180 protein-coding genes and 1 tRNA gene (2 of these 181 only partly in view) are annotated in these 230,686 nt (G+C 40.5%); 62 read left to right on the forward strand and 119 right to left on the reverse strand.

The genetic code is table 11. From position 1 onward, the window contains the following. Positions 1-561, reverse strand: partial view of a YgiQ family radical SAM protein gene (locus IPJ16_13850; protein ID MBK7628255.1) — the start only. Its footprint begins 1,266 nt before the window's first position; only the first 561 of its 1,827 coding nucleotides appear in the window; its start codon is at positions 559-561; its stop codon lies beyond the left edge, outside the window. 153 nt (positions 562-714) lie between these two features. On the opposite strand from IPJ16_13850, the gene IPJ16_13855 reads away from it, so the two are divergent. After that, a complete protein-coding gene (locus tag IPJ16_13855) occupies positions 715-2,946 on the forward strand; it encodes a tetratricopeptide repeat protein (protein MBK7628256.1) in 2,232 nt (743 codons plus the stop codon). On the opposite strand, the gene IPJ16_13860 is transcribed toward IPJ16_13855, so the two are convergent. The 6 genes from IPJ16_13860 to IPJ16_13885 all read right to left on the reverse strand — a co-directional run bounded on the left by IPJ16_13860 (position 2,929) and on the right by IPJ16_13885 (position 8,506). Then, entirely contained in the window at positions 2,929-3,429 is a 501-nt protein-coding gene (locus IPJ16_13860) for a hypothetical protein (GenBank protein MBK7628257.1), read from the reverse strand. The genes IPJ16_13855 and IPJ16_13860 overlap by 18 nt on opposite strands. A gap of 5 nt (positions 3,430-3,434) precedes the next feature. Next, positions 3,435-3,788, reverse strand: coding sequence for a hypothetical protein (locus tag IPJ16_13865; protein ID MBK7628258.1), 354 nt, complete (start codon positions 3,786-3,788; stop codon positions 3,435-3,437). Then, positions 3,769-4,353, reverse strand: a complete 585-nt coding sequence (locus tag IPJ16_13870) for an RNA polymerase sigma factor (protein MBK7628259.1) — start codon at positions 4,351-4,353, stop codon at positions 3,769-3,771. Before IPJ16_13870 ends, IPJ16_13865 begins: the two co-directional genes overlap by 20 nt. A 104-nt stretch (positions 4,354-4,457) precedes the next feature. Further along, positions 4,458-6,437 (reverse strand): LysM peptidoglycan-binding domain-containing protein, encoded by a 1,980-nt coding sequence (locus tag IPJ16_13875; GenBank protein ID MBK7628260.1) that lies wholly within the window; start codon positions 6,435-6,437, stop codon positions 4,458-4,460. 14 nt (positions 6,438-6,451) lie between these two features. Next, positions 6,452-7,402, reverse strand: a complete 951-nt coding sequence (locus tag IPJ16_13880) for a phosphoribosylaminoimidazolesuccinocarboxamide synthase (GenBank protein ID MBK7628261.1) — start codon at positions 7,400-7,402, stop codon at positions 6,452-6,454. Positions 7,403-7,516: 114 nt separating this feature from the next. Further along, positions 7,517-8,506: a PhoH family protein gene (locus IPJ16_13885; GenBank protein MBK7628262.1), complete on the reverse strand. Its 990-nt coding sequence runs from the start codon at positions 8,504-8,506 to the stop codon at positions 7,517-7,519. A 147-nt stretch (positions 8,507-8,653) separates the two neighbouring features. On the opposite strand from IPJ16_13885, the gene IPJ16_13890 reads away from it, so the two are divergent. Next, positions 8,654-9,448: an SAM-dependent chlorinase/fluorinase gene (locus IPJ16_13890; GenBank protein ID MBK7628263.1), complete on the forward strand. Its 795-nt coding sequence runs from the start codon at positions 8,654-8,656 to the stop codon at positions 9,446-9,448. An 11-nt stretch (positions 9,449-9,459) separates the two neighbouring features. Further along, a complete protein-coding gene (gene mazG, locus IPJ16_13895) occupies positions 9,460-10,242 on the forward strand; it encodes a nucleoside triphosphate pyrophosphohydrolase (GenBank protein ID MBK7628264.1) in 783 nt (260 codons plus the stop codon). A gap of 58 nt (positions 10,243-10,300) precedes the next feature. On the opposite strand, the gene speB is transcribed toward mazG, so the two are convergent. The 8 genes from speB to nusB all read right to left on the reverse strand — a co-directional run bounded on the left by speB (position 10,301) and on the right by nusB (position 15,287). Further along, positions 10,301-11,149, reverse strand: a complete 849-nt coding sequence (speB, locus tag IPJ16_13900) for an agmatinase (GenBank protein MBK7628265.1) — start codon at positions 11,147-11,149, stop codon at positions 10,301-10,303. A 10-nt stretch (positions 11,150-11,159) separates the two neighbouring features. After that, positions 11,160-11,630, reverse strand: a complete 471-nt coding sequence (locus IPJ16_13905) for a DUF5606 domain-containing protein (GenBank protein MBK7628266.1) — start codon at positions 11,628-11,630, stop codon at positions 11,160-11,162. An 84-nt stretch (positions 11,631-11,714) separates the two neighbouring features. Beyond that, positions 11,715-12,443, reverse strand: a complete 729-nt coding sequence (locus tag IPJ16_13910; GenBank protein MBK7628267.1) for a TerB family tellurite resistance protein — start codon at positions 12,441-12,443, stop codon at positions 11,715-11,717. Between the two features lie 2 nt (positions 12,444-12,445). Beyond that, positions 12,446-13,063 (reverse strand): dephospho-CoA kinase, encoded by a 618-nt coding sequence (locus IPJ16_13915; GenBank protein ID MBK7628268.1) that lies wholly within the window; start codon positions 13,061-13,063, stop codon positions 12,446-12,448. Then, on the reverse strand, positions 13,053-13,547 hold the full coding sequence (locus IPJ16_13920) for a hypothetical protein (protein ID MBK7628269.1): 495 nt from the start codon (positions 13,545-13,547) through the stop codon (positions 13,053-13,055). Before IPJ16_13920 ends, IPJ16_13915 begins: the two co-directional genes overlap by 11 nt. Positions 13,548-13,549: 2 nt before the next feature. Continuing rightward, positions 13,550-13,846: a preprotein translocase subunit YajC gene (gene yajC / locus IPJ16_13925; protein MBK7628270.1), complete on the reverse strand. Its 297-nt coding sequence runs from the start codon at positions 13,844-13,846 to the stop codon at positions 13,550-13,552. 48 nt (positions 13,847-13,894) lie between these two features. After that, positions 13,895-14,329 carry a DUF1573 domain-containing protein gene (locus IPJ16_13930; protein ID MBK7628271.1) on the reverse strand — a complete coding sequence of 145 codons (435 nt, stop codon included), beginning with the start codon at positions 14,327-14,329 and terminating at the stop codon, positions 13,895-13,897. A 7-nt stretch (positions 14,330-14,336) separates the two neighbouring features. Next, a complete protein-coding gene (nusB, locus tag IPJ16_13935; protein ID MBK7628272.1) occupies positions 14,337-15,287 on the reverse strand; it encodes a transcription antitermination factor NusB in 951 nt (316 codons plus the stop codon). Positions 15,288-15,439: 152 nt separating this feature from the next. Here nusB and IPJ16_13940 point away from each other — a divergent pair, with 152 nt between their 5' ends. Continuing rightward, on the forward strand, positions 15,440-15,841 hold the full coding sequence (locus IPJ16_13940; GenBank protein ID MBK7628273.1) for a PUR family DNA/RNA-binding protein: 402 nt from the start codon (positions 15,440-15,442) through the stop codon (positions 15,839-15,841). Positions 15,842-15,851: 10 nt separating this feature from the next. Continuing rightward, positions 15,852-16,331 carry a DUF456 domain-containing protein gene (locus tag IPJ16_13945; protein MBK7628274.1) on the forward strand — a complete coding sequence of 160 codons (480 nt, stop codon included), beginning with the start codon at positions 15,852-15,854 and terminating at the stop codon, positions 16,329-16,331. 108 nt (positions 16,332-16,439) lie between these two features. Here the strand turns inward: IPJ16_13945 and argF are convergent, their stop codons facing one another. Both argF and IPJ16_13955 read right to left on the reverse strand, forming a co-directional pair. Further along, on the reverse strand, positions 16,440-17,444 hold the full coding sequence (gene argF, locus IPJ16_13950; GenBank protein MBK7628275.1) for an ornithine carbamoyltransferase: 1,005 nt from the start codon (positions 17,442-17,444) through the stop codon (positions 16,440-16,442). Between the two features lie 478 nt (positions 17,445-17,922). Next, positions 17,923-18,891 carry a carbamate kinase gene (locus IPJ16_13955; protein ID MBK7628276.1) on the reverse strand — a complete coding sequence of 323 codons (969 nt, stop codon included), beginning with the start codon at positions 18,889-18,891 and terminating at the stop codon, positions 17,923-17,925. A 188-nt stretch (positions 18,892-19,079) separates the two neighbouring features. Here IPJ16_13955 and IPJ16_13960 point away from each other — a divergent pair, with 188 nt between their 5' ends. The 3 genes from IPJ16_13960 to IPJ16_13970 all read left to right on the forward strand — a co-directional run bounded on the left by IPJ16_13960 (position 19,080) and on the right by IPJ16_13970 (position 22,998). Beyond that, entirely contained in the window at positions 19,080-19,754 is a 675-nt protein-coding gene (locus tag IPJ16_13960) for a hypothetical protein (protein ID MBK7628277.1), read from the forward strand. 144 nt (positions 19,755-19,898) lie between these two features. Beyond that, complete coding sequence (locus IPJ16_13965) at positions 19,899-22,349, forward strand: DNA translocase FtsK 4TM domain-containing protein (GenBank protein MBK7628278.1); 2,451 nt, start codon at positions 19,899-19,901, stop codon at positions 22,347-22,349. 10 nt (positions 22,350-22,359) lie between these two features. Beyond that, a complete protein-coding gene (locus tag IPJ16_13970; GenBank protein MBK7628279.1) occupies positions 22,360-22,998 on the forward strand; it encodes an outer membrane lipoprotein carrier protein LolA in 639 nt (212 codons plus the stop codon). A gap of 54 nt (positions 22,999-23,052) precedes the next feature. Here IPJ16_13970 and IPJ16_13975 read toward each other — a convergent pair whose 3' ends face one another. Then, on the reverse strand, positions 23,053-24,303 hold the full coding sequence (locus tag IPJ16_13975; GenBank protein ID MBK7628280.1) for an HDIG domain-containing protein: 1,251 nt from the start codon (positions 24,301-24,303) through the stop codon (positions 23,053-23,055). A 138-nt stretch (positions 24,304-24,441) separates the two neighbouring features. On the opposite strand from IPJ16_13975, the gene IPJ16_13980 reads away from it, so the two are divergent. After that, a complete protein-coding gene (locus IPJ16_13980) occupies positions 24,442-25,203 on the forward strand; it encodes a C40 family peptidase (GenBank protein ID MBK7628281.1) in 762 nt (253 codons plus the stop codon). A 151-nt stretch (positions 25,204-25,354) separates the two neighbouring features. Here the strand turns inward: IPJ16_13980 and IPJ16_13985 are convergent, their stop codons facing one another. The 4 genes from IPJ16_13985 to IPJ16_14000 form a co-directional block, all read right to left on the reverse strand. Then, positions 25,355-26,941 (reverse strand): RagB/SusD family nutrient uptake outer membrane protein, encoded by a 1,587-nt coding sequence (locus tag IPJ16_13985; protein MBK7628282.1) that lies wholly within the window; start codon positions 26,939-26,941, stop codon positions 25,355-25,357. Between the two features lie 19 nt (positions 26,942-26,960). Continuing rightward, positions 26,961-30,065, reverse strand: coding sequence for a TonB-dependent receptor (locus tag IPJ16_13990; protein ID MBK7628283.1), 3,105 nt, complete (start codon positions 30,063-30,065; stop codon positions 26,961-26,963). A 105-nt stretch (positions 30,066-30,170) separates the two neighbouring features. Continuing rightward, positions 30,171-31,835, reverse strand: a complete 1,665-nt coding sequence (gene ftcD, locus IPJ16_13995) for a glutamate formimidoyltransferase (protein ID MBK7628284.1) — start codon at positions 31,833-31,835, stop codon at positions 30,171-30,173. 144 nt (positions 31,836-31,979) lie between these two features. Continuing rightward, positions 31,980-33,263, reverse strand: a complete 1,284-nt coding sequence (locus IPJ16_14000; protein ID MBK7628285.1) for an imidazolonepropionase — start codon at positions 33,261-33,263, stop codon at positions 31,980-31,982. A 101-nt stretch (positions 33,264-33,364) separates the two neighbouring features. Between IPJ16_14000 and IPJ16_14005 the strand changes: the two genes are divergently transcribed. After that, complete coding sequence (locus IPJ16_14005) at positions 33,365-34,813, forward strand: BamA/TamA family outer membrane protein (protein ID MBK7628286.1); 1,449 nt, start codon at positions 33,365-33,367, stop codon at positions 34,811-34,813. A 141-nt stretch (positions 34,814-34,954) separates the two neighbouring features. Here IPJ16_14005 and IPJ16_14010 read toward each other — a convergent pair whose 3' ends face one another. The 7 genes from IPJ16_14010 to bamD all read right to left on the reverse strand — a co-directional run bounded on the left by IPJ16_14010 (position 34,955) and on the right by bamD (position 42,201). Then, positions 34,955-36,226 carry a DUF819 family protein gene (locus IPJ16_14010; protein MBK7628287.1) on the reverse strand — a complete coding sequence of 424 codons (1,272 nt, stop codon included), beginning with the start codon at positions 36,224-36,226 and terminating at the stop codon, positions 34,955-34,957. Between the two features lie 87 nt (positions 36,227-36,313). Then, a complete protein-coding gene (locus IPJ16_14015; GenBank protein MBK7628288.1) occupies positions 36,314-37,192 on the reverse strand; it encodes an enoyl-ACP reductase in 879 nt (292 codons plus the stop codon). 16 nt (positions 37,193-37,208) lie between these two features. After that, on the reverse strand, positions 37,209-38,873 hold the full coding sequence (gene recN / locus IPJ16_14020; protein ID MBK7628289.1) for a DNA repair protein RecN: 1,665 nt from the start codon (positions 38,871-38,873) through the stop codon (positions 37,209-37,211). A 9-nt stretch (positions 38,874-38,882) separates the two neighbouring features. Beyond that, the gene (locus IPJ16_14025; GenBank protein ID MBK7628290.1) at positions 38,883-39,815 is read right to left on the reverse strand and encodes a DUF4835 family protein; all 933 of its coding nucleotides are present in this window, start codon (positions 39,813-39,815) and stop codon (positions 38,883-38,885) included. Between the two features lie 9 nt (positions 39,816-39,824). After that, the gene (gene coaBC, locus IPJ16_14030) at positions 39,825-41,033 is read right to left on the reverse strand and encodes a bifunctional phosphopantothenoylcysteine decarboxylase/phosphopantothenate--cysteine ligase CoaBC (GenBank protein ID MBK7628291.1); all 1,209 of its coding nucleotides are present in this window, start codon (positions 41,031-41,033) and stop codon (positions 39,825-39,827) included. A 12-nt stretch (positions 41,034-41,045) separates the two neighbouring features. Then, positions 41,046-41,378: a DNA-directed RNA polymerase subunit omega gene (locus IPJ16_14035; protein MBK7628292.1), complete on the reverse strand. Its 333-nt coding sequence runs from the start codon at positions 41,376-41,378 to the stop codon at positions 41,046-41,048. A gap of 4 nt (positions 41,379-41,382) precedes the next feature. Continuing rightward, a complete protein-coding gene (bamD, locus tag IPJ16_14040; protein ID MBK7628293.1) occupies positions 41,383-42,201 on the reverse strand; it encodes an outer membrane protein assembly factor BamD in 819 nt (272 codons plus the stop codon). Positions 42,202-42,443: 242 nt separating this feature from the next. Between bamD and IPJ16_14045 the strand changes: the two genes are divergently transcribed. Next, a complete protein-coding gene (locus IPJ16_14045; GenBank protein ID MBK7628294.1) occupies positions 42,444-43,688 on the forward strand; it encodes an aminotransferase class I/II-fold pyridoxal phosphate-dependent enzyme in 1,245 nt (414 codons plus the stop codon). Positions 43,689-43,833: 145 nt separating this feature from the next. Next, entirely contained in the window at positions 43,834-44,538 is a 705-nt protein-coding gene (locus IPJ16_14050; GenBank protein MBK7628295.1) for a molecular chaperone TorD family protein, read from the forward strand. On the opposite strand, the gene IPJ16_14055 is transcribed toward IPJ16_14050, so the two are convergent. After that, the gene (locus IPJ16_14055; protein ID MBK7628296.1) at positions 44,528-44,914 is read right to left on the reverse strand and encodes an SRPBCC domain-containing protein; all 387 of its coding nucleotides are present in this window, start codon (positions 44,912-44,914) and stop codon (positions 44,528-44,530) included. The two genes, IPJ16_14050 and IPJ16_14055, sit on opposite strands and share 11 nt — an antisense overlap. Before the next feature lie 128 nt (positions 44,915-45,042). Beyond that, positions 45,043-46,041, reverse strand: a complete 999-nt coding sequence (trxB, locus tag IPJ16_14060) for a thioredoxin-disulfide reductase (protein MBK7628297.1) — start codon at positions 46,039-46,041, stop codon at positions 45,043-45,045. Positions 46,042-46,176: 135 nt separating this feature from the next. Between trxB and IPJ16_14065 the strand changes: the two genes are divergently transcribed. Beyond that, positions 46,177-46,250, forward strand: a tRNA-Pro gene (locus IPJ16_14065). 52 nt (positions 46,251-46,302) lie between these two features. Here the strand turns inward: IPJ16_14065 and serA are convergent. The 9 genes from serA to IPJ16_14110 form a co-directional block, all read right to left on the reverse strand. Beyond that, entirely contained in the window at positions 46,303-47,532 is a 1,230-nt protein-coding gene (gene serA, locus IPJ16_14070; GenBank protein MBK7628298.1) for a phosphoglycerate dehydrogenase, read from the reverse strand. Positions 47,533-47,600: 68 nt separating this feature from the next. Continuing rightward, a complete protein-coding gene (locus tag IPJ16_14075) occupies positions 47,601-48,266 on the reverse strand; it encodes a hypothetical protein (protein MBK7628299.1) in 666 nt (221 codons plus the stop codon). 1 nt (position 48,267) lies between these two features. Further along, the gene (locus tag IPJ16_14080) at positions 48,268-48,993 is read right to left on the reverse strand and encodes a nucleoside deaminase (GenBank protein MBK7628300.1); all 726 of its coding nucleotides are present in this window, start codon (positions 48,991-48,993) and stop codon (positions 48,268-48,270) included. Between the two features lie 146 nt (positions 48,994-49,139). Continuing rightward, a complete protein-coding gene (locus tag IPJ16_14085; protein ID MBK7628301.1) occupies positions 49,140-49,796 on the reverse strand; it encodes a hypothetical protein in 657 nt (218 codons plus the stop codon). 28 nt (positions 49,797-49,824) lie between these two features. Further along, positions 49,825-51,945: a hypothetical protein gene (locus IPJ16_14090; protein ID MBK7628302.1), complete on the reverse strand. Its 2,121-nt coding sequence runs from the start codon at positions 51,943-51,945 to the stop codon at positions 49,825-49,827. Positions 51,946-51,952: 7 nt separating this feature from the next. After that, a complete protein-coding gene (locus tag IPJ16_14095) occupies positions 51,953-53,449 on the reverse strand; it encodes a caspase family protein (GenBank protein MBK7628303.1) in 1,497 nt (498 codons plus the stop codon). Between the two features lie 26 nt (positions 53,450-53,475). After that, a complete protein-coding gene (locus IPJ16_14100) occupies positions 53,476-54,276 on the reverse strand; it encodes a hypothetical protein (GenBank protein ID MBK7628304.1) in 801 nt (266 codons plus the stop codon). A gap of 180 nt (positions 54,277-54,456) precedes the next feature. Further along, the gene (locus tag IPJ16_14105) at positions 54,457-55,302 is read right to left on the reverse strand and encodes a hypothetical protein (protein MBK7628305.1); all 846 of its coding nucleotides are present in this window, start codon (positions 55,300-55,302) and stop codon (positions 54,457-54,459) included. Positions 55,303-55,326: 24 nt separating this feature from the next. Next, positions 55,327-56,187 carry a hypothetical protein gene (locus IPJ16_14110; protein MBK7628306.1) on the reverse strand — a complete coding sequence of 287 codons (861 nt, stop codon included), beginning with the start codon at positions 56,185-56,187 and terminating at the stop codon, positions 55,327-55,329. Positions 56,188-56,345: 158 nt separating this feature from the next. On the opposite strand from IPJ16_14110, the gene IPJ16_14115 reads away from it, so the two are divergent. Next, complete coding sequence (locus IPJ16_14115; GenBank protein ID MBK7628307.1) at positions 56,346-57,473, forward strand: NAD(P)/FAD-dependent oxidoreductase; 1,128 nt, start codon at positions 56,346-56,348, stop codon at positions 57,471-57,473. A gap of 59 nt (positions 57,474-57,532) precedes the next feature. Further along, positions 57,533-58,369: a class I SAM-dependent methyltransferase gene (locus IPJ16_14120; GenBank protein ID MBK7628308.1), complete on the forward strand. Its 837-nt coding sequence runs from the start codon at positions 57,533-57,535 to the stop codon at positions 58,367-58,369. Here the strand turns inward: IPJ16_14120 and uvrB are convergent. The 3 genes from uvrB to IPJ16_14135 all read right to left on the reverse strand — a co-directional run bounded on the left by uvrB (position 58,366) and on the right by IPJ16_14135 (position 62,907). Further along, complete coding sequence (uvrB, locus tag IPJ16_14125; protein MBK7628309.1) at positions 58,366-60,381, reverse strand: excinuclease ABC subunit UvrB; 2,016 nt, start codon at positions 60,379-60,381, stop codon at positions 58,366-58,368. The genes IPJ16_14120 and uvrB overlap by 4 nt on opposite strands. 82 nt (positions 60,382-60,463) lie before the next feature. Further along, positions 60,464-61,324, reverse strand: a complete 861-nt coding sequence (locus IPJ16_14130) for a sigma-70 family RNA polymerase sigma factor (protein MBK7628310.1) — start codon at positions 61,322-61,324, stop codon at positions 60,464-60,466. Between the two features lie 134 nt (positions 61,325-61,458). Next, positions 61,459-62,907 (reverse strand): trypsin-like peptidase domain-containing protein, encoded by a 1,449-nt coding sequence (locus tag IPJ16_14135; GenBank protein ID MBK7628311.1) that lies wholly within the window; start codon positions 62,905-62,907, stop codon positions 61,459-61,461. Positions 62,908-63,309: 402 nt separating this feature from the next. On the opposite strand from IPJ16_14135, the gene IPJ16_14140 reads away from it, so the two are divergent. The 4 genes from IPJ16_14140 to IPJ16_14155 all read left to right on the forward strand — a co-directional run bounded on the left by IPJ16_14140 (position 63,310) and on the right by IPJ16_14155 (position 68,088). Beyond that, the gene (locus IPJ16_14140; protein ID MBK7628312.1) at positions 63,310-64,410 is read left to right on the forward strand and encodes a S9 family peptidase; all 1,101 of its coding nucleotides are present in this window, start codon (positions 63,310-63,312) and stop codon (positions 64,408-64,410) included. Positions 64,411-64,509: 99 nt separating this feature from the next. Next, positions 64,510-65,541 carry a 23S rRNA (adenine(2503)-C(2))-methyltransferase RlmN gene (gene rlmN, locus IPJ16_14145; GenBank protein ID MBK7628313.1) on the forward strand — a complete coding sequence of 344 codons (1,032 nt, stop codon included), beginning with the start codon at positions 64,510-64,512 and terminating at the stop codon, positions 65,539-65,541. Positions 65,542-65,543: 2 nt separating this feature from the next. Next, complete coding sequence (gene dacB, locus IPJ16_14150; protein ID MBK7628314.1) at positions 65,544-66,980, forward strand: D-alanyl-D-alanine carboxypeptidase/D-alanyl-D-alanine-endopeptidase; 1,437 nt, start codon at positions 65,544-65,546, stop codon at positions 66,978-66,980. Beyond that, positions 66,973-68,088 carry a DUF362 domain-containing protein gene (locus IPJ16_14155; protein MBK7628315.1) on the forward strand — a complete coding sequence of 372 codons (1,116 nt, stop codon included), beginning with the start codon at positions 66,973-66,975 and terminating at the stop codon, positions 68,086-68,088. Before dacB ends, IPJ16_14155 begins: the two co-directional genes overlap by 8 nt. 103 nt (positions 68,089-68,191) lie before the next feature. Here the strand turns inward: IPJ16_14155 and IPJ16_14160 are convergent, their stop codons facing one another. From IPJ16_14160 to IPJ16_14175, 4 genes are all read right to left on the reverse strand, one after another. After that, on the reverse strand, positions 68,192-69,595 hold the full coding sequence (locus tag IPJ16_14160; GenBank protein ID MBK7628316.1) for a M20/M25/M40 family metallo-hydrolase: 1,404 nt from the start codon (positions 69,593-69,595) through the stop codon (positions 68,192-68,194). Further along, positions 69,567-71,537: a DNA topoisomerase (ATP-hydrolyzing) subunit B gene (gene gyrB / locus IPJ16_14165; GenBank protein MBK7628317.1), complete on the reverse strand. Its 1,971-nt coding sequence runs from the start codon at positions 71,535-71,537 to the stop codon at positions 69,567-69,569. The genes IPJ16_14160 and gyrB overlap by 29 nt, the downstream gene beginning before the upstream one ends. A gap of 274 nt (positions 71,538-71,811) precedes the next feature. Next, a complete protein-coding gene (locus tag IPJ16_14170) occupies positions 71,812-73,536 on the reverse strand; it encodes a hypothetical protein (protein ID MBK7628318.1) in 1,725 nt (574 codons plus the stop codon). Positions 73,537-73,582: 46 nt separating this feature from the next. Continuing rightward, positions 73,583-76,633 (reverse strand): tetratricopeptide repeat protein, encoded by a 3,051-nt coding sequence (locus IPJ16_14175; protein MBK7628319.1) that lies wholly within the window; start codon positions 76,631-76,633, stop codon positions 73,583-73,585. A gap of 227 nt (positions 76,634-76,860) precedes the next feature. Between IPJ16_14175 and IPJ16_14180 the strand changes: the two genes are divergently transcribed. Next, positions 76,861-77,574: an ATP-binding cassette domain-containing protein gene (locus tag IPJ16_14180; protein ID MBK7628320.1), complete on the forward strand. Its 714-nt coding sequence runs from the start codon at positions 76,861-76,863 to the stop codon at positions 77,572-77,574. Between the two features lie 142 nt (positions 77,575-77,716). On the opposite strand, the gene IPJ16_14185 is transcribed toward IPJ16_14180, so the two are convergent. The 8 genes from IPJ16_14185 to IPJ16_14220 form a co-directional block, all read right to left on the reverse strand. Then, complete coding sequence (locus tag IPJ16_14185) at positions 77,717-79,777, reverse strand: beta-galactosidase (protein MBK7628321.1); 2,061 nt, start codon at positions 79,775-79,777, stop codon at positions 77,717-77,719. 184 nt (positions 79,778-79,961) lie between these two features. Further along, positions 79,962-80,525, reverse strand: coding sequence for a hypothetical protein (locus tag IPJ16_14190; protein ID MBK7628322.1), 564 nt, complete (start codon positions 80,523-80,525; stop codon positions 79,962-79,964). After that, the gene (locus tag IPJ16_14195; protein ID MBK7628323.1) at positions 80,518-80,964 is read right to left on the reverse strand and encodes a DUF4405 domain-containing protein; all 447 of its coding nucleotides are present in this window, start codon (positions 80,962-80,964) and stop codon (positions 80,518-80,520) included. Before IPJ16_14195 ends, IPJ16_14190 begins: the two co-directional genes overlap by 8 nt. A gap of 434 nt (positions 80,965-81,398) precedes the next feature. Continuing rightward, positions 81,399-82,004 (reverse strand): DedA family protein, encoded by a 606-nt coding sequence (locus IPJ16_14200; protein MBK7628324.1) that lies wholly within the window; start codon positions 82,002-82,004, stop codon positions 81,399-81,401. 135 nt (positions 82,005-82,139) lie between these two features. Continuing rightward, positions 82,140-82,994 carry a DUF4249 domain-containing protein gene (locus IPJ16_14205; GenBank protein ID MBK7628325.1) on the reverse strand — a complete coding sequence of 285 codons (855 nt, stop codon included), beginning with the start codon at positions 82,992-82,994 and terminating at the stop codon, positions 82,140-82,142. 2 nt (positions 82,995-82,996) lie between these two features. Further along, positions 82,997-85,357, reverse strand: coding sequence for a TonB-dependent receptor (locus tag IPJ16_14210; protein ID MBK7628326.1), 2,361 nt, complete (start codon positions 85,355-85,357; stop codon positions 82,997-82,999). 160 nt (positions 85,358-85,517) lie between these two features. After that, positions 85,518-86,423 carry a hypothetical protein gene (locus tag IPJ16_14215; protein MBK7628327.1) on the reverse strand — a complete coding sequence of 302 codons (906 nt, stop codon included), beginning with the start codon at positions 86,421-86,423 and terminating at the stop codon, positions 85,518-85,520. Beyond that, a complete protein-coding gene (locus IPJ16_14220) occupies positions 86,420-87,724 on the reverse strand; it encodes a polysaccharide deacetylase family protein (protein ID MBK7628328.1) in 1,305 nt (434 codons plus the stop codon). The genes IPJ16_14215 and IPJ16_14220 overlap by 4 nt, the downstream gene beginning before the upstream one ends. A 261-nt stretch (positions 87,725-87,985) precedes the next feature. On the opposite strand from IPJ16_14220, the gene IPJ16_14225 reads away from it, so the two are divergent. Continuing rightward, positions 87,986-89,794, forward strand: a complete 1,809-nt coding sequence (locus IPJ16_14225; GenBank protein MBK7628329.1) for a DEAD/DEAH box helicase — start codon at positions 87,986-87,988, stop codon at positions 89,792-89,794. Positions 89,795-89,919: 125 nt separating this feature from the next. On the opposite strand, the gene IPJ16_14230 is transcribed toward IPJ16_14225, so the two are convergent. The 4 genes from IPJ16_14230 to IPJ16_14245 are packed head-to-tail and all read right to left on the reverse strand — an operon-like array spanning position 89,920 to position 96,267. After that, positions 89,920-91,260 (reverse strand): MFS transporter, encoded by a 1,341-nt coding sequence (locus IPJ16_14230; GenBank protein ID MBK7628330.1) that lies wholly within the window; start codon positions 91,258-91,260, stop codon positions 89,920-89,922. After that, positions 91,261-93,096 carry a sulfatase-like hydrolase/transferase gene (locus IPJ16_14235; protein ID MBK7628331.1) on the reverse strand — a complete coding sequence of 612 codons (1,836 nt, stop codon included), beginning with the start codon at positions 93,094-93,096 and terminating at the stop codon, positions 91,261-91,263. It abuts the gene before it with no gap. A 16-nt stretch (positions 93,097-93,112) separates the two neighbouring features. Continuing rightward, a complete protein-coding gene (locus tag IPJ16_14240) occupies positions 93,113-94,039 on the reverse strand; it encodes a DMT family transporter (protein ID MBK7628332.1) in 927 nt (308 codons plus the stop codon). A 17-nt stretch (positions 94,040-94,056) separates the two neighbouring features. Then, positions 94,057-96,267 (reverse strand): DPP IV N-terminal domain-containing protein, encoded by a 2,211-nt coding sequence (locus tag IPJ16_14245; protein MBK7628333.1) that lies wholly within the window; start codon positions 96,265-96,267, stop codon positions 94,057-94,059. 158 nt (positions 96,268-96,425) lie between these two features. Between IPJ16_14245 and IPJ16_14250 the strand changes: the two genes are divergently transcribed. Beyond that, positions 96,426-98,018: a thiamine pyrophosphate-binding protein gene (locus IPJ16_14250; protein MBK7628334.1), complete on the forward strand. Its 1,593-nt coding sequence runs from the start codon at positions 96,426-96,428 to the stop codon at positions 98,016-98,018. 96 nt (positions 98,019-98,114) lie between these two features. On the opposite strand, the gene IPJ16_14255 is transcribed toward IPJ16_14250, so the two are convergent. Together IPJ16_14255 and IPJ16_14260 are read right to left on the reverse strand one after the other, a co-directional pair. Further along, positions 98,115-98,651 (reverse strand): GNAT family N-acetyltransferase, encoded by a 537-nt coding sequence (locus tag IPJ16_14255; GenBank protein MBK7628335.1) that lies wholly within the window; start codon positions 98,649-98,651, stop codon positions 98,115-98,117. A 14-nt stretch (positions 98,652-98,665) separates the two neighbouring features. After that, the gene (locus IPJ16_14260; GenBank protein MBK7628336.1) at positions 98,666-99,016 is read right to left on the reverse strand and encodes a 30S ribosomal protein THX; all 351 of its coding nucleotides are present in this window, start codon (positions 99,014-99,016) and stop codon (positions 98,666-98,668) included. Between the two features lie 110 nt (positions 99,017-99,126). Between IPJ16_14260 and IPJ16_14265 the strand changes: the two genes are divergently transcribed. From IPJ16_14265 to IPJ16_14275, 3 genes are read left to right on the forward strand one after another with little or no spacing between them, the layout of a single operon-like run. Next, positions 99,127-99,672, forward strand: coding sequence for a DNA-3-methyladenine glycosylase I (locus tag IPJ16_14265; protein MBK7628337.1), 546 nt, complete (start codon positions 99,127-99,129; stop codon positions 99,670-99,672). 29 nt (positions 99,673-99,701) lie between these two features. After that, positions 99,702-100,166 carry a pyridoxamine 5'-phosphate oxidase family protein gene (locus tag IPJ16_14270; GenBank protein MBK7628338.1) on the forward strand — a complete coding sequence of 155 codons (465 nt, stop codon included), beginning with the start codon at positions 99,702-99,704 and terminating at the stop codon, positions 100,164-100,166. Positions 100,167-100,193: 27 nt separating this feature from the next. Continuing rightward, positions 100,194-100,967, forward strand: coding sequence for an NYN domain-containing protein (locus IPJ16_14275; GenBank protein ID MBK7628339.1), 774 nt, complete (start codon positions 100,194-100,196; stop codon positions 100,965-100,967). 120 nt (positions 100,968-101,087) lie between these two features. Here IPJ16_14275 and IPJ16_14280 read toward each other — a convergent pair whose 3' ends face one another. The 6 genes from IPJ16_14280 to IPJ16_14305 form a co-directional block, all read right to left on the reverse strand. Further along, entirely contained in the window at positions 101,088-101,285 is a 198-nt protein-coding gene (locus tag IPJ16_14280) for a cold-shock protein (GenBank protein ID MBK7628340.1), read from the reverse strand. Between the two features lie 20 nt (positions 101,286-101,305). Then, a complete protein-coding gene (locus IPJ16_14285; protein MBK7628341.1) occupies positions 101,306-101,638 on the reverse strand; it encodes an RNA-binding protein in 333 nt (110 codons plus the stop codon). A gap of 232 nt (positions 101,639-101,870) precedes the next feature. Further along, positions 101,871-104,666, reverse strand: a complete 2,796-nt coding sequence (locus IPJ16_14290) for a hypothetical protein (GenBank protein ID MBK7628342.1) — start codon at positions 104,664-104,666, stop codon at positions 101,871-101,873. 92 nt (positions 104,667-104,758) lie between these two features. Then, positions 104,759-106,087, reverse strand: a complete 1,329-nt coding sequence (locus IPJ16_14295; GenBank protein ID MBK7628343.1) for a Gfo/Idh/MocA family oxidoreductase — start codon at positions 106,085-106,087, stop codon at positions 104,759-104,761. An 82-nt stretch (positions 106,088-106,169) separates the two neighbouring features. Continuing rightward, the gene (locus IPJ16_14300) at positions 106,170-107,522 is read right to left on the reverse strand and encodes an alpha-L-fucosidase (protein ID MBK7628344.1); all 1,353 of its coding nucleotides are present in this window, start codon (positions 107,520-107,522) and stop codon (positions 106,170-106,172) included. Between the two features lie 13 nt (positions 107,523-107,535). Then, complete coding sequence (locus IPJ16_14305) at positions 107,536-108,252, reverse strand: GntR family transcriptional regulator (GenBank protein ID MBK7628345.1); 717 nt, start codon at positions 108,250-108,252, stop codon at positions 107,536-107,538. 218 nt (positions 108,253-108,470) lie between these two features. On the opposite strand from IPJ16_14305, the gene IPJ16_14310 reads away from it, so the two are divergent. From IPJ16_14310 to IPJ16_14350, 9 genes are all read left to right on the forward strand, one after another. After that, a complete protein-coding gene (locus IPJ16_14310; GenBank protein MBK7628346.1) occupies positions 108,471-109,694 on the forward strand; it encodes a 2-oxo acid dehydrogenase subunit E2 in 1,224 nt (407 codons plus the stop codon). A 65-nt stretch (positions 109,695-109,759) separates the two neighbouring features. After that, positions 109,760-112,228, forward strand: coding sequence for a dehydrogenase (locus IPJ16_14315; protein MBK7628347.1), 2,469 nt, complete (start codon positions 109,760-109,762; stop codon positions 112,226-112,228). 37 nt (positions 112,229-112,265) lie between these two features. Further along, positions 112,266-113,051: an HAD family hydrolase gene (locus IPJ16_14320; protein MBK7628348.1), complete on the forward strand. Its 786-nt coding sequence runs from the start codon at positions 112,266-112,268 to the stop codon at positions 113,049-113,051. 8 nt (positions 113,052-113,059) lie between these two features. Further along, positions 113,060-113,698 (forward strand): class II aldolase/adducin family protein, encoded by a 639-nt coding sequence (locus tag IPJ16_14325; GenBank protein ID MBK7628349.1) that lies wholly within the window; start codon positions 113,060-113,062, stop codon positions 113,696-113,698. Continuing rightward, positions 113,695-114,339, forward strand: a complete 645-nt coding sequence (locus IPJ16_14330; GenBank protein MBK7628350.1) for an HAD-IA family hydrolase — start codon at positions 113,695-113,697, stop codon at positions 114,337-114,339. Before IPJ16_14325 ends, IPJ16_14330 begins: the two co-directional genes overlap by 4 nt. Positions 114,340-114,350: 11 nt before the next feature. After that, a complete protein-coding gene (locus IPJ16_14335) occupies positions 114,351-115,349 on the forward strand; it encodes an aldo/keto reductase (protein MBK7628351.1) in 999 nt (332 codons plus the stop codon). A gap of 8 nt (positions 115,350-115,357) precedes the next feature. Then, complete coding sequence (locus IPJ16_14340) at positions 115,358-116,593, forward strand: hypothetical protein (GenBank protein MBK7628352.1); 1,236 nt, start codon at positions 115,358-115,360, stop codon at positions 116,591-116,593. Between the two features lies 1 nt (position 116,594). Continuing rightward, positions 116,595-118,568, forward strand: a complete 1,974-nt coding sequence (locus IPJ16_14345) for an SDR family NAD(P)-dependent oxidoreductase (protein MBK7628353.1) — start codon at positions 116,595-116,597, stop codon at positions 118,566-118,568. Positions 118,569-118,679: 111 nt separating this feature from the next. Continuing rightward, positions 118,680-119,942, forward strand: a complete 1,263-nt coding sequence (locus IPJ16_14350; GenBank protein MBK7628354.1) for a zinc-binding dehydrogenase — start codon at positions 118,680-118,682, stop codon at positions 119,940-119,942. 24 nt (positions 119,943-119,966) lie between these two features. On the opposite strand, the gene IPJ16_14355 is transcribed toward IPJ16_14350, so the two are convergent. Then, positions 119,967-120,884, reverse strand: a complete 918-nt coding sequence (locus IPJ16_14355) for a carbohydrate kinase (GenBank protein MBK7628355.1) — start codon at positions 120,882-120,884, stop codon at positions 119,967-119,969. A 44-nt stretch (positions 120,885-120,928) separates the two neighbouring features. Here IPJ16_14355 and IPJ16_14360 point away from each other — a divergent pair, with 44 nt between their 5' ends. Continuing rightward, complete coding sequence (locus tag IPJ16_14360) at positions 120,929-121,963, forward strand: alcohol dehydrogenase catalytic domain-containing protein (protein ID MBK7628356.1); 1,035 nt, start codon at positions 120,929-120,931, stop codon at positions 121,961-121,963. Between the two features lie 4 nt (positions 121,964-121,967). Here IPJ16_14360 and IPJ16_14365 read toward each other — a convergent pair whose 3' ends face one another. Then, entirely contained in the window at positions 121,968-123,650 is a 1,683-nt protein-coding gene (locus tag IPJ16_14365) for a DUF4038 domain-containing protein (protein MBK7628357.1), read from the reverse strand. A 75-nt stretch (positions 123,651-123,725) separates the two neighbouring features. Between IPJ16_14365 and IPJ16_14370 the strand changes: the two genes are divergently transcribed. Continuing rightward, entirely contained in the window at positions 123,726-125,702 is a 1,977-nt protein-coding gene (locus tag IPJ16_14370) for a heparinase II/III family protein (protein MBK7628358.1), read from the forward strand. A gap of 7 nt (positions 125,703-125,709) precedes the next feature. Here the strand turns inward: IPJ16_14370 and IPJ16_14375 are convergent, their stop codons facing one another. After that, positions 125,710-126,897 (reverse strand): glycoside hydrolase family 88 protein, encoded by a 1,188-nt coding sequence (locus IPJ16_14375; protein ID MBK7628359.1) that lies wholly within the window; start codon positions 126,895-126,897, stop codon positions 125,710-125,712. Positions 126,898-127,029: 132 nt separating this feature from the next. Here IPJ16_14375 and IPJ16_14380 point away from each other — a divergent pair, with 132 nt between their 5' ends. After that, complete coding sequence (locus IPJ16_14380) at positions 127,030-128,151, forward strand: glycoside hydrolase family 88 protein (GenBank protein ID MBK7628360.1); 1,122 nt, start codon at positions 127,030-127,032, stop codon at positions 128,149-128,151. 9 nt (positions 128,152-128,160) lie between these two features. Here IPJ16_14380 and IPJ16_14385 read toward each other — a convergent pair whose 3' ends face one another. Then, entirely contained in the window at positions 128,161-129,342 is a 1,182-nt protein-coding gene (locus tag IPJ16_14385; protein MBK7628361.1) for a cellulase family glycosylhydrolase, read from the reverse strand. A 25-nt stretch (positions 129,343-129,367) separates the two neighbouring features. Beyond that, positions 129,368-130,162: a glycoside hydrolase family 16 protein gene (locus tag IPJ16_14390; protein ID MBK7628362.1), complete on the reverse strand. Its 795-nt coding sequence runs from the start codon at positions 130,160-130,162 to the stop codon at positions 129,368-129,370. A gap of 112 nt (positions 130,163-130,274) precedes the next feature. On the opposite strand from IPJ16_14390, the gene IPJ16_14395 reads away from it, so the two are divergent. From IPJ16_14395 to IPJ16_14415, 5 genes are all read left to right on the forward strand, one after another. Beyond that, positions 130,275-130,976, forward strand: coding sequence for a carbohydrate-binding protein (locus IPJ16_14395; protein MBK7628363.1), 702 nt, complete (start codon positions 130,275-130,277; stop codon positions 130,974-130,976). Between the two features lie 63 nt (positions 130,977-131,039). Beyond that, positions 131,040-132,620, forward strand: coding sequence for a DUF362 domain-containing protein (locus tag IPJ16_14400; protein ID MBK7628364.1), 1,581 nt, complete (start codon positions 131,040-131,042; stop codon positions 132,618-132,620). A gap of 68 nt (positions 132,621-132,688) precedes the next feature. Continuing rightward, on the forward strand, positions 132,689-133,624 hold the full coding sequence (locus IPJ16_14405; protein ID MBK7628365.1) for an RraA family protein: 936 nt from the start codon (positions 132,689-132,691) through the stop codon (positions 133,622-133,624). Between the two features lie 168 nt (positions 133,625-133,792). Further along, positions 133,793-135,271: a mandelate racemase/muconate lactonizing enzyme family protein gene (locus tag IPJ16_14410; GenBank protein ID MBK7628366.1), complete on the forward strand. Its 1,479-nt coding sequence runs from the start codon at positions 133,793-133,795 to the stop codon at positions 135,269-135,271. After that, positions 135,271-136,527: an MFS transporter gene (locus IPJ16_14415; GenBank protein MBK7628367.1), complete on the forward strand. Its 1,257-nt coding sequence runs from the start codon at positions 135,271-135,273 to the stop codon at positions 136,525-136,527. The genes IPJ16_14410 and IPJ16_14415 overlap by 1 nt, the downstream gene beginning before the upstream one ends. A gap of 28 nt (positions 136,528-136,555) precedes the next feature. Here IPJ16_14415 and IPJ16_14420 read toward each other — a convergent pair whose 3' ends face one another. The 3 genes from IPJ16_14420 to IPJ16_14430 are packed head-to-tail and all read right to left on the reverse strand — an operon-like array spanning position 136,556 to position 143,715. Continuing rightward, complete coding sequence (locus tag IPJ16_14420; GenBank protein ID MBK7628368.1) at positions 136,556-139,894, reverse strand: DUF5107 domain-containing protein; 3,339 nt, start codon at positions 139,892-139,894, stop codon at positions 136,556-136,558. Between the two features lie 24 nt (positions 139,895-139,918). Beyond that, positions 139,919-140,956 carry a sugar kinase gene (locus IPJ16_14425; GenBank protein ID MBK7628369.1) on the reverse strand — a complete coding sequence of 346 codons (1,038 nt, stop codon included), beginning with the start codon at positions 140,954-140,956 and terminating at the stop codon, positions 139,919-139,921. Positions 140,957-140,964: 8 nt separating this feature from the next. Next, positions 140,965-143,715: a family 78 glycoside hydrolase catalytic domain gene (locus IPJ16_14430; protein ID MBK7628370.1), complete on the reverse strand. Its 2,751-nt coding sequence runs from the start codon at positions 143,713-143,715 to the stop codon at positions 140,965-140,967. Between the two features lie 79 nt (positions 143,716-143,794). On the opposite strand from IPJ16_14430, the gene rbsK reads away from it, so the two are divergent. The 4 genes from rbsK (at position 143,795) to IPJ16_14450 (ending at position 148,708) form a co-directional block, all read left to right on the forward strand. Continuing rightward, on the forward strand, positions 143,795-144,694 hold the full coding sequence (gene rbsK / locus IPJ16_14435) for a ribokinase (protein MBK7628371.1): 900 nt from the start codon (positions 143,795-143,797) through the stop codon (positions 144,692-144,694). A gap of 130 nt (positions 144,695-144,824) precedes the next feature. Next, the gene (locus IPJ16_14440) at positions 144,825-145,826 is read left to right on the forward strand and encodes a nucleoside hydrolase (GenBank protein ID MBK7628372.1); all 1,002 of its coding nucleotides are present in this window, start codon (positions 144,825-144,827) and stop codon (positions 145,824-145,826) included. A 119-nt stretch (positions 145,827-145,945) separates the two neighbouring features. Then, positions 145,946-147,559 carry an ADP-ribosylglycohydrolase family protein gene (locus IPJ16_14445; protein ID MBK7628373.1) on the forward strand — a complete coding sequence of 538 codons (1,614 nt, stop codon included), beginning with the start codon at positions 145,946-145,948 and terminating at the stop codon, positions 147,557-147,559. A 150-nt stretch (positions 147,560-147,709) separates the two neighbouring features. Then, on the forward strand, positions 147,710-148,708 hold the full coding sequence (locus IPJ16_14450) for a multidrug DMT transporter permease (protein MBK7628374.1): 999 nt from the start codon (positions 147,710-147,712) through the stop codon (positions 148,706-148,708). Between the two features lie 122 nt (positions 148,709-148,830). On the opposite strand, the gene IPJ16_14455 is transcribed toward IPJ16_14450, so the two are convergent. From IPJ16_14455 to IPJ16_14520, 14 genes are all read right to left on the reverse strand, one after another. Continuing rightward, entirely contained in the window at positions 148,831-150,165 is a 1,335-nt protein-coding gene (locus tag IPJ16_14455; protein MBK7628375.1) for an FAD-dependent oxidoreductase, read from the reverse strand. 5 nt (positions 150,166-150,170) lie between these two features. Next, positions 150,171-151,529: a citrate synthase gene (locus IPJ16_14460; GenBank protein ID MBK7628376.1), complete on the reverse strand. Its 1,359-nt coding sequence runs from the start codon at positions 151,527-151,529 to the stop codon at positions 150,171-150,173. A 21-nt stretch (positions 151,530-151,550) separates the two neighbouring features. Further along, positions 151,551-152,819, reverse strand: a complete 1,269-nt coding sequence (gene icd / locus IPJ16_14465; GenBank protein MBK7628377.1) for an NADP-dependent isocitrate dehydrogenase — start codon at positions 152,817-152,819, stop codon at positions 151,551-151,553. Between the two features lie 139 nt (positions 152,820-152,958). Then, the gene (locus IPJ16_14470) at positions 152,959-155,223 is read right to left on the reverse strand and encodes an aconitate hydratase (protein MBK7628378.1); all 2,265 of its coding nucleotides are present in this window, start codon (positions 155,221-155,223) and stop codon (positions 152,959-152,961) included. A 22-nt stretch (positions 155,224-155,245) separates the two neighbouring features. Beyond that, positions 155,246-156,493 (reverse strand): glutamate-5-semialdehyde dehydrogenase, encoded by a 1,248-nt coding sequence (locus IPJ16_14475; GenBank protein ID MBK7628379.1) that lies wholly within the window; start codon positions 156,491-156,493, stop codon positions 155,246-155,248. 118 nt (positions 156,494-156,611) lie between these two features. Beyond that, on the reverse strand, positions 156,612-157,715 hold the full coding sequence (gene proB, locus IPJ16_14480; protein ID MBK7628380.1) for a glutamate 5-kinase: 1,104 nt from the start codon (positions 157,713-157,715) through the stop codon (positions 156,612-156,614). A 233-nt stretch (positions 157,716-157,948) separates the two neighbouring features. Then, positions 157,949-159,247 (reverse strand): polysaccharide pyruvyl transferase family protein, encoded by a 1,299-nt coding sequence (locus IPJ16_14485; protein ID MBK7628381.1) that lies wholly within the window; start codon positions 159,245-159,247, stop codon positions 157,949-157,951. Positions 159,248-159,250: 3 nt separating this feature from the next. Further along, positions 159,251-160,867: an arylsulfatase gene (locus tag IPJ16_14490; protein MBK7628382.1), complete on the reverse strand. Its 1,617-nt coding sequence runs from the start codon at positions 160,865-160,867 to the stop codon at positions 159,251-159,253. A gap of 11 nt (positions 160,868-160,878) precedes the next feature. Further along, positions 160,879-162,630, reverse strand: coding sequence for an arylsulfatase (locus IPJ16_14495; GenBank protein ID MBK7628383.1), 1,752 nt, complete (start codon positions 162,628-162,630; stop codon positions 160,879-160,881). A gap of 19 nt (positions 162,631-162,649) precedes the next feature. Then, a complete protein-coding gene (locus IPJ16_14500; protein ID MBK7628384.1) occupies positions 162,650-163,378 on the reverse strand; it encodes a hypothetical protein in 729 nt (242 codons plus the stop codon). 17 nt (positions 163,379-163,395) lie between these two features. Continuing rightward, positions 163,396-165,174 carry an arylsulfatase gene (locus IPJ16_14505; protein ID MBK7628385.1) on the reverse strand — a complete coding sequence of 593 codons (1,779 nt, stop codon included), beginning with the start codon at positions 165,172-165,174 and terminating at the stop codon, positions 163,396-163,398. Then, positions 165,162-166,751, reverse strand: coding sequence for a DoxX family membrane protein (locus IPJ16_14510; GenBank protein ID MBK7628386.1), 1,590 nt, complete (start codon positions 166,749-166,751; stop codon positions 165,162-165,164). The genes IPJ16_14505 and IPJ16_14510 overlap by 13 nt, the downstream gene beginning before the upstream one ends. Before the next feature lie 97 nt (positions 166,752-166,848). After that, positions 166,849-170,100 carry a PAS domain S-box protein gene (locus tag IPJ16_14515; GenBank protein ID MBK7628387.1) on the reverse strand — a complete coding sequence of 1,084 codons (3,252 nt, stop codon included), beginning with the start codon at positions 170,098-170,100 and terminating at the stop codon, positions 166,849-166,851. Between the two features lie 121 nt (positions 170,101-170,221). Next, entirely contained in the window at positions 170,222-172,333 is a 2,112-nt protein-coding gene (locus IPJ16_14520) for a right-handed parallel beta-helix repeat-containing protein (protein MBK7628388.1), read from the reverse strand. A 145-nt stretch (positions 172,334-172,478) separates the two neighbouring features. Between IPJ16_14520 and IPJ16_14525 the strand changes: the two genes are divergently transcribed. Continuing rightward, positions 172,479-173,903: a neutral/alkaline non-lysosomal ceramidase N-terminal domain-containing protein gene (locus IPJ16_14525; GenBank protein MBK7628389.1), complete on the forward strand. Its 1,425-nt coding sequence runs from the start codon at positions 172,479-172,481 to the stop codon at positions 173,901-173,903. Here the strand turns inward: IPJ16_14525 and IPJ16_14530 are convergent. Further along, the gene (locus IPJ16_14530; protein ID MBK7628390.1) at positions 173,851-174,852 is read right to left on the reverse strand and encodes a family 43 glycosylhydrolase; all 1,002 of its coding nucleotides are present in this window, start codon (positions 174,850-174,852) and stop codon (positions 173,851-173,853) included. The two genes, IPJ16_14525 and IPJ16_14530, sit on opposite strands and share 53 nt — an antisense overlap. A 36-nt stretch (positions 174,853-174,888) precedes the next feature. Beyond that, complete coding sequence (locus IPJ16_14535; GenBank protein MBK7628391.1) at positions 174,889-176,391, reverse strand: aldo/keto reductase; 1,503 nt, start codon at positions 176,389-176,391, stop codon at positions 174,889-174,891. A gap of 78 nt (positions 176,392-176,469) precedes the next feature. On the opposite strand from IPJ16_14535, the gene deoC reads away from it, so the two are divergent. The 4 genes from deoC to IPJ16_14555 all read left to right on the forward strand — a co-directional run bounded on the left by deoC (position 176,470) and on the right by IPJ16_14555 (position 180,929). Further along, on the forward strand, positions 176,470-177,183 hold the full coding sequence (gene deoC / locus IPJ16_14540; protein ID MBK7628392.1) for a deoxyribose-phosphate aldolase: 714 nt from the start codon (positions 176,470-176,472) through the stop codon (positions 177,181-177,183). A gap of 22 nt (positions 177,184-177,205) precedes the next feature. Further along, complete coding sequence (locus tag IPJ16_14545) at positions 177,206-178,528, forward strand: Gfo/Idh/MocA family oxidoreductase (GenBank protein ID MBK7628393.1); 1,323 nt, start codon at positions 177,206-177,208, stop codon at positions 178,526-178,528. Between the two features lie 152 nt (positions 178,529-178,680). Beyond that, positions 178,681-179,523 (forward strand): TIM barrel protein, encoded by an 843-nt coding sequence (locus IPJ16_14550; GenBank protein ID MBK7628394.1) that lies wholly within the window; start codon positions 178,681-178,683, stop codon positions 179,521-179,523. Continuing rightward, positions 179,520-180,929 (forward strand): glycoside hydrolase family 140 protein, encoded by a 1,410-nt coding sequence (locus tag IPJ16_14555; GenBank protein MBK7628395.1) that lies wholly within the window; start codon positions 179,520-179,522, stop codon positions 180,927-180,929. The genes IPJ16_14550 and IPJ16_14555 overlap by 4 nt, the downstream gene beginning before the upstream one ends. A 22-nt stretch (positions 180,930-180,951) precedes the next feature. On the opposite strand, the gene IPJ16_14560 is transcribed toward IPJ16_14555, so the two are convergent. From IPJ16_14560 to rmuC, 18 genes are all read right to left on the reverse strand, one after another. Next, positions 180,952-182,316 (reverse strand): L-alanine-DL-glutamate epimerase, encoded by a 1,365-nt coding sequence (locus tag IPJ16_14560; protein MBK7628396.1) that lies wholly within the window; start codon positions 182,314-182,316, stop codon positions 180,952-180,954. Between the two features lie 40 nt (positions 182,317-182,356). Beyond that, positions 182,357-183,307 (reverse strand): sugar phosphate isomerase/epimerase, encoded by a 951-nt coding sequence (locus IPJ16_14565; protein ID MBK7628397.1) that lies wholly within the window; start codon positions 183,305-183,307, stop codon positions 182,357-182,359. A 12-nt stretch (positions 183,308-183,319) separates the two neighbouring features. Beyond that, positions 183,320-184,723 carry a Gfo/Idh/MocA family oxidoreductase gene (locus tag IPJ16_14570; GenBank protein ID MBK7628398.1) on the reverse strand — a complete coding sequence of 468 codons (1,404 nt, stop codon included), beginning with the start codon at positions 184,721-184,723 and terminating at the stop codon, positions 183,320-183,322. Between the two features lie 45 nt (positions 184,724-184,768). Further along, positions 184,769-186,949 (reverse strand): hypothetical protein, encoded by a 2,181-nt coding sequence (locus IPJ16_14575; GenBank protein MBK7628399.1) that lies wholly within the window; start codon positions 186,947-186,949, stop codon positions 184,769-184,771. Between the two features lie 25 nt (positions 186,950-186,974). Then, positions 186,975-188,126: a DUF4249 domain-containing protein gene (locus IPJ16_14580; protein ID MBK7628400.1), complete on the reverse strand. Its 1,152-nt coding sequence runs from the start codon at positions 188,124-188,126 to the stop codon at positions 186,975-186,977. Then, positions 188,116-190,836 (reverse strand): TonB-dependent receptor, encoded by a 2,721-nt coding sequence (locus tag IPJ16_14585; GenBank protein MBK7628401.1) that lies wholly within the window; start codon positions 190,834-190,836, stop codon positions 188,116-188,118. Before IPJ16_14585 ends, IPJ16_14580 begins: the two co-directional genes overlap by 11 nt. Before the next feature lie 11 nt (positions 190,837-190,847). Beyond that, complete coding sequence (locus tag IPJ16_14590; GenBank protein ID MBK7628402.1) at positions 190,848-191,561, reverse strand: hypothetical protein; 714 nt, start codon at positions 191,559-191,561, stop codon at positions 190,848-190,850. 25 nt (positions 191,562-191,586) lie between these two features. Beyond that, the gene (locus IPJ16_14595) at positions 191,587-193,776 is read right to left on the reverse strand and encodes a hypothetical protein (protein ID MBK7628403.1); all 2,190 of its coding nucleotides are present in this window, start codon (positions 193,774-193,776) and stop codon (positions 191,587-191,589) included. A gap of 9 nt (positions 193,777-193,785) precedes the next feature. Next, positions 193,786-194,928 carry a DUF4249 domain-containing protein gene (locus IPJ16_14600; protein MBK7628404.1) on the reverse strand — a complete coding sequence of 381 codons (1,143 nt, stop codon included), beginning with the start codon at positions 194,926-194,928 and terminating at the stop codon, positions 193,786-193,788. Positions 194,929-194,933: 5 nt separating this feature from the next. Further along, on the reverse strand, positions 194,934-197,618 hold the full coding sequence (locus IPJ16_14605) for a TonB-dependent receptor (protein ID MBK7628405.1): 2,685 nt from the start codon (positions 197,616-197,618) through the stop codon (positions 194,934-194,936). Positions 197,619-197,706: 88 nt separating this feature from the next. Beyond that, on the reverse strand, positions 197,707-198,435 hold the full coding sequence (locus IPJ16_14610) for a hypothetical protein (GenBank protein ID MBK7628406.1): 729 nt from the start codon (positions 198,433-198,435) through the stop codon (positions 197,707-197,709). A 39-nt stretch (positions 198,436-198,474) separates the two neighbouring features. After that, positions 198,475-199,485, reverse strand: coding sequence for a DUF1080 domain-containing protein (locus IPJ16_14615; protein ID MBK7628407.1), 1,011 nt, complete (start codon positions 199,483-199,485; stop codon positions 198,475-198,477). A gap of 117 nt (positions 199,486-199,602) precedes the next feature. Then, positions 199,603-200,997, reverse strand: coding sequence for an alpha-L-fucosidase (locus IPJ16_14620; protein MBK7628408.1), 1,395 nt, complete (start codon positions 200,995-200,997; stop codon positions 199,603-199,605). 152 nt (positions 200,998-201,149) lie between these two features. Next, on the reverse strand, positions 201,150-201,647 hold the full coding sequence (locus tag IPJ16_14625) for a hypothetical protein (GenBank protein MBK7628409.1): 498 nt from the start codon (positions 201,645-201,647) through the stop codon (positions 201,150-201,152). 183 nt (positions 201,648-201,830) lie between these two features. Then, on the reverse strand, positions 201,831-202,865 hold the full coding sequence (locus IPJ16_14630; GenBank protein ID MBK7628410.1) for a hypothetical protein: 1,035 nt from the start codon (positions 202,863-202,865) through the stop codon (positions 201,831-201,833). Positions 202,866-203,012: 147 nt separating this feature from the next. Continuing rightward, a complete protein-coding gene (locus IPJ16_14635; GenBank protein ID MBK7628411.1) occupies positions 203,013-203,672 on the reverse strand; it encodes a DUF1080 domain-containing protein in 660 nt (219 codons plus the stop codon). Beyond that, on the reverse strand, positions 203,654-204,550 hold the full coding sequence (locus tag IPJ16_14640; protein ID MBK7628412.1) for an aldo/keto reductase: 897 nt from the start codon (positions 204,548-204,550) through the stop codon (positions 203,654-203,656). The genes IPJ16_14635 and IPJ16_14640 overlap by 19 nt, the downstream gene beginning before the upstream one ends. 159 nt (positions 204,551-204,709) lie before the next feature. Beyond that, positions 204,710-205,984 carry a DNA recombination protein RmuC gene (gene rmuC, locus IPJ16_14645; protein MBK7628413.1) on the reverse strand — a complete coding sequence of 425 codons (1,275 nt, stop codon included), beginning with the start codon at positions 205,982-205,984 and terminating at the stop codon, positions 204,710-204,712. 110 nt (positions 205,985-206,094) lie between these two features. On the opposite strand from rmuC, the gene IPJ16_14650 reads away from it, so the two are divergent. Next, a complete protein-coding gene (locus tag IPJ16_14650; protein ID MBK7628414.1) occupies positions 206,095-206,979 on the forward strand; it encodes a sugar phosphate isomerase/epimerase in 885 nt (294 codons plus the stop codon). 7 nt (positions 206,980-206,986) lie between these two features. Next, positions 206,987-207,406 (forward strand): Dabb family protein, encoded by a 420-nt coding sequence (locus IPJ16_14655; GenBank protein MBK7628415.1) that lies wholly within the window; start codon positions 206,987-206,989, stop codon positions 207,404-207,406. On the opposite strand, the gene IPJ16_14660 is transcribed toward IPJ16_14655, so the two are convergent. From IPJ16_14660 to IPJ16_14685, 6 genes are all read right to left on the reverse strand, one after another. Further along, complete coding sequence (locus tag IPJ16_14660) at positions 207,398-208,477, reverse strand: acyloxyacyl hydrolase (protein ID MBK7628416.1); 1,080 nt, start codon at positions 208,475-208,477, stop codon at positions 207,398-207,400. The two genes, IPJ16_14655 and IPJ16_14660, sit on opposite strands and share 9 nt — an antisense overlap. A gap of 151 nt (positions 208,478-208,628) precedes the next feature. Then, positions 208,629-209,987 carry an alpha-L-fucosidase gene (locus IPJ16_14665; GenBank protein MBK7628417.1) on the reverse strand — a complete coding sequence of 453 codons (1,359 nt, stop codon included), beginning with the start codon at positions 209,985-209,987 and terminating at the stop codon, positions 208,629-208,631. 37 nt (positions 209,988-210,024) lie between these two features. Further along, entirely contained in the window at positions 210,025-211,200 is a 1,176-nt protein-coding gene (locus tag IPJ16_14670) for an iron-containing alcohol dehydrogenase (protein ID MBK7628418.1), read from the reverse strand. Then, on the reverse strand, positions 211,194-211,502 hold the full coding sequence (locus IPJ16_14675; protein MBK7628419.1) for an antibiotic biosynthesis monooxygenase: 309 nt from the start codon (positions 211,500-211,502) through the stop codon (positions 211,194-211,196). Before IPJ16_14675 ends, IPJ16_14670 begins: the two co-directional genes overlap by 7 nt. A 21-nt stretch (positions 211,503-211,523) precedes the next feature. Next, positions 211,524-212,720: a nucleoside permease gene (locus IPJ16_14680; protein MBK7628420.1), complete on the reverse strand. Its 1,197-nt coding sequence runs from the start codon at positions 212,718-212,720 to the stop codon at positions 211,524-211,526. Positions 212,721-212,765: 45 nt separating this feature from the next. Continuing rightward, entirely contained in the window at positions 212,766-213,464 is a 699-nt protein-coding gene (locus IPJ16_14685; GenBank protein ID MBK7628421.1) for a hypothetical protein, read from the reverse strand. Positions 213,465-213,613: 149 nt separating this feature from the next. On the opposite strand from IPJ16_14685, the gene IPJ16_14690 reads away from it, so the two are divergent. After that, a complete protein-coding gene (locus tag IPJ16_14690; protein MBK7628422.1) occupies positions 213,614-214,708 on the forward strand; it encodes a Gfo/Idh/MocA family oxidoreductase in 1,095 nt (364 codons plus the stop codon). A gap of 14 nt (positions 214,709-214,722) precedes the next feature. Here IPJ16_14690 and IPJ16_14695 read toward each other — a convergent pair whose 3' ends face one another. Together IPJ16_14695 and IPJ16_14700 are read right to left on the reverse strand one after the other, a co-directional pair. Then, entirely contained in the window at positions 214,723-215,664 is a 942-nt protein-coding gene (locus IPJ16_14695) for a hypothetical protein (protein ID MBK7628423.1), read from the reverse strand. A gap of 57 nt (positions 215,665-215,721) precedes the next feature. Next, a complete protein-coding gene (locus IPJ16_14700) occupies positions 215,722-217,236 on the reverse strand; it encodes a hypothetical protein (GenBank protein MBK7628424.1) in 1,515 nt (504 codons plus the stop codon). 157 nt (positions 217,237-217,393) lie between these two features. Here IPJ16_14700 and IPJ16_14705 point away from each other — a divergent pair, with 157 nt between their 5' ends. Then, positions 217,394-218,203: a glycosyltransferase family 2 protein gene (locus IPJ16_14705; protein MBK7628425.1), complete on the forward strand. Its 810-nt coding sequence runs from the start codon at positions 217,394-217,396 to the stop codon at positions 218,201-218,203. Here the strand turns inward: IPJ16_14705 and IPJ16_14710 are convergent. Further along, the gene (locus IPJ16_14710; protein MBK7628426.1) at positions 218,200-218,397 is read right to left on the reverse strand and encodes a hypothetical protein; all 198 of its coding nucleotides are present in this window, start codon (positions 218,395-218,397) and stop codon (positions 218,200-218,202) included. The genes IPJ16_14705 and IPJ16_14710 overlap by 4 nt on opposite strands. A gap of 188 nt (positions 218,398-218,585) precedes the next feature. On the opposite strand from IPJ16_14710, the gene IPJ16_14715 reads away from it, so the two are divergent. The 7 genes from IPJ16_14715 to IPJ16_14745 all read left to right on the forward strand — a co-directional run bounded on the left by IPJ16_14715 (position 218,586) and on the right by IPJ16_14745 (position 228,615). Next, positions 218,586-219,332, forward strand: coding sequence for a hypothetical protein (locus IPJ16_14715; GenBank protein ID MBK7628427.1), 747 nt, complete (start codon positions 218,586-218,588; stop codon positions 219,330-219,332). 48 nt (positions 219,333-219,380) lie between these two features. Further along, positions 219,381-222,113, forward strand: a complete 2,733-nt coding sequence (locus IPJ16_14720) for a TonB-dependent receptor (protein ID MBK7628428.1) — start codon at positions 219,381-219,383, stop codon at positions 222,111-222,113. A gap of 3 nt (positions 222,114-222,116) precedes the next feature. After that, positions 222,117-223,235, forward strand: a complete 1,119-nt coding sequence (locus IPJ16_14725) for a DUF4249 domain-containing protein (GenBank protein ID MBK7628429.1) — start codon at positions 222,117-222,119, stop codon at positions 223,233-223,235. A 5-nt stretch (positions 223,236-223,240) separates the two neighbouring features. Next, on the forward strand, positions 223,241-224,965 hold the full coding sequence (locus IPJ16_14730) for a hypothetical protein (protein ID MBK7628430.1): 1,725 nt from the start codon (positions 223,241-223,243) through the stop codon (positions 224,963-224,965). Between the two features lie 122 nt (positions 224,966-225,087). Beyond that, positions 225,088-225,906 (forward strand): hypothetical protein, encoded by an 819-nt coding sequence (locus IPJ16_14735; GenBank protein ID MBK7628431.1) that lies wholly within the window; start codon positions 225,088-225,090, stop codon positions 225,904-225,906. A gap of 23 nt (positions 225,907-225,929) precedes the next feature. Next, positions 225,930-226,607, forward strand: coding sequence for a hypothetical protein (locus IPJ16_14740; GenBank protein MBK7628432.1), 678 nt, complete (start codon positions 225,930-225,932; stop codon positions 226,605-226,607). A gap of 4 nt (positions 226,608-226,611) precedes the next feature. Then, entirely contained in the window at positions 226,612-228,615 is a 2,004-nt protein-coding gene (locus tag IPJ16_14745) for a peptidase M6 (GenBank protein ID MBK7628433.1), read from the forward strand. A 24-nt stretch (positions 228,616-228,639) separates the two neighbouring features. Here IPJ16_14745 and IPJ16_14750 read toward each other — a convergent pair whose 3' ends face one another. Beyond that, positions 228,640-230,686, reverse strand: partial view of a T9SS type A sorting domain-containing protein gene (locus IPJ16_14750; protein MBK7628434.1) — the 3' end only. It continues 3,965 nt past the right edge of the window; the window shows 2,047 of its 6,012 coding nt (coding positions 3,966-6,012); its start codon lies off the right edge, out of view — the gene reads right to left on this strand; the stop codon is at positions 228,640-228,642.

Below are 230,686 nucleotides of genomic sequence, written 5' to 3' on the forward strand. Positions count from 1 at the left end.
CATTAGTTCCCTCAATGGCTGTTCTCCCATTCCGTAGATCAGCATATCGGCTCCGCTGCCTATCAGTATTGACGGTTCGAGCTTATCCTTCCAGTAATCATAATGTGTCAGACGCCTCATCGAAGCCTCGATACCTCCAATAACCACAGGGACATCAGGGAAGATTTCTTTAAGTATTTTAGTATAAACAATTGTCGGATAATCTGGTCTGAATCCAGCCTGCCCTCCGGGTGTATAGGCATCATCGGAACGAAGACGCCGGGCTGCCGTGTAATGGTTAACCATGGAGTCCATGTTCCCTGCAGTTACCCCGAAGAATAATTTAGGTCGTCCAAGCTTACGAAAATCCCTTAAGTCATCCTTCCAGTTCGGCTGAGGAACAATTGCAACACGGAATCCCTCATCTTCAATAACCCTTCCTATAACTGCAGCTCCGAATGAAGGATGATCTACATATGCGTCGCCGGTGAAGATAATTACGTCAACCTCCTCCCACTCACGAAGTTCCAATTCCTTTTTAGTGGTTGGCAGCCAATTCAGTAAATTATTCCTTTCGTCCAAAATGAATCATTTTGATGTGACTCCAAAAGTAAGGAATGTTTCAGAGAAGAGTTTAACAAATGGTTTAAATGTTACGGCCTGATTGTTGCAGATATAGAATTACACAGAATGAAATGAAGAATTGTCAGATTTCATTCTAATTGGATAAACACAATGAATGTAACAAAAGTAATACAACAGCATAAAAAGCTCTGCAGCCTGGTTTCAGAGAAAAGAATAAAGCAAAGTCTTGATATTCTGTCAGATATGATCACAGGATCTGCTTCCGGCGACCTTCATGATGAGTATGATAATATTGTCATGACCTACAGAAACATGCTTACATACACGATTGAAGGTATCAACGACCCTGAGAGGAATAAAATATATCTGAAGCTCATACAATCGATTCTTGGGCTATCAGACCGTGTAAGGCAGGACATATTGTCACGTTATTCAGGATGGCATACATACTGGATAAAGGAACAGGCGGAAAAAGAGATCAAGCTAAGCGGAAAAACTATAGTTGAAACTGTAGATGATCTCATGTTCAAGTCGGAACTTGATGAATGGCTGAAATTAAGCAATGAAGTTAATCCAAATCCCGAATCTGAGATTTCAAGAAAGCACAGACAGCTGATAAAAAATATTTTCAATCATTTATGGCTGACAGACTTTTATGGTGAGGCAGAGAACAGCCTTATTAAAATCATCCTGAAATCAGGAAAATTCAGATGGTATGAATCAAGTATTTTTACTACTGCAATTACTCTTAGTTCACTCAGGACATGGCAGAGCGAAAAACTGTTTCACCTTATAAATATTTATGAAGCAGGACAGGAACAGGTTATGGAGAGGGCGCTATCAGGACTGATTCTTAATCTTCACTATTATAATGGCAGGATCTTACTGTATCCGGAAATAACCGATAAGATATCAAAACTGAGTCGTGATAATAAGTTCAGGGAACACTGCAGGATAATTGTATTTCAGACTATCAGATCAAGGGAAACAGAAAAGCTTGGTAAAAAACTTCATGATGAGATCCTGCCGCAGGTGGCAAAGCTGAAACCCAGGATTGAGGAAAAACTTGACCTCGACAATATTCTTCCCAAGGATAAAAATGATGAAAAAAATCCCGACTGGTCAGAGATGTTTGGTGAGTCGGAGGAGATTTTTAAGACGATGGAAGAACTTACCAAGCTTCAGATGGAAGGTGCAGACGTATACATGTCGGCCTTTGCAAATATGAAGCACTTTGACTTCTTCAAGGATTTTCAGAACTGGTTTGTGCCTTTTTATCCCGATAACGAGACGGTTGACGAGATTTACAAGGATGAGATACTTGGACCAGGCACCAACGAACTGGCAGAAGCATTGTATAAAACACCTTTCATCTGCAACAGCGACAAGTATTCACTTCTTCTGAATCTTAAACATCTTCCTTCGGCGCAGAAAAGCATGATGCTTAAGGTTTTCAGGATGGAACTGGAAGGATTGCAGCAGTTAAATGCAGAAGAAACAGGAACTGATCCATATAAAAGTTTCAGAACAAACGTAACACAGTATCTTCAGGATATTTACAGATTCTTTAAACTTTCACCTTACAAGAAAGAGTTCGAAGATCTGTTTATAGGGAAGCTTGACATTTATAACTCAGAATTTTTCAGGATAACAAACAAGGGATCAGATGCAGAGGTTGGACTTGCAGACTACTTTTTCAGCAAAAACTTCTATGACGATGCACTGTCACTCTTCCTTAAGCATGTTTCCGAACGTCCATCTGATGCACAGCTTTATGAAAAGATAGCTTATTGTTACCAGGAAACCGGCGATTATGACGAAGCACTCAAATATTACAGGAGAGCTGAGTTAATTGACAGGAAGGTATGGACCATTAAGAAATTAGGATTATGCCTCAGACGACTTGGTAAAAATGAAGAGGCTCTTGAATACTATCTTCAGGCAAGTGACATGGAGCCGGAAAATATTCATACGGCAATTATGGTTGCGCACTGTTATCTCGATCTGAAGGATTATGATAATGCATTGAAGTATTATTTCAGAATTGAGTACAGAGAACCCGGAAACCTTAAGATATTAAGACCGATAGCATTTTGTTATTTTGCTCTTGGAAGGTTTGATGATTCAGAAAAATACTACGACCGGCTTTCAGAAAGTAAGCTTACAGCCCACGATTTCATAAACAAAGGCCATCTGGCATTATGCAAAGGGGAAAAGAAAGAAGCTATTGCTCTTTACAGGCAGAGTATTATAAGTGGTGAGATCTCAAAAGATCAGTTTATGTCGATCTTTTCGGAGGACAGTTCTCTGCTGATATCCCTTGGTGTAAATCAGGATGATCTCCCAATTCTGCTTGACTATCTATTATTTACGATCGGGTAAATTAGTCGTATCGTGACGTTCGAAACGCTGAGGAGGACCGCCCGGGAGAGGTCTTCCTGACATATCGTGAGGAGGTCTGGCACCCCTGTTAATAGTCGTGTCGTTTTCACGGTCCCTTCTACCCTGTCTGTACATCTCCTGCCTTCTGTCATCCATCTCCTTAAGTTTTGCAAGCTGGTCCTTGGTAAGGTTTGACTCCAGTTCCTTGCGGAATTCTTTCATGGTAGAATCAAATGTCTTACGGAAATCTGTCTGCAGTTCGCTGTTTATCTTGGCATATTTGTTCAGCACAAGATCTATCTTAGCTTTCTGCTGCTCATCAGGCTGGATAGTTTTATAAATACCATCGCGGAACCGGTCCTCGGAGAAATAAACCCTGACAGGCTTAAGTTTCTGATATCTTATCTGTGCAGATGTCAGCATTCCGAGAACGAATCCGATGATTAGAGTAATAACGACTAATATAATTGGTTTTGCTTTCATAACTTTTAATTTCCTGTTAATAGACTTACTATTGTCTCATCGTAACTATCACTTAGTCCGAGGAATGAATTAAAAGACAGCGAACCCTCCATAAGGAATATTGAAATCAGGAGAACAACTATTGCAGCCACACCTGTAAGTGCAATACGATAAAAAGCAAAGTTCAGAGATCTGACAAAATCAATTTCCCTTGTTACTGCCACCTTTGTTTCGAAAATTCTGTCAAGCACTTTATCGGTAAAATCCTTACTGAAATCGTAAGAGATACCCTCCTTCTCAAGTCTTGCGGAGACTTCAGAAGGATCAGCGTCGGTGCTTATTGAGCTGATTAACAATTTTTTAATCTCTGATGAGTTCATAATGGTTATAATTTTCCAAAATATCCTTTAACTGTTCCTGAGCCCGGGATAACCTTGAGAGTACTGTTCCGAGCGGCAGATCGAGTATCTCTGCTGTCTCTTTTGTAGAATACCCCTGTAACATCCTCATTGTTATTATTATACTAAATTTCGGGTCCATTGCCTTTAACGCCTTGTTTACTATTTCTGTTGCCTCACGCTGTTCCTGTGTGTCCTGATCTGCAACCTCAAATTCATACATTTCATTATTTCCCTTCTGGGAAAACATTGAAAAGAACCTTTTTCTTCTTTTTATCTCATTAAGAGTCAGGTTAACAGCAATTCTCTGTATATATGTTGAGAGTTTTGCTTCTCCCCGGAACTCCGCTAATGAATAATATAATTTAATAAATACCTCTTGTCCAATATCCTCTGCAAAAACAGAATCGCCAAGCATGCTTTTAACCGTACGTGCAACCATCTTTCTGTACCGGTTCACTATCTCTCCGAAAGCCTGTTTGTCGCCCTCCAGAGCCGCCCTGACCAGTTCATTTTCTTCAGAAACATTGTACGACTCTTTAATCATACTACAACAAATAGACAATTAATAATGTATTAATATTCCCAATTGTTAATTTTTATTAACACAATTTATTTTCCGGATAAATTTATCACTCTAAATCTTGACTCTTAATGGTTAAAAAGACTATCCTCTTCCACCAGTAACACCTCGTAATCTCTTGTATACCTGACCATAAAAAGACTCTGGTTCTCAAAACCTGCATTTTCTTCCTTTCGGACAAAATCGAATCTTGTCTGCAGGAGTTCTGGATAATGTTTTTCCGGATTGGATATAAAATCCCTCCCGTTCAATGCCAAACCGCTTAAAAAATAGTAAGCAATGTCGTAACCCGACCAGGCAAAGCTCTTTTCAAGTGGCTCGGTAAGGAATTTTCTCCTGTAGTCGGAATTGAACTGTTTGACATTCTCGTGGGTGTAATCTATCCAGTAAGGCGTTAGTATCTTAAGATCAAGATCAAAGAACAATTTAGGATCAAGGTTATCAAGATCAAGAAGAGACGGGTATCCGAACACCTTTACATCAAATCTTTTTGAGAGTCCGTGGATCTCTGTTAGGCTCTCGCTGATAACAGGAGTATCTTCAGAGGCTATAATGATTATATTCTTTGTGCTTTCTGATAGTGCATGACTGAGTCTGTTTATTGAGTCATTATCAAACATTGACCTGCTGTAGAAGAGAAATTCCTTGAATTTTATCTCCTCATAGGGCAATTTATAGCTCAGCTCTTTAAAGATCATATCCTTGAATCTTTTCACATCAGAGTCAGACCTGATGGAGTCTGCATGAATAAAGACCAGGTTATTATCATAATTCTCACTGATTCTTTTTGCAAGAGCTTTCTGAGCAACTTCCAGAGAAGAATTGGCCATAAATAGTGTTGGATTATTTACGAGAACACTATTATTCATTAATGTTACCGGCGAAACAACCGGAATGCCAAAGTTTCTGGCATAATCGGCAACTATCTGCAAGTTATGAGAATAGACTGGACCGATAATAAGGTCCATTCCTGCGAGTTTACCTGAGTTTATTAACCTTGTAATCTCTATCGTATCATCTTTTATATCAAATGCAGAAATACTGATATCTAGACCTAATGCCCTGAGAGTATCAGCTGCCAGAAGAATTCCCTGGTACATCTCAAGAAAATCGAAACCTTTCTGATAGATCCATTCTTCAGGTTTTTTACGAGATGGTGGTTTCTTTCCTTTAATCATTTTTGAGGAATCGATCTCAGTGCGATCGGCATTCTCCTTAAAATAGAACGGAAGAAGCACAGCAACATTTATAGATCCTTTGAGGTCTTTAACCTTTGTGAAACCAGCAGGTCTTGTATATTTTACTTCCGGCTCTTCTGCTATAACTACAATAGTGTCGGTTACAGGAGGTGCAACAACTTCAACTTCAGGCACTTTCACCCCTGGAACTCTCACTAAATCACCTACCTGAGGAAACCTCAGGTCCCTGTTCTCTTTTCTCAATTCCCTTACCGAGAGTCCATATTTTTCAGCAATTGAAGAGAGTGATTCTCCTTTGAGGACTTTATGAAAGATGTATTTCTTCTCCTGATCATCAAACTTCTGACGATCGCTCATAAAGACACGTTTTGGTATTGCTATTTCGTATCCGACAGACAATTTATTGATATCGATGCCCTGATTACTCTGAATTATCTCATTTTCAGACACCCCATATAACTTCGAGAGTGAATAGACTGTTTCACCCGGCTGCAGGCCATGATACAGGAATTTGCTCTCATCCTTCTGAACCTGTTTTAAAGGTACAGCATCAGCCGTGGTTACCGTAGCGGTCTGTTTTACCGGGATCCTGAGTGACTGTCCTTCATTTACTCCATATACTGCCGGAGGATTCTCCCTGGTAAGTTCCTCAACTGTAATTCCGTATGCTCTGGAAATAGAATATGCAGTCTCCCCTTTTTTTACCTGATGTATGTAATAAGCAACACCGGATATAATAACTTTTTCTTTTGAGCGCTCCACAACAACCTGAGATAAAGCGACAAAACAATTGGTTGTAATAAGTAAAACTACCAGTATAAATGCACTTAATTTTAGTCTAGCTATCATTCTTTATTAATGAATTACAATGATTTAAGATATTCCCTGCAGTTCTTTTCTATCCTTTCAGGGACATTGGTAATATCTGCTTTTACAAACTTTTCACCCGTTATCTTCTCATATAGTTCTATATACCTTTCCGATACTTCATTGACAAATTTGTCTGTCATTTCCGGAACTACCTGACCAGTCTGGCCCTGGAATCCGTTAGCCATCAGCCACTCCCTAACAAATTCCTTTGAGAGTTGCTTCTGGGGAAGCCCTTTATCAAAGCGTTCCTGATACTCATCAGCATAAAAATACCGTGATGAATCAGGGGTATTGATCTCATCAATAAGGTAGATCCTTCCATCTTTCTTACCAAACTCATATTTTGTATCAACAAGAATCAGGCCATGACTGGCAGCTATTTCGGATCCCCTCATAAAAACTGCCATTGTATATTTTTCGATCATTGAATACTCCTTTTCAGGTATCAGACCAGTTTTTATTATTTCCTCGCGGGAGATATCCTCATCGTGCCTGCCCTGCTCTGCTTTTGTTGTTGGAGTAATAATAGGTTTTTCAAAGCGCTGGTGCTCTTTCATGCCATCAGGAATTTTCACTCCGCAGATCTCCCTTGCACCTGCCTTATAGGTACGCCATGAACTTCCTGTGAGATAAGCCCTTACTATCATTTCTACCGGGTATGGCTCACACTTATGTCCAAAAGTAACTGTAGGGTCCGGGGTTGCGATTTTCCAGTTAGGTACAATATCACTTGTAGCGTCAAGAAACTTTGCAGCTATCTGATTAAGCACCTGGCCCTTATAAGGAATGCCCTTTGGAAGGACAACGTCGAAGGCAGAGATCCTGTCAGATACGATCATCAGAAGGTAGTCATCCTTAATATTATACACATCTCTCACCTTTCCCTTGTAGATGCTTTTCTGTCCGGGGAATTTGTAATTTGAACTTAAAATTGTCTTTGCCATATTGTTAATCTATTAACAGTTCCTCTTTCTCTGTGCCTCTCTGTGTCTCCTCAGTGTAACTCTGTGTAACTTTTTTTAAGAACTGTCACAGAGTTACACAGAGGAGGCACAGAGTTACACAGAGTTATTCTTTGATTTAGTTTTTAGTTTATCAGCTTCATTTTCTTCGTTTTCATAAGCCCTCACGATCCTCTTTACGAGTTTATGCCGAACTATATCTCTCTCATCAAACTTTATAATTGAGATCCCTTCGACTCCTGAAAGTATCCGCATTGCCTGAAATAGTCCCGAATCGGTCTTCCTAGGAAGGTCGATCTGAGTTGTATCGCCGGTTATAATAAATTTAGAGCTTACCCCCATTCTTGTAAGGAACATCTTAAGCTGGCTTATTGTGGCATTCTGCGCCTCATCAAGTATCACGAAAGCGTTCTCAAGAGTCCGGCCTCTCATAAATGCAAGGGGAGCGATCTGAACTGTGCCGTCTTCAATCCACGTTTCAAGTTTCTTATATGGCAGCATGTCGTGAAGGGCATCATAAAGAGGCTGAAGGTATGGATCTAATTTCTCTTTCATATCTCCGGGAAGAAAACCCAATCGCTCACCGGCTTCCACTGCCGGACGAGTAAGTATAATTTTTTTTACTTCACGCTCCTTTAAAGCCCTCACTGCCAAAGCTATAGAAGTATATGTCTTTCCTGTACCGGCAGGACCTTCAGCAAATACGAGGTCGTTTGTTCTGTAGTCATTTACAAGCTGAAGCTGGTTTACTGTTCTGGCTCTGACCGGTTTGCCGCTGGTACCAAAAACAATTACCTGTTCAAACTCACCATTAGATGCCGACTTCATATGTTCAGCATCGAAGAAATACTTCTCTATATCCTGTTCATCGAGCCGATGATACTTCTGGTAATACTCAACAAGTTCATTGAACTTCTCTGCAAAGATCGTTATCTCGCCCTCCTCGCCCATGCATTTAATCTCATTGCCACGGGCCATGATCTTAATTTTAGGAAAGAAACTACGTATTTTATCAAGCAGCGAATTATTTGTGCCGAAGAAGATTACGGGATCAATATCCTCAAGAAAAATTATTATCTCTGTCATTAAACCTCACAAAATTGAATCATACTGGCACTTATTTGCAGGTATTAATTGAGCACTCTGCAAATAGTTCATAAAAAAGTTGATTGAACCCTACAAAGTAAGGTTATTTTTTCCTTAGAAGATTATCTTTGTTATAAGTTTTTTCGTATGCCCGTAGTTACATTAACAACAGAGTGGAAGCCCGATGATATCTATTATGGAATCATTAAAGGAAAGCTCAGCACTATGTGTCCCGAAGCAATTGTCATAGATAATGCCGGAAGATTACCCCCTTTCAACATTTCTCACGCGTCGTTCATAATCAGGAATACCTACAATAACTACCCAAAAGGTTCGGTTCATATTATCTGTGTACACTCAGAAGCACGTACCGGACAGGATTACCTGGTTGTGAAGGCAAAGGATCATTTCTTTGTAGGTACTGATAACGGCATCTTCAACCTTATTCTTAATTCTGATCCCGAGGAAGTAATTAAACTTGAACCTGCAGGCAGTACAGATGAACTTGAGATTTTTGCCAGGGCTGCAGCCAATATTATTTCGGGGAAAAATCCATCAGAAATAGGAATCCCGCTTAAAACCTTAAGAGAAAAGGTTCCATTGAGAGCGACCATCGATAAAGATGTGATTATAGGGAGTATCATTTTTATTGATTCTTATGGAAATGCAATCTCAAATATAACCAGGGAAGTATTCTACAGGGTATTCGAAGATAAAGAGTTCAGGATTCTGATTCAAAGCAATAAAAATTACACCGACACTATTTCAGAAAAGTACAGTGATGTGCCTGTTGGTGAAATGCTTGCAAGGTTTAATCAGCTTGAATTGCTTGAAATATCAATCAATGGTGCAGATGTTTCGGAACTGCTTGGTGTAAGTCTGGGTTCTGTTGTACGCGTGGACATGGCTCATAAAGCCGCTGCCCCAAACCGTCTCTTTTAAATAATTATCTGATGAAGGAAAAGAATAAAAGTCTTGAGGAGTTCAGCAGACTTCTTGATATTTTGGATGAGCTCAGGGTAAAATGTCCCTGGGACATGAAGCAGACAAATGAATCGCTCAGAAAACTCACTATAGAGGAGACATATGAACTCGCTGAATCAATCTCATCAGGTAATGATGAGGGAATAAAAAATGAGCTTGGCGATCTTATGCTTCACATTGTCTTCTATGCAAAAATAGGTTCAGAGAAAGGACTCTTTAACATGGGCGATGTACTCGAAGGTATAAATAAGAAGCTTGTTTACAGACATCCGCATGTTTTCAGCGATGTAAAGGTATCAGGTGCCTCAGAGGTAGAAGAGAACTGGGAACAGCTTAAGATCAGGGAGCATAATGGATACAAACCGGTCCTTTCGGGTGTACCTGCATCTCTACCGGCTATTATAAAGGCTAACAGGATTCAGGAAAAAGTAAGAGGTGTCGGATTCGACTGGGAAAACAGGGAACAAATCTGGGATAAGGTTGCTGAGGAGATTGCAGAATTAAAAGCTGAGATAGAAAGTCATAATACAGAATCAATAGAATCGGAACTCGGTGATGTATTGTTTTCATTAATCAATGCATCGCGTCTTTATGGGATTGATCCTGAAGCAGCTCTTGAAAAGACAAACAGGAAATTCATAAAGCGATTCAATTATCTTGAAAATGAAACACTTAAGAAAGGTATTTCACTTCACGATATGAGTCTTGATGAGATGAATGTGATTTGGGAGGAAGCTAAAAAACTGGACTAGGTCATTCGCCCCCTTCCCCCTAAAGGGGGTATAAATCCGGCCAGAAACTAGCCCCCCTTCAGGGGGGTGGGGGGCAAAATTTATACGACAGCAGCTGATATATAATTTTTGCCGCAATAAAATCAGGCGATTTATTAGTTTTTGAAGGGCAAAGTTCAACGACATCGAATCCCACAACGTTCCGGTTTTTTATGACATCTCTCAGAAAATGAATCAATTCAAAATAATCAGGCCCACCAGGTTCAGGTGTACCGGTTGAAGGCATTATCGAAGGATCGAAAACATCTAGATCAATTGTTATGTAGACATTTTCTGTCAGTTTATCCAGAGCCTTTTTATACAGATTCTTATCATAATACAGCTCGTGGGAATAGAATATCCTGTCTTTATCAACATAAGGAAGTTCGCATTCTGACATGCTTCTTATTCCTACCTGTACGATAGGTGCAGACTCGCGTGCTCTTGCCATGGCACAGGCATGATTGTACTTTGATCCTTCATACTCCTGCCTCAGATCAGCATGAGCATCGAGCTGGAGTATTGTAAGGTTATTATACTTTTCAGCAAATGCTTTGAAACATCCGATAGGAACAGTATGGTTCCCGCCAATCGTTACCGGAAACTTGTTCTCATTAAGAAGTGAGGATATTCTTTTGTAAACAGCATGAACCAGCTTATCAGGAGTCTCCTTTTCAAGGACAGGTTCAACTGTATGTATTCCTTTGAGATGCGCCTCGGAGGATGTTTCAACATCGTAGAATTCAAGATTGACAGAAGCTTCCAGAATTGCGTCAGGGCCATAGTCGGCCCCTCTCATCCATGTGCTTGTCTCATCATAAGGCACCGGCAAAATGATTATAGCTGATTCAGCATAATTATATACTACCTCATTGCCCCCGAAATTCATATGTAATCTATTATTCTTTTTTGGCTTTAGGAGCTGCTTTCTTTTTCTTCTTTTCAGCAGGTGCTTTTTCTTCAGCAGATTCTTCTTTTGTTTCCGCTTCCTCTTTAACAAGTAGATTCAGAGAATGAAGGATATTATACCAGTGTGCTACTTTCTTAATGTCGCTCACATAAACTTTATCCTTCGAATAATCGGGAAGGATTGACTCAAACCATGATTTCAGCTTTACAGGATCAGCTTTTGAATCGATTGCAAGGCCGCCATTCTCCTTTTCGTGAATCAAATCAAAAACTTTACCGAGGGGCATATCCTCCTTTTCAGTAAAAATAGCAATATCTTCAAGTGAGCTCACCTTGGCAGAGCCATAAGCACTACTTCTCTTTTTTGTCTCCAGATGCTCAATGATTATTGCATTTTTTCCCTGTGCAATAAATTTGAACAGACCCGGTTCACCTGAAATAGCAAGAATATCTTTTAAAATCATGTTTTTTTGGTTTAGTGTACAAATTTACTCCTTGTATCGATATGTAAGTTTATTATTGAATATTTTTTTTATTTAATTCTTTCAGACTAAGTTTCGTTCTTTTTTGATCTTTTCGTATGCCTCATTAACTTTCTTGAACTTCTCATCAGCAGTCTTTCTGAAATCATCACCAAGATGACTCACTTTATCGGGATGATATTTCATTGCCATGCGACGGTAAGCTTTTTTAACCTCATCATTTGTAGCCGAAGGTGCAATTTCAAGAATCTTATAGGATGAATCCGTTTCAGGTATGAACATATTCTTGATGGAGAGGAAATCGACTGAGGTAACGCCAAGATATGTTGAAATTTTTTCGAGTAGCTCAATCTCAGCACGGTGAATTGTTGTATCGGCCAGAGAAACATTAAACAGAAGATGCAGCAACTGAAGACGTGAAGAATAATCCATATTGCTCTTAATCTGTTCGCATACATCCCTTACTGGAATATCCTGCTTCAGGATATCTTTCAGCATAAGAGTCGCCTGTTTAGCAGACTCCTGTCCAAACTGCCTGACAAAAAACTGTTTCACATAGTCGAGTTCAGACTTTACAACAGTTCCATCAGCCTTCATAACAGCGGCTACCAGAACAAGCAGGCTCATTCCAAAATCGCCTTGTTTAGTCGTAGTACTTCCTGTTCTGTATGTTGAAGTATGAACTGTTGTACTGTCAATTACGGAGCCGACAAGAAAACCAAGAAGTCCGCCAATTGGTCCTCCCATAACAAATCCGAGTCCGCCTCCAAGCCATTTTCCAAATATTCCCATAATCAGCCAGCAGAATTTATATATTTTAAAATGTCTTCATGTATCTTCAGTATAGCAGGAATTATCATGTCATTTTCTGAATTATATATCACATAATCAGATAGTTTAATTCTTGATTCATCATCCATCTGGTTTCTCATCCGTTCCAGAACCTGTTCCCGCGACAGGTTATTTCTGTGTTTTACCCTGTCGACTCTCTCCTCAATAGGTGCAACGATTGTTGCAATCCTGTCGACCAGTTTATCTGCTCCGCTTTCAAACATGATAGCGGCTTCAATAATAACATACGGGGAATTCTGCTGAGCTTCCCAAAGTCTGAAATGTTCAAATACAACAGGGTGGACTAGTGAGTTTACCTTTTCAAGCAGAGAGTTATCATTGAAGATAAGCTTTGCCAGCTCCATACGGTCAAGAGCGCCTTTTTCATACAGATCCTTCCCTGCAATTGAATTGATACGTTTCATAATAGTCGTATCACTGTCCATTATCAGTTTTGCCTCAGGGTCTGCGGAGAAAAACGGGATGCCCAGAACGTTAAATACCCTGCAAACAGAAGTTTTTCCACTTCCTATTCCGCCGGTTATTCCAAGCTTAAATCCGGGTTTGGTATCATTTGGCATTGTTTCCTGATTTAACTGAACTGTTGCCGGCTTTTTCTAAAGAGAAAAAAATTGTATCGGGCTTTATTGATGTTATCTCACATCCCGACCTGAGCTGAACTGTAAGACTTTTTATGAGGCCTGATGAAACTATGTAGTAATCAAGATCTTTACTGCCCGGCACTCTCTTATAATTTACTTTTGAGATGTCTATATTCACAGGTGTTTTGTCTCCTGAAAATTTCAGTTTCATTATTGAAGAGCCTGTGCCTTTGAGATAGATATTTAACCACATTTGTGGTTTCTCCGCTATTATTCTTTCTTTTGGAAGGTTGGTAAACTTTACGGGATACTTTATCCCTGCTTCTGTTTCTTTTCCAAGGGAATTCAGGTACCAGAAAACAAAAGAGAGAAGAAGGAAGAAGGCAAAAACTGCAACATCTCTGTTGATTCCACCTACTCCCTTTTTCGTAAGTTCTGTCCGTGTCTCAACATCCCCTTTCAAGACTATTCCTCTGCGGATGGATCTTTCAGAAGGGCGTTTTTATCAATTTTAAGTTTGATATCACCGCCAACATCAACAGTTACATAGTTTTCCTTTACTTCGTATACTCTGCCATATATACCACCGGTTGTAACAACTTTATCGCCTCTTTTCAGAGAGCTTCTGTAGTTGTTCATCTCTTTTTGTTTCTTCATTTGTGGTCTGATCATGAAAAAGTAGAACACCACAAATACAAGTATCAAAGGAAGGAATGTAACAAGCGGATTAGTCTGTGTGGCTCCTCCTGCTGGCTGGCCCATTAAAAATAAGTAAGCAAAATTGGTCATTTTCTGGATTATTAATTATTATTAATTGATATTGGTTACTACTTCAGCGGTTATTTTAAGTAATACCACAGGCTTTGATGCATTGGACTTTACAGTTATTGTTTTAGTCTGTTGTCCGCTTCTTCCTGACGTATCAAAAACAACCTCAAGATTGCCTCCTTTCCCCGGGGAAACAGGTCTTGTATCATATTTAGGAACAGTACAACCACAGGTAGATGATGCTGATTTTATCACCAGATCGGTGGTTCCGCTATTCTCAAATGTAAAAACATATGCAATCTTTTCGCCTTCAGCCACTTTGCCGAAATCATGTTCATATTCCCTGAAACTGATTTCTGCCTTGCCGTCCGCAGAAAAACCTGCAGGTGAACTACTATCATTCTCATTCTTCCTGCCAGTGCAATCTATTGCCACAAAGGCAGTTATCAAACAAAAAAGTATTATGCTTCTCTTCATATTCCTGTTAGTTCTCTCCAACCAAACCTCTTCCGGCTTTCAGGAAAAGGCCCTCCTCCCTCATCTCTTTCACTATATTATCAAGAATGCCATTGACAAAGGTACTGCTTTTTGATGTACAGTAGTATTTTGCAATCTCTATGTATTCATTTAGTGTGACCTTAACAGGGATCTCCGGGAACTCAGATATCTCAGTTATAGCCAGTTGCATAACAAGTATATCCATCAGGGCAATACGTTCAACCTCCCAGTTAGTGGTGTTTTTATCAATAAGCTCAGAACATTTTTTCTGATTCAGTATTGCTTTTCTGAAAAGGATTTTAACAAACTCCTCATCCTCCTCATTTTTAAATAATTCCATCAGAGGAGTATTCTCACCGGAGTCGGCTTTGAACTTCTTCAGTGTTTTTTCGACCATTGCTGAAATATACTCCATATCATCGTTCCAGAAAATACTCTGTTCTTCGAGGTTCGACTGAAGGTCTTCAGATTCAGAGAAGAGTACTGTTATAAGTTTAACAATAAATTTCTTGTCAGATACATAGTTATGGGATTCCGACAGCATATACTCTTCATAAACATCCCATGACAGCATTTTATTGTAAAGAAGACGAGGGATATGTGAATTATTAATCCACGACAGCTTCTTTGATGCTATATACTCTTTGAACGCATTGTTCTTTCTGAGCTGAGCGATAAGCATGTTGTCGACAAACCTTCTTTTCGGATTCAGGTCTTCGGGTGTGGGCATTCTTTTCTGAAGTGCCTGATCTATCTTCTCTCCGGCAATATCAGATATTTCCAGAACAAGTAACAGCAGGTAGTGATAAAGATCGTAAGTCTTACCAATGCTGAACATAAGTTCGGTTTCGGCCTGGGTAAGATTTCCATCCTCCCTGCGGTTAAAAGCATACAGAGCCATAAGGGCTTTTATGCGTAGTAATCTTCTGCTTATCATTTATAAAGAACCTCAATTTTCCGGTGCAAAAATACTCTTTTTCCGGTAGCCTCAAAACAAGAATGCAAAATTAATCAGCGCGTTTTGATTTGAGAAAATAATTGTTACATTTGACAATATAAAAGAAAACCCTAAAACTAACTGACTTAGAAATGGAAGAAGAAGCCGGAAAAAAGGAAGTCACAAACGGGCATGAGGATAAAAATATTAAGGAAGAAATATTTACCAGGGTTGTACGTGCCGGAAAAAGAACCTACTTTTTTGATGTTAAAGCAACACGTAAGGATGATTTTTATCTTACTATTACTGAGAGCAAGAAGCGTTTAGGCAAAGAAGGGAAAGTTTTTTATGAAAAGCACAAGATTTTCCTGTATAAGGAAGATTTTGAGAAGTTTGCAGAAGGTCTGACCGATGTTGTTTCATACATTGATAATGGTCAGCCCGAATATATTGCACCTGGCAAATCATCGAACACCGAACCGGTAGCAGAAAGTACTTCTGTGGCAGCTGAAGAGTTTACAAATGTAGAGTTCGACGATCTCGGCAAAAAGTAGAAATACTTAAATGTCTGATTATATACTTCTTATATTTGGGATCCTACTTATGATCCTTGGCATCATTGGCTGCCTTGTTCCTGTGTTACCAGGCCCCCCAATAAGTTTTATCGGATTACTTTTGCTTCACTTCTCCAGATTTGGCGACTTTTCTAATACTGCACTTATTATTCTCGGAGCAGTTACAGTAATTGTCACTATCCTTGATTATGTAGTCCCGGTATGGGGTACTAAAAAATTCGGAGGATCAAAATATGGGACCAGAGGCGCAACTGTGGGGCTGATTATAGGTCTCTTTCTCGGACCATTAGGAATGATAATCGGACCACTCATCGGTGCATTTGTTGGTGAGATGATCTTCAAAGATGATATTAACTATGCAATGAAAGCAGGTTTTGGCAGCCTTCTTGGTTTCCTTACAGGCATAGGACTGAAACTGGCCGCAGCTTCTGTGATGACGTTCTTTTTTATTAAGGAGTGGATAGCCTGAAGCCAAGGGAAAAGGGACATAGTCGTCACACTAAGGTTGGCGGATGAATGAGAAACAGTATAGAAAATTTCCCCTCCTTTTGAAGGAGGGGAAATTTATCAAAATATGCTACTTAGAGCCCAGCGTCGCCACCATCACCGCTTTGATAGTATGCAGTCTGTTTTCAGCTTCGTCAAATACTATAGAGTGTTCTGATTCAAAGACATCCTCGGTTACTTCCATACCGTCGAGACCAAATTTCTTAAAAATCTCCTCGCCTACTTTGGTTTCCCTGTTGTGAAATGCAGGCAGACAGTGCAGGAATTTAACCTTCGGATTACCGGTCGCTTTAATCACATTCATGTTTACCTGGAATGGTTTCAATGCTGTTATTCTCTCCTCCCATACTGAATCAGGTTCTCCCATTGAAACCCATACATCTGTGTAAAGGAAGTCAGCATCTTTGACGGCAGCCGCCACATTGTCGGTTATTGTAATTTTTGCACCTGTCTCTTTTGCTATCGACCGGCATTTTGCAACCAGATCTTCGCCGGGCTGATAAGCTTTAGGGGCTGCGATCCTGAAATCAATTCCCATCTTAGCAGATCCAACCATAAGCGAGTTTCCCATATTATAACGGGCATCGCCAAGATAACAGAAAACCATCTTGCTGAGAGGCTTATCAGAGTGTTCAATCATTGTAAGAAAATCTGCAAGAATCTGAGTCGGATGAAACTCATTTGTCAGTCCGTTCCACACCGGCACACCAGCATATTTGGCAAGCTCTTCAACTATCTCCTGACCGTAACCGCGGTATTCAATACCGTCGTACATGCCACCCAAAACCCTTGCTGTATCTTTCATCGACTCTTTCTGTCCGATCTGTGAACCTGTTGGTCCAAGGTATGTTACATGGGCTCCCTGGTCATAAGCTGCAACTTCAAATGCACACCTGGTTCGCGTAGAAGCTTTTTCAAAAATGAGAGCTATGTTCTTACCGGTAAGATACTGTTTTTCAGTTCCGTTTTTCTTTGATTTCTTAAGATCTGCTGAAAGATCAAGAAGATATCTTATCTCCTCCGGTTTAAAATCCAGGAGCTTCAGAAAGTGACGGTTTTTAAGATCGATTGCCATAATATTGAATTTAATTTATCAGGAACAAAAGTATAACGGTAAAATAAGAATACAAAATAATTAACCACGGAGTGTTAGTTTAGTAAAATAGTGAGAGAGTTTAGTACATAAAAAATGTAAAGCATCTAATGCATGGCATATATATTTCCCCTCCTTTTGAAGGAGGGGTGGCTGGGCCACTTTTAAATTATGATACAAATGCTAATACCAGCCGGGGTGGTTGATTGTTTATTCAAATTCCGGATCTCTTCTTTTAAAGGTTTTTCTAATCTCATTTTTTACAAATTAAGGTCTTTGATACCACAAAAGGTAAGGAAATATCTATTAATCAACCACCCCGGTCGGGAAATCAAATGCGTAAATATTTGATGCTCAATCGTCCCGACCACCCCTCCTTCAAAAGGAGGGGAAATCTTGTAATGCTTTACCATTTTTATCCCTATAGCCTGCGTTGAAGGCTATGCCTTCTCCCCCTCACCTACCTCCGGTCATCCTCATACTCCATAGTAATCTTCGAACCATACTTCATATCGGCAAGCTTAAATGCCTCAGTTATAACACTTTTCCTGCCGCCACTCTTTATAAAATTCAGGCAGGCCTGGATCTTGGGTTCCATACTACCTTTCGTGAACTGTCCTTCATTCAGGTACTTAAGGGTATCTGCGTAATTAAGGAATTCCTTTATTTCCTGATTAGGTTTCCTGTAGTTGATATATATATAAGGTACATCAGTCAATATATAAAACTCATCTGCGCCAATCTGTGTTGCGAGTAATGCTGATGCCATGTCCTTATCGATAACCGCTTCTGCCGGCCGGACATCATTTTTCTCATCAATATAAACAGGGACACCCCCGCCTCCGGCTGCAATGACAATATTTCCTTTTCGTGCCAGATCGCTTATTATTTTTTCATTTATGACACCTATCGGAACCGGAGAAGGCACCACTCTCCGGTATCCGCCCTGAACCTTTACTTCCTCCTTAAAGATCCAGCCTTTATTTGCAGCCAGCTCCTCCGACTCCTCCTTTGAGTAAATCTTCCCCACTCTTTTCTGAGGATCGGTAAAAGCGGGATCATTAATATCGACAAGCACCTGGGTTACCAGGCAGATTACATTTTTATTTATCCCATGCTTGTTCAAAACATTTCTGAACATCCTTTCAATCATATATCCGATGCCGCCCTGTGAATCTGCAACACAAATATCGATAGGCATCTGGGCTATCTTATATAGCTGCTCCCCTGCATCATTCCTCATCAGAATATTACCAACCTGAGGACCATTCCCATGAGTAATTACCAGATCATACCCTTCGTTAATCAGAAAAACCAGATTCTCGAGTGTCTCTGTCGTATTCTGTTCCTGTTCATCAATTGTTCCAATCTGATCTCCCCTCAGGAGAGCATTACCTCCGAGAGCAACTACTGCAAGTTTTTTCTTCATCAGTCATTATTTTCAACAACACAAAATTACCAAATTCAATATAAATCAACATAAAGCGGAGGTTTTTCGAGTTGTTTTTAAACATGCTTAATAACATATTTATGCTGTTGGTCTGATAATTATCAGATGGAAGAACTTATGTTTAAAAAAATTGTTACATTTACATAATTCAAAATACAGATATATAAGTGAGATTCAGCTATGTGTTGTTCATTGCGGTAATCTTTGCAATGACAGGGTACTCCTGTAAGGAAAAAGGGGGGAAATATATAGATCAGGGCGAGATCCATTATAACATAAATTATATAGGTAACTTTGGTGTGCCCAAGGAATACCTGCCTCAGAATCTGATAGTATCTTTTAAGAGTGACAAGATTCTTTTCGAGATGATCGGATTTGGAAAGTCAGGAATCATGAATCTTGCAAATCCTGAAAAAGGAATATTCGATACTTACTTCAGTCTCTTTACAAAAAAGTTCTATTATGCCGCAAAATCAGGTGAACTGTTCCCTGGCTTTGAAGCTATGGATGACATGATTCTGAAAAAAACTTCCAAGACAAAAGTAATCTGTGGATTTACCTGCAAAAATGCTGAGGTAACCTTCGGAAAGGACAGAAATAAAATTTATAACATCTGGTATACTAATGAAATTGAAGTAAAAGATCCTAATGCCGCTACTCCTTTCAATGAGATTGATGGTGTCCTGTTAGGATTCTTCTTTCTGATGGGACCATCTGAACTCCATTTCGAAGCTGAAACTGTTTACAAAAAGGATATTCCAGACGAAACTTTTGAAAGACGGGATGATTTTGTCAGAGTAACAAAAGAGAATATCAATAAGTTTATTAATCAGATGCTTTAAGAGACTGACATTCCAGTCATTTTTCTTCCAGTTACCATTTGCCTTCATTACATCATAACCCTTTGACAAGGCATGTTTGCCTATTGCCTTTTTTTCTATTACCTTTGGATTGCGTTACAAAGGATCCTTGTTTTGACATAAATTATGGCAGAGAAGATAAAAGAGAAGGAAGAGCCTTCTAAAAAAAGCACAAAATCCACAAAACCATCCGGAAAATCAAAATCATTTCTTTCTGATGAAAGGGTAAAATTCCTCTTTGGAATTCTGATAACCGGATTTGCCATGTACCTTTTACTCGCATGTGTCTCTTATCTCTTCTGGTGGAAAACAGATCAAAGCCTTCCCGACTCTGAAATAATATCCGGAGCAGAGGTACAGGTTAGAAACTGGTCAGGGAAAAGCGGCCACTTCCTGGCCAAAATGATAATCGGTTTTGGCTTTGGATATGGTGCATTTTTTATACCGGTAATATTTGGAACAATAGGCCTTTACCTTCTTAACTTCCCCAAAATAAGCCTCTTCAAACTAATTGTAAAATTCACTTTTGCTGCAATATTCCTGTCATTAATCCTTGGATATATTTTTGGCCAGGCAAACGGATACCTGATAAGCGGTCCGGGTGGTGCACAGGGTTATTTGATAACCCGATGGATGAATTCCTTTATGGGAAAGGTTGGAACAGGGGTATTAATGGCCTTTCTGACAATCTCATACCTGATTTTTGCACTGAAAGTGAAACCTGAATCATTCGGATTAAAGATCCCTCAGTTCCTGAGATTCAGAAAAAAGGCAGAGGAGGGTGCTGTACCAGAGACTATTACTGACCCGCTGATCCCGGAAGATGAGCAGGAAGATATGGAGCCTGATGCAGATGAGCCTGTTGAGTTTATTGTCAAAAACACGAATACAACACCTGAAGATGATTTTGACGAAATTGTACCCGAAGTGGGGGGAACCGGTTCTATAATTCGCGATTTTGATGCAGATGAAGAAGAAGTTCCTGTCGTACCTGAAGAGGGTCACGTACCTATAAATATAATACGTCCCGATGCCAGCGACATGCTTTCCGATCAGGAGGTGCAGAAAATAATGGAAAACTATGATCCCCGACTTGATCTTTCACGTTATAAGTTTCCTCCCGTTTCAATACTTAAAGAACATAAATCTGAAAGTGCCTTCGATAACACTGAAGTCTTTGAAAACAAGGAGAACATAATTAAAACACTGGGAGATCATAAGATCAGTATTAAGAGCATTTCAGCAACAGTTGGTCCGACAGTAACTCTATATGAAATTGTCCCCGAAAGAGGTGTGAGACTTGCTCGTATCAAGTCGCTGGAGGACGACATTGCACTTAATCTTTCTGCTCTTGGGATCAGAATTATAGCACCTATTCCGGGTAGAGGTACCGTCGGTATTGAGGTGCCAAATAAAAAGCCTGAGATGGTATCAATGAGGTCTCTCATAACTTCAAAAGCATTCCAGGAGACAAAGTTTGATATAGCCCTTGCACTTGGTAGAACAATTACAAACGAGCCATATATTGTAGATCTCACCAAGATGCCTCACTTACTTGTGGCTGGTGCAACGGGACAGGGAAAATCAGTCGGGATAAATGCCATAATCACATCAATTCTGTATAAGAAACACCCTGCTGAGGTAAAATTTGTGCTTATAGATCCCAAAAGGGTGGAGTTACCGCTTTACATGAAGATCGAAAGACATTTTCTTGCCAAGCTGCCGGATGAAGAAGATGCAATTATTACTGATACCCAGAAAGTTATAAAGACATTAAACTCGTTATGCATTGAGATGGACAACAGGCTGGAGCTGCTTAAGGCTGCCCAGTCACGTAACATCAAGGAGTATAATGAGAAGTTTGTTTCAAGAAAGCTTAGTCCTGAAAAAGGTCATAAATACCTGCCATATATTGTACTTATAATAGATGAATTTGCCGACCTGATAATGACTGCCGGCAGGGAGATTGAAGGACCGATAGGCCGGCTTGCCCAGCTAGCCAGAGCAATAGGGATCCACCTTATAATATCCACACAGAGACCTTCCGCAAATATCATTACCGGATTCATCAAAGCCAACTTCCCCACACGTATTGCATTCAGGGTCTTTTCTTCAATAGACTCAAGAACCATACTTGACGCTACAGGTGCTGACAGACTTGTCGGACGGGGCGATATGCTTGTTTCATCGGGGAATGAGCCGGTAAGGGTACAATGTGCATTTATTGATACGCCTGAGATCGAAGAACTTACTGATTTCATCGGATCGCAGAAAGGCTATGCCGACGCTATGCATCTGCCTGAATATGTTGATGACAGTGAAACCGGAGCCCTCGATGTTGACCTTAAGAAAAGAGACTCAATGTTTGAGGAAGCCGCAAAACTTGTGGTTCAGCACCAGCAGGGATCAACATCTCTTATACAAAGAAAACTATCAATCGGGTATAATCGTGCAGGCAGAATCATCGACCAGCTGGAGGCAGCAGGTGTTGTTGGACCGTTCGAGGGAAGCAAAGCCCGTGATGTTCTCTGCACCGACTTTATAGCTTTGGAACAGATTTTGAAGAGGCTTGAGTAAAAAGATCTAAATGCGACTCAGATTTATAAGTTTAACATTATTAATGCTTCTGTCTATTAGCTTAGCAGCACAGTCAGAACAGGAAGCCATTAAAATCCTTGACAGGTTTTCATCTAATGCCCTTGGTGCTCCGTCGGTATCAATGAAATTCAATTTGATAACATTTGATCAGGCAGAGAACACTAAAGACACATTGAAAGGATCCATTATCCTGAGCAAGGATAAATATAATCTTGAGCTTCCTGACAATACGATCTGGTTCAACGGAGATATCTCATGGAGCTATCTTCCTGCTGAGAAGGAGGTTACTATAACCAAACCTGACAGGAAAAACAACTCTTTCCAGAACCGGCCCTCTTCAATTTTTTCGATGTATAAAAACGGTTACAAATGCAGGCTCATTGAAGATAAATCTGATACATGGACTATAGATCTTTACCCTGAAGATATTAAGAGTGATCTGCTCAGAGTCAGGCTCCTGATCGGTAAATCACTGTTAAATCTCAGATCCCTTGAATACAAAAAAAGAGATGGTGTTGTTATTACACTTAATGTAGTGGATTATAACTTAAAGCAAAAACCTGTTGCTGAAACATTTGTTTACCCCGCTGCAAAGTTCAAAGGTGTAGAGGTAGTAGATATGAGGTAAAATTTTTTGTCGCAATTAATTTGCAGAGACGCAATGCATTGCGTCTCTACGTCTTTATGAAATCCTGTCAGGATATGCGATACGGAGATGATGGATTGTGGACAAACGGTTTTTAAAAGCTGTTTTGATATCCGTAATATCCTTGTATGTCAGTGGTGCATCGGAATACTGTCCATCCTGCTCCTGCAGATAAATAATACGATCAACCAACTCTCCTATTTTCTCTTCCGTAAATTCCGCAAGACTTCTTGAAGATGCTTCCACTGCATCAGCCATCATCACAATGGCAGTCTCTTTTGAAAATGGCCGGGGACCAGGATATGTAAACTCCTTCTCGCTGCCTGTATCCCATGGCTGCAGATCGGTATACTTCTTATAAAAATAATATGCAATCGTTGTACCGTGATGAGTACGGATAAAATCTATAATCTGAACTGGCACCTTGAAGTTTTTAGCCAGATTCACTCCGTTTCTGACATGATTAAGAATCACTCTTGCACTATCTTTCGGATTAAGATTCTCATGCGGACTTTCACCCAACTTATTATTCTCAATGTAATAGTCAGGATTTGCTACTTTTCCAATATCATGATAAAGTGCTCCTGTACGCACAAGGAGAAGGTTTGCTCCGGTTACCCTTGCAGCCTCCTCAGCCAGGTTGGCAACCTGCAGCGAGTGCTGAAACGATCCCGGAGCCTCCTCGGCGAGTTTCCTGAGAAGTGGCTGGTTAGTATCGGCAAGTTCAAGCAAAGTTGTATCAGATAAAAACAGAAAACGCTGTTCAAACATGAATATCAGCGGATAACTTAATAAAATAAGAATGCTGTTTGCAGCAAACAGAAGGAAGTCATAATTAACAATCCCAGTGACATTGCCATCGTTCAGAAGATGAAATGCAAAATAAAGCAGCGAGTAACTTATCAGTACAGACAATGAAGTAAAAAACAGTTTTCCTTTCCTGTATATATTTGATAATGTAAAAATTGCAACCATGCCTGTAATAAAATTCATAACAACAAATTCGAATGGTTCAGGTACCATAAACCCGGCAAGCATAAGGGTTGTCAGAAGTATGAACAGGGCCAGTCTGGCATCATAGAATGTTCTGATAATAACAGGAATAATAGCAAACGGAATTAGAAAAAGAAGGTTTAAACCTGGATAGTCCTTAAGAATTCTTGTAAGCGCCAGGAAGCTGAGAATTGTAATAATAATAAAGAGGGTCTTCCTTGTGACAAGTAATACTTCATGCCTGAAATGAGAAAGGAAAAGATAAAGAATAAGATAGGAAAAAGTAACTATCATAAAACTTCCCAGGTAACTTAACCAGTTCTCTGCTTCATGGTGGGGCCACATTGCGGTGACAATACCAATACTTGGGGTACACAGAGAAAAACTGAAGAGAATCCCGGATATTTACTAATTTTGAGAAAAAGAATTTCGATGGAAAGATATATATGTGAGAATGTTTTTGTTCCGCTGCGTTCCGGTCCTTCACATAAATCGGAAATGCTAAGTCAGGTACTCTTCGGGGAAAAATATGATGTTGTTGATAAGGCAGGGAAATGGATCAAGGTAGAGACTCTCTTTGATAAATATATGGGATGGCTCGACATGGACCATTTGCAAAACACACCAGATGAGGACAATGCATCAGGAACGACTCTTAATAAATCTTTATTGTGTTATAAAAATGACAAAACAAAAATAGTACTTGAAGCAGGATGCGAAGTATATAATCCTGATTTCAATAAGAAGCAATTTAATATTGGTAAAAACATTTATACAACCTCGGATGATTTCAGCTCATCGTATTTTACAACTGATGAGTCATTTTCCGATACTGCATTGAAATTTATAAATAGCCCTTACATCTGGGGTGGCAGGATCCCTTCAGGGATTGATTGTTCAGGACTGGTCCAGCTTGTATACAAGATCCACGGAATATCAATCCCGCGAGATAGCTGGCAGCAGGCAGAAGCGGGAAGAAGTATTGATTTCATTAACGAATCAGAACCCGGCGACCTTGTATTTTTCGATAATGACAGAGGTAAGATCTCACATGTGGGTATGATATTTTCGAAAGGACTTATAATACATGCCTCAGGCAGGGTAAGGATCGATTCAATTGATCATCAGGGGATATTCAAGCCGGAGATAAAGTCATACTCCCATAAACTAAGGACGATTAGAAGAATTGTCTGATATAGAAGCACGGAGCGCAGAGCACAGGGCGCAGGGCGCAGGGCAAGAATCTAAACAATAGTGCTATTTTTTTTCTCTGAGCCCTGAGCTCTGTGCCCTGAGCTAATAAAAAAAGCTGCTCAATGAGCAGCTTTTTTATTATCAGAGGTTCTTACCAGCCTGGATTCTGTTCGGCGGCAAGTACAGGGTTAGCATTTATTTCGATCTGTGGTATTGGCCACAGATACTTATAGCTTGAATAAGGAATAGCAACTACTCCATAAGGTCCTGTATAAGGTGTACCTAAAGTAAATGATCCGACCGGAGGATTACTGTTTGAAAGTTTGGCTGGTATATCAAGCTGTAATCTGTGAATATCCGGCCAGCGGCGGCCTTCCATACAAAATTCTATACGTCTCTCAACCAATATGGCATTCAGAAGTGCAGTATTATCAGCAAAACTTGCTGCTGTGTAAGCCTGGGTAGATGGAGTAGCAAGTGCTCTGTTTCTCACCTGATTCAGGTATTGCAATCCAAGAGTAAAATCACCTGAACTGTTTCTGCGTGCATAAGCTTCAGCCATATTAAGGAGTACTTCAGCATGCCTGATTACAGGAGATGCATCTGTAAAATTTGTATAATCTTTATACTTGTCAGTATACACAATCCCGGTGGAAGCAACTGTATATGCCATAGTTGAGCCTCTCCTCTTATCGTCTGAAAGCCATGATGCGTTTCTCCATATTATAGGACTGATGGATACCAGCGCACGGCCTCTTCCATTATACATCTGAGGCAGCGAACCATTAGTAGTTGGATTATTGGTTGCTGAATTCTCCATTGAAAAAATTGACTCAGTATTGCTTAAATTACTCATAAAAGGTCCGTCTGGAGATGCAGTAAGCGAATAACCGTCAGCAGCCGGAAGGGCAAGAAGTTTCTGTCCTTCAGCAATTACATTAGACCAATCCCACATATGCTGATATACTCTTGTTTTAAATGCAATTGCAGCACCTTTTGTAGCCCTGGTAATTTTCATATTGCCAGCACGTCCTGATTTTCCAGGAAGATTGGTTTCAGCAAAATTAAGGTCTTCAAGAATTTTTGCATAGCATTCTGCTACTGTATTTCTGGTTTGTTTTGAACCTTCGTCAATTGCTACCTGAGTTGTGTAAGCTTTGGTACGATAAGGTACTCCAGGGTGTGATGCAGTAGGAGTCTCTTTATAAGGACGTGCAAAATGGAAAAGAAGCTCAAGATGAGCAATAGCTCTCATGAAATAAGCTTCACCAAGATACTGATTACCAACAGTTGATGTAATAACACTTTTTTGCATTGCGGCATTTACGCCATCAATAACCATGTTGCATCTGTTAATAAGTCTGTATGTATCACTCCAGTAGGCTTCATTGTTAGCTGTAGATGCGGTATATGTACCTTCGTAGGTAAACTGATAGAAAGCCTGAAGGTTTACAGCATCTTCGCCTCGGCAGTCGCCCTGCTCAACAAAGGCTGCTCCAAAAGGATATCCGCGACCAGTACCGTTTGCAGGATAGTAACCTCTCTGGGCACCATTATACATCCCAACAACAGATAGTTCAACTAGACTTGGTGTAGAATAAGCAGTAGTCTCAGAGATGCTACTGTATGGAGCCAGATCAATTATATCCTCGCAGGAAGATATAAACAAAGCGAGAAGAAAGACCGGAACTAGAACCAGTTTCTTAAGCTGTAGTAATTTTGATATCATATTTTTCATAATCTGATTGTTTTAAATGTTATAAACCCAGGTTAATACCAAATGTAATAACCCTCTGACGTGGGGTTCCGTTATAGTCAACGCCACCGCTTTCCATTTCAGGGTCTATCCCTTTGTATTTGGAAACCATAAACAGATCCTGTCCCTGGGCAAATACCCTCAGACTTTCGATATTAATACGGTTAAGCAGAGTCTTGGGAAGGCTGTATCCAAGAGTCAGTGTTGAGAGTTTGAAATAGTCACCTTTTTCAACCCATCTTGTGCTGGCCTGATCAGAAAGGTTTACAAAGTTACCGCCTGCAGCCCATAATCTTGGTGTCCATCCGTCGCCTGGTTCAGAAGCACTCTTCCATCTGCCAAGGATTTCCTTGCTGTTGTTGGTAAAGTTCTGGCCCATAAGGTCCATACGTGTACGGTTCATAACCATGTTTCCACCACTGAACCTGAACATAATATTAAGATCAAATCCTTTATAATTTGCTTTTGAGTTAATAGCGCCAAAATATGTCGGCAATGACGGCCCAAGAATTTTCTTATCTGCATTTCCAAGCTGTGCAGCTGCAACGCTAACATTTGTCGGATCAGCAGGATCGTAGTTAACATAAGTTGAAGTAGGTATGTTTGCCTGAACGATCTGACCATCAGCTTTCTGATACATCGGGTTACCGTTTGCGGCATTAACTCCTTTATAAATATAACCATAGATTGCATTATAGGATTCATTTACCCTTATAATATTATAGTTATAGATCATATCAAGGTTCTCATAAAGAGCAGTAACCTCATTACCTGCAAATGTGACGTTACCATCTACTGACCATGTAAAATCATTGGTTCTGATCACATAAGCCTCAGCTGATAGCTCATAACCCCAGTTTCTCATACTTCCAATGTTCTTGGAAATAGAGTTACCTGGAATACCAAGAGACGGAGGTGTCGGAGCATTCAGGATAAGTCCGTCCTGATCATTCAGATAGTAGTCAAAGGTTAGTTTGTATTTGCCATCAAAGAAAAGTACGTCAACACCAAAGTCGTATTTTGTACTCGTTTCCCACTTAAGCTGGTCGTTACCGGCCTGACTGAAGGCAATACCATTATTGTCAGCATATTTAGCTGAGCCATAGAGACCGAAGTAAGGATAGTTACCAATACTTACGTTTCCTACTCTAGCATAAGAACCTCTTACTTTAAGGTCAGATACCACATCTGTAATGCCCGACATAAACTGCTCTTTTGATATTGTCCAACCAACAGATGCTCCCGGGAATAAACCGTATCTGTTTGCTGCAGGAAGTGACGAGATACCATCATATCTTAATGATCCCTGTAAGAAATATTTTCCCTTATAGTTATAGTTCAATCTACCTGCATAGGATATGAAACCGTTCTCAGCCAGCGATCCACCAGAGTTCTGTGTTCCATAGGTACCTGATATAATATTGTATCTGAAAAACTCATTGGAAAGGTTAGTTCCTGATCCTGAGAAGCTGTTTACTTTCTGACCCTGCAATTCATTAACAAGAACAGCACCAAGGTTATGAGAACCGGCTAAAGTCTTATTGAATGAAAGAACATTCTGAACATTCCATCTCATCTGGTTACGGAAGTCATTATAAATATACCCGAGGTTGCTTTTGCCATCACCATGAAGAGGATTCCAGTACTGGAAGCCTTCAGCCATTGAATTATCAACACCTACCTGTGTCTTAAAATTAAGTGAAGGAAGAATATTGAACTGGGCATAAGCATTGGCAATCGTTCTGAAAATTTTTGATGACTGAACGTTATTATTTAATGTATAAACAATGTTCGGAAGGTTATCACCAATTGTTGTTGCGTTATTCCACTTACCAACAAGGTTTGTGCCATCTTCAAAGTTGTAACCTGTTCCGGATGGATCATCCTTATCATATATAGGTGTGTTAGGCAACTGACGAATAGCTGAGAAAATGTTACCTGAAAGTGAGTTGGTACCTGTATTCAGACCATAGTAATCAGTTTTTGTAACAGCGACATTTGAACCTATAGTCAGCCATTTTTTAACTTTCTGGTCAGCATTAGCTCTTAATGAGAAACGTTCCATACCGTTAGGGATTGTAACACCGTCCTGCTTGGTATAACCGAGAGAGAAATAATAAGTTGATTTCTCATTACTTCCTGAGAATGAAAGGTTATGATCCTGCTGCTTTGCATTTGTTCTGAGAACAGCTTTCTGCCAGTCAGTATCAAATACTCTTCCGGGGAATGCTGCGCCGTCGTTTGAAGCCCAGTTAGCCTGACCTCTGTTAGATCTCTTTTCATTAGAGATAGTAACGAAATCATTTGCTTTAAGAAGGTCGAAAAGCTGTACCGGCTGAGCAACACCAAAATAGTTATTATAGTTTACATGGAATTTACCTCCAGAACCACGCTTTGTGGTGATAAGAATAACACCGTTTGCGGCTCTTGAACCGTAAATAGCAGTACCTGAACCGTCTTTAAGGATCTCCATTGATTCAATATCAGATGGATTAATATCGCCAAGGGCGTTTGTGCTGGCTGCACCACCCTGATCTCCTGTAAATATTGGAACACCGTCAACAACAACAAGTGGATAAGTTCCTGATGATATTGAACCTACACCCCTGATCCTAAGTCTTGGAACTTCACCAAGAACACCGGTCTGTGTTGTTACCTGTACACCGGCTGAACGTCCGGCAAGCTGACCGTCAAAGCTTGGAGAGGCAAGAGAAGCAAGAGCATCACCTTTTACTGTAGAGATTGCACCGGTTACTTCTCTCTTTTTCTGTGAGCCGTATCCGACAACAATTACTTCATCTACTTTAAATACGTCCTGCTCGAGAACCACATCAATTTTTGTTCTGCCTTCAATAGCGACGTCCTGGGTGCGGAAGCCGATAAAACTGAAGGAAAGAATCTGTGAATTAGCCGGTACTGACATAATATATTTACCGTCAATACCTGTAATCATACCAAGAGTAGTACCTTTTACAGTAACTGAAACCCCTGGTACAGGAAGGTTATCTTCTGAACTTGTAACAGTTCCTGAGATTTGCACTGTCTGGGCCATAACAAGGGAACCTGTCAATAGCAACAGTGAAAAAAGCATAAGGATTTTTTTCATAAAATCTAGTTTAGGTTTTCGTAAATAATCGCGACGCTAATATATTTATTTATTTCATATGACAATAATCAGTATTAAAGTTTTTTAACGTGATAATTTTAATACTTACTGAATAACAATTTTTTTGTTAATATTTTCAAGTATTCTCCCTTCTGCGATTGATGCTTTTCTCTCAATCTCCTCACCCATTGAAATTATGGAGTTCACAAATTCCTTATCCTTTAAACCGGAAGCGTTGATCCTGACATTCAGAAATGCACCTTTAATGCATGCCAGAAGTGCAAGAGCACCCACACCTGCATCGGTTATTGAATTCGGATTTCCGGTTTCTGCCATCTTTTCAATCAGTTCAAATCCCTTGAAGGCTGTCTGCATTACTTTAAACGGTACAAGAATTGCATTTTTTGTTGCAGCCTGAATCGCAGCATTTCTGAATTCTTTTTCTTCATCTGATTTCTTAGGCAGGGAGAATGCATCCATTATTTTATTGAATGCATCAGTATCCTCATCAACAAGGTTAAGCAGTTCATTCTGAATTGCCTTACCTTTCTCAGCCCAGTCAGAAAACTCCTTCCACCTCTCATCCCAGCCTTTCTTATGACTTGACAGATTGGCAACCATTGTACCAAGGGCAGCACCCAATGATCCCATATAAGCCGAAATCGAACCTCCGCCCGGAGCCGGCGACTCTGAAGCAGTCTCATTCACAAACCCGTAGAGACTCATTCCTATGAGTCTCTTCTTCTGATCATCTTTTGCCATAACATATTCAATTATCTTTTCTTCAGGATTGAATTGATGTATATCGTTAAGTCCCATAGAACGAATTGCGATCTTAATAAGCTCTGAATCAGACACTCCCGCCGATCTTTCCTGCTTTGCGAGGTAATAACGGCCGGCATCAAGAAGTGACTTCAGCGGAATCAGACCGACAAGCTCAGAACCTGTTACTCTTATTCCCCTGGCTTCAGCCTTACGGCATACTTCATCAAAAGCTATATGAACCGGCGTTACTGAGATATTTGTCAGGTTCATCGAGATCTGTGCTATTCCGTATTCCTCAATATACCAACCGATAGCCTTAACACTTTTAAGTGTACCCGGAACACTTATTGTCTCCCCCTTTTCATTTTTAATTTCTCTTCCCTTTTCACGCACATCAAAAGCAATCGCATTGGCTCTGCGTGTTGATGTTGTATTCAGGTTTACATTGAAAGCAACAAGAAAATCCCTTGCCCCAACAGCTGTTGCTCCCGACCTTTCATTGAACAAAGACGGTCCGAAGTCGGGCTTCCATTCAGGATCTGAAAGCTTTTTCCTCAGGCCCTCATATTCTCCTGACCTGCAGCTGGCAAGATTTTTTCTGTTATCCCTGAATGCTGCATTCTCATAACAGTATACCGGTATACCAAGCTCATTACCAATCCTTTCAGCAACTTTACGGGCATAAGAGACAGTCTCTTCCATTGTAATTCCTGAAACAGGTATGAACGGACAGACATCTGTTGCTCCCATTCTGGGGTGAGCACCATGATGCTTTGACATATCAATAACTTCGGATGCTTTCTTTACGCAAAGAAAGGCGGCTTCAGAGACTGCTTCCGGATTGCCGACAAAGGTCACAACGGTCCGGTTGGTATCTTTTCCCGGATCAACATCAAGCAATTTCACTCCTTCAACAGATTCAATAACATCGGTAATCTGCTTAATAATTGCCATATCCCTTCCTTCACTGAAATTCGGAACACATTCTATAATTCTCTTTTCCATAATTTTTATTTTTTTCCTCTGTGTCTCTCTGTGTAATAACCTTTTGCCCCCCTGCCCATCGTTCCTATGTTGTTTTGCCCCCCTGCCCCACTAAAGGGGGGTTAATCTCTGAAAATAATTGAATATCTACAATATGTGCAGGTTTTAGCCCCCCTTTAGGGGGGTTGGGGGGCAGATCTTCCCTCTCAATATGACCGTTTCTATAAGATCACTTCCGAAAGCATAAGGCATAAAACCAAAGGATGGTATCTCTTTAGTAATAAACACATTGGCAACCTTTCCCCTTGCTATGGAACCATGGGTATCAGAGATCCCCATGGCATAGGCTGAATTTATTGTAACAGCATTTATCACTTCTTCAGGAAGCATCTTCAGTTTAATACATCCCAGCGACATAACAAGCTTCATATTACCTGAAGGTGAGGAACCTGGATTATAGTCAGAAGCCAAGGCGACCGGAAGTCCAGCAGTAATCATCTTACGAACTGGAGGATCGGGCAAACCCAGGAAAAAAGCTGATCCCGGAAGAAGGGTAGGCATAGTGTCAGATCCGAGAAGAGCATTTATCTCGTCATCTCCAGTGCATTCCAGATGGTCAACCGAAAGTGCATTATACTTAACACCTGTTTGGACTCCCCCTGAAAAACCAAGTTCATTGGCATGGAGTTTTGGTATAAGACCATATTTCATTCCGGCCATTAAGATCCTCTCGGTCTCCTCAACAGTAAAGAATCCTTTATCGCAAAAGACATCAATATATTCAGCAAGTTCTTCCGATGCAACAACAGGAATCATTTCATTGATTATCAGGCTTATGTAATCCTCCCTCCGATTTTTATAATCAGCAGGAATGGCATGTGCACCTAAAAAAGTTGACTTAACTTCCAAAGGTGAATTGTTTTTAATTCTCCTTATAACGCGCAGCATCTTAAGTTCATCTTCAGGATTAAGACCATATCCGCTCTTAATTTCAATTGCACCTGTACCCTTACCGATAACTTCATTTACCCTAACCATCGATTGATTATACAGCTCATCCTCAGATGTTTCATGAAGTCTCTTTGCAGAATTCAGGATGCCACCTCCCCTTCTGGCAATCTCTTCGTACGACAGTCCTTTGATTTTGTCGGTAAACTCAGCCTCACGGCTTCCGGCAAAAACTATATGTGTATGTGAATCGCAGAATGACGGAAAAACGAACCTTCCCGAAGCATCAAGAGTTTCAGTAACTGTACTCTCAATCTTTTGCATGCTTGATTTGAGATCTGACATCTTACCGAAATCACTTATCAAACCGTTTTTCAGGTACAGCCAGCTATCTGTAATAGTATTTATTTCAGACATTTCAGTTCCGCTAACCTTCTGTTTCGCAACAGTCTCTGTCTGGACAAGGCCTTTAATATTAATTATAAGCAGATCAGTAAGCATTTAGTAGTATAATTGGGCTTCTAAGGTAGCAAATATTAAAAAAAGAGATTGTTATTTCCATTTTTCTTTATCTTTAACGCTATGAACCAAAACCTTAATTTATGAACCGAGCATGTCTTACAGAAAGTACAAACTTGCATGAAAACAATGACATGCGAGCTCTATCCGACCTCTTAAAATCAAATTATTTACGGATAAAAAAGACCTTTTCAGTTTTGATTATTTCAATGCTGGTACTCTCATTATCTGCGCAGGAGAAGAAGGTGAAGACCGGATGGAAATTCGATGGCGGACTCCCTGCAGTTACATTTGACTCCGATCTGGGCTTCCAGTATGGAGCTCTGGTTGAGTTTTCAAACTGGGGCGACGGAAGTAAATTTCCCGAGTGGATTGATCATACTTATACCGAGATCTCACGCTTCACGAAGGGAAGCGGTATTTACAGGTTTATGTATGAGTCAAAGCACCTGATCCCCGGAGTGGAATTAGTTAGTGACCTCAGCTATCTACCTGATAAGGCAAATAACTTTTTCGGATTTAACGGATATGAATCTGTTTATAATAAGAACTGGATGGATGATGAAGTAACCGATGGATCCTACAGATCAAGGATGTTTTATCGTCTTGAGCGAAACCAGTTCAGGTTCAAAAATGATTTCTCGGGAAAACTATCAGGGGAACACATCAGATGGAGTGCCGGTTTTGCTTTCCAGAATTTTACGGTCAATTCGGTTGATATAGAAAAACTTAATAAAGGTAAAGATGCAGCAAAGCAGCTACCTTCAGTAGAAACAATGCCGGGTCTTTATGAGAGATACCGCGATCTTGGACTTATCTCAGCAAATGAAGCTGATGGTGGCTGGGTAAATACTCTGAAGGCAGGTGTTATCTGGGACAGCCGCGACAACAGGCCGAACCCAATGAAAGGGATCTGGTCAGAAATCGGAATTGAAGCAGCACCTTCATTTATGGGAAATGACTGGGGCTTCTCTAAAATGTTTATAACTCATCGTCAGTACTTTACATTAATTGAGAACGATCTCTCACTTGTTTACCGTTTAGGATATCAGGCTACTATTTCAGGAAATGCACCTTTCTTTTATCAAACACAGGTAATAACATCAAGGCTTACCGGTGCCACCAATGAAGGTCTTGGAGGATCAAGTACATTAAGGGGAGTTCAGAGAAACAGAGTAGTTGGTGATGCTTTTTTCCTTGGAAATGTTGAATTGAGGTGGAAACCATTTTACTTTACCCTGTTTAAGCAGGACTGTTACCTGGGACTTGATCTGTTCTATGATTTCGGAAGGGTTACAAAGAATATCAAATTGCCGGACAATCTGGAAAATATCTTCGATACCTATTATGAAGGGGCAGAAAATTTCAATGACTATTTCAAACCGGGAACAGAGAAATTTCATTCAGATGCAGGAGTAAGTATCATGCTGGCCATGCACCAGAACTTCGTAATTGCGGTTGATATTGGAAAAGCATTAAATGAGCAGGATGGCAATATCGGATTCTCAATTGGATTGAATTACCTATTTTAAACAGAAGTAGAAATCCATTAACCACAAAGAACACAAAGGATACTCAAAGCACACAAAGGAAAACGTTGTATTCTATTTCTTTGTGACCTTCGTTTATTTTCTTAGTGACCTTTGTGGTTAATGGATTTTGTTTTTCACGGATTAAAAGCCTTTAAGGAAATACCCCAATCCCACACCAAGGTAGTTTCCGACAACATAGCCTATTATACCAACAGTTATTCCGGTAATAATAACATCTTTGTTTTTAAGAGCACCTGCAACTACCGGAACAAATGGTGGTGAGAAAACAAAAGCTGTTGTGGTAATAAGAAAGTCATCTGCGTTTACCCTGAAGATCTTTGAAAGAATCAGGTGCAGAAACAATGATCCGAAATAAGCATAGGTAACATACGTAAACAGCCCCAGAAATCCTATACTGAACATAACCTTCAGATCAGCCATTGATGCCACTGTGAATGAAAAAACCAATATGAAATACATTCCGAGCTGAAAGGTCTTTTCAATCTTGTTTATCCAAGGAACAAGAGATGCTAATATTGCCAAAGTGGTAATTGAAAGAATTACAACTACCATCTGTGAAACTTTTGGCATTAAAAGACTGATAACAAATGCTATAACAAATATCAAAACTGCCAGTCCAAGAGCTATTAAGAGTTGTCCGAGTCTTTCTTTTTTTAGCATCCCTGAGTAATCTTCAAAACTCTCAGCTTCGGCCAAAGCCAGATCAGTACCCTCTGAGCCTCCGTTATGTTTAAATGGAGGTAAGATAGCTCTGAACACTCTTGGTCCCACTGTGATGAAAAAGATGATTGTGATTGCTCCAACAATCATATCGTAAGTGCTGGTCATTACAAAAAGATTAGGGTCAACTCCTAATGCAACCTTCAGCGAAACCAGGTTAGGTGTTCCACCTGTGTAAACGCCAACAAGCATCCCTGCTACTTTCCAGGAATCAGGAACTACATGTTTAAAAATAAAATAACCTGAAGAAACTATTACAACAACTGAAACAAGTGCAAGTACCATTGATATAAAACCATCTTTAGCGAAGCGCAGCCAGCGCCTGATATTCAGAGAAAACAGAAGTAATGGGAATGAGAGAGGGACGATTACTGACACCAGCATATCCTGTGCGGATGCAATTGAATTAACGTAACTGTCACCCTGACTTATTGTGCCTGCTGCCATCAAAGCCTCCATTTCCGTACCCGGAAGTGCTGCCCTGCCCTGAAGAGCCAGCTTATATGAATCACTCCCCTGAGGCAGAATGCCTGAACTACCCAGAATGAGTCCGAAAGCATAGGCCAATACAATAGACCCTAGCTTTTTCAGAGCTGACCATTTCCTGCACATATAAACTATTACCAGTGGAAAAGCGAAGTAAAAAAGGACCAGGAGAATTATCTTAATCATAACAATCAGGTTTAGGTTACAATCAAATATAAAAAAAGCGGTTCACCTTAATGGCAAACCGCTTTAAAAATAGGTTTTTATACTTACTTACTTTTTTATTGTCTTTTGCTGTTTGATCTTTTTAGCCTCCTCCTCACAATCACACTCCTCGAAGCTTTTCTGGTACTGCTCAATTGCTTTGTTGCTCATACCCATGCTTGAGAAACCGCCATCGTGAAACAGGTTTTGCATTGTAACCTTACGAGTAAGATCAGAGAAGAGAGCAACACAATAATCGGCACATTCTGCAGCTGTAGCATTTCCGAGGGGCGACATCCTTTCCGAGAAATCAAGAAGTGAATCAATACCATGAACACCGCTACCTGCAGTAGTAGGTGTAGGTGACTGTGAAACGGTATTGATCCTCACCCTTCTCTCGCGGCCATAAATGTACCCGAAGCTTCTTGCAATAGACTCAAGAAGGGCTTTGGCATCGCCCATATCATTATATCCGCTGAGTGTCCTCTGCGCTGCAACATAAGATAATGCAACAACAGATCCCCATTCATTCAGGGCATCAAGCTTGTATGCAGTCTGTAAAACACGGTGGAAGCTCAGAGCAGAAATGTCAAATGTCTTGAGCATGTTTTCATAGCTTGTCTGCTCATAAGGTATATCTTTTCTCACGTTTGGCGACATCCCAATCGAATGGAGAATAAAATCAAATTTGCCGCCAAATATTTTCATACTCTCACTCAGCAGGTTTTCAATCTCATCCATCTTTGTAGCGTCGGCAGGAATAACCTGACTTCCTGTTATTTTTGCCAGTTCGCTGATAGTCCCGAGCCTCAATGCAACAGGTGAGTTGGTAAGAACCAGTTCAGCACCCTGTTCCCATGCTTTCAGGGCTACATGCCATGCAATAGATTTTTCATTAAGGGCACCAAAAATGATTCCTTTTTTTCCTTTTAATAAACTTTCTTTCATTGTAATGTATTAATATTTAATTAATTGCAGCATCAAGAAGTTCCCGGGCATTCTTCATTGCCGTCTCAGTAACCTCACTGCCGCTTAATAATCTGGCTACTTCCAGAATCCGTTCATCAGGGGATAACAACTTAACCCTGGTAAATGTTGAGTCTTCGGTATCATCTTTATAAACATGATAGTGTTTTGTCCCTCTTGATGCTACCTGGGGAAGATGTGTAATATTAACAACCTGCATGTATTTTCCCATAGATGAGAGTATCTGACCAACTTTATCAGCAACCTCCCCGGAGACACCTGAATCGATCTCATCAAAAATAATTGTAGGAAGATTATTATTCCGGGTAAGAAGCGATTTAAGGCTTAACATAACCCTCGACAATTCTCCTCCCGAAGCAATTTTTGCCAGATTCTCAGGTGCAATTTGCTTATTGGCAGAGAAAAGAAAGTCTGCCTGATCAATCCCTCCGGGTCCAAAATTTGCTGATTGTGTAAGAGAAATTCTGAATCTTGCATTCGGCATTCCAAGCTGCTTAAGAAGATCTGTAATTTTAACTTCCACGTCAGGGATTACACCAAGTCTTTTCTCTGACATCTCAGAGGAAACAGAAGCAAGCAATTTGACTTTATCAGAAACCAGTTTTTCCAATCCGGCAAGACGTTCATCAACTGATAAAATAGAGTTAACGATTCCCTCAATCTCAGTTTTCTTAATAATGAGGTCATTAAGGTTATTAACCCGGTGCTTCTGAATTAATGAATAGATGGTATCAAGACGGTCATTGACAAATAAAAGCCGCTGAGGATCAGCTTCTATGGAAGAGGCCAGCTTATCTATTTCAAGAGCAAGGTCATCAAGTTCTATCAATGATGATTCTGTTCTTGAGAGAAGTGATTCGCCATCAGGAAGGAAAGCTCTTATTTTGTTAAGGTTTGCTTTAACTTCCCTAAGCATAGAAAGTATTGCATGCCCATCGCCCGAGAAGAGATCTGTTGATGTTGTCAATGCCAGTTTTATTTCTTCGGCGTGTGCCAGAAGCTCCTGTTCTGTCTCAAGTTCTTCCTGCTCTCCCTGCTGAAGTTTGGCTTCATCAAGCTGCTTAAGCTGGAACTGGTAATATTCTATATCAGCTCTGTTTTTATCGGCTGCTTCCTTTGCTGAATTATACTCTTTCTTTAGTTTAAGATAATCAGCATAGGCTGTCCTGTAATCATGTTTAAGCTTAGATGTTCCTGCAAATGAATCTATTACATTCAGCTGAAATGAGTTATCATTCAGCATAAGTGTCTGATGCTGTGAATGGATATCGATCAGCCTGTCGCCAAGATCTTTAAGAAGGTTTATTGTAACAGGTGTATCATTAATGAAGGCCCTTGATTTTCCGGCCGGATTAATCTCCCTGCGAAGCGTGGTAACAGGCTCGTAATCAAGTTCATTATCAGAAAAGAAACCATTCAGCTCATATTCGTCAATTCTGAATGTCCCTTCCACAATACACTTTTCATTCTTATCAAGCAGCACAGTTGAATCGGCCCTGGTACCAAGTACGAGTGAAAGAGCGCCCAGCAATATTGACTTACCGGCACCTGTCTCACCGGTGATGATAGTCAGTCCGTTTTCAAGCTCAACATCGAGTTCTCTGATAAGTGCATAGTTCTGGACAAACAGTTTCGCTAACATAACCTTATATTATGGGATATTGGTGGCATTGATCTTTTCATACTTTGTTTTATTGCCGGGATCAATCTCTGTAAGTATCTGCATAACACGGCTTTTTTCTTCAGGAAATGCTTCTGAATAAATATTGACAAGCTCATCAGATTTTGCTTCGAGGATAACCTGAAGCGCATACATGAACGGATCAGGTTTCCTTCTGTAAACTTCCTGCAGCATCCTAAGGCTCTCAACCATGCTTGTTCGTGCTTCAGTAATTCTCGATTCCATTTTATCGAGACCGTTAATATTATATTCATAGATAAACTTCCTGACCCCCTCATATTCTTTGTCGAGCAAATTTTTTACCAGCCAGTATCTGTTACGGTTTCTTGAAGCATCATAAGGTTTCCAGCCCTGTTCAGGAGCATTTTGAGCATTTGATACAATTTTTTCAGCTATCTGGTAAAATTCGGATCCTCCGAGTGAAGAGAAGGAGTCATAATCGACACCAAGAATTATATAGGCATAATAGGCGAGTACAGAGACAAGATTCGACCGGTGAGTACCCGGATCAAATTCAAGCGGCTGAAATTCCACATATCTGAACTGAAAGCTGTTGTCGATAAAATTGAGCATCGTGGAATTATATGTTGTATTGAAAACAGGCCTGCGAAGCTGAATCTGAATTGTTCCCCTGAACTCGTCAGCAGAAAGCTGATCATTTAGGTTAATAAGTATGTTACAGTCGATCCTTTCAGCATAACTGTAAACATGATTTGTCCATACAGTGCTGTTCATGAACTCATAGATATCACGCTGCATCGTCTCAAAAACCTGACGGTTAGATCCCTGAATCCGCTGTGCAGAGATCTGCACATTGCAATTTAGCTCCTGTGCATAAGTAATTCCTGATATAAGTATCAGAAATACAGTGATATAATATTTAGGAAGTCGCAATAATGTCATTCAGATAAATTATTGAAGCATTGAAACAATTTTATTGAGGATATCCTTAGCGGTCTCCTCCTTTGATTTCAACTCAAATTTATCAATATTATTGTTACGGTCAATTATTGTGATCTTGTTTGTGTCGTGTCCGAAACCAGCTCCGCTCTCCCTGAGTGAATTCAAAACAATAATGTCAAGGTTTTTCCTTACAAGCTTTTCCTTTGCATTATCAAGTTCATTATTTGTCTCAAGTGCAAAGCCGGCCAACAACTGTGATTCTTTTTTAATTCTACCGAGTGATGCTGCTATATCTATGGTCGGTTTTAACTTCAATATCAGTTCATTACCATCCTTCTTGATTTTAGCACCTTTAACCTTTTCAGGAGTAAAATCAGCAACTGCAGCCGATAATATTGCAATATCGCAATCAGGAAATTTCTTAATGCATTCAGATGCCATCGATTCAGCTGTGGTAACATTTATTACTGAAACATTATTATCTGAAGGGGCAATTGAAACAGGACCAAGGACGAGAGTAACCTCAGCTCCGAATTCTGCAGCAGCATCTGCCAGAGCAATGCCCATTTTACCTGTTGAAAAATTACTTATGAAACGAACGGGATCGATTGGTTCCCGTGTGGGTCCGGCATTTATCAGGACCTTTTTTCCTTTGAGCGGCTTATTTGTTTTTTTTTTTGTAAAGAAGTTTGATATTTCCTTTACAATTTCTTCCGGTTCAGCCATTCTGCCTTTGCCTGTAAGTCCGCTGGCAAGCTCACCGCTTGATGGTTCCAGTATAATGTTTCCGAATGCTTTCAGCGTTTCGATATTGATTGTTGTTGCCGGATGCTTAAGCATATCCATATCCATTGAAGCGGCAACAAACACAGGACAACGGGCTGAAAGATATGTTGTAAGCAACAGATTATCAGCTACTCCGTTAGCCATTTTTGCAATTGAATTTGCAGTTGCCGGTGCTATAAGGAATAAGTCAGCCCAAAGTCCCAGGTCAACATGACTGTTCCAGTCCCCGTTTGACGGATTATAAAATTCGGTAAGGACAGGATTTTTGGCTAAAGTGGCGAGTGTAAGAGGGGTAATAAACTCTTTCGCATGTTCAGTCATGATGACTTTCACTTCAGCTCCGTCTTTAACAAGCAACCGGATGATAGTTGCAGTTTTATAAGCTGCAATACCCCCGGTCACTCCTATAAGTATATGCTTGCCTTTCAGCATTTTATACTAAAATTACTTCTGTTTGGCAGCAGTATCGGTGTTTCTGTAGAATATTTTACCGTCCTCAAGCTCCTGAAGAGCGATAAGTGTAGGTTTTGGAAGTCTCTCATAGAATTTCGAAATCTCAATCTGCTCACGGTTTTCAAATACCTCTTCAAGGTTATCGGTATAAGAAGCGAACTCTTCAAGCTTTTTGTTAAGCTCCTGTTTCATCTCAACCGAAATCTGATTTGATCTTCTCGAAACAACTATTACTGTCTCATAAATGTTACCTGTACCTTGAGTCATCAGGTCGAGGTTTCTTGTAACTGTTGTTACTGGTGCTGCTGATTTTCTGTAATCCATATAATTATTGATTATTTACTCCGCTGTCTGCAATTCCTGCTTTCAGAAACTTATTTGTCTTCTGAAAGATATTGTTTACTTCTTTAGCATAGAGGCTTTTAGGAAATTCTTCCATAAATGAATAATAGTCGTCAAGTGCTGCCTGATATCTCTCCTTCTGCTTTATAGCCTGACTCCTCTCTGCATACATGAACAAAGAGTTAAGTTTAAGGTACATCATTTCTTCCCTGTACTTGGTATTGGCATACTCCTTGAGACTGTTGTTGAGTGCTACAACTGAAGCTTTATATTCTCTCCTGTCGTAATAAAGCCTGGCACTCAGATATGATTTTTCAACAAGCTTCTCTTCAAGTTCCTTAAGAAGTACTTTGCTCTCTTCTACTTTAACGCTGTTCGGAAACCTTGTCATAAATATTTTAAATCCTTCAATTGCATTCCTTGTATTATCCTGATCCAGTTCCGGACGCAGGGAAATCAGCATATCGCATTTTGCTGCCATAAAATTGGCCTCTTCTGCATGTACCCCGAAAGGAAACTGATCAACAAATGATTTGAAATAACTGCCCGCCATATAGTAGTCTTTCATACCAAAATAACTCTGGGCATTCATCCAGTTGAGCTCTTCGGCTTCAGAGCTTGCTCTGTACCTGGGGAGTATCTGACTCAACAGTTCAGTTGCTTTTACATACTGGCTTGCATCGTAGTACTCCTTGGCTTTAGCTTTCTTAAGATCAAAGTCGGTACTCTTGAGAAGTTTCTCATACTCACCGCATGAGCTTACTAGCACTAAAACTATCAGGACAATATATATTCTGAACCTCATAAAAAAAATTGTTGCGCAAAATTACAGAAAAAATTTCATTTCAGAGATAAAAACGGAAGAATAATGGTTTTATTATAGCTGAAAGACGGAAGACCGTAGACCGGAGTAAGAAGACACAGAGACCGCAAGACCGCAAGACTGCACGACTGCACGACAATTTTTAGAAATTAGGTATAAATAGGTATTATGGTATCCACGTTTATGTCTAATTTTGGGAAAAATTTCTCAAAAGGGTTATAATCATGGATATATTTGAAAAGATTAAGAAGAACAGAGGTGCATTAGGGCAGTATCAGGATATTGGACACGGGTATTTTGCTTTCCCGAAGCTGGAAGGTGAAATTGCACCACGCATGAAGTTCAAAGGGAAAGAGGTTCTGGCCTGGAGCCTTAATAATTACCTCGGACTTGCTAATCATCCTGAAATCAGGAAATATGATGCTGAAGTGACCGCACAGTACGGACTGGCATACCCGATGGGTGCCAGAATGATGTCGGGACACAGCACCAATCATGAGAAATTTGAGGAGATGGCTGCCAGATTTACAGGCAAGGAGGACGCATATCTTTTGAATTTCGGATATCAGGGAATGGTATCTATAATTGATGCGCTTGTTGACAGACATGATGTTATCGTTTATGACTCCGAGTCACATGCCTGCATAATGGACGGCTTGAGACTTCATATGGGCAAAAGGTTCGTTTTCCCGCATAATGATATTGAAAGCTGTGAGAAACAACTTCAACGGGCTTCAAAGCTTGTTGAAGAGACAGGTGGCGGCATCCTGGTAATTACCGAAGGTGTATTCGGGATGGCAGGTGACCTGGGGAAACTCGATAAAATTGCAGATCTCAAGAAGAAATATCAGTTTCGTTTTCTTGTCGATGATGCCCATGGATTTGGAACAATGGGATCCGACGGCAGCGGTACTGGCAAGCACTTTGGAGTACAGTCTGAAATAGATGTCTATTTTGCCACATTCGCAAAATCAATGGCAGGAATAGGCGGATTTGTCTCCAGTACTAAAGACGTAATTAACTATCTGAGATATAACCTTCGTTCTCAGATATATGCAAAATCCCTTCCGATGGCCATGACCCTCGGGGCAATAAAGAGACTGGAGTTCATTCAGGCTCATCCTGAACAGAAAGAAAAACTCTGGACAATAGTTCATGCCCTGCAGAAAGGATTACGTGAGGCAGGTCTTAACCTTGGAAAAACAGAATCGCCTGTGACACCTGTATTTATGAAAAGCGGAGTTCCTCAGGCAACTCAGATGATTTATGATCTCAGGGAAAATTATGGTATCTTCTGCTCAGTGGTTATTTACCCTGTTGTTCCGAGAGACGTCGTGATGCTGCGTCTTATTCCTACTGCTGCTCATACAATGGCGGATGTGGAATATACAGTAAAAGCATTCAAAGAAATTAAAGGGAAGGTGGATAATAATATCTATCCTGATAAAATTGCTGAGTTCCCAAGATAGGCAGTTACAATTCTTATATAAAAGCCGGATCCTGATGATCCGGCTTTTTTTTTACTCACTTCGAACAAATCTCCTGTTTTAATGGTTATCTATCAAAATAATAACCAGTACCTGAAATTTAATTCAAGTCGAATAATTGAGAATTTTGAAAAGCAGTACAATTGCGATGGATAGCAAGAGCCAGCAGCATAGTATATTAAAAGGTTACAACATGCTCCTCTATTTTGCAGGTAGCATGATAATGTATGAACCTTCAGAAGAGTGCGTTACAGATTTCTGGACAAAAGGCGTATTGAAAAATCTGCCTGTAACTAGTATGAATCCCAATTTCATCAAAGCAGCAGCTCAGCTCAGGGAATCTTGCGTAGACAAAAAATTATGCGGCAAAATGCTGCGGGATGATTATATCAGGCTTTTTGCGAGGGAAGAATTTACCCTTGCTCCGGCATATGAGTCGCGTTTTACAGGAAAAAAATTAACAGCCGAAGACAAAGTATATCCCAGTGTATCAGAATTTTACAAATCATATGGATGGGAATCAAAGTTCAGGGGAAAGATAAGCGATGATCATCTTGGTGTCGAACTTCTGTTTCTTACACTGATGGTAGATAAATACATCGTACTGGATGATGAGGCATGCCGTACTGAAATGAAAAAAGAGATTCAGAGGTTTATAAGACAACATATTCTTTCATGGATCCCTGAATGGAATAAAAAAATACAAACATTTTCAAACACTCTGTGTTTCAAAGGTATTGGTACTCTCATTCAGGCATGTACTGAAGATATACTGTCATTACTTGATCAGGATCAAGCTGAAGGTATTTCAGAAAATTACCTTAAAAATTAGGATTGAAAAAAGTCGTTATTGCCCCGATATAATATTCCTTCCAGCCTTCTGCTATATCAGCAAACTCTTCATCAGGAATATTTGAATGTTCAACTGTGACCTGTGAATTCTCCCTGTCGGGTGTTATTGTGATGGTAACGAGTGATTTTTCTGACTGTTCTCCAAAATACCACTCCTGTACAACTTTTCTGTCTTCAACAAATTCAAGGTTTTTACCTGTTATATCTCCCTCCCAGAGCGAGAACTCACTTCCTGGTTCTGTGCTCATCTGAGCAGGATATCCGGTCCAAAGCTCAATTGTATAAGGATTTGTCAATGCCGCATAAACATCTGAAGGCTCAGCATTTATCTTGAAGGTTTTCTTAAATGTTTTCATATTTGAAACAGTTTAACTGGTTTTCTCTGTGTACCTCTGTGTATCCTCCTGTCTTTCTCTGTGTAACAAAAAATCTAAGAACTGTCACAGAGTTACACAGAGGAGACACAGAGAGGCACAGAGAAGAATTATTTCAGTTCAGATAAATAGCGTTCAGCGTCAATAGCGGCCATGCAACCCGAACCTGCTGCAGTTACAGCCTGACGGTAATGAGGATCCTGAACGTCACCGGCAGCAAACACACCGGCAACATTAGTCTTTGAGGTGCCAGGGATTGTCTTTATATAACCAACCGCATCAGTCTCAAGGTACTTTTTAAAGATCTCAGAGTTTGGAGTGTGACCTATAGCAAGGAAGAATCCATCAATTTTGATTTTTACAATCTCTTCAGCAGGAGTCCCCTTCTTCTTTACAAGAGTTGCACCTTCCACCCCATTTTCTCCAAAAAGGTCAATAGTCTGATGTTCCCATAAAATCTCCACATTCTTAGTATTAGCAACCCTGTCCTGCATTGCTTTTGAGGCACGAAGAACATCGCGTCGAACTATAAGGTATACTTTCCTGCATAATCCTGCCAGATAAGTAGCCTCCTCTGCAGCGGTATCTCCCCCACCAACAACAGCAACATCTTTTCCCTTGTAAAAGAAGCCATCGCAGGTAGCGCAGGCAGAGACACCCATTCCGGCATATTTAGATTCAGCTTCAAGTCCGAGGTATTTTGCTGTAGCCCCTGTAGATATTATGACAGAATCGGCCTCGATTAGTTTATTATCATCAATTGTGACTTTATGTGTTTTTCCTGAGAAATCAACAGCGGTAGCTATACCAAAGCGCACCTCAGTCCCGAATCTTTCAGCCTGTTTCTTAAGGTCTTCCATCATTTCCGGTCCGGTTACACCATTTGGATAACCGGGGAAATTATCAACCTCGGTGGTAGTTGTAAGCTGTCCGCCCATTTGAAGTCCGGTATAAAGCACAGGTTTCAGATTTGCCCTGGCAGCATAGATCGCAGCAGTATAACCTGCTGGTCCGGAGCCAATTATCAAACATCTTACCTTTTCGCTATTACCGGTTATTGAGTTCTTCTGACTATCACTCTGAAGATCCAAAGGTTTAAATATTTCCATATTTACAGATTGCTATTAATTCAGAAGGCAAAAATACAAAAAAGAGATCATGTTGCATAACTTAAATCACAGACCAGCCAAATCAATTTGTATTATCCGATTTGTTGATTATTTTTGCATTGGTTTTAAAAATCTCGGGGTGTGGCGCAGTTGGCTAGCGCACTTGCATGGGGTGCAAGGGGTCGTCTGTTCGAGTCAGATCACCCCGACAGAGTCCGTCTGAATATGGAGAAATCCTGTTAAAGACGGGCTTTTTATTTGCTAATATACCATCCTCGCACGGATGGTATGCGGGATATTCTTAAGGTCCTTAAGGACAGAGCTGTCAAGTTCGCTTTCTGTTTCAATAATTACGTAACCGATTTCAGGATCGGTCTGAAGGTATTCGGCTGATATATTTATACCCTTTGAAGTAAAACAGTTATTAATCTCACGAAGTACGCCAGGCACATTGTGATGTATATGCAGGAAGCGCTGCTTTGAAGCATTGGCCTGTAAAGAGATCTCCACAAAATTAACAGCTCCTATTGTAGAACCTGTATCACTGAATTTGACAAGCTTTTCCGCTACTTCAAGCGCAATATTTGCCTGTGCTTCAAGAGTGCTTCCCCCGATATGCGGAGTAAGAATTACGTTATGAAACTCCTGAAGTTCAGTTTCAAATGGCTCTTCATTGGAGGTGGGTTCCACAGGGAAGACATCAGCTGCAACCCCTGCCAGGTGCTTTTTCCTCAGTCCCTCCGCAACAGCCTTATAGTCTACAATATCGCCTCTGGAGGCATTAATGAGACAGGCTCCTTTCTTCATGATGGCAACCTGGTTGGAGGAGATCATATTCCTCGATAAGTCTGTTGATGGTACGTGAATAGTAACAGTATCTGAGATCCTGAGCAGCTCATTCAGATTAGGCATTGGCTTTGCATTTCCAAGACTCAGTTTCTTTTCAATATCATAATAGACAATATCCATTCCCATGCTCTCGGCAAGGATTGAAACCTGGGAACCAATATGGCCATAGCCAATTATACCGAGTGTCTTTCCTCTGACTTCAACTGAGTCCCTGGCAGACTTCATCCATATTTTATTATGTGCCATTGCATTTTTCTCGGGGATACCTCTCATCAGCATAATGCACTCAGCTATAACAAGTTCAGCAACAGATCTGGTATTAGAAAACGGAGCATTGAACACCGGAATTCCCAGCTTCTTGGCAGCCATTACATCAACCTGATTAGTACCAATGCTGAAACATCCGATGGCAATTAATTTAGGAGCCTTCTTCAATATATCCCTATGAAGCTCAGTACGGCTCCTGATCCCGATAATATGAGTCTGCTGAAGTTTCAATTCCAGTTCATCATCTGTCAGTGCTTCTTTAATGCATTCAATATCACTGTAACCATTTTCCCTGAAGTAATCCGGTGCGTTTTCATGAACCCCTTCAAGCAAAAGAACCTTAATCTTACTTTTATCGAGAGAATACTTTTTCATCATAATATACCTATACTGAAGATTTAACGACATTTGTCAATTAAATTCCTCTTTTTAATTTCATTTATTCAAATTTCGTTGCAAAAATATAACAATTTTAACAGGTCGCTTCTGTTTTTGAAATTAATTCTATTTTCTCTGATATACTTTTTCAACTCAGCCTCTCTGCTTTTGAATATCCTGAGAAACTGTTTTTCATTCAGAAACTTCTCCATTTTACCGTACACAAAAACCCAGTTAACTGTTGATTTGTCAACTCTGTATCCCTCAGGCAGGTTAATATTATATGCTTTGCTATCGGTGAAGACTGTTGAGTATGAGGTTGATGATGTAGTCTGGGAAGTACCACCGTATGCTGCCTGTTTACCCGGAGACATAAGATCGCCCTTGTGCTGGATAAAGAAACGAATTGGAGATCCTGTTACAACTTCAAGGAACAATTCTTCAAACGGCACAAACTTCCTGTTCTGAAGATACACTGTATCAATGGTTTCAGTATTAATCAGATCGAGATACTTTCCGGATTTCTCAAAAACCATTTTTCCGGAAATTGTATTATAATTCATCTGGGAACTTGTAACAGTCCCATTTTTGAACTGAACAATTCCCTTTGAAAAATCCTTAAAAAGAAATTGTGAAAGCACATTTGATGAATCGGGCTGTGCATATAAGCAGACCGGGTTAACAAATCCAGCTAAAATCAGCCAAATCTGAATAAGCTTTGAAAATTTCATATTAATGCGGTCCTCTGTTATCCAGCAGGTATGAGTAGAATAAAAGGTGAGATAACTTCTGCATTATCGGAGAACAATCGCCAAGGCTTACTTTACGTTTAAGAGCCATCTCTTTCCATGCCGGAGGGAGAAAATCTGTCCGGCTTACCATTCCGTCATCCGGTCCCGGGGTGCAATACTTAGTGTCAGCCCCTGCAGTATTTATCCTTATATAACACATAGGACATGGTTCTGCGGAACTGAATACAACCAATCCGGGTCTGTAAATATAGATATTAACATACTGCTTTGCCAGTCTGCTTTCTTCGAAATTTGTAAGTAATGTCATCTCAGCATGAAGATCTGATCTGTGTTTCTGTATCTGGCTATTATGTGCAGCAGCAATAATCTTTCCATCCTGATTAATTAGTACGGATCCTATACCATAACCACCCTGCATACAACTCTTTAATGCCTGAATGTTGGCAGCTTTGGCATAAATGTCATCACTGAACTCAGCCTCGGGCTGAAATGCTACAAGAAAAGTCTGAATCTTCTGAAAAATAACATTAACCGGATCATCACTCTTTATTCCCAACTGCAGGTCAACAAGTTTACTTATAACCTCCTCCCGGCTTCTGGTAACAAAATAGCCCGGATCAACCTGATTATTAGTAGATTTACCTTGCTGTGCATTTAACTGGAAGACCAGTATAATTAAACAGACAAATGTTAGAGATCGTTTCATACTCATAAATTATTACCTTATCCGGGAATATTTATATCCAATAGCATAAAATTAATAATTATCCTGAGAATACTATGCTCTAAATACAAAAAATCAGAATAGCTAAATATATTAAATTGTCAGTAATGCAGAATCAGACGATCCTGCTATTTGATAATTTCGTTGTAATACCATGTAAGTTTCACAATATCAGACTGACGTGAAAACTTAATCTTGCTGTCTTTTATATATTTTTTTAACTCTTCCTCCTTATCCGGGAAAAGCTTTAGAAACTGTCTTTCGTTAATGAAACTGGAATATTCTTTACCTGCTCTGATCCAATAGACAGGATTGATTTGAACCTTAAAATCTTTGGGAAGCTTAAGATTATAATAACCGGTTGACAGTTCCACTCCACTAAGCTGTTTAGTGCTGGAGACCTGAGATGTACCACCATATCCGGCAGGCGCTCCGGGAGGTGCTACCGATCCTGTATGCTGTACAAAGAGTGAAACGGGAGCTTCAAGCAAAACTTCGAAGAAAACCTTTCCGGAAGGAACAAACTTGCTCTTTTGAACATATACAGTATCAATCAGTTCTGCATTTGTTATATCATACAGGTCCTTACCATTCTCGTATACCATTTTTTCAGTTACGATATTATAGTTAAGTATGCTATTCTGTACCTGACCGTTCTTCATTCTTACACTTCCCATTGTAAACTCCTGAAACAAGAACTGAGGCATTGAACCATCTGCTGTTGTCTGGGCATTAGCCGGAAAGAAGATGACTACCAGTAAAAACAGGATTATTGATTTTTTCATATTATCTGAAATTAGATTTTACTGTTATTTATTTAACATAAGAATTCAGTTTTTCCCACTGAACATTCCACTTTTTATTATGAGGAAACTGATCATTTACACACATTGAAGCAACTGCAGTGAGCAGACCGCCATTTCCGGGCAAATATATTGACAGTCTGGCATCCTGATAATTATGGCCGTTTAAAAGATACCTGTTTTTAGGCGCTTCCATCATAAGGAAATCAATAGCCTGTTCTCCTCTTCCGATTGAGGCGGCCGACATGGCAAGCATCGGGAAATCCCAACCCCATGTTGATTTCCAGTTCCACTTTCGCAAAATTGTATCGAGAGAATTTCCAAGAATATCTTTATTTACCATCCTTGTTTCGGGAAGTACTCCCGAGATTCCTGATACTATGGGGTGGTCGCTCATATATCTCGGATTTTCATATGAATCCTTTGTATCTTCCGAACAAAGGTACAGACCATCCTGAACTGCCAGACCTGAGATCTTTTCAGTTATGTCATTCCATAAAGGAACTGGTTCAAGTCCCAGCCTGGCTCTCCATTTTTGAGCTGTTTTCAATCCCCAGTACCAGTAAACAAGTTCAAATGCCGGGTTAACGGTTGTCTCAAGTTTAAGACTCTCCTGGGCAGGAATCAAAACCGGACCCAGAACATATCTGTTAGCGGTGCTGTCAAACCAGGCATATGAGGCCATAAATTCAGCTGTTTCAAAAACAAGTTTATTGTATTTTTGGAGAATCTCATTTTTGTCAGCGGCATTTTCATAGAGCAGTTCCGAATAGAAAATCGGATGTGGCTGCTGCCAGATCAGGTAAGTGCCAACATTACTTGGACTCTCCCTCCCGTCAGGGCCAACCATTTTAGGCCATCTTACGCCCTTATAACCCTGATGTTCAGCTGTTGACTTTGCTTTATCATAGATATCAAAATAATATTGCATCTGTTTCTCAAGAATATCCGCGCGGTTCCACATAGCAAAATGAACTCCATGCCACCAGTGCATTTCAAGGTGAAATTTCCCATACCAGCTGTTATAGGTTAGTCCGGTTTCAGCAGGTGTCAACTTACCGCTGCACTGGATTCTGGTAAGGTATTGAGAAAGTATTACCCTCCTTTCAAGTTCCATTGCCCTTGGATCGGTGCATTCTGAGAAATCAACCGCACCTCCCGACATCCAGAAATCATTCCAGCTTTTATTGCTTTCTGTTTGTACTTCTTCAAAGGATCTGACATATCCTGTTCCGGGTTCAGTAAAAAAATGGCATGAGAACGTAAAAACAGAATCAGTCGCCTGCGGCTCAATAAAATAAATATGTTCAGGACCCTCTATTAAGTTGCCGCTGCTTCTGTTAAACAGAACATTATAACTATCTCTGTCCTGACTTCTTCTGAAAACCGAAATATTATTCGAGTCTGTTACCAGCTTAGTTTTATGTTTCTCAGGTGATAAGAAATTATAACCGCTCCAGGCCGGGTTAGCTGCCGGGAAGTTCAGTTTTATTTTCAGCCGGCCTTTTGTAATAAGTCCCGAGACGATCCTGACTGAAACCATATCATAATCCGGATGGCAAACAGTAATCAGATGAACAGGTTCACCCTCTATCTCAAATCTGCTTTCTATTTCACCTTTCCAGAGGTTTAATCTCTGCATCGGGTTTATAATATCATTAATTGTAATTTCAGCTCCATCCTCCTTAACTATATGAAGGCCTATGAGGCCAAGCTGGATCCTGTGAGGATTAGCTCTCAGCCATTCGGAAGCTGCTGCTTTCTGTTCATCCTCACTGGCTTTGAACTGATTAACATAATCAACTTGTCTTCCGTGAACGTCATAACTCTTATATACATCTTCCAATTGGAAATTTTCGGGATTCTCTCCTGTATGCCAGCCCCAGTTAGACATGGTGCCGAGAGGAATACCCTTTGCATATGATTCAGGAAAGGTTTGTAAACCGGTTATATCAACCGTAAATGCAAATTCACCATTGCCTACAGAGAGTGAACTGAGACTGTCAATTACCGAATTTTCAATATTATGCCTGGTAACCAGGGCATAACGGTCGATATTTATATTTTCTGAACAGCAGATCAAAAATAAGAAGAGAACAGGCAGGACAAGATAAATTACCTTTTTTTTCATAATCTATCTAGTTCCCTGCTTTTCGTTTGATAAAGATAAAATCACCGCCCTCATCACCTACATTCTGAATAGTTCCAAACTGAGGAACTGTCTCACTATTACTCATAACGGCCATTCTCATCTTGGCAAATAACTCTTCTGCAGGAAGATAATCATTTGGATTCTCTTTAAGGTTTTTAATCAGATACTGAAAGAAAACACTCTTATCAGGAACTTCTTTTAAATAACCACTTGTAATAGCCTTGCGGCTATTTAGCTGATAGAGCATCTCAATAGCATATGTTGCAGAAAATGCTGCTCTGGTCTTAAAGATCCCACCGCTGAAACAGGCATCGGCAATAAGAAGGGTATGTTTTGTTTTTATAGCACCAAGGTAATTGGTAAGATCAGTATTGGGGATCCAGTTGACCGGATTATTTTTTGAAGCATCTTTTGGCAACCAGTATCCTACACCCATTCCTTCATCCCAGTAACCATGACCGGCATAGAATATCAGAAGGTTATCATTTGGAGTAACTAGTGATCTTAGTTCATGCAATTTACCAATTATGGCTGCTTTTGTTTCATTCTTAAGAAGAATAACGTTCTGAGGATCAAAGTTATAGTCTTTTGTAAGAGTGTTATATAACTCGGTTACATCCTTGACAGGTTCATCAAGTTCATTAATATTAGGATCATCATAACTCTGATTGCCTATTAGTAGGGCAAAATTACGGGCGGCATAAAAACTATATTCCACTGTAACTGTACTGCTAATTGTATCATCGACTGTAAATACCTCAATTTTAAGATCATTTAAACCCAGCTTAAGGGAAAGAGGTTCATCAACCTGGAAAGCACATTCTCCCTTTGAAACAATGCTGTTAGGCAGGAATCCGTTAACAAAGGTACCGTTTCGCGAAATCATTACTTTCTTAATTGGAGCGGTGGCTTTTACACAAGCCTGTAAAGTGAACTTATCACTTCCGGTTGTATAATTATCCTTTGCCGGAGAGGTAATATTGATAGAATACTTATTCACAGGTTTGGCAGGCACCGCAGCAACAGGCTCAGCTACAGGTTCTGTAATGGTTTGAGTTTGTCTCTCCGAGTAGAATTGAATTTTGGAGCTGTTAAGAGCCACATCAGTTGCCACAACTTTTATAGTGTTTTTTCCAAAAGCCTGTGGTATTTCTGCCAGGAACTGACCATCGGCGGCAACTTTTGCTTCAATCCCGTTTATCATCACAGCAAATATTCCTCCTGTATCCTCAACCTTGCCTTTAACAATCAAGGTTCTGGTTGCTGATTTGGTTAGCGAATCTGATGCCAGAACTGGAGATTCAAGTTTAATTACCGGCGGTACAACATCGGCCTGAGCCCGGCTCTGATCAGTAAATTTCTTCTGTTCGGTTCCGGTCCTTGAGATATTAAGTGTTTTTATACCTGATTTGCTTTCGGAAACTTGACTAAAGGCATTACTGAAAAGACTTAAAAATATAGCAATGAAGGCAATCTTTTTCATGACATTCTTATTTTAAGGAATAAAAGTTAAAATCTAATACCTGCACCAAAGTTAAAAAATGAGAAGCCATCTACTGGTAATGTAGTAGTACCAGTTGGTCTTTGAGCACTTGAAAAACCAGAATACAATGATAACCGTTTAAATCCAGCTACCAGACCCAGGTCAATTCCATATAAGAATTGATTTTTTGACACTCCGGTTTGACTAACTTCATTATTCGCAACTACAAAACCTGTCAATAGATGAAGCTGAAGATCTTTTGTGTTTACAAGTCGCTTTGTAAGATCTGCCATTATAGCAAAACCCTGATAGGTTGCGGAACTCTGGCTATATTTTCTGTTCCCAAATAAACCACTATAAGAAATTCCCCAGTTTCCCATAAAACCAATTCTGTATCCCAAAAGAAAATTTTGAGGTCCGACCAATCCGGCTGCCATCAGATATGTCCGCTTTTTCCTTATTCTCTGTGCTTCTGATCCAACAAGATCAGGCGAGCCCTTTAAAAGTTCAGCTTTTATTGAAAAATCAACTGTTTTTACTTCATCAACGTCCTTTAATACATCCCATAATACCAGGTAATTATCTCTTCCTCCTGTGACATTTTCTCCGAAATCTCCGGAAAGACTTTTTAGTCTTGACTCCAAACCACCATTTATTGAACAGAAAACAGTTATCCGGAAGACCTGATCAGGTGTAGAGTTTAGAATTTTGTAATTGATCTTGATAAGATCGCCTGATTGTTCGACCCTAATACTGTCTACTTTTTGGCTGTTAAGAATTGAAAATGTGCTTAACAGAATTGATAATACCAATAAAAATTTTCTCATCTAAGCAGGATTAATGTATTAAAAATGCAATTCAATAACCTTAATAAATAAAATTAATAGATCGAAAATAATCTCAAAATCTATATAAATGTAAATAATTAATTAAACCGACGGTTTAACATTTATACATATTTTGTTAATTCCGGCACTTACATCTTTTTTAAATCATCTCAAGGAAACCTAGAATTTTATTCCAAATCCCATATTAATAAACCTATGCGGACTTGCAATAACAACCTTCTCATCATTCTTCTCAAGTTGTTTCGGATCGAGGTGAGAATACATTAACGTTACCACTGCCTTTTTAACTTCAAATATCATTCCAACCTCAGGCCCGGTCATTCCCTGATTCCATAAAACCGGTGAAGGAGGGCCTGCAAAATAAACCATCAGATCATTGTTTCTTATGCCTCCGATCAGATGCATCCGGAAATTTTTAGTGTTAATGATCCGCTTGGTAAGATCAAGTCCAACAACCGGTGTCTCCTTTTTTCTATCTGTATTTGTGTTTTTGTATTGCTCCATGATCGGCATTTTACCATATAGCAATTGTCCTGAAAAACCAAAACTCCCCATATAGCCTATTCTTACCCCAGCTTGTGGTCCGGGGAAGGATGATGAAATCAAGATACTTAATCTGGCTCCTTTGAATAAGCCGTTACTACCTCTCAATTCTTCGGGTTTTACAGACAGATCTTTAACAAGTTCAGCTTTAATAAAGAATTCAGCTGATTTAAGTTCAGGAATATCTTTTAAAACATCCCAAATGATCATATAATCTGAACGTCCTCCAATTATGTTCTCTCCAAAATCACCAACAATGCTGTTCATCTGCGATTTCAGACCGCCGTCAATTGAACAAAGAGCGGAGACTCTGAAAACCTGATTTGGATTCGAATTGAGTATTTTATAATGAATTTTAATGAAATCACCTGACTGCTCTACCTTTATACTGTCAATTTTCTGAGCTGCCAGATAGCCGGAAAAGAATAAAAACGATGATAAAATAATTAAAACCCTTTTCATATTTTAATTATTGTAAAGGACTATCTAAAAGCGCACTCCAATAGTGGAGGTAAAATAATTCAGAGGAGAAACAGCTTCCCAGTCACCCATTTTCTCGACCCGACCTGGATCAAAATGAGTTACCAGGAAAGAGAAAGCGATATGTTTAACTCCAAAAACCAATCCAATTTCCGGTCCGTATACTTTCTGTGGCTGAATAGGATTAACCGACGCCCCCGGAGAAATAAATGCAATACGGGTTTTCTGTATTCCAGCCATCAGATGCATCTGAAAACCGTTTTGATTAACAATTCTTTTAGTAATGTCAAGACTCATCGCATTCTCTTTCGGTGGATTATAAGAACTAAAAACCGGGTTTCCTCCCGGATCATTCACAGCTATTTTCCCCCTGACAAACTGAGCGGATATGCCGAAACTACCCATTATCCCTACCCTGAAACCCACTTTGGGTCCTGAAGGGGCCTCTGCTGCCAGCATAATATTAATCCATTTTTTAGACCACTTTTCAGTAAGAGCATTATTCCTATTTCCTTGATTATTAACGGTATTAAGATCTTTAACCAACTCAGCTCTCACTATAAATTCGGCCGAGTTGAGTTCTGCAACATCCTTAAGAACATCCCATACCACAAAATACTCTTCTTTCCCTCCGACCACATTATCCCCGGTATCGCCTGAAACACTTTTGATTTCAGTATTTAATCCGCCATTTATAGCACACAAAACCCTTACCCTGAAAAGCTGATCGGAATTGGAATTGAGGATTTTATAGCGAATTTTAATAAAATCTCCGGTCTGTTCAACGTTGATGCTGTCAACTTTTTGAGCTGAGACAAACTGAATTGAACATAAAAATAAAACCAAAAGGAGGGTAATTCTTTTCATAAATGAATCTGACTATTTAAAAATATTAATGAGGTTCCCAACCAGGATAAAACTGTCAGTAGATGTAAATATAATATTCATAGTTTAATATATCAAAGGGTTTTTGACTTATTTTTACTCAGGTCAACAGAGGTTAAAACATATACCTGAAGGTACAAATGAATGATGCTGAAATTACTATAATCGGGGCTGGGGTCATTGGTCTGGCTATAGCTGAGAAACTATCTGCAGCCCATAAAAATCTTTTTCTGATCGAGAAACACCCCACTTTCGGACAGGAAACAAGTTCAAGAAACAGTGAAGTAATACACGCCGGAATCTACTATACGAAAGATAGTTTGAAATCAAAACTATGTGTAGAAGGGAAAAACCTGTTATATGACTTCTGCAGGAGATATGACCTGCCCTTCAATAATTGCGGTAAACTAATTGTTGCCACCTCAGATGAGGAGATCTCTGTTATTGAAGGTATCAGGCAAACAGCTATCAGAAACGGCGTCAATGATTTGCAGGTGTTAGACAAACATCAGATAGCAGAGCTGGAACCAAATATCTTCGCCCTCAAGGCACTCTTCTCTCCTTCCACCGGTATAATTGATTCCCATTCGCTGATGAAACAATTTGAAACGAATACAATCAATAACGGAGGGCAGATAGTATATGGCAGCGAAGTGACCGGAATAAAAAAGATCGATGGAGGATTTGAGATTTCGCTACTTGACGCAGACAAGCAGGATTACACCTTCACTTCAGGAATAGTAATTAATTCTGCCGGACTTACAGCTGACAAGATTTCCGAAATGGTTGGAATTGAAGATAACAACCTCAAAATTCATTTCTGCAAAGGAGAGTATTTCAGAATAAATCCTCCAAAAAACAGGTTAATTAAAAGACTTGTCTATCCTGTTCCGCATCATAATATGGAAGGTATTGGCATACATATTACAATTGATATGGGTGGCGGAGTTAAACTTGGACCTGATGTAAAGTACCTTGAATTAAATACATACGATTACAAACTGACGCCTTCAAAACAAGAGGCATTTTTCAAATCGGCAAAGAAATTCCTTCCATTTCTCGAATTCGATGATATTGCTCCCGAAATGGCGGGTATTCGTCCAAAGACACAGAAACCAGGTGAGGATCAACGCGATTTTTATATTGAAGAAGAAAGTAAAAGAGGATACCCCGGGTTTATTAATCTCATCGGAATGGAATCACCCGGATTAACCTCATCCATTGCAATCGCAAAATATGTGAATAATCTGATTAATAATACAATATAAATTTCATAAATTTAATCCCTGCTAATCAAATCCGTTACAACCGTGAAAGGAGGCTTACTATGAAAATGACAACTCTTACCAGAAAGTTCTTTACGCTATGGTTGCTCTCATCAGCTTTTCTGTTGGCTGCTGCTCAATCAGGTAATCAGACTACTGAATTCAAACCTCAGATCGGACAGGAAGGTAAGGATGTAATCTGGGTACCAACTCCTGATGAGCTGGTTAATAAAATGCTTGAAATAGCGGAGGTTACTTCAAAAGATATTGTCATTGATCTTGGTTCGGGTGATGGCCGGACAGTAATTGCAGCAGCAAAGCTTGGAGCTAAAGCTATTGGTATTGAATTCAATCCCGATATGGTTGCTCTGTCAATAAAGAAGGCCGTGGAGGCTGGAGTTAAAGATAAAGCCACTTTCCTGCAGACTGATCTTTTTGAGTACGACCTTTCAAAAGCCACAGTAATAACAATGTTCCTTTTGCCTGATATAAACCTCAGGTTAAGGCCCAAGCTGCTCAACCTCAAGCCCGGAACTAGAGTTGTTTCCAATACTTTTACAATGGGTGACTGGGAGCCCGATTATGAAGTAACCACAAATGATGAATCATCAAGCTGGTATACAGCATTAATGTGGATCGTTCCGGCTAAAATTGAAGGCACATGGAAACTAAGTACCGGAGAACTTGTTATCCGTCAGGAATTTCAGATGTTCTACGGCGACCTGAAAAATGATAAAAAAACCTCTTCACTTTCAGAAGGAAGGATTACCGGTGATACAATCAAATTTAGAATTAACGGAGATCAGTATACCGGTAAAGTAACAGCAAATAAAATAGAAGGTACAGTTACGAGGAACGGCAATACAAGTGAGTGGTCGGCTACACGTGTTGAAAATTAATATTTGGATCTTAACAGTTTCTGAAGATCCGCCAACTCATCCCTGTATCTGGCAGCTTCAACAAAATCGAGTTCTGAAGCAGCTTTTTCCATACTTTTTCGCGTCTTTTCAATAGCTTTTTCAAGAGCTTCACTGTTCATGTATTTTATAACAGGATCAGCTGCCACATCCGGACGGTCAGGTTCTATGTAAGCTTTAGAGGCGGCGCCTTTCCTACCCAATCCGCTGAGAGCAGAACCTGCTTTCCTGAAAATCTGTGTAGGAGTTATACCCATCTCCTCATTGTATTTCATCTGTTTGCTCCTCCTTCTCTCAGTCTCATCTATTGTCTGTTTCATGCTTCGGGTAACATTATCAGCATACATTATAACCTTGCCATTGAGGTTACGTGCTGCTCGTCCAGCTGTTTGCGTGAGAGAGCGTGATGATCTCAGAAATCCTTCTTTATCCGCATCCAGAATCGCAACAAGAGATACTTCCGGAAGGTCCAGTCCCTCCCTGAGCAGATTGACCCCTACCAGAACATCAATAGACCCGTTCCTGAGAGCCTCCATGATATCTATCCTGTCCAGGGTATCTATATCTGAGTGGATATAACTGCACTTGATATTATACCTGATAAGATAGGAAGAGAGTTCCTCTGCCATTCTCTTAGTTATTGTTGTAACAAGTACCCTCTCTCCTGCTGCGGAGCGCGATCGGATCTCTCCCATCAGATCATCTATCTGGTTGAGGCTCGGACGTATCTCAATGGGCGGATCAAGCAGTCCTGTTGGCCTGATAACCTGGTCGACAAAAACGCCTTCGCTCTTTTCCAGTTCATAGTCGGCAGGTGTGGCACTGACAAAAATTGTTTGTCCCGTGAGTGATTCGAATTCTTCTATCCGCATGGGTCTGTTATCAAGGGCAGCGGGCAATCTGAATCCATATTCAACAAGTGTCTCCTTTCGTGACCGGTCACCTCCGAACATAGCTCTTATCTGAGGCAGGCTGACATGACTTTCATCTATAACAGTAATAAAATTATCAGGGAAATAATCCAGCAGACAGAATGGTCTTGTGCCGGGTTTTCTGCCGTCGAAATATCTCGAATAGTTCTCAATACCACTGCAATATCCGAGTTCCTTTATCATCTCAAGATCATACAGCACTCTTTGCTCAAGTCTTTTTGCTTCCTCTTTCTTTCCAATCTCATTGAAATGAGCTGTCTGAAGCATCATATCATCCTGAATTTCACTTACTGCGAGATTTATTCTCTCCCTGGTAGTGACGAAAATATTTGCAGGGTAGATTATATATTCATTAAGAAAATCAAGCCGGTGACTGTCAATCGGGTCGAAGGTGTTGATCTCTTCAATCTGGTCTCCAAAAAATATCACTCTTACAGCGATGTCGGCATATGCAGGAAAAATGTCAACAGTATCACCTCTTACCCTGAATGTCCCGTGTTTGAATTCCATCTCATTGCGTGAATAGAGACTATCAACAAGTTTTCTCAGGAAGAAATTGCGTGCGATATTCTGACCTTTCCTTATATGAACAGTATTAGAATGGAAATCCTCAGGATTTCCGATGCCATAGATACATGAAACTGAGGAGACTACTATCACATCTCTTCGACCTGAAAGCAATGATGATGTGGCACTTAGACGCAGTTTTTCGATTTCCTCGTTTATTGAAAGGTCTTTTTCAATATATGTATCTGAAACAGGAAGATATGCTTCAGGCTGGTAATAATCATAATATGAAACAAAGTACTCAACACGGTTTTCAGGGAAGAACTGTTTGAATTCACCATAAAGCTGAGCAGCAAGAGTTTTATTATGGCTCAGCACCAGAACCGGGCGGTTAACCTGATCAATGACATTGGCAATGGTAAATGTCTTACCTGATCCTGTTACTCCAAGAAGAGTCTGGAACGGTACTCCATCATTAAGTCCCTTAACAAGTTGTTTTATTGCTTCCGGCTGGTCGCCTGTTGGTTGAAAATCGGAAACTAATTTGAAATCCATATTATATCCTCATTGAAAAGAAAACAAAATTACAAAAAAAGGCGCCTTTCACAGCGCCTTTTCTATAGTAATAATGGTATATCTAACCCAGATATCCCTTCAATAATCTGCTACGTGATGTGTGTCTGAGCCTCCTGATTGCCTTTTCCTTGATCTGGCGGACTCTTTCACGGGTAAGACCGAATTTTTCACCGATCTCTTCGAGTGTCATTTCCTGACAACCTATTCCAAAGAAGAATCTGATAATATCTCTTTCTCTTTCGGTAAGAGTTGCAAGCGCCCTGTAGATCTCTCTTGAGAGAGATTCATCCATGAGAAGCTTGTCAGCTACCGGTGAATCAGAGTTTGTAAGTACATCAAGCAGACTGTTGTCTTCACCTTCAATAAAAGGGGCATCAACAGATACATGACGTCCTGAAACTTTGAGAGTATCAGTAACTTTTTCCTTAGGAAGCTCAAGAACATCAGCTAGTTCCTCAGGTGAAGGAGTACGTTCGTTCTCCTGTTCAAATTTTGAGAAAGCCTTATTTATTTTATTGAGTGAACCTACCTGGTTAAGAGGTAACCTGACGATTCTTGATTGTTCAGCCAGAGCCTGAAGGATTGACTGCCGTATCCACCATACAGCATACGAGATAAACTTGAATCCACGTGTTTCATCAAATTTCTCTGCAGCCTTAATCAGGCCCAGGTTTCCTTCATTGATTAAATCGGGAAGGCTAAGTCCTTGGTTCTGATACTGTTTTGCAACAGATACAACAAAACGCAGGTTAGCTTTGGTGAGTTTCTCAAGAGCAGCTCTGTCGCCTTTCTTTATACGCTGAGCCAATTCAACTTCTTCTTCTACCGATATCAACTCCTCTTTACCAATCTCCTGTAAATACTTGTCGAGTGAAGCACTCTCCCTGTTCGTTATGGATTTGGTAATCTTTAGTTGTCTCATTATGCCTCCGAAAAAATTTCCGCAAAGATATTGCTTTATTTATCTATAAACAAATATAATTCACTATTGTTGTTCAAAGGGGATTTAATATTTTAAATCCCCTTATTATCAACAACTTATGTAATTGATGATTTTTAATTCCCGAATTGGTAATTTAAGATTCCTCCATCCGGCTGAATACCTCCTATTGACCTGAGCGTCTTTTCGTTATTTGTAGCCTGAAGAACATCGTCAGCAGAATTTACCTTTTTGCCGTTCACACTGGTAATAATATAACCCTTTGGCATACCAAAATCCTTGAATTTTCCATCTTTCAGCTCTACCACTTTTACACCTGATTCTATTCTGTAATTACGTTTATCGGCTGAAGTTATCGGTTCCAGTCTGGCTCCATAGATAATATTATCTGTCATATCTGATGTTACCACACTGGTTGTGCCTGCTGCGTTCTTAAGTACAATAGGAATTGTAACCTCTTTACCATTTCTTAAATAAGTAACGGTAGCTTTATCACCAGGACGATGTTTTCCAACCTGTTCCTGCAATTCAGAAGTGGTATTAACCTGCTTGTTATCAAATTTAATAATTACATCATTTACTTTCATATTAGCTTCTTCAGCAGAGCCTCCTGCAATAATGCCTGTTACAAGAATGCCTTTAACTTCATTAAGATTTTGTTTTTCAGCATCTTCTGACTCGACATCTCTAATATTAACACCGATAATAGCTCGCTGAACCTCACCGAATTCTTTCAGATCATCAACAATCTTTTTAACGATCGACACAGGTATTGCAAATGAATTCCCAGCATATGCGCCATTGGGAGAATAAATTGCAGATGTTATTCCCACAAGTAATCCCTTTGTATTTACCAGAGCACCTCCGCTATTTCCCATATTCAGTGCAGCATCAGTCTGGATGAATGATTCTATCCTGTAGTTTCCGCTATTGAGTCCAAGGCTCCTTCCTTTTGCACTTACAATACCTGCTGTTACAGTAGATGTAAGATTGAAGGGGTTACCTACAGCCAAAACCCATTCACCCAATCTAAGCTGTTCAGAGTCGCCGTACTTAATATACGGAAGATTATCTGCCTTCACTTTAAGCAGTGCGATGTCACTTCCCGGATCCCGACCGATAACTTCGGCAGTCAACGTTCTATTATCATTTAATTTAACGTCAACAGATTCGGCATCTTCAATAACATGGTTATTTGTGATTATATATCCATCGGCTGAAATAATCACACCTGATCCGAATCCCTGCACCTCTCTTGGTCTGGTATACCTGTCACCATAAAACCATTCCATAATTGGATTATCTGCCTGTCCGGCAACCATAGTTTTGGTTCGAACATGAACTACAGCATGAACAGTCTGCTCAGCTGCATAAGTAAAATCTATCTGTCCTTCCTGCATCTGCATCGAAGTCAGAAATGCCCTGGCGTTCTGAACGTCTACGCCCGAAGAGTCCTTAGTTACTACAACTGTTGGTTTATCAATTATCCTTGTGTAAGCAAAAAGTGCTATTGTAGCTCCAAGAAGAGCCATTACAAATCCTCCTAATAAATACTTTCCTTTCATATCTTCATGTTTTAAGTTTAACTGTCCTGTCTCTATACTTAATTTTTCAATTTTCATGCCTTAGCAAAAGATTAATATCTTTATAACCGATTTTACACGGTATTGTTTTACAAAGATCATGCATTTTTACATTGATAATCTAACATTTAACAACTCTTTAACAATGATTATTATTCAATTTAACAGATTTTAATAACTATTGCCTGATTCTCCGTTTAAGACAATCGAAATGTCAGTTTTAATCCAGATATGTATGTCAGTAGATTATTTTTGTCAGGACAATTTGACATTAAGGGTGAAGAATGAAAGGGAGAAAGGGAGAAGAGGAGATGAAAGCTCCGTGAAACTCAGTGATCTCCGTGTCTCTGTGGTAAAAAAGGATCTAAATAAACCTATTATATTATGAAAAAACTTATTTCAAATTTGTTCTTTATAGTAGTTTCAATTTTTGTTTCAGTCTCAGGACTATATGCCCAGCCTGGAAATACCGAGCTGATGCAGGAGATAAAAAGGATAAATTCCAACTTTGAAGATCTCAGCCATCAATTTGATATTCTTGGAAAAAAGATCGATGATGTACAGTGGTATAACAAAGTTGGAGATATTGCATTCATCGACAAAGTCTACATTACAGGTCCTCCTCTTGCCAAAGAGCGAAATCCGACAGGACAGGGAGCAGGAAATCCGGTAAAATTCTGGAATTATATCTTTATCCCGAAAGATGCTGATCCCTCAAAAAAATATCCTCTACTGGTATTTCCCCATGGAGGTGTACATGCCAACTTCGATACATATTATACCCATATAATCAGAGAAATGGTTTCTCAGGGATATATTGTAACCGCTGCAGAATACAGAGGATCTACAGGTTATGGAGCCGGAATGTACAACAATATTGACTACGGTGGCCTCGAGGTACAGGATGTGGATGCCAGCCGTCAGTATATGATCGATAATTATTCAATTGTTGATAAGGAGAGAGTCGGGATTATAGGCTGGAGCCATGGCGGATATATTGCACTATTCAACATTTTCGAGTACCCGGCTAACTATAAAGTAGCATTTACTGGAGTTCCGGTGAGCGACCTTATCGCTCGCATGGGCTATAAAAACCAGGAATACCGCGACCTTTTCTCAGAACAGCCACCGATAGGAAAACCGGCTGACCAGAATGTGGCAGAGTACCGGAAACGATCACCGGCATGGCAGACACAAAAATATCAGAACACACCCCTTCTTATTCATACAAATACCAATGATGAGGATGTCAATGTTCTTGAAGTGGAACATCTTATCAAGTCACTTAAAGCTGACGGCAAAAAGAATTTTGAATATGAAATTTTTAAGGATATGCCCGGTGGACATTCATTTGACAGAATGGACTATATGGAAGCAAAGGAAATCAGAATGAAGATCTACAACCATCTGAACAAATACCTGACACCACCAAGGCCATTCAAGTCGTTGAAAGACCTGCAGAAAGCGGGTTACGGGTTTAATTAAATGAGGGGGAGAAAGAGAGAAAGTGAGAAAGGGAGAAGAGGAGATTTAACTCCGTGAAACTTTGTGTTCTCTGTGTCTCCGTGGTTAAATAACTAATTAATGATGCAAAAAGAAAGACTATACGGTAAGACATTAAACGAATTGATTGCAGTTGCAAAAAGGGTAGGTCTACCCGGATTTACTGCAAGGCAAATGGCTGACTGGCTCTACAAGAAAGAGATCCAGTCAATAGAGGAGATGACAAACCTTTCAAAAAAAACGAGGGAACAGCTATCTGCCGATTATGAAATAGGCCTCTATCCTCCCGTAAGCTCCTCAGAGAGTACAGACGGCACTAAAAAATACCTGTATAAAGTTCTGAATGACAAGTATATAGAAACAGCATATATTCCTGATACTGAGCGTGCTACAATTTGCGTTTCTTCACAGTCGGGATGTAAGATGGGCTGTGTCTTTTGCATGACAGGTAAGCAGGGATTCCAGGGAAACCTCACGTCAAATGAAATATTGAATCAGTTCAGGAGCCTCCCGGAATTCAAGAACTTAACCAATATGGTTTTTATGGGCATGGGTGAGCCACTCGATAATACAAATGAACTCCTCAAAACACTTGACATACTTACAAATGAGTGGGGCTATGGATGGAGTCCTACCAGAATCACAGTCAGTACAGTAGGATTAGTTGCCGGCATCAAAGAATTTCTTGAAAAAAGCAGGTGTCATCTGGCAGTAAGTCTGCACTCCCCTTTCGATGAAGAGAGACGGAAACTTATGCCAATTCAAAGGACTAATACAGTCGAAGAGGTACTCGATATCATCAGGAATTTTGAGATCAACAGTCAGCGAAGGATCTCATTTGAGTATATACTTTTTAAAGGATTAAACGACACTCCGCGTCATGTAAAAGAGCTGGCAAGAATACTCAACGGGATAAAATGCAGAATTAACATAATACGTTTTCATCAGATTCCTGGATCGGAGTTCCAGAGCCCCGACCTTGGAACGACAATAAATTTCAAGGAAGCGCTTAATGCCAAGGGAATCTTAACTACTATCAGGGCAAGCAGAGGTGTTGATATTCAGGCAGCCTGCGGATTATTGTCAACACTTGAGCAGAATAAACCGGCATAGAAATGTTGAAATATTTCATTACCCTCACTTTATTATTTTCCGGCCTGTGCTCCTACTCACAAAGGAACGCACTGGACAGGTTGCTTGCAGATTCATCAATGTTACATGCTTCTGTATCACTATTCATTGCTGACTCGGAAAACGGAAAAACGGTACTTGAATCTAATTCGGAAAAAAGCCTTACTCCTGCATCTGTTATGAAGCTTGTTACTACAGCAGCAGCAATTGAGTTACTGGGACCTCAATATACATTCAAAACAATTGTAGGCTATACGGGAGTATTAAATAAAAGGACCGGAAAACTTAAAGGGGATATTGTCATCCGGGGAGGAGGAGATCCTTGCCTGGGATCGCCATATTTTCCAGATTATTACAAAGATTTTTCTGACACATGGATAACTGAGATCAAAAAGCTTGGAATAAAAAAGATAGAAGGAAGAGTCATTACTGATGACTCATACTATGATTTTCAACCTGTTCCTGCGAAGTGGTTATGGGAAGATGCCGGAAACTATTACGGAGCAGGAGCATACGGACTTTCTGTTTTTGATAATACTTATGAGATCAGATTTATGACAAGTGCAGATTCGCAGCTGGTTGTAAAAGAAATCATACCGGATGAATGCAGAACAGAATTTTCAAACTGGCTTACGGCTGCCGGTACAGCAGATGAAGGTTACGTATTTGCCGCACCCTACAGTACAAATGGCTGGCTGGCAGGAACAATACCTGCAAACCTTGATGATTTTGTCCTGAAAGCATCTGTAGCTGATCCTCCGCGGCTTATTGCTAAAATGATTAACAATGAACTAACAGCATCGGGCATAGTTGTTTCAGAAGAACCAACAACCTTCAGACTGGAGCAGATAGCCACCAGGGAAAAGCTGGAACAGATTGCGGAAACCACCTCACCTCCGCTGTCAGAGATAATAGAAGTTCTAAATCATGAAAGCGTTAACCTGTATGCGGAACACCTGATTAAAGAACTTGGCAAAAAGTATTCAGGGAATGGTTCAACTGATGCCGGTGTTGAGGTTGTGAAAGGATTCCTGAGAAATTCCGGCATAGGCGAAGACGGAATGTTTATCGAGGATGGAAGTGGTTTATCTCCGGTGAACTCGATAACTGCCAAAGGATTAGCGGGCGTATTATATTATATGAAAAGATACGGAAAGTACTTTCCAGAGTACTATAACTCCCTGCCTGAAGCCGGGAAAGAGGGAACTCTGAAAAGCTACTTCAGGGATCCTGTTTTCGATACCAGATTAAAAGCAAAAAGCGGCTCAATGACAAGAGTAAGAAGTTATGCAGGCTACTTTACAACCATATCGGGAAAACAAATGATCTTCAGTATATTAATTAATAATTATACCGGTACATCCCGGCATTTAATTACCGGTATAGAGGAGATAATCAAAGAAACAATATTGAATGAATAAAAAGATAGCTGTCAGGAAGTGCAAAGAGTACAATCTCCATGATGTTTTTGATAACATTTCAGAGATTTACAGAATTACAGAGGGACCAGATGTAAAAGGCAAGCGAGTCCTTGTAAAACCTAATATCCTTACTGATGATGATCCTGCAAAATGCATCAGTACACATCCTGTGGTGGTTGAGGCTATGATTCGTTTTCTTCAGTCAAAAGGTGCTTCAGCGGTTATGGTTGGCGATTCGCCGGCAGTTCATACCCAGCGATTTAAAGGTGAAAAATCCGGAATCTCCAAAGTTTGTGAAACAACCGGGGCACAATGGGTTGATTTCACATTAAGTCCGGTTGAGAAAAAACTTAAAAAGCAAAAAATAAAAATTGCATCAGTCACCGGTGAGGTTGATCTTATTATCTCTGTTCCTAAATTCAAAAATCACGAACTGGTTTATTTCACAGGGGCAATTAAAAACACACTGGGACTTGTACCCGGATTCACCAAAGCGAAGCAACATGCACTGCATCAGGAAAGAAATAGTTTTGGTGAATTTCTTGTCGATCTGAATGAAATAGTTACTCCTGACTATTTTCTAATGGATGGCATAATGGCAATGGAAGGACCAGGTCCGGGGAGAGGGTTCCCAACAAATGTCGGACTCCTTTTAGGATCAACCAATCCGCTTGCACTCGACATTATTGCAACCAGGGTTGCAGGCTATGATCCTATGGTTATCCCGACTTCAAGAACTGCCCTTTTCAGAAAAATATGGCTTCAATCAGTTGAAGATATAGTTTATGATGGTCCTGAGATAGAATCAATTATAAAAGAAGGCTTCCTGAAAGTTCCTATTTCACACATTAACAACATCGCGTTTAAGTTTGTGATGCACAGGATTAGCTTCCTCAGAAAATTTGAGAGGAGACCTGTATTTATTCATGATAAGTGCACCGGTTGCCAGAAGTGTGTAAATATCTGTCCGGTTCAGGCAATCAAACCTCTTTCTTCAAATAAGAAATATATTGTTCTGACAGACAGCAAGTGCATCAGATGTTTCTGCTGCAGCGAAGTCTGCAATGATGATGCAGTGGAAATAAAAAGAAAAGTTTTCGGAGTTTAACTTTCTACGATGTAGTTATCACTCTGTGTCTCTCTGTGACTTCTCAGTGTCTCTCTGTGTCAGTTCTTTTAGTTCCACAGAGGAATCACAGAGAGCCACAGAGCTAGAAATCCATAAGATCTATGAGGTAAATCAGGGAAGCGATAGCAGCGCTGCCCATTTGTAATTCGCGGATGTTTACCTGTTCAAATGTATCGTTGGCGGAATGGTGATATGAAAAATATCGCTGTGTGTCAGGCATATAGCCAATCTGTAGTGCCCCAAGTGCTTTTAGCGGTCCGATATCAGAACCTCCGCCTCCTTTATCAAAATCACGTATATTATAAGGTATAAAGTATTTCGAAAGAGACTGCAGTTTCTCAAGCTTCATGCCATCCGTGTCAAATCCAAATCCGCGCGGACTCATAACACCACGATCAGATTCAAGAGCTGCATAATGATTTTCACCTTTCTTTTTTGCTTCTTCTGCATATGTTCTTCCGCCAGTTCCCGACATCTCCTCATTCATGAACATTACAGCCCTTATTGTCCGTTTTGGCCTGATTGCCAGTTTCTTAAAAATCCTTATCATCTCAATTGCCTGTACACAACCTCCGGCATCATCGTGTGCACCTTCAGTAATATCCCATGAATCAAGATGTCCACCGACTGTAATGAATTCATTTGGATTCTGCGAGCCTCTGATCTCACCTATGACATTATAAGACCAGGTATCGGGATTGTTTTTGCAGGTTGAGATCAGGCTTACTTTAAGTGATGGATCAGACCTGAGCCAGTTACTTAAAAGTTCTGCTCCTTTAGTTGAAATAGCTACAGCCGGAATTTTAGTTACACCTTCTTCATATCGCAATGCTCCTGTATGCGGGTAATCATCAAGAGCCTGGGTCGCTGAGCGGACTATTACGGCAATTGCTCCGAATTTTGAAGCTTCGGATGCTCCCTGAGTACGCTGATTAACAGCCCCTCCGTAACCTGAAAATGAATTGATTAACTTATTGTCAACTGGTCTGTTAAAGAAAACTATCTTCCCTTCAATCCTGTTCCGTCCAAGAACCTTCAACTCCTCAAAATCATGAACTTCAATAATCTCTGCAACCACCCCTTTTGAAGAAGTTCCAACGGACAGACCAAGAGCTGATATGGGGAGTACTTTTTTACCCTTAACCTTTGAAACTACAGTACATTTTTCTGTTCCGCGATCCCAGGAAGGTACAGATACCTTCTGCAGCCACACTGAATCGGCGCCTGCATCAATAAGAGCCTGCCTGGTGAATTCAACCGCCCTGGCGGCAGCAGGAGAACCATTTATCCTCCCGGGGGTTTTCTTACTCAGGTATTCAAGATTACTGTAAGCAGTATTATCAGATAAGGCCTCATCGAAGATTAAGCGAATAGTCTTATCAGGATCCTGACTTCTGCCGGAAAGTGAAGTCAGGATCAGTATCAGAATAAGAATATTTTTCTGCACTTTACAGATCTTAGACGTCAATCCTTGCGTATTTTGCATGGGTTTCGATGAACTCTCTTCTCGGAGGAACCTCATCTCCCATCAGCATCGAGAAGATATGATCTGCCTCAGCTGCACTCTCTATAGTCACCTGTCTGAGAGTCCTGGTTTCAGGGTTCATAGTTGTTGACCATAATTGTTCCGCGTTCATTTCACCGAGACCTTTGTATCGCTGAATACCTACAGAAGATTCTTTTCCCTGTCCCATTTCCTGCACGGCAGCTTCACGCTCTTCTTCGGTCCAGCAATAACGCTCAGACTTGCCTTTTTTAACAAGGTAGAGAGGTGGTGTGGCGATATAGATATTCCCGCCTTTGATAAGATCAATCATATACCTGAAAAAGAAAGTCATAATAAGGGTAGTGATATGAGATCCGTCAACGTCGGCATCAGTCATTATTATTATCTTATGATAACGTAATCCGCTCAGATTAAGAGCCTTGCTGTCTTCTTCTGTTCCTATATTGACACCAAGTGCAGTAAAGATATTCTTGATTTCTTCACTCTCATAAATCCTGTGCTGCATTGCTTTTTCAACATTGAGGATCTTACCTCTTAGTGGTAAAATAGCCTGAAAACGTCTGTCACGTCCCTGTTTTGCCGTGCCGCCTGCAGAATCACCCTCGACCAGATAGATTTCGCAATGTGCAGGATCCCTGTCGGCACAATCGGCCAGTTTACCTGGCAGTCCTGAGCCCGAAAGCACGTTTTTACGCTGTACCAGTTCTCTGGCTTTACGGGCAGCATGTCGTGCTGTAGCGGCAAGAATAACCTTCTGGACTATGATCCTTGCATCTTTCGGATTCTCCTCGAGATAGTTTGCCAGCATTGTGCTTACAGCCTGATCAACAGCTCCAATAACCTCAGAGTTACCAAGTTTTGTTTTTGTCTGGCCTTCAAACTGTGGTTCCTGGACTTTAACAGAGACTATAGCTGTGAGACCCTCACGGAAATCGTCACCATTGATATCAAATTTCAGTTTTGATGTTGCACCGGAGTCTTCGGCATATTTCTTAAGTGTGCGGGTTAGGCCCCTTCTGAAACCTGCAAGGTGAGTTCCTCCCTCAATAGTATTAATATTGTTTACATATGAATGCACATTTTCAGAGAAAGAGTTATTATACTGAAGGGCAATCTCAACCGGTATCTCAGTTTTGTCGTAGGTTATATGAATGACTTTTTCTATCAGTCTTTCACGGTTAGCATCAAGGTACTCTACAAACTCTTTAAGTCCTTGCTCAGAGTGAAAGATCTCACTGCGGGGCGAACCGCCATTTCCATCTTCAACAATCTCGCGCATATCCTTAATAGTGAGAACTATTCCTTTATTCAGGAATGCAAGCTCACGCAGACGTGCTGCAAGGATCTCGAAGTTGAATTCGGTTGTCTGAAATATTGTTCCGTCGGGTTTAAATGTAACAGATGTTCCCGATTTATCAGATTTGCCTGTGACTTCCACTGCTGTAACAGGTTTCCCTTTTGAGTACTCCTGCTGGAATACCTGACCCTCTCTCTGAATAACAACAGTCAGTTTATCTGACAGAGCGTTTACGCAGGAGACACCAACACCGTGAAGACCACCGGAGACCTTATATGAATCTTTGTCAAACTTACCACCGGCATGAAGGACTGTCATAACAACTTCAAGAGCTGATTTCTGCTCTTTCTCCATTATCCCGGTAGGTATGCCCCTTCCGTCATCATTTACAGTTACTGAGCCATTCTCATGTATAATTACCTCAATATTTGAACAATAGCCTGCAAGCGCCTCATCAATCGAGTTGTCAACAACCTCATATACAAGATGATGCAATCCTTTTATGCCAATATCACCAATGTACATTGCAGGTCTTTTTCTTACAGCCTCAAGTCCTTCGAGTACCTGAATATTATCTGCTGAATAATCTATACTGTCCTGCAATTTCTTTTCTTTCTCACTCATTATTCCTCTATTATTTAATCAACATATTTCTTTGCGTTGGGGTATCAGAACCAACTAAGTTTTTGTAGTTATAATGTACTGATTTTATGCATTTTAATTACATCTGCAAATATACGGATTTAAAACGGTTTTTCGTCAAAATAATTATGAAAATAATCCACAATTAGTGTTAAGAAATTAACAAAAGGAATCTTTTAATGTTTTGCCCCCTGCCCCCTAAAGGGGGTTCTAAATCCGGGTTTTTAATAAGCCCCCCTTCAGGGGGGTTGGGGGGCTAAAGACTATAAGTGAACCCTATCATACCGAGGAACCTCATTGAAGGGTAATAGGCCCACTCGTAATAGCGGTTGTATGATATGTTATTGAATCTAGCCCAGAATGAAAGAATCTTTGAATAACGGTATTCAGCACTCAGGTTAAGGTTAAAGTGAGCAGGAAATTCAAACTGGCTTACAGGGAATAATACATCAATTCCTATAAGATCGCCATTTACAATAACTTTTCTCTTCCCTTCTGCCGACAATTCCATTCCGGCAATAATTTTATCCTTCAGATTATACTTCAATCCAACAGATGCATCCCAGGAAGGCTTATTCCAGGCAGAAGCATTTTCTGCCAGCGTGTAGCGGTAAAAGTCACCCTTTGCACCATAAGATAATTTATCATTTATTTCTCCTGAAATCTCTGCATGCAGATTAAGAATCTCTGCCTCATCTGATATCGGAGAAAAATAGTTTCCCCTGCCTGAAATAAGGATTGTGTCCTTACAAACAGTATTTGTATAGAACAGCATGTCATCAACAAGAGAGTATGATGCTGATAACAGGTAGTTGCCACCCAGGCCTGAGTTTCCTTTCAGTCCAGCGAGTACTATTAGCTTATGGTCTGTATTCGGCAAAGTAAAAAGACTGCCATCCCTCAGGAGAAAAGGATTTTCAGATATTATTTTATACGGATCATTCTTCTCCATTTTGCCCGATAGTCCTGTAAAGAAACTTATATATGAAGGAACTATGTTGAATCCAAAGTTCATATCAGGATATATATGAAACTCAGGTGAATCAGTCATGTTTCTGTCAAGCAGGGCCTGGAAGCCAAGTTTGAAATTCCACTGTTCACTGCTCTTCTTTATAAAAGGGCTAACAGAGGCAATAAATTTAGGTTTGGTAAGGAACCTGTCAGAGATTCTGTCAAGATCGTATCCGATACCTGATCCCACATAAAATCCCTTATATGATTTTGCCATTATCCCGCTGAAGCCGGCATTATGCTGGAAGAGGTTTTTACCATTATAAAAAAAGTTATACCAGAGATCAAAATCGTAGGAGAAGTTACTGGAATCTGTTGTTAATGATGATAATGAAACCCTGGCACCCAGATTATTATAACCAAGTCTGATGTCTTTCTTTTCCGGAGAATAATTGAACAGGCTTGTATCGTATCCGTAAGCGTATCTGGTTTTCTGTGCAAGATCGATTGAACTTTCAAAGAGACTCTTTTTAAAAAATTTCCTTCCGAACAGGGATATCTCATTATCCATATAGCCGGCAAAAACCTTTTCTTCGTTCTGAAGCTTAACTTTACCGTTGGAGGAGAAATGACGTCCATAAAAACCCAGAGTACCTTTCTTAGACCGCTCATTTGTTATACTTATTTCTGCGAGCGGGGTAATATAATTGCCTAGACCGATATTCACATAGCTTTTATACAGCTTAGTGAGCGGATCGGGCAGAAGTGCAGCCGCTTTCAACGGGCTTACAGTATATGCAGGCAGGAATGGTTGTGAATTGACCTCATAGCGAAAATCAGGCTTCACCTTCATTGTATCATTCATATCCGGAAGAAAACTTCTCTTCTTTGATTCAGGAAGTGAAGGCTTATAGGGATTATAGAGAGTAACCTCCCTCTTGATAGTGGTCTCCTGCTTCTTTTCCTGAGCTGTGGCTGAAAAAACAGAGAATAGTATTAAGGCAGGTATAACCAGGTTTCTTTTTATCATATCAGAACAATTACTTTTCAATTTTCAATTATTTAATTGCTTCATTTCAGAGCGGCTGTTGTTTTGTATCAGTAAGAGCGTCAAGTTTTGACTTTACCTCATCAAGTATCCCGTCGTTATCAACAGAATAATAATCCTTAAGGCTCTGGAGCGTAGCCCGGGCCTGCAGAGTATCTCCCTTCTTAATACTGATATCTGCAAGCAGCAGAAAGATCCTGGCCATCCAGAACTGATGCGGTGTATTCTGGTTAATAAACTCTGTAATTACTTTTTCTGCATCAGCAACCTGGTCTTTTTTATACAAAAGCTCGGCGACTCTGAATTTTGATTCTGCTCCTTCAGCACTTGTTACTTCAACAGAAACTTTCCGGAAATCCCTGAGAGCCTCATCAATTTTGTTTATACTGTAATTAGCCTTTGCGCTCATGAAATTAGCTTCTCTTACCAGCTCTTCAGGAACATTAACAAAACTGATGATCTTTCCTGCTGCAATAATTGTCTTTTGTGCATTTTCAGCCTCATAAGCAGATCTGAGCTGGCCTTTAAGAGCAGCAAGTACAGTAGCATCGGTATTTGCTGCATTCTCAAGTCTTTCATAATAATCAAGAGATGATGCAAAGTCTTCTTTCTCAAAAGCAATAGATGATGCAGCTATCAGCGATTGTTCCATAAACTGATTATTAGGTTCAGCCGCTACTGCTGTATAATACTTCAGAGCCTCGTCATTGTTTCCGGCTGACCTGAGACATTCGGCAAGATAGTACTGTGCATTCTGCCTGAAACTACCGTTCGGAAATTCTGTGAGGTAATTTTTGAATACCTCCGTTGCCCTGTCGTATCTGGCTGATATATAAAGATTTTCTCCGGATGTATAAAGCATCGAATCTTTTGCAGCAAGGTTGACATCTCCGTATCCGTCAAGTGTTTTTACATATGCAAAGTAAGATTCAACATCATTCATTTCAACATAGGCATTTTTCAATCCGGTCATTGCATTTCGTGCCTCCAGTGTGGATTTGAAATTCTCAATAACCTTTTTATACTGTGCAATTGCCTTTTCGTTTTCACCAAGGTTGTAGTAAAGAAGTCCAAGCTGAACAATAGCACGCGGCACAAGCGGATTTGAAGGGTATGTTGAAATTACACTATTCAGATCAGCTTCGCCCCTGGCATAATCTTCAAGAACAATATAAGCCCTGCCCCTTTCAAATATTGCATTAGGCACAAATGTCGATTTAGGATATTTCTGAATAAGAGATGTAAGTATGTCTACCTTCCCTTTGCCGTCATTCATTAATCCAAGCGAGAAGCCCTTCTGAAACATTGCGTAATCAGCATCGAGGTTACCATACTCTATAACCTTATCATAATAACTAATCGCCAAAGGATAATTCATTGTGATATAATAGCAGTCCGCAATCCTGTTCTTTGTATCAGCCAATACCTCGGGACGCACATTTGTGACACCACTTTCGAAAGTCTTGAAATGGTTGAGTGCATTTGAATAATCGTCCAGATTAAACAGTGAATATCCAAGATTATACCTGACCATATTATATTCACTTAAAAGCATAGAACCGGGAATCCCCATAAACTGCTCATAATCACTTTTTGCTTTATCATAATGAGCCAGCCTGTACCAGGCCTCACCTCTCCAGTAGATTGCCCTTGCCCTTATCTGCCTGTTATATTTTTCATACTTAAGCGACTTGTCGAACATATCTATAGAAGCCTCGATCTCAAGGTTTTTGAATAATTCCAGTCCCCTGAAGAATGCAACTCTCTGATAAGCCTCCTCCAGACGGCTGTCTTTATTGGCAATCTTATCAAGCGATGCAAGAGCAGCTTTATAGCTTTTAAGCTGCATATAGGCACCAATCAGGTAATCGTACACTTCCTGAATCCTTTCAGAACCAGGATAAAGATCGATGTACTCCTGAAACGATGCAATTGCCTCTCCGAATGGAGAATAGGCTAACTCGTAAGTCAGTTTCGCATAGTTGAAAAGCGACTCCTCTTTTATTTTCTTGTCGTAATTCAGTTTTGAAGCTTCTCCAAAAGCCAGCTGAGCACGCTTTTTATCACCTTTTTGGAGGTAGCAGTCACCCAGAATGTTCCAGATATTATGGCTGAGGATGTCACTTCTTACTCCAATATCAAGTAGCGTCTTTATAGCTTTGTCGATCTCTTTGGTTTTATAATAGCAATAACCAAGCTGGTATTTATCTTCACGTGCACTTGCTTTAGCACCGGCGGAATATTTTTCCAGATAAGGTAAGGCTTCAGCATAATTCCCTTTATTGTAATAAGCGTCACCAATAAATCTGTAAAGTTCAACTACCCTCTCCTTCCCGGCTGAGCTGATGAGCTCCGGAGCAATCTCAAGTATGCCGTCATAATCTTTTTGAAGATAAAGGATCTGAACAATATAAAACGGGACTACTCCCCCGAATGTTTCATCATCTTTCAGCCGCATGAACCCTTCCATTGCTGTCTGATACATCTTGTCCTCATACGCAATCTGCGAGAAATAATAGATTGCAGGAGGAGTGTACTCAGTATCAATATCCTTTATTTCTGAAAACATCAGAAGAGCCTTCTCCTTATCACCTTTGATATAAGAAGAGTAGCCATAGCGGAAGAAGTATTCGGGCAACTTATCACTCTCAAGCTGCTGTCTGTTAACTGTTTCATAATACACTGAAGCCTTTCTGTAATTCTTATTCTGATAGAAATAGTCGCCCAGCTCAAGTCTGGCTTCATTTATGCGCGGACTCTCAGGATGTGTCGATATATACATTACCATTCTGTACTCAGCATCTGTATTGAAAAGTCTCAATGCAGAAAGCGCACTGTAATATTCAGCTTCATCTTTTTTAATCTTTTCTGAGTTATCCTCACTTCTTACATATGAATCGAGCAGCCGTATTGCAGCAGGATATTTCTCCTTGTTAAACAATTCCATTCCCCTGTTGAATTCAGACCCCATCTCCTTCCCGGAAAAGGGGAGCTGCGACTTAACCTCTGTAACAGTGATTGTTAAAAGGAAGAATATTATCAATAAAAATACTGAGGAGCGGTCTGTCTTTCTGTTCATAACTAATTTTTTTTGGTCTCACATTAACATCATTATCAGGTACTGCAAAGCACCATTATACATAATGATCTAACTGTAAGCCATATATAATAATTACCCTGTTTTAATAATCAATCGTAAAATTACAACTATTAAACGCCGGCAACCGGCCTTTATTACTGATTTTATTAACATATAAATGTTAATTATCAATTCTTTCCTTAATTTGCACTTTAAATAACCGGAATATGCAGGAAAACCTACCTCTTGATGTGATTATAGAGCTGACAAACTGTACCATTTGGCAACAGGATCATCTGGTGCTTTCAAATGTCAATCTCTCAGTGGGAAAAGGTGAATTTATATATCTGGTAGGAAGGGTAGGCAGCGGAAAATCAAGTCTTATTAAAACTCTTAATGCACAGATCCCTCTCAGGGACGGTACCGGACTAGTTGCAGGTTATAATCTGTCTAAGTTAAAAAGAAGAGAGATCCCGTATCTGAGGAGGAAGATAGGTATTGTTTTTCAGGACTTCCAGTTACTTATCGACAGATCTGTAAATGATAATCTTGAATTTGTTCTTAAAGCTACCGGCTGGAAGAACAAAACTGAAATTGACACACGTATCGGAGAGGTTCTTGAAAAGGTAGGACTGGGACTGAAAGGCTATAAGATGCCTCACCAGTTGTCGGGAGGAGAGCAGCAGCGTGTTGTTATCGGACGTGCTCTGCTGAATGACCCTGACATTATTCTGGCTGATGAGCCAACAGGAAACCTCGATCCTGAAACATCAGAAGGCATCATAAGACTATTGATGGACATTAGTAAAACAGGCAGGGCAGTTGTCGTTGCCACCCATAATTACACACTTCTTAAAAAATTCTCTGCCAGAACAATCAAGTGCGATGACGGGAAACTCTCTGAAATCAGGGAGGATGAGGAGATGGAGCTGCTCCTTTGAAAATGGCTCAAAGGTTCAAGGGCATAAAGGCGCAAAGGCAAAGGGCAAAGGGCACGGTGCAAAGGGCTCGGAGCAAAGCATTTTATGATTTCCCTCCGTGTAACTCTGTGCTCTCCGTGTCTCCGTGGTTAATATAGATTTCCTAATCTTCTATAATAACAACATCCCAAGGTTTGAGGATTACAGTATCACCTTTTTTAAGCGAAGCTCCTGTCAGAAGAATTGTGCCTCTATTAAATTTATAGGTAACTGATTGATCTTTATCTGAATAATTCAGATAGTACCTTATCGTTTTTCCCTGATCATTTGTACCTGTTCTGAGGACTATGGGATATGTTACAGGATTTTCTTTTTCAATCAGCCCGGTCTCCTGAGCTTTTACGGAAACAATTTTCGATTGTATTTCATCTGAAACCAGGCAGCCTTCATATGTAAGTGACCCCTTCCCATATTTGTTTTCTGTTATAGCCGGGTACTTTTTAAAGAATGGATCATCATATAAGGCCATCGGTTTAGCTGTTTCAGGAACAATAAATTCAATCCAGTTCTTTGCAGTGTTATTTTCCTTTCCCACTTTAAATGGATCATCGAGAAGGGTAACAGTATTAATGCTTGAGAATTCCTGGTAGTAAAAACCTGCAGCTTCTCTCAATGGTCCGGGAGCTTTAACATGCCTGACAACAGAATTTTCATCTGTGAAACCGCTTTTCACCGACATGATGACATGTCCTCCATTCTTCACAAAGTCGGCGATCTTTTTAAGAAGCTCATCGCTTGCAACATACAACGGAGGAACCATAAGAAGATCATAGCCTGCAAAATCAGCATTTTCAGACACAACAAAATCTACTCCGACATTATTTTTAAAAGCAGCCCGGTGCATTTGTCTTAATACTTCCATATAAGCATTCCCTTCTTTAAAAGGCATATAGCTGATACCAAAATCAGACTGACGGCTGTAAAGAATTGCAGCCTTGTTTTTTATCTTAAGGTTCACGAGTTTTGGACCGATCTTCTGAAGTTCATGGGCAACCTGGCTCACCTCGTTATAGAACCTGTTTGGCTCAAGGTCGTGTCCGAGGACTCCTTTCCAGTATGTTTCCTGTCCATAATGTATTGAATGCCAGTGCCAGTATTCAACCATATTTGCGCCACCGGCTATATGAGAATAAACAAAAAGGCGTCCCTGACCATCAAAAGGCGGATATTGACCTTTTGAGTCCCACCCGATTGTCTGTGCATTGGTCTCGGTTATAAGATGATTTGTTTTCCTCAGACTTCTGTAGAAATCATCGGCCCACATAACGTCCTCACCCTTAACATTATTCTGACTACCGTGATAAACATTAAGCGAGGGCATATCTAATTTTCTTGTTGCAGCATACTGATCGAGAGTAGTTAAAGAAGGCATAAAGCAATGAGTAATAAACTGATCCGGACGTTTATACTCGCCAACTATCTCTGCCTGCCATGTCAGGTAGTCAGCGGTTACCTTCTGGTTATAAAGATCCCATTCAAGCTTATATGAAGGATTGGTAGCATTATGTCTGGTAGGAAATTCATCCCAGTCGTTTAATGTCATCCCCCAGTAATTGAGACCCCAGAGTTTATTCAGAGTGTCGGTGGTTTTGTATTTTGCCTTCATGTAATCAACAAAACCCCTGAAGAAATCATAATTTGCAGCTCCATAAGTTGAAGTCTCATTATCAACCTGATATCCTATGATGGCAGGATGTTTGGCATAATGTTCCATCATCTTTCGGATAACGCGCTCACCATGGAACAGATAAGCCGGATTAGTTATATCAAAATTCTGACGTATACCGTAACTGCTTACGGTTCCATTAAGTCTTTCGACAAAAATATCGGGGTATTTTTTGGCAAGCCAGGCAGGGATTGAGTATGTCGGAGTTCCAAGAATAACTTTTATCCCGGCTTTGTGTAAGCGGTCGATTATGCGATCCATCCAGGCAAATTCAAAAACGCCTTCCTGCGGTTCAAATAGACTCCATGATGATTCACCGAGGCGAACAACCGAAATTCCTGCATCCTGCATCAGTTTCACATCTGCCTCCAAACGCTCATATGGCATATATTCGTGATAGTATGCCACACCGTAAAGTATCGTACTGAATTTCTGAGGTTGGGCACTAAGTGCTGTGACTAATAATAAAAGAGTGGTTACAATAGTCAGTTTTTTCATCGGATTGGTTTTATCCGACTAAGGTAGCAATTTTAGTATATATGAAGTAACCATAAGAAGAATGAAAGGGAGAAAGGGAGAACGGGAGAAAGGGAGAAGGGGAGAGTTAAGGTTCCGTCTTCATTCTTAAGGCTTCCGTTTCCGGTCTTCCGTCTTCCGTCTTCCGTCTTCCGGTCTTCAGACTTTATATAATGAGGTCACTGTTTTCCTGAGTCAGTTTTTTCTGTTTAAATATAAGGCGATAACCTTTTTCAAAATAGACAGTTACAAGCGTAAAAAGAGCAAATACACCAAGATAGTAGAGCACCATATTCAGATTAACTGTGTTTCCTCTGCGGAAGTCCCTGCCGCCTCCATTTCCCTCCAGACCTCTTGCTCCACCCGGGAATCCGCCTCTTTCTGAAAACCCGGAATTTCTGTCTCCTCTTATTATATTAAGGCTATCGTTTCCTGGTCTCATTCTGTTAAAGTTACGTTGTCCTCTTCCCGCCATCCTCTGTCTTAAACTATCAGGAACATTCATAAGTTCCGGTCTTTGAATACCTTCCCTGAATTCAGGACGAACAGCACCTTCTCTGCCTTCAAATTCACCAAAATCTCTCCCACCCCTTCCGCGGTTGAATGGCTGCGATGAGTCATACTTAAAAATCATTACGCTCCTGTCCCAATAGTTTAATTTTTTGAATGACAGATAACCAGTAGTCAGGATAGCCAATACAAAAAGTATTATAAATATTTTCTTAACCATTTTTCTGTTTTTTAAAGTTTAACCTCTGAAGCACCCATTTCCAGTGAAGTCCAAGATGGATCCCAAATAATGCCAGAACAAGTAACGATGAACTGGTATGCATAATCCGCCAGAAACCACCTGAATTGCCAAAATTGATCCACGAAAAATCAATTGTTCTGGATATTGCCATGCCGCTTATTGTAATAAGAGTTAATCCTATAAGCAGAAGGATATCCAGAACATAATTAATTCTTGCTTTACCCGGCACTCTTGAGAAGAACCTGACGGTAAGTTTTTTTATCCATCCCCAGTTTAAAATTTTGTGAAGAAAGAAAAACAAGACAATAATCAGTCCGGCCCATTCATGAAATGAGAGCCCGAAGAACGACCTTGGGTCCATCAGCAACAGAAATACTATTGCGAGTAAAATGTTGAGAATAAATTTAATAATGTTCATAATCGTGCTGGAAATTAGTCAATAAAATATCTGTCTAATAATCAATATATTAGTAAGTCAAAAATGCAAATTCAAATGAATTTTGCTGTTCTTTTCTATAAGACAAATGATATAGGCAAAATATTCCCGATACAGATTTTTGATCAGGAGATTTATTACTTTAAATTACTTCTGATCTATTTGATTTCTATATAAATTGTGCCACGAAGTGGCACAATATGAATAACCGTGGGTGATAACCCACGGTCAGCTATAAACTGAATAACTCAGCCCCAAAGGGGCTGAATATTAGACTAGTATATTGAATCTTTTGTTCAACCCCTCCGGGGTTGTAAAGAGTTTTTTTGTCTTTACCGTGGGTTGCACCCACGGTTATTCAAATTAAACCCCTGCGGGGTAACCATTTTATTCAGGTTATTGCATCATTCGATATCTTATATTATTAGTTTGGCGATAACCAAACCACCGATAAGCGACATTGCGAAACCTAAAGCAATGACATTGAAGTATTTTTCAATAAATACTTTTACTTTCGGTCCATATCTGTAGAGAAGGAAAGTAACAAGAAAGAACCTTGCCCCCCGGCTGATTAATGAAGCAAAAAGAAACAGCAGCAGGTTCATATCAAAGACCCCGGCTGTAACTGTGAATATTTTATATGGTACAGGGGTAAAACCTGCTGTGAAAATTATCCAGAAATCCCACTGAGCGTACATTATCTTTATTTTCTCATAAAGATCTGCAGAGAATCCCGGGATATTATTAAAAAACAGACTTGCAAACCAGGTAAATTCTCCGGAGGCATTAACCCACATATAATGCCCGGCGAGGTAACCAACAAAAGCACCTGATACAGAACCGACAGTTGTATACATTGCATACCTGAATGCTTTTGGCCTGAATCCGAGTACCAGGACAATCAGCAGAATATCAACAGGTACAGGAAAGAAAATAGCCTCAATAAAGGCAAAAATAAACAGAGCAACTGAGGCATAAGGTGAAGTGGCCCATTCAAGGACCCAATCATATAATCGTTTCATTCAGAACTATCAAATAATTTAGTAAGCTTTCGGATATAAACAATAAACAGGCCACAAAGTTATCTGAAGTCTGACTTTTTTTTAGTTAAAATCCGGCATTTAACCTTTTTTTAACATACTCAGCAATGGTTCTATTCAGTAAGAGGCAGGCACAGATACAAGTGCCCGGCGAACAGCATGTGCAGAAAAGAATCCTATGGCATTGTTGCTTATATTTCCTTTTACATTTGCAGGTGGACCGCTGAATAAAGGATAAGAGCCCCTTATCTCAGACTGGGAATCCCATATGAAGCTTGCATATTCCTCACTTAGATTGTTCATCTCAACAACGACTATATCACCGGAAGTCAGTCTCTCCTCTTTTGTTCCCTGATCAAGATATGCAACTGTTGCTCCGTTAACATAATATCCGTTAAAAAATCTGTCATCTGTCACAACCCATTCATCAAGTGTATCAGAGACAAGAGTGCCGTTTTTAGAGACAAGAAAACGATAAAAATCAGTAGTGGGCGGATCCTGAAAGTAACACATTACCTCCCATAATCCTGATGAAGACCATTCGGGGTGATACAATAGCTTAACAGAATCGGGATTAGCGACCGGCAAAATTTTTGAAGATGCAGTATACTCTGTGTATCCTCCAACCTGACTATTCAGTTTTATGTTAAGAGTATATGTATTACCTTCATTACCACGAACAAATTGGGCAGTCTGGTAGACTCCTGGGTCAGTCTCGGTAAGATTAAAAATATTTACACCGTCCGAAATAGATACAGCAGCACCCTGAACAGATTCCGGCTTTTGATTGTAAAAATATCCTGAAGTAGTTGAAAGAAATACCTTATGCGCCTTTCTCTCTGTAGTAATAGATCCTTCAACGACAAGCTTCACGGTACTTTCATCAAGACTGATATCAATTCGTTCAGTACATGAAGTATTGAGGACTAAAATAAGTATTAAAAGAAACAGTATGTTTTTTAAGTGGTTCATATTTAAAACCTTATGTTATAAGTAAGTGCAGGAATAATTGAAAACAGATAGGTTTTCTCTGCATAGGTAATATTCGGATTCTCAGTATCTGTAACAAAATTTATTGACCATGCATTATGCCTGTTGTAAACATTATAAACCGACAGATTCAATTCGCTTTTCCATTTCCTTCCCGTTTTTTCCTTCCCTTTCAAAGTTAACGACACATCGAGCCGGTGATAATCAGGCATCCGGTATGCATTTCTGTCTGAATAAACCGGTATTATTGCATTACCGATAACAGCCCTTCCAGTTGGAAAAGTTACAGGCAGCCCGGTAGCATATATCCATGTTAGTGAAGCACTTATACGCTTTGAAATTTCATAGTTTGATACAATATTCACATTATGTGGTTTATCATACGGAGAGTTATATATACGTCCACCGTTTATTTCCGGAACTTTGCGGAAAGACCTTGAATAAGAATAACTTATCCATCCTCCGAAGCGCCCCTGGTTCTTGCGGATAAGTGTTTCAATGCCATAGGAGTAACCCTTTCCAATGCGAAGTTCGCCCTCGAGATATGGATTAAGGAATAGCTGGGCATGGTCGCGGAAATCAATCAGCTTATGGAAATCTTTATAATAGATCTCAGCAGAAAGCTCAAACATATTTTGTCTGAAATTTCTGAAGTATCCTAAGGCAAACTGATCACCTGTCTGCGGTTTAACATTGGGTGTAGCCGGAAACCATATATCCAGGGGGGTACCGGCAGTGGAGTTCTGAGCCAGTGTGACAAACTGAGATGCACGTGAATAGCTCCATTTAACTGAAGAGAAACTATTAAGAAGATAGGTAAACGCAAGTCTAGGCTCAAAAACAGTATATGTGTTAAAGAGCTTTCCCTTTGCATAGACAGTACTGTCAACAGGCTTGTATTTACTATCATAGCTGTAATATGTTCCCGGACCGATATTCTGAAATACAGCAATTCTGAGACCATACTTTGCCGACAACTTCTCCGTTATCTTGAAGTCGTCGGTAGCATAAAGGCTATGTTCCAGTGCAGAAGCATTATTCAGAACAAATTCAGTGGCTGCAGAGCTTCCGAATCCACTTACTGTACCGGGGTAAAACTTATGGAAAGCAGAAGTCAGTCCAAACCTTAATTTATGCTTGTCTGACAGATAATATGTAAAATCGAATCTGGAGGAATAATCATTAAGTTCTGAGACCCATCTGAAAGAAGTTTCAGAGGCATCGTCTCCTTCCGGAGTGGCTATCTCGTAATTATATCTCGAATAAATGAGACTAAGATTGAAGAATAATTTGTTCGAAAACAGATGGTTCCAGCGAAGTGAAGCAGTCTGATTCCCAAATCCTACCGATGAGTATTTATTCTTAAAAATATCCCGTCCTGAATAACCTGAAAGATATAATCTGTTGTTTTCATTAATGATATGTGAAAGTTTAAGATTAAAATCATAAAAATAGAGTTTATTGTCGCGCACTTCCTCCTCTTTTGCCAATGGCAGGAACAGATCAGCATATGTACGCCGTCCTGCTATCAGGAATGTGGTACGGTCACGGATTATCGGGCCTTCAATTGTAAGCTTGCTCGATACTGTACCAATACTTGCGGCAATCTCTGCTTTTTTCGAATTACCATCCTTCATACGAACATCCAGAAATGAAGAGAGTCTGCCGCCATACGAGGCCGGAATATCTCCTTTATAGAGAGTGACGTCTTTTACTGCATCATTATTAAATACTGAAAAGAATCCCATAAGATGAGAAGCATTATATATAGTTGCCTCATCGAGTATGATAAGGTTCTGATCTGAACTCCCTCCCCTGACACTGAAACCGGATGAACCTTCACTTGTTGACTGAACTCCGGGAAGCAGCTGCAATACTTTTATAAGATCTATTTCACCGAGAAGAGATGGAACCATCTTGATTGTTTTTATATCAAGCTTTGCAATACTCATCTCGTTGGTCCTGACATTTTCATCGGTCCTTTTAGCCTCAATTACCACTTCTCCCAGAATATTCTCAGCCTCTTCCATGGCAATATTAAGAGAAAGAGAATTGGTTGCAGTTCCATTCTTCCTGATCGGCTGATATCCTATATATGAATACTGCAGATCAAAGCTGCCATCATTAATAGTCAGAGAATAAAAACCATAAGAGTTAGTAGAAGTACCTGCTTTATGATTATTTTCGATAATTGTCACACCGGCAAGAACCTCTCCGTTTTTGCTGTCTGTCACGTAACCGCTGATTGTGACTTTTTTCTGAGGGTCACCAGCAGGTTTATCCTGAGCACCTATCTGTGAAAAAGTGTATATTAATAAAAATGAAATTATCAGGTTCCTTACCATTAAGAAGTATTCAGTATTTAGCAGTAAACAACATTATACCGGTAATGTTCCGCAACGAATATTATGCCGGTGAAAAGTGCGTGAATTTAACAGATTAAATGGAATTACCGGGATGAGACGTAAAAATCATTCGATTATTGTCTGTCCAGAACTTTTTAACCTATTTCAACATTTTTACCGGCCAGAACAATCTGTTTCTGTAGATCCTGTAATACGGATTATTAATACTGCCGAAAGAAGCCATAAATGATGCAATATCAGGTATCGATGAACCTGCGAAGTCAAGTATTGTTCTGGTAGAAGAAAATTCCCTGATTAATTCATTAACAACATAATAGCCCATTCTTTTTTCACGACTCTGCGGAGTATTTACAACAAAAAGCATAACCTTGCTCCCCGGTGTTTCTACCAGAAACATACCGAACAAAGGTCTTTTTCTTGCACCTCTCACACCAATTATTCTGCCCTTCTTGTTCTTAAGACAGAAGTCCATCAGGTTTTTAAGCCGCTGATAATCATCTGCTTTAATTCCCTTAATACCTTTACCTGTGTTAAGAATAAAAAGATCTATCAGTTCTTCAGGTTTGATATCGTAAACAAGTTCCGGATTTTTCCTGGCAGATGCTTCCACATTTCGTTTGCAGTGAGTAGAAAACTCCTCCCAAAGCTTATCATAATGCTTCGAAAGGTCAAGTTCATAATTTACTCTCTCCGTAATCTTATATCCCTCATAGACGACCTCCTGACCAATGCACAGATCAACAAGTTTATAAAAATCAGGAAGATAGTCGAGAAACTCTATAATAGATTTATCAGCAGGTTTATCCGGTGAAAAGGCGCCAACCTGCTGAAGAAACACAGGAGTTGCAACATATTTTACTCCGAATTTTTCAGAGCAGGGTACAGGGAAAACTGAATCATAGTCATCATCAACCAGAGCTTCCCAACCGGGTGACATAATATCGAGGTACCAGGAAAATGCATATGGTTTTACTCCGGGCGAGCTTCGTATACAGTTATCCCACTGTTCCCGGTCTATCTCATGATTTTTGTGATATACTATCATGGTTCCTGATTTTTAAGCATGAGTTCAAAAACGCCTCTCCACTCCCGCCACTCATCCTTATCCAGTAAAGAGGTGTTATGCCATATACTGACAAACAAGCCTCCGGCCTTTTTTGTTTCCCCAATCAGTTTCAATATGAGCTCACCTGAGGCAACCGGATCGAGATTCATATACTGGTACAGGGTAGCGTCCATTACCTGAAACGGAAAAATTTTCAGATTAGTCTGCTTATCCTCAGCAACATCGTAAAAATGATAAGGCCTGGCAATCCCTGCCCTGAAACCCGGCTCGTCAGGGTACCCCATTGAATAATCCTCACTTATCCCGGCATCTATTAAATCATTATAGCATTTTGGTGTGAGCAATCTGATATAGTGATATCTCGATGAGGCTATCTTTTTAAGCAAAATGGTATTTAGCCTCTGTGCTTCAGTCTTCAATAACTGCGTCTTACCGGCTGCATTATAAGAAGGGTGAAGTCCACACTTATATCTTGATGAAAGTTTAAGGATAAGTTCTCTGTATTCATTGTTTTTCCAGGAAGGGTTTTTATCATATTTCGAAGTATCTCCTACAGGAAAAAAGAATTGGGTATCAGTACTTGTATTATCAACAGTATTAATGATATAATCAAAAACCTGGAATGGATCCTTCTCTCCTTTGGCAACAGTTTTGAACCTGTCGGAAGCATGCCCGGGTTCTTTTAAATCATTTATTAATCCGCCGATAGATCTGAACAGGCTTTTCCCCAGGTAGGCAAACGGCTGATCAGTATCAACAGTTAAAAGAGCTTTGTATTCATTCCTTTTAAAAACAAGGGTCTGATATTTCTTAAGGAATATTTTAGACATCTCTCTGCACCAATAGTCTATTACAGGACGCTGCAGAAATCCATTTCTGAAAGCCAGTGACGAGGCAGCCGGGAAACGACCATGATTATCAGGCTTAAAATCTAAATACTCCTCATATCTCGAAACAAGGTAAAATGATGCTGCGAATATGTCAAAAGGAAGATCAGAATCTGAATTTGTCTGAAAAAAAACAGGCAGCCCCTTCCAGTCACTTACTGCTATTTCCTGAGGTGAGATACCTGTCTCGAATAAAATCGGGTGAGGACATATCTTTAAAGAACCTGTTATCTTTTCATCAGAATAATTTATTACAGGATGCTTTCCCAGCTTTCGTTTATCTGTAATGACCTCCCACGATAATCCAAGTATATCTCCAAGGATAATTCCTGCGATATATCTCAGACGAGGCACATCACTTGTAGAATATATTCTAACGGGTCGGGAAAGCATAATTACAAATTTATGTAATTACTTGTTAATTAACAGTATTATTGAATAAGATAATACTTAAAAAGTCATATTTCGGATTGCGGATTTCGGATGTCGGATTTTCAAAACAACACTATCTCAATAATTTGATTATCTTTGCAATATATTTAACAAGGTGATTTCCAGCAGCGGTTTCATGTATCATTCCGGTTTAGTAAATGAGTTCATTTCGTCGGGGAGTAAAAAAGTGTCGCTCACGAAACCACATCACATAATTTATTAATGACAAAATTTGAAGAATTGGGATTTACTCCCGGTATTCTGAAGGCTATTCAGGAACTGGGATTTGAGCAGCCTATGCCGGTACAGGAAAAAGTGATACCGCTTATGCTTGCTGAAGGGGGTGATATAATAGCACTGGCTCAGACAGGGACAGGAAAAACAGCAGCTTTCGGGCTTCCTCTTGTGCAGATGACAGATACAGAATTAGGCTATACACAGGCGCTTATTCTTTGTCCTACACGCGAATTATGTATGCAGATAACCGGCGACCTTACCGATTATGCAAGGTATACAGGCAAATTAAGAATACTTGCTGTTTACGGCGGGGCAAGTATTGACAACCAGATAAGAGAACTTAAAAAAGGAGTTCATATTATTGTTGCTACTCCCGGCCGGTTAATAGATCTTATCGGAAGACGAGCAGCAAAATTAAACGGGGTAAAAACCGTAATTCTTGATGAGGCCGATGAAATGCTCAATATGGGCTTTCTCGACAGTATTAATGAAATACTTGAAGAGGTTCCTGCTGGCAGAAGAACTCTACTTTTCTCAGCCACTATGTCGGCTGAAATTGCCGGAATAGCAAAGAGATATATGGAGAATGCCAAAGAGATTACAATCGGCACAAAAAATGCATCGGCTGAAAATGTGACTCATGGGTACTATCTTGTTTCAGCAAGGGATAAGTATAAAGTATTAAAGCGAATAGCCGATTCAGAACCGGATATTTACGGTATCGTTTTCTGCCGTACCAGAAAAGAGACTCAGGAGGTAGCCTCCCAGCTAATAGAAGATGGTTACAATGCTGATGCACTGCATGGCGATCTGTCGCAGGTACAGCGCGATACTGTAATGCAGAAGTTCAGGGTCAGGAATATTCAGCTTCTTATTGCAACTGATGTTGCAGCCAGGGGACTTGATGTGGATGATCTGACACATGTTATCAATTACAATCTGCCTGACGATAATGAGGTTTATACTCACCGCAGCGGCAGAACAGGACGGGCAGGAAAAAAAGGAATATCAATTACACTGATAAGTCCGAGAGAGCAGCATGTTATCAAACAGATTGAAAGAATTGTTAAGAAAACATTTAAGGCTATCCAGATTCCTACCGGGAGTGAAATATGCGGAAGACAATTATTCCATTGGGTAAAGAAACTGGAAACAGTTGTTACCGAGCACCAGGAGATTGAAAAATTTCTTCCTGAAATTACCGAAAAACTTTCCAACCTCGACAGGGAAGAACTTCTCAGGAGAGTCGTATCTCTTCAGTTTGACCGTTTCCTCGATGACTACAGATCAGGGGCCGATATTACGTCACCAATGGACAGAGGAGATGACAATTACAGGGACAGAGGCGGCAAAAAAGGGTCGCAGAGAGAATATGCAGGCAATTATAAAAGGTTATTCATAAATCTGGGCAAAACAGATGGTTTTTACCCTGAACAGCTTATCGATCTGGTTAATAAAAATACATCCGGAAAGAAAGTACAGCTTGGTAAAATAGATCTTCTGAAGACATTCTCGTTTTTTGAAGTTGAATCTGATTCTGCTGATTTTCTGATTAATGCTCTTAACAATGCTAAATTCAACGACAGAAGAGTTGCTGTTGAGATAGCACAGGAGAAGCCTGAGGGCGGACACAGGGAAAGAGACCGGTCAGAAAAACGTCCTGCAAAATGGTCAGACAGAAAACCTGAGAAAAGAAGAAGTGAAGGATCCGATAACAGGAATAAAGACTACAAGAAAGACTATAAGAAAGATAAGAAATACGGCAAAAAAGATAAGAAGAAGTATAGCAGATAAGTAATATTTTTCTTTTCCTCCGTGTAACTCTGTGCCTTCTCTGTGTAACTCTGTGTTAGTTCTTAAAAAATTATTACACAGAGGAATTCAGGAGGAGACACAGAGAGCCACAGAGGAAGATGTAGTTAACAAGAGTCTCTAGAAGGCTCTTTTACTTTTATAGCCAGCAGGAACATTGAGATAAGAGCTATAGTACCTCCAAAACCAAATGCTACTGTTCCTCCATAACCGGGGATCAGTTCATCGAAATAGCTGTAGAGAAATCCGAATATAAGGCTTGCAGGTAAGGCACCTAGACCGATTGAGAAATTAAAGAGTCCGTAGGCAGTTCCACGCTTATCCTCTTCCACCAGATCGGCCACAAATGCTTTTTCAGCTCCCTCTGTAAAAGCGTAAAACAATGCATAAACTGCAAATAGTAAGAAAGTAGCAACAACCTGGATCTCAGGTGACAAAAACACAATAAGAGCAAAGGAAATATAGACAAAAGCATAAATTCCCCAACCTATATTAATCACTTTCTTTCTGCCAATTTTATCCGACAGGGACCCCAGGGGAGTTGAAAACACGACTTTAATTATATGAAAGAAAGCCCATAGCAGAGGTAAAAAGAGGATATTGATCACTTTCGCCTGCGAAGCCTCATCTCCAAAATTCGATACCATGGTATGAAGCGGTGTTATATTATTAACAATAGCCACTACCGATCCACTTCTGCTGATTGCCTCCTGCACCCTGAAAAGAAGGAAAGCGTCAGAAGAATTGCCCAGTGTAAAAAGAATCATTATAAGAAGGTATGTCCTGAAATTTTTATCAAAACTCCTGATGGAGAATGAAAAAGATACGCCGTTTGCAGTCTTTGGTGCGGCTTCCTTAACAAAAAGAACTATAGCTAAAATAGCTAGTACTCCGGGTATTATTGCCAGAATGAATGTCCACCGCAAAGCCAGAAGAGAATCCTTCATCCCGAAACCAATAAACAGGATGAGCAACGTAATAATTGCAAGGAGAGGGCCTATAACTGCACCGGTATGGTCCATTGCGCGGTGGAAACCAAAAGACTTTCCTCTTAAACTTTCATCTGCCGAGGATGCAAGCAGAGCATCCCTGGGAGCGGTCCTGATTCCCTTCCCCACACGATCGAACATTCTGATTATAATTATTTCCCACGCTGATGATACCACTCCGGTAAGCGGCCTCACGAGAGAAGAAATTGAGTATCCTATCAGAACAAGGACTTTTCTTTTGCCGATCTTATCTGAAATTATACCGCTGATAAGCTTCAGCATCGATGCAGTTGTCTCTGCTATACCTTCAATTACTCCAAGTAATACTGCACCTGAACCAAGAGCTGCAATGTAAACAGGAACCAGGGGATATATCATCTCCGACGCCGCATCCGTCAGCAGGCTGACAATGCCCAGCATAATAACTGCACGGGGAATTTGTCTGGTTTGCTTTGACATCTAGCGCTTTAAATAATCGTTGAATAAAACCTGGAGGAAGGCTTTCCCGGTCTTTTCGGCATATTCAGGATTCTTACCCTCATTTATTACATGCATCCTGAGTTTATGATCATAAACATAAGCAGATGTGTCAGTTATAAAACCAAATCCTTCATTATAAACATAAAAAGCAAAGGCGTTTGATTTCCCGGATAATAAATCCTTTGCAAAAGGGAAGGTTCCTTCAATTCCAAGCTGGTTTAATAATGTAACCGGAATATCAACCTGTCCGCCTGTTTTACTAATTATGGTCCCCTTACTTTCCAGCGCTCCCCCAATCCAGAGCATCGGAATTTTAAAAAGTTCCTGAGTAAAAATTGGCTGGTCTTCAGAAACCCTGCCACAGTGATCAGCTACAAGTATTACAACTGTATTTTGCCACCAGTCGGTTCCTTTCGCCCAGTCAAGAAATTCACCAAGGGCTTTATCAGCATAATAAACAGAGTTCTTATACTTTGTCATGTTATCTGTCCCTGCAAATACCGGATCCATAGGCACATCAAACGGTTCATGACTTGACAGAGTAAGTACAACATTCAGAAAGGGTTCCTTTACCGATTTCAATGAATCTTTAAGGGCACTGAAGAGAACATGATCATGTACACCCCACTTTGAATTATAATCTTTGGGATCAAAATCGTCTTTGGTGACAATTGTCTGAAAACCCGAACCAATAACAAACGAATTGAAGTTTGCAAAATTGATTTCACCTCCATACCAGAAGGAACTCCTGTATCCGTTTCCGATAAGTATTTTTACCAGACTTGGCAATGACTGGCTCTTTTTTGGCTCCTTAATAATTGACTGTGCAGGCTGAGCAGGATAACCATCCAGAATTGCAGGCATTGCTTTATCAGTCCTGGTGCCTGCAGCATAAAACTCCGAAAAGAAAAGGCCTTCCTTAACATATCTGTTGAAATTGGGAGTAACCAGTGAATCTCCTCCCAGCGGACCGATTACATAACCGCTGAAACTTTCGAGTGCCAGTATCATTATATTCGGACGACTGGTATTCAGCACCTTTCTGGTGTCGCCACCTACGGCAATCAGTGAATCAACTATTGCAGCTGCCTCAGCATTATCGCCGAATATGTAAGGGTTTTTAACCGGTTTGGAAGTAAATGCTGATGTTCCTACGTTCCAGACTGCATTAACAGCACTGTGATTAAGAAACATTTTGTTACTGAAATATACCGATCCTGCATTTATAGGAGCAACACCAAATCCGCCTCTGATAGGTATTATAAGTGCACCCCAAAAAAGCAATAAACCAATAATTCCCAATGGCCACAGACGCATCCGCTCCAACCCTCCGAAAAGTTTGTCAAAAAACTTTTTATAGATGAATATAAATACCGACGATATGACGACAATTGCAAAAAAAGAAAAAACTATTTCCGAAGTTGTTGCAGAAGCCATCGCTTCTCCGGGGGTTTTAAGATAAAGCACTGGCGTATAGTCCATTCTGAATCCCCAGTAAGAATAGAGGTTGGAATCAGCGACTACTATTGACGAAGAAAAAACAATCAGAAGGTATGTATACCAGCGCATAAATACTTTATACCAGTTACTGTTGAAGTAAAGGGATGGAATTGCAACCAGAACAGGAATAAGCAAATAATAACCGATTGTTGATATATCAAGCTTTGCACCATGCACAAAGGCTCCGGCTATCCCTCCAACTGTTTCAAGTGCAGTACTACTAAACTGAACAGCAAGAAAAAAGATTCGTGCAAAAACGAAAAACAAAAACCAGAAGATTGCATATGAGCCAAAAGCGATGAGTCTCTTTTGCATAATAAGCTTTATTAATCTACGCAGCAGGTACTTCTTTTGTGCTTCTGTAGAATGTTATCAATGAAAGCGTTATAATCACCATTCCGGAAATAGTAAGCCATTCCGGATTTTCATCAGGAACAAGCAGCCAGCTAAGGATTGCTCCAATAACAGGAATAATAAATTTCCATAAATTGAGTTCCGATACTTTAACTCCCGGACGCTGAAGCAATTTAAACCACAATGAGAATGCTGCCGCAGCCATAAAACCAAGCCAGATAAGGGTAACCCAGTATTCAGCCGGGAAATCGAATTTCGGAGGTCCTTCTATTGGTATGGATGCGAGATAGAAGACCACTCCTCCTGTAAAGATCGAGGAGGAACTGAGAACTAAAGGATTCAGACCTTTTCCTTTAAGTGAAACAACAACATTGCTCACCGCTGTTCCTATGTTGGCAGTTAATATCATAAATACACCAAGCAGTTCCATAAGGGTTCCAAGTTTAAAAGCCTGTCGTCCTGCACTGATTAGTATCACCCCTGAAATACCAAATACTATAGTTATGACTTTCTTTCTTGTAAGCCTGTCACCATCGTGCATAATTGCTGCAACAAATGCTGTAACAAGCGGTTGAGATCCAACAATAACTGCACCGAGAGCACCGGGTACAAGTGTTAGTCCCTGATAGAACAAAGAGTAGTTAAAAAGTATCTGTAAAAATGTAACCCAGGCAACAACTTTCCAGTGATCCCTGATCATTTTAAAATATGCTTTAGGCTTTATTGTAAAAGGCAGTATCATCAGTCCGGCAATTATGAACCTGGCACCTGCGAAACGGAAAGGGGTGTCGTACTGTAATCCGATCTTAATACCTGCATAGGCTGTTGACCAGAGCAGACAGGCAATTATAGCCCAGAATATTGTGTTTCCTTTGGAGTTCAATTCAGAAATGTTTGGCGGCAAATATCAGAATACTTTTTTTATTTTTCAATTATGTTCCACTCAGGAGGATCTGTTCCGAGCAAATGCTTAACGAAAAAATCACGTCGTTTCCTGCTACCATAAACACCACCATTGCTGATATGTTTAGCCCCAGGAACAAAAACATATTCAAATTCTTTATTGGCTTTTATCAAAGCATTAACAAGCTGCTCGGTTGAAGCAGGATCGACATTGTTATCCATCTCTCCGTTTATCAGAAGCAACCTGCCCTTTAATCTCCATGCATTATCAACATTCGATGACTCAGAGTACTCCACACCAACAGGCCAACCCATCCATTGTTCGTTCCACCACATCTTATCCATACGGTTATCGTGACAACCGCAGGCGGCCACTGCAACCTTATAAAATTCGGGATGAAACAATACTGCCCCTGCAGCATTCTGACCACCTGCTGATCCTCCGTAAATACCAACTCTCTCAATATCCATCGATGGATATTTAATTGCTGCAGCCTTTATCCATGGTATTCTGTCGGGGAATCCTGCATCCTTAAGATTCTTCCAGCATACATCATGAAATGCTTTCGAGCGGTTCGACGTTCCCATCCCATCTATCTGAACAACAATGAATCCGAGCTCAGCCAGCTGATGCATCTCACCTAAAAATGGTCTGAAACTCTTTGGTACAAAGCTGCTGTGCGGCCCAGCATAGATATATTCTATAACAGGATATTTTTTTGAGGGATCAAATTTGGTTGGTTTTATTATTATTCCCCAGATATCAGTCACACCATCCCTCCCCTTTGCTGTAAAAACTTCAGGGAGCCTTATACCTGTTTCAAGAAGTTTAGTGATATCTGCCTTCTCAATGTCCATAATTTTTGATCCGTCTTCTGTTTTTCTTAGAACTGAAACCGGAGGAAGGTCTATTCTTGACCATGTATCAACGAATAAGCTCTTGTCAGGTGAAAAACTTGCCTCATGAGTTCCTTCTCCCTCAGTAAGTCTGATCAGACCCGATCCGTCAAAATTTATCCTGTAGTAATGTATATAGTACGGGTCTCCCGGTTCCCTGCCGCTTGCCTGAAATATAATCTGCCTTTTCTTTTCATCAACATAAGTAACATCTCTGATAACCCATTCGCCTTTGGTGATCTGGTTTTTTACAAGTCCGGTACCTGAATCATACAAATACAAATGATACCAGCCATCTCGCTCAGAAGCCCATATAATCTCATTTGTTTCATCAAGATTGTATCTGAAGTTCTTACCGCTGTAATCTATAAAAGTTGATGAGGTCTCATTAATAATCACCTTATCCTTACCAGTTGCAGCATCAACCTTAATTACCTGATAGAGCTGGTGTCCTCTTCTGTTGTATTCAAAAGTAAAATATGCATTGTCCTTGCTCCACTGGATGTTATTTACAGTGTATTGATTCGGTATGATTTTATCATCAACGGGAATATGCTTTTTAGTCTCAATATCAAAAAGCTGAGGATACTTCTGAGGAACTTCATCACCGGGTTTCTGATATTCGTAAGAGTAGTGTTTTGGCTGGAGCTGATCTTCAGGTGAGGATTCAATGTAATATATCATATGCTTTTCTGCAGATGTCACCCTGTACGCCATTAACTTCTTAGAGTTATCAGACCACCTGAAATAGGAAGAATAATAATTCCCGATACCTCCGTCAAAACTCAGCTGATACTCTTTTTTGTCATCTGCAGACCTTATAAAGACATTATAGTTCCTGATGAAGGCTGTCCATTTTTTATCTGGGGAATCCATTGGTGCATTTGCCAGCTCATCCCTGAATCCCCAGTCCCAGGCTGATTGCCTCCCTCTTTCAGTCACCCTGTCGCGTTTAACGATTCTGTAATCCTTGAGGTTGCAGATCCAGTTAAAGTTATCATAAACAAAGGCAAAGCTTCCGAACTTCTCAGAAAAGAGAATGTTCCTTATTGGTAGTTTCCCGGTCTCTGCTTTAATTCCGGTTGCAGCATAAAACCCGATGGCAAACTTAGTCTGATCAAAGGCCTGCCTCTTCTTAAGATCTGCGGTATTCAGTATAAAATAATCCGTTCCAGTGGGTGTATTAGTCTCATATAAGAAACTACCAGTATTTCCAATCCATGATGGTCTTACACTGCTGTAATAGACCTTGTCTGCTACCAGCCTTGCCAGGTCATCTGCCCGCTTATAGTCTTCAGCTGTTACCTGGGGAAAGGCTAATGCCGGAAACATAATTACTGATATAAGGAAGCTGAGTTTAAGTATTTTTGCTTTCATAAAATGATTTTACTTAAATGACCATCGCATAAATGTAGCAGAAATAGAAAACATTTTTAATATGAAGAGATCATAATATTTAATAGTTTTGTCTGTTATTCAACATGTTATTTATGACTATTGCTGAATATATTGCTGATCAGCTATATACAAATGGTGTAAGGTTTGTTTTCGGAATCCCCGGCGGACCATCGATCCCATATATGGAGGCATTTAAAAATGCAGGTATAGAGTTCATACTCACCTCAAATGAGGCATCTGCAGGTATTATGGCTGACGTTACCTCAAGGCTGACAGGCGTTCCGGGAATATGTCATGCTACCTTCGGACCGGGCGCTACCAATATTTCTACAGGTGTAGGGGGTGCCATGCTTGACCGGTCTGCTGTTATAGTTTTCACAACAGAGGTTTCTGATGATATGATCAACCGGACAACCCAGATGAACATTAACCATCAGAAGCTTTTTGAACCTGTTACTCTGGCAACTTTCAGGCTGACAACAGGAAATGTAAAGGAAGTTATGGAATCAGCAATCCGGTTTTGCAATGGAATTTACCCCGGACCGGTACACATCGGATTACCATCTGATATATCAGGAAATGAGATAATTGATTCAGGCGAAACAGGCATAATCAGTGAACAGGAGTATCATCAGAATGATATTCAAAAGATTATTTCAGATCTGGAGAAGTCGAGACGTCCTCTTCTGGCTATCGGACTGACAGCAGTAAGGGAGAATATACACTCAGAGATGCAGGAATTTCTGAAAAAATACAGGATGCCGGTAGTGATCACACCAATGGCGAAGGGAATAATCAATGAAGACAATCCCTGTTATGCAGGAGTGCTATTTCATTCTTTAAGTGATTACCTTGAAGACATTTATGAAAAGACCGATCTTGTTATAGGTATTGGTTATGATCCGGTTGAATTTAACTATGAATCCTGGATTCCTGATGTACCGCTTATCCACTTCGACACCAGGCAAACAGACATACCCCGCCGGGATTCGGTAAATCAGTATATCGGTCCTTCCAACGAGTGGTTTACCATCCTTAAGAACCTGAATGAGGGCTCACTGATATTTGAAGAACATCTGATCAGGGGAGTACGTGATGAGATGATATCAGTGTTTGAAGGTTTCACCAATCATTTTGGTCCGGCTGCAGCCCTAAAAGTACTGCAGGATGAGCTTCCTGTAAATACAATTCTGACATCTGATGTCGGATCACACCTTCACCTCATAGGGCAGTTCTGGCAGACATCAGGCAAGAACAGGGTAATAATGACTAACGGATGGTCGGGTATGGGATTCGGTATACCGGCTGCCCTTGCAGCGCAGCTGAATGACAAACATGCTAACGTTGTATGCATTACAGGTGATGGTGGATTCCTGATGATGGCTGGTGAGATAATTACAGCACGACGGTATAACCTTCCGGTTATAATAGTTGTCTTTTCCGACGGAGAACTGAATCTTATTAAAGTCAAACAATCGTGGAAAGAGCTGCCTCCATATGGCACAATTCTATATCAGGGTGACTTATTCGGAGCAGATACCTTTCTGGGAATAAAGGTTTTAAGAGCCGACTCAACAGAAAGAATGAGAGCCGCAATTATTGAAGCACTGTCGGAGCATGAACCAGTTATTATAAATGCGGTGATTGATCCTGAGGATTATAAGTGGCTGATTGTAAAAAGATAAGAAACAGGTTCTGGGTACTTGGTGCTGGTTGCTGGGTGTTGTAGATCAAACTAAATACATGCCACCTAGCACCTAGCACCTAGTACCCAGCACCTATTAAATATAGTATTTGAAATCCTCCTTCAGCACCGAATATATACAGCTATCCTTAATTATTCCGTTCTTGATAACATTTCTGTGAAGGGTTGCTTCAAGTCTGTATCCGGCTTTCTCAAGGGCTCTGCGCGATCCTGGATTATCTGCAAAAGGTTCGGCATAAATCCTGACTACATCAAAATCTTTGAAGCCATATGAAGTTGCTGCCTTGATAGCTCTGGTTGCAATTCCTTTTCCCCAATGCTCTTCAGCAAGAAAATACCCGATCTCAAAGTTTTTCCTGTAGATATCTGATTTTGTCACAATGCCAATACTGCCAACCAGTTGTTTATTTACCATAATAGCAAAAAACCGCGGAGGCTGGTTTTCCGGCAATATAATATTCAGCCAGTCAATGGCATCTTGTAGTGAATATGGATTAGGAAAACCATCCCGGAGGTTGTCAGCGACTTTTTTATTATCAGCTATAACAGCCAACGCCCCGGCATCATTAGTAGTCCAGGGTCTCAGTTTAACTCCCTCAAAAAGGATTTCCATCAGTAAAGGCTGGTCTACTTTTCTTTTTTAGGTTTAGCTGTCTTTACAGGTTTTTCAGCTTTAGGTGCTTTCTTTTCTTTCTCAGCCTTAGGTGCTTTTTCAGCTACCGGTGCTTTCTCCTTCGCAGCTGCAGGTGCCTTTTCCCTGGCAGCCTTAACAGCCTTAACTTCTTTTACTTCTGCAACCTCTGCAACAGGAACTGCTTCTTTCTTTTCTTTCACTGCCTTCTTTTCCTTATGTTCCTTTTCTGCAGCTACTTTTACAGGTTTTACTTCAGGTTTAAAGGTCTTTTTGCGAAGACGTCTGACACCAAAAGTACCGAGTATAATTTTACCTCTTCTCGATTTTTTATCACCTTTTCCCATATAAGTTGGTTTTGTTTAGTTTGTTTAGTCCTTTTTACGGAATGGAAGCAAAGTTAACAAATTTCTTTATTTTTAATGAATTATTTTAAGATACAAAAACAAATACATATATGACCTATTGCGATTATATAAAAACTATTTCAGGGGAACAGCTTATGCTTCACAAGGAGTACCACGATAAACATTATGGTTTCCCTATTGACGATGACAATGAACTTTTTGAGAGATTAATGTTTGAGATAAACCAGGCTGGCCTGAACTGGATCCTCATACTTAAAAAGCAACACAATTTCCGTAAAGCATTTGACAATTTCAGAGTTGAAATAGTAGCAGAATACGGAGATAATGATTTTCAAAGACTTATGCATGATGAAGGTATAATCAGAAACCGGCTAAAAATAAATGCTGCTATTGAAAATGCAAAAACAATAATCACGATTAAAAGGGAATTTGGTTCATTCAGGAACTGGCTCGATATAAACTCCAAACAGAATGAGACTGTTGAAAGCTGGACAAAACTCTTTAAAAAGACATTCAAATTTACAGGTGGTGAAATTGTAAACGAGTTTTTGATGAGTACCGGCTATTTGCCTGGAGCGCATAGTCCCGATTGTCCGGTATATAGAAAAATAGAAGAAATAAAAAGAAAAAGTTGATTAACAGAATAAGTAACCAGTTGTAAATCATGAGAAGAAAAGACAGAGAAGTGACTGAAGATGAGAGCATAAAAGATATAATTAACAGGGCGGATGTTTGCAGGATTGCCCTTGCAGTTGAAAATGAACCATATATTGTTACAATGAATTTCGGATATGTTCCTGTTGGCAAAGGAGTACTCTATTTCCATTGCGCTAATGAGGGAAGAAAACTTGATATGATAAGAAAAAACAACCATGTCTGCTTTCAGATGGATACAGATCATAAACTTTATGGAGGTGAGAAAGGATGTGACTGGGGGATGAATTTTTCTAGTGTTGTGGGTTATGGTAATATTTCGGTAATAACTGAAGATGACAGGAAGACTGAAGGGCTTAATGCTATAATGTCGCATTATGGAGCAACTGGTGAGATTACTTACAGTGAGAATGTTATGAGTAGAACAACTATTCTGAGGCTCGACATTACCCGGATGACCGGAAAAAAGCGTTAACTTGCAATAAGTTAAATAATACTACTTATGCAAACACTAAATGATCTTCGTCTGGCAGTCCTTATAGATGCCGACAATATACCATACAGCAATGTAAGGGGTATGCTTGAGGAAATTGCCAAGTACGGCACACCTACCTTTAAGAGGATCTATGGTGACTGGACCAGACCGACTATTGCCGGTTGGAAATCCGTTCTTCTTGAGAATGCAATTACTCCGATTCAGCAGTACAGCTACACCAAAGGTAAAAACTCAACCGATTCAGCTTTGATTATTGATGGCATGGATATCCTTTATTCCGGTAAGGTTGATGGTTTTTGTATTGTCTCCAGCGACAGTGATTTTACCAGGCTTGCCACAAGATTAAGGGAAGCCGGCATGAAAGTTATAGGAATAGGGGAAAGAAAGACACCTCATCCTTTTATTGTTGCCTGTGACAAGTTCATATACCTTGAGATAATTACTTCGTCATCAGCAGTTGCAGAAGCCGCCCCTGAGATCAGGAAGAAAGGCAAACCGGTTGTAAAAAAGAAAAAGGTTGAAGCACCTGATACCCAGACACCAGCGCAGATAGTAAAAAGACTGATTTCTTCTTCAATTACAGACCTGGCTGATGAAAACGGCTGGGCGTATCTCGGTGATGTCGGCAATCTGATCCTAAAGAAACAACCTGATTTTGATCCGAGAAACTTTGGTTTCCCAAAACTTACTCCCCTCATTCGCTCGCTCGATTTTGAGATTGACGAGAGAGAATCGGGGCAGAACCATATCAAGCATAACTATATCAGGAACAGGAAGTGAGGTAAGAGGTTGGGGTAAGAGGTGCGAGGTACGTGGTATGTGAAGTGAGGAGTGATTTATATCAAATAAAAAAGGCTGTACATTTCTGTTACAGCCTTTTTGGTATTTTTTTGAGTAAGACTAGTCTACTCTTTTAACCTTGATGGCAACCGGTCCTTTTTCCCTCTGCTCAATTTCAAATTCAACTGCCTGACCTGCCTCAAGTTCGGTATGGGAAACTTCTAAACCTGAACGGTGGATAAAGATATCCTTATTGTCTTCTGTCTGAAGGAATCCGTAACCTTTTACTCTGTCATACCATTTAACAGTACCTTTCATAGTTTTAGATGTTAAGTTAACTACCTGTAGTTATCTCTTCTGTTTCCACCACCGCTTCCGCCTCTGCGGTCACCACCACCGTCACCACCACGGAAATTACTTCTTCTGTCAGTTCTTTCGATTGACTCGTTAACGATAATGTTTCTTCCGCTAACTTCAGCGCCGTTTAGTTCTTCGATAGCTTTTTTTGCTTCAGCGTCATTTGGCATCTCAACGAAACCAAATCCTTTGCTTTTTCCAGAGTACTTGTCAATAATGATTTTTGCGGATGTTACTTCGCCATACTCTTCAAAGATTTCTTTTAATTCTGCTTCACTCATTTTAAAATGAAGACTTCCTACGTAAATGTTCATAGTTCAAATATTAAAGTATTTATAAAACAGGGACAAAGGTCATATTTATTTTTGAAAACAAAAAATAAAATGCCATAATATGTTGTATTTAAATAGCTTTTTGCCATTATACACTACTTTTTTCCAGCTAAAACTATCTGTTTTTAATGCCTGTTAATTTTCAGAAATAACAATGATTTTTACATTTTGTTCAGAAATGTTCTTTTTTTTGTCTGATACTAACGCCTCTTTCTTATTTCTTCTTCTGATCTTCCAGTCTGTATTCCACTTTCTCCTTCTGATCTATTACCATCTCTTTCGGATCGTCAAGTACCGGTGACTCCTCCAGGGACTTCCAGTCAAAGTTCTCATCGAGCGGGGTAAGCGCTTTCTGAGGGTCAAAAAAACGAATGTCAGCCGGCAGTGCAGTATAAGGAGTATAATCCGGCTTACCTGTAAACATATCGGAGAGGTCAGTTGCCCCGGCGTCATACTGATTCAGATATGGTAATCCGAGTATATTCCAGAAAGTTTTGAATATACTGCCAAAGCTGTAATGCAGTTTGCTGATATAGTTCTTCTTAGCCCATGGTGATATAACCATTAGCAAACTCCGGTGAGCATCGATATGATCTACACCATTCTGAGCATCATCTTCTGTAATTACAATGGCCATATTCTTCCAGTATGGAGTATGAGAAAGGTACTCTACTATCCTTCCCACTGCCAGGTCATTATCAGCCATGTAACTCTCTCTGAACGGATATCCTGCTTCAGGTCTCTCTCCTGCCCCATGATCGTTTGGCAATATCACTGTCAATACCTGTGGCATAACCTTACCCTCGCCCATCCACTTTGCTTCAAACTCTTTAATAAACTGTGTCATCCTGAACTGGTCGGGTATTGCCATGTTATAGGTAGGATACTCCCTTGAGGTCCTGCTGAATATAGGAGTAGGTACAGGAAAATTTGCGAATTGTTTGATTCCGGTATACTTGTACGACTCATCGTAAAAAGCAGGTTCAAACATAACGCTGAAACCAAAATTATAGAAGTCTATTTTATTTCTTTCGAGATGATCCCACATTGAACCTGATTCATTATAGTCTTCGGGATATATAGCCCCTGCAGCTCCGTTCATACCCAGACTGCCCGGTGCTTTTGAAGCGGGATTATATTCCCTGTTGCCTCCATAACTGGCCGGAGTACAAGTCTCAACCCACTCATTGGGATAGGTATTTACAAGCCATCTGTGTCCATCGGCCGAAACATCAGAATCAACATAGAAGTTGTCTCCGATTGCAAACTCCGAAGCGAGTTTTAGGTGGTTTGGCATTACGGTTGCAGCCTGAATAAGCTCATTTTTAGCTTTATTTGTAAATGAGGCATTCCGGCCATACCTTGCAATAGAGGGATCTCCCTCTGAATTCGGAACCTGCCCAAAGACCTCATCAAATGTCCGGTTCTCCTTAGAAATGAATACAATATGTTTTATCGGTGACTCTTTCTGACCTCCATATACTGGAACCGGGTTTTTCTTCCGGGTTCTTATCAGTTTACCGGCTTTTTGCTTAAAGAAGTTGTTGGTGATAACCTGTGAAGTCATCTTTTTCAGTTCTCCTTTCGAAGGCATCTCTATTACAGAGACAGTACCTTTCATAAGCGATCCGATATATGTTCCTTCGCCGCCCTCTTTGAAATCTTTTCCTCCGTTAGGACCACTGCCGTAACCTTTTGCATTTGTTACTATCAGATGTTTGCCGTCAGGAGTAACCTTTAGTTTTGAAGGAAACCAGCCAACAGGAATATGCCCTTCAACGGTAAATGAGGGAATATCAATAACTGCCACTGCATTAATGCCGGCTTCCGCTACATAGAGCTTTTTCTGATCGGGTGACACAGCGAGTCCGAATGGTATTACACCCCTGAAATGCTTCAATGCCTCATCAGGCTTCAGAAAGATCTCTTTTATAATTGAATCAGTCCTGATATCAATTACAGTAATATTATCATTGTTACCGTTACTCACAAATACATATTCTGAAGTAACTGCAAGTGAGTTCGGACTTGAGCCTCCCACTGCCGGAATCCCTTCAACCATTTGTCCGACAAGATTGCCGGTTTTAATCCTAGCTTCTATTTCAGGCTTCAAAATATCATCAAGAGAGACTGCCCATACCGAAAAAGCTTTATCACTGTTGGGATCTCCCAGTCCGGGGATCACCAATGAATCAGTAACAATACCATCAATCATTTCTTTGGTATTGTATGCAAAGGCAGGAAATGAAAGTGCATTTTTATAATCGGATGTTTCTTCGATTTTACCGATCTTACTGTATTGGAACATACCAACATTCGCCACATAAACTTTTTTCTCATCAGGAGTAAGACATACTCCGAATGGATATCTGCCAACCACAACTGAACTTACAACCTTCATTTTGCGGGTATCAACAATAAGAAGCCGGAAATTGGTCTGGTCAACAGCTAACAGATAGTTTCCGTCGCGTGTTAAAACCATATCGCCTATATAGCCGTCAGGATTTAATGTACCATCCTCAAAAACTGAACATTCCACAGAGTCGATCTTCGATCCGTTTGCAAGATCGAATACCTGAATGGAATTATCCTGACCGGCAGCAACATACACTTTACTGTTATCGGGTGATATGGCAAGTCCCATAAAAACTGATTCCAGCACACCTTCATCAGTATTATAACCCGGCGGTACCTGGATAATATCAGGAGAAGTTGTAAGGTTATGAATTATTGATATTGAAAGGGGATTTGTGCCGGAATTAGCTGTCACTGCTGTTTCTCCGTCATTACTAAGAACAAGTCCGAACGGATGAGGAGCGACAAGCAGGCTTTTCCCCGATGGAGTAAGTAGCCGGCCGTTAGGAATTATAGTAATTCCATCCTTTTTTATTGAGGTATAAAGTGATCCGGCAGGTGCAGAAAGAACAACCGGATCATCTATTCCTGACCTGCATCCTGAAGCAATTATTCCGGCAAATGTTACCAGAAAAAATAATTTTGAGAATCTCATCTTTATGAATATTTCATTAATAAAAGCATAGGCGTAGTTTCATACTACGCCTAGCCTTAAAGTATAACTTATAAAGAATATCTGATCTTCTTCTATACAAGCTTGTAACCAGCTCTGTACTCGTAATGCATAAGCTTAGTGGCAGCACCATCGGTATCATCCACAAATGTCTCAGTCTGCGGATCCCACTTAATGGTGCGCTTCAGTGTGCATGCTATGTTACCAAGAGTACAAACTGTGCAGCTGCTATGACCAACCTCTACAGGAACAGCAGGATCAACATGATTTTTGACTGCTTCCACGAAGTTTAGCTGGTGAGGAATTCTTGTTTCATACGGACCTTCAACATTTGTAGCTGCCGGAGGAGGATTAAATTTAGGATCTGAGGCATTAAAGAAGCCTCTTGACACTTCTAACCATCCAGTTTCGCCTATGAACTTAACACCTTTTGTTTTTTTCTCATCAAAAGGTTCTGATGTCATCACAACACCATTGGCATATTTGAAAGTCATATATTCTGTGCCGTCGCCGACAGGTGAAATTTCAACCGGACCATTTCTGTCCATGCCGAGTCCCCACTGAGCAACATCGAACATATGGGCACCCCAGTCGGTTGTAAATCCGCCTCCCATCTCTGAATACCATCTCCATGCACCCCAGAATTGTTCATCCTGAGGAGGATCAAGTGATATCGGAGGATCGAGCTGATTATTAAAATGAATTGGCATCGGAAGTGATCCCAGCCACAAATCCCAGTTAAGATCAGCAGGAATCGGTTCTTCAGGAAGATCATACGGTTTAGGAGGAGCACCAACATAAGCATGCACTTTGGTTATCTTGCCAAGTGCACCATCCTGAACTAGTTTAACAGCATGCTGGAATTCAGCTGATGATCTCTGCTGACTTCCGATTCCTAGTATCCTGTTATTTTCCCTGACAACTTTTTTCAGTTCCTGACCCTCTTTGATTGTGAAAGTCATTGGTTTCTCAAGATAAACGTCTTTACCAGCTTTCAAAGCAGCAATAGCTATTCTTGCATGAGAATGATCAGGCACTGCAATAACAACTGCAGTAAGATCAGTTCTTGCAATCAGATCTTCAAATTTCTCATAGGTATCAACTTTAACTTCTTTTCCTGCCTTGGCATAGAATTCAGTTACCCTTTTCTCGAAACGCTTACGTTTAATTCCATAAACATCGCATCCTGCAAGTACTTTAACACCTGGAATCTGCATAAAGCCGTTAAGCAGAAACATAGCCTGCTGCCCCATTCCAATAAAGCCCAATTTGATTTCAGTGTCTGCAGGCGGAGTGCCTTTACATGATGATGCAATGCTCGGAAGCACTACCATTCCAGCTACACCGAGAGTTGCTGTGCCAAGAAACCGGCGTCTTGACATACCTTTTTTTTCTTCTTTCATGTTACAATGTATTTATCAGGTTAGTTAATGATTGGTCTTATGTTTTATAGCATATGAAGTATAAAAATAAACTTTTTTTTGATTATGATAATGCATTTTTAAATTCAAGTTTAATAATCATCACACTATTTGCCATTTCATTTACCGGAAGGTTCCTCAGACGCAGATATTTTTTCTGTTCAATGTGATCACCTGGACTAAGATCAACAACGCATTCCACTCTTTTATTATTATTGAGAAGGGTTGCTTTCACCGGCAAAACATCCAATGGTTTCACTTTAAATCCGTTCCCCGTAAGTCCTTTATTGAAATGGATGTAAATTGTTTTATCACGCGATGTTACAAAAACATCCTTGCTGCTCAACAGCTGAGTAACCGGAGTAACATTAACGAAAGATTCCTCAACTGAGAGGTACCACTCGCCCAGGCGTTCAAGGATCTCATATGACTGATCAGGTATCAGGCCTTCAGCGGTCGGACCCACATTCAGCAGATAGTTTGCATCGCGTGAAAGATATTTGTCGATGCTCCTCTCGAGATGAAGATCAGTATAATAATCCTCATCTTTTTTATAGCCCCAGCTCTCCATGCCTACTGACTGGCAAGCCTCGGTTGGTCTTTCCAGCACAGTAGCATCAGCCTCAGCAGCAGCAAAATCGCGCTCAGGGGTACCGAAATCTCCATCATCAAATCCGCGGTTATTGATTACAGCTGATGGCTGCAGAGATCTGATCATGGCATTCACTGAAGGATCTTTATAAAGAGGCACGTTCATGTCCCACCAGAATCCATCAATCTTCCCATAATTGGAACAGAGTTCCTTCACCTGGGCCTTTAGAAATTCCATGTATTTATCCCAGTCAGGGGTATCGCCCGGCTCCGGTCCTGCAAGTTCATGGTGTCGTCCCTGATTCGGATAGTTTGGATGGTTCCAGTCGGCTATTGAGTAATACAGGCACAACGGAACGTTTCTTCTGTGGCAGGCATCAGAAAGTTTGCCAATAATATCCTGTTTGTAAGGAGTGTTCATTGTATTGAATTTTGTCTGCTTTGTATCCCATAAGCAGAATCCGTCGTGATGCTTAGTTGTGATTGTAATGTACTTCATCCCTGCCATTTCCATTGTATCGAGCCATTCTTCGGGATCAAATTTCTTCGGATTCCACTGGTTTGCAAGCTTAACATATTCAGCTCGCGGTACACGGGCCCTCCACTGATGCTGCTCATGCCAGGCAGGGATTGAATATAATCCCCAGTGAATGAACATTCCGTATCTCTTTTCGAAGAACCAGTCGCGGCTGTCTCCAAACCTCTTAACTTTTTCATTACTCCAGGTATAGCCTGGTGAGTTCCCAAATCCGTAAAATGGTCCGGGAAGTAACAAAGGAGTTGATGCCAGCAAAGTGGCCTTCTTGATCATTTCACGTCTTTTCATTTTGACTATATTATTAAAACCTACCGAAAATAGAATATTTTTCTGTATTACAGAAGATTGAGGAATACAGAAATAACCCGGGATTGTTGGTTTCCAACCTTCGTTCGAGGTGAAGCACGGGTTGTTCCTTTTTGATTTTCAGAAACTTACCTATCTTAGTATTTGCAGGAATAGCTTTGATTCTCTGATCTCCGCCCTTAATTTCTATCCGGTAGTTATCTCTTAAGATCTGAAAAAGAGACCTGTTCTCAAACTGACGGGCAGTTATTCTTGGCAGGTTTATGTTTGCGATATAGCTGATATCGTAAAAAATGGGCACATCATCGAGGAGCCGAAGCCTCTCCATATAAATACAACCTGATTCCTTCTCGAGGTCAGAAAGCGGAAACATAAAATCTTCAGGCCATTGCATGAGAACCGGCTTTACAATAATCTTTGTCTTGAGATTGCGGTTACCAACTGCTGAAGTGGTACCTGAAACTGAAAGAATCCCTATCTCACGCGGAAGGTTATGAACTATACTGCCTTTTCCCTGGTGCTTTTTTATATAACCATCCGCGGCAAGGGTTGCAAGAGACTGGCGTACAGTGGGACGAGTCATGCCGTATAATTTGCATAACTCATTTTCCGAGGGCAGCAGATCACCCTCCTTATAAACACCATCCAGAATATGCTTCCGGAGTATTTCATAAAGTTTCCTGTACTGCGGTATGGCTTTAGGGCTAACCATGACAAAAAAATTAATTAATTGTAAAAATAATAAACTTTACTTGTAAATACAAGTTAATTGAATTATTTTTGTAGTCATTGATATTTAGACATATCTAAAGTAGTCAATATGTATTTCATTAACTTATAATTACAAGTCGGAAGACCGGAGACGGAAGACCGAAGTAAAAACAAAACAGACCTAATACCATAATAACTCAATAACCAAATAACAACATAATGGCAACAGCAGTAATAATGCCGAAGCAGGGACAGTCAGTTGAAACCTGTATAATTACAAAATGGTTTAAGAAAAAAGGAGAAAGTGTGACTGTTGGCGACATCCTGTTCTCATATGAAACCGACAAAGCCGCATTTGATCTGGAATCACCGGCTGAAGGTTTGTTGCTTGACATCTACTTTGGTGAGGGAGCCGAAGTTCCTGTACTTGTAAATGTTGCGGCAATAGGAAAAGCCGGAGAGGAAACGGCATCTTTAAATCCCGATAATTCGGCAGATAAATCAGCTGTTGCTGTAGAGGCCGTAGAGGATGTAAAAGCTAAAGAGGTTTTTGGGGAAATAAATTATCCAGGAAATGCTAATGGGAAAATAAGAATATCACCAAGAGCTAAGAAACTTGCAGATGACAAAGGGCTTAATTACAATAACCTGCAGGGATCCGGACCAAATGGCAGGATTATTACTGAGGATATTGAGAAAGCTCTCTCAGGAGTTATTGTTAATAAAATAACAGTAAAATCGGATAAAACTGAATTTGCCGAGCAGCCTTTAAGCAATGTAAGAAAGCTAATTGCGAAGTCAATGCACGCATCACTCCAGAATTCTGCACAGCTGACACACCACATGAGTGCCGATGTGCGCCATCTTCTGGATGCCCGTCAGAAAATAAAATCACAGGTCGCCGCAAATAAGAATCAGCAGGATATAACATTGAATGATATGGTTTGCTGGTGCGTAATAAGGGCGCTTGAGAAATTCCCGGAAGCCAACAGCCATTTCCTTGGTGAAACAATAAAAACTTTCAATAAAGTGCACCTTGGACTGGCAGTCGACACACCTCGAGGATTAATGGTCCCGGCTGTAAAGAATGCAAGTGAAATGGATCTCACAACATTATCGAAAGAGCTTAAATCTGCAGCCGACGCCTGCCGTAAGGGAAGCATTAATCCTGAGCTGATTCAGAGCACAGCAGCAACATTTACCGTATCTAACCTTGGAAACTATGGTGTAGAAATGTTCACTCCTGTTATCAATCTTCCTCAGGCAGGTATACTGGGAGTCTGTACTATAATTAACCGTCCGGCCAATATGGGAAATAACATTTTCGGCTTCGTTCCATATATTGGATTATCGCTCACATATGATCACAGGGCGATTGACGGTGGTCCGGCAACACTGTTCCTGAAAGAGATAAAAGAACAGATTGAGAATTTCAGATATTAATTTTAACAATTATGTAGGGAATGGTCGCGACCATTCCTTTTAAAAACATACAAATAATATAAATCATGCCAAAAAGTCAAAACATCAATCCGAAGGTTGTAAGAAAACCAAAATTCATTGAGTTCGGTAAAATTCCTGTAAACCAGTACAATAAGACTATTGAGGAGGAGAAGAAAAACTTCACGGGAGAAGATTTCCTCAGGATTTATCACGACATGGTTGTGATAAGGGAGTTTGAGACAATGCTCAACCTCATCAAAACAACGAATGAGTATAACGGGATACCATATAATCATCCCGGACCAGCCCACCTTTCTATCGGACAGGAAGCTTCAGCTGTAGGTATGGCCTATACGCTTGAGGTTGATGATTACATCTTCGGTTCTCACCGCAGCCATGGTGAGATCCTGGCAAAAGGTTTATCAGCAATTCACCGTCTCGATGAGGATACTCTCTATTCTGTTATGAAGAACTTCTTCGGAGGAGCAGCATTGAGAGTTGTTGAGAACGGTTTTCAGGGAAGTATTAAAGAACTTGCAAAGAACTTCCTGTTATATGGTGCTCTTGCCGAGATATTTGCCCGTGAGAACGGATTCAATAAAGGATTAGGCGGATCGATGCATGCCTTCTTCACACCTTTCGGGATTTATCCGAATAATGCTATCGTTGGAGGCTCAGGAGATATCTCTGTAGGGGCTGCCCTTTACAAAAAAATAAATCGCAAACCCGGTATTGTAGTCTGTAACATCGGTGATGCCTCAATGGGATGCGGACCTGTTTGGGAAGGCATCACATTTGCTACCATGGATCAGTATAAAACACTTTGGGATGGTGAATATAAAGGCGGCCTGCCCCTGATCTTCAACTTCATGAATAACCTCTATGGAATGGGTGGTCAGACAATGGGTGAAACAATGGGTTACGATATCCTTGCCAGGGTCGGTGCCGGAGTAAATCCCGAGATGATGCACTCTGAGAGGATTGATGGTTACAATCCACTTGCCGTAATTGATGCATTCAGACGCAAAAAAGAGATACTCAAAGCAAAAATGGGTCCGGTATTACTCGACACTTTAACATACAGGATCAGTGGTCACTCGCCATCAGATGCTTCCTCATACAGATCAAAAGAGGAGATTGAGGCCTGGCAGCAGGAAGACTCGATACTCTCTTACGGACACCAGCTTGAAATTTCAGGAATAGCGAAAAAAGAACAGCTCGAAAACATAACAACTGAAACGAAAGAACTGCTGTCAAAGATGCTTAAACTGAGCATCGACGATAAGATATCACCCAGGATCGATATGCAGAAAGACCCGGATTGCATTGGTAAAATGATGTTCTCAAACGGATCAGTTGATAAGATGGAAGACAGAACTCCGGAAGTCCTGATGCCTATGGAAGAGAACCCGCGTGTAAAATCACTCAAAACCAAAGAACGCTTTTACAAAGACAAGGAAGGTAAACCGGTATCCAAAGCAAGATTATATCAGTTCCGCGACGGGATCTTTGAAGCAATAATTGACCGTTTTTACAAAGACCCGACTCTTGCAGCCTGGGGAGAAGAGAACCGCGACTGGGGCGGGGCTTTTGCTGTATACCGCGGACTTACTGAAGCACTCCCCTATCATCGTCTTTTCAATTCGCCTATTTCAGAAGGAGCTATAGTTGGTACCGCAATTGGATACGGTATGTGCGGAGGAAGAGTTATTGCAGAGATAATGTATTGCGATTTTCTTGGACGTTCAGGTGATGAGGTCTTCAACCAGCTTCCGAAATGGCAGGCTATGAGCGGAAATATTATTAAGATGCCTGTTGTAATAAGGGTATCGGTAGGTTCAAAATACGGAGCTCAGCATTCACAGGACTGGTCTTCGCTTACTGCTCATATACCGGGATTAAAAGTTGTTTTTCCAGCAACACCATACGATGCAAAAGGACTCATGAATACTGCACTACAGGGAACCGATCCTGTAATTTTCTTTGAGAGCCAGAGGATCTATGACATAGGTGAAATGTTTCATACTGAAGGAGTACCTGAAGGATACTATGAAATTCCATTCGGGGAACCTGATATCAAAAGAGCAGGTACAGACCTGACTATACTGTCTGTTGGAGCAACCTTATATCCTGCTATTAAAGTAGCAGATATTCTGCAGGATAAATACGGTATGAGTGCTGAAGTTATTGATGCCAGATCGCTGGTTCCGTTTAATTATGGTCCTGTTATTGAGTCGGTTAAAAAGACAGGCAGGATAGTTCTTACAAGTGATGCTTCTGCACGCGGTTCATTCCTGAAAGAGATGGCCCAGACAATAACAGAACTTGCATTTGATGACCTTGATGCACCTCCGGTTGTCGTAGGTTCAAGAAACTGGATCACTCCGGCTTATGAAATGGAAGAATATTTCTTCCCTCAGCCCGACTGGATACTCGATGCCATACACAGCAAAATAATTCCTTTGAAAGGACATCAGCTGAAAACTGATACCTCGGTGGAAAAATCAGTTTTATTGAATAAAGAGGGAGTCTGATCTCTTTTTGATACCTTTACCTTACAAATAACAGAATATGGAAAAAGCTATTGATCATATCAAATCGAAGGCAGGCTTTATTATCGACATGGATGGAGTTATCTACCATGGCAATAAGCTGCTTCCGGGAGTAACAGATTTTCTGGCATGGCTCGAAGCTTCGGGAAAAAGCTATCTTTTCCTTACCAATTCAAGTGAGAGGACTCCCAAAGAGCTACATGAAAAAATGAAAAGACTGGGAATTACTATTGGCGAGGAGCATTTCTATACAAGTGCACTCGCAACAGCTAGTTTCCTGGCAAATCAGAAACCCGATGGAAGTGCCTATATAATTGGTGATGCCGGACTTATACACGCGTTATACAGTGTTGGTTATACGGTAAATAATGTAAGTCCCGACTATGTGGTTGTTGGTGATACCCACAGCTACAATTTTGAGAAGGTTGAACTGGCGGTAAACCTCGTTTTAAAAGGGGCCAAGCTGATCGGAACCAATCCTGATGTAAGCGGGCCAATTGAAGTGGGGATTACACCATCTACAAAAGCCCTTATAGCTCCTATTGAAATAGCCTCAGGGAAAAAAGCTTATTATGTTGGCAAGCCAAATCCACTGATGATGAGAAGTGCACTCAAAAGACTTGGTGTTAAAAGGGAAGATGCAATTGTTATAGGCGACCGCATGGATACTGATGTCAGGTGCGGACTTGAGTCAGAGATTGACACATTACTGGTTCTGAGCGGAATAACTTCTAAGAATGAGATCGATAATTTCCCATATCGGCCACGATTTGTTCTGAATGGCGTTATCGACCTTGTAAAATAAGTACTTGTATGGCATTTCGGACAAAATTTAAAAAGGAACGGAAAGAGGTTGCCTCTTTTATGAGACGGCTATATAATCATGGACTTACAACCACATCAGGCGGAAATATCAGCTGCAGGATTTCCGGGGATATAATTCTGATAACTCCTTCAGCCACTGATAAGGGCAGAATGAGATGGAAAGAAGTCGGGGTGATGTCTATTCTGGGCCAGAACCTGACTCCTGATCTGAAACCTTCAATTGAATTTGAGATGCATCTCTCAATATACAGGAGGAATAAAGATGTTATGGCAGTTGTTCATGCTCATCCTGTTGTTGCTACCTCATTTACTGCCATGAAGTGTAAGATAGACACTAATCTGACTGCCGAGGCAGCTGCGATACTCGGGACTCCGCTTTTGGTGCCATATGCGCTGATGGGAAGTGCAGGGCTTGCGGAAGTTGTATCCGATAATGTACAAAAGTCTGATATTCTTCTGCTTGAGAATCATGGGATCCTTACAACGGGAACTACTCTTCTGCAGGCATTTGATAAAATTGAGGTTCTTGAAAACGCTGCTAAAATGACTCTGATTACTGACCTTTCGAAGAAAAAGAATCCGCTCAGCAAATCAAGAATTCTGGAAATAGAAAAGATATTCAGATGATAAAAGGAGTGCTCTTTGATATGGACGGAGTGCTTGTTGATTCAGAATCATATATTTCTCTTGCTGCAATACTCATGTTCAAAGAGATGGGAGTTATTGTCTCACCTGAAGATTTTAAACCTTTTACAGGTATGGGGGAGAACAGGTATATCGGAGGAGTGGCAGAAAAGCATGGAATAGTTGTAAATATTGAGAAAGTAAAAGCAAGAACGTACCAGATCTACGAAGAACTAGTTAAAGGCAAATTATACCCTCTTCCGGGCTCTCATGAGTTTGTTGCCAAATGCAGGAATAAAGGGTTTAAACTGGCCCTGGCGACTAGTGCCGACAGGATCAAAATGGAAGTCAATCTCAGGGAAATAGGTTTGTCATCAGGCACATTTAATTCGATAATTACCGGACTCGATGTTGAGAAAAAGAAACCAGCACCTGACATATACATTAAGGCAGCAAAAAGCATTGGCTTAGAACCAAATGAATGTCTGGTTGTTGAAGATGCAGTAAGCGGCGTAAAAGCAGGAAAAGCTGCCGGTTGTAAATGTCTGGCAGTAACAACCTCTTTTGATGCAGCAGCACTTTCTGATGCAGATTGGATATGTGAGTCGCTGCTCGAAGTGCCGGATAAAGTTTTGAATTGGTAAAATGTAAAATTATGGAATACAGAACACTAGGACAATCAGACATCAAAGTATCAGAACTTGCATTCGGAGCCTGGGCCATCGGCGGATGGATGTGGGGCGGAGCAGACTCTAAAGAAGCCGTAAAAGCCATTGAGACTGCTATTGATCATGGAATGACAACCATTGATACAGCCGCGGTATATGGTTTTGGTTTAAGTGAAGAGCTTACCGGCAAAGCCATTAAGGGGAAAAGATCTAATGTTCAGGTGCTTACCAAATTCGGGCTTACCTGGAGTGAAAAGAAGGGTGAATTTTATTTTTCTTCACAGGATAACTCAGGAAAACAAGTTGATATATACCGCTACTCTTCAAAAGAGAAAGTTATAAGTGACTGCGATCTGAGTCTTAAGAGACTAGGCACCGATTATATCGACCTGTACCAGATCCACTGGGCCGATCCTACAACACCGGTTTCTGAAACGATGGAAGCTCTTGAGATCCTTGTTAAACAGGGAAAGATAAGAGCAGGAGCTGTATGTAACTATTCTAGGGAACTGATGGAGGAGGCGGAAAAAACCTTCCCGATTGCTTCAAATCAGGTTCCATACAGCATGGTTAACAGGGGTATTGAGAAAGAGGTAGTTCCTCATTGCATTGAAAAAAATGTGGGAATACTTGCATATAGCCCTCTCCAGCGCGGCCTACTGACAGGAAAAATTAAGAAGGATCACAAGTTCAACGATGGCGACACAAGGCCTAATACACCGTACTATAAAGAGCCCAACCTTTCAAGGATCATTAAATTAACCAGGGATCTTAAGAAGATTGCTGACGAAAGAAAAGTAACAACATCGCAGCTTGTACTTAACTGGACTTTGCAGCAACCAGGTATTACATGTGCACTTGCAGGTGCAAGAAATGCAGCACAGGTTCTCGATAATGTAAAAGCTGCTGATTTCCGCCTTTCAAGTGATGAGATTGCAAGAATAAATAAACACCTTTCGGAACTTAAAATAGAAACAAAAATATAGAAAAAGGCATGAAGAATTTCCTTGAAGAGTATCCTGCACCCGAAGTGATGGCTAAAGAGATAAACGGCTTACCGCTTCCCATCTTTCGCGAGGCTAATGGCCATATTCATACTCCATACTCTTTCAGCGCCTTCTCTGACCTTGATGTTGCTTTCAAAATGGCAAAAGAAGAGAGAATTGCCGTTTTGGGAATAAACGATTTTTATGTAACCGATGGCTATGATTCTTTTCTGAAGGGATGTATCAATAATAAAATATTCCCTCTTTTCAATATCGAATTTATCGGCCTCATGAAAGAGGAACAGAAAAATGGAATAAGAATAAACGATCCTAATAACCCGGGAAGGATCTACTTCAGTGGTAAAGGACTTGATTATCCGTTCCACACTGGGTTTATGCTCAGAAAGCAGCTTAAGAGTGTTATCCAGGAGAGCCAGGTTCAGATAAAAGCCATGATCTCAAAACTCAACGGACTAATTAGAGCAGAAAATCCCTCATTGTCACTCTCTTACGAAATAATTAAGAGCAAGTATGCACACAACCTTGTAAGGGAACGACATATTGCCAAAGCTCTCAGGCTTGATGCCGTGGAGCATTTTTCAACACCTGAAGAAAAAATCATTTTTCTTGAAAAACTATACGGAGGAAAAAAATCGAAAGCCGATCTGTCAAATCCTGCTGCCCTTGAGAACGAAATACGTTCAAACCTTTTGAAGAGCGGAGGAGCTGCCTTTGTTGAGGAGGATGAAAGCTCATTCCTGGATTTGAAGAAAATCATCAAAATCATCCTGAAGGCTGGCGGAATACCATGCTATCCTGTGCTACTTGATGATCCGTCAGGTAAATGCACAGAATTTGAGTCAGATCCTGAAAAACTTTATCAGACATTGAAAGGGCTCGGTATCGAATGTATCGAACTTATCCCCGGCAGAAATGATCTTAATATTATGAAAAAATTCGTTGAGTTTTTTCATGATAAAGGCTTTATAATAACATTTGGCACCGAACATAATACTCCAGAAATGATCCCGCTTACTGTCAGCACAAGATGTTCTGTTCCTCTTGATGAAAAGCTGAAAAAGATATCATGGGAAGGTGCCTGTATCATTGCGGCACATCAATATCTGCGGGCTGATGGCCGGCAGGGATATGTTCTGCCTGACGGAAAGCATAGCGTCGATCAGAAAAAAGAGCTTGCCAGTCTCGGTAAACTGGTTATTGAGTACTACTTAAACAAGCATTAAGATGAAACCGGAGTTAAAGGAACTTATTGAGATCTCAAAGTACTATGGAAGTAACAAGGAATATGTTATTGCCGGAGGAGGAAATACTTCATTTAAGGATAATGAGACAATCTGGATCAAAGCCAGCGGACAATCTCTTGCTGAGCTTTCAGAAGAAGGACTGGTGGCCCTTAACAGGGAAAAGCTGCATGTAATATCATCGAAAGTATATTCCGAAGATCCCTCAGAAAGGGAGCAGCAGGTGCTAGCAGATATGTTCTTAAGTATTCTGGATCCCGGAAAAAACAAGCGCCCCTCGGTTGAAACATCTCTGCATGAGATAATTCAATATAGGTTTGTTGTTCACCTCCATCCTACCCTTATCAATGGAATACTTTGCAGCAGGAATGCAAAGAGCCTGACAAACAAGTTATTTGGCGAAAGTGTCCTTTATGTACCTTACATAGATCCGGGATATACACTGTTCAAAAAGCTTGAATCTGAAATAATATCGTACAGAGAAAAATTCGGACACGATCCTAAAATCATTTTTCTTGAAAACCATGGCTCATTTGTCGGGGCAGATACCACTGAAGATATTCAGAGAATTTATGAAGAAATTATAAGCAAAATCAGTGAACAGATCGAACCGCTAAGCGAACCCGGTCAATTACCTTATAACCCGCTTCTGAATAAGGTATTGCCCGGACTAAGGATGATCCTTTCAGGCGATCAGCCGGGAGTAATCAGATTCCGGCATAATTCTTTGATTGCAAAATTCTACCAGAACCAGCAGGAGTTTCACAAGATCTCGCTCCCGCTCACTCCTGATATAATTGTTTACTGCAAAACACGGTATCTGTTTATTGAACAATCAGGTACTGCAGAAAAGATCCTTGATTCTGTAAAGTACCAGCTTCCTCATTTCATAAATGAATATGGCTATACCCCAAAAGTCTTCATTATTAAAGACATGGGAGTGTTTGCATTAGCAGAAAGTTTTGCCTCTGCTGAAGCCTGTCTCGATGTTTATGAAGATCTTATAAAGATCAGTTACTATGCATCTCAATGTGGGGGCATTAAATTCCTGACTCCGGAACAGGTGGCATTTATTGATCAGTGGGAGGTTGAGAACTATCGAAGAAAAGTATCGCAGTCGTCTGGTGCAGGAAACAGGTTAAATAATAAAATTGCAGTTGTAACCGGAGGGGCACAGGGCTTCGGAGCAGGTATAGCTGAATCTCTTTTTAAACTTAAAGCAAATGTTGTAATTGCTGATCTTAATGAGGAGACAGGTACTTCTTTTGCAAATAGTCTGTCAACCGGAAAGACATCCAACAAAGCTGTCTTCATTAAAACTGATGTATCTGATCCTGAATCTGTTAAAAACCTTATAATTCAAACAGTAAAAGAATTTGGAGGCCTCGATCTGATGGTAAGCAACGCCGGAATACTCAGAGCCGGCGGACTTGATGAGATGGATCCGGAAACATTCGCGAAGACAACGGATGTGAACTATAATGGCTATTTCCATTGTGCCAAATACGCATCGGAAGTAATGAAAATTCAGAATAATGAAAGACCTGAGTATTTTACAGATATCATACAGATCAATTCGAAATCAGGATTAAGAGGCAGCAACCGTAATTTTGCATATGCAGGTGCCAAGTTCGGAGGTATCGGTCTCACCCAGTCGTTTGCAATGGAGCTGGCCCCCAACAGAATAAAGGTAAATTCTATTTGTCCGGGCAATTTCTATGAAGGTCCGTTATGGTCCGATCCTCAGAATGGTCTTTTTGTACAGTATCTGAAAACAGGCAAGGTACCAGGCGCAAAGAATATTGATGATGTAAGAAAATTCTATGAGGACCAGGTCCCGATGAAAAGAGGCTGCCGTCTGGAAGATGTTATGAAAGCATTGTTATATATTGTCGATCAGGAGTATGAGACAGGGCAGGCTGTACCGGTTACGGGAGGGCAGGTTATGTTGGGATGAGGGCGCAGGGCGCGGGGCACAGGGCTCAGGGCAAAGCAGTATTACTCCGTGATCCCGATAGCTATCGGGACTCCGTGTATCTCCGTGGTTAAATTTATTTTAAACGAATTTATGAAAACAAAAGCAGTAAGAATATACGGGAAGAAAGATCTGAGGCTTGAAGAATTCGATCTTCCTGCCCTGAAGGATGATGAGATACTTGCGCACGTGATATCGGACAGCATCTGCATGTCATCGCACAAAGCTGCATTACAGGGCGCTGACCATAAGAGAGTTCCTGATGATATTGATGTAAATCCAACAATAATTGGTCATGAATTTGCCGGAGTAATTGTTGAGGTAGGTAAAAAATGGCAGAATAAGTTCCGGAAGGGACAGAAATTTTCAATCCAGCCTGCAATGAATCACATGGGTACCCTTGAAGCACCCGGGTATTCATTTCATTATATCGGAGGAGATGCCACATATGTAATTATACCTCCGATAGTAATGGAAGCAAATTCCCTGCTCCAATACGAAGGAGAAGCTTTTTTCCCTGCATCACTCTCTGAACCAATGTCTTGTATCGTAGGGGCATTTCATGCAAGCTATCATATTCCTCCCGGCACCTATGTGCATGAGATGGGTATCCGCAAAGGAGGTAAGATGGCAATCCTTGCAGGTGTTGGTCCGATGGGCCTGGGAGCTATTGATTATGCACTTCATCAGGAGCGAAAGCCCGGATTACTTGTTGTAACCGACATTGATGATAACCGCTTATCGAGAGCTGCCTGCCTTTTCACACCTGAGCATGCTGCAAAAGAGGGTATAAAACTGATTTATACAAATACTGCGAAGATGAAAGATCCTGTTAAGTATATGCGGGATCTGACAGGAGGTACCGGCTTTGATGATGTTTTTGTGTTTGCGCCGGTTAAACAGGTTGTTGAACAGGGAGATGCGATTCTGGGAATAGACGGATGCCTTAACTTCTTTGCAGGACCTACTAACCCTGAATTTAAGGCAGAATTCAATTTTTATAATGTGCATTATTCATTCACTCATATAGTTGGTACTTCAGGAGGTAACACTGATGACATGATAGAATCACTGAAAATGATGAGTGAGGGGAAGATAAACCCTGCAGTTATGATAACACATGTCGGAGGACTGGATGCCGTAGTTGAAACGACATTGAACCTCCCCCAGATCCCTGGAGGCAAAAAGCTCATCTACACCAACATATCTATGCCGCTGGTTTCTCTTTACAAGTTAAAGGAAATGGGAAAGGATAATAGATTATACGCAGGATTGCACGAGATTGTTTCAAAAAACGATTATATCTGGTCGCTCGAGGCGGAGAAGTTCCTGCTGGAGAATGCAAAACCGATTTAAGAAGGCATTTTTACCTCTGTGTACCTACTTCCGGGATTTTGCAAATTCCTCCGAAATATAATTCTCATAACTCATACAAACATGAGTCGCGAAATCGACTGCTGAGGTTATTATCTTACTCCACTCCTTCTCTCCGATCAGATGTAACTTATCCCCTGCTATTTTGTTTTTATAGATTGAAGTCAGCATACCAGCATTGAAATTATCTCCTGCTCCTATTGTACTGACAGGCTTAATCTTATGAACCGGGAATTTCCCCGAAAATGATAAAGTCCTTACATAAACTCCATCCACGTTTGCAGTATAAACCAGCGATTTGCAGTATTTTTTAGCAATATCCCATGCTTCATCAGGAGAATTGGCACCGAAAATATTTTTAAAATCCTCATCAGATCCTCTTAGTAGAGTTGCCATCTTCATGTTTTCGATTATCAATGGTTTCAGAGTATCAAGTTCGGAAACATGAGTGGGACGAAAATTCGGATCATATAGAATAAAGCCGCCACTATCTTTAGCACTTTTAATAAATTTCTTAAACTTCACCCTGATCTCGGGCCAGATAGCATAAAATGATCCGCACTGGACAATATCATCTTTTTTGATCTCAGGGAATTTGATATCCAGTCGCTTCTCCGGAAAATCTTTATAGAAAGTATATGAAGCATCATTCTTTTCATTCAGGAATGCCAGTGCCAGAGAGGTACTTCCATCTCTGAAACGGTGAACAGAAGATGTGTTCACCCCGTTTTCTTTCAGAAATTTATCTATAAGATCACCTACATTATCCAGGCCATATTCACTTATGAAAGAGACAGGCAATCCCATCCTTCCCATCGACACCACACTGTTAAGAACTGAACCTCCTGCCTTTGCAGCCTGTGGCTGACCATCTTTGAAAATTATGTCTAAGACAGTCTCTCCTATTCCGTATATTCTTCTCATATGATTATTATATTTGTTGTACTAAAGTAACTAATTTTTCAGAGATGCAAGCAATGATGCTCACCGGAATAAGACAAATGGAGATGAAAGAGATCTCTGAACCTGTAATAATAAATCCGAATGATGTAAAAATTAAAATGTCTGTTCTGGGAATATGCGGATCTGATATTCACTATTATACCCAGGGACAGATAGGTTCACAGAAAGTAGAGTATCCGTTTGCAGTGGGACATGAAGGTGCCGGTGTAGTTACTGAAATCGGGAAAGCGGTAACAAGAGTTAAACCCGGTGATAAAATAGCTATAGAACCCGCAATGCCCTGCTGGGAATGTGACCAGTGCCTGGCAGGCAGACATCATACCTGCCGTAAGCTGAGGTTCCTTGGGTGCCCCGGACAGGCAGAAGGCTGCCTGATGGAGTATATTGTAATGCCTGAGGAGAGTTGTTTCCCGCTTAAAGGTAACCTGACTCCCGACCATGGTTCAATATCTGAACCACTGGCTATTGGTGTTTATGCGGTGAAGAAATCGGGAGGTGTAAGAGATCTGAAAATAGGAATTTTAGGATTCGGCCCTATCGGAATGAGCGTTATGCTCGCAGCAAAAGCTCAGGGTGTTGAAAGTGTTTATGTCACTGATAAGATAGATCCGCGACTCTCAATTGCAGGCAGAGAGGGTGCAGCTTATACGGGTAATCCAATGAAATCTGATGTAGTCGCAGAAATTCAAAAAAAGACAAAACTTGGTCTCGATATAGTCTTTGAATGCTGCGGTCAGCAGGAGGCTCTTGATCAGGCAGTGGATATGCTCAAACCTGGTGGTAAACTTGTTGTTGTAGGGATTCCGGAATTTGAAAGGTGGTCAATGAATGTCGAGACTACAAGGCGAAGGGAGATCTCACTGCAGTTCATTCGCCGGCAGGTAGATTGTGTGGAATCCGCACTTGAAATGATGGAGACAGGTAAGATAAATGTCGGAAATATGGTCACACACAGGTTCCCATTTTCAAAAAGCAAAGAGGCCTTTGACCTTGTTGCTTCATATGGTGATGGTGTAATGAAAGCGATGATCGATTTTTAATTTTTTATTCCTTATAGATATACAACACCCAGTCTTTATAATCAGGATTACCGGGATAGCTCTCAGGGGCACTGAATTGCAGGATTCTGTTTCCCTGTATTGATTTAATATCATAGACTTTTCCGGTAGCCGGATTGATCCAGTGATATTTATATCTTCTTCCGGCAGCAAGCTCATCCATTTCCAGTTTAGCTACACCACCGTACCTCAGGTAAATAACATACTCCTCCCCGGGTTTTGCCAGACAAAATGGCTGAGGGTATTCTTTAACCAGTTCAGGATGAGGTGCCATGTTCCACCATTTCACATTTTTAAAGAATGATGCGAGGTATTTCATCGATACGGCTCCTTCATAATCATAGGTGTTACGTTCAAAACCCTTTTCATAAGGCCATGTTCCGCCACCACCGGGAGCTTCCGGAACACTTGCAAGCCACACATGTCCGCCACCATAGGTATGGCCGGCAGCACCTGAAAGAATTGCCGACCATGCTGCAAATCTGATATCCATGCCGGAGGGATTACCCTCAATGAATTCGTACCATGGTTCCGTAACCACTACCGGTTTTGCAGGCTTACGGTTATATTCCTCACTTATAATATATGGTATCATCTCATTTGCATACTTCCCGTGCCCCACCTGGCTCTGGTTGTAATCGAGCCATTTCTCGCTGTGCATCACGCTTCCAGTAGCCCATTGAGGAGCATCCGCGCCACCGCTCCAGAAAGGTGGTGTATTATGAAGGCTGATTATCCTGTCATAAGGATCTTCTGACTTAATATAAGCCCCAAGCTCTTTCCAGAATTCAACACTGAAGCCGCCATTATTATACATATTATACTCTCCGGCCACAACCCAGATCACGTTGTATGCTGCGAACCTGTCCACAAGATATCGCCACCACCTTTTCATTTTATCGGCACCGGCTGTATTGTTGAGATTCTCACGACTCCACCAGCCATGGATCCAAACAGTAATACCCTTTGAATTTGCATATTTGATCATCTCCTCAACTCCCGACATATGTTCAGTATCGAGTACTGTGAATGTCTCATCAAGAAGGGAGCTCTCCCTGCCCCAACCGTTTGCGGCGACAAATAACTGTCCAACATTGAAACCTTTCGCAGCCCGGTCGTCAACAAGTGCCATAAACGTTTCAGGTTTGATCTTCCTGTTGGTCCAGTTCCACCAGGTATCACCTATCCATAAAAATGGGGTGCCATCTGAATACTCAAAAAAATGACCTTCACCACTTACATCTTTCCTTACTCTAACAAATCCGTGTCTCGCAGGATTAGCATTTTTTTCACTTTCAGTCCAGGCAATAACTTCAAAACTTCCTTTCTTTCCATTAAGCCCCCGGTCTGGAGAAGAAGTAGTGTATTTCCATCCTCCTGTGAAGGGAGGAGCAAAATTCACTTTCCACTCTGAACCACCGCTCCAGAATCCCTGAATATCATATGTTTTATTCAATGCTTCGCCCGAGGTACCCTGAAATTTAACAAACAGAAACCCGGTTCCCGGAGTTACATTGATCTCATTATAAGGGTTGGTTCTGATCTCACTTGAATTGAGAGTAACAGAAAATACTTCCCATTGATGAATTGTTTCCGCATACAGTGAAAATGAGAGCATAATTAGTGAAGCTACTGATGAAAAGAGTCTCAGGTTAAAATTATTCTTCATACTTAACAGTTTTAATAATTTTGTATTGTCTTTACTAATAATCATAGTAAATTTAAACATAATATATAACAGAAAATGAAAACTCATAATCCATTCATCCGGGTATTTCTGATTAGCTGTATATCAATATTCTTTTTTGCTACTATAGATTCAGTGTATGCCGAACTGACAAGTAAAGAGAGAAACATTCTTGCGAAAAAAGCAAAGGCGATTGATCTGGAAAAGGTCCTGATTACAGATAACTCATGGAATAACCTTCCGACTTATAAAAACAGGGAGTTCTGGCAGGGCCTGCCTGAGAGTATCAGGAAAGAATATATAGAAAAGGCAGAAGAGTATCTTGTATATAACTGGCCTGTTGTAAAAGCAACTGATTATCTTGAGTTTACAAGATCAGGTAACCGTAAACAGGAAGTATATGCTGCATGCAGCAATGCTCTTATCTCTCTTGTCATGGGTGAATTGGCTGAAGGCAAAGGAAGATTTACAGATCAGATAATCAATGCTGTATGGTACTTCAGCGAACAGACATGGTGGGGATGGTCGGCACATTTGTATTTCCAGAAGCCCGGACCTGGATTACCGGATATCAATGAACCAACTGTGGATCTGGGAGTTGGCGAGATAACTAACAATCTTTCCTGGACATGGTATCTTTTCAAAGATGAGTTTGACAAGGTACATCCCCTTATTTCACAAAGACTTAAGCAGGAGATTGAGAACAAAGCACTAAACCCATATTTTGAAAGAGATGATTTTGGCTATATGGGATTTAAGGGAGGAAGACCAAATAACTGGAATCCCTGGGTAAATTATAATATGCTTTACAGCTACATGATAGTAGAAACAGATCCGGTTAAAAAGAGAGCCGAAGTTCTGAAGATCATAAATTCACTCGATAAATTCATAAACGGTTATTCCGATGATGGCGGGTGCGATGAGGGTCCTTCATACTGGGGCGCCGCAGGAGCGCTGTTATATGAGAATCTTGAGATTCTGAAAAATGCAACCGGTGGAAAATTTGATGTATTCGACGATCCGCTTATTCGCAATATGGGAACCTACTTCTACAAAGTGAATATTCATGCACCATACTTTCTGAATTTTGCTGATGCAGACGCTACAACAGGAGGTAATGCTTCAGCTGTTTACAGATACGGACAAGCAATAAAAGACAATCAGATGCAGCAGTTTGGCGCATATCTCGCAAAACTTGGAAACTGGGGTAAGCATAGCCTGAGCGGAAAGATCTGCGATCAGATCAGGAATCTTGGTCTCTTAAATGAGATTGGCAGTGCTGAAGCAAAAGAAGCTCTTGTTGCTGATTTCTGGCTGCCCGATACAGAAGTAGCCGGCGGACGTGATAAAGAGGGCAGCTTCTCGGGATTCTACTTCGGAGCCAAAGGAGGATTCAACAATGAGAGCCATAACCATAATGATGTTGGAACCTGTATTCTGTATTACAACGGCAAACCTTGCCTTATCGACCTTGGACGCGAGGAGTATAATGCAAAAACCTTTAGCTCAAAACGTTATGAAATATGGACAATGCAATCGGGCTACCATAATCTTCCCGTTATAAATGGAATTGACCAGATGCAGGGTGAAAATTACAAGGCAAGGAATTCAGCATTCACTTCCAATGCTAAATCAATATTCTTCTCAACAGATATAGCCGGTGCCTATCCAAAAGACGCTCTGGTTAAAAGCTGGGTTCGCGCCTATACGCTTAACAGAGGCAGGAACTTTATAATAACCGACAAATATGAACTGGAAAGAATAAATGGTTCTACCAGTTCTAATCTGATGACCTACTGCAAGGTAACACAAACTAAACCCGGACTCCTTAAATTTGAAGGTGACGGTTTTACGCTGGAGATGAGCTACAATCCTAAAGTTGTTACTCCTGAGATACAATATATTGAAGTAACCGACCGCTCACTAAGGCGCTACTGGCCAAACGGTGTAACACGTGTTAAACTTCAGTTTATCAAATCACAGTATAAAGGAGGACAGACTGTTACCTTTACTCCAACAAAGCAGGCAAGCTGATATTCTACTATTCCAGAAGACTTTTAAATCTCAAAAGTCCTTCAATAAAATAGTAGTCTCCGTAGGTCAGAGGGACATCAATTTCACTCTTACCAGGAAGATGACCAACACCATGTTTAAGGATAAAGTTCCCGTTCTCTCCTGCTTTTGCAAGATATTCAGGTGAAGCGAGTGTACGAAGCTGCTTTTCTGCTACTTCAAGATATCCGGCTGAAGAAGCTTTATCAACAAACTTGCTTAACTCAATAAGTGCTGATGCCATAATTGAGCCGGCAGATGCATCGCGCAGGGCATTTGGAATCTCAGGTGCATTGAAATCCCAGTAAGGGATCTTGTCCTCTGGCATATTAGGATGATTTATAAGAAAATCCGCAATATGCTTAGCCTGGTTTAGATACCTGTCTAAACCGGTCTCCCTGTACATAACCGTATAGCCGTATAATCCCCATACTTGTCCCCTGGCCCATGCCGATTCATCTGCATACCCCTGATGAGTCTGTTTTACCTCCACTTTACCGCTAATTGTATCATACGATACTACATGATATGAACTGAAGTCGGGCCTGTAATGGTTCTTAATCGTTGTATCTGCATGACTTACAGCGATTTTATAAAATGATGAGTCGCCTGATTTCTTAAATGCCCACATCAGGAGCTCGAGGTTCATCATATTATCTATAATTACCGGACACTGCCATTTATTGTTACTGCCCCACGACTGTATACAGCCGTTAAGTGGTCTGAACCTTGTACTAAGCGACTTAGCACCAGTAAGGATAACTTCATTATAGCGCTCTTCACCGGTTAGTCTTAGTCCGTTTCCAAAGCTGCAATAGATCATAAATCCCACATCATGGTTATTAGTGGTATACTTTTCCCTTTCAACTCTGTCAGTCATCAATTTTGCAGCGTCCAGAATCTCAGGATCATTTGAATATTGATATAAGTACCAAAGGCTCCCGGGGAAGAATCCGCTCGTCCACCAGCGTGAACTTTCAGTTTTGAGGTTCCCGTCCTTATCAATGGTTCTTGGCAGCTGATCAGGCTTATCTTTCATTACATCACTCATAAGTTTGTACTGCTGAACTGAGAATGCCAGTGATTCGTCAATTACTTTACTCATTGGCTTCTCGCCTGAACATGAATACAAAAACACAAGGGCAATTATTATGATACAGGATGTTTTGGTTTTCATACAATATATTATTTAAATTAATCCGTTAAATTTAAGAGAATTTAGTAACCATATCAAACAATGCCGTGTGAAAAATAATCCGGCATAGCTGATAAGGATAATTAATCAATATTATTATTTAAATCTGTTTTTATGAATATGCATCTGTCTGACAATCATTCGCGCAGGAACTTTTTAAAAAAGGCCGGAGGTTTATCACTGGGAATTACAGGAACACCGATATTAACTGCCTGTGCCATCTCTAATGATAAAAAGGAATTAAAAGAACCGGGCACATTATTTACAGGGAAACCCGTTTCACTCGCTGACAGGATTGAAAGAGTCAAGATTGCTACTCTGGGGATGCAGCGTTATGACTGGGAGCAGGGGACTGTTGCTCAGGCTTTTCTGGAAATGGGCGAATTGGATCTGGCAATTTCTCTTGCCCGTGGTGCTATTCTCAGGCAGGAAAAGGGCCGTTTTTCAGTATTAAAGGGAAACGGACCAATAACTGATTGTGCAAGCGTTGGAGAGGTTGTACTTTTTGCAGCTGTGAAAACCGGTGATCCGATTTTCAGAAAAGGAGCGGATGAGATGCTTGAAGTATTTTTTAAGTCGGACCATAAAACTCCTGAAGGCATATTGTTTCACACGCAGGAACCGACAAAATGGATGATGAGCGATGCAAACTATATGCTTCCCCCTTTTCTGGCTGCATGTGGTGAGTACAAAGAGGCTATTAAGCAGATTGATGGCTGGCGCCAGTATCTTTATAATGATAAAGAAAAATTATACTCTCACATTTACGACTATCCGAAACAGAACTTTAAACGTGAAGATTTCTGGGGTACGGGAAGCGGATGGTCTGCAGCTGGCTTTACCAGAGTAATAATGATGCTTCCTGAAAGTATGGCTGAAGAAAAGAAGAAACTGATTGGTTATACCAAAGATCTGATTGACGGGTGTTTAAAGTATATGAGCGCGGACGGCACTTACCATGATGTAGTAAATAAGCCAGAAACATTTGTTGAAGTCAACCTTTCTCAGATGCTGGCCTATTCAATATTCAGAGGTGTCAAGGCTGGCTATCTCGATCGGGTGTATATCGAAAAAGCTCAATTAATGAGAAAAGCAGCAAACGACAGGGTTGATGAACTGGGATATATCCATGATGTATGCGGATGCCCGAACTTCGACAGAAGCTATTTCTCTCCCGAAGCTCAGGCATTCTATCTGCTGATGGAGGCTGCAGCAAAAACCTATGAAAAAGGATAATAGAATTTCCTAATATTTTTGAAGCATAGTCAGCATCCTCCGGTCGAGTTTGCTTCCATGCCAGTCTTCATAGACAATGTCTTTTCTGCCCGAGTCTAGTACCCCGAAGTCACCCCGGAAATTCCAGAAAGCCCATCCGATATTATTTTCGGTAAGAATGCTTAACACATCGCTCATCCAGGCAATAAAAACATCGTGAGGTGTCTCTCTGTAACAGCCGCATTCGCCGCAATGGACTCCTACCCCCTGTGTAACGAGTTCAGTCCATGGACGATAGAATTCCTCAAGACTCTTTCTGTCATAATACTTGCCATCGATAGTACCCGGCCAAACCGGCATGGGCGCGTCATCAGGATTTTTCCAGACCCATGATGCCCTGTAGTGTGATACTACTCCGGGATGATATCCTCTGCAGCTTTGACCTACTTTCAGATCGTTAAGTTCAGGAGTAACCTTACCTCCGCCATCATTTCCGTCAGCAACAACAAGACGTTTTGGATTCTGTTTGTGGATTACGTCGAGACAACCCTGAACAACCTTCCGGTAAATGTCACCCGGAACAGGGCCTTTTTTGCTGAACTGATCATTCATATCCTCGCGGAAGCAGGGTTCGTTAATGAGGTCGAAACTGAGCATCTTCTCAGATACATTATTGAATCTCTTCGCCCACATTTCCCAATGTTTAAAAAGTGCCTGCTGAGCCTGTTCATCTTTCCATAGATTATAGGGCTCATTGAAGCCTGCATTGATACAAAAACCGGGTACCCTGTGAAGGTTGAGACTTACATGCATTTTATGTTTATTCGCCAGATAAACAAGTTTTTCAATCTCAGCAATAACATCTTCATTGAAGTCCAGGACCTCATCAGGTGTTATCTGTTTATTACGGTCTGTACCCGGATCGAATTTTAAATAACAGGGATACTGGATAGGGATACGGACAAAATCAAATCCCCAGTCAGACATCCATTTAAAATCATCTTCTGTTGAGATGTTCCTGCCAGTGCGTGGCAGTTTCATTGGTCTGGAAGTATAAAAATCCATTAGATTAAATCCACGCCAGCGGGGCAGTTTATTTTTAGTTTTATACGGAAGCGACAAATCCAATGCTGAAAGTCCACCGGCCAGACCAATCATGGCACTTCCCATTCCGGCAGTTTTTACAAATGAGCGACGATTATAAATTCCCATAGCGATTGATATTATTAATTTTATTTTATTTCATTTCATAAATACGCACATAATCGACTATAAACTCCTGTGGAAAAATAGAATCATCAATTCCGGGTTCGCCCTCCTTAAAGTTGACCCACAGAGCCTGATTAAGAATCAGATACTGCGGAGCAATAAATGGCCACTCTCCTATCCCTTCACCTTTCGACTTACATGAAAAATACATCTTGTCATCCATAAAGAAATCCATCCTGTCGGCAAACCATTCAACAGCATAGATGTGAAAATCCTCATAAGGTTTTTCGTATGTTATTTTACCACCCCGGCTAGTACCTTTTGTATGATTATAATCCCGTGTATGGACATTTGCAGCAACTGTATTAGGATCATGTCCCCAGTACTCCATAATATCAATTTCTCCGCAGGCCGGCCAGCCGCCTGTGAGACCAAGGGTCCAAATTGCAGGCCACATGCCTCTTCCGCGGGGAAGCTTTGCCCTTACTTCAATACGACCATAGGTGAATTCATATTTACCCCTGGTATTAATCCTGGCAGAAGTGTATTTCTTCACTCCATCAACTTCTTCTAATCGTGTGGTAATAATTAATTTCCCGTTTTCAACCCGAACATTTTTAAGATCTCTGGTATGATACTGGGGTTCATTATTGGCTCTTGCCTTTCCCGTTTCGAAGTTCCACCTGGTTTCATCAGGAAGTCCGTTTTTATCGAACTCTTCAGCCCATATCAGCTTCTTTGTCTGAGGTTCGCTATTTGTTAAAGGCTGACTCTGCGCCAGTAAAGGCAAAAATACAAGCAGAAGTAGAAATATTTTTTTCATGACTGTAATTTAGATTATTTTGGATTATTGAATGCTGATTAAGTATTATATTGTGTTGTGTAATATCAATGCGTCATTGGATAAAGATATTCTAAAAATATAAAACAGAAACATGAAAACCAGGAACTTTTTCTTACCACTTTTTCTTGCGGGTATCGTCTCAGTTACAATTCTACAGATAAGCTGCCAGAATGGTAAAAACGAATATAAAGGAAAGCCGTTTGCAGATTCTGTTTATAAATCAGGAGCACAATTAATTCCCGGCAAATTGCAGTGCGAATACTATGATTTTGGGGGAGAAGGAATTGCATTCCATGATAATGACACAATAAACTCCGGGAGCGGCAGGTTGAATCCTGCTGATGGTTCATACCTCAATGAATTCCGGATTAATGAGGCCGTCGACATTTCCTATACAAAATTCCGTGATCCGGCAATCGATAACAGCCCGTTCAATTTTGTGGAACCTGAAAAAGATTCATTTTATGTAGGATGGACAGCACCCGGGGAATGGACAAAATATACTGTAAATGTAAAAGAGACAGGAACATATGAACTTGGAATAATGTACACATCAAATCAGAACGGAAAGATCTCTCTCTCGGTAAATGATATTGACAAAACCGGTCCTCTTCTCATTACTTCAACATTTGTGGCTGCCGATACTATAGCGTGGAGGCAATGGCATCACTGGAACTATATTGATAAACTGGCCCGTATAGACCTTAAAAAAGGAATCCAGACAATCACAATAAATACAATAGATATAGGCCAGATGAATTACGACTATATGATTTTTGAATTAATAAAATAGTATATTAGCTATACCAATATTATCAACCTTTGAACCAACCTAACCTGACTAATACCATTAAAGATGATTACAGATGCCCGATTTCAAAAACTTCCTGCATGGATAAAAAAAACCATGCTGTTTCTGAGTAAGATAAAAGTACCTTCAAAACTTGTCGTAATTGTAATTTCCGTACTGGCAACAATATGGTTCCTTGTACGCGTTATCCCTAAACCATCAAGAGCAACATACCCATGCATGCAGATTGTGGCGCCGATAATGTCGGGCTTTGTAATCTGGTTAATAACACTTTCAGGAGCAGTTTTTGCCTTCAGAAAAGCAAAATACAAAATTCTGGAAGCAAAATATATAGCAGCAGTATTATTTATTTTTATAGGAATTTCAGCCACCTGGCTTTTTATGACTCAATCCGCAGCTGAAACAAAAGCAGCCTCACTGGAGATCTGGTATAAGCCTAACATCCCTCTTGGTGTTGCGAAGGGTATCCATCCGGGAAGGGTTGCCTGGGGACACAACACAAAAATTGCATCCTGGGATGGTACAACAGGCAACTGGTGGGAGGATCGTTTCAATAATCAGACTGAAACGGATAAACTTCTTACACAGACACTGACAAGTCTGACCGGTGTGAAAAGTGAAAAGAAATCATGGAATGCGCTTTTTCAGCATTTCAATAAAACAAAAAATAACTCAGCTACAGGATATCAGGACGGACAAAAAATTGCTATTAAAGTAAACCTGAACAATACCTACTCACATGAGAGCAACAATGAGATTAATGCAAATCCTCATCTGATGCTTTCTCTGCTGAAAAGTCTTATCAATGAAGCCGGAGTAGCCCAGGAAAATATTACAATAGGTGATCCCAGCCGATTTTTGACAAATAACGTTTATGACAAACTCCATGCGGTTTATCCGAATGTACATTATATTGATCATAACGGCGGCGACGGACGTGAAAAAGCCACATTTGTTGAAAATGCAATACCATATTCAGTTGATAACGGGAAAGTAGCTACGGGACTTGCAACCAGTTTTGTGGAAGCAGATTATGTAATCAACATGGCACTTATGAAAGGTCATGTAAGTCAGGGTGTTACCCTCTGTGCAAAGAACTATTTCGGATGTACCAGTATCGAAGCCGACTGGAGGAAAAATGCGCACAGCAGCGGATTCAGTCAGAACAAGAAAGGATTGAAGACATATTCAGTTTATCCCGATTATATGGGACATAAGGATCTTGGAGGAAAAACTATGCTCTTTTTAATTGACGGGATTTACAGTAACAAATTTGTCGATAAAGTACCTGCCTTCAAATGGACACTAGCACCTTTTAACAATAACTGGCCGGGCAGTTTGTTTGCCTCCCAGGATGGTGTTGCGATAGATGCAGTAGTTCTTGACTTCATTTTAGCAGAATGGCCCGATGCACCAGATATGATGTACAGCGATTTTTCAGTAAATGAGAGTGCACTGGCTGACAATCCGCCTTCAGGAACAATATATGATCCTGAAAAAGACGGTACAAGGCTTACCAGCCTTGGCGTATCTGAACACTGGAACAATCCTTCAGAAAAGAAATACAGCCGGAACATGGGTAAAGAGACAGGTATAGAACTTGTTTATTCCCCTGTAAAAAAATAAATAATCAAGTCTCTCCATTTATCAGAAAATTAACAGATTAAACCAAATCAACCAAAAACCTATAACACATGAACAGAAAAATATTATTACTGGCAGCCTCACTACTTTTTTGTGGCCTGTTAACCTATGCGCAGAATGTTGGTTCTTCACCTGAGTATATAAAAGCTCTGACAGCTGACTGGAAAGGAGAACGATTTGCAGACGGAAGACCTAAAGTCTCAGATGCTATACTTGAAAGATTAAAAAACATATCCATTGAAGAAGCATGGGGCGTTCTCAGAAACAAGGGTTTTCAGAACCAATATGAAGGCGACTGGACAATTATAGATCCTTCCCAACCAATGACCGGAAGGGTTGTAACTGCTCAGTATATGCCATTAAGACCTGACCTGGAAAAACAGGTAAAAGCACAAGGTAAGATCGAAAACAGGGCTCAGCAGGGAGGAACAAACTCATGGCCTATAGATATTTTAGTTAACGGCGATGTTTATGTTGCTGATGCCTATGGCAAAATTGCTGATGGTACACTTATCGGTGATAACCTTGGTAATTCGATATTTGCAAAATCACAGAGAGGAGTTGTATTTTACGGATCAGTAAGGGATCAGGAAGGCCTTTCTGAAATTAAGGGATTCAACGGCTGGATAAAAGGTGCAGATCCTTCATATATTCAGCAGATGATGCTTGTTTCAATAAACGCACCAATACGTGTTGGCCGTGCTACAGTATTGCCTGGCGATGTTGTACTCGCAAAAAAATATGGCGTAATATTTATACCTGCCTACCTGGTCGAAGATCTTGTTTTAACTTCAGAAGTAACAGCACTTCGTGATGAATTCGGCCATCAGCGCCTGCGTGAAAAGAAATACCTTGCCGGTCAGATCGATAGCCAATGGAGCGAAGAGATCAAAAAAGATTTTCTGAACTGGCTGAATAACTACCCCGGAAAACTTCCAATGACCAAGGCTGAACTGGATAATTATCTGAAAGAAAGGAACTACTAACTATGAATAAAAAGTAGATTTTTGACTTTTCCTTAGTGTCCTTAGTGACTTACTTTGTGCGCCTTTGTGGTAAAAAAAAAGTTAACCACAAAGGGACACTAAGGCATCACAAAGGAACACAAAGGGAATCAAACAAAGTCAATTACTTTTATACAATAACAATATAAAATGAAAAGTATATTACAGCAGATTGCTGATAAAACAAGGATTCAGGAAAACTCTGAAAAGGAAGCCATAAAAGCTGAAATTGCAAACCCGGCAACAACAAATGACCGCCGTAATTTCCTGAAGAAGGCCGCTCTGGGTGGTATCGCACTCGGGGGAATGATGAAACTCTCAATTGAAGATACAATTGCACAAACAACCCAGAATGTGCAGAGATCTTCAGCTCCTTCTGAACTGAAAATTACTGATATGAGGATGGCAAACATCTATAATAAATGGATCATCAGGATAGACACCAACCAGGGAATTTATGGTCTTGGAGAAGTCAGGGACGGAGCAGACGGACGATATGCACTTTTCCTAAAGAGCAGGATATTAGGACTTAACCCATGTAATGTTGAGATGCTTTTCAAAATTATCAGACAGTATGGTTATCATGGCCGTCAGGGAGGTGGTGTTTGTGCTGTTGAGATGGCTTTATGGGACCTTACAGGTAAAGCTTACGGAGTGCCTGCATGGCAGCTGCTTGGGGGAAGATACCGCGATAAGATAAGGCTATATGCCGACACACCGGGTGCAAGGGACCCAAAAGCTTTTGCTGAAACAATGAAGAAGCGCGTTGACGAACAGGGATTTACCTGGCTTAAGATGGACCTTGGGATACATGTTGTTGCCAACATACCTGATGCACTTGTTAATACGAAATTCTGGGATGGCGCAACCGGACAATATGATTTGAAAGATTATATGAATTATGGAAATGCGCTCCATCCATTTACACAGGTACAGATTACTGATAAAGGGCTTGCAGGGCTTGCAGAATATGTTGAATCAGTAAGAAATGCAGTTGGTTATGAAATGCCTTTATGCGCCGACCATTTTGGTCACTTTGATATTAACAACTCTATCCGTTTCGCTAAAGCAATGGAGAAATACAGGCTCGCATGGGTTGAAGATATGGTTCCATGGTTCTATACCGACCAGTGGAAAACTGTTTCTGATGCTATTGAAACACCCACATGCACCGGGGAAGATATCTATATGTTAAAAGGCGGATTCAAACCACTTCTTGATGCCAGAGCAGTTGATATAATTCAACCCGACCTTGGAACATCTGGAGGACTGCTTGAAACCAAGCGTATCGGTGATTATGCAGAGGAGTGCGGAGTAGCTATGGCTATGCATATGGCTGGTTCGCCTGTTTGTTTTATGGCAAATGTACATTGTGCAGCCGCAACACAAAACTTCCTTGCACTTGAACACCACAGTGTTGACACACCCTGGTGGATAAACCTAGTAAAAATGACTGGCAGCAAACCAATGATTGAAAAAGGTTATGCCAATGTCCCGCTTGACTCACCCGGTCTGGGAGTGGAACTTAATGAGGAAGAGTGCAAAAAACATCTTGGCAGAGACACCAAATGGTTTGATCCTACTCCGGAATGGGATAAGAAAGTATCACACGACAGACTCTGGAGCTAATGGAGAAAGTGCTTTCAATGAAACGCTGGTATCGATTAATACCGATTGCCTTTATTACATATAGTCTGGCGTATCTCGACCGTGCCAATTTCGGATTCGCTGCAGCAGGCGGAATGGCAAAAGACCTGAATATTACTGCAGCCATGTCGTCCCTGCTGGGATCGCTTTTCTTTCTGGGCTACTTCTTCTTTCAGGTTCCCGGGGCACTATATGCTTCTAAAAAAAGTGCGAAGAAATTAATATTCTGGTCGCTGATTCTCTGGGGAGCTCTGGCCATGGCCACCGGTATGGTAAGCAATGTTAAAGGATTGATTGCGATCAGGTTTTTCCTTGGTGTAGTTGAAAGTGCAGTGATGCCTTCGATGCTTGTATTCTTGAGTATGTGGTTCACAAAATCAGAACGTTCGAGGGCTAATACATTTCTCATTCTTGGCAATCCTGTCACAATTCTCTGGATGTCAGTATTATCCGGCTACCTGATTGATTCTGTCGGCTGGCGGTGGATGTTTATATGGGAGGGACTCCCGGCAATTTTATGGGCATTTTTGTGGTGGTGGCTGGTTGTAGACAGACCCGGTGATGCCAAATGGTTAACTAACGATGAAAAGAGCGACCTGCAGGCAAAACTGGACCTGGAACAACAGGAGATTAAACCTGTTAAAAACTATGCAATAGCTTTCAGATCGAGAGTTGTTATTCTGTTGTGCCTGCAGTATGCGCTATGGTGCATAGGGGTATATGGATTTGTAATGTGGCTTCCGTCTATTATAAATGCTGCGCCTGACTCGGATATTATAAAAACAGGATGGCTGGCAGCAGTGCCATATCTCCTGGCAATTATTGGTATGCTGACTGCCTCCTATTTCTCAGATAAAACATTAATGAGAAAAACTTTTATCTGGCCATTTCTGTTAATAGGTTCTCTCGCTTTCTATGGATCTTACCTCATAGGAACCAGTAACTTCTGGCTCTCATATACATTGCTTGTTATTGCAGGGGGAGCAATGTATGCACCATACGGACCATTCTTCGCAGTCATTACCGAAGTTTTGCCAAGAAACGTATCAGCAGGCGCAATTGCACTGATAAACAGTCTGGGGGCATTAGGTTCATTTGTAGGGGCCTATATTGTTGGTTATCTGAATGGTACTACAGGCGGATTTGGAGCTTCCTATATTTTCATGGCAGGATCTCTTCTAATTTCCGGGATACTTACCATGATAGCAATAAAACCAAAAGAAGTAAAGCCGGCATAGCGAAAATTACTTTATGCCGACTCTTTTTTTATAATTCATTCTTTGCCCACAGATTGCTGGCTGATAATTCTACTGCTTTATTAAGGTTTTCAGTTGCTGCTTTAGTGTCGCCAAGACCCTTATAGCCAAGGCCTTTATACATCCAGGCATTTGATAACTGTATATTCTCAGCCTCACGCTCACCGAATTTTGCAAAGAAATCAATCTCTTCTCCCTGCTTTATCCTTTTATTACCCTCTTCAATCATCGAATTGAAAATCTCATTAGCTTTTGCTTTATTATTGATCTTGAGAAAACTAAGTCCCTGGTAATAATTAACATAACCGGTTCCTCTGATAGCCTGTTCTGTTGAAAGTGTATAATATGATTTTGCTTTGGCTTTGTTTCCAAGAGCCTCATAAGCCAATCCTATAAAATAATTTATCTGCGGACTTCGCATATCTCCGGTCCTGCGTCCCGGTCCTGCGGTTTCCGGAGTCTCAACTGTTGCAAGGAACTGCTTAAGTGCTTCATCATACTTCTTCTCTGCCAGATATTTTCTGCCGAGTAGAATATGTGCATCAACAGTAATATCTCTTACTCTTGAGCTGCCTTCCCGGAAATGAAAATTACTCTTGCTCAGATAATCAACAGCCTTTTCAGATTCTCCAGCAAGGTTTAGTACAATAATCTCCCTGACGAATGAATCATCGCGTTGTTTGACAACATCATTGCTGCCTTCGAAAAGCTTTGCCCGTTTAGCTATTGGTGTATTGCTCATTTCATAAAGAGGGTCAAGCTCTGCATAATAAACAGGTTCATCCTTCTTTGTCTCGAAAGCTTTTTCGTAGGCATTGATTGACTTTGGCAGATCCTGTGAATACTGGTAATAACCCCAGCCAAGATTTCTCCAGGCTGTGCTCATGGCCGGATCAAGACTTACAGCCGCTTCCCAGTATTTTATTGCGTTCTCTGGTTGCTTATCGTACAACAGATTACCAAGATAATAAAATGGTTTAGCATCATTCTTATTATAAGTAAGAGCACAATTCAAAACCTTGACATCTTCAAGACGATATGGAAAACCATAATCAATACTCATTGCCGAAGCTTTACTGAAATATTTTTCAGCTTCTGCTTTTTGCCCCTTTTTATCCAAAATATACCCGAGATAGTAACTTACCATCTGATCAGTCCCTTTAAACCTCCAAAGAATATCAGCGGCTTCGGTAAAGAGTCCGTCATTCATATAACCGGCTGCCAGTTCCAGGTAGTTTTCATCGTAATCTCTCATTTTCCTTGTTAATGAGGCTTTCAGTTCTTCACTCTTCTGAGTATTTCCTGACTTTTGTGCAAGAAGGTAATTCTCGTTTGCAGCCCTGAAGTCCAGAGGATCATGCACAAGAACTGATGCCAGTAAAGATCCGGCACCTTCCACATTACCAAGGATTCTGAGGATCGCTGCCTTCAGATTAATTGCACTGTTATTGACAGCATTTGTTTTTAGTGATTCATTTATCTGACCAAGGGCCTTCTGAAAATCGCCTCTCAGACATGAAATTCTTGCCAGTTCAAGATAGGCAGCAGAGTGCCATGCATAATCCCATGTGGCTCTGTAAAGTGTATCAACAGCTTCGTCATAAAGCTCAAGAGCTTTAAGTGTTAATCCCTGAAGGTAAAGCGGTTCGCATGCTGAAGGTCTTGTGTAATCTTTTGTAAGTCTGTTTATTGCCTTGCTGAAGAAGCTTCTGGCAATTGCATATTCTCCATTTCTCAGATGAATATTTCCGACAGCAGTATTTGTCCTGATATCATTTGGATCGCGCCTCAAAGCCTCCTCAAAATAATCCATCGCATTCAATGTAGGATTATAGAACTGAAGGATCCTGCTTCCTGTCAGGTAGAGTTCTTCGACTGTGGGAATATCTTTTGGCAGAGCAGGTCTCTTTACTGTTTCAGGTAATGGGCCTGTCTCTTTCTTTACCACCGGTTGATAGGCTACAAGCACTTGATTATCTGCTGTATTTATCATCTCAGTTGAAAGATCAGTGATATCAAATGTCCCGTCAATTTTAATTGTACCTGTAAAAGTTTTCTCGGGAGAAACTTCCATAGTTTTCTCGAAGATAACTTCACCTTTTCTTTTAAGAAGAATTCTGGCAGATGCAATTTTCTGAGTTGAATAATATCCCAGAAAAACTGTGTTTCCTTCTCTTTTTTCAAGATTGACCGCCCCGTTAAGGTTTGCATTTTTAAATCCCTGAATATCTTTCACAGGGTACCAGTATTGTTTGAATGTTTTCACCTCATATGGCCTTATCCAGCTGTAATCGGGCTGGTTATCAGAGAAAGCTCCAACCATAATCTCGACATAAGGTCCGGCATTCTCAGTAAGCCTGCCTTCAGTTGCCTGTCCGCGTGCACCGGAACCCCACTCCCACAATTTAGCACCTTTGACAACATTATGATCGCCAATATGAACAGTACCTATCTCTTTACCATGGTCATAACCTCCCATGAAATCCTCCTTCAGATCATATGCAAAATAAGAATTCTGATTCACTGAGTTTATCCAGTAACTTAGATCCACTCCCTTTGTAAAGTCCTCACCATTATATACTTCCGTTGAAAAAGGCCAGTTTGTGAAACTATTTTTTGCATGATAAGTAGCTACCCCGACGCTAGGGGGAAAAATGACCTGGTAATCCTTATTGGTATGTGCAGCCACATTTGCCCAGTAAAGAAATGTGTTAGTAAGTGGTGTCGGGTTATGAATCTTGACCTCCGCAGAATAGTATGACTTACCGGGATAGGCTGTTATACCTATTGTCCATCTCATCCGGTGTCGGGGTTCTGTTTCCCCGATCCAGATTGTTTTGCTTCCGTCACCATTCTCAGCCAGATCATAATCAACCGGCAGAAAAGTGGATGCTCTGTGATGATGAATAACGCACCATTCGATCCCGCCGGAAACCCATGCACCAGTCATTCCGATATTTGACGGTTTAACTACATCATTCTTATATATGAAATTATAGCCGTTTGTCTTATCAGTTCCGTAGTATAGCTTCCCTCCAATTTCAGGTGTCACACAAAGTTTAATATATTCATTCTCAAGCACCAGTGCTTTCCATGATTTATCCTTTTTATCATTGGAGATTACATCATTCAGCCCATAGGGATAAATATATTTTGATGCACCCTGATAAGATTCTCCCTTAAAGAACATCGGATTTTTATCGGGAGGGCTGACCTCATAGGTTGGTATCACCCATGACTGTTCAGACATTTTAACCTGTCCGGATAAATCATTCCACTGTGAAAATATTAACAGTAAAACAGAAGCAACCAGGAGACTTACGCTTCTTAAAATAGAATTTCTTCTCATCACAAATATTTTAAATGAATTCAATTATCTGACTACTCTACCCGAACCATCGCCTTTCATAAGCTGTTCAACCTCTGCAACCGAAACCAGGTTATAATCACCGTGAATAGTATGTTTCAGACAAGAAGCAGCCACAGCAAAGTTGAGACCTTTCTGGTCATCACCTGGGTAAGTGATCAGACCATAAATCAATCCTCCCATAAATGAGTCTCCGCCTCCTACCCTGTCGACTATGTGAGTTATCTGGTATTCAGGAGCTTCAAAAAGCTTTTTGCCATCGTACAGAACACCTGACCACGAGTTATGATCTGCGTTGATAGATCCCCTGAGAGTGATGATCACTTTTTTTGCCTGTGGAAACTTTTCCATCAGCTTAACGCATACAGACTCATATTTTGCAGCGGCAACATGCCCTAAGGCGACATCTCCACCTTCCGGTTTAATTCCGAAGACTTTTTCAGCATCTTCCTCATTACCCAGAATTATGTCGCAGCCATTAACCAGTCCCGGCATAACTTCGCCGGCTTTCTTTCCCCACTTCCAGAGATTTTTTCTGTAATTAAGATCACATGAAACAGTGATCCCCTTTTCACGTGCCGCTTTGATAGCCTCCTTACAAACCTCGGCAGCACCTTCGGAAATTGCAGGTGTGATACCTGTCCAGTGAAACCATGATACTCCTTCAAATACTTTATCCCAGTCGATCATGCCGGTCTTTATCGCTGCAATTGAGGAGTTTGCACGATCATAGATGACTTTACTTGGCCGTGCAACAGCTCCTGTCTCAAGAAAGTAGATCCCAAGTCTCTCGCCACCTTTTATTATGTAGTTTGTCCCTACATTATGCTTCCTGAGATCCATTAACACTGATTCACCCAGATCATTGTCGGGCAGCCTGGTGACAAATTCGGCATGAAGTCCGAAATTTGCCAGTGAAACAGCAACATTGGCTTCACCGCCGCCGAATGTTGCAATAAATGAAGATGCCTGTGTAAATCGCAGATGGTCCGGAGTAGCCAGACGAAGCATTATTTCACCAAAAGTTATTATTTTCCCGCTCATAATATTTTTTATATCGTTATTTGAAATGTATAAGATCCTGATCCAACACTATATACAGCATATCCTTTTTCCATCCTGCTAAATGTTACACCATTTTTACCGGATATTTTTGTTCCGCTTTCTGTCACCATTCTGCTGTCTGAAGCCGGCACATATACAGAAGCTGTGCAGCCAACAGGAACAACAACATTCATCGAGAATTTACCGCTTTCTTTTTTCCATTCAATGCTGCTTTTCCCGTATAAAGTAAGGTTTGAGTAAGAGGCAAAAGAAATATCGTTTACAGGTTCAGGACGGAAGATTATGTTCCGGTAACCGGGCTTTTCAGGATCAGCATTCATACCTGCAAGTTTTCTGTAGAGCCATACAATCCCTCCTCCGAACATAGGATGGTTACCTGATCCGGCATTGGTCCATCCTTCCCATGAGGTAGTTGCACCCTGTTCTATCCACCAGCCATAACCTGGTGCTGTGCGCTTATTCATAGCCTCATATGCCATCTCATGCAAGCCATTTTCCGACAGAACTTCGAAAAAGAACTGTGTACCGAATATGCCTGTATCCAAATGTCCTCCGTTGGCAATAATATCTGCTTTCAATGCTGCAATAACTCTTTCCCTCTGATCATCCGGTACACCCATTTTTAGGGCGAAAATATTTCCACCGAAAGCCCCGTAAGATCCTTTCTCCTTATCATAGAACTTTGCATGGAATGCCTGCCTTGTCTTTTCAGCAAGCTTCATATATTCTTCATATTCAGATATCTTACCAAGCACTTTTGCAGTTTTTGCAGTAAGTTCTGCACATCGCCACAGATAGAAAGTATGAACCATCTCATCAGGCGGCAGCTTATAAGGCTGTGACCAGTCACCGAGGTTCATCCATTTTAGCGGTTTACCATCTTTCCCTGTAGCCTGAGAGAACATAATTCCGGATTTGTCGGTCCAGGTAAGCATATACCTGATGTATCCTTTCATTCCTTCGTAGTTCATGCTCAGCATGCTGCTATCACCATATTGCAAATAAAATTCCCATGGCATTATGCTCATAGCTGCTCCCCATGCAACACCACCGCCGCATCCCGGCTGCCATGGAGCACCATTGGGCACATAGCCTGTTTCCGGATTCTGGGCTGCAAGAATATCCGCTATCCATTTATTATAGAAAGCAGTGGCATCGAAGTTGTGCATCACGGTTACAACTGCAACCTGGCCATCGCCGGTGTAGGGAGATCGTTCTCTGTTTGGGCAGTCGCTGGCGATTCCTCCGTGCATGTTATCGGTCTGACTGCGCCACCAGATCTTATTGATTTTATTGAATAACTCGTTCGAGCATTCAAACTTTCCTGTCGTTTCGACAAAGGTATATACTGCCTCAGCTGTTATTTGCTCAGGTTTTAGTTCTCCAGTCCAGTTTGATATTTCAACCTCCCTGAAGACAAACCATGTGAATCGCGCACTATACGATTCGGTTCCTGTTCCTTTTAGTGTATATGAGTTCTCTCCGTTTGGTGAATACTGCTGCAGATACTTTATATCTATTTTCTGTCCGGCTGTTCCAGAAAAATCCTTTATGTGAACCCAGCCCGAGATCTCCTGTCCAAAATCAACTTTGTATCTGCCATTTTCAAGCTTCTCTATCTTAACCGGATTGAGCACTTCCATCACCCTGTCGGGGTACGCCATATGAGCCCTGAGATCCCCCTCAGGAGCTTTTCGCAGAACCACCTTTTCCCAATTGTTATCATTGAAACTTGGTGCGCACCATCCTGTTTGTTCAAGACGTGCATCATAGTGCTCTCCATAAAAGACCATATCCATTAATATTGGACTTTTTGAGGCTTTCCAGGACTCGTCGCTGATAACAATTTCTTTACTGCCATCTTCATAAGTCACCTGCAGTTGTAAAATAAACCGGGGTGTCCCATAACCCAGATCCCAGTATTTGGCGGGATTGTAAAACCCATTCCCGAGGATAGCACCAACGGCATTTGTTCCTTTTTGCAATTCTGTGCTCACATCATAAGCGAGATACATAACTTTGTACTCCCTGAAATTATCTGCAACAGGAATACCCTGATTTATAAGGTCGGGACGTTTACCATAGTTGGTCTGATTAGGGACCAGGACATCTTGTCCAACTTTCTTACCATTAAGATAAAGTTCAAAATATCCAAGACCGGTAACATAGGCAACAGCTTTTACAACTTTCTTAGAGATGCTGAACTCCTTTCGGAGAAGCGGGGCCGGAGGAGGCAACTCCTGTGGCATCTTTGCTCCGGGATTGGAAGGTTTCGGAAGGGTCTCTTCACCCTGCCATGGAGCTCCGATCCATTTGGCTTTCCACTCTTCGGGTTTCAGAATACCCATCGACCAGAAAGCAGGCTCACTCCATTCTGAAACTTTACCTTTCCCATCCCAGACCCGAACCTGCCACCAGCAGTCCTGACCTGAGGTGAGTGGCTTGCCCTTATAAACAATATTTACCGATTCATCTGATGCAATCTTACCGCTATTCCACAGATCAGATTTGTCAGAAGTGAGCAGTTCCTTTGAAGAAGCTACATTTATCTGCCAGGCAGTCTGGCCCTGATTTCTTGTAAATTCCGGGTCAGTATTTATCCATGATAATCTGGGATTAGGGATATCAATTACCTGAGGATCTTTAAGATATTCACAGGTTAACCTTGAGGGGGTAATTTTTGCCAGCAGGGAGAAATGCATTACAATAAAGAAGGCAATAAGGAGTATTTTTCGCATGATTACAACATTAGTTTTCCATTGTGAAAAGTTATCAAAAAAATCTATCTTAGTTTTTGTTTAACAAATATTTTTTCTGATGTCCAGAATTATTGTAATTGGCAGTTCAAACACCGATATGGTGATCAAATCGAAAAAGCTGCCACTTCCCGGAGAAACAATACTAGGAGGCACATTTCTAATGAATCCCGGAGGCAAGGGAGCCAATCAGGCTGTGGCTGCTGCCAGACTTGGAGGAAATGTAACATTTGTTACAAAACACGGTAATGATGTATTCGGTTCCGAGGCAAAAAGTCTTTTTGACAGGGAAAGAATCAATACCTCATATCTTGTCAGGGATGAAAAAAACCCATCCGGAGTTGCCCTTATAACAGTTGATGAACATGGAGAAAACAGTATAGTTGTTGCCACCGGTTCAAATGGCACTTTATCGGCATATGATATTAGTGATGAAGTATTTGACTCCCATCCTGATGATATTTTTCTTATGCAGCTGGAGATCCCTGTCAGCACAGTCGAATTTGTCGCAGAGAAAGCAAATATGAAAGGAAACAGAGTGATTCTTAATCCCGCTCCGGCGCGTCATTTAGCTGATGAACTGTTAAAATGCCTTTTCCTGATAACACCTAATGAAACTGAGGCTGAAATTCTTACAGGAATAAAAGTAAACGACATTGCTTCAGCAGCGAATGCGGCTAACAGACTGCAGAAGATGGGAGTTCAGAACGTAATTATAACAATGGGAGGATCAGGGGCCTTTTTACAATCCGGGTCAATTTCGAAAATGATACCTGTTGTACCTGTGAAAGCCGTTGATACCACTGCTGCCGGTGATGTTTTTAATGGTGCCCTTGCAGTAGCAATTTCAGAAGGGAAGAACATTGAGGATGCTGTTGTATTTGCAAACAAGGCTGCAGCTATATCTGTAACCAGAATGGGAGCGCAGGCTTCGGCACCTTATAGGAACGAAATAAAATAGTTACACAGAGAGACACAGAGACAGCACAGAGAACCACAGAGAAGAATAGTAAACTTTGGTTTTGCTCTGTGAAACTCTGTGAATCCTCGGTGTAACTCTGTGTAACAAAAAACTTATCAATACCAGAAATATGAAAATCAAACTAATTGTCGGCTTATTAAGTATTAATCTATTAATCTTATTTGGCTGTTCAAATCAACCAAAAGAGAACAATTCTGTACCGGTTAAGATCATTTTCGATACCGACCTTGGTCCCGATTACGATGATGTCGGAGCCCTGGCATTTCTTCATGCTATGGCTGATAGCGGCAAGGCAGAGATCCTGGCAACTGTTTCATCTAACAAACATCTGCTTGTAGCTCCTTCAATTGAAGTAATAAACAGATATTTCGGGCGTCCTGAATTGCCAATAGGAGCCCCAAAATCTGAAGGAGTCAACCTCGGTTCGTCACAGCATTGGGCAGATTCCATTGTTGTTAAGTATCCGCACAGGATAAAAGCAACCAGTGATGTTGAAGATGCTGTAAATGTTTACAGGAGAATACTAAATTCACAACCGGATAACAGTGTTACTATTGTTACAGTTGGCTTTCTGACAAACCTCAATAACCTGCTTAAATCACAACCTGACTCTGATTCTCCGCTTACAGGTAAAGAGCTTGTAATGAAGAAGGTAAAGAACCTTGTATCAATGGCCGGCAGATTTCCTGAAGGAAAGGAATTCAATGTTCACATGGATTCAACTGCATCAATAAATGTATTTAATGATTGGCCGGGAGAAATTATTTTTACCGGTTTTGAGATCGGATGGGAGATCAGAACCGGCCTTCGTCTGATGAAAATGGAGGTAAGTGATTCGCCTGTAAAAGATGTTTTCAGAATAAGCATTCCTCTCTCTGCTGAAGACAAGGATGGCAGAATGAGCTGGGATGAAACGGCAGTATTAATCGGAGTATACGGAACCGAAGGTTTCTTTGATACTGTCAGAGGAAAAATAATTGTCAATCCTGATGGCAGCAACAGCTGGCAGGATGATCAGAACGGTAAACATCTTTATGTGAAGCAAAAAATGTCTGTTCCTGAAATGAGCAGATTTATTGAAGACAGGATGATGCATATACCAGTTAAATAGTTGCCCCCCATCCCCCCTGAAGGGGGGCTAATCTGTAGCAGGATTAGACCCCCTTTAGGGGGAAGGGGGCAAAAAACAGGCAAAAAAACGAATCTTATATATCACATATTTAACTAGTTATGAAAACAATAAAACATTTGATTTCAATTTCCATTGTTCTATTTTTAGCGATCTCATGCACTAACTCTTCAGAAGAATTCAGAACAATCAAACCTGAAGTACTTAAAGATAAGATTGCCGGCGGCTGGGCCGGTAAGATGGTTGGTGTTACATATGGCGCCCCTACCGAATTCAGGGCCCAGGGCAGGATCTACAGCGATTCGATAAAATGGAAACCTACTGATATAAGAGGAAGCATGTGGCAGGATGATATTTATGTTCAGCTTACATTCCTCATGTCGATGGATAAGTATGGAATTGACGCCCCATCGAAGAAATATCAGGAGATGTTTGCCAAAGCCGGATATATGTTGTGGCATGCAAATATGCAGGCAAGGAAGAATTACTATGACAGTATTTTTGCCCCGCTCTCTGGGACTCCTGAGTATAACATCCATGCCGACGATATTGACTTTCAGATCGAAGCAGACTATATAGGATTTATGTGTCCGGGTATGCCGCAGACAGCAACAAAAATTGCCGATAAGATCGGGCGCATAATGAATTACGGCGACGGAGTCTATGGAGGAATTTTTGTGGCAGCTCTATATTCTGAAGCATATTTTGAAACAAATATCCCTAAAATAATAGATAAGGCACTCTTGTCAATTCCCTCAGAAAGTGACTATTATAAGATTGTGAAGGATGTAATCAAATTACACAATCATTATCCCTCCGACTGGCAGGCGGCATGGAAAGAGCTTGAGGAAAAATGGGGCGATGTTGACATCTGCGGCGCCGGCTCAACCTTTAATATTGACGCAAAGCTGAACGGAGCTTATATTGTCATGGGACTTCTGTACGGAGATGGTGATCCGATGAAAACACTGGAAGTCTCAACCCGATGCGGTCAGGATTCAGATTGCAATCCTTCAAATGCACTTGCAGTACTGGGAGTAATTAAAGGTTTCAGCGGATTGCCTGAGAATATGCAGTCAGGAGTTAAAGCTCTCGGTGATACTTTGTTTATACACACAACCTATTCATTTAATACAGCTGTTGCAAATACCTACAAGTATGCTCTCGACCTTATTTCAAAAGACAGTGGCGAGGTTAGTGACAAAATTATAAAAGTAAAAATACAGGAACCTGTTGCACCTGCACTTGAAGTAGCATTCCCTAATCTAGTCTTTGATAAGAAAGTCTCAATCTTCGATGAAAAAGTCTGGTCGTTTAAAGGCAAATGGAAACCTCTTGAAGTAACAGGTAGAGATAAGCAGATGACAAAGCAATCATTTTACGCTGAAAAAGCAAGTGATGAACTTGATATAGCATTTACAGGTACAGGCATATCGTTAACAGGAAACTGGTATAAAGATGGAGGCAAGGCGGATGTATATGTTGATGGCACCCTTCACCGCAGTATCGACACCTATTATGATTTTGCAAATCAGCAACATACAGAAAGCATCTGGCATATTGTCAACCTCGCTCCGGGTGATCATAAAGTGAAACTTGTTGTAAAAGGAGAAAAACGTCCCGAATCAGCAGGAACCAGAGTATACATAACATCTGCAACAATCTTCAAAACAGCCCCGAAGAAAAATGAATCATATAAATTTTCTTTCGAATAACATTTAAATCTTGGTGAACCTTTGTGTCTTTGCGTCTTGGTGGCAAAAGAAATGCCACTAAGGCACCAATTCACTAAGCAATCACCAAGAATTTTGACTTTTGAACTTTGAACTTTAAACTTTAAACTCTTAACTCTAAACTTCTTCCATATGTTTATCCCACAAAGTTATTCTCTGGCAATAATCCTCTGCATAGTCACAATGTTATGCTGGGGTTCATGGGGCAACACCCAGAAACTTGCAGGCAAATCCTGGCGTTTCGAATTGTTTTACTGGGACTATGTACTTGGTATACTTCTTTTTGCGATTCTCCTGGGACTGACACTTGGAAGCTCAGGTGAAAGCGGAAGAGGGTTTATTGAGGACATGAGACAGGCGGAGACCAAAAACATCCTTAATGCCATGGCAGGTGGTGTAATATTTAATGCTTCCAATATTCTGCTTGTTGCCGCTATGGCGATTGCAGGTATGGCCGTGGCATTCCCTGTTGGTGTCGGTATAGCATTGGCGCTGGGTGTTATTATCAATTATATTTTTGCACCGCAGGGCAATGGTACCTGGCTATTTGGCGGAGTTGCTCTGATAGTTGCAGCTATCATAATTGATGCAATTGCCTATAAGAAACACAGTTCATCGCTGCAGAAAGTCTCAGGTAAGGGAATAATTCTCTCAGTTTCTGCCGGTGTTTTGATGGCTCTTTTCTACCGTTTCGTTGCAAGTTCCATGGTAACCAGTTTTGAAGTTCCCGAAGCCGGAAAACTTACACCATATTCAGCAATCTTCTTTTTCGCAATTGGAGTTGTGGTCAGTAATTTCCTGTTCAATTATATCATTATGAAACGCCCGTTTGACGGAGCCCCTCTCTCATTCAGTGATTATAAGGCCGGAAATTTAAAAGTACATCTTACAGGTATACTTGGAGGTGTAATCTGGAACATAGGAATGTCGATGAGCATTATCGCATCGGGAAAAGCAGGATTTGCGATTTCATACGGACTTGGTCAGGGGGCAACGCTTATTGCAGCTTTATGGGGTGTCTTTATCTGGAAAGAATTCAAGGGAGCTTCAAAATCTGTCAACAACCTTATTTTTCTGATGTTCCTTGCTTATCTGGCAGGACTTGCACTATTGGTATATGCAGGCACTTAATTCCTGATTTCATTTTACAGCAGAGGACGCAAAGTTAAAACGCAGAGAACCGCAGAGTAATATTCTGGTTTTCTCTGCGGCTCTCTGCTTTTTCTCGGCTCATCTCTGCGGTTAATATTTTCTTATAAAAGATCCTTTTCAAAGGCCTCCTTATCGAATTTATACTTATTACCAAGAAACTCAATGATCTTGGATGTGTCAGAATAGGCATTTCCGAGACAGGTTGAAGCCCCTGGTGAAGGGGTAATATTGAAAATGATATTATCACCGCTCAGCTTGGCCTCTCCCATCTCCAGTTTTCTTGTTGTGTTGTTTACAATCTGGGGCCGGGTACCTCCAATGCCCTTAGCATATTTCAGCTCATCAAGCTTAAGGGATGGTACTATCTTTCTTACCTCTTTGATAAACAAACGCTTACCGATATATGGCAGATCATAAAGAAAATTCATAAATATGTAACTGAAGAGCACCCTGTCAAAGATGATCTTCAATAAACTGATAATCGGATTTATCCCTAATCCAAATGTTTTCCAGTATTCGGTGAAAGTTGACATATTATGTCTTTCGAGCTGGAATATTGGCTTTGCTGTTGGTCCAAACCTTGTAACATGCTCACTGTGAACCTCAGGGTCGCCGTGAATTGCTGCAAAAGGAAGTTTAGGTACCTGTATTGTATATACTTTACCGTTAAGTACTTTAGGAGCTGTGTAAAAACTTCCGGCCATTGATAAAACAGCAAGGTTCTTTCCATAACCAAGCGACTTTGCAATCATGAGACTATGACCTCCTGCTGCTATTACAACAACTTTAGCATGAAGCTCCCCTTTGCTTGTAAGTACAGTGTAAAAGTCACCGGTTTTTGCAATCTTCAGAAGTTTTGTATCAAGCTGAATATCAAGTAATGGATTATTTCTCAGAGCATTATCGACAAAAGAATGACAAAGTCTTTTAAAATCAACGGTATAGCCATCTTCAGTCACCAGGGCCAGGATCTCCTGATTTGGATCTCTGCCTTCCAGTACACGCGGTTCTATTTTCCCTATTTCTTCTCTTTCAATCATTTTCAATTTTGGAAAGAGCTCACTAAAAGGAGGATACCTCTTTTTCAGTTCCTGAACCTGCCCTGCCCCTACAGCAAGAACCATTTTCGAGTACTTGCTGAATAATTTCTTATCACCAGTCTCTCCTTTTCCATTCTCAAGATATTTCATCACCATATCAGCCATACGCTTAACACTCCTGGCTTTTTCAATTGAGTAATTGGTCTCAATATCACCGAAATGAAGAGTCTGACTGTTGTTATATGACGCTGAGTTTACTAAACCAAAATCGGAATATTTTTCTATGAGTTTGATATTCTTAATATCAGTGTATTTGCTTAAGGTATAAAGAAGGGCTGTTCCCACAACACCTCCTCCTACAATAAGCACCTCAAATTCAGGAGTTTTCTGGTTCATATCTGTTACCTCATATTTAGTGGAATATATGGATGCTCACCGTAAACGTTTTTAAACGCAGGACGAATAATCCTTTTTGCAGAGAAAGTAAGTTCTTCTATTCTGTGAGCACACCATCCTGATACTCTACCGATTGCAAACAATGGAGTGTAAAGTTCCTTTGAAATATCGAGACATGCATAGACGAAACCAGAATAAAAGTCAACATTTATACAAACAACTTTTGTTGATTTTTCTCCTTTAAAAACTCTGAATACTTCCGGAGTAAGTCTTTCAACAAGTGAATAAAGTTCAAATTCCGCTAGTCTTCCTTTTTCAATGGCAAGTTCCCTGGCTTTGGCTTTTAAAATAGCAGCCCTTGGATCGGAAATAGTATATACTGCATGACCAATTCCATAAATCTTACCGGAAAAGTCATTAGCTTTTTTATTTAGAATCTTAAGCAGGTGCTCTGTTACCTCTTTCTCGCTTGTCCAATCTTTAACATGAACCTTCATGTCTTCCATCATTTCAAGTACTCTCACATTTGCGCCCCCGTGCAATGGCCCTTTCAACGATCCGATAGCAGATGTAATGGCAGAGTAAATATCAGTTTCAGAAGAACTTGTGACTCTTAAGGTAAATGTGGAGTTATTTCCGCCACCGTGCTCGGCATGCAAAACAAGAAGAAGATCGAGAAGATCAGCTTCCAGTTTTGAATAGCCTTTACAATCACCTTTAATAAGATAAAGAAAGTTTTCAGCAGTACTAAGATTAGGCTGAGGATGTCTTATTGACAACGTCTTTCCTTTATACAAATGTCTTAATGCCTGGTATGAATAAGCAACAATCGTCGGAAATTTGGCAATCATGCTTAATGATTGTTTGATCATATTATCAAGAGCGATGCTGTCGGGTTTCTCATCAAGCGTGTATAATCCAAGAACTGACCTGGCAAGAATATTAAGTACATCCTTGCCTTTCATCGACAATATCATATCTTTTGTAAAATCATCTGGCAAGGTTCGCAGGGTTGCCAGATGAGCTGAAAACTCACTCAGTTCTTCCTTATTTGGCAAATGTCCGGTGAGCAAAAGGAAAACCGTTTCTTCAAATCCATGACGGTCCTCCTTCTGAAATCCCTGAGTAATGTCCTCTATATCAATTCCTCTGTATAATAGCCTTCCGGGAATTGCCACAACTTTTCCGCCTTCTTTCTTATAACCAACAACATTGCCGATGTTAGTCAGTCCAACAAGAACACCTGTCCCATCCTGGTTCCTTAATCCGCGTTTGACCTCGTATTCTTCAAACAGTTTATTGTCTATGTTGCATGATTCCTTTACCGAGGTTTCTAGTTTTGAGAAGAAAGTTGTGTTGCTCATATGATTGGGGGTTTAAATATTTTACTTAAGGTTAGCAATTATTGCATCACCAAATTCTGATGTTTTAAGAAGTGTGGCGTTCTCCATAAGTCTGTGAAAATCATATGTGACTTTCTTATTATGAATAGCACCTTCAAGACCGGCATAGATACTTTCTGAAACCTCATCCCAGCCCATATATTCGAACATAAGTGCTCCTGAAAGGATCACGGATCCGGGATTAACTTTATCCTGATCAGCATACTTTGGTGCAGTTCCGTGAGTGGCTTCAAATATTGCATGACCAGTTTCGTAATTAATATTGGCACCCGGTGCTATTCCGATCCCGCCCACTATTGCGGCCAGAGCATCTGAGATATAGTCTCCGTTAAGATTCAGTGTGGCTATTACAGAATATTCAGCCGGACGAGTCAGAATCTGCTGCAGGAATGCATCAGCAATAACATCTTTGATTATCACTTTCCCGTCAGCTTCTGCCTGCCTGAGCATCTTATCAGCAACCTCGGCACCCTGAGTATCTGAAATTTTCTTATGCTGAGCCCAGGTAAAAACATCTTTCCCAAACTCTCTCTCGGCAAGCGCATATCCCCACTTCATGAAAGAGCCTTCAGTATATTTCATTATGTTTCCTTTATGAACCAGTGTAACTGAAGGAAGCTTTTTCTCAACGGCATACTTAACTGCCTGACGAACAAGCCTCTCAGTTCCTTCCACAGATACTGGTTTAATTGCAATAGATGAGGTATTGGGGAATCTGATCTTTTTAATACCCATATCTTCTATAAGAAATTTCTTCAGTTTTTCAGTCTCGGCTAACCCATGCATGAATTCAATTCCGGCATAAATATCTTCTGTGTTTTCCCTGAAGATATGCATATTAACATTTTCAGGATGCTTTACCGGACTTGGTACACCTTTGAAATATCTGACGGGACGATAGCAGGTATAAAGATCAAGGATCTGACGTAAAGCAACATTCAGAGATCTCATCCCTTCTCCTACCGGAGTTGTGAGAGGTCCTTTTATGCCTACCAGGTATTCCCTGAAAGCTGCAAGAGTCTCTTCTGGCATCCAGTTGCCCGTCAGCTTAAATGCTTTCTCGCCGGCAAGAACCTCTTTCCATTCAACTTTTCTTTTTCCGTTATAGGCTTTTTTTACTGCGGCATCAAAAACCCTTACTGAAGCGTTCCAGATATCGCGACCGGTCCCATCACCTTCAATAAAAGGTATTATCGGATTTTCCGGAACAATCAGTTTACCATTTGTAAGTTTAATTTTTTCTGGTATCATAATTTTATATTTTACCACAAAGGCTCACAAAGTTTATCACTAAGGGCTCTAAGGAAAATCCTTAGACTTTTTGACCTTTGTGTTACTTCGTGTATACCTTTGTGTTCTTTGTGGTTAAAAAATTCATTTACTTAATATCCTATTTATTTGCTTTTCTAATCAGATTCAATGCACTGCCGGCTTTAAACCATTCTATCTGAGCCTCATTATATGAATGATTAGCCATAATAGTATCTTTTTTACCATCGGAATGATTCAGTACAACAGTTACCTGTTTGCCCGGTGCAATATTCTTAATATCAACTATATCAATCTTGTCATTTTCCAGGATCTTCAAATAATCAGCTTTATCTGCAAATGTCAGAGTGAGGACGCCCTGCTTTTTAAGATTTGTCTCATGGATCCTTGCGAATGATTTCACAATTACCGCTTTAACATTAAGATATCTCGGCTCCATAGCTGCATGCTCACGTGAAGATCCCTCTCCGAAGTTCTCCTCTCCGGCAACTACAGATCCTATACCGGCTTCCTTGTATGCTCTTGCAACTGCAGGGACAGGTTCATATTTACCTGTGAGCTGATTGAGCACAGAGTTGGTTTTTTCATTGAAGGAGTTAAGAGCTCCTATCATGTAGTTGTTTGAAATATTCTCCAGGTGTCCCCTGTATTTAAGCCAGAACCCAGCCATAGAAATGTGATCGGTAGTACATTTTCCTTTAGCTTTAATAAGAAGAGGGAGACCTTTAAAATCCTTACCGTCCCACTCCCTGAACGGATCGAGGATCTGCAACCTGTCTGAATCAGGAGAGATACTGATTTCACTCTTTTTGCCTTCTTTTTCCGGCTTCTGATAACCGCTGTCGACTGCTCCAAAACCTCTGGGAGGTAATTCTATACCTTCCGGTTCAGATAACTTAACCTCCTTGCCTTCAGTATTGAGGAGAGTATCAGTAAGCGGATTAAATGTCAGCTTCCCTGAGATAGCTATTGCAGTAACAATTTCAGGTGAAGCAACAAAGGCATAGGTGTTTGGATTGCCGTCGGTACGTTTTGCGAAGTTTCTGTTAAAGGAATGAATAACAGTATTTACCAGGTTCTTATCGGCATCTTTCCGGTCCCACTGACCAATGCATGGTCCGCAGGCATTTGCAAAAATCTCTCCGCCGATCTTCTCAAATATATCCAGATAACCATCACGTTCAGCAATGAAACGGATCTGTTCAGAACCAGGTGTAACTTTGAACTCAGACTTTGTTTTAAGTTTCAGCTTAACTGCGTTCTTTGCTACTGATGCAGCACGTGAGATATCTTCGTACGAAGAATTGGTACATGATCCTATAAGTCCGACTTCAACATTTTCAGGCCATTTATTAAGTATGGCAGCGCTTTTCATCTGTGAAATCGGAGTTGCAAGATCGGGTGTAAAAGGTCCGTTTATATAAGGCTCAAGTTCCGAAAGGTTGATCTCGATGAATTTATCATAGAATTTTGCAGGATCAGCAAGAATCTCACTGTCAGAAGTCAGATGCTGCCTGTTTGATTGAGCCATATCAGCAACCTCTTTTCTGCCTGTGGCTGTGAGATAACGCGACATAGCATCATCATAACCGAATATTGAGCAGGTAGCTCCTATCTCCGCACCCATATTGCATATAGTTGCCTTTCCTGTACATGAAATAGATTCTGCTCCCTCACCAAAATACTCAACTACACATCCGGTTCCTCCGCTTACAGTGAGCAATCCGGCAACCTTTAGAATTATATCTTTAGGGGATGTCCAGCCATTAAGTTTACCGGTAAGCTTTATACCGATCACCTTTGGCATTTTCAGTTCCCATCCCATGCCGGTCATAACATCAACTGCATCAGCTCCCCCAACTCCTATGGCGACCATTCCAAGTCCACCCGCATTAGGTGTATGCGAGTCAGTTCCAATCATCATTCCTCCGGGGAAAGCATAATTCTCGAGAATAATCTGGTGGATTATTCCAGCGCCAGGCCTCCAGAAACCGATTTCATACTTATTACAGACAGAACTCAAAAAATCATAGACCTCCTTGTTCGTGTATACTGCTGTCTTCATATCTGCAGCAGCACCCTCCTTGGCCATAATCAAATGATCACAATGCACAGAAGCCGGAACCGAAGATTGATCTTTTCCTGCCATCATGAACTGAAGCAGAGCCATTTGTGCTGTTGCATCCTGCATCGCAACCCTGTCGGGTGCAAAATCAACATAATCAGTCCCTCTTTTAAAGGAATCTGTAATTTTTCTATTGAAGAGATGGGTGTAAAGTATTTTCTCACTGAGAGTTAATGGTCTTCCTAATACTTTTCTTGTCTGAGAAATACGTCCCGGCATTTCCCTGTAAAAAGACCTGATCATTTCAATATCGAATATCATATAGTGTTATTTTATTAACAGTTTATTTCCTAACCTGACCATTCCCTTCAATGATCCACTTATATGTAGTCAATGCCTCTAATGCCATTGGACCTCGTGCGTGTAATTTTTGGGTCGATATTCCTATTTCTGCTCCTAGTCCGAACTCTGCTCCATCGGTAAAAGCTGTGGAAGCGTTAGCATAAACTGATGAAGCATCAACCTGAGTATAAAACAATCGAATGCGCTCTTTGTTCTCTGAAATAATTGCTTCGCTGTGTTTTGATCCGAATTTGTTAATGTGGAACAATGCTTCATCAAATGATGCGACAGTTTTAACAGCCATTTTGTACGACAAAAACTCTGTTCCGAAAGATTCCTCATCTGCTTTCTGAAGCAAAGGAGCGGGATACTTTCCATTTAATTCTTCAAAAGCTTTCTCATCAGCATATACAACAACATTTTTTGCCTGGCAGAGACCAATAAGATATTCAAGATCTTTCAATCTGCTTTCATGGACTATCAGGCAATCAAGGGCATTACATACGCTCACACGACGGGTTTTTGCATTGAAAATAATCTGACGTCCCTTATCACGATCACCTGAATCGTCAAAGTAAGTGTGACAGATTCCGGCTCCTGTTTCAATAACCGGGATACCTGAATTTTCGCGAACATAATCGATCAATCCCCTGCTCCCTCGTGGAATTATAAGATCAACATAATCCCGGGCGTTAAGAAGCTGAACTGTCTCTTCCCTGCCTGAAGGCAGAAGAGTTAATATGTTCCTGTCAATTCCATTTCGTTCAAGGACATCTGAAATAACCTTCACAATTGCCTTGTTCGAATTAATCGCTTCACTTCCACCTTTTAAAATGCACGCATTACCCGACTTAAAGCAGAGAGAGAATACATCAAACGTTACGTTAGGACGTGATTCATAAATAATACCGATAACACCAAAAGGCACTGATATTCTTGATATTATTAGTCCATTAGGTCTTGTACAATTCGATAGTATCTTACCCAGAGGTGACCCAAGGGAAGCAACATTCCTTATGTCTGAAGCAATTCCTTCAATCCTCTGCGGATTCAGTAACAAACGGTCGTAATTCGGATCACCTGCATCTAGCTTATCAGCATCTTTTTTGTTCTCACCAAGAATGAACTCACTATTTGAAGTTGCAGCATCAGCAATCTGCAGCAGGATATCATTAACCAGCTCAGGTTCCATAATACTGAGGCTCCTGCCGGCAATAACTGCATTTTTAAAAAGTGATGTGCAATCCATTCTGTCTGAGTCAAATTCTTAAATCATTATACTTCATATTCCCTTTTTTGTGGTGCTGGTTACTTGTTGCTGGGTACTGGGTTATTGTCAGTCATAACTAGCACCCAGTACCTAGCACCTAGCACCTCTTTTCATTAATCACCATATAATCACAGTGAATAAACGGTTTCGAAAGCTTTTCTCCTATATTCTGTTCAGCTTTCTTTGAGTCGAATTGACATTTTCCGAGTCCTATATTTACACCGTCCTCATCAATAATACTCACAATATCACCACTCTTAAATGATCCTTTAACAGCAGTGATTCCGATCATAAGGAGGCTAGTGGCTTTTTCCCCGAGTAATGCTTCCCGGGCACCAGTATTTATTACAACTGCCCCCTTTGCAAATGTATCGGAATGCGATAGCCACTTCCTGACACTTGTCTCCTTTTTATTTTCAGCTACAATGTGTGTAAAAGGTACATCCTTCCCTCGTACTATATCAGTAATTATTGCATCTCGTGTTCCGTTTGCAATAAAGACATCAATACCCTGAGCCGCAACTTTTCTTGCTATTGAATATTTTGTTGACATACCGCCTCTGCCAAACCCCGATTTGACATTCGATATATACTTCTCAGGATTTTCTGAATCCTTTTCAATTTTTGTAATAAGTTCCGAACCGGGTTTGCCGGGTATTCCGTTATAAATGCCATCGACATTTGAAAGAATTATCAGCGACCGGCAATCCATCATTGAAGAAATAAGTCCCGACAACTCGTCATTATCGGTAAACATCAGCTCATTTATAGAGATTGTATCATTTTCATTTACAATAGGAAGCACACCGTTCTCGAGCATTGCAGAAATACAGTTTTTCATATTGAGATAATGTCTCCTGTCCCTGAAACTCTCTTTGGCAGCCAATAGCTGACCGGCTCTGATACCATATTTACCAAACAGGAACTGATAACTCGACATCAGCTTAACCTGACCTATTGCTGCCCAGACCTGTTTGGCTGCAATAACATTTGTTTTTTTTGAAGGAATAAGCTCTCCTCTGCCTGCAGCAACTGCACCGGATGAAATAAGGATAACTTCAATCCCCTGCTTATATAAAACAGCAACATCCTCGACGATCCTGAGAATTCTTCTTTCGTTGAGAGAGCCATCACTTTGGGTAATAACATTACTGCCAACCTTTATTGTGATTCTGTTAAACTCGGTAATTCCTTTTTTCAATTTATTATTAATTACGCCCTAATAAATATAATTTGTCGCAAAAATAATAGAAATAGTGAATATATTATAGTTAAATCGAATTATTCAGGACATCTGTACAAACAGAGTAATGAACATTTTCCTTATTAATCGTATTAAAAAACAGGATTAAGTTCGTTGGACAAGATATAATTGATTGTTAAACAGAAGCAAAAATATGACTTTTATCATATATTCGTACTATTCAACAGGCATCAGGATTGGAATAAATTTTTAATATTACCCGTACCTTTTTTGTAGTATCCCTCTATTGCAGTATTCAGGTTCATTAAAATTTTGGAGGTCTCATAGGAATTAGTGAAGAGATACATAAGTCTTTCAGCAATCTGGTTACCCTGAGACTGCTCTATTTCGAAAACCCAGTCATTCAATCCCAGATCATAATACATCTGACCTTTAATTGTATCTTCTGGCTGACGCAGATAAAAAGCAGGAGTGCTGTTTCTTAGGGCTATTATCGGAGAATGGCATTCAAAACTCAATACCGCAAATGCCTTTGCATACACAGAGGCTGCCTCATCTGGAAACCAATAGCCTCTTTTCAGTACAAAAGGTTTAACATCATCCGGCAGAGGATCGATAATCAGCTCATCCATGATATCTACCTGGTAGGTCATTTCCGGACAAACAAGGACTTTATTACCGGTTTTGCGAACCCAGGTGATGATAGCCTCCCTTAGTTTTGAGTGATCCTCTTCCTTCTTTGAATTATTCAGATCATCAATAGCCCTAATCTGATCAGGCGAGTAGGAAGCAGGATTAATTTTGTAATAGGGAGTCTTACGAAGACGCGGAATAACACAAATAAACTTTCTCTCTTCAAGTAACTGATCATTGAGGAAAGCAGAGGCTTTCTCATCATTTCTGAGATTAAGATAAAATGTAGCATCAGGAACAAAGAACTGTGCTTTTGCTTGAATACCATTCTCGTTCAATACCTTTAGTGATGCTGTCTCCCTGGTATAAATAAAAGAGGCTTTTCTAAGTAGTTCCGCAAGACTTTTGTCTATTGTCTGAATTGTAGTGCCGAAAATCCCGAATGGTTTGCCGGTTGACTTAACCCAGGCCTCAAGATTTGTCTTTCCGACCACCGATGGACCCGAACCATGTATCATAAGATCCGACTCAGCAAATGCACCTTTAACATCCTCTGAGTCAACACTGCTGTCAGGATTTACGTTACCATGAATAATCCTCACCTTCGGGAAGTTTCTCTTAAGCAATTCTTCAACTTCAGCACTATAGCTCCTTTTCCAAAGTATAATCCTCGATTCAGGCAAGAATGTTTCAAGAACATTCAGCAAACCCGGAGTATGTGCTATATCACCAATATTTATATCCTGCCAGCCTGAGACCAGAAGTATAGTCTTTGGAGGTTTTGATGAACATGAAAAACTAAAGAGGTTATTCAGCAGGATCCCTGATACGATCGTTCCTGATTTCTTAAGCCACTCTTTTCTTGAAATTGAATAGTTTCTATTTATTTTCACCATAAATCATTTCTTTCGGTCAATTGTTTCACGCGGAATCACACCAACCCGGTTAGCCCATTTTTCGTATTCACCAATCATTTTTCTGGTTCGTTCCTGTTCACTAATGGAAAGATCATTCAATTCTGTTCTGTCCTTTGCAAGATTATACAATTCCCATTGTTTAAACTTTTTAGCTGAATTATCATATGCTGAAACCAGTTTCCAGTCTCCATCCCGTATGGCCCTGTTGCCTTCATGCTCCCAGAACAGGGGATTGGATCTGTTTAGTTTTTTCCCTTTCAACAGTGGCATTAAAGAAACACCTTCCATGGGCTGGATTTTAATTCCATTAAAACTCTCAGGGTATTTTCCACCGGCCAGTTCGATAAAAGTGGGCATAATATCTATAATGTGACCCGTCTGTGCCACAATTTTTCCCTCACTTACAGTTCCCGGCAAACAGGCAATAAAAGGAGAAGCAATTCCCCCTTCATGAACCCAGTGTTTGAACATCCGGAAAGGTGTATTAGAAACATTGGCCCACGGAATTTCAATCGCGTCAAAGGAATCCTCGGTTCCTGTCTCTCCGTTTGCTTTCAGAAAACTCTTCTGTGTTCTTGTGTTTTCATGACACCCTCCATTATCTGCAAGAAATACAATAAGGGTGTTTTCAATCTGATTCTCTTGTGTTAAATAATTAACAACACGGCCTATATTCTGATCCATTCTGTCTATCATTGCTGCATAGACTGCCATTCTAAGATCCCATGCAACTTTTTCTTCCTGTGAAAGGCTCTCCCACTCTGGTGATGCCGCATCTTTTGGCGAAAGATTAACTGAAGAATCAAGAATTCCCATTTTTATCATTCTCTGGTATCGATCCTTCCTGATTGCATCCCAGCCTTTCATATATTTTCCCCTGTATTTTTCAATATCCTCAGGAAGCGCATGAAGAGGCCAGTGGGGGGCTGTAAAGGGAAGATAAAGGAAAAATGGTTTCCCGTTTTCTTTCTCTTCTTTTAAAAATGAGATTGCATAACCGGCAATTGCATCTGTAAAATAAAAACCTGTATCGGGAGGGTAAAAATCCTTATTATCGAGCATCCACCTTACAGGAGCCATATTTTGACGGTAAGCTATCGGTTTATAATAACTACCTGCACCGTCGATAAGACCGAAATACCTGTCGAATCCTCTTTTAAGCGGATGTACCTCAGGCTTTCCGCCTACGTGCCATTTGCCCGACATGTAGGTATTGTATCCGTTTAGCTTCATTGCCTCAGCGAGTGTAACACACTCACTGTTAAGATAACCCTGGTATGAAGGATAACCAAGATCGTTCACCATATCTCCTACACCAGTCTGATGCTGATAAAGTCCGGTTAAGAGAGAAGCTCTTGTCGGACAACATCTGGAGGCATTGTAAAACTGTGTGATTCTGACACCCTTTTCAGCAAGTCTGTCGAGATTAGGTGTTTTAATCTCAGACCCGAAACATCCGATATCAGAATAACCCATATCATCCGCCATTATCAGGATTATATTGGGTTTCCTTAATGCCTGTGAAGCATTTAATTGATTATGAGGTAATCCGGCTACTCCCAGTAAAGGAAGCGTTACTGCAATACAAAGAGGTTTCATAATACCGGTATTCAGATTCTTATTAGTCTTATTGCTTTTATTATGCCAGCTTCATTGTTCTTTTTCTGCTGAAGCTTTACTACAAACTGTTCCGGTCCGGGTTTGAGTGTTACTGTTCCAACTTTCATCCACGACCATGTTCTTTCAACTGATTCGCTGCGCTTCACATAATCACGTTCCGGAAGTACTGCAGATTCGTATGCCACATCAATTGTAAACGGGATTGATGAGGTCGAAGTCCTGAAAAGCATCTTACTCCCTGTCTCACTTTCCTGGCAGCCATATTGTAATTCAACATTGTACTTACCGCCGGTATCAATATTGAGCTTCCAGAAAATAGAATCTCCATTTTCGCTCCACATTTCTGTGTGCGACTGATTGGGATGAATGCTCGAATATTTAATTTTTCCTGAAAGAGTAGCATCCTGAACCGGCAGTTTGAAACTCTTCTCATTGGGAAATCCTGCATTAATAGTAGTTACCGGTTTATATTTCGTAACCAGTTCATTCTCCCATTTAGTAAGCGCTGAAAGAAGAGTATTTGCTACTTCTTTTTGCTGTTTGAAAATATTTTTCTTCTGGAATGGATCTGAAATCATATCAAAAAGCAGGGTATCTTTAACAGACCTCACAAGACGATACTTATCATTCCTTACAGATCCGCTGCACATCTGAAGTACAGCATTGCCCTGTCTCGAAAAGACATACCTGTCGAATTGCTTTTTCTTCCCATTGACAATTCCTGACAAATCTATTCCATCTATGTGATTTACCGGACTATACTGAATATTGCATAATCCAAGAAGAGTTGGCATAATATCTATGTCCTGGGCAAGTTGACCTGTGATACCGCTTTTTATTTTTCCGGGCCAGGAAATATAAAACGGAGTCCTGACTCCTCCCTCATCAACCGATCCCTTTATTCCTTTCATATCACCGTTGTACCTTTTTGTGTTCGGGCCGTTATCGGAAAAGAAGATAACAATTGTGTTCTCCCTGATTTTAAGTTCGTCAAGTTTTTCAAGTATCCGGCTGATATTATCGTCCATGTTTTCAACCATACCATAAACTGACGATAGGGTAGAATCTATGCCGAGGGAATTGTATTTATTGAAATACTTTTCCGGAACCTGGAACGGTGAATGCGGCACATTATAAGGTACATAGCATAAGAAAGGATTATCTTTGTTTTTCTCAATGAAATTCAAGGCCTTACCGGTAAAATAATCGCTTGCATAACCATCTGATTTCACTTCAGTGTCGTTATTCATATAATATGCATCGAAGTAATATCCCAGATGCCCTACCATAAAGCCAACATACTCATCAAACCCCTGTCTGTTAGGATGTTGCTGATAATAACCCCCATTATGCCATTTGCCGAAACACCCTGTTGCATAACCATTCTCCTTAAGGATCTCAGCAATAGTAACCTCACCTGTTCTCATATTCTCAAGACCTCTTGTGACAGATGAGACACCAGTTCTCAAAAAATATCTGCCGGTAAGCATTTCCGATCTTGTCGGAGCACTAAGCGGACAAACATAAAACCTGTCAAAGCTCAGGCTCTGTTTTGCAAGGGCATTAATTGCAGGTGTTGAAACTATATTATTGCCATTGAGGTTCAGATCACCCCATCCCATATCGTCAGCAAGAAAAATTACAATATTAGGTTTTAATTTTGCCTGTGCCCCTGAACATACGGTTAATGACAGAGCAATTCCAGACATAAAAAGGGGGAGTTTCAATTTACTGTTTTTCATGACTTAAAGTTTTTACCCTTCAAAAAGTATAGGCTGCTCCCACATTCCATCTGAATCCGGGAAACGGTTCAATATTACTTTGAATGGCCTGTGTGCACTGGAAGTAAAGAGAAAAAGGACTATTTCTTACCGATGAAGAAATCTTAGGTGAAATAAACAGCCCGTCTTCATTTCCGGTGTAATTAATATAGAATAACATAACATTTGCCGCCAATGATACTTTTTCACCTAACATTATTTCAGACCGGTCTCCAACAATGCAGAAAAAATGTCCCTTAATAGTACCAGGCTCCTGTCCCCTGTCATTCCAGTAAGACAATGACAGAGAACTCTTTGATGTCAGTTTATATGTGCCCGACACTTCAAAGGCGAAATACCTCTGTGCTTCATGGATTGATCCCTCTTCAAGTAAATACTTTGATCCAAAAGTACTGATATTGAAACCGGTTCTTAATTCAAACTTTGGCTTTACAACTATCCTGTAATGAAGCCAGTTATCGATGAACCACGGTCTGAGATCGAGCCCGTATGCCAGTGTCGGATCATAGCTGAACCGCCCCTTAGCCAGCGTAATTGATGCCATAATTGCTGGTTTGTCGAGCGAAAATGAAGGAATGGATGCTATACCGTTACTATTAAGACTTATTGTGCAGCCGGCTTTAAGTTTTGATGTCAGGGTGTCGTTGCTTTCAATTGAAAATGACACGAAGCTAAAGCAAAAGAGAATTGCGGAAACGAATAATTTCATTCGGTATTAGTATTGAATTATGGTTGTCTTGTAATTTCTTCAGTCTTTTCAATCTCGACCCACAATGGCATGATTTTTTTCTGACCTGTCAGATAAAAAGGAGTGAGACCGCATTTCATTTCTGGCAATTTAATATTCTTCATCTCAATCACATCAGTACTGCGAGCTTCATTCTTCATCTGACTGATAAACGTACCGGTCTCCAGCATCATTCTTCCCCCTGCAGGTATGGGTTTTAAAAATCTGAACTTAAGGTTATAGGTTCCCTCATTAAAATGAACTCTCCACGTTCCGTATGCCTCTTCCTGATCCCAGACTCCCCACTGACCATCGGCATCATTACGGTTCAGAATGACAGGATTCTCATGTTTAGTGCCGGCGGAGATATAAATCTTTTCTTTCATATTGACAGATCCGGAAAGCTCTGAGAACCTGTTATCCAGTTCCGCTTTAAGAGAAGCTGCAACTGAAGGAAAGTCCTGAACCATGTTCTTCTGCTCATAAGGATCCTTCTCAATATCAAAGAGTTCAAACTTGCTTACAGGGGCATTATAATCGGTGTTTCCGACCAGTTTATACTTTCCTTTCTGAATAGCAATATTATTGTAAAGTTCAGGTGAATGCCTTGTCCAGTAGAAAAACAACGATCTTTCCTCTGTATTGCGTTGTTCAGAAAGTATATACGGAACAAGATTAACACCGTCTAAAATCCTGTCGTCAGGAAGTGATGCGTTGCATAAAGCGGCAAGCGTGGGTAAAACATCAATATGTGCAGCTGTTGTCTGAATGTCAATATTTGATTTTTTCAGTGCCGGGTACCTTAACCAGAACGGTACTCTCACGCCTCCTCTGTAGACAGTTCCTTTTAATCCTCTCATTCCTCCCACGTAACGTCGTTGCTGCGGTCCATTATCAGTCATAAAAATCACAACGGTATTTTCAACCAGATTAAGATCCTCAAGTTTCTTAAGAACCCTTCCCACATTCTCATCAATATTTGAAACCATTGCGTATACCTTTCTGGCATCCTCCTTATCCTTTTCAGTCATTTGTAACTGAGGCTGCATAAGCTTTTCAAATCCAAGGGAAGGATCAATATCCTTATAAATATTATAGTATTTTTCAGGGACCAGCAACGGGGTGTGAGGAGCATTAAATGCCAGGTAACAGAAGAACGGATTCTTACTGTTATTCTCAATAAAGCCAATAGCCTGGTCAGCAAAAATATCAGAACAATATCCCTTGAAATTTTCACGGATTCCGTTATGCCAGAGAACCGGATTGAAATAACTGCTGTCGCCTCTGAAAAATGTTGTTATGTCACCCGGCTGGCCCATTCCGCCGCCAAGGTGCATAACCGATTCGTCGAAACCCTGGTCAATTGGCCGTGAGGGGTAGTTGTCGCCGAGATGCCACTTCCCAAAATGACCTGTAGTATAACCCGCCTTCTTCAGAATTTCAGCAATAGTTACCTCTCGTGCTGACATTATTGCACCGCTGTTGTTGGTGTCCCTTACACCTGTCCTGAGGGAATAACGTCCAGTCATCAGACTTGAACGGGTCGGTGCCGATACCGGGCTGACATAAAAACTACTGAACCTTACACTCTCTTCGGCAAATCTGTCAAGCACTGGAGTTTTTACATGCGTATTGCCTGTATATCCAAAATCACCATAGCCCTGATCGTCGGTGATTATCAGAACAACATTAGGATGTTGCTTTGAAGGCTGGGCTGAGATAAGTGTCAGCCCGCACAATCCGGTTGCCAGAAAGCTTATACGCTTTATCCCATCCATGGCCTCTGCCGTACTTTAGCCTGATCAAGTGCGTTCAATGCTATATTTACATCCTCAACAATCTGGAAATCGTACATACCAAGACAAACAAAGTCAGCACCGTTTGTATAGGCATATTTCAGTCCAACTTCAGGCTTTATTGCCCCTGCAGCCAGAACTTTAAAGGCTATCCATGGCTCAGGCAGAGTACCCATATACCTGATTGTCTCCTCCGGATCAAAATCAAAGTAGTTGTCCATCCATTCCTGATCAGATTTAGCTGACCAGTAATTATGACTATGACAGGTCTTTACCCAGAAGTCGGGTTTAAGACCATGCTCAACACAGGTTTTAATTGCTTCAATCCTGTGGGCTCCGATACCTGCAGGCTTACCATTCTTCCTTATCTCTTCAAGACCCTTGCTAATAAGCTCCATTCTCTCCTCAACAGTTCTCTTTTTAGGGTCATTCCATTCAGGATTTGTCCAGCGGTCGGTTATTTCGCCCTGACAATACAGAGCATCCCAATCGGCAAGTAAGGAAAGCTCTATTCCTTTCTGAAAATCGAGATTAGTTCCGCAATCGGAGATGAATTTAATCTTACCCCTGAATTCGTGCTTATACTTCTGAAATATCCTTCCCATCTGCGGATTGGAAATAATAGCATTTATTCCGCATTTCTCACCCAGAGCTAAGGTCTGCATTACTTTCTCATCAGTATGATATGTCTTCACCAGTTTGGAAACATAAATAAGGTCGCGTGCATGTGCCCATCCGCCTATCAGATTACCTCCCATTATAAGCCGGCTGAGCTCAAAGTCAGCAGGTTTTCCATCTTTGCCTGTGTGCTTTATTATTCCTTTGGGAACCTGACCTTTCAGATCCTTGATTGTGGAATAGTTGAAACTCAGAAGAGTAGCACTGGAATTAGCATCAATACCTTCAACCTTTAAAAGCTTTTCCTCGTAACTATCCCATTTCCTTTTTCTGTATAATGCATAGGCAAAAACACCAAGGGCCGGAACAGAAATAAGATCTCTTATTGCTTCACGTCTGTCAAGAACTTTCTTAGCATCTTCAGGTTTCTCCCCAACAGGCTTACGGGCTTTCTCTTCTCTCCACCGGTTAATAAGTCTGTCCATACCAAAGTGATAACCTGACGTCATGAACGAAAATGCAGCCAGTACAAAAAACTCAATAAGAGTTTTGTTAATCCACAGATAGCTTCCTTCAACAGGAACACCAACTGTGTATCCCGGTACTGGAGGATATGCTACAAAATAAAAGAGCAGCATAACAGCACCTCCAATACTGGCATATCTGGTAAGTAGTCCGGCAATAAGTCCGAGACCTACAAGTATCATTCCCCAGATATTTATAAAATCAACAACTGATGTAACAGCAGCGCTATCTGCCATCGCATTAAATACCGGTGCAAAGATCCATCTGGAACCCGCAAGGTAAGGAGCTGAGCTCCAGTTGCCTGCAACAATTTTTGCAATACCTTCATAAAGAAAATGCCAGCCGATGGCAATTCTTACTACAGTTAAGAGCCAGGAAGCTGCTCTGTTGATGCCGGAGATTGGTTTATCGTGCATATGGATTGAAATATAATACTGAAATTACTATTTATATTTTTTTGTAACCACTTCTGATCAAGCAAATTAGTTTTGATACCCTATAAAATATAATGCTCTACTTCATCAAACTTACACCATTTTTGCCGGTGTACTTGTTAATCAACCTGTGCAATTCATTTCTGTTAACCGGTTTGGATATATAATCAGTGCATCCTGCATTTATAGCTATTTCCCTGTCACCTGAAAGAGAATAGGCCGTTTGAGCTATAATCGGTATGACCTTATTAAACTCTCTTATCTGCTGAGTTGCTTCAAGTCCTGACATTCCCGGCAGCCTGATATCCATCAGAACTATTGAGATATCAGGATTCTCCCTGACGACCTTTATTGCATCGGAACCATTAATACAATGTAGTATTGTAACCCTGTCATCCGAGAGGAGTTTTTCAAGATAGAGGGAGCTGGAAAAATCATCTTCTACAATCAGGATCGTTGCCTTGCGATCAATACCTTCCAGCAAATGGTTTCTGGTTTTATCAACAGGTTTTGATTCTGCTTCAGGGATGAAAGGAACGGAGAATGAAAAAGTACTTCCCCTGCCATGAACTGAATCTACCCAGATTCTGCCACCAAGCATCTCAATATATGCTTTTACGATGGACAACCCCAGTCCCGATCCCTCCTGTGGACGGGTAACCGAATGGTCGACCTGAATAAACCTGTCAAAGATTGCATCAATCTGATCAGAAGGGATGCCAATACCTGTGTCTTTTACATAAAATACCAGATCATCAGCTTTAACAAAGCATCCAAATTCAACAGATCCTGATGATGTGAATTTTACAGCATTTTTTATAAGGTTTGTAATTATACTCTCAAGTTTATTTCTGTCGGTCTGAAAGCTTACTATATCATCAGGCAGCTGATTGGAAATAATAAAAGTCAATCCTTTCTGATCTGTTTGTTGTCTGAAGAAACCATGATAATAGCCCATCAGTTCTGAGATATTTACAGGTGAGATATTTATTTTTAGCTCACCGGCTTCAATTTTTGAAATCTCAACAATGTCATTAATGGTTTCAAGAAGTCTGTGACCGCTTTGAGTTACAATATTTATATAAGCAGCTTTGTTCTCCTCTGAAAGGTCTGGTTCCCTGAGAAGTTCAAGGAATCCTATTATCCCATTCATTGGTGTACGTATTTCATGACTCATATTAGCGAGGAATGAGGACTTCAGACGGTCGCTTTCCTCAGCCTTTTCCTTGGCGCTTATCAGCTTCTGTTCTTTTTCAAGCCGCGATTTAACATTAACAAGAGTCTGGGCATAAACCTGAAGCAGCTGCTTTTCGTAATCATTATAAATGTGCTTCTTAATGACAGAATCGAATCCGACGAATCCAATACAAGCGCCCTCACTCATCAGAGGGATTGTGAGAAGACTCACTATTTCCTGTTCACGGAGTAATTGCTTTAAAGGAGATTCTTCCAATAGATTAGCATCAGGAATATTTACCAGTTCACCTTTCCGGTGATGTTCCACCCAATCTGCATACAGGTCTATATCCAGTTCCTGATTGTTATCAATCTGAGGAGTTATTCCGTCGTTACACCATTCAAAAGTGTTAGTTCCGGTATTCTTTAAAAAGTCATAATCAAAGACATAAGCTCTGTCAGCCCCGACAAACTTACCAATCTTAATAAGAGATTCATTAATAGCCGATTTAATGTCCTTTATCGGGAGGTTTATAAAATCAGCCGACAGTTCAACAAGCACTTTTCTCAGATCAGCCTGGTACTGAAGCTGAATCTGGGCCAGTTTTTTCTCAGTCACATCCCTCCCATAGAAAGATGCCCCAACAACCTCATTATCTATAACAATTGGATTCATGGAGACTTCAATAAAGACTACAAGATCCTCCATGTCTATCCTGTCTTCAAAAAGGAAATGCTCGTTTTTAAATGCCCTGTCGTATCTTTCTTTCCAAAGGCCCCGGAGGTTCGCGGGGAGGGAATCAAGAATATTTACACCCTTGTCAAGCCTGACACCAAATGTCTGTTTAAATGCACTTGCGAATACTTCATTTACATATTGAATATTATAATTCCTGTCAATCGACCAGATACTTTCCAGACTATTTTCTATTATGGCTACAATATTAGCTTCACTGGCTTTTACCGCATTCTCTGATCTTTTATTCTCTGTAATATCCTGAATTATGCCATCGAAACAATATGGAATCCCATTTTTATCACAAACCAGCCGGCTGTTATCCCTTACCCAGATTAATTCTCCGGTTTTTCTTCTGAGAATTAACTCACTCTGAATAAGCCCTGCTGAATTCTGAGAAGCCCTGATCTGAGCTTCCCTTTCTACAGGGTTCTGATAAAGTTGTCTGACATTTATTTGCAGAAGTTCATCTACAGAATCGTAATTTAAGATCTTTACAAGAGCTGGATTTGAATATATGAACTGGCCATCAATAGTGGTCCTGTAAACTCCTACCGGCAACTGATCTGTCAACGATCTGTACTTATCCTCACTTTCCTTAAGCGCTTCAATTACCTTATATCTCTCAGTGATATCCCTCGCCATTGCAAAAACCACCTCTTTGCCAAAAAACATTCCCTTATTCAGAATAATCTCCTTTGGAAATTCTTCTCCGTTTTTGCGCCAGCCCCAGAATTCAAATCTTTGTGTCTTCCCTTCAAAAGCCTTTGTAACATACTCTGATGTCTGTTTTAAATCGTTTCTCCCGGGGGCGGAAACTGAATCAGGTTTCTTGCCTACCAGTTCATCCCTTTTGTAACCGTACATCATAGTAGCAGCAGGATTCACATCAAGGAAAGTACTGTCTCTGTCAAGAATGTATATGGCATCGGTAGCATGATCAAAGATACTCCTGTAACTTAATTCGCTTTCAGCAATTGTCTTGCTCATCTGCGAAAGACGTTCATTTTCGGCTATAAGAGTACCGCTTTTATCAAGCTCACTCTTCAGATGCTTCAGACAAGTAATATCATCAAAGAGCATTATAAAATAACCTGCTTCATATGATACCAGATGTACGTTGTACCATTTTTTCAGTGATTCAGAAAAATATTCAATACTATCGGAAGCTCCGGTCATGGCTACCTTCCTAAAAAGTTCCACATTTTTTAATAATGGATTTTCTTTTGAACTGAAAAGATCGGAAGCATTTCTTCCTGTAATTTTTTCCGGATTTATGCCTGTAAGCTCCGTAAATGCCGGATTGACATCAATAATCTTATAATCTGCCGGGTTATTATCAGTGGCAGCTAATAATTCATTATAGGAATAACCGAATGATGCCTGACTAATAATCGATCTGTAAACGATTTCTTTCATAACCGGAATCATGAATAATAACTAATTAATCAAAAATCCTAAATATCGAAATGGTAGTGCAAGTAAACAATTATGAGAATATTAACAGCAAATTTTATAAATTAATATTCGAAATCAATTTTCATTTTTTGGATTCCAGACTCTGTACTCTCTCATCAAACATCAGTGCCAGCGACGGATCAAAAACTGCAAGTTTTTTCCAGTCTTCAGAACCATATACCCCTGCTTTCGAATAATCGAAAGGTACAAATTTTATCTTTTTTATCACAGATTGGTTTTTGAAATGAAAATCAAAGGCGCCAGGATTTACAAACAGGGGATCGGCTATAACTGAATGTGTATCTTTTCCTGTTTTCTGCCATTCAGAGAATGATTTGTCTGTGAACCTGATATCTTTTGTTCGTGTATCCCAATAGCAGTTGTAGTCAGTTAACAGATTAAATTTTGACCAGTTATTAACGTGAAGTGAACCTTTATCAAAATAGACAATATTATTTGTAAATGTTATCGACCTGTGCTCCTCTACCCGTGTTGCCTGAAGCTGCCCTCTGATATTCATTGCAAAAATATTGTTCCTGATTATATTCTCCTTTCCGTAATGCTGATGGAAACCTGAATTTTTGCACTCGTAAACGAGGTTATTCTCCTCAACTATACCATATGATCCCTCGTCGGTATAAAGTCCCCAGCCTCCGTAATCGAATGAATAGATATGATGGACAACATTATTTGAAACGGTGGTACCTTCTGAAGCACCAAGGGTGTATACGCCACCCATATCACATAACTCGCCCCACCCCAGATGATGTATATGATTGAATTCGATAGTATTTCTCTTCGAGGGGCTTGTTGCATATCCCCAGACCCATCCGGCTGAAATACCCGAATACCTTAGATTTGCTATCTCATTATGAGTCAGTTTGCAGTCGCTGGCATTAAAAAGAATTATACCGACAGCACAGGGAAAAACATGACCGGCATCCCTGATTATATTATTGTCAACTGTGATATTGTTTGTGATTTCACTTATATCAGGCCGGATTATTGTCTCTCCGATTTTCACACCGCCGGCCCCAAGGTCGTGCATATAAGTCTGATTAACAGAACAGTTGCTGCAGGCTCTCCGAATCCAGAAAGCATAAGTACCGGTATGAGCTATCTCACAATTCCTAAAACTTATATTTTCTGCAAAATCAAGGGTAACAACTGCATCTATAGGAGCAGCAGCCTGAGCCGGCTCATTTCCATCGGCCGGAGTCAGATAACCAGCAATCTGGAAAACAAGATTTTCAAATCTAATATCTCCCGTTTTCTTTCCTGTAAGAGGATCTCCCTGAATTGAAATAAACTCCTTAAGCACCGGAGCATAAAATGTTGTATTTGAAATAGTTTCCCCCTCATCAGGAATATAATATATGTATCCCGATCTGTCGAGAAACCATTCACCCGGAGCATCAAGGGCACTTCTGAAGTTTTCAGCAAACCACCTCGATTTACTATTTATCGGATTCCATGGCTTCATCCCTTCTCCGACCGTATAGACTGAAGAATTCTGCCTTGTATATCCGGTAATCCGTTTCCGGGTATTATCCCAGTTATGATAGAACACAATTAAGGCATCATTGTAATCCTGCTTCGAAAAGGTCTGAAAGCACTTAGCGTCTAAACTGTCAAGTTCAATTTTCTGAACTGCAAGTTCAGGGGATCTTCCTCCGCCCTTTTCGAGTACCGTCTCAGTAACTTTCTTAACAAAATTAACTCCGGCATTTGGAGTCCTTGCACGTGTTGCACGCTTACCATTTACATAAAGCTGTTCGAAATACGAATTATAAAATGCAACCTGTGGAACAAAGGCCTTCCAGAGCTTATCATTTACTTTCTCCCATCCCTTAAGCTCCGCAGCTCCCCTGAATATAGCTTTTTTCCCTGCCTCGGCCCTGTAAATAACCGGCGACGCAGGAGTACCTCCATCAGCAGGATTGAGAAAAAGAGGCTCGACCATAAAGTATTCGCCCTCCCTGGCAATAATCTCAATTGGCTGGCTGACCTGAGAATTCTTTCTTAATTCCCGGGCTTTGTCGCGGGCAGCAGTAAGTGTGGCCAGTGGTTTATCAACAGTTCCCGGATTGCTGTCATTTCCTGTTGGAGAGAGATAAATAATCTGTGCAAAAGCAGAATAATGACTTACTAAAATCATAACAATTATCAATCGGACAGTCAATTGAGTTTTCATAATTATAAGTTAAATTTAAAGTCATAAGCTATGTATTTAAATTTTAAATTGCAACGGAAAGATGAATAAAAAGACCTTCGTGTTCCTTCGTGTAAACCTTAGTGTACCTTTGTGGTAAAAAGAAAAACATTGAAATAAATAAAAGATGCTATACCGATTCTCTTCAGGACGACTTCTTTTCTGGCTTATGCCTTTACTCATTTTCACCAGCTGCTCAGTTGTTAAAACTCCATATTTTAAAACAGATTACTATAAACAAACAGTATCACGTCTCGATAGTCTGAAACCGGGAATAATAAATGTAAATGATACACTTTATGCAGGTTTTGCACGGATCAGTATAACTCCTGACCTGAGTAAGAAGTATGACAGGAAGAAAGAGGCAAAACAGAATATAATACCGCTGGCAGGATACGGAAACCGGCGTGGAAAACCTGCAGAGGGCATTCACGATAGTATCTTTGTCAAAGCCGTTGCATTAAAGACAGGGAATCAGACACTTGTTCTTGTAAGTGGCGATATCCTTATTATGCCGCCCAATATAATTGATGAAGCTGTAATAGAATTATCTGAAGAAGGAATAAGGAGGGATCAGCTTTTTTTTGCCGCTACCCACTCCCACTCAAGCATTGGCGGATGGGGCTACGGTCTCATGGCTAAAGCCTTTGCCGGAAAAGAAAACAAGAATCTGGAGAAATGGCTCATCAGCCAGATCAGGGCTGCCGTAATTAATGCTATGGCTGACCTCATGCCGGCAAAACTTGGATCGGGAAGTTTTAATGCTTCACCATTCACCAGAAACAGACTGACAGGTAACCAGGAGACTATAAATAAAGATTTTAGTTTCATTGTTATAGAACAATTCGGGGGAAGAAAAGCAGTAATAGGATCATTCTCTTCTCATGCCACAACACTTGGAAGAACAAACATGCTGATCAGCGGAGACTATCCGGGATACTGGCAAAGAAAAATAGAAGCCTCATACGCTGATATTGCCTTATTCTGCGCCGGATCAACCGGAAGCCAGAGTCCTGTTGGAAAAGGAGATGAGTTTGATAATGCAAAATATATTGGAGAATCGCTGGCTGACAGCGTCTTAGTGCACTTGAAAAGTATCAGAATGATTGAAAAATCAACAGTTTCTTCACTTTCACTCAAACTTAATCTGCCCGAATACCATATCAGACTTACAACAAACAAAAATATAACATCAGGACTCAGCAACAGGTTAATGCCTCTGCCGAAGAATGTTTACCTCCAGACATTAAGCCTCAACAATTTAATGTGGGTTTTCACACCGGGTGACTTCAGCGGGGAATCTGCCCTAATAATTAAGAAACTGCTTGCAGGCAAGAATTATGAAGCAATAATCTCAGGGTACAATGGCAGTTATATCGGGTATATTATGCCGGGAAAATATTTCTATCTCGATCATTATGAATCGAAACTTATGGGTTGGTTCGGTCCGACAATGGGCGATTATGCAATGGAATTGATTGAAAGAATGAATGATTCAATTATTGAATATAAGGGCCCATTTTATCCCATTTTACCTCAGTCTTTGAAATAAACCAGGTCTTCCCTTTGTCATTGTTCCCCTGAAAAAACAGGTAGGTTCTTCCGTTTTCATCGAGAAAAATATGAGGATGGCCCGACTCGCTTGAATTCCATTCTCCCTGCTTTCCATTGGGAAGGAAAGGCTTATCAGACAGGCGCTTCCATTTTACTCCATCCTTGCTTACTGCAACTCCAACCTGCTGAGGAGCATTGTTATAGGCACCGGCATAGAACATATAGAGTTTTCCGTTTCTTTCTATAACTGAGGCTCCCTCAATGCAATCTTTCTCCCACGGAAGCTCAGGCTGAAGCATTGGTTTGTCTGTTGAAAGATTTTTCCAGCTGCTTCTGCTGAAATCACTTGTCCCGGAAGAAATGGCAACACCCTGCATCTGGATCTTATAATCCGGATCGCGTGTAGCGTAATAGAGAAAGTAATTTCCTTTATACTTAATTACTTCTGCATCGATAGCCCTGCCGCATGTCCATTGTCCATCAGGACAAAAGACCGGATTGGTGGCATCGCGGGTGAAGTTTATTCCGTCAGAGGAGATAGCATGACATATTGCATCATCTTTACCATTACCATATGTCTGGTAAAAAAGATGAACCTTCCCGTCAATAACCCTGGCACAGGGTGCACATAAACCTTTGCTTTCATAATCTGCAGCAGGAGTTATTTCACCGGTCTTTTTCCAGTTAATCAGATCACTGCTTTCTGCTATTCCGATCCCCCATCCCTGCACTGGATTTGATTTATCCTTATACGGCTGTATTGAATAATACATCAGGTACCTTCCTGAAAATTTAATCACGTGAGGATCTTTTGAAAACGGGGTTCCGGTTCTGGAAGTATCACCGAAATACATTTCAGGTTTAGGCATATTATCCGACTGTTGCCCTGAACCTTTTAAGGTGACAAAAACCAAAATTACTGATAAAATAAAAAGTCTTGTTCGCATCAACTGATAAACGATTAATGATGGAATTAATACTTATCAGGCAGTTACAACCTCAGATGATTCAGCTACTCTTCCCTTCCCGTCAACGACTTTCACAATATATTTATGTTGGTTTTTATCATTTACAGAATCCGTCCAGATGATAGGATCTGTAGTAAGCTGAGGGGTAAACGGAAGCTCTTGTACTTTACTACCGTCGCGCCAGATCTCATACCTGCTTAATGGAGCATCAAATGCATATGCGGTACTGAAACCAATCTTAACATCTCTGACATTGTCAGCAGATGAACCAACTACAAAAACATCCCTGGGGGCAGTGAGTGCCAGTGCAGGAGTCTGAAAGTAATTTGTCATTCCATTCTTGCTCTTCTTTGCCATCTCCTCGATAGCTGTTCTTTCTGATTCATTAAGTCCGTCGGGTAATATCTGAGACGCCTCAAGATTGTTTGTCAACTGGCACTTCTCTTTTGCATCACTTACCTGTCCGATGCCGATAATAACAAGGTGCACTCCGGGGGTAGTGAGGGCATACTGAATAAGCGGCTTACTTGGGAGGTTTGCATCACCAACACTTCTCACAACATGTTCTTTGGTATTCGACCAGGTAGCAGGTTTTGTGTACATGGCACCGTCGGCGAATACCTTCATGCCAATTATTCCCATATTTTTTGCCATTGCAAGAGGAATTACATTATGCTGCATATTAAACATCAGCTTATCGTTTGCATTAATCGCAACAAGCATAGCATCAAGCAGATTGGTCTTGTCACGCTGAATCATGTACATATTTACAGAAGGATCAAAATGGCCTGAGAATCCGATATGTCTCAGCAGTTTTTCATTCTTTGGATTCAATCCTGTCAGATTGGTTCCGTCCCTGTAATCACGAAGAGCAGCCAGAGCACCAATCCGCTCAGCAGCAGGATCGGTGTTTTCCAATCCTTCATAGATGGCATCTACCTCTTCTCTTGTATTAAGGTTATGAAAGAGAACCATGTCTAAATATGCCCCTTCTGGATAATTTCCCTTTCCATCGCCGAACATTTGTGAAAGAGAACGATGAAGGTCATCGATTGTATGAGTTCCCTGCTCACCATTTGTCCAGTTATTTACACCCTGAACTTCGCCATTTCCCCTGGCATAACGCAGGTGCGTCTTTGTGGTAAGAAATATTGATTTTCTCAGATTATCATCGTAACCCGGCTGTCCCGGAATAAGATTCAGTTTCGTGAATGCCTTGCCAAAATTGACCTGACTCGGGCCATACAGATTTGAAGTATCAAAATAGTTAATTCCAAGATCAAATGCTTTCAGGATAATCTGTACCGGATCAACATCGTCGGGAGTCCACTGAAGCGATGCCTGACCGCCAAGTCCCAGAGTAGTGACCTCGAATTCCAGTTTACCAAATTTACGCTTCATCGGCACAGGAGCTTTGGAACATCCTGATGTCAGAGCCGGGAGAACTGCAGTTGCTGCAGCTGCCATAATTGTAGTTCTTACAAATTTCCTACGGTTCATTTGGTTTTTTGTTGCCATGGCTAAATAATTTAAGTCATTAAAATTGAAGCAATAATTCAGAAATATAATGATAAATTTGTTTTAGAAAGGTTAATTATGATAAAAGTACATGAACTGGCGAAGATGATAGACCATTCTATCCTTAATCCGGTAATGACAGATGATGATCTGATAAGGGAATGCGCAGTAGCTAAGAGATACAATGTGGCATCGGTATGTGTTAAACCCTATGCGGTTAAAACTGCTGTCAGTCTGCTTAAAGGATCTGATGTCCTTGTAGGCTGTGTAGTCGGATTTCCTCATGGGAACAGTTCGACCAGGGTAAAGATATTTGAGGCAGAACAGGCTTGCAATGACGGTGCAACAGAAATTGACATGGTGATCAATATTGGAAAAGCTCTCGGAGGTGACTGGGAATACGTTGAGAAAGAGATTAAAGCAATAACTGATACCTGCCACAGGAACAGAGCTATTGTTAAGGTGATATTTGAGACCGATTATGTAAAAAAGGAAGAGGATAAAATTAAACTGTGTGAGATATGCACAAGGGCTGGGGCAGATTTCGTAAAGACATCAACCGGATATGGGTTTGTAAAACAACCAAACGGAGACTACAACTACAAAGGTGCTACAATTGAAGATATTAAACTGATGAGGAAGCATTCAGGATCAAAAGTACAGGTGAAATGCGCCGGTGGTGTGAGAACTCTGGATGATCTTTTGAAAATGAAGGAAGCAGGAGCTTCGCGATCAGGGGCTACAGCCACGGAGGCTATGCTTAATGAGGCCAGGAATCGTTTTAAAGATTGATTATTTCTTAAAATAACAGAATATGAACCGAAGGAAATTTATCGAAAGAACAGCATTAACAACGGCAGGATTAGGAATGACCTCAGTTGTGCCTGCACTCTCCTATACAGGAAAGACAGCACTTTCTGATACCCTTAACATCGCACTGATAGGCTGCAGAAACATGGGATTCGGAATACTTCAGCACCATCTGTCGAACCCGGGTGTAAATTGTGTTGCTTTGTGCGACATCGACGATTCGGTACTTAATGAAAAGGCTGCAGAGGTTAAAAAGAAGTTTAACCAGTCACCCAGGCTGTATAAAGATTTTCGCAAGGTACTGGAGCAGAAGGATATAGATGCAGTAATTATCGGCACACCTGACCATTGGCATTGCTATATTATGGTAAGTGCATTGCAGGCCGGGAAAGATGTCTATTGCGAAAAACCGATGGCTAACAGCATTGCAGAGTGTAATATTATGGTAAATGCTGCAAAAAAATATAACAGGGTAGTCCAGATTGGCCAGCAGCAGAGAAGCGGCTATATCTTTCAGAAAACGATTGATCTGGTTAAAAACGGCTCACTTGGCAAACTGAGAAAGATAAATATCTGGGCTAACTTTGAGTATGGTGCGGGAGATAAAATTGTCCCCGATGAGGCGGTTCCTGCAGGAGTTGATTTTGATATGTGGCTCGGACCAGCACCAAAGAGATCATTCAATACTACCAGGTTTCACGGATCATGGCGGCATTTCTGGGATTATGGCGGCGGTCTTGTTTCCGACTGGGGCGTACATCTTCTCGACATAGGACTATGGGCAGGCAATGTTACCGGTCCGCCTCAGAAAGTACTTGTTTATGGAGGAAATACCTTCCACGAACCAAGAAGCAGGGAGACTTTTGATTCAATGTCGGTTATTTATCCATACAAAGATTTTGTAATTAATTATGATGTCACCGGAGGTGTGCAGAAAGGACCTTATGACATGCCTTATGGCATTGAAATAATCGGCGATAATGGTACAATCTTCGTTGACCGCAACAAACTTTCTCTATACCCTGAGTGGGACGATACAGCTAAAAAGCCAATGACTGAAGAGATCAGATACACTGAAGGCAAAGAGTCACACGGTGAACACGTTAGAAACTTTATCGAGTGTATTAAAACACGGAATAAAACCGCTTGTCCGCCCGAGACAGGCAGAGCAGCAGCCGTCCATGTTCATATTCCCAATATAGCTGCCAGAGTCGGAGAATCAATGCTGATATGGGATGATGCGAACAGCAGGTTTACAAACAGTGAAGCGGCGAATGAGCTTATTACCCCGGCTTATCGGGCACCGTGGGTGCTTCCGAAGATTTAAAGGCGTAATGGCGTAAAGGCGCAATGGCTCAAAGGCACAAGGGCGCAATGGCGTTTAGGTAGAAGGGGAGTCTGACACATTGCAACTCTGTGACTATCTGTGATCTCCGTGTCTCTGTGGTTTAAAAAGGTTTTAAATAATACAACTACATTATGATAACAAGAAGAAAATTCATTACAGGTACAGCTGCGGCATTGGCAGTTTCTTTTGCAGCCCCAGAATCACTCGCAGTTCAGAGGACTAAAAAACTGAAAAACTTCGGCTTTATTTCAGGCATAATTGGCAAAGAGCTTGAGGGGGACTGGAAATCTGTCCTGAAGACAGTTGCATCATATGGCTACACTGAAATTGAAACTGGTGAGTATCTGGGAGAATCGGCTGAGAGTTTCCTGATGTACCTTAAAGAGATCGGTATGTCACTTCCTGTAGGGGGATTCGAATTCAGGGCATCTGAAGAGGAACTGAAGAAGAGCATGATTTATCTGAAAAGCCTGAAAGTAAAGTATGCTGTTGTTTATTGGCCATGGTATACCGGAGGTCCATTTAAACTTGAAGATTGTAAAAAGAGCGCTGAAAGGCTTAACTACCTTGGAAAGGTCTGCAAAGAAAACGGTCTTACACTGATCTGGCATAATCATGATAAGGAGTTTGCTGCGATGGAAACCGGACTTCCTTTTGATTACCTTATGAAAAATACTGACAGTGATCTCGTAAAGTGTGAACTCGATCTATACTGGGTAAAAAAAGGAGGAGCAGATCCGTTATCGGTTATGAGGCAGTATCCGGGCAGATTTCCGGTGCTTCATGTAAAAGATATGGCACCCGGACAAAAGATGGATTTTGAATGTCCGGGCAGCGGAATAATTGATTTCCCTTCACTTTTCATTGAAGCAGAGAAACAGGGTATTCAACACTTTTTTGTTGAACGTGATAATGTCCAGGATGGAATGGCATGTCTAAAATCGGCTGGTGATTATCTTAAAAAAATATTATGAAACAACTACTTGCTCTTATTATTGTTATCTTAATAACAGTAAACTCATTATTTGCCCAGGAGAATCCCTGGAAAGGAGTATCGGTAAATCTTTCTCATGGAAAGCTTAAAGTCTCTGATAATAAGAGGTTTCTCATATTTGAAGACGGTACACCATTCTATTACCTTGGAGACACAGGCTGGGAACTTTTTCACCGGCTTAATAAAGAGGATACTGAAAAATATCTTGAGAACAGGAGGGCTAAAGGATTCACTGTTATACAGGCAGTTGCCCTTGCTGAACTTGATGGACTTAATACTCCGAATACAGAGGGTAACAGACCATTAATTGACAATGATCCGCTTAAACCGAATGAAGCCTATTTTTCACATGTAGACTGGGTAATAAAAAAAGCTGCAGAAAAAGGTATTTTCATAGGATTACTGCCAACATGGGGAGATAAAGTCGATCCGGCATCATGGGGTAAAGGACCTAAAATTTTCAATAGCGAAAATGCATTCAGTTATGGTCAGTGGATAGGCAACAGATACAAAGATTTTCCAAATATTATCTGGATTAACGGAGGTGACCGGGATGGCGGCGGAGCTAACACTCCGGTATGGGATGCCATCGGAAAAGGAATAAAATCGGTTGATAAAAACCATCTTATGACATTCCATCCCTGGGGGGAGAGAAGCTCATCTGAATGGTTCCAGAACAGCAGCTGGCTTGATTTTAATATGTGTCAGACTGGTCATGGACAGCGTAGTTATTCTATATACAAAAGGATTATTGTCCGCGATTATAACCTCTCACCCGTTAAGCCATGCTTCGACGGGGAACCCCGCTATGAAGATCATCCTGTAGGCTGGAATCCTAATGTTCTTGGATGGTTTGATGATGCAGATGTTAGGCAGGCAATGTACTGGAATCTTTTCAGCGGTGGATTCGGACACACATATGGTTGTCATCCGGTATGGCAGATGAAGGCTCCTGAAAGAGAAGCTGTGGGACTTGTCCGCAACAACTGGTATGATGTTCTTGATCTGCCCGGAGCATTCGATCTTATCCATGCCCGAAGGCTCATTGAATCACGCCCATTTCTTACAAGAGTTCCTGATCAGGCACTTATTGTGCCGGCATATTATCCAGAAACAGATTATGTAGTAGCTACCAGGGGAGAGGGATATGCTTTTATCTATTTCCCCACAGGATGGAGTGCAGAGATTCAACTCGATAAGATAGGAGCAAAAACTATAAATGCATATTGGTTCGATCCACGTAAAGGCGAAGCAAAACCATTTGATTCATTTCCGGGAACAGGCACCAGGAAATTTACTCCGCCATCTACAGGACGAGGTAACGACTGGATATTGGTTCTTGATGACTCATCCAGGAATTTTAAAATTCCCGGAGTTTCCGATTGAATAAATCTATCCTGAGAAAGTGTCAGGGTTTTGCAAACATCTTCTCGTAATGCGGCATAGGATCGAAGATGCCCCCACCGGTTCTGTAGAACTCATCATTCAGTTCGTACACTCCTCTGGAAACAGGTACCCACGGTGCATCCTTGCGGGGATGGTAAGTCATCATAGTATTCCAGTTCAGGTAGTTCTGGTGACCATTGCTTTCTACAAGTCCGAGATTTCCAATCCCCGGGAAAGAGGCTAATCTGGCTGCAACATTCTTATTCCATTCTATCAGAACCGGATTAACAGTCAAGTCGGCACAGAAACATGGCACATTTCGTTCATAAGCTGCCTGGGCAATCTTCATTGTCATACTGAGTGTCTTGGCTATGGCTTTCAGAGCAATTGCCTTATAACCCATCTCTATACGTTTTATGGCATCTTCAACATTATGTGCACTCTCATCAGCTGCCAGCCTTACTGGTATATCTGATACATCTATTTCGATCTCCTCGGCAAATGGTTCTTCAATTATAGCTATCTGGTCAAAAGCTCCTATTGCCTTGGCATGGTCAAGAAGTTTCAGGAGTGTCTCTTTTTTCTCATAACGCCCGTTGGCATCGAAATAATAAGGAAGCTTTCCTGATTTGGTATGGGAAGTCTTTACATTACCTATTGCCTGATGTATAGCAGTCAGCCGTGCTTTATCTTTCTCAAGCATCTCTTCCTGTGTACCCGGCTGACCTATTTTTATCTTCATGAAAAAGTAACCCTGGCCGGTGGCCGCTTTAATCTCTTCTATCGGAATAGTATAAGCCATCAGAGGTATTCCTGCTGCCTTATCATGTTTATGAGAAAGTGCCGGTTTGTATGCTGAAGGAATGATACCATCAAAACTTGTAATTCCATTTTCCCTGGCATATAAAATCCAGGCAGCATTGTCAACTCCGACAAGTGCATTTAGAGCGAATGTCTTTCTGAGAGCAGGATTGGAAGTTATCTTTTTACCATATTCATAAACTTCAGGGTAGAGTTTATCCAAAAGCTCAACAGGTGACGTAAAACTTTGTCCGGCAATGACTTGCATCGCTCGCTCTGTCATTGCATACATAAGTGAATTGCCACCGCTTTCAGAATGTGATGCAAATACACTGGCATCGGACCACAGAACACTCTGTGAGCATAATCCAATCGAATGATTGCCTGAATCACTTTCCATGTATGCCATCGACTGCCAGATCTCAGTCATGTAACCGCCTTTGAATCCGAAAGGGCGTATTAATGGCTCCCTCTCAAAGTTGGAACTTACCCTTGTGATTCTGATTGACTTAGATGCTGATTCTGCCGGCCGGGATGCAAGAAAATCGAGAGGCGAGGAAGAAAGTGCAGCTCCGGAGGCTAACATTCCAAGTTTTACAAAGTCGCGGCGGTTATGTAGAGACATATTAGGTTAATTGATATTTATCAAGATATGTATTGAGAAATGTCATATCCTTTTTAATCTTTCTTACGATTATTTCCTGTTGTTGAGTGAGGGGGAGTTTATCCTCTCCTGCCTCAAGCAATGGGTATTCAATATGGAGTGTCAGGGGTCCGGTGATATTCAATTCCTTAACTGTCTTAAAGAATGTATCCCAGTTTATCATTCCCTCTCCCATAGGTACAGTAACAGCCTGGGCTTTGCCATTTACAGTCTTCCATGTAAAATCTTTTATTGCGAGTGTACGGATATGAGGCGCAATGAGCTTCATTCCAAGGATCCAGGTATTAGCACCCTCTACCATAGCATGCCTTACATCATACTGACTTCCCAGATATTCGGCAGGAATATCCTTCAGCAGTTCATGCAGATCCCAGACGGGGCCGCCTACTCTTGGTCCGGCATGGTTCTGATACCCTCCGTGAATTTTATATTTTTTGTTAAGCTCAGCAATCTCCTTAATCACTATTCTTGATTTCTGGAGTGAGTCCCAGATATTGGCTTTTTGATCATAATCAAACCAACCAAGCCTGTAATATTTTATTCCTGCAGCTGAGGCTGTTTTTAAAACCCGTTCAGTAAACGGATCAGACGCAGTAGTAATTCCGCTCACCATCATGTCAGTAACAAGGTTAAATTTCTTTGCCTCAGCAATCCTTTCGGGCAGTTCTTTCTCAACGACTGCCGGCTCTACTCTCCCGCCCGGTCTGACAACCAGGTCGATACCTCCAATTCCTGACTTTACGATGCACTCGCACATAAATGCGAAATCATAAGTATCAAGGGGCTTGGAAAAGAGCCTTACCGGATATTTGCTTTCTGCCGGGGAAGGAATGATTGACTCCATACCCGAAACAAATGGGATAGCTGCGCCTGCGGCAGCTACTGTTGAAATGAATTGTCTTCTGTTTTGCATAATCTCAGATATTTAAAGTTTCCATGGAGCCCTGTATTCATAATGAAGTAGCTTATTTGCAGCTTCATTGTTGGTAAATCTTTCCTTTTCAGCATCCCACTGAAGCCGCTCTTTTGTGGCGAGGGCAATATTTGCCAGGTGCGCAAAGCTTGTTGAACGATGACCCTCTTCCAGGGGTACAATCGGAGTGGCACGTGTTTTAACACACTCTACAAAGTTTTTTACAAGATTTGTGGTACTGTCGCGACTGCTGCCGTCGCCAAGCATCTCATCCTTCGATTCATAGGACTCATCTTTAATCGGATCCTTCCATGACTGGAACTGTCCGGGTTTGGCAGATGTAATTTTATATCCGCTTTCGCTTGCATTAAGTGTACCTTTTGTACCACGCAGTTCTACCTCACCATACGGGAAGAGGCCTCCGCTGCTTGCCTCATAGATACAGAAAACAGCCAGTGCACCTGAAGCAAATTCATATGTAACCTGCATTGTATCAGGTATAGTACCATCGTCCTGAAATGCATATTTACCGCCATGCGCACTTATTGCCACAGGAGCCTTCTCTCCCATCATCCAGCGAATCACATCCATGAAATGCACTCCCCAGTTACCCATCTGGCTCGAATAATCATTCCACCAGCGGAACTTATACGGAGCAATATTATACTGGTAAGGACGATAAGCCCTTGGTCCCAGCCACATATCCCAGTTAAAGTCCTTTGGCGGTGCCTCAGCTTTCATTTTACCGATGCCTTCAGGGAACATATTATTAATCCTGTAAGCGCGGGCAACTGTGACTTTACCAATTTTCCCGGCAGGTATATCTTTAGCCAGTTTCTGATAAACAGTATTGCCTCTTCTGTTCAATCCAACGGCGACTACCTGTTTTGTTGCTGCCTGGGCATCAACCATGGCACGACCCTCTTTAATTGTATTTGTGAGTGGCTTTTCAACATAGACATCCTTTCCTGCCTTCACAGCCTCAATCATCTGGATTGCATGCCAGTGATCAGGTGTTGCAATAGCTACTGCATCTATATCTTTATTCTCCAGAAGCTTCCTGAAATCATTATACTTCTCAACCTTATTTGGAAATGTTTCCCCTAATCCGGGAATCTGTACTCCAAGATCCTTTATATATCTGGGATCTACCTTACTCCTGTCGCGCTGAAGATAAGGCTCATAGATATCGCAAAAAGCGCCGATCTGAACATCAGGCTGCTTCATAAACGAAGCCAGAAGCTGTGAGCCCCTGTTACCGATACCGATAAAACCCATATTTATTTTATCATTTGCACCAATTATTCTGTTATAACTTGCGGCACTTAATGAAGACGCTCCAAGAGTTACTCCTGCGGTTACAATACCAGTATTTGCTAAAAAAGTACGGCGTGTGGTTTTAATTGTCCTGCTCATAATATTAAGATTTGTTCTGAAAGATACTATTTCTTTTGTTTAGTTCTAAAAAACGGATAAACGCTTTTTTAAAAACACAGGTTTCCCCTCAGATGAGACTCCCTGAATGTTTATTATGTATCCGAGAGGAATATCAGAAGTCCAGAAAGATAATTCAGATTTGCCCTTAAGTACCGGCTTTACTGACGGATTCCAGTATAATGTATTCCTGAAATCAGGTATAATCCCTTCTTCCGACTTCACTGAACCATGGTCTGGCAGGGGAAATGACATGACCGGCTCTGCCACCCTGTATTTTAACCTTGTCATGTAATCATCGAGAGCGATACAACTATAATCACCCGACTTTGTGACAACATTAATTAAGCCCGGAAAAGAATATGTTCCTACCAGATAAATTTCCTTTATTACATCTATACGTTCCACCAGTTCCGGATTAAGCTCAGCGATTACTGAGGCATCCTTTACTTTGACTCCATCAATCATGAGAACCGGTGACAAAACATATTGACTGTCATTTACTCTGTCAGCAATTAATATCTCATATCCCGTTTTCTTCCTCTTCAGGGAGACCCGCGGCAATAGTTCAAAAAAGATCTCCTCCATTGTTGGCAGACTGATATAATCGGCAAGTACCAGGCCGATATCGGGTTTATCATAGAATTTTAATGCTTCCAGCGGTTTGAAAAGAGGAGCTAAAGGTTCACCTGAAGGTGCAATTTTATAAATCTTACTTATTTGATAATTAGCGCTGTACATTTGAATGTGCAAAGGTTCAGGACTTCCTGTCGTATCAACTGAGGTTCCTGAATCGGGGTATTTATCAGAAAAAGAGGATTCTATAACAAGCTTTAAATTATCGGAGATATAATCAGGCATAATAATCAGATCATTAAGTCCTTCATCTATACGGATATTAAAGCTGAAAAAACCATTTGCATCCGGTTTAGAGTATTGAAACCCTGGCTCTTTACCAGGTGAGCACATCAGAACAAACTTCACAGAATCTGATGTGACAGGCGGGGTATATACCAACCTGCCTGAAAGAAGATGATCTTCTTTCTCCATGCGGTACTTTAAAACAGGCTTCTCATTACTCAGTATCTTTTCCCAGTCTATCCAGTCACTTTTTACTTTAGAAAGCAACCGGTTTGCAGCTTCAATACTCAGTTCTGAAAAATTAATATCTTTTATGCTGTTCTGAAATTGCAATCCGTACTCAGTTCCAAAAACCAGGTAATCTTTCATACTCACAGGCTCATCTTCACCTGTATCAGGAGTTATTGATATACTCAGGTTCCGAAATCCTGATGTATCAGATTCTGAAACTGCTGATTCAATGTCAATAACAGTTTTGTTTCTGATGCTGCAACTGTCAGCTGAATTAATTTTAAGTTCAGTGCCATCCCGGCCAGCGTTATAAACAAACTTTTCAGTAACAGGCTGACCTTTTGAATTAAAAACAGTAATATGATTTACTCCGCTTTCGAGTTCGCTTTTCGGAACATAAATTTCAGTGACATCCGAAAAAATCCTCTCTGTACTTACTCTGTTAACTGAACCGTGAGTCTCTATAAAAAGAGAAATCAAATTATTGTTATCTGACCGGAATTTTTCGCCTGACCTGATAAAAAGTTTAAGGCTATCAGCATTTGAATTGTCTGCTTCAATTGAAAGATCAGAAGAATTCTCATCCGAAAATTCTGTGCCTGATTTTTCTTTCCGAATAGTGCTTCCGCTATTGGTTTTATTCCTGAAAGGCTTATTAATAAATGAATTGTAAACTTTTATATCCCTCATAAAGCAGTTAACCGGCATGAAGTTTTTCATCCAGTTTGTATAGGCTCTGATAGTATAAACTCCCGGACTTAAAGAATCAGGAAGAATGATTTGGCCCGGACCAATTCCTTTATTCAGTATGATCCTCTTCTGGACAACAGGTCTGTTCTCTGAATTCAGTATTTCTAAGTAGGCAATTTTGCTTTTTTCCGACAAGGATGAGGATTTCCTGTCGAAGAGATAAATATTGAACCAGAGGTATTCTCCTGCAATGTACTCGTCTCTGTCAGAGTGCACATATATTTCTTCCCAGGGAACTGTATTGGTATAATTAAGAAAACTTTGCTTAATTGATTCATTCAAATCAGACCGGATCTGACAATAGGAATTCTCAAGGATCAGAAACCCGGTAACAAAAAGAATCGCCAACTTAACTATTTTCTTCATTTAAACAGATTCGCAATTTAAACTCTTACTCATCGTCAATCCAGAATAATGGTTTTACAGTAGTCCCTCTTACCGTACAATCTGCACATCCTTTTGTCTCGGTAAAAATCCTTATTCGGGGTGATGAGAACGGAGCTGCAGGTGTATCAAAAAGAGTCCATATAGTAATACCGAGACCCTCAATATAATCGGGTCCTCCATAAAGTGTATCTGTAGCGCATTTAGCATATGGATCAACCATTCCGGTAAATTTTTCTTTAATAAATATCCTTTTTTGAGAAATTGCAGAAACGCTGAAATATCCTAAGACTTTTTCACCCGGATTCTCAATACAAACTATGTTACTTGGTATTGATGATGGTATTATATCATGAAGGCCACCAACTGATACTGTTATATTTTTAAGCTTTTTCCAGTAATTATATTCGTCTTCATTCAGGGAATACTGATTTACTAAAATGCTGTATTTTGTTTTTAATCTGTCTGTTAGATTCGAAATATAAGTTACCGGATGCCGGTCTATCCTGTCTTCTTTGAAAGCCAGTGTGCTCTCAATACTTATGTCTTTTGAAATATTTGTTATATAGCAAGTCTGGTTAGGAATATCGAAAGGAAGCCTGAGTTTCCATGTTTCGGAGAACTCCCATCTGTAATAACTGCAACTGTTTGAGGGGTCGTGGGTATCCAGATAAATCTGACAGCCTTCAATACCATCAAATTTTTCAGTCTTTTCAGAAATTACAGTTTTTTGATAATAGAGACTGTCGATCGGAGGCACCGGTTTCATCTCAACAGGGAATGATTCATATTTAATCATTCTATTTCCTTCTGGCACACTTATATGCAGAGTATAAAAGCGTCCGACTTTGCCTCTGAACTGTAAAGAATCTGTAACATATGTCCCCTGAGAAGATTCTTTCAGCCATGCTTCATTTCCAAAGTCATCTTTGATCTTAACCAGACATCCCCCGAGTGGTCTGGCCTCACTTCGTACTCCCAGAGGCATTGATTTAGAAAGTTTTATTGTATTGGCACCCTTCTGGTCAGTAATTAAACCCTGAACAACAAGCATTTCTTTTTCTTCAGTTATCTGCGGCAAAAATTCGGAGATACATGAGCTCATCAGAATCAAAACAAGAATGAAAGTAAAAAATGATTTCATTTTTCTAAAACTCATAATTAAATGTAACTGAAGGTATTGCCTGTCCGAAGACTGAAAGCTTATAGCCTTTATAAATATCTCCATCCTTCATAAAATAAATTGAGTAGACATTTTGCCTTCCAAGCAGATTATAAACTGAGAAAGTCCAGTTTGGACGTCCAAGTCTCTTCAATTTAAGATTGCCGCTGACTTTAATTGAAAGATCAAGTCTGGAATAATCAGGAAGCCTGTATCTGTTTCTTTCTGAGTAGTGTACCAGAATATTTTCATACATAATATATGTTGCAACAGGAAATGTTATTGGGCGTCCGGTGCTATAGGTATAGTTAGTTGAGAAACTGAATCGTCGCGAAAGAAGATAGTTAAAAGTAGCAACCAGATCGTTTGGTTTATCAAAATTAGAAGGGAACCACTTGCCATTGTTTATTATCTCATCGCTGTAATTGCTCCTGCTTCTTATAAATGTTCTGGAATATGTATAGCCCAAACTGTAACGGAATTTCCCTTCACTCTTTTTAAACATAAGTTCCAGTCCATATGCCCTGCCATTTACATTGACAATATCTTCAATGATGTTTTCATTCATTACAAGGTCGGTTCCTCCCTTAAAGTCGACCATATCTGTTAACTTTTTGAAGTACAGTTCCGCAGAAGTCTCAATTCCGCTGTTAAGCAGCATTTGATAAATACCCAGACCCACCTGGTCTCCAACCTGCGGCTTAAGATAATAATCACTCAGCTTCCATGTATCAGTAGGTGATATTGATGTTGAATTGGAAAGAAGATGAAGATATTGACGTGTCCGGTTGTAGTTGACCTTGAGGGAGCTATTTCCTGATATCCTGAAATTAAGGGAGAGTCTTAACTCCGGACCTGCATATTTGCCTGATACCTCATTTTTCCCGAAGTATAAAGTATCGGTTATTGATGATCTGCTCCTTTGAAATCCGGGGGTATAGTTCAAAACTTTTGACGGGCCAATAGCAAAAAATGAAGATAATCTTACACCCGCACTGACGGACAGAAAATCAGTTAGCGAAATTTTATCGTCAATGTACAAAGCTGCGTCCCACGCATTCTCTCTGTCGAGTGACCAGGGGACCACTATTGATGAATCATTTGGAGGTAAATAACTGCCGGGCAATACATTATACCTGTTGGTCTCTGTTCCAAAGTTTAATTCATGCGTTTTCAGAAACCAGTTAAAATCAGCTTTGAAACCGGTACTGTTTATCCTGTGTGAGAGACTGAATGACTCAGGGGTCAGTTCCTGACTTGATATATTGTATCTGTAGTTGCTGTTGTTAACGGAAAGACTCATAAATAACCTGGTACTGAAAAAATGGCGCCATTTAAGGGCAAAAATTTTATTATCGTACTTATAGACTGAATCTGAGCTGAAACGAAATGAATCGTGACTGACATATGATGAAAAATCAAACTTGTTCTTCTTGTTTAAGTCATAGGTGACTTTTGTATTCAAATCATAAAATGATGCCCTGCTTCTCTGTAAGGCAGGGTTCTGTATCAGGCTGAAGATCCAGTTCGAATAGGTTGTCCGGCCCGTAATAACATAACTCAGTGTATCCCTGATAACCGGCCCTTCAACCATAAAATGAGTTGTGATCGGACTTATGCCTATATTCCCTTTTGTTTCTTTTTTATTTCCGTCAACACTCTCGATATCAAGCACAGAGGAGATCCTGCCCCCATAGCGTCCCGGGATCCCGCCTTTATATAATGTGACATCTTTTATAATGTCTGAGTTTACGGCTGAGAAGAAGCCGAAAAAGTGCGATGAATTATATACCGGTGCCCCATAAAGCAATATAAGATTCTGATCGGCTGAACCGCCTCTGACATTAAATCCGGCTGAGCCTTCTCCGACAGATTGCACGCCCGGTACCAGGAGGACACTCTTGATTATGTCAGACTCTCCCATAGATGTGGGTAAAAGCCTGAAAGTTGTGATATTGATTCTCTCGGCTCCGACTTCAAATCGCTGAAGGGTCATGTTTTTTTGTGCTGAAACAATTGTTTCTTTCAGTGGAATGAGCATACTATTCATCTCAACATTCATCTCTCCTGTTCCGTTAAGATTAAGGCTGAGGCTTTTTTCTCTCATTCCGACAAATGAAAACTGAATATTATGAAGCCCACGAGGAAGATTAAGGGAATAAAAGCCGAATTCGTTTGTAACTGTACCCGACATAAGCTTTTGCACAAAAACTGTTACTCCTGCCACAGGGTATTTTGTATCCCTGTCAGAAACATAACCCGATACAGTTGCATTTCCGGGCAAATTCCTTTCAGCCGGGTTTCCTACCTCTGTTAATTGGTTCCCGGAGGTAAGTTTATATTCTCCCGAATCACCATAATCTGTTGGCGGAATATAATTAGTCTCCTGTTTTACCGGTTTATCAGAAACCTTTACCTCATAGAATTTCGTAAGTACTATATTTCCAAACCTGTCTTTATAATATCTTACCGATGTTCCACGGAAAAGATTGTCAAGAACATCCGTCAGCTTGATAGTGTCTGAATAATTAACCGGAGTAAGATCTTTTATCCACTCATCTTTATAAAAAAACCTGATCTTCTGTTTTGCTTCAACTGCTTTCACAAACTCCTTAAATGTTAACCGCTGTGTCACCTGCATGTTCTGAGCCTCAATCGGGTAAAAGAAAGGCATAAGGAAGAACAATATGGGAATCATCGGTTTCATTGAAGCATTTCTTATCTGATAGTATCCAGATAACGTATTAATGGGATGTAACTTTCAGGAGATTTTTTTACAACTCTCAGATTATTCTTTCGTAAAAAACTCTTTATAAGTACTTTATCTGTTTGTAATGCTGTTTCAAGGTCTTTTCTCCCTGAAACAGGATGAATGATGCCATCCTTAACAAGATAAGCCTGGCTGGTCTGATAAAATTTATCGTACCGGCCCCCTTCTGCCAGTTTTTCAATTTTCTTACGGTACTTGACATAAAGGGCTGATTTTCCTTTATAGAGTACATTTAAATAACCCAGTGAACTGTCGGCAGGCAGTCTCGTAAAATTGTACTTTTTATTCTGCCATGAGAAACTAAAACTGTCTACCATAGCTTTGTTTATCTGAAGTATTCTTCCTGTATTCAACGGAATTAAAACTTCATCCTTGAAAATATCATACTTAAGTGTTAACCCGGTAAACTTTTTTCCTCTGACAATCACATCGCCGTTTAAGTAGGAATCAGTGAAGAGAAACTGATCTCCATCTACCATATAGTATAAGTTTCTCCAGATCCTTCCGTTGTATAATATCTGATTCTCCTGAAGGGTATCCTGCTTAATTGAGTTATCAGTTTCTGACAGAAGAAAAGATTTGTATCCCTGCGATAAACTCCCGGAAATATTTAGGGATATGGCAATGATTATGAGTAAAACAGAAAACCTTTTTAACGGCATAGTACTTCTTACTATCTGTTAGTTATCAATCAACACGTATTCCGGATTTATAAGAGATAATCCTTCCATCTGAAGTAACACCCTGAATACAGATAACATAGTTTGATTTGATGTCGCACGTCCAGAAATCAATTGAAGCTTTCCCCGATTTATCTGTCTTAACTGCAGGATTCCAGTAAAGGGTATTCCTGAAATCCGGCACACGGCTTAGCTGTTTGTCAAAAGCAGTATAATCGGGAGCTGTAAATGTGAAGCATGGCTCATAAACTTTATACTGCATCCTTGTAGCATATTCAGGAAGTGTAACAGAACTGAAATCGCCCGTTCTGGTTATTATGTTAATAATACCATAAAATTGATTATCACCTACAAAGTACTTGTCTTTAACGAGATCGATCCTTTCAACAAGTTCAGGATCAATATCTGCAATAAATGACGGATTGTAGATAATTGTACCGTCAATCATCAGACATGGGGGAAAATTATAAACCTTATTATCTGAAGGATCAAAGACTGAAATTTCATATCCGGTCTTTTTCTTTCTGAGTGTTGCACCTGGGATAAGTTCAAAAAAGACTTCCTCCATTACCGGTAACTTAATATAATCATCCATTACCAGCGAGATGTCGGGTTTTCCATAAAATCGTTTCGGCTTAATCTCTGCTACTGAAGTCTGACTTAAAGGAGGACCCAGCAATGTCGTACTATAGATCTTATTTACCTGATAATTTGTACTCATCCTGCTGATTTCAGACGAAGGTACAGCAACATCTTTCTCTGAATAAAACGGAACCGAAGGCATATACTTTTCAGAGAATGAAGATTCTATCTTGGTGCTTGCAATATTTTCAGGATCACCGGGCTGGATGACAAAATCCTTAACCCTGTCGTCGATCCTTACCTTCATACTGAATCCTGATTCATCATCTGTCTTCGCATACTGAAACCGGGCAACTTTTCCGGGGACAGACATATAGACATATTTACCAGAATCTGAGGGTGATGAATTCTTTTTAATTAGTCTGCCTGAAAGATAATGATACTCTGTTTCAGGCTTATATCTCATAATACTAACCTCATCTGACAATATTTTATCCCAGTCGATCCAGTTGCTGCTGACTGTTAATAATAAGCTATCAATCTGCAAGACTGACAATTCCGAAAGACTTTTTTTCTGCAAAAGAGTAAGTGGTTTTATTCCAAATTCACTTGCAAAAACCATATAGTCAGACATTTCTATCTTGTTTTTTTCCGATTGCTCCGGAATCACCGAGATACTCATACTTGCCCATTGAAGTTCTTTCACAAGATCAGGTGACAACTCAAGAACTGCATTAATCTTCTCTCTGGTTTTGACCTGAGAAGAAGAAGAAAAAGTTATGCTATTTACGGGCGGTTCAGGAGTGTATATCAGCCTTTCCTTCATAACCTGACCCGCTGCATCAAAGATTGTAATCTGGTTTATGCCGGCAGTCAGAAGGCTTTTTGGGAACGTCAGAACAGTTTTTTGCGTTAATGCTTTTTCAGTGGCGAAATGGTCAATTTTTCCACGGGTCTGAATAAACAGAAAGAAAGTATTCCTGTTTTCTGCGCGGTATCTGTCACTGGTTGTAATTACTAATTCAACATTCTCAGGCATCAGGTTATTAACTTCCAGCTGAAGTCCGTCCGCACCGGGCACTGTTATTTTATTAACAGAACTTTCAGTATCCCTGTAAGATTTATAAATGAAGGCCTGATTCCTGAATGAATTATAAATTGTCAATTCTTCCATATAGCAGTTCACAGGCATAAAATTCTTCATCCAGTTGGTGTACGCCCTTAAAGTATAGGTACCTGAACTCAGTGTGTCGGGAAGCGATATCTGTCCGGGTCCGGTTCCATTCTCCATAATGATCCTTTTCTGAGCAACCGGCCGGTTTTCAGCATTTAAGATTTCGATATAAGCAATCTTTTCCTGAACCTGCGGCCCGTTTGTCTTCCTGTCAAACAGATAGATACTGAACCATATATCTTCGCCGGCAATGAACGACTGTCTGTCGGTGTGCACGAAGATCTCCTGACGCGGCAATTCTTTACAATACTTTAGAAACTTTGCAGTGATAGTACCTTTAATATCAGCATCTGTCTGCGCACTCATACTCCTGAAAATAAGAAGCATTAAAAGTAAGGCAAGTCCTGATTTATAGAATCGTATCATTAAAGGTCTTTTCATTCTTTATATCTATTTACTTTCTCTCCAGAAAGCCGGTTCTGTTATTACACCTCTTGTTGTACAATCGGCACAACCCCTTGTTGCTGTAAGTACTTTATAGGGCGGGTTGTAATTAGGTGCCTCATAGTTTTCGAGAATCCAGACACTTGAGTTCAAGCCGGGTATTGGCTGATTTCCGTATAAAGTATCAGATACACAATCTGTATAAAGATTAATTACCCCGGCGAAATAATCTTTAATAAATATTCTTTTTGAGCTTTTGGAGGAAACACTGAAATACCCAAGAACCTTCTCTGCGGGATTATCAACGCAATAGACATTACTTGGCACTGCTGCAGGTGTAATATCGTACAGACTGCCTACTTCTTCTGTTATGTTCTGAAGCTTTTGCCAGTATTCAAATTCATCTTCTGTTACAGAATACTGGTTTACCAGAATAGAATACCTTAATTTCAGTCTGTCAGTCTCATTAGCTATAAAATGCAACGGATAGCGTTTAATTTTATCTTCAGCCAGGATTGCAGTTGATTTTACATTTATAATAGTCGAATTTTGCGAGATCCAGCATCTGTTATTAACAGGTTTTGAGAAAGGAAGCCTGAACTCCCATGTCTCATTGAAATCCCACCTGTAGAACTTCGTCACAGAAGAGGGATCATGGGTCTCAACATAGATCTGGCAGCCATCTATGGCACTAAAATTATTTTCCTGTTTCCTGAGAACAACCTTTTCATAATATACACTATCGATAGGAGGAACCGGTCTTAACTCCATAGGGAGCGATTCATACGTGTAATTATAAATCGATTTGTTATTCAGGAAAACCTTCAATCTGTACTTCTTTCCTACCACTCCGCGAAACTTAGCCGGATCAGTAACATAGGTACCTGTAACTTTTTCAGTTAAAGTATATGATATTCCCGAGTCATCAATAATAGTTACAATAGCCCCTTTTACAGGCTTAGCAGTATTCTTCAATCCTAATGGTAATGATCGTGAAAGCTTAATAGTGTTTACCTCCTGTTGATCAGTAATTAAGCCTTCAACAACAAGAAGGTCCTGATCCTCATCTGTCTCGGGGATAAATTGGGTAATGCAGCCGCCGATTGTGAGAACTGTAAAAAATAGTGTTAAAAATCTTATATATTTCATCCTGCTTAAAAATCAAAACTAAATGTTACTGAGGGAATTGCTTTTCCGAATATTGAAAGCTGATATCCTTTAAGAACATTCCTTTCATTCTTAAAGTAAACTGAATAAACATTCTGTCTTCCCAGCAGATTATAAACCGAGAAAGTCCAGTACGGATTGGCTATTTTCTTAGATTTCAGATTACCGCTTACCTTAAAGGAAATATCGAGGCGCATATAATCAGGGATCCTGTATTTGTTCCTGTCTGAATAATCTACAAGCAGATTATCCTGAATCCTGTATGTTGATACAGGGTAAGTTATAGGACGCCCTGTACTCCAGGTATAGTTAGATGAGAAACTGAAACGCCTCGAAAACAGATAATTAAATGTAGCCACAAGGTCATTGGGTTTATCAAAATTAGCCGGAAACCATTTACCTGAGTTTATTACCTCATCGCTGAATTTACCGATGCTTTTAATAAATGTACGTGAATAAGTATAACCTACACTATAACGAATCTTACCTTCTGTTTTCTTAAAAATCAGCTCCAGACCATATGCCTTGCCGATAACATTTACTATGTCTTTCTCTATGTTCTCATTCATTATCAGCTTGGTTCCTCCCTTAAAATCGAGCATGTTTTTGATTTCCTTGTAGTAAAGCTCTGCAGAGGTTTCAAAGCCCGAATTAAAGAGCATCCTGTAGAATCCAACCGCGAACTGGTCGCCAATCTGAGGTTTAAGATAATAATCGCTAAGCTTCCATGTGTCGGTAGGAGATATTGAGGTTGAGTTTGACAGCAGATGCAGATATTGCCTTGTCCTGTTATAATTTATCTTGAATGAATTTCTGTCAGAGACCCTGAAATTCATCGAGATCCGGAACTCAGGTCCGGCATACCGGGCAGAGACTCCATTTTCTGAATAGCTGATAGTATCAATTATGCTAGATCTGGTTCTTGGCAAATCAGGATCGTAGATCATTACTTCATTTTTGCCGTAGGCAGCAAAACCAGATAACCTCATTCCGAGATTCACCGACATAAAGCTGTTCAGAGTTATTTTGTCTTCAATATATAATCCGCCTTCCCAGGCCCTCTCCTTATCAATAACATGAGGTATCACAAGCGATGAGTCAAGTGAAGGAAGATATGACCCCGGGGTAACTGAGTACTTATTCAGATCGAGACCAAAATTTAGTTCATTATTCCCAAGAAACCAGTTGAAATCTGTCTTAAAACCAGTGCTGTTAATTTTATGGGATAAATCGAATGCCTCAGTTATAACATCTTCACTATTAACATTATAGGTATAATAACTATTATTCAGGGTAACAGAAGTAAAGAGTCTGCTGTTAAAGAAATGTCTCCATTTCAACGAAACAATACTGTTATCATAGCTGTAAACAGAATCTGAATTGAATTTGAAAGAATCATGACTGGTATAACCTGAAAGATCAATTTTATTATTCTTATTGATATCGTAAGTAACCTTGCCATTAAGGTCGTAGAATGAAGCTCTGCTCCTTTTAAGCGACGGATTGTCAATTAGTCCGAATATCCAGTTTGAATAGGTTGTGCGGCCGGTGAGAATATATGTAATTGTATCCTCCTTGATTGGTCCCTCAATTGAAACATGGGTTGTAATAGGACTTATACCAGCATTTCCCATAAACTCTTTTCTGTTTCCGTCTTTTGAAACGATATCAAGTACGGATGAGATACGTCCGCCGTATCTGCCAGGGATCCCGCCCTTATAGAGAGTAACATCCTTTATTATGTCTGAATTTACAGCCGAGAAAAATCCGAAAAAGTGAGAGGAATTATAGATCGGAGCGCCATAAAGAAGTATCAGGTTCTGATCTGCAGACCCGCCTCTTACATTGAATCCGGTTGATCCTTCTCCAACCGACTGAACACCGGGGATAAGCAGCACGCTTTTTATTATGTCCGATTCACCGAGAGATGTTGGCAATAACCTGAATGAAGTAATGTTGATCTTTTCAGCACCAACCTCAAACCTCTGAAGTGTCATGTTTTTCTGTGCTGAAATAACAGTTTCCTTTAAAGGAATCAGGACACTGTTCATGTCGATATTCATCTCTCCGGTACTGTTAAGATTAAGGTTTATAGTTTTTTCTTTCAGTCCGATGAATGAGAACTGCAGAAGATGAAGACCTCTCGGCAATGTCAGTGTATAGAATCCGTAAGCATTTGAAATTGTTCCAACCGACAGTTTCTGGACAAATACCGTAACCCCTGCGATTGGTTCTTTTGTCTCGCGGCTTGTGATATATCCTGAGACCACAACGTTACCGGGTTTATTTCTGTCGGCAGGGTTTCCTATCTCCACGAATGTGTTACCTGTTTTATTTTCGCCTTCGCCGTTATCAGCATATTCAGTAGGCGGGATAAATTTGTCTTCTGTCTCGTTTCGTTTATTATCTATTTTAACGGCATAAGTCTTTGTTATAACAATATTGCCTGATTCATCGATAAAATAGAAAAGTGATTTTTCCCTGAAAAGATTATCGAGTACTCCTGTAAGTGTAGTCACACCCTGGTAACTACCAAGCCTGAGATCAGTTGTCCATTCATCCTTATAAAAGAATCTGACATTCAGCTGCTTCTCGGCATTAATAACGAATTCTTTAAAAGAAAGGTCTTTGTAATCCCAGTCAATACGATATCTCTCCTGTGAATGAACCACAGAAGAAAAAAATAATAAAATAAAAAATATGTAAGTCCTGATCATCATTTTCTTTTTTCCCAGCACCCAGCACCCAGCACCCAGCACATCACTTCTTCAAACTATCATAATACCTAATCACCGGAATTAACGACTCCGGTTTTTTCACAGAAACGAAGAGCTTGTTCTTTTTAATAAAACTCTTCAATGCTGTCTTTTCATCTTCAAGCAGCATTAGAAAGTCTCTTTTGCCAGTAATCTGGTTTATGACACTGTCTTTTACCAGAAAAATTCTATGAGTCTGATAGAACTCATCAAACTTTCTGTCAACTGCCAGCAACTCTATTTCCTTTTTGTACTTAACATGGAGAGAACTTTTTCCAGTGTACAGTATATTCATGTAACCATTGTATCCTTTAATAGTGTCGATATCAGTCCTGAAAAAATACCTTTTAGTGTTATCAAATACAATAGAGAAGCTGTCTGCCATTTCCTTGTTTAACTGTAAAAAAGAGCCGTTAGAAGTATGGGTGATTATCTCATCGGTATAAATATCATACAGCAGATCGACATTCCTGAAGGTTATTCCATCAATCGATACTGAACCTGGCAGATACGTTTTGGAATATAGAAACTGATCTTCCCTCACCTTGTAATACAGGTTCCTCCATACCCTTCCGTTAAACAGAGTCTGATCCTCCCTGGAAGGTCCCTTTAAATCCAGATCTATTTGTTTGTTCAGACTACCCCGAATATCGTCTGTCTGGCCGAAGCCGGGAAGGTATACTAAGCAGAATAAAACAATAGCAAATAGAAATGTTAACCTGTATTTGAGCATGAAATTTATTAATCCCTGGTTGGTTTACAAAGTATGTTTCTATTTGACAATCGGAGTGAGCACAATATTCCGGTATGATACATTTCCATGGTCCCCCTGTAAATAAATAGGGCCCGGAGAGAATACATCAGATTTAATTGCGCCGCCGGTAGGTCCGAAAATTGGCTTGTTATCAATAATTTTTACTCCGTTTAGGATAACTGTAGCGTGTCTGTCACACAGAGTGATATCCATCGACTGCCATTCGCCGCCTGGTTTCTCTGCAGCTGAAAGAGGTGTAATTCGGCTGTATACAGCACCCATATTGTGCGGATCAAGTGGCTTTTTATATGAGTCAACAACCTGGATTTCATACATTCCCCGCAGATATACACCACTATTATTTCCTGCAGGCACATTCACTTCAAGCTTCAGGTTAAAATCTTCAAATTCCTGTTCTGTTCTCAGATTACCATAAGATATGTGTGCCTCACCTTCTTTCTGAACAGGATCATTAACGAGCATACCATCCACAACTTTAAATCCGTTTACCTGCTTTTCATTAATCAGTTTCCATCCTGTAAGATCCTTGCCATTAAACAATTGTACCGGGGTGCCAAATTTGACAGCAGCTAGGTCAGGCGCAGGAGGAGGTGCAGGGAGTTTTGTTCCTGTGAAAAGGGTTGAATCAACGCCAATACCATTTCTGTGGGGAGTCAGTAATACCCCGTCAATTTTTTCTCCGTTCTTCACTATTTCGAGCCAGTCAGTAACAACCTGAGTTTTGACTGCATTCTTGTTTTCATCTCTTGTTCTTACAACATTATTTGAACGCTGAACAATAAGTACCTGATCGTTAACAAAGAACATACCTGAAACAGGTAATACACTACCACCGCCCCAGAGGATCTCACCATCGAGGTAGCCATCCTCTTTACGAACTTCAAGCCAGCCTACTGAGCCGCCCTGAATATCTATAGTCCACTGTCCGAGAAACTCAGAAATGTCGTGCTTCTGAACAGGTTCAACCTTCACCTCTGTTTTGCAGGATGTAACTGACAATAAAGCCATTACTGCTGAGAAAAGAATAGTAGTTGTTTTCATAGTTTGTTTTTTTTTGCCACCAAGGCACCAAGACACGAAGGTTAAAATTAAACTTTGCGTCCTAGCGCCTTTGCGAGATAATTTTTACTCTATTAAATTACTGATTTTAAATACATAAGCCAGCTGATGATCATCCGGATTTAAATCCGGAGGTGTTATGATCAGATTATTACCTGAAGCTTTGGCGACTACCGCCTTTTCTGATCCAAGCAAACTTGCTTTTACATTACCGGCTTTCAGACCTTTAAGTACAATATTTCCTTTTGGCCAATCGAGGCAGATAACATAAACATCTTTATTTTTTTTGGTAAAGAAGATAGATTTATTTGTTTCGGGATTAATTGATTCGGTCTCCTTTGTTATAAATGCCCTGGTACCATAAATAGCGTCTCCGTTAGTTTTCAGCCAGTTACCCATCTCTAGCAGGCGCTGCTGCATTATTACCGGTATGGTTCCGTCTGCTGCCGGACCGATATCAAGCAACAGGTTTCCGCCTTTTGACACAGTTGAAACAAGAAGTTTAATAAGATCTTCTGCGGTAGAATAATCAGTTAAACCTTCAGTTCTGTTGTACCCGAATGAAGTTCCGATACCCCTGCACTCTTCCCATGGACGGGTAATTGCCTCATCAACCCCTTCCTGATCGTGTACCAGGCCATACTCGGTTGTGTAGATGCCGCCATGCTTGCTTCTGGTTTCGCTTCCCCATCTGTCATTTACCACAATACTCTGTTTTACAGGCGATTCATTATAAAGCCATGCAAGAAACGGTTCACTTTTCCACTCTTTGCTTGGTTTATCCCACTCTCCGTCAGTCCACAGAATATCAGGGGTATAGCGGGTAACCAGATCCTTCATCTGGGGGATCATATGGTTGTCAACGTAACTGTTCAGGTCGGTCAGGTAAGTGGGATTATACCATTCATAAAGAGAATAGTAGAAACCCATATGAAGCCCCTTGCTTTTTACAGCAGTTGTCAGGTCTCCGCATAGATCGCGGTGCGGACCGATATCCACACTGTTCCAGTTCCAGCTTTGTTTACTGGGCCAGAGAGTAAAACCTTCATGATGTTTTGAGGTGAGCACAACATATCTGGCACCTGATTCTTTAAAAAGATCTGCCCACTGGTCAGGATTAAAAAGTTCAGCCTTAAACATAGGTGCGAAATCCTGATATTTGAAGTTCGGTCCGTAAGTCTTCAGATGGAATTCTTTAAAATACTTCTGAACTTTCCCTGGCTGGTCGAATTTCCTCCAGTACCATTCCGCATATTTATCATAAACTCCTATACTGTCGCCCGTGGGACCCCATGATGGTACGGAATAGACACCCCAGTGAATAAAAATGCCGAATTTTGAATCTTCAAACCATTGCGGAACCGGTCTCTTATCAAGTGATTCCCAGGTTGGTTGATAGTTCTGGCCATTCAGACTTAATGCCAAAAAAAACAGTAAAGCTGTGAGAAGTCGTTTAATCATATGTGATGAAATAGGTATAAAATTAGCTTAATCAATCAAAGGTTCTTCTCCGTGGTTCTCTGTGCCTCCTCTGTGGAACTCTGTGTAACTAAAAAAGAACTGACACAGAGTGACACTGAGAATGCACAGAGATACACAGAGAAATTACCTGCTTATTTTTTAGTATAAACGAGTGTTGCCTTTCTTTCACCCATTGGGGTAGTTGACTGAGAATCTATTGTCATTTCATTTCCTGAAAGTTTATAGACCTCTGTTGTTTTAATTTCAGTGGATTCGCCGTTCATTTCAAAAACAAGTACTGATGATACGGTAAACACTTTCTGATCGGCAGACCATACAGCTTTTGATTTCTTCTGTGTATTAAAAACAGGGTTAACACTTTCCTTGCCATCCATTGTATATTTCTCCGTCATTTTTCTTTCGGTGCCGTCCTGTCCTGTAAATGCTCTTTCGAGTGAGAATGTTGTTGCATCCTGTACTATAACAATAGTCTGCGAAACCATTCTTCCTCCTCCCTCACCAAGGTTACTTTTCGATTCATTGAAAGCCCATGTACCAGAGAAATTTGCAGCACCCTGACCAAATGAGAGAGATGAAATCAGAACAGATGCCACAACAAGAAACAGACTTTTCAGTTTAATGTTTTTCATAACTTTAAGTATAAAGGTTTGTAAAATTCTGTTATGAAGGTAATGCTTATTATTTTATACAGAATTGAATAAGGGGAAGATTTTTTTATGTTATAGAATATGTCGGAAGACAAAATAGCAAAGAGCAAAGAGCACAGAGCAAAGAGCAGATCACCCCGTGCCCTGAGCCCCTTGCCTTTCTGCCTATCTTTCTTCCTGTATCTTTAGCACCTCATTCTTATACTTTCTGTTTTCCAGGATCCGCACATATCTGATTCCAAGCTTGTTGTTATAATCTTCATACGATTTCTGGGCCCATCCAAGTGCAGAATCCAGATCGCCGTTTATCTCACTGATAATGGCCATATTATATGCAGCTCTTCCTGCGATTTTCATTTTTGGGTTTTCAGTTTCCCTCTTCCATAATTCACCTGCCTCGTCCCACTTACCCATTTGTGCTTTTCTTTTCGCTATTTTGAAATTGGCAGTTCCCTTAACATAATAATCACGGTAAACCCTTAATGTGTAAGGAATTATCCTCATTGCATACCCATGTCCGGCCTGATTACTTACTTTATTAACTGCATCTTTTCTGCCAATCAGAGCTCCGGCGGCAAGTAAAGGATTGATTCCCCTGCCCGTGAAAACAATTGCATCTTCGAAAATATATTCATCAAGGATTGCTTTGGAAGCCGGGTCGTAGATTCTCCATCCTGTTTTCACAATAGTATTCATGTCAGCCTGATGCTCAAGTCCGGCCAGCTTTCCCAATGGGGTTTTGATCTCAACCGGCCGGTTTGAATAACTTATCCGGGTATCAGTATCAAACTTTTCAAGGGAAAAAAGTGCATCGGTGCCTGTCTCCCTGCAAATTTTTTCCACTATCTCCCACGAGAGAGGAACAGGGAACAAAGCCAGCTTACTGGTTCTGAAATCAATATCATTTAAGGCCTTTACCTCAGTGAACCTGTTGTTGTTAAGGAGTTCATCGGAGAGTCCTTTGATACTCTCCATAGCACCTTCTTTATCAAGCTTATCTCCTTCAAGTGAAAGAACCTTGTCTATAACATCTACCGCTTTCGTTTCATCAGTAGGCATGCTTCTGTTTATCACCCCCACTTTTTTAATATATGCAGGAACAGTCACAGGCGCCGGCTCTGTAACATTAAGATATAGCTGACTTGTCTTGCACGAGAATAGTATACCTGCTAATCCCAGTAAAAAAATTATTTTCCTCATAAACAAAAATTTAATACTAATTACTTTTTAACCACGGAGTTACACAGAGTCTCACTGAGTTACACGGAGTCCTCCTAAAGCACGGATTGAATATCATCGCTATCATAAGTACTTCCTCCGTGGAACTCCGTGTTACCCCGTGGTAAATTATTCTTCTTCAATTTCAAGAACCCTTATATTCCTCAACGCTGCTGTAGTGTTCCACGAGGTTATCCCAAACGGTCTCGAGAGTTCCACTTCAGGCCTGATTGACAGTTTTTTGTCTCCGATTGCAAGATTGACAACAACTTTATCATCTATCAGAGCCCTGATTGTATCCGGTTTAACTATAAGACAAATTTTATACCAAACATCCTTTTCGAATTTCCGAAGAGTAGTTGTTTCATTCTCAGAAGCATCGGCTCCGTTGATGCTGCTTAGTCCGACAGTGGTACCGCCCCAACCACCGGCAATAAAAGTGCATGGTGAATCACCGACAGGGAATGTTATGCCGCAGAAAAAATCATTTCCGTCAACTTTCTTGGCCTCAAGTGTAACTTTATAGTTCATTTCAGGGAAATCTTTCCTGTAGGTAACTCCGGTACAACCTTCGCCCATTCCAAGGATTATAGCATCGCCGGAGATATAGACAGGACCCTGTGGTCCGAAATTTGTTATTTCCCAACCATCAAGGTCTTTTCCGTTAAAAATAAGTGTACTATCAACACTTAATTCTGTTACAATCCCTTTACCGGCTAACTCTTTTTGTCCTCCCCTGCAGCCAATCAATACCAGTCCTAAGACCAGGGCTACCACTCTGCCGGCCATTCTGACTGCCCTTTAAAAAACTGAAGATCTTTATAATAAGGTTTGGTCTTCGCCTCAATTGCCAGCATCTGATCTGCAGTAAGAGGTTTGAAATTTTCTGCTATTCGGATGTTCTCTTCCAGCTGGGCGATATCATCAAGACCAATAATAACAGTACTGACAGGCAAAGTCATAACGTATTCCATTGCCTCTTTAATAGTTATAATACCCCCATTTGAGAAAATCCTGTCGCGGGCAGGAATTTTCATACCCACAATTCCCATTTTTTTCTCAACAGCAACAGGAAGGAAGTTTTCGATGAAAGGATCGTAGTGCTTGTCAGCGGCATTAAGCGCAACAAGAACATTATCGAAGGGATATCTCTCTGCCATTATCTTAAGCATAGCCGGACTCTCATGACCTGTAATTCCAACGAATCTTACCATCTTTTCATTCCTGGCCTTTTCCATGGCTTTTATCACACCATCGGCAGCAAAATACTTATCTACGTCAGCTATCTGAGCTTTTGTAAGATTATGCACCTGCCACAGATCAAGGTGATCAGTCTGGAGATTCTTAAGAGACTTCTCAAGAAGCCTCATTGATCCGTCGTATGTCCGGTCATCAGTTTTGGAAGCAAGGAAGACCTCATTTCGTCTGGTCTTCATAACTTGTCCGATGTTTCTCTCACTATGTCCCCTGGCTTCTGCCTTTGGAATAGTAGCCGTTGCCCTTCCGTAACCAGCGGCTGTATCGATGTAATTTATTCCCAGGTCTATCGCCCTGTTGATAATCTGCACTGACAGGTCTTCCTTTCCGGGAGTTTCAATTGTTGCCTGACCTCCAAGGCTGTAAATGCAAACCATGTGACCAGTCTTGCCGAGTGGTCTGACAGGCATTTTTCCCTTGTATCCCGACATTACAATATTACCTGTAACAGTATCAAGGTATGGATAGATACCTGCTACTGCGGTAGCTGCCAGAAGCTTTTGCAGGAATTCCCTGCGCGAATTCTTTGCTGATTTTTCCATGAGGGATATATTTAATTAATTAGAAAACTATTCATCTGATTTCTTTAATTCACGTACTGGTCTGTCAATGATCTCTAGATCGGGCAAAATACTTTTATTATCAGTTGCTTTCAATTGCTCAAGTTTCCTCCCGGCCGGAAGGACTCTTCCCTCCCATGAACCTATTGCATCGTTAAATCCTTTAAGAGCTGATTTCAACCCGCTTCCCACTTTATCAAAATGCTCGGCAAAGACACTTAATCTGCCATGAAGTTCTGTTGCTGCATCCATTATGAGCAGGGCATTCTCGGTAATGGTATGCTGCTGCCACGACATGGCAACCGATTTCAGGACAACTATAAGTGTGGTAGGTGTGGCAAGAATTATCTTATTATTCATTGCATCCTGCAACAGAGTTTTATCTGTCATCAGGGCAACGTTCAGAGCAGATTCCACTTCCATATATAATACAACAAAATCAGGGGTATTCTCAAACTGAGACCAGTACTGCTTTTTACTCAGTTTGTTTATGTGATCCCTCAGATCTTTGGCATGCTTGGCAAACAATATATTCCTTGATGTTTCGTCATCTGTTTCAAGTGCCTGAAGATAAGCATCCAGAGGTAGTTTGGAATCAACAACAACATGACTGTTCCCCGGAAGATTAATTATCATATCGGGTTTTAATACAGAATCCTCCCCCTCTGAATAAACCTGTTCATAGAAATCGCAATGTGCTGAGAGTCCCGAAAATTCAACAACACGTTTCAGGCCAATCTCTCCCCATTTGCCTCTGACTCTGGGATTCCTCAGAGCATTTACAAGTGCGGTTGTTTCCTTTTGCAAACTGGTATTTGTAGCCTGAATATTGGAGAGCATTTCAGTGACCTGCCCGAACGTTTTTTCAGATCCCTTTTCCAGCTCCTCTATTCTTTTCTTATAACTGTCTATCGATTCTTTTACCGGCTTGAGCATCTCCTCTATAGCTGTCTTCCTCTTATCAAGATCACCTTCCGCCCCTTTTACCTGAGTCTCAAGCTGTGTTTTCGCCAGATCAAGAAATTGCTTATTATTCTGCGTAAGCGCATCAGAGGCGGCCGATTTAAAAGTATCTACCATCGCTTTTCTTACTTCTTCAAGACTATTAGCCTGTGCCTCAACCTTCGCTTTCAGGGCACCGTTTTCCCTGTTTAACACATTTATCTCCTCAAGTTTTGCAACAATATTACGCTGGTGCTGACCAATTAAAACAGATTTTGTTACCAGATAAGCTACCAGAGCGCCAATAAATGATCCGGCGAGTATATAAAGAATGATTTCCATACGGTACAGGTCTATAATTCTTCAAATTTAGAAGTTTTAACTGTAAATGCACAGATAAAATTTTCATTTTACATTTTTACTATCTTCGTATAAACTAAATTCTCAATTTTATGAAAAGTAATATCTCTCGTCGCGACTTCCTGCAAGGTAGTTTAATGGCCGGAATAGGATTGGCCGCATTTAAAAATATGCCGGAGTTTATGAATTCAGTTCCTGCCGGAGACATGAAACTTGGTCTCTGTACATATCTGTGGGGACAGGACTGGGATCTTCCGACTCTTATTACAAATTGTGAAAAAGCAGGGTACCTTGGTTTAGAACTTCGGACTCAGCATTCGCATAAGGTTGAAACAAACCTTAATGCTGCACAGCGTGCCGAAGTAAAGAAAAGATTTGCCGATAGTAAGGTGAAGTGCCTTGGTTATGGAGCAAACTTCGAATATCATAATCCTGATCAGGCCAAACTCCGTGAGAACATAGAACAAACAAAAGAATATATAAAGCTGTGCAAAGATATAGGTGCAACAGGCATCAAGGTAAAACCGAATAATTTACCGGCTGAGGTATCAAAAGAGAAGACAATAGCACAGATTGCCGCTTCACTTAATGAGGTTGGCAAGTATGCCAAAGATTATGGTCAGCTTGTTCGTGTTGAGGTTCATGGCAACCTGACACAGGAAATACCTAATATGAAAGCTATCTTCGAACAGGTTACCGAAAAAAATGTTGTAATGTGCTGGAACTGCAATGATCAGGATCTGCTTCCTCCGGGACTTGAGGCTAACTTTAACAGTGTAAAAAAATGGTTTGGCGATACAGTGCATATCCGCGAACTTAACGAAGGCAATTATCCTTATCAGCAGCTTTTCGACCTCTTTAACGGAATCAACTACAAAGGATGGATTCTTCTTGAAGCCCGCACCGCACCAGCTGACAGGGTCGTCGCTATGAAAGAACAGCTTGCACTATTTAATAAAATGATTGGAAAAAGCTAGACTATCTATGAGCAATACAATAAAACGTCGCAACTTCATAGGGACATCGGTCAAAGGAATTGCAGGAGCAGGAGTACTTGCAGCAGTATCATGCGCACCGGAAAAGACAGAAGGAATCGGCAAGCAGTTTATTCACCATGTCTTCTTCTGGCTGAAAGAGCCTATTACGCCTGAAGGCCGTACCAGGTTTGAAGCCGGACTGAAAGCTCTTGTAAAAGTTGAGACTATTATCGATTATCATCTTGGAGTTCCTGCAGGAACCAGCCGTGATGTTATCGATGGAACCTACACATATTCATTACTAACTACATTTAAAGACCGGGCAGATCAGGATATTTATCAGACTCATCCGATACACCTGAAGTTTATTGCCGATTGTCAGGATTTGTGGGAAAGAGTTGTGGTGTATGATTCGGTCTCAATCTAAAATATAGTCTGCGCTGAACCCGAAAAGCTCCGCATCGCTGGTATGGGCTTTCAGAAAGACTCCAACCATAATTTTGGGAAGTATTTTATAGGATAGCTCATATTTCTGATAGACAGGATGTTTTGCTTTGTACGGGGAATATAAATATACTCCGAGGTATTGGGTAAAGACTGCTTTACCAAGTAAAAAATCCTGTCCGCCAATGACTGCAATTCTTTTATTATCCTTATCCAGTCCTTCAATCTCTATCATCTTCTTAACACCACCATCAACTATCAGCTCCGCCCCTGCATTCAGGGCATATCTGGTTCTCAGCTGCCAGGTATAACGCGAACTGAATCCATATGTCCATGTATCAACTCCGTAAACTACCTTGTAACCCATTAATGTTTGAAGGACAAGATACCGACCTGATTCCTTTTTATTCCGAAGAGGGGCATACAGATCATCAAGTTTTGGTATATCACCTGCAAATCGTTCCAGCCCCAGCGAAACAGTCGGGAAATTCATACCGTAATTAGGGATCCTCTGTGCCCCGTTGGATATATGGTTATAAGTTCCTGAGAGAGTCAGAAATGTCCCGGGACTGATCTTATATTTAAATCTTGCTGACAGATAAAGAGGATAACTTAATCTGGTGCTGAAGAATCTGTTGAGCTGGTTATCAGTGTCATGATAAATCTTAGTATGGTATGAAAACCCTGCTCCCCCCTTTATTGAGAAAATATATCTCTCCCCGGATCTGATTACAGGTTCAGTAAAGACCGTTAATAAGTATGCACTTCCTACAATATCAGGATTCTGAAAATTAAAATAGCTGAGCTGAACTCCAGAAATATTATACCTGGCAAAAGTGCTCCAGCTCTCATAAGAGGTTTTAAGGTTGTTAAGGCTAATCTCAAATCCATAAGGATTGGTATGCGAAACAGGCTCAATTGCTTCGGTATGAGGTATTATAAAGCCATAATGCGACTGAATACCAATGAAGTAGTGATTATTGGAATCCGGACTTTGAGAACTAACAGGGGAAAAAAACCTAAAAAATAAACATAATACCAGAAAGCATCTCATAAGATCAAATGCATCATTTTTATTTAATGTTGCTGGGTGCTGGGTCCTGGGTACTGGGTACTGGTACACTTTCACCTTTGAATTTTGAACTTTGAACCTTGAACTTCACCCAGCGCCTAGCACCCAGCACTCAGCACCCATCACCCAATTATCACTTCAGGAAAACCTCCAGAACCGGAATCTCCATTTGCGGTTTCAACACTGGTAAGGATAGTGTCAGATCATTTTTTGCATCATCTCTTCCTGCCCTGAACCTGATCTCTGAGGCATCGTGAAGAAACTGGACATATTTCACCTTATCACCCATATCAGGAAGTGTCATGCTGCCCATCGGGTATGCCAGAAGATGAACATATAGCCTTCGGGTAACAGGATTATATGTAAGAAGTGTATTGGCCGGAACTTTAAATTCAGTAGGAGGAGCTTCAGTACATCCGTATATCGATCTGTTATTGTATTTCATCCACTGTCCCATACCCGTAAGTCTGTCCTGTGCTCTTGAATCAAATACCCCACGGGCTGTCGGGCCAACATTCAACAGAAGGTTACCGCCTTTACTCACCGATTCTATGAGAAGTTCAAGAAGCTGTGCCTGGCTTTTCCAGGTATTCTCATCACGATAGTAGCCCCATGAGCCGGAGAATGTCTGGCATGTCTCCCATGCAACTCTTTTGCCATTTATCTCAGGCCACTTTGCTACCTTAACCTGTTCAGGTGTAGTAAAATCCCAGCCGCCTTCAACATCGCGCAGGTCGAGACGATCGTCAACGATTATGCCCGGCTGAAGGGAGCGGGCAAGTTTTAACAGGTTTTCAGAATCCCAGTCAGCACGTCCCTTGCCGTTTTTACCCGGGAAAGAAAAGTCAAACCAGATAATACTTATTTCGCCATAGTTGGTTAGCAATTCACGAACCTGATTTTTCATATATTCCTGATACTTCTTCATATCCTTTCCCTTGTTCAGTCTGATATAAGCAGTATCTGATGTCTGACGCTGGGGATGATTACTGTCGATAGTATAATCGGGATGATGCCAGTCTATTAATGAGTAATAGAAACCTACCTTGAGTCCTTCTGCCCTGAAAGCCTCAACATATTCCTTAATAAGGTCTTTACCATAAGGTGTATTAGTAGATTTGTAATCTGTAAACTTAGAATCGAAGAGGCAGAATCCCTCATGATGTTTTGCTGTAAGGACAACATATTTCATACCGGCAGCTTTCGCCATTTTTGCCCATTCATGGGGATCGTACATATCGGGATTGAACATCTCGAAGTACTTCTGATACTGCTCATTAGTCATGCGCTCTGCATTCTTCACCCATTCGTGACGGGCCGGTAAAGCATATAAACCCCAGTGGATAAACATGCCAAACCTGGCATCGGTCCACCACTTCATCCTTTGGGCTTTCTGAGCTTCCGTTTCTTTTGGAAGCTGGGCATTTGCAAACTGAGGTGTGAATAGTGTTGCAAGGAATACAAGAATTGTAAAAATGGTCTTTGTTTTCATATTGGTTGGGTTAGTTACAATTATTTTCAGGTATATTTTAGTCAAGCCTTCTTGTTAAAATTTCAGCAAGATCAACTGCATCTAATTTAGCCGGATTATTCTTATTATCAGTAGTTGAACAAATAATATCAATATCTTTTTCTTCAATGCCGTATTCCCGCAATCCTGCTAATTTCAGATCCTGTGTCATCTGATGCAGATATTCTATAAATCCATCTGTGTAGTATTTATCAGACTTACCTTTCTCGCCAAGAAACAACTTACCCAGAGCAGTATATTTCTTGAGGGCAACTTCGCTATCTGAGGCCCTTCTGAGCTTTCTGACGGTAACCTCATTTGAGACGGCCATAAGAGTTCCGCATACCAGTCCGTGTGAAATATTGTACATTCCGCCGACTGAAGAGGCAAATCCATGAACTGCACCCAGACCTGCATTGGCAAGGCATATTCCGGAGGTGAGCGCTGCAAACGACATACCTGTCCTTGCTTCAATATTACCTCCGTCGACATAACTTTCTCTAAGTGAAGTTTTTATCTGCTTAAGTCCTTCATATGCAAGGGCATCGGTATATTCATTTGACTTTACAGAGAGGAAAGCTTCTGTAAGCTGCGTAAAACAGTCCATGCCGCTGGCAGCTGTTATATCAGGCGGGCAACTAATAGTGAGTTCAGGATCAACCAGAGCAACATCAGGCACAAGATTATCATGACGGAGTGATCGCTTAAAACCATCCTTCCCAACCCTTGATAAAACAGCATTCTTTGTGGCTTCACTTCCGGTACCGGAGGTAGTGGGCACAGCTATAAAAGGGAGTTTTGTGCCCGGATGTTCCTTATTACCTATTACCTCCAGGTAATCAATAACCGATCCGGTTTTATACATCATCGCTGAAACTGCTTTCCCTGCATCTATAACACTTCCCCCTCCTATAGCAATAACCGAACTGAATTCATCCGTGCTGCAATCAGAAACGATCTGATCAATCATTTCAGGAGATGGTTCACCGGGAATTGTAATATGTTTATATCTTATCTTCTTTCCCTGAAGTGCATCAAGGAGCAACTCACCATCAGAAGATTCTATGAAAGACTTTTTTCCTGTTAATAAAATAACAGAAGGGCCGTTATTGGTTATTACCGACTGAATCTCAGGCAGCTTACCGCAGCCGAATATTATCTGTGGCAGTCTGGCAAACCTGAAAGAGCTTACCATCTCGATGCATCCTGAGGTTCAATAATCTTATACTTCACACCTCTTCTGGGTTCTGCCATGAACGGTTCAACAGTATCGCGCCACCTGTTATAGTGCGGTGTAGTTTTGTGATTAGCTGCTGCTGCTTCGGTTTCATAAGCTTCATACAGCATAAATCTCAGAGGATCATCTGACTGCTGAATCAGATCGAATCTTAAATTACCCTGTTCCTTTACCGATTCCAGATGATTGGCAGTTGTTGCATCAATAAAGCTGTTCAGTGCCTCGGCTTTAACATGAATATATACACAGGTGACAATCATATTTCCTTATTTCCTTATTTATCATTCAGCAATTTCAATCTGTTTCTTCTCTTTAAAGAAGAAGATGAAACAGATCAGAACTACCACTGCAATGTAAGCAGGGACAAACCAGATGTTTTTCCACTGGTAAACCTGGTTAACAGAGTAATAGGTTGTTACAAAACCTGAGAACCATGTACCAATGAACATACCCAGTCCGTATGTCACAAAGGTGAACAGACCCTGGGCTGCATTTTTTATCCTTTCATTTGATTTCTTTTCAGTATACATATATCCGGTTACGAAGAAGAAATCATAACATACGCCATGAAGTATAATACCTGCGTATAGCATCCAGATGTTGGAATCCATGTTACCAAATGCGAAACAGAGATATCTGACAATCCAGGCCGTCATACCAATCAGGAGCATCTTTTTTACACCAATCCTGTTAAACAGAAATGGTATAGCAAGAATAAAGAGAGCCTCCGACATCTGTCCCATTACCATCTTACCTGCTGTGTTCTCCATGCCTGACTGATTCAGATAAAGGTTTGCAAATCCGAAATAGAACGAAAGCGGGATACATACGAAAATAGCAGCTACAAAAAATATTAGATATGACCTGTCTTTGAACAACACCAGAGCATCAATTCCAAGTATTGATTTTGCAGAGGCAGCAGTCCTGGCCAGAGGAGGTGTATCAGGAAGCATGAAACTGAACACACCAAGGGCAAAAGAGACAATGGCTGCCATATAAAATGTAAGAGGAGTCTGTTCTATGCCCAGAATTGCAATCATAAAACCGGCTATTACCCAGCCTACCGTACCAAAAACCCTTACGAGAGGGAACTGTTTTCCGGGGTCCTGCATCTGTCTGAATGCAACACTATTGGAGAGCGCAATAGTGGGCATATAGGCGAGGGAATAGAGAAGAATAACCCAGTAGAACGGGGCATTTGCTGTAACTTTTGAAGCCATAATGAGTAGTATTCCTCCCAGAATATGAAGCAATCCCATTACTTTCTGGGCAGCAAAGAACCTGTCAGCAATCATACCTACAAAGAATGGAGATATCATTGTAGCAATGGCAAGGGCTGAGTACGCGGCACCAATCTGTATCCCTGACGAACCCAGAAACTTCGTCATAAATGTTCCCATTGTTACATACCATGAGCCCCAGATATAATACTGAAGGAACATCATAAGCGAAAGGATCAGAGTGGTTTTAGTTTTCATAGCGTCTTTTTTACACGTATAAATATACAAAAACTGATTAAATTATCATCTCGATACCACATGAAAACAACCCTGCTGCTTCTCATAAGTTGCCCAGCATTTCTTTTCCTGACGAAGCTGCCAGATAACTTCTGCAAGAGCCTCCTTCATATACCATTTATCGCACTCTGTAACAAATACCTTTCTGAATGAGAACCTTGCATAGGATATATCAAAAGCATTTCCGTACAGATGGGGACTGTTTTCAGATGAGTTACCGTTTGTCTTTCTTAAACCTTTAAGTTTTTCTGTTGTCCGGGTCATTGAAGTAACATGCATTTTTGAACCTTTCAATCCGTCCTTTGCTATTTTTTCCTTAAGCCTCTGCCCAATCTCATCCAGAAGTCTTTTGCTGTCCCTGGTAAGATAAGGATAGCTGTGTGTCATATCATCGATAACATACAGACTATTGCTTCGCACCCTGAATAATTTATGTGCGGATACCCGTTGTTCAATTTCTTTTTTGTTACCGCATACGGCAATGCCGCTTGCTTTAGCCTGTGCTGAATAATCTACAATCCTGTCGTTAAGTCTTTTACTGAAATTAACCTGCTGATAATTTTTGCATCTCACACTAAAGTATGCCCTCATCATCGCTCTGTTCGACTGCGGAATAAAAACAAATCCGATGATTACCAGCGTTATTATGGTAAGCCATACTTTTAATCGGTATTCCTTCCTCAATCTTATTCTGGGGATGCGCATCAGGTCACTTATTTTTTTACGAAAGTATAGCATACCGATAACAAATCTGAACAGATAAAAATGAGTTATTCACATTGGTATGCCATATAATCAACAATGGTATTCCAAAAAATGGGCTATTTTTGATGTGAAATCAGAAACGGATTAAAATGGAACAGAAAAAAGCTATTGCCGGATTTATAGGAGCCGGGGGAATTGCTAAATCACACATATTTGCCCTCAATTCAATGCACTACTATTACGCTGATGCTCCTGAGGCAGAACTCGAAGCTGTCTGTTCAGCAACTGAGAAGAGCAGGAATTCATTCGCTGAGCATTATGGATTCAAAAAAGCTGTTCCGATTGAGGAGTTTGCAGCAAATGATAAAATTGATTCTGTGTACATTCTTGGCCCGAATAAAGTTCATTTTGAGCACTTTAAAATGGCAGTTGGGATGCCTTCGGTTAAACGGATCTATATGGAAAAACCGATATGTTCCACTGTTGAAGAAGAGATGGAGATCATAAGGATATCCCAACAAAATCCGCATCTGAAAATACAAGTAGGATTTCAATATCTTTTTATACCAAATGTCAGGGAAGCTTATAAACTCTGGAAATCAGGGAAGCTGGGGAGACCGGTTCATTTCGATCTTAAATATTATCATGGTGACTATCTTCAGAAAGAGTACCGCGATAAAAGGACCAACAGGTTAACACCGGCACCTGACGGGGGTGCAATGGCTGATCTTGGATCACATGCAATTAGTTTCGCCTCGGCCTTTCTTGGCAATAATCTTAAGATTACCAGCGCAATACAATCGGGTCAGTTTAAAGATGTCCCCGCTGAATCTGACCTCTTCAGTCTGATCACCCTCTACGATTCAGCGACAAATGCAGCCGGTACTGTTGCAGCCAGCCGTATCAGTTCAGGAACGGGTGATCTTCTTTGCATGGAACTGTTCGGAGAGAAAGGATGTCTGAGGTTTTCATCCCACACGCCCGACTATTTTGAATATTATCTCGAAGAAACAGGAAACTGGACAAAGGTCTTAACCGGAAGCAACTACAAGCCTCTTACAAGTTTCCCTTCAGCTCACGTACCGGCAGGATGGCTTCGATCGATGGTCCATGCTCATTATGTGTTCCTTACAGGGAATGATATCGGATCTCTCATACCTGATATTACTCATGGACTGGCCGTGCAGCGATTAGTCAGAGAGACAGCTGAACATCTAACAAGATTCAGGGAATCAGTGTTATAACGACATATTTTTTCCTATTTCGGAAGAATTTCAAAATTCATCTTATCAACAACCTGATACAGAATTTTAATGTCACAGAGGGCAGATTCTGAGATTTCAACAAGAAATTTATCATTTACAACAAATCTGACACCTGCTCCCTGACAACCATATTCATTCTTCTCCATCACTTCAACGCCTTTGTATTTCCCCTTTATTGTAACAGCTTTTTCATTCGGACTCTGAGGTTTAATCATCTCCTCATAATACTCAGGTGCTGCATCGCTTATTATAACGAAAATGTTTGAAGTTTTATCCATGGTCCCATTCTCTCCTCCTGTACCTCTCTGAAGAAGCTTATTATAACCAACACTTACAGATGTCGGATTATCAGGCATTTGATCAATAGTAACTTCATCCTTTGTATATCCTGCCGGAACTTCTGAAGGAAGCGCTTTGATAATTAACTGAGGATCTGTTGATTTAGGATTACCTGATGTTTCAATCCCGAATTCTGAAGTAAAGTGCTGATCTCTATCTTCTAGTTGAGATTCCGTAATGGAGAACTGAACTCCCTTCAAAGAGGTGTAAACCTCAAACAGTTCAGCTCCTTTCTGTCCCTGAAATTCAACCTCCTTTAATACAAAGAATTTTATCTTCATGCCCGGGGGCATCTGCTGAAGCAGCATCTCTACCTGTTGTTTCAGAAAAGGAAGTTTTTCAGCCAGACTTTTTGGATCAAGCGACTTGATCTTAAGTGTGTTCTCATAAAAAGCGATAACCTTGTCGAAGTTATCCCCCGATACGAAATTACAGCACATCTTGCTGTCTCCTTCTTCCAGCTCTGTATTCAATACAGCGCCAGGATATACCGGGATAATTCTACCTGACTGAAGCTCATTCTGGCATTTGGCAATCTGAATAGAAAGAAATCCCTGAAGAATGAGAACAAGAACAATCCTGAAGATTATTTTCATTACTTAAACTATTAAATTTTAATCTTCCAATTATAATAAAAAATGATAAAATATTTACTATTCTGTCCTGAGAGTGTCAACTTTATAATTATCTATCAGATAGATGCCTTCTGAAACCATGTTAATCTTAAATGGCGGAGGCAATTCCTTCATATAAACATCAAGTGCATGCAAATAGACTTTATTGCTTATCCTGAATAAAGAATCCAATGTTACAGGAGAGGTCCATGTAGAAAATGTTTTATAATATATATCATAGAAATACTGGTCACCATATACTTCTTTAAGTTTTTCTGAATTGGCATTTCTGGAACGATCTTCTCCGAATTTTATTGCAGCAATTATAGATTTACCTTTGTATGAGTACACGTTCACTCCATCTGGCATTTCTTTCGAAGTATATTCCGGACTGACCTCATATGTAAAATCATTATAAGAGAGGATGAAGCATACTGCAATAAAAGGAATGATCAAAAGTATTTTAAATGCCTTCGAAATTTTAAGCATCTCAAGAATTATGAAGATATTGACTGCCAGTGTTGGCAGGAGAGGTATGAAATAATGCAGATGAAAATTCTTTAAAACCATGAATAGATATGCTAATTGAACAATTACCAGTTTTATCAAAATCTTAAAATTACCATCAAATTTCCTTCTGATGGCTAGCAGAGATACAACCAGAAGTGAAAGAATAATTATAAACAGGATAACTGGTTCATCTTTTGCCGTGAGTGATAAATGCTCATATAACAGATTGAAATCCACAAATCCTTTTGATCCTGTACCGTATATATCTGTATGTCTGATAATATTCAGGTACCAGTCGACCATAATCCGGTAATGACGAAAAATAGGTAAGGTAAAAAGGATAAATGATGAAAGTGTAATAGTAAGAAAGGCATATTTATTTTTAAATCCCGGAATGAAAAGTAAGGGTAATAAAACCAATGGAATTGTATTAATTTTGGTTGCCAGGCAAAATCCTGTAAGAATTGCAATGAGAATAATAAATTTATCTAAAGTAATTATCTGGTTTTTGGCATATTCAAGAGTATAGTCTCCAAACGACTTATTGAAATAATATTTCAGGAGAAAGAGTATAACAAAAACAATAATGCACCCCAGAAGCACTGGTTCAGGAGAAAGATTCTGAAAAACCCAAACGAAAACAAATTTTGAAAAAAAAGGAATTGTCTGAAATAACAGTGAATAGATTATCTCATTAGTCATCCTTAAGATGAAAACTCCCAGAATAAATAACAAAAGGCAGTTTAAAACAACTAATGTCCATACTATAACCGATGTATAGAAATTTGGATTCTTAAGCACATCAGAAGTAAAGTCATCTTCTGTACTTCTAAACAGGTATGTTATTCTCATTATAACAGCCGAATAGATTATAACAGGAGTTCCCGGATTATCATAATGACCAATTGGTCCTCCATGAGCTGCAACATTCAGTCCATTGAATAAATAGATATAATTAGGATCGGTCCCGAATTCTGTCTTACTATTATGCCCGACATTTATGAGAATAATAAGAGGAATTATCAGAAGCATTAGGTATTTCATAGAAAGCAATTATTTAGAATATAAAATAAATTTAGTCTAATTTTTTTAATTAATTGCAGTGAATTTGAAAATAAATTCATAACTTAGTTTACTCACTGTCAGGTATGTTATGAAACATATTTTTAAATATCAGATTAGAAAATAACAGCAAGAAAAAATGTATAACGGGAAAAAAGTTATTGTTGTATTACCTGCCTATAATGCATCAAATACTCTGGAAATAACCTACAGGGAAATCCCTTTGAATATTGTGGATGAAGTTATCCTTGTAGATGACTGCAGTATTGATAATACAATTGAAATTGGCAATAATCTTGGTATAAAACATATCATGCGTCATCAGAAAAACAAAGGATATGGAGGGAATCAAAAAACGTGCTATAATAAGGCTTTGGAGCTTAATGCCGATATTGTTGTAATGCTTCACCCCGATTATCAATATACACCAAAACTTATAGAAGCTATGGTAAGTATAATAGGTAACGGTGTTTACCCTGTAGTTTTTGGTTCGCGGATTTTAGGGAAAGGAGCCCGGAAAGGAGGTATGCCCTTATATAAATACATATTCAACAGAATTCTTACATTAATTCAGAACACACTGATGAACCAGAAATTATCTGAATATCATACCGGATATCGTTCCTTTTCGGGTGAAGTCCTGCAAAGAATTGATTTTAACAGGAATTCTGATGACTTTGTTTTTGACAATGAACTTGTTGCACAGATTTGTTATAACAATTTTCAGGTAGCAGAAATTACCTGTCCGACTAATTATAATCAGATGACTTCAAGCATAAATTTCAGAAGAAGCATCAGTTATGGAATTGGAGTATTACGAACATCAATTTTATATTCCTTAACAAAAACTGGCATCTATAAATGGAAACTTCTTACTGACACACAACTCAATCCTAAAGTTTCTGCAATGCATGAGAATGCAATCTCCAAAAGTATAAGTCTAAACTAATCCTTTTTATGTGAAATTTTATGCAGGAGTAAGACAATTGTAAAAATGAAGAATGTGTTTGCCACTTGAAAATAGTTTACCAGATTACTTAATCCAAGAATGTTGGATTTTGTCAAAACTGACATTACCCCGATAAATAAAATCAGCACTCCAATAGATGCTGAAATTCTGGCCAGCCAATCAAATAAATACATAATATTTTGTTTTAGTGCTTGTTCGGTGTATTATATTTAACAAATCTCAGAAAAAAAACAACTCAAACCAAGTCGATTCCAAAATATATTCAGCATCTTCAGATACGCCTTTAACTGCTACCTTTCAGAAATTGATTTTTGGATTCTTTAATTATCTTTGAATGCCACCTTTTAACTTATGACTTCAAATGGTGAAAACCGTTTTGACTATATACAGGCTGCTAAAACGACTAATGCCTGTCCTTAATTATCTGTCAGGAGTACTGCTTTTTCTCTGCTTTAGCTCCATTATAACAGAAACAACTATGGCTCAGGCTTACACTACTGAAATCCAAATGAATACCCCCGAAAGACAGATGATCCTAAACGGAAGGATCTGGCGAAACCAATATACAAAGGCAAGCGGCGACCAGTTCTTTTTGACGAATACATTTGTAAAGGGTACCATGGTTTTCAATGGCAAGAAATTCGATAACCTTGATCTGATGTACGATATTGCCGGTGATGAATTGATAATGAGCATAGTATCACACCCAACAATAATTGTTAACAAGGAAATGGTTGACAGCTTTGATATCATAGTCGGAAACAGAAACTATCATATTATTAATGCAGGTACTGATACTGCAGGTGTTCTTAGAGGCTATGTAAATGTTCTTTATGAAGGCCCGTCAACCTTATATGTCAAATACATAAAAAAACTTCAGCCCCTGGCTGTTGACGGAAGGTATGACCTTTTCTATCAGGAACATAGTATGTACCTGAGAAAAAATAATGAAATAGTTTCCTTTGACGGGAGGAGTGACTTTCTGGAAATTCTTGAAGATAAAAAAGAACAAATAAAGGATTACATGAAAACCGGTAAAATAAAGCTCTCAAGAAAAGATCCGGAAACATTTGTGACTGTATTAGAGTATTATGACGGGTTAAAATAATAAGGTGCTGGGTGGAGGGTGCTGGGTGCTGGGAAGAATAAAAAGAATATGATTATCAGAGCTTATATCGTATTTTTATTATTGATATTTTCATCTGTGGTTCATTCACAGGGGAGGTACCTGATTGACTGGGATTATGCAGGTCATTCATTTGAAACCTTCGTTAATGAAACCGAATCGAGATACCCTGTTAAATTTCTATACAACGAGGAGTGGGTAAAAGATCTCATTCTTGGCAGTTATGGCGACAAGAGGATGATGAACGAGGTCCTTGACACTCTCTTCAGGGATAAATCAATTTATTACTATGTCACTAAATCAGGGAATATTGTCTTAACAAAATTTTTCGCTGTAAAACCAATAAAAAACCAGTCCGGAACCAACCTTTCATTTATTCCCGGTGCTGACTATTCAGGAAATAAAACCGAGGGGAGTTCTTCAGGGAACATGCTTGTCGACATAGGGAATCCTGCTGAAAAAAACTTGTCCGGAAATATTTCAATAACAGGATATATCACAAACCAGGATACAAAGGAGAGCGTTGCCGGTGTAACAGTCTATATTCCAAGTCTTTCAGCAGGCACAGTGTCGAACGAATTTGGCTTTTATAAATTGAGTGTCCCGCGTGGTACTTATACCATACATTTCACTTTCATCGGGATGAAGGAAAAAACAATCGATATTAACCTATATGGACAGGGTGAAATGGACCTTGAAATGAAAAGTATCCTTGTCCCGCTAAAAGAAGCTGTAATCAGGGCTGATAAGGATATTAAGCTGCAGCGTTTTGAGGTGGGGGTTGAAAAGATCAATATCAGCTCTTTTCGCCTGATGCCAACATCAATGGGTGAGTCGGATATCGTAAAAAGTGTCTTACTTATACCAGGGGTTCATTCTATTGGCGAAGGCTCAGCAGGTTTTAATGTAAGAGGTGGTTCGGCTGACCAGAATCTGATATTGCTGTACGGTGCTCCGGTATATAACTCATCTCATTTCTTTGGCTTTTTCTCTGCCATCAATTCCGATCTCATAAAAGATGTAACTCTCTATAAGGGTGGTATCCCCTCGCGGTATGGCGGACGGCTTTCATCTGTACTTGATATCATACCAAGAGAAGGCAACAGAAAAGAGTTTATGGGAAATGCAGGTATAAGTCCGATAACGAGCCATATCGTCCTTGAAGGCCCGGCTATAACTGATACTCTTTTCTATCTTATTACGGCCAGGACAACTTATTCAAACTGGATTCTGGGACTGATGGAGAAGCCTTCACTCAGGAAAAGCCGGGCATCCTTTCATGATTTTAATGCCAGAATTGCTTACGATATTAACAAAAATAACAAAGTTGATCTTTCCGGATATTACAGTTACGATTCCTTCATGCTTAACTCGGATACTACTTATGAGTATCAGAATAATATTTTCTCGCTGAGGTGGCGCCATTTTTTCAGCAGCCGTTTCTTCTCTGCCCTGTCAGTAAATAATAGTTTATACCGATATGATATTTCGAGTCTGAGAGTACCGCAGGAGTCTTTTGTTCTTAGTCACAGGTTAAACAGCACAGGCATTAAAGCGGATTTCAACTGGTTTCCCGGAAGGAATGAATTCAATTTCGGGGGAGAACTAAGCAGATATGATGTTATGCCGGGCAACTTTATGCCGACTGGAGACTCTTCATCAGTGATTCCCAATATAATAGAAAGGCAGAGGGCAATTGAGACAGCAATATATTTTGAGGATAAATATATTGTGACAGATTTTCTTTCTGTTAATGCCGGTATCAGGTTTTCTTCATTTATTGCTCTCGGGCCACAGACTCTATATATTTATAATCCTTCTTTTCCAAGAAACATATCTTCTGTTGAGGACACCATAACTTATGGAAGAGCTGACAGCTATAAAACTTATGGTGGTCCGGAATTCAGACTTTCCCTGAACTTCAGACTGAACGATAATAATTCTGTAAAACTAAACTATAATCATACCAGGCAGTACATTCATCTGCTTTCAAATACTGCATCCATCTCTCCCACCGATACCTGGAAGCTTAGCGATTACCACCTCCTGCCTCAATCGGGCGACCAGATTGCAGCAGGTTATTACAGAATGCTCAATAACAATAAGATAGAAGCATCTGCAGAAGTATATTACAAGAATATCGACAATATGGTTGATTTCAAGGGAGGTACTGATCTTGTTATGAATGAACATATTGAGAGAGATCTGATAAATGTTTATGGTAAAAGTTACGGATTTGAGCTCCTTCTTAAAAAACCTGAAGGGAGGGCCCGCTGGAGTATAGGTTACACATTCTCCAGAGTACTTCTCAGGAGTAAAGGATCATTCAGTGAGGAGTCAATAAATCAGGGAAACTGGTTCCCTGCCAACTTCGACAAACCACATGGTCTTATTGCTACTTTTACCTTTATGCAGTCGAGACGCGTCAGTCTCTCTGCAAATTACAATTTCAGCTCCGGAAGGCCGGTTACATACCCTGTTTCTTCGTATACAATAGGGAACATTGAAATAACAAATTATTCCCAGCGGAATCTTTATCGTCTTCCGAATTATTCAAGACTTGATCTGTCGGCCAGGGTGAGCGGAACACTTAAATCGAAAAGAATAGCACATCCATACTGGATTTTTTCACTTTACAATGCAACAGGAAGGAATAATGTTTATTCAGCATTTTTCAAAAAAGAAAACAATACTATAAAAGGTTACTATTTATCAGTTTTTGGAAGGCCTATTCCTTCTGTTTCTTTCAACTTTGATTTTTAATAGATGATGAGATCTCAAAATATCACGGGTATAATTCTTTTCCTTGTTCTTGCGGCAGGCTGCACAACCCAGTTCTTTCCTGACTATGATCAGAATCAGGAGCAGCTTGTTGTTGAAGGAATGATAACCGACCAGAATGAAGTAAACAGGATCAAATTGTCGAAATCTTCGCCGGTTGGACAACCTCTGGTCAGAAAACCTGTAAAAGGGGCAACAGTCAGTATAATAAATGAGGATGGAATTGTAACTCCTCTCAAAGAAACATTACCGGGTATATACTCCACCGACTCTACAAAGTTCCGTGGACAGGTTGGCGGAAAATACTCCCTCAATATCCGGATTCTCAATGCAACTTATTCAACCGATTTTATTGAGATGAAACCTGTTCCCCCGATCACCAGTGTATACTATGAAAAGGTATTGATAAAATATTCACCGGACAGTCTTTACCGGGATGAAGGTTGTAAGATCTATCTCGACACGTATGATCCTTCAGGTAAGTGTCTCTTCTTCAAATGGGATTTCACTGAAACCTACGAATACCAGGTTCCTTATGATGTCAGAAACAAGATCTGCTGGGTGACTGAAAATTCAGACATGGTTTTGATAAAGAATACTTCAATATATAACCGTGCCAGAGTAACAAAATATCCTATTCTTTTTATTACAGATGAAACCGACAAACTAAAAGAGAGATACAGCATCCTGGTAAAACAGTATTCGTTAAACGAAGCTGAATATGAATTCTGGGAAAAGGTGCAAAACATTTCCCAGAACATTGGTAGCCTCTACGATATCACACCTGTTGCCATACCTAGCAATATCAGAAACGATAATAATCCGGAAGAGTCTGTTCTGGGCTATTTCAGCGTATCTGCTGTAGCAAAGAAAAGACTGTTTATTGAAGATCAGTTCCTGGGATGGCCTAATTTTTATTCATATTGTGCTACTGACACAGTCTATGGAAATCTGCCCCCGGAAGGTCTTAATATTAATTACTGGATAATAGAAGATTATGGAGATGAAACACTCCCATTCTGGGTTGTAACAACATACAGGGAGTGCGCAGATTGCACAACCAAAGGGACAAGGGTGAGGCCCTCATTCTGGAATGAACATTAGAAACTATGAAAACGATCCCCTCTGTCTTAAAGATTTTATTAATTCTTGGTTTACTGTACTCAGCAATCACTGTTGAAGCTCAGCAAACTGAGGCACTCTTTTTACACATCGACAGGGATAAATATATTGCAGGTGAAGAAATATGGTTCAGCATTTATCTAACCGACTGTAATAAAAGAACACTCTCATCACTTAGCCTTTTAACTTATGTTGAGCTGCTCAATCCGTGGAACAGACCTGTAAGTCAGACACGTATAAGGATCTATGAAGGCAGAGGAGATGGCAACTTTACCCTTCCTGATACAATCAGTTCAGGCACCTACACAGTCTGGGCATACACAAACCGGATGAAAGACTACCTGCCCGACAACTGTTTCATGCAAGACATTGAAGTAGTGAATCCATTTGGTAATGAGGAATTCAGAAGGAAAATGGCACAGGGGCAAATCATGAATAGTATGAGAACCAACGGTGGAAGTGTGATATCCTTAATAGCAGATACTATTTTTGGCAGACGTGAAAAGGTAATCATAAAGTTAGGCAACTCATCAGGAAACAGAGAACAAATATCTGATTATCAAATGAGTATTTCTGTTGCACCGGCAGAGCTCAACACTAGCTTACATGATATAAAAGAATTTTTGCCTGATTTTCAGGCGAGGCAGCTACAACTCTCTTACGGAAATAATAATCCATCCAAATATAATTACGAGAGTAACGGACATTTTCTATCAGGCAAGGTCAGATACAGGCAAAGTAACGTCAGTGATTCTTCAGGCTACCTTTTTATGTCGACCCAGGGAAAAGTTGCAGAATTCAGGTATGCAGAAACAGACAGTAACGGTCGCTTTACATTCATTTTGCCTGTTGATGATAAGCAGAGAAACCTGATACTGCAGCCCCAGTTCACTGATAATAACATGATCCTGGAAATTGAACCTTCCTTTTCCTGGTCGCTGCCATCATCGCGAAGCTTTAACGAGACTCTCTCTGGTTCCGATTTGGATCTTTTCTCAGAATTGAGTTTCAATTATCAGACCGCAAAGATTTATGGCATTAATCCATATAAAGAACCTGAAGTAAAAGATGAAAGCAACCTGAAAAAGAGAAGATTTTACGGGATTCCCGAGATGGAGATAATACTTGATGATTATATCAAGCTGCCTACGATGCAGGAGGTCTTTTACGAGCTTGTAACAGGAGTTATAATACGGCAGAGAAAATCGGGATATGATATGCGCATAACAAATCCTCTTACCGGAGTCTATTATGACGATTCTCCGCTGGTAATGATAGACGGCGTTATTATAAATGATCTGGCTGTTCTTATGAACCTCGATCCTGAAACAGTTGAAAAGGTTGAAGTTGTAAAGACTCCCTATCTGATTGGCGATCTGATTTTACATGGTATTGTTAATATTATAACAGCAGCAGGGAATTTCAGTAATATTACAATGCCAGAATATGCCGTAATATTACCCTACAGAGTTGTTGACACCCCTAATGTCATCTCTCTTCCTGACTATTCAGACGAAAAGACCAGATTGAGCAGAAAACCGGACTTCAGAAATACTTTATACTGGAATCCATCTGCAAGAACAGATAAAAACGGCCATGCGGAAATCTCATTCTGGACATCAGATCTTCCGGGTACATATACAATCTCCATCCAGGCCATATCAGGAACGGGAGAGTTGATTTCAATACATAAATCATTCAGGGTCAGGTAAAGATTTCTGTTACAGATTTCTTTTATTTTCTGTCGGCCAATAGCATATCATTCTTTTTGCTTAATTTTAATATGCATTGAAAATGCTTTAGCATTAACATATTATCAATTTAACTCAAAACAATGAAACGCAGGACATTTATCAGAAATGCAGGTATTGCAGGAAGTCTTCTGGCAGTATCACCGCTGTCGTGTAGTATGGGCAAATCAATTGAATATGATTTCCCGCTTGTTGACCTCCATGTTCACCTTACCAACACATTTACAATAAGTAATGTATTGGAAATCAGTAAGAAAACAGGAGTCCAATTTGGTATTGTCGTTAATCCCGGATACGGAGTTAATGATGATGCCAGTCTTAAAAATTTTATTGATATGTTGCTCCCTTATCCTGTATATATAGGATTGCAGCCTATGAGTCCGGGATGGTCAAAGAACTTCTCACCTGAAGTAATAGCCAGACTCGATTATATCTTAATGGATGCGCAGACAATCCCTTCAGGAAACGGGTATAATGAAACTCTCAGAATCTGGAATTTTGACACATATATTGATGACGCGGAACAGTTCATGAATAAATATATGGCCCATAAGCTTGAAGTAATTAATAACAATGAACCCCTGACTACTTTCGGTTGGCCGCTATTTCTTCCGGTATGTATTGCACGTGATTATTATACACTATGGACCGACGAACGTATGAATCAGATAATCAGTGCTCTGAAAAACAGAAAACTGAATATAGAGATCAATGATCTGGCACGGACGCCTCATGAGAAATTTATTAACATGGCAAAGGAACAGGGTCTGAAGTTTACATTTGGTTCTGATACCCGCGATCAGAAAGCCGGACGGCTCGACTATTGCAAGTATATCGCGAAGAAATGCAACCTGAAAAAAGAAGATTTCTTTATTCCAGCAAGGAAAATAAAAAGTATCTGATACAGTACTATCTTCTGATTCTTATGAAAAACAAAATTTACACAATCCTGGTGATGAGTATACTTCTGTCAGGCTGTGTAAAGACATCCGGGAAACTGGAGATTAAGGGGACAGTTACAGATGAAAGCACCAGGTCACCAATCCCGGGGAGAAACGTAATTGTACAGGGACTGGTACTGAACAATAATAAACTGGTTCCAGTAGATGCAGGAGAGTTTTCCACCGACAGTTCCGGAAGTTTCGCATATTCACTTAACAAAATAAAGGATGCATACCACTACAATTTTTGTCTTGTTGGCGATTCAGATTATTCCTACACGACTGAAGAACTTGCACTCCCATACCTTCACAGAAATGCGAAATATCTGGCCTTCTCATTAAATAAACTATCAGATTTAACAATTCTGATATTCCGAAAAAGTATTGCACCACCTGTCGATACACTCTTTTTATCATGGAGAACCGATGGAATTGACGGCAGGACTCTGTATCCATATAAAATAATTAACAACGGATTAAACTCATCCTCAGAACTGAGATGGATCGGAGGAAATGTTAAGGCAACAGTTAAAACAAGGGCATATGCTGATAAAATGACTATTGTAAGATGGGTGCTTTTCAGGAACGGAAGAGGTAAGGAAATTATAGATACAATTACCTGCAAAAGAGACCTCGTTAATGAGGTTCATCTGATATATTAAGAATATGAAACGAATTCTATCGCTTTGCCTGCTGTTTACTTTTGCCACGATCTGCTGGTCACAAAAAAGCACCAGGAAACCTGTTACCTCAGGAAAAATTGTAAATGAACAGGTTGAGTACCCAAAACCAATAGATCCGCAGATAGTTCAGGACCAGGATGATATGACCTGGAATGATTATCATCCCATTCCCGGAAAAAACTGGGCGGATCCTTCACTTATTCCAGAGAGAAAATTTAAAATGGCCCTGGTTGCTGTTGACTTTCCTGATCAGCCTTTCGTCATAACTCTTCCAAAAAAATCTGACCTTTTCGGAAATCCGCAAATTGATCCGGTTAAAAGAGAAGATGTGCCAGAATTCTATTCAGATTTCTGGCTCAAACCTTCAGAAGTAAATCACGGACAAACTATCAATGGCTACTGGATGGAACAGTCGCGAGGTAAATTTGGCATTACAGTTCTCGACGCATTTGGCCCCTATCGCATGCCCAAAAATCACTGGGAATACGGCCTCAACGAATATAGCCAGAACAATTCAACGCCAGATGGCACTGTTGCCTCCAGCCGGATGGAGCCCGATGTTGATACACTGTGGAAAGCGGATGCAGGAGATCTTAAAAAACAATATGATGCAATACTCCGGATCTATGCAGGGTATGACGAAACAGGAGTCTGGCAGGAATTCGGTGAGATGAAATTTTTATCAAAGGAAGATATACCGGCAGAATGGGGTAATCCTGATACTTCAAAGCCACGATGGATCCCTACAAGATATGTTCCATGGACATCTTGGAAAGCAGGCCAGATGCAGTGGGGACTCTCATCGATACGACAGGGAGAAAACTCAGGTACGATAACACATGAACTAGGTCATTTTGCATTCCGAACGGGCGATAATAACAATAATCCGTATATCCAGCCATACCGGAGAGTTGGCTCCGGTCCATGGGATATGATGGACAGAGGCTCTTTCAATGGTCCGGGAGGACCTCATATGCGCTGGGTTGTTCCCGCCGCAATGGGTGCAGGAATGCCGGCAGGACTCATGTTAAGAAACAGAATGATTAATGGATTTCTCCCTGAGAATCAGGTATTGACACTAAGCCGAGATAGTCTCGCCAAATCAGGATCTGTAGTTGCAATTGTAACAGCAAGGGCTGTGGAACCTGTCGCAGGTGCCTACGCAGGCGTAATTGTCAGACTCGACGGAGCTGAACCTCACGACAGGACTCCTGCTGATGACCCCGCTGTAAATCCGCTTTCACCGGGCATCCCGAACTATGATTCCTACTCCCTTGAAACGGTTCAGAGAATAGGTTATGATTCATTTTGTCCCGACAATGGTGTACTCATTGCTAAGAATAAGGACAAGGAGAGCCGCAACGGGGGGCCTAACCAGTTTAACTGTTTCAACTGGGTTATTGATGCCCATCCTGAAGACATTAATAAAGTAGATTATGTAAGACCCGATGGAAAACCTGTAATGAGAACGATAGCAGATTACAGGCAACTAAATGATGCATTGTTCCATGCTGGCAATAACTCAGGCAGTCAGTTTGAATATATTGATGAGCCAAACAGATTGCACTTCTATATCATTGACATTAAACGGGATGCATCAGGAATACTATCTTACAAAACAGGAGTAAGATCTCTCGACGGATCGGGTGCTGAGCGCGGGGTATCAGTTCTTCCTCCTTCAATAACCAAAATGAAGAAACCATTACAGTACTTTGAATTTGTTGTATCAAATACCGGAGAGCCTTCTAAAAACAAAGAGTCAGATAATATTGATATTTACCGTTTGTCTGTTTCAGTTGAAGGTAAGGGATGGACTGTTCAATTATTGAATAGCCTCCTATCCCTTATCCCCGGAGATTCAGAAAAAATACCTGTATATATTTCATACCGAAAAGAATGTTCCGGTTCGGCAAAAGTGATTTTTACCGCACATTCAGAAAACGATCCTTCCATATCAGTCTCATCCTCAATACTTATTAAGAAGTAAAACTGACCCGGTACTTTTTTATGTTTAACGTTTTATAACTGTAAATGTTCTGGAGTTATAATTGATTACAACTTTGATAAAGTATGTACCTGAAGATAAAGCTGACATATCGATTTCAAGCATATCCTGGTTCCTTAAAGTATGGGTAACCTGTTGCGATTTCCCTGAGTAGTCGAATACACTTATCAAATCATAGTTTTCAATTCCTTTCATCGATATGGTAATTCTGTCAGTTACAGGGTTAGGATAAGCTACAAGGTCGACAGGCAGAGTTTCCGACTGTTTTATCACATCAGGGGAAATCAGGGCAGCTGCAGATTTTGGCTGTGATCCGCATTTTGTTGAACTTGAATTTGCGTTTGCAGCCATTGAAGCATTATGGTCTTCTTCCCTGCTTGCAACAGTCCATGATAGCTTGTTCCCGTCAAAATTTACACTAAAAACACCACCTCCTGATTTGAATAATACCGGCTGTGCATCAATCGGTGCATAATTTCCCAGAAGCAGATTATTAACTCCTCTTGGTATATAAACATCGCTGCTATTGTCATTTTTGTATTCAAAATTTGCAACATAATTAAAACCTGTCCCTTCAAACAGTAACTGGATACAATTCAGTACTGGCTTCACAGGATGGGTTCCGGGTCCGTATGGATTGACATACAACGTACCAGATGCAATTGTTGTGAAAGTATAATTGCTGTTACATAATACAGGATTAATTACATATTTTCCGGCAGACTCAGATGAGTTTATGTCGTATGGAAGATTATCCTGTTCACGTAACACAGTTACTGAACATGTAATTATATCATTTGCAACAGATCCGTTGTAGTTAAAGTTAATCACAGGCAGAGGGTCACCTTCATTGATATAAAGAACAGGATAAACAGGCGTTACATTAAGTGATTTGGCTGTAATTACACCAGTATAATCATTGATATAATTGATACTATAGTTAAGTCCGCTGTTCCCGTCATTTATAATCAATCCCCCGGGAGTCAGTGTTTTTCCTGTTCCTGCATTACTGTTATCAAATGCCTGCACCGGGAAAACGACAATTACATCACCGGTCATTAAGGCATCAACCACGGGTACTTCATCAGACAAAGTATTTCCATCGTATACCTTAGTGTCGGTTTTTGCTGTGACACTGATACTTTTAATTCTGATATTAGCAGAAGCCGTAACAACATCAGAACTTAGTCTGTAATTTCCGGCATCTTCTCCGGCTAAACTGACTCCTGAAATAGTAACAATCTTATTTAACCCTGCATTCTTATCTGAAAATGAAGCATTAGAATATGATAATTCAAATCCGTCTCCGGCGACTCTGTCATCTGAAAGCATTACCTCGGCATCCCTTAGTCCATCATATTCCTTGTCGTTAGCGGAAGCAGAGACATTGAGAGCTTTCTGACCGATTGTGAAATTTGCCGGAGTATAGGTAATATTATAATTGTCACCGGCATTTAAACTTCCCTGAAGGATTTTATATACTCCGGCATCCTCGCCTGGTTCCCGTATCAAAGATCCGGTTTCAGTATCAGTACCATGGAGACCAGTAATGTTATAATCTAACTCAGGCTCAGCAGCATTATAGGTTTTCCCTCCATCTAATGCCTCAATTTCGAGATCTGCCCTGTTGATTGTAAGTGTTCCAAGTCCATATGTGACATCAAAATTATCTGAGAGGAAAGTACCCGGGATAATCCAGTGTTTCCCGGCTGTTGTACCCGTAATAAAACAGATCGGACTAAGCGGAACATTAAGTTGTTCCTCAGGAGTGGCCGGAATATCTGTTGCGTCAAAAACAAAGATAGCACCGGAGTTACTTGTTTCACTGATAGTAGATGAGTTAACCAGCGAAATTCCATTTACAAGCGAAATTCCATTCACAGATGCAGTCCCGTTAACAAGAGATATTCCATTAACGAGTGAGATACCATTTGTCTCAGAAATAAAATCTGTCTGAGCGGGGTCGGACGCTGCTTTTAGAGAATTCCCGTCAACGCCATCCAGGCCATTCACAAGTGAAATACCATTAACTTTTGGCAGATTTCCGATAGCA

It is taken from the genome of Bacteroidales bacterium (genome assembly GCA_016709865.1).
GTDB lineage: Bacteria > Bacteroidota > Bacteroidia > Bacteroidales > VadinHA17 > LD21.

Excerpts from the sequence above, each read along its gene's own strand:
- IPJ16_14055 (MBK7628296.1), bottom strand. The coding sequence starts at position 44,914 with ATGAAAACATTTAAGAAAACCTTCAAGATAAATGCTGAGCCTTCAGAT.
- IPJ16_14565 (MBK7628397.1), bottom strand. The coding sequence starts at position 183,307 with ATGCAAAACAGAAGACAATTCATTTCAACAGTAGCTGCCGCAGGCGCA.
- IPJ16_14375 (MBK7628359.1), bottom strand. The coding sequence starts at position 126,897 with ATGAAAACCAAAACATCCTGTATCATAATAATTGCCCTTGTGTTTTTG.
- IPJ16_14335 (MBK7628351.1), top strand. The coding sequence starts at position 114,351 with ATGGAATACAGAACACTAGGACAATCAGACATCAAAGTATCAGAACTT.
- IPJ16_14715 (MBK7628427.1), top strand. The coding sequence starts at position 218,586 with ATGGTGAAAACCGTTTTGACTATATACAGGCTGCTAAAACGACTAATG.
- IPJ16_14155 (MBK7628315.1), top strand. The coding sequence starts at position 66,973 with ATGAATAAAAAGATAGCTGTCAGGAAGTGCAAAGAGTACAATCTCCAT.
- IPJ16_14510 (MBK7628386.1), bottom strand. The coding sequence starts at position 166,751 with ATGCACGATAAACCAATCTCCGGCATCAACAGAGCAGCTTCCTGGCTC.
- IPJ16_14530 (MBK7628390.1), bottom strand. The coding sequence starts at position 174,852 with ATGCGAACAAGACTTTTTATTTTATCAGTAATTTTGGTTTTTGTCACC.
- IPJ16_14570 (MBK7628398.1), bottom strand. The coding sequence starts at position 184,723 with ATGAGCAGGACAATTAAAACCACACGCCGTACTTTTTTAGCAAATACT.
- IPJ16_14475 (MBK7628379.1), bottom strand. The coding sequence starts at position 156,493 with ATGGATTGCACATCACTTTTTAAAAATGCAGTTATTGCCGGCAGGAGC.
- IPJ16_14355 (MBK7628355.1), bottom strand. The coding sequence starts at position 120,884 with ATGAGAAGAATATACGGAATAGGAGAGACTGTCTTAGACATAATTTTC.
- IPJ16_14135 (MBK7628311.1), bottom strand. The coding sequence starts at position 62,907 with ATGAAAGGAAAGTATTTATTAGGAGGATTTGTAATGGCTCTTCTTGGA.
- mazG (MBK7628264.1), top strand. The coding sequence starts at position 9,460 with ATGAAGGAAAAGAATAAAAGTCTTGAGGAGTTCAGCAGACTTCTTGAT.
- IPJ16_14730 (MBK7628430.1), top strand. The coding sequence starts at position 223,241 with ATGAAAACGATCCCCTCTGTCTTAAAGATTTTATTAATTCTTGGTTTA.
- IPJ16_14595 (MBK7628403.1), bottom strand. The coding sequence starts at position 193,776 with ATGAAAAGACCTTTAATGATACGATTCTATAAATCAGGACTTGCCTTA.
- deoC (MBK7628392.1), top strand. The coding sequence starts at position 176,470 with ATGATAAAAGTACATGAACTGGCGAAGATGATAGACCATTCTATCCTT.
- IPJ16_14450 (MBK7628374.1), top strand. The coding sequence starts at position 147,710 with ATGTTTATCCCACAAAGTTATTCTCTGGCAATAATCCTCTGCATAGTC.
- IPJ16_13855 (MBK7628256.1), top strand. The coding sequence starts at position 715 with ATGAATGTAACAAAAGTAATACAACAGCATAAAAAGCTCTGCAGCCTG.
- IPJ16_14220 (MBK7628328.1), bottom strand. The coding sequence starts at position 87,724 with ATGCTTTCCCGACCCGTTAGAATATATTCTACAAGTGATGTGCCTCGT.
- IPJ16_14660 (MBK7628416.1), bottom strand. The coding sequence starts at position 208,477 with ATGAGATGCTTTCTGGTATTATGTTTATTTTTTAGGTTTTTTTCCCCT.
- IPJ16_14280 (MBK7628340.1), bottom strand. The coding sequence starts at position 101,285 with ATGAAAGGTACTGTTAAATGGTATGACAGAGTAAAAGGTTACGGATTC.
- IPJ16_14360 (MBK7628356.1), top strand. The coding sequence starts at position 120,929 with ATGCAAGCAATGATGCTCACCGGAATAAGACAAATGGAGATGAAAGAG.
- coaBC (MBK7628291.1), bottom strand. The coding sequence starts at position 41,033 with ATGCTGAAAGGCAAGCATATACTTATAGGAGTGACCGGGGGTATTGCA.
- dacB (MBK7628314.1), top strand. The coding sequence starts at position 65,544 with ATGTTGAAATATTTCATTACCCTCACTTTATTATTTTCCGGCCTGTGC.
- IPJ16_14745 (MBK7628433.1), top strand. The coding sequence starts at position 226,612 with ATGAAACGAATTCTATCGCTTTGCCTGCTGTTTACTTTTGCCACGATC.
- IPJ16_14635 (MBK7628411.1), bottom strand. The coding sequence starts at position 203,672 with ATGGCCGGCAGAGTGGTAGCCCTGGTCTTAGGACTGGTATTGATTGGC.
- IPJ16_14265 (MBK7628337.1), top strand. The coding sequence starts at position 99,127 with ATGACCTATTGCGATTATATAAAAACTATTTCAGGGGAACAGCTTATG.
- IPJ16_14170 (MBK7628318.1), bottom strand. The coding sequence starts at position 73,536 with ATGATAAAAAGAAACCTGGTTATACCTGCCTTAATACTATTCTCTGTT.
- gyrB (MBK7628317.1), bottom strand. The coding sequence starts at position 71,537 with ATGAGTGAGAAAGAAAAGAAATTGCAGGACAGTATAGATTATTCAGCA.
- IPJ16_14695 (MBK7628423.1), bottom strand. The coding sequence starts at position 215,664 with ATGAAAATAATCTTCAGGATTGTTCTTGTTCTCATTCTTCAGGGATTT.
- recN (MBK7628289.1), bottom strand. The coding sequence starts at position 38,873 with ATGTTAGCGAAACTGTTTGTCCAGAACTATGCACTTATCAGAGAACTC.
- IPJ16_14295 (MBK7628343.1), bottom strand. The coding sequence starts at position 106,087 with ATGAAAGAAGAAAAAAAAGGTATGTCAAGACGCCGGTTTCTTGGCACA.
- IPJ16_14520 (MBK7628388.1), bottom strand. The coding sequence starts at position 172,333 with ATGAAAACTCAATTGACTGTCCGATTGATAATTGTTATGATTTTAGTA.
- IPJ16_14640 (MBK7628412.1), bottom strand. The coding sequence starts at position 204,550 with ATGCCTGTCAGACCACTCGGCAAGACTGGTCACATGGTTTGCATTTAC.
- IPJ16_14200 (MBK7628324.1), bottom strand. The coding sequence starts at position 82,004 with ATGAAACGATTATATGATTGGGTCCTTGAATGGGCCACTTCACCTTAT.
- IPJ16_14190 (MBK7628322.1), bottom strand. The coding sequence starts at position 80,525 with ATGGTTAAGAAAATATTTATAATACTTTTTGTATTGGCTATCCTGACT.
- IPJ16_14740 (MBK7628432.1), top strand. The coding sequence starts at position 225,930 with ATGAAAAACAAAATTTACACAATCCTGGTGATGAGTATACTTCTGTCA.
- IPJ16_14420 (MBK7628368.1), bottom strand. The coding sequence starts at position 139,894 with ATGAGAAGAAATTCTATTTTAAGAAGCGTAAGTCTCCTGGTTGCTTCT.
- IPJ16_14430 (MBK7628370.1), bottom strand. The coding sequence starts at position 143,715 with ATGCGAAAAATACTCCTTATTGCCTTCTTTATTGTAATGCATTTCTCC.
- IPJ16_14490 (MBK7628382.1), bottom strand. The coding sequence starts at position 160,867 with ATGAAACCTCTTTGTATTGCAGTAACGCTTCCTTTACTGGGAGTAGCC.
- IPJ16_14305 (MBK7628345.1), bottom strand. The coding sequence starts at position 108,252 with ATGGTTAGCCCTAAAGCCATACCGCAGTACAGGAAACTTTATGAAATA.
- IPJ16_14690 (MBK7628422.1), top strand. The coding sequence starts at position 213,614 with ATGGAACAGAAAAAAGCTATTGCCGGATTTATAGGAGCCGGGGGAATT.
- IPJ16_14350 (MBK7628354.1), top strand. The coding sequence starts at position 118,680 with ATGAAAACAAAAGCAGTAAGAATATACGGGAAGAAAGATCTGAGGCTT.
- IPJ16_14650 (MBK7628414.1), top strand. The coding sequence starts at position 206,095 with ATGAAAAGTAATATCTCTCGTCGCGACTTCCTGCAAGGTAGTTTAATG.
- IPJ16_14270 (MBK7628338.1), top strand. The coding sequence starts at position 99,702 with ATGAGAAGAAAAGACAGAGAAGTGACTGAAGATGAGAGCATAAAAGAT.
- IPJ16_14275 (MBK7628339.1), top strand. The coding sequence starts at position 100,194 with ATGCAAACACTAAATGATCTTCGTCTGGCAGTCCTTATAGATGCCGAC.
- IPJ16_14075 (MBK7628299.1), bottom strand. The coding sequence starts at position 48,266 with ATGAAATTTTCAAAGCTTATTCAGATTTGGCTGATTTTAGCTGGATTT.
- IPJ16_14515 (MBK7628387.1), bottom strand. The coding sequence starts at position 170,100 with ATGAAAGAAATCGTTTACAGATCGATTATTAGTCAGGCATCATTCGGT.
- IPJ16_14180 (MBK7628320.1), top strand. The coding sequence starts at position 76,861 with ATGCAGGAAAACCTACCTCTTGATGTGATTATAGAGCTGACAAACTGT.
- argF (MBK7628275.1), bottom strand. The coding sequence starts at position 17,444 with ATGGCAATCGATCTTAAAAACCGTCACTTTCTGAAGCTCCTGGATTTT.
- IPJ16_14425 (MBK7628369.1), bottom strand. The coding sequence starts at position 140,956 with ATGAGCGGGAAAATAATAACTTTTGGTGAAATAATGCTTCGTCTGGCT.
- IPJ16_14620 (MBK7628408.1), bottom strand. The coding sequence starts at position 200,997 with ATGATTAAACGACTTCTCACAGCTTTACTGTTTTTTTTGGCATTAAGT.
- IPJ16_13965 (MBK7628278.1), top strand. The coding sequence starts at position 19,899 with ATGGCAGAGAAGATAAAAGAGAAGGAAGAGCCTTCTAAAAAAAGCACA.
- IPJ16_14580 (MBK7628400.1), bottom strand. The coding sequence starts at position 188,126 with ATGAGTTTTAGAAAAATGAAATCATTTTTTACTTTCATTCTTGTTTTG.
- IPJ16_14535 (MBK7628391.1), bottom strand. The coding sequence starts at position 176,391 with ATGGCAACAAAAAACCAAATGAACCGTAGGAAATTTGTAAGAACTACA.
- IPJ16_14210 (MBK7628326.1), bottom strand. The coding sequence starts at position 85,357 with ATGGTAAGGAACCTGATAATTTCATTTTTATTAATATACACTTTTTCA.
- IPJ16_14670 (MBK7628418.1), bottom strand. The coding sequence starts at position 211,200 with ATGGTAAGCTCTTTCAGGTTTGCCAGACTGCCACAGATAATATTCGGC.
- IPJ16_14445 (MBK7628373.1), top strand. The coding sequence starts at position 145,946 with ATGAAAACAATAAAACATTTGATTTCAATTTCCATTGTTCTATTTTTA.
- IPJ16_14655 (MBK7628415.1), top strand. The coding sequence starts at position 206,987 with ATGAGCAATACAATAAAACGTCGCAACTTCATAGGGACATCGGTCAAA.
- IPJ16_14160 (MBK7628316.1), bottom strand. The coding sequence starts at position 69,595 with ATGCAAAATACGCAAGGATTGACGTCTAAGATCTGTAAAGTGCAGAAA.
- IPJ16_14260 (MBK7628336.1), bottom strand. The coding sequence starts at position 99,016 with ATGGGAAAAGGTGATAAAAAATCGAGAAGAGGTAAAATTATACTCGGT.
- IPJ16_14005 (MBK7628286.1), top strand. The coding sequence starts at position 33,365 with ATGAACCGAGCATGTCTTACAGAAAGTACAAACTTGCATGAAAACAAT.
- IPJ16_14340 (MBK7628352.1), top strand. The coding sequence starts at position 115,358 with ATGAAGAATTTCCTTGAAGAGTATCCTGCACCCGAAGTGATGGCTAAA.
- IPJ16_13865 (MBK7628258.1), bottom strand. The coding sequence starts at position 3,788 with ATGAACTCATCAGAGATTAAAAAATTGTTAATCAGCTCAATAAGCACC.
- IPJ16_13885 (MBK7628262.1), bottom strand. The coding sequence starts at position 8,506 with ATGACAGAGATAATAATTTTTCTTGAGGATATTGATCCCGTAATCTTC.
- IPJ16_14140 (MBK7628312.1), top strand. The coding sequence starts at position 63,310 with ATGAAAAAACTTATTTCAAATTTGTTCTTTATAGTAGTTTCAATTTTT.
- IPJ16_14345 (MBK7628353.1), top strand. The coding sequence starts at position 116,595 with ATGAAACCGGAGTTAAAGGAACTTATTGAGATCTCAAAGTACTATGGA.
- IPJ16_14555 (MBK7628395.1), top strand. The coding sequence starts at position 179,520 with ATGAAACAACTACTTGCTCTTATTATTGTTATCTTAATAACAGTAAAC.
- IPJ16_14110 (MBK7628306.1), bottom strand. The coding sequence starts at position 56,187 with ATGAAAAGAATTACCCTCCTTTTGGTTTTATTTTTATGTTCAATTCAG.
- IPJ16_13940 (MBK7628273.1), top strand. The coding sequence starts at position 15,440 with ATGGAAGAAGAAGCCGGAAAAAAGGAAGTCACAAACGGGCATGAGGAT.
- IPJ16_14100 (MBK7628304.1), bottom strand. The coding sequence starts at position 54,276 with ATGAGAAAATTTTTATTGGTATTATCAATTCTGTTAAGCACATTTTCA.
- IPJ16_14725 (MBK7628429.1), top strand. The coding sequence starts at position 222,117 with ATGATGAGATCTCAAAATATCACGGGTATAATTCTTTTCCTTGTTCTT.
- IPJ16_14720 (MBK7628428.1), top strand. The coding sequence starts at position 219,381 with ATGATTATCAGAGCTTATATCGTATTTTTATTATTGATATTTTCATCT.
- IPJ16_14120 (MBK7628308.1), top strand. The coding sequence starts at position 57,533 with ATGAAAATGACAACTCTTACCAGAAAGTTCTTTACGCTATGGTTGCTC.
- IPJ16_14325 (MBK7628349.1), top strand. The coding sequence starts at position 113,060 with ATGGCATTTCGGACAAAATTTAAAAAGGAACGGAAAGAGGTTGCCTCT.
- IPJ16_14610 (MBK7628406.1), bottom strand. The coding sequence starts at position 198,435 with ATGCTCAAATACAGGTTAACATTTCTATTTGCTATTGTTTTATTCTGC.
- IPJ16_14680 (MBK7628420.1), bottom strand. The coding sequence starts at position 212,720 with ATGAAAACTAAAACCACTCTGATCCTTTCGCTTATGATGTTCCTTCAG.
- IPJ16_14085 (MBK7628301.1), bottom strand. The coding sequence starts at position 49,796 with ATGAAAAAATCAATAATCCTGTTTTTACTGGTAGTCATCTTCTTTCCG.
- IPJ16_14385 (MBK7628361.1), bottom strand. The coding sequence starts at position 129,342 with ATGGGAATTTATAATCGTCGCTCATTTGTAAAAACTGCCGGAATGGGA.
- IPJ16_14025 (MBK7628290.1), bottom strand. The coding sequence starts at position 39,815 with ATGACATTATTGCGACTTCCTAAATATTATATCACTGTATTTCTGATA.
- IPJ16_14315 (MBK7628347.1), top strand. The coding sequence starts at position 109,760 with ATGCCAAAAAGTCAAAACATCAATCCGAAGGTTGTAAGAAAACCAAAA.
- IPJ16_14390 (MBK7628362.1), bottom strand. The coding sequence starts at position 130,162 with ATGAAAAAAATATTTCTACTTCTGCTTGTATTTTTGCCTTTACTGGCG.
- IPJ16_14575 (MBK7628399.1), bottom strand. The coding sequence starts at position 186,949 with ATGAAGAAAATAGTTAAGTTGGCGATTCTTTTTGTTACCGGGTTTCTG.
- IPJ16_14625 (MBK7628409.1), bottom strand. The coding sequence starts at position 201,647 with ATGAAAAACATTAAACTGAAAAGTCTGTTTCTTGTTGTGGCATCTGTT.
- IPJ16_14370 (MBK7628358.1), top strand. The coding sequence starts at position 123,726 with ATGAAAACTCATAATCCATTCATCCGGGTATTTCTGATTAGCTGTATA.
- bamD (MBK7628293.1), bottom strand. The coding sequence starts at position 42,201 with ATGAGGTTCAGAATATATATTGTCCTGATAGTTTTAGTGCTAGTAAGC.
- IPJ16_14675 (MBK7628419.1), bottom strand. The coding sequence starts at position 211,502 with ATGATTGTCACCTGTGTATATATTCATGTTAAAGCCGAGGCACTGAAC.
- IPJ16_14255 (MBK7628335.1), bottom strand. The coding sequence starts at position 98,651 with ATGGAAATCCTTTTTGAGGGAGTTAAACTGAGACCCTGGACTACTAAT.
- IPJ16_14330 (MBK7628350.1), top strand. The coding sequence starts at position 113,695 with ATGATAAAAGGAGTGCTCTTTGATATGGACGGAGTGCTTGTTGATTCA.
- IPJ16_14630 (MBK7628410.1), bottom strand. The coding sequence starts at position 202,865 with ATGAGGAAAATAATTTTTTTACTGGGATTAGCAGGTATACTATTCTCG.
- IPJ16_13975 (MBK7628280.1), bottom strand. The coding sequence starts at position 24,303 with ATGATAGTTACTTTTTCCTATCTTATTCTTTATCTTTTCCTTTCTCAT.
- IPJ16_14000 (MBK7628285.1), bottom strand. The coding sequence starts at position 33,263 with ATGCTTACTGATCTGCTTATAATTAATATTAAAGGCCTTGTCCAGACA.
- IPJ16_13945 (MBK7628274.1), top strand. The coding sequence starts at position 15,852 with ATGTCTGATTATATACTTCTTATATTTGGGATCCTACTTATGATCCTT.
- nusB (MBK7628272.1), bottom strand. The coding sequence starts at position 15,287 with ATGATAAGCAGAAGATTACTACGCATAAAAGCCCTTATGGCTCTGTAT.
- IPJ16_14225 (MBK7628329.1), top strand. The coding sequence starts at position 87,986 with ATGACAAAATTTGAAGAATTGGGATTTACTCCCGGTATTCTGAAGGCT.
- IPJ16_14600 (MBK7628404.1), bottom strand. The coding sequence starts at position 194,928 with ATGAAATATATAAGATTTTTAACACTATTTTTTACAGTTCTCACAATC.
- IPJ16_13870 (MBK7628259.1), bottom strand. The coding sequence starts at position 4,353 with ATGATTAAAGAGTCGTACAATGTTTCTGAAGAAAATGAACTGGTCAGG.
- IPJ16_14560 (MBK7628396.1), bottom strand. The coding sequence starts at position 182,316 with ATGTTAGCCTCCGGAGCTGCACTTTCTTCCTCGCCTCTCGATTTTCTT.
- IPJ16_14525 (MBK7628389.1), top strand. The coding sequence starts at position 172,479 with ATGCTATACCGATTCTCTTCAGGACGACTTCTTTTCTGGCTTATGCCT.
- IPJ16_14010 (MBK7628287.1), bottom strand. The coding sequence starts at position 36,226 with ATGATTAAGATAATTCTCCTGGTCCTTTTTTACTTCGCTTTTCCACTG.
- IPJ16_13985 (MBK7628282.1), bottom strand. The coding sequence starts at position 26,941 with ATGAAAAATATGATATCAAAATTACTACAGCTTAAGAAACTGGTTCTA.
- IPJ16_14080 (MBK7628300.1), bottom strand. The coding sequence starts at position 48,993 with ATGAAACGATCTCTAACATTTGTCTGTTTAATTATACTGGTCTTCCAG.
- uvrB (MBK7628309.1), bottom strand. The coding sequence starts at position 60,381 with ATGGATTTCAAATTAGTTTCCGATTTTCAACCAACAGGCGACCAGCCG.
- IPJ16_13890 (MBK7628263.1), top strand. The coding sequence starts at position 8,654 with ATGCCCGTAGTTACATTAACAACAGAGTGGAAGCCCGATGATATCTAT.
- IPJ16_14290 (MBK7628342.1), bottom strand. The coding sequence starts at position 104,666 with ATGAGATTCTCAAAATTATTTTTTCTGGTAACATTTGCCGGAATAATT.
- IPJ16_13910 (MBK7628267.1), bottom strand. The coding sequence starts at position 12,443 with ATGGGAATATTTGGAAAATGGCTTGGAGGCGGACTCGGATTTGTTATG.
- IPJ16_14185 (MBK7628321.1), bottom strand. The coding sequence starts at position 79,777 with ATGAAAAAACTGACTATTGTAACCACTCTTTTATTATTAGTCACAGCA.
- rmuC (MBK7628413.1), bottom strand. The coding sequence starts at position 205,984 with ATGGAAATCATTCTTTATATACTCGCCGGATCATTTATTGGCGCTCTG.
- IPJ16_14095 (MBK7628303.1), bottom strand. The coding sequence starts at position 53,449 with ATGAAAAAGATTGCCTTCATTGCTATATTTTTAAGTCTTTTCAGTAAT.
- IPJ16_13930 (MBK7628271.1), bottom strand. The coding sequence starts at position 14,329 with ATGAAGAGAAGCATAATACTTTTTTGTTTGATAACTGCCTTTGTGGCA.
- IPJ16_14735 (MBK7628431.1), top strand. The coding sequence starts at position 225,088 with ATGAAACGCAGGACATTTATCAGAAATGCAGGTATTGCAGGAAGTCTT.
- trxB (MBK7628297.1), bottom strand. The coding sequence starts at position 46,041 with ATGGAAATATTTAAACCTTTGGATCTTCAGAGTGATAGTCAGAAGAAC.
- IPJ16_14500 (MBK7628384.1), bottom strand. The coding sequence starts at position 163,378 with ATGAAATTATTCGTTTCCGCAATTCTCTTTTGCTTTAGCTTCGTGTCA.
- rbsK (MBK7628371.1), top strand. The coding sequence starts at position 143,795 with ATGTCCAGAATTATTGTAATTGGCAGTTCAAACACCGATATGGTGATC.
- IPJ16_14550 (MBK7628394.1), top strand. The coding sequence starts at position 178,681 with ATGATAACAAGAAGAAAATTCATTACAGGTACAGCTGCGGCATTGGCA.
- IPJ16_14300 (MBK7628344.1), bottom strand. The coding sequence starts at position 107,522 with ATGAAAAGACGTGAAATGATCAAGAAGGCCACTTTGCTGGCATCAACT.
- IPJ16_14545 (MBK7628393.1), top strand. The coding sequence starts at position 177,206 with ATGAACCGAAGGAAATTTATCGAAAGAACAGCATTAACAACGGCAGGA.
- IPJ16_13915 (MBK7628268.1), bottom strand. The coding sequence starts at position 13,063 with ATGCCAAATGATACCAAACCCGGATTTAAGCTTGGAATAACCGGCGGA.
- icd (MBK7628377.1), bottom strand. The coding sequence starts at position 152,819 with ATGATACCAGAAAAAATTAAACTTACAAATGGTAAACTGATTGTTCCG.
- IPJ16_14405 (MBK7628365.1), top strand. The coding sequence starts at position 132,689 with ATGAACAGAAAAATATTATTACTGGCAGCCTCACTACTTTTTTGTGGC.
- IPJ16_14710 (MBK7628426.1), bottom strand. The coding sequence starts at position 218,397 with ATGTATTTATTTGATTGGCTGGCCAGAATTTCAGCATCTATTGGAGTG.
- ftcD (MBK7628284.1), bottom strand. The coding sequence starts at position 31,835 with ATGGAAAAGAGAATTATAGAATGTGTTCCGAATTTCAGTGAAGGAAGG.
- IPJ16_14320 (MBK7628348.1), top strand. The coding sequence starts at position 112,266 with ATGGAAAAAGCTATTGATCATATCAAATCGAAGGCAGGCTTTATTATC.
- IPJ16_14700 (MBK7628424.1), bottom strand. The coding sequence starts at position 217,236 with ATGAAATACCTAATGCTTCTGATAATTCCTCTTATTATTCTCATAAAT.
- speB (MBK7628265.1), bottom strand. The coding sequence starts at position 11,149 with ATGAATTTCGGGGGCAATGAGGTAGTATATAATTATGCTGAATCAGCT.
- IPJ16_14035 (MBK7628292.1), bottom strand. The coding sequence starts at position 41,378 with ATGGATTACAGAAAATCAGCAGCACCAGTAACAACAGTTACAAGAAAC.
- IPJ16_14590 (MBK7628402.1), bottom strand. The coding sequence starts at position 191,561 with ATGCCGTTAAAAAGGTTTTCTGTTTTACTCATAATCATTGCCATATCC.
- IPJ16_14250 (MBK7628334.1), top strand. The coding sequence starts at position 96,426 with ATGACTATTGCTGAATATATTGCTGATCAGCTATATACAAATGGTGTA.
- IPJ16_14195 (MBK7628323.1), bottom strand. The coding sequence starts at position 80,964 with ATGAACATTATTAAATTTATTCTCAACATTTTACTCGCAATAGTATTT.
- IPJ16_14395 (MBK7628363.1), top strand. The coding sequence starts at position 130,275 with ATGAAAACCAGGAACTTTTTCTTACCACTTTTTCTTGCGGGTATCGTC.
- IPJ16_14705 (MBK7628425.1), top strand. The coding sequence starts at position 217,394 with ATGTATAACGGGAAAAAAGTTATTGTTGTATTACCTGCCTATAATGCA.
- IPJ16_14615 (MBK7628407.1), bottom strand. The coding sequence starts at position 199,485 with ATGGCTTTATTGTCAGTTACATCCTGCAAAACAGAGGTGAAGGTTGAA.
- IPJ16_14495 (MBK7628383.1), bottom strand. The coding sequence starts at position 162,630 with ATGAAAAACAGTAAATTGAAACTCCCCCTTTTTATGTCTGGAATTGCT.
- IPJ16_14105 (MBK7628305.1), bottom strand. The coding sequence starts at position 55,302 with ATGAAAAGGGTTTTAATTATTTTATCATCGTTTTTATTCTTTTCCGGC.
- IPJ16_14130 (MBK7628310.1), bottom strand. The coding sequence starts at position 61,324 with ATGAGACAACTAAAGATTACCAAATCCATAACGAACAGGGAGAGTGCT.
- IPJ16_14440 (MBK7628372.1), top strand. The coding sequence starts at position 144,825 with ATGAAAATCAAACTAATTGTCGGCTTATTAAGTATTAATCTATTAATC.
- IPJ16_14090 (MBK7628302.1), bottom strand. The coding sequence starts at position 51,945 with ATGAAAAAAAAGGTAATTTATCTTGTCCTGCCTGTTCTCTTCTTATTT.
- IPJ16_14045 (MBK7628294.1), top strand. The coding sequence starts at position 42,444 with ATGGATATATTTGAAAAGATTAAGAAGAACAGAGGTGCATTAGGGCAG.
- IPJ16_14245 (MBK7628333.1), bottom strand. The coding sequence starts at position 96,267 with ATGTTTCCGGCATTAGCCTTTCCCCAGGTAACAGCTGAAGACTATAAG.
- IPJ16_13880 (MBK7628261.1), bottom strand. The coding sequence starts at position 7,402 with ATGGCAAAGACAATTTTAAGTTCAAATTACAAATTCCCCGGACAGAAA.
- IPJ16_14015 (MBK7628288.1), bottom strand. The coding sequence starts at position 37,192 with ATGAAAGAAAGTTTATTAAAAGGAAAAAAAGGAATCATTTTTGGTGCC.
- IPJ16_14410 (MBK7628366.1), top strand. The coding sequence starts at position 133,793 with ATGAAAAGTATATTACAGCAGATTGCTGATAAAACAAGGATTCAGGAA.
- IPJ16_14230 (MBK7628330.1), bottom strand. The coding sequence starts at position 91,260 with ATGTCAAAGCAAACCAGACAAATTCCCCGTGCAGTTATTATGCTGGGC.
- serA (MBK7628298.1), bottom strand. The coding sequence starts at position 47,532 with ATGAAAAAGTATTCTCTCGATAAAAGTAAGATTAAGGTTCTTTTGCTT.
- IPJ16_14215 (MBK7628327.1), bottom strand. The coding sequence starts at position 86,423 with ATGATAGTATATCACAAAAATCATGAGATAGACCGGGAACAGTGGGAT.
- IPJ16_14310 (MBK7628346.1), top strand. The coding sequence starts at position 108,471 with ATGGCAACAGCAGTAATAATGCCGAAGCAGGGACAGTCAGTTGAAACC.
- IPJ16_14485 (MBK7628381.1), bottom strand. The coding sequence starts at position 159,247 with ATGGTGAAAATAAATAGAAACTATTCAATTTCAAGAAAAGAGTGGCTT.
- IPJ16_13860 (MBK7628257.1), bottom strand. The coding sequence starts at position 3,429 with ATGAAAGCAAAACCAATTATATTAGTCGTTATTACTCTAATCATCGGA.
- rlmN (MBK7628313.1), top strand. The coding sequence starts at position 64,510 with ATGATGCAAAAAGAAAGACTATACGGTAAGACATTAAACGAATTGATT.
- IPJ16_14380 (MBK7628360.1), top strand. The coding sequence starts at position 127,030 with ATGAATATGCATCTGTCTGACAATCATTCGCGCAGGAACTTTTTAAAA.
- IPJ16_14585 (MBK7628401.1), bottom strand. The coding sequence starts at position 190,836 with ATGAAACCGATGATTCCCATATTGTTCTTCCTTATGCCTTTCTTTTAC.
- IPJ16_14175 (MBK7628319.1), bottom strand. The coding sequence starts at position 76,633 with ATGAACAGAAAGACAGACCGCTCCTCAGTATTTTTATTGATAATATTC.
- yajC (MBK7628270.1), bottom strand. The coding sequence starts at position 13,846 with ATGGGCCAGCCAGCAGGAGGAGCCACACAGACTAATCCGCTTGTTACA.
- IPJ16_14235 (MBK7628331.1), bottom strand. The coding sequence starts at position 93,096 with ATGCAAAAGAGACTCATCGCTTTTGGCTCATATGCAATCTTCTGGTTT.
- IPJ16_14665 (MBK7628417.1), bottom strand. The coding sequence starts at position 209,987 with ATGAAAACAAAGACCATTTTTACAATTCTTGTATTCCTTGCAACACTA.
- IPJ16_13970 (MBK7628279.1), top strand. The coding sequence starts at position 22,360 with ATGCGACTCAGATTTATAAGTTTAACATTATTAATGCTTCTGTCTATT.
- IPJ16_13875 (MBK7628260.1), bottom strand. The coding sequence starts at position 6,437 with ATGATAGCTAGACTAAAATTAAGTGCATTTATACTGGTAGTTTTACTT.
- IPJ16_14470 (MBK7628378.1), bottom strand. The coding sequence starts at position 155,223 with ATGATATTCGATATTGAAATGATCAGGTCTTTTTACAGGGAAATGCCG.
- IPJ16_14505 (MBK7628385.1), bottom strand. The coding sequence starts at position 165,174 with ATGGATGGGATAAAGCGTATAAGCTTTCTGGCAACCGGATTGTGCGGG.
- IPJ16_14400 (MBK7628364.1), top strand. The coding sequence starts at position 131,040 with ATGATTACAGATGCCCGATTTCAAAAACTTCCTGCATGGATAAAAAAA.
- IPJ16_14365 (MBK7628357.1), bottom strand. The coding sequence starts at position 123,650 with ATGAAGAATAATTTTAACCTGAGACTCTTTTCATCAGTAGCTTCACTA.
- IPJ16_13955 (MBK7628276.1), bottom strand. The coding sequence starts at position 18,891 with ATGAAGAAAAAACTTGCAGTAGTTGCTCTCGGAGGTAATGCTCTCCTG.
- IPJ16_13980 (MBK7628281.1), top strand. The coding sequence starts at position 24,442 with ATGGAAAGATATATATGTGAGAATGTTTTTGTTCCGCTGCGTTCCGGT.
- IPJ16_14205 (MBK7628325.1), bottom strand. The coding sequence starts at position 82,994 with ATGAACCACTTAAAAAACATACTGTTTCTTTTAATACTTATTTTAGTC.
- IPJ16_14115 (MBK7628307.1), top strand. The coding sequence starts at position 56,346 with ATGAATGATGCTGAAATTACTATAATCGGGGCTGGGGTCATTGGTCTG.
- IPJ16_14285 (MBK7628341.1), bottom strand. The coding sequence starts at position 101,638 with ATGAACATTTACGTAGGAAGTCTTCATTTTAAAATGAGTGAAGCAGAA.
- IPJ16_14455 (MBK7628375.1), bottom strand. The coding sequence starts at position 150,165 with ATGAACCAGAAAACTCCTGAATTTGAGGTGCTTATTGTAGGAGGAGGT.
- IPJ16_14415 (MBK7628367.1), top strand. The coding sequence starts at position 135,271 with ATGGAGAAAGTGCTTTCAATGAAACGCTGGTATCGATTAATACCGATT.
- IPJ16_14460 (MBK7628376.1), bottom strand. The coding sequence starts at position 151,529 with ATGAGCAACACAACTTTCTTCTCAAAACTAGAAACCTCGGTAAAGGAA.
- IPJ16_13990 (MBK7628283.1), bottom strand. The coding sequence starts at position 30,065 with ATGAAAAAAATCCTTATGCTTTTTTCACTGTTGCTATTGACAGGTTCC.
- IPJ16_14685 (MBK7628421.1), bottom strand. The coding sequence starts at position 213,464 with ATGCGCATCCCCAGAATAAGATTGAGGAAGGAATACCGATTAAAAGTA.